The organism is Pseudomonas sp. ZY71 (genome assembly GCF_036542145.1).
Lineage (GTDB): Bacteria > Pseudomonadota > Gammaproteobacteria > Pseudomonadales > Pseudomonadaceae > Aquipseudomonas > Aquipseudomonas koreensis_A.
The window spans coordinates 6415263-6645948 of record NZ_CP144274.1 but is presented as its reverse complement, the minus strand read 5'-3'; the positions used below and the strand labels follow the sequence as shown (position 1 = coordinate 6645948).

General features: G+C 59.5%; 211 protein-coding genes and 3 pseudogenes (2 of these 214 only partly in view). 122 read left to right on the top strand and 92 right to left on the bottom strand.

Translation table 11 applies throughout. From position 1 onward, the window contains the following. Positions 1-296: the 3' portion of a hypothetical protein gene (locus tag VY732_RS29660; protein WP_331693175.1), read on the top strand. The gene continues 1843 nt to the left of window position 1, outside the view; 296 of the gene's 2139 nt are visible here — the last part of the coding sequence; its start codon lies off the left edge, out of view; it ends in the stop codon at positions 294-296. Here VY732_RS29660 and VY732_RS29655 read toward each other — a convergent pair. Continuing rightward, complete coding sequence (locus VY732_RS29655) at positions 293-922, bottom strand: LysE family translocator (protein ID WP_331693174.1); 630 nt, start codon at positions 920-922, stop codon at positions 293-295. The two genes, VY732_RS29660 and VY732_RS29655, sit on opposite strands and share 4 nt — an antisense overlap. A 144-nt stretch (positions 923-1066) precedes the next feature. Between VY732_RS29655 and VY732_RS29650 the strand changes: the two genes are divergently transcribed. Next, on the top strand, positions 1067-1540 hold the full coding sequence (locus VY732_RS29650; protein WP_077575134.1) for an Lrp/AsnC family transcriptional regulator: 474 nt from the start codon (positions 1067-1069) through the stop codon (positions 1538-1540). A gap of 129 nt (positions 1541-1669) precedes the next feature. Here VY732_RS29650 and lpdA read toward each other — a convergent pair whose 3' ends face one another. Continuing rightward, positions 1670-3070, bottom strand: coding sequence for a dihydrolipoyl dehydrogenase (gene lpdA / locus VY732_RS29645; RefSeq protein ID WP_331693173.1), 1401 nt, complete (start codon positions 3068-3070; stop codon positions 1670-1672). Between the two features lie 212 nt (positions 3071-3282). Between lpdA and hflK (VY732_RS29640) the strand changes: the two genes are divergently transcribed. The 5 genes from hflK (VY732_RS29640) (at position 3283) to cfaB (ending at position 10590) form a co-directional block, all read left to right on the top strand. Further along, positions 3283-5247, top strand: coding sequence for a protease modulator HflK (gene hflK, locus VY732_RS29640; protein WP_331693172.1), 1965 nt, complete (start codon positions 3283-3285; stop codon positions 5245-5247). After that, positions 5244-6284, top strand: a complete 1041-nt coding sequence (gene hflC, locus VY732_RS29635) for a protease modulator HflC (protein WP_212620732.1) — start codon at positions 5244-5246, stop codon at positions 6282-6284. The genes hflK (VY732_RS29640) and hflC overlap by 4 nt, the downstream gene beginning before the upstream one ends. Further along, on the top strand, positions 6281-7330 hold the full coding sequence (gene hflK / locus VY732_RS29630; protein WP_331693171.1) for a protease modulator HflK: 1050 nt from the start codon (positions 6281-6283) through the stop codon (positions 7328-7330). Before hflC ends, hflK (VY732_RS29630) begins: the two co-directional genes overlap by 4 nt. After that, positions 7327-9234, top strand: a complete 1908-nt coding sequence (locus VY732_RS29625) for a cation-translocating P-type ATPase (RefSeq protein WP_212620734.1) — start codon at positions 7327-7329, stop codon at positions 9232-9234. Before hflK (VY732_RS29630) ends, VY732_RS29625 begins: the two co-directional genes overlap by 4 nt. Positions 9235-9402: 168 nt before the next feature. Then, positions 9403-10590: a C17 cyclopropane fatty acid synthase CfaB gene (cfaB, locus tag VY732_RS29620; protein WP_331693170.1), complete on the top strand. Its 1188-nt coding sequence runs from the start codon at positions 9403-9405 to the stop codon at positions 10588-10590. Positions 10591-10637: 47 nt separating this feature from the next. Here the strand turns inward: cfaB and cls are convergent, their stop codons facing one another. Further along, positions 10638-12077 carry a cardiolipin synthase gene (gene cls / locus VY732_RS29615; protein WP_077575127.1) on the bottom strand — a complete coding sequence of 480 codons (1440 nt, stop codon included), beginning with the start codon at positions 12075-12077 and terminating at the stop codon, positions 10638-10640. A 131-nt stretch (positions 12078-12208) separates the two neighbouring features. Between cls and VY732_RS29610 the strand changes: the two genes are divergently transcribed. Next, entirely contained in the window at positions 12209-12727 is a 519-nt protein-coding gene (locus VY732_RS29610; protein WP_331693169.1) for a DUF3617 domain-containing protein, read from the top strand. Between the two features lie 96 nt (positions 12728-12823). Here the strand turns inward: VY732_RS29610 and VY732_RS29605 are convergent, their stop codons facing one another. From VY732_RS29605 to folE2, 6 genes are read right to left on the bottom strand one after another with little or no spacing between them, the layout of a single operon-like run. Further along, on the bottom strand, positions 12824-14155 hold the full coding sequence (locus tag VY732_RS29605; protein ID WP_331693168.1) for a dihydroorotase: 1332 nt from the start codon (positions 14153-14155) through the stop codon (positions 12824-12826). A gap of 3 nt (positions 14156-14158) precedes the next feature. Next, on the bottom strand, positions 14159-14719 hold the full coding sequence (locus VY732_RS29600) for a gamma carbonic anhydrase family protein (RefSeq protein WP_116028579.1): 561 nt from the start codon (positions 14717-14719) through the stop codon (positions 14159-14161). Beyond that, positions 14716-15591 carry a metal ABC transporter substrate-binding protein gene (locus tag VY732_RS29595; protein ID WP_212620739.1) on the bottom strand — a complete coding sequence of 292 codons (876 nt, stop codon included), beginning with the start codon at positions 15589-15591 and terminating at the stop codon, positions 14716-14718. The genes VY732_RS29600 and VY732_RS29595 overlap by 4 nt, the downstream gene beginning before the upstream one ends. An 11-nt stretch (positions 15592-15602) precedes the next feature. Next, positions 15603-16469, bottom strand: coding sequence for a metal ABC transporter permease (locus VY732_RS29590; RefSeq protein WP_331693167.1), 867 nt, complete (start codon positions 16467-16469; stop codon positions 15603-15605). Beyond that, positions 16469-17137: a metal ABC transporter ATP-binding protein gene (locus VY732_RS29585; protein WP_331693166.1), complete on the bottom strand. Its 669-nt coding sequence runs from the start codon at positions 17135-17137 to the stop codon at positions 16469-16471. The genes VY732_RS29590 and VY732_RS29585 overlap by 1 nt, the downstream gene beginning before the upstream one ends. Continuing rightward, positions 17134-18030: a GTP cyclohydrolase FolE2 gene (folE2, locus tag VY732_RS29580; protein ID WP_331695903.1), complete on the bottom strand. Its 897-nt coding sequence runs from the start codon at positions 18028-18030 to the stop codon at positions 17134-17136. The genes VY732_RS29585 and folE2 overlap by 4 nt, the downstream gene beginning before the upstream one ends. A gap of 84 nt (positions 18031-18114) precedes the next feature. Here folE2 and VY732_RS29575 point away from each other — a divergent pair, with 84 nt between their 5' ends. Next, positions 18115-19317, top strand: coding sequence for an N-acetylmuramoyl-L-alanine amidase (locus tag VY732_RS29575; protein WP_077575121.1), 1203 nt, complete (start codon positions 18115-18117; stop codon positions 19315-19317). On the opposite strand, the gene VY732_RS29570 is transcribed toward VY732_RS29575, so the two are convergent. Beyond that, positions 19314-19691: a glutamine synthetase gene (locus VY732_RS29570; protein ID WP_095113171.1), complete on the bottom strand. Its 378-nt coding sequence runs from the start codon at positions 19689-19691 to the stop codon at positions 19314-19316. The two genes, VY732_RS29575 and VY732_RS29570, sit on opposite strands and share 4 nt — an antisense overlap. A 221-nt stretch (positions 19692-19912) precedes the next feature. Here VY732_RS29570 and zigA point away from each other — a divergent pair, with 221 nt between their 5' ends. Both zigA and VY732_RS29560 read left to right on the top strand, forming a co-directional pair. After that, on the top strand, positions 19913-21118 hold the full coding sequence (zigA, locus tag VY732_RS29565) for a zinc metallochaperone GTPase ZigA (protein WP_331693165.1): 1206 nt from the start codon (positions 19913-19915) through the stop codon (positions 21116-21118). Then, positions 21118-21762: a DUF1826 domain-containing protein gene (locus tag VY732_RS29560; RefSeq protein WP_077575118.1), complete on the top strand. Its 645-nt coding sequence runs from the start codon at positions 21118-21120 to the stop codon at positions 21760-21762. The genes zigA and VY732_RS29560 overlap by 1 nt, the downstream gene beginning before the upstream one ends. 4 nt (positions 21763-21766) lie before the next feature. Here the strand turns inward: VY732_RS29560 and VY732_RS29555 are convergent, their stop codons facing one another. Then, entirely contained in the window at positions 21767-22123 is a 357-nt protein-coding gene (locus tag VY732_RS29555; RefSeq protein WP_331693164.1) for an NADH:ubiquinone oxidoreductase, read from the bottom strand. A gap of 29 nt (positions 22124-22152) precedes the next feature. Here VY732_RS29555 and VY732_RS29550 point away from each other — a divergent pair, with 29 nt between their 5' ends. Beyond that, on the top strand, positions 22153-23118 hold the full coding sequence (locus tag VY732_RS29550; protein ID WP_331693163.1) for a CobW family GTP-binding protein: 966 nt from the start codon (positions 22153-22155) through the stop codon (positions 23116-23118). A gap of 78 nt (positions 23119-23196) precedes the next feature. Here the strand turns inward: VY732_RS29550 and VY732_RS29545 are convergent, their stop codons facing one another. After that, positions 23197-23610 (bottom strand): DUF3301 domain-containing protein, encoded by a 414-nt coding sequence (locus tag VY732_RS29545; RefSeq protein ID WP_026000521.1) that lies wholly within the window; start codon positions 23608-23610, stop codon positions 23197-23199. A gap of 117 nt (positions 23611-23727) precedes the next feature. Between VY732_RS29545 and pdxY the strand changes: the two genes are divergently transcribed. Continuing rightward, positions 23728-24600 carry a pyridoxal kinase PdxY gene (gene pdxY, locus VY732_RS29540; protein ID WP_331693162.1) on the top strand — a complete coding sequence of 291 codons (873 nt, stop codon included), beginning with the start codon at positions 23728-23730 and terminating at the stop codon, positions 24598-24600. 106 nt (positions 24601-24706) lie between these two features. Here the strand turns inward: pdxY and VY732_RS29535 are convergent, their stop codons facing one another. Further along, positions 24707-25189, bottom strand: coding sequence for an acyl-CoA thioesterase (locus VY732_RS29535; RefSeq protein WP_003229693.1), 483 nt, complete (start codon positions 25187-25189; stop codon positions 24707-24709). 279 nt (positions 25190-25468) lie between these two features. Between VY732_RS29535 and VY732_RS29530 the strand changes: the two genes are divergently transcribed. Beyond that, on the top strand, positions 25469-27232 hold the full coding sequence (locus VY732_RS29530) for a cation:proton antiporter (protein ID WP_116028572.1): 1764 nt from the start codon (positions 25469-25471) through the stop codon (positions 27230-27232). A gap of 21 nt (positions 27233-27253) precedes the next feature. On the opposite strand, the gene VY732_RS29525 is transcribed toward VY732_RS29530, so the two are convergent. From VY732_RS29525 to uvrD, 4 genes are all read right to left on the bottom strand, one after another. Beyond that, a complete protein-coding gene (locus VY732_RS29525; protein WP_003187120.1) occupies positions 27254-27661 on the bottom strand; it encodes an SMI1/KNR4 family protein in 408 nt (135 codons plus the stop codon). Positions 27662-27799: 138 nt separating this feature from the next. Further along, complete coding sequence (locus VY732_RS29520; protein WP_127930292.1) at positions 27800-28675, bottom strand: Tim44 domain-containing protein; 876 nt, start codon at positions 28673-28675, stop codon at positions 27800-27802. Between the two features lie 177 nt (positions 28676-28852). Then, complete coding sequence (locus VY732_RS29515) at positions 28853-29293, bottom strand: EamA family transporter (protein WP_331693161.1); 441 nt, start codon at positions 29291-29293, stop codon at positions 28853-28855. A gap of 142 nt (positions 29294-29435) precedes the next feature. Continuing rightward, complete coding sequence (uvrD, locus tag VY732_RS29510) at positions 29436-31619, bottom strand: DNA helicase II (protein WP_007912069.1); 2184 nt, start codon at positions 31617-31619, stop codon at positions 29436-29438. A gap of 257 nt (positions 31620-31876) precedes the next feature. On the opposite strand from uvrD, the gene VY732_RS29505 reads away from it, so the two are divergent. The 3 genes from VY732_RS29505 (at position 31877) to VY732_RS29495 (ending at position 36184) form a co-directional block, all read left to right on the top strand. Then, on the top strand, positions 31877-34747 hold the full coding sequence (locus VY732_RS29505; RefSeq protein ID WP_077575112.1) for a putative bifunctional diguanylate cyclase/phosphodiesterase: 2871 nt from the start codon (positions 31877-31879) through the stop codon (positions 34745-34747). 127 nt (positions 34748-34874) lie between these two features. Next, complete coding sequence (gene hexR / locus VY732_RS29500) at positions 34875-35741, top strand: transcriptional regulator HexR (protein WP_007912071.1); 867 nt, start codon at positions 34875-34877, stop codon at positions 35739-35741. A gap of 239 nt (positions 35742-35980) precedes the next feature. Beyond that, positions 35981-36184: a PA3496 family putative envelope integrity protein gene (locus tag VY732_RS29495; protein ID WP_116028569.1), complete on the top strand. Its 204-nt coding sequence runs from the start codon at positions 35981-35983 to the stop codon at positions 36182-36184. Here VY732_RS29495 and VY732_RS29490 read toward each other — a convergent pair. Continuing rightward, the gene (locus VY732_RS29490; protein ID WP_077575110.1) at positions 36126-37088 is read right to left on the bottom strand and encodes a LysR family transcriptional regulator; all 963 of its coding nucleotides are present in this window, start codon (positions 37086-37088) and stop codon (positions 36126-36128) included. The genes VY732_RS29495 and VY732_RS29490 overlap by 59 nt on opposite strands. 190 nt (positions 37089-37278) lie before the next feature. On the opposite strand from VY732_RS29490, the gene VY732_RS29485 reads away from it, so the two are divergent. Further along, complete coding sequence (locus VY732_RS29485; protein ID WP_025112637.1) at positions 37279-38694, top strand: acetyl-CoA carboxylase biotin carboxylase subunit; 1416 nt, start codon at positions 37279-37281, stop codon at positions 38692-38694. Between the two features lie 11 nt (positions 38695-38705). After that, on the top strand, positions 38706-40514 hold the full coding sequence (oadA, locus tag VY732_RS29480) for a sodium-extruding oxaloacetate decarboxylase subunit alpha (RefSeq protein ID WP_331693160.1): 1809 nt from the start codon (positions 38706-38708) through the stop codon (positions 40512-40514). A 192-nt stretch (positions 40515-40706) separates the two neighbouring features. Here oadA and VY732_RS29475 read toward each other — a convergent pair whose 3' ends face one another. Then, entirely contained in the window at positions 40707-42884 is a 2178-nt protein-coding gene (locus VY732_RS29475; protein ID WP_331693159.1) for an autotransporter outer membrane beta-barrel domain-containing protein, read from the bottom strand. Positions 42885-43083: 199 nt separating this feature from the next. Further along, a complete protein-coding gene (locus VY732_RS29470; protein WP_331693158.1) occupies positions 43084-46041 on the bottom strand; it encodes an autotransporter outer membrane beta-barrel domain-containing protein in 2958 nt (985 codons plus the stop codon). A gap of 243 nt (positions 46042-46284) precedes the next feature. On the opposite strand from VY732_RS29470, the gene VY732_RS29465 reads away from it, so the two are divergent. Next, a complete protein-coding gene (locus VY732_RS29465) occupies positions 46285-46563 on the top strand; it encodes a helix-turn-helix domain-containing protein (protein ID WP_331693157.1) in 279 nt (92 codons plus the stop codon). A 32-nt stretch (positions 46564-46595) separates the two neighbouring features. On the opposite strand, the gene VY732_RS29460 is transcribed toward VY732_RS29465, so the two are convergent. Together VY732_RS29460 and VY732_RS29455 are read right to left on the bottom strand one after the other, a co-directional pair. Further along, positions 46596-47432 carry an amino acid ABC transporter permease gene (locus VY732_RS29460; protein WP_331693156.1) on the bottom strand — a complete coding sequence of 279 codons (837 nt, stop codon included), beginning with the start codon at positions 47430-47432 and terminating at the stop codon, positions 46596-46598. Continuing rightward, complete coding sequence (locus tag VY732_RS29455; protein WP_331693155.1) at positions 47429-48250, bottom strand: ABC transporter substrate-binding protein; 822 nt, start codon at positions 48248-48250, stop codon at positions 47429-47431. Before VY732_RS29455 ends, VY732_RS29460 begins: the two co-directional genes overlap by 4 nt. 113 nt (positions 48251-48363) lie before the next feature. On the opposite strand from VY732_RS29455, the gene VY732_RS29450 reads away from it, so the two are divergent. Next, positions 48364-49263, top strand: a complete 900-nt coding sequence (locus VY732_RS29450) for a homocysteine S-methyltransferase family protein (RefSeq protein WP_077575104.1) — start codon at positions 48364-48366, stop codon at positions 49261-49263. Positions 49264-49377: 114 nt separating this feature from the next. Here the strand turns inward: VY732_RS29450 and VY732_RS29445 are convergent, their stop codons facing one another. From VY732_RS29445 to VY732_RS29435, 3 genes are read right to left on the bottom strand one after another with little or no spacing between them, the layout of a single operon-like run. Continuing rightward, positions 49378-50049 (bottom strand): GNAT family N-acetyltransferase, encoded by a 672-nt coding sequence (locus tag VY732_RS29445; RefSeq protein ID WP_116028565.1) that lies wholly within the window; start codon positions 50047-50049, stop codon positions 49378-49380. Between the two features lie 12 nt (positions 50050-50061). Next, on the bottom strand, positions 50062-50508 hold the full coding sequence (locus VY732_RS29440; protein WP_331693154.1) for a GNAT family N-acetyltransferase: 447 nt from the start codon (positions 50506-50508) through the stop codon (positions 50062-50064). A 10-nt stretch (positions 50509-50518) separates the two neighbouring features. Next, entirely contained in the window at positions 50519-51142 is a 624-nt protein-coding gene (locus VY732_RS29435) for an FMN-binding negative transcriptional regulator (RefSeq protein WP_331693153.1), read from the bottom strand. A gap of 92 nt (positions 51143-51234) precedes the next feature. Between VY732_RS29435 and pdxR the strand changes: the two genes are divergently transcribed. Further along, complete coding sequence (gene pdxR, locus VY732_RS29430) at positions 51235-52788, top strand: MocR-like pyridoxine biosynthesis transcription factor PdxR (RefSeq protein WP_331693152.1); 1554 nt, start codon at positions 51235-51237, stop codon at positions 52786-52788. On the opposite strand, the gene VY732_RS29425 is transcribed toward pdxR, so the two are convergent. The 6 genes from VY732_RS29425 to aspA form a co-directional block, all read right to left on the bottom strand. Further along, on the bottom strand, positions 52745-57337 hold the full coding sequence (locus tag VY732_RS29425) for a dermonecrotic toxin domain-containing protein (RefSeq protein ID WP_331693151.1): 4593 nt from the start codon (positions 57335-57337) through the stop codon (positions 52745-52747). The two genes, pdxR and VY732_RS29425, sit on opposite strands and share 44 nt — an antisense overlap. A gap of 153 nt (positions 57338-57490) precedes the next feature. Further along, complete coding sequence (locus tag VY732_RS29420) at positions 57491-58516, bottom strand: histone deacetylase family protein (RefSeq protein ID WP_077575098.1); 1026 nt, start codon at positions 58514-58516, stop codon at positions 57491-57493. A gap of 243 nt (positions 58517-58759) precedes the next feature. Next, on the bottom strand, positions 58760-59755 hold the full coding sequence (locus VY732_RS29415; protein WP_331693150.1) for an AraC family transcriptional regulator: 996 nt from the start codon (positions 59753-59755) through the stop codon (positions 58760-58762). A 248-nt stretch (positions 59756-60003) separates the two neighbouring features. Continuing rightward, a complete protein-coding gene (locus VY732_RS29410; RefSeq protein ID WP_331693149.1) occupies positions 60004-61008 on the bottom strand; it encodes an asparaginase in 1005 nt (334 codons plus the stop codon). Between the two features lie 172 nt (positions 61009-61180). After that, positions 61181-62629 carry an alanine/glycine:cation symporter family protein gene (locus VY732_RS29405; protein ID WP_331693148.1) on the bottom strand — a complete coding sequence of 483 codons (1449 nt, stop codon included), beginning with the start codon at positions 62627-62629 and terminating at the stop codon, positions 61181-61183. Positions 62630-63160: 531 nt separating this feature from the next. Beyond that, the gene (gene aspA, locus VY732_RS29400; RefSeq protein WP_053125149.1) at positions 63161-64585 is read right to left on the bottom strand and encodes an aspartate ammonia-lyase; all 1425 of its coding nucleotides are present in this window, start codon (positions 64583-64585) and stop codon (positions 63161-63163) included. Between the two features lie 180 nt (positions 64586-64765). Between aspA and VY732_RS29395 the strand changes: the two genes are divergently transcribed. The 5 genes from VY732_RS29395 (at position 64766) to VY732_RS29375 (ending at position 68577) form a co-directional block, all read left to right on the top strand. After that, positions 64766-65674, top strand: coding sequence for a LysR substrate-binding domain-containing protein (locus VY732_RS29395; RefSeq protein WP_007962273.1), 909 nt, complete (start codon positions 64766-64768; stop codon positions 65672-65674). Positions 65675-66006: 332 nt separating this feature from the next. Continuing rightward, the gene (gene purE, locus VY732_RS29390) at positions 66007-66498 is read left to right on the top strand and encodes a 5-(carboxyamino)imidazole ribonucleotide mutase (RefSeq protein WP_007920220.1); all 492 of its coding nucleotides are present in this window, start codon (positions 66007-66009) and stop codon (positions 66496-66498) included. A gap of 10 nt (positions 66499-66508) precedes the next feature. Next, positions 66509-67591, top strand: coding sequence for a 5-(carboxyamino)imidazole ribonucleotide synthase (locus VY732_RS29385; protein WP_331693147.1), 1083 nt, complete (start codon positions 66509-66511; stop codon positions 67589-67591). 110 nt (positions 67592-67701) lie between these two features. Next, positions 67702-67947, top strand: a complete 246-nt coding sequence (locus tag VY732_RS29380; RefSeq protein WP_007920223.1) for a GlsB/YeaQ/YmgE family stress response membrane protein — start codon at positions 67702-67704, stop codon at positions 67945-67947. Positions 67948-68040: 93 nt separating this feature from the next. Next, complete coding sequence (locus VY732_RS29375) at positions 68041-68577, top strand: DUF3299 domain-containing protein (RefSeq protein ID WP_007920225.1); 537 nt, start codon at positions 68041-68043, stop codon at positions 68575-68577. 124 nt (positions 68578-68701) lie between these two features. Here the strand turns inward: VY732_RS29375 and VY732_RS29370 are convergent, their stop codons facing one another. Beyond that, the gene (locus VY732_RS29370) at positions 68702-69601 is read right to left on the bottom strand and encodes a D-hexose-6-phosphate mutarotase (protein WP_331693146.1); all 900 of its coding nucleotides are present in this window, start codon (positions 69599-69601) and stop codon (positions 68702-68704) included. Positions 69602-69659: 58 nt separating this feature from the next. Continuing rightward, a complete protein-coding gene (locus VY732_RS29365; RefSeq protein WP_003229628.1) occupies positions 69660-70064 on the bottom strand; it encodes an acyl-CoA thioesterase in 405 nt (134 codons plus the stop codon). A 500-nt stretch (positions 70065-70564) separates the two neighbouring features. On the opposite strand from VY732_RS29365, the gene VY732_RS29360 reads away from it, so the two are divergent. Then, the gene (locus tag VY732_RS29360; protein ID WP_331693145.1) at positions 70565-71863 is read left to right on the top strand and encodes an MFS transporter; all 1299 of its coding nucleotides are present in this window, start codon (positions 70565-70567) and stop codon (positions 71861-71863) included. 16 nt (positions 71864-71879) lie between these two features. On the opposite strand, the gene VY732_RS29355 is transcribed toward VY732_RS29360, so the two are convergent. Continuing rightward, a complete protein-coding gene (locus tag VY732_RS29355; RefSeq protein ID WP_077575092.1) occupies positions 71880-72371 on the bottom strand; it encodes a type II toxin-antitoxin system VapC family toxin in 492 nt (163 codons plus the stop codon). Beyond that, complete coding sequence (locus VY732_RS29350) at positions 72368-73426, bottom strand: helix-turn-helix domain-containing protein (protein ID WP_212620760.1); 1059 nt, start codon at positions 73424-73426, stop codon at positions 72368-72370. Before VY732_RS29350 ends, VY732_RS29355 begins: the two co-directional genes overlap by 4 nt. 188 nt (positions 73427-73614) lie before the next feature. On the opposite strand from VY732_RS29350, the gene VY732_RS29345 reads away from it, so the two are divergent. The 7 genes from VY732_RS29345 (at position 73615) to VY732_RS29315 (ending at position 82888) form a co-directional block, all read left to right on the top strand. Beyond that, positions 73615-74616 (top strand): phosphate ABC transporter substrate-binding protein PstS, encoded by a 1002-nt coding sequence (locus tag VY732_RS29345; RefSeq protein WP_034152107.1) that lies wholly within the window; start codon positions 73615-73617, stop codon positions 74614-74616. A gap of 422 nt (positions 74617-75038) precedes the next feature. After that, positions 75039-77072: an ABC transporter permease subunit gene (locus tag VY732_RS29340; protein ID WP_177412535.1), complete on the top strand. Its 2034-nt coding sequence runs from the start codon at positions 75039-75041 to the stop codon at positions 77070-77072. Positions 77073-77088: 16 nt separating this feature from the next. Then, positions 77089-78759 carry a phosphate ABC transporter permease PstA gene (gene pstA / locus VY732_RS29335; protein ID WP_077575089.1) on the top strand — a complete coding sequence of 557 codons (1671 nt, stop codon included), beginning with the start codon at positions 77089-77091 and terminating at the stop codon, positions 78757-78759. 170 nt (positions 78760-78929) lie between these two features. Further along, entirely contained in the window at positions 78930-79763 is an 834-nt protein-coding gene (pstB, locus tag VY732_RS29330) for a phosphate ABC transporter ATP-binding protein PstB (RefSeq protein WP_034152104.1), read from the top strand. Between the two features lie 125 nt (positions 79764-79888). Beyond that, positions 79889-80650: a phosphate signaling complex protein PhoU gene (phoU, locus tag VY732_RS29325; protein ID WP_016985766.1), complete on the top strand. Its 762-nt coding sequence runs from the start codon at positions 79889-79891 to the stop codon at positions 80648-80650. 176 nt (positions 80651-80826) lie between these two features. Next, a complete protein-coding gene (locus VY732_RS29320; protein WP_123593496.1) occupies positions 80827-81783 on the top strand; it encodes a response regulator in 957 nt (318 codons plus the stop codon). A gap of 208 nt (positions 81784-81991) precedes the next feature. After that, positions 81992-82888 (top strand): peptidoglycan DD-metalloendopeptidase family protein, encoded by an 897-nt coding sequence (locus tag VY732_RS29315; RefSeq protein ID WP_077575087.1) that lies wholly within the window; start codon positions 81992-81994, stop codon positions 82886-82888. Positions 82889-83016: 128 nt separating this feature from the next. On the opposite strand, the gene VY732_RS29310 is transcribed toward VY732_RS29315, so the two are convergent. The 3 genes from VY732_RS29310 to phoB form a co-directional block, all read right to left on the bottom strand. Next, positions 83017-84357 carry a hemolysin family protein gene (locus VY732_RS29310; RefSeq protein WP_116028549.1) on the bottom strand — a complete coding sequence of 447 codons (1341 nt, stop codon included), beginning with the start codon at positions 84355-84357 and terminating at the stop codon, positions 83017-83019. 122 nt (positions 84358-84479) lie between these two features. Then, positions 84480-85766 (bottom strand): phosphate regulon sensor histidine kinase PhoR, encoded by a 1287-nt coding sequence (gene phoR, locus VY732_RS29305; RefSeq protein WP_331695902.1) that lies wholly within the window; start codon positions 85764-85766, stop codon positions 84480-84482. 137 nt (positions 85767-85903) lie between these two features. After that, the gene (gene phoB, locus VY732_RS29300) at positions 85904-86593 is read right to left on the bottom strand and encodes a phosphate regulon transcriptional regulator PhoB (protein WP_007896474.1); all 690 of its coding nucleotides are present in this window, start codon (positions 86591-86593) and stop codon (positions 85904-85906) included. Positions 86594-86744: 151 nt separating this feature from the next. On the opposite strand from phoB, the gene VY732_RS29295 reads away from it, so the two are divergent. Continuing rightward, the gene (locus VY732_RS29295; RefSeq protein WP_077575084.1) at positions 86745-87128 is read left to right on the top strand and encodes a COG4315 family predicted lipoprotein; all 384 of its coding nucleotides are present in this window, start codon (positions 86745-86747) and stop codon (positions 87126-87128) included. Between the two features lie 111 nt (positions 87129-87239). Here the strand turns inward: VY732_RS29295 and ubiA are convergent, their stop codons facing one another. Beyond that, positions 87240-88130 (bottom strand): 4-hydroxybenzoate octaprenyltransferase, encoded by an 891-nt coding sequence (gene ubiA / locus VY732_RS29285; protein ID WP_127930263.1) that lies wholly within the window; start codon positions 88128-88130, stop codon positions 87240-87242. Continuing rightward, positions 88130-88690, bottom strand: a complete 561-nt coding sequence (locus VY732_RS29280; RefSeq protein ID WP_331693143.1) for a chorismate--pyruvate lyase family protein — start codon at positions 88688-88690, stop codon at positions 88130-88132. Before VY732_RS29280 ends, ubiA begins: the two co-directional genes overlap by 1 nt. Positions 88691-88891: 201 nt before the next feature. Between VY732_RS29280 and VY732_RS29275 the strand changes: the two genes are divergently transcribed. The 41 genes and pseudogenes from VY732_RS29275 (at position 88892) to VY732_RS29075 (ending at position 134134) form a co-directional block, all read left to right on the top strand. Further along, positions 88892-89059, top strand: coding sequence for a rubredoxin (locus VY732_RS29275; protein ID WP_003437744.1), 168 nt, complete (start codon positions 88892-88894; stop codon positions 89057-89059). A 20-nt stretch (positions 89060-89079) separates the two neighbouring features. Then, positions 89080-90228, top strand: a complete 1149-nt coding sequence (locus VY732_RS29270) for an NAD(P)/FAD-dependent oxidoreductase (protein ID WP_331693140.1) — start codon at positions 89080-89082, stop codon at positions 90226-90228. Positions 90229-90418: 190 nt separating this feature from the next. Beyond that, positions 90419-90694, top strand: a complete 276-nt coding sequence (locus tag VY732_RS29265) for an HU family DNA-binding protein (RefSeq protein WP_003213368.1) — start codon at positions 90419-90421, stop codon at positions 90692-90694. A gap of 650 nt (positions 90695-91344) precedes the next feature. After that, on the top strand, positions 91345-92907 hold the full coding sequence (gene tssA, locus VY732_RS29260; RefSeq protein WP_007920270.1) for a type VI secretion system protein TssA: 1563 nt from the start codon (positions 91345-91347) through the stop codon (positions 92905-92907). Positions 92908-92939: 32 nt separating this feature from the next. Next, positions 92940-93443: a type VI secretion system contractile sheath small subunit gene (tssB, locus tag VY732_RS29255; protein WP_003229587.1), complete on the top strand. Its 504-nt coding sequence runs from the start codon at positions 92940-92942 to the stop codon at positions 93441-93443. Positions 93444-93468: 25 nt separating this feature from the next. Further along, on the top strand, positions 93469-94944 hold the full coding sequence (gene tssC, locus VY732_RS29250; protein ID WP_331693139.1) for a type VI secretion system contractile sheath large subunit: 1476 nt from the start codon (positions 93469-93471) through the stop codon (positions 94942-94944). Positions 94945-94953: 9 nt separating this feature from the next. Next, positions 94954-95361, top strand: a complete 408-nt coding sequence (gene tssE / locus VY732_RS29245) for a type VI secretion system baseplate subunit TssE (RefSeq protein ID WP_007920274.1) — start codon at positions 94954-94956, stop codon at positions 95359-95361. An 11-nt stretch (positions 95362-95372) separates the two neighbouring features. Next, positions 95373-95666, top strand: a pseudogene (locus VY732_RS29240) (PAAR domain-containing protein); the annotation flags it as partial. Positions 95667-96774: 1108 nt separating this feature from the next. Further along, positions 96775-97158, top strand: a complete 384-nt coding sequence (locus VY732_RS29235) for a hypothetical protein (protein ID WP_331693138.1) — start codon at positions 96775-96777, stop codon at positions 97156-97158. A gap of 20 nt (positions 97159-97178) precedes the next feature. After that, positions 97179-97562, top strand: coding sequence for a hypothetical protein (locus VY732_RS29230; protein WP_331693137.1), 384 nt, complete (start codon positions 97179-97181; stop codon positions 97560-97562). A 22-nt stretch (positions 97563-97584) separates the two neighbouring features. Further along, positions 97585-97923 carry a hypothetical protein gene (locus VY732_RS29225; RefSeq protein WP_331693135.1) on the top strand — a complete coding sequence of 113 codons (339 nt, stop codon included), beginning with the start codon at positions 97585-97587 and terminating at the stop codon, positions 97921-97923. Positions 97924-97963: 40 nt separating this feature from the next. After that, complete coding sequence (locus VY732_RS29220) at positions 97964-98323, top strand: hypothetical protein (RefSeq protein ID WP_331693134.1); 360 nt, start codon at positions 97964-97966, stop codon at positions 98321-98323. Then, on the top strand, positions 98320-98772 hold the full coding sequence (locus tag VY732_RS29215) for a hypothetical protein (protein WP_077575071.1): 453 nt from the start codon (positions 98320-98322) through the stop codon (positions 98770-98772). The genes VY732_RS29220 and VY732_RS29215 overlap by 4 nt, the downstream gene beginning before the upstream one ends. A gap of 27 nt (positions 98773-98799) precedes the next feature. After that, positions 98800-100587 (top strand): type VI secretion system baseplate subunit TssF, encoded by a 1788-nt coding sequence (tssF, locus tag VY732_RS29210; protein ID WP_007920286.1) that lies wholly within the window; start codon positions 98800-98802, stop codon positions 100585-100587. Beyond that, complete coding sequence (gene tssG / locus VY732_RS29205; RefSeq protein WP_034152087.1) at positions 100551-101558, top strand: type VI secretion system baseplate subunit TssG; 1008 nt, start codon at positions 100551-100553, stop codon at positions 101556-101558. Before tssF ends, tssG begins: the two co-directional genes overlap by 37 nt. A gap of 11 nt (positions 101559-101569) precedes the next feature. Further along, the gene (gene tssH / locus VY732_RS29200; protein ID WP_331693132.1) at positions 101570-104227 is read left to right on the top strand and encodes a type VI secretion system ATPase TssH; all 2658 of its coding nucleotides are present in this window, start codon (positions 101570-101572) and stop codon (positions 104225-104227) included. Between the two features lie 10 nt (positions 104228-104237). After that, positions 104238-105758 carry a sigma-54 interaction domain-containing protein gene (locus tag VY732_RS29195; protein WP_116028533.1) on the top strand — a complete coding sequence of 507 codons (1521 nt, stop codon included), beginning with the start codon at positions 104238-104240 and terminating at the stop codon, positions 105756-105758. A 93-nt stretch (positions 105759-105851) separates the two neighbouring features. Beyond that, the gene (locus VY732_RS29190) at positions 105852-105992 is read left to right on the top strand and encodes a hypothetical protein (RefSeq protein WP_007920296.1); all 141 of its coding nucleotides are present in this window, start codon (positions 105852-105854) and stop codon (positions 105990-105992) included. 18 nt (positions 105993-106010) lie between these two features. Then, positions 106011-107207 (top strand): type VI secretion system-associated FHA domain protein TagH, encoded by a 1197-nt coding sequence (gene tagH, locus VY732_RS29185; protein ID WP_034152083.1) that lies wholly within the window; start codon positions 106011-106013, stop codon positions 107205-107207. Positions 107208-107212: 5 nt separating this feature from the next. Further along, positions 107213-107713 carry a type VI secretion system lipoprotein TssJ gene (gene tssJ / locus VY732_RS29180; RefSeq protein ID WP_007920299.1) on the top strand — a complete coding sequence of 167 codons (501 nt, stop codon included), beginning with the start codon at positions 107213-107215 and terminating at the stop codon, positions 107711-107713. Positions 107714-107715: 2 nt separating this feature from the next. Next, positions 107716-109047, top strand: a complete 1332-nt coding sequence (gene tssK, locus VY732_RS29175) for a type VI secretion system baseplate subunit TssK (RefSeq protein ID WP_007920300.1) — start codon at positions 107716-107718, stop codon at positions 109045-109047. A 5-nt stretch (positions 109048-109052) separates the two neighbouring features. Next, positions 109053-109928 carry a type IVB secretion system protein IcmH/DotU gene (gene icmH / locus VY732_RS29170; RefSeq protein ID WP_108224962.1) on the top strand — a complete coding sequence of 292 codons (876 nt, stop codon included), beginning with the start codon at positions 109053-109055 and terminating at the stop codon, positions 109926-109928. A 13-nt stretch (positions 109929-109941) separates the two neighbouring features. Further along, positions 109942-113481: a type VI secretion system membrane subunit TssM gene (gene tssM, locus VY732_RS29165; protein ID WP_331693128.1), complete on the top strand. Its 3540-nt coding sequence runs from the start codon at positions 109942-109944 to the stop codon at positions 113479-113481. Then, positions 113481-114209, top strand: coding sequence for a PP2C family protein-serine/threonine phosphatase (locus tag VY732_RS29160; protein WP_038359322.1), 729 nt, complete (start codon positions 113481-113483; stop codon positions 114207-114209). The genes tssM and VY732_RS29160 overlap by 1 nt, the downstream gene beginning before the upstream one ends. Further along, on the top strand, positions 114206-115207 hold the full coding sequence (locus tag VY732_RS29155) for a serine/threonine-protein kinase (protein ID WP_331693126.1): 1002 nt from the start codon (positions 114206-114208) through the stop codon (positions 115205-115207). Before VY732_RS29160 ends, VY732_RS29155 begins: the two co-directional genes overlap by 4 nt. A 28-nt stretch (positions 115208-115235) precedes the next feature. Further along, positions 115236-117272 carry a type VI secretion system Vgr family protein gene (locus VY732_RS29150; protein ID WP_331693125.1) on the top strand — a complete coding sequence of 679 codons (2037 nt, stop codon included), beginning with the start codon at positions 115236-115238 and terminating at the stop codon, positions 117270-117272. Positions 117273-117277: 5 nt separating this feature from the next. Next, positions 117278-118297 (top strand): tetratricopeptide repeat protein, encoded by a 1020-nt coding sequence (locus tag VY732_RS29145; protein ID WP_331693124.1) that lies wholly within the window; start codon positions 117278-117280, stop codon positions 118295-118297. 16 nt (positions 118298-118313) lie between these two features. Then, on the top strand, positions 118314-121349 hold the full coding sequence (locus VY732_RS29140; protein WP_331693122.1) for a hypothetical protein: 3036 nt from the start codon (positions 118314-118316) through the stop codon (positions 121347-121349). Beyond that, a complete protein-coding gene (locus VY732_RS29135; RefSeq protein WP_331693121.1) occupies positions 121339-121848 on the top strand; it encodes a hypothetical protein in 510 nt (169 codons plus the stop codon). The genes VY732_RS29140 and VY732_RS29135 overlap by 11 nt, the downstream gene beginning before the upstream one ends. 456 nt (positions 121849-122304) lie before the next feature. Continuing rightward, positions 122305-123672, top strand: a complete 1368-nt coding sequence (locus tag VY732_RS29130) for a lysozyme inhibitor LprI family protein (RefSeq protein ID WP_331693120.1) — start codon at positions 122305-122307, stop codon at positions 123670-123672. 138 nt (positions 123673-123810) lie between these two features. After that, a complete protein-coding gene (locus VY732_RS29125; protein ID WP_331693119.1) occupies positions 123811-125205 on the top strand; it encodes a TIGR01777 family oxidoreductase in 1395 nt (464 codons plus the stop codon). 9 nt (positions 125206-125214) lie between these two features. Beyond that, a complete protein-coding gene (locus VY732_RS29120; protein ID WP_331693118.1) occupies positions 125215-127665 on the top strand; it encodes an alpha/beta hydrolase in 2451 nt (816 codons plus the stop codon). Continuing rightward, a complete protein-coding gene (locus tag VY732_RS29115; protein WP_331693117.1) occupies positions 127662-128390 on the top strand; it encodes a hypothetical protein in 729 nt (242 codons plus the stop codon). Before VY732_RS29120 ends, VY732_RS29115 begins: the two co-directional genes overlap by 4 nt. A gap of 37 nt (positions 128391-128427) precedes the next feature. Beyond that, positions 128428-128934, top strand: coding sequence for a hypothetical protein (locus tag VY732_RS29110; protein ID WP_442968556.1), 507 nt, complete (start codon positions 128428-128430; stop codon positions 128932-128934). A gap of 4 nt (positions 128935-128938) precedes the next feature. Beyond that, positions 128939-129310 carry a hypothetical protein gene (locus VY732_RS29105; RefSeq protein WP_052229375.1) on the top strand — a complete coding sequence of 124 codons (372 nt, stop codon included), beginning with the start codon at positions 128939-128941 and terminating at the stop codon, positions 129308-129310. 19 nt (positions 129311-129329) lie between these two features. Next, complete coding sequence (locus tag VY732_RS29100; protein ID WP_331693115.1) at positions 129330-129878, top strand: hypothetical protein; 549 nt, start codon at positions 129330-129332, stop codon at positions 129876-129878. Then, positions 129865-130713, top strand: coding sequence for a tetratricopeptide repeat protein (locus VY732_RS29095; protein ID WP_331693114.1), 849 nt, complete (start codon positions 129865-129867; stop codon positions 130711-130713). The genes VY732_RS29100 and VY732_RS29095 overlap by 14 nt, the downstream gene beginning before the upstream one ends. A 2-nt stretch (positions 130714-130715) precedes the next feature. Next, positions 130716-131471, top strand: a complete 756-nt coding sequence (locus VY732_RS29090; RefSeq protein ID WP_331693113.1) for a lysozyme inhibitor LprI family protein — start codon at positions 130716-130718, stop codon at positions 131469-131471. A gap of 44 nt (positions 131472-131515) precedes the next feature. Beyond that, complete coding sequence (locus VY732_RS29085) at positions 131516-132514, top strand: hypothetical protein (protein ID WP_331693111.1); 999 nt, start codon at positions 131516-131518, stop codon at positions 132512-132514. A gap of 85 nt (positions 132515-132599) precedes the next feature. Beyond that, complete coding sequence (locus tag VY732_RS29080) at positions 132600-133688, top strand: hypothetical protein (protein WP_331693110.1); 1089 nt, start codon at positions 132600-132602, stop codon at positions 133686-133688. Positions 133689-133972: 284 nt separating this feature from the next. Further along, positions 133973-134134: a hypothetical protein gene (locus tag VY732_RS29075; RefSeq protein WP_331693109.1), complete on the top strand. Its 162-nt coding sequence runs from the start codon at positions 133973-133975 to the stop codon at positions 134132-134134. 114 nt (positions 134135-134248) lie between these two features. Here VY732_RS29075 and VY732_RS29070 read toward each other — a convergent pair whose 3' ends face one another. Beyond that, a complete protein-coding gene (locus VY732_RS29070) occupies positions 134249-134620 on the bottom strand; it encodes a DUF6124 family protein (RefSeq protein WP_123376100.1) in 372 nt (123 codons plus the stop codon). 581 nt (positions 134621-135201) lie between these two features. On the opposite strand from VY732_RS29070, the gene VY732_RS29065 reads away from it, so the two are divergent. Beyond that, positions 135202-135585 carry a helicase gene (locus VY732_RS29065; protein ID WP_016985803.1) on the top strand — a complete coding sequence of 128 codons (384 nt, stop codon included), beginning with the start codon at positions 135202-135204 and terminating at the stop codon, positions 135583-135585. A 96-nt stretch (positions 135586-135681) separates the two neighbouring features. Here the strand turns inward: VY732_RS29065 and VY732_RS29060 are convergent, their stop codons facing one another. The 6 genes from VY732_RS29060 to exbB form a co-directional block, all read right to left on the bottom strand. Continuing rightward, positions 135682-137082 (bottom strand): aminoacyl-tRNA deacylase and HDOD domain-containing protein, encoded by a 1401-nt coding sequence (locus tag VY732_RS29060; protein ID WP_016985804.1) that lies wholly within the window; start codon positions 137080-137082, stop codon positions 135682-135684. 79 nt (positions 137083-137161) lie between these two features. After that, positions 137162-139237 carry an ATP-dependent DNA helicase RecG gene (gene recG / locus VY732_RS29055; RefSeq protein ID WP_331693107.1) on the bottom strand — a complete coding sequence of 692 codons (2076 nt, stop codon included), beginning with the start codon at positions 139235-139237 and terminating at the stop codon, positions 137162-137164. Between the two features lie 9 nt (positions 139238-139246). Beyond that, positions 139247-140176: a hydrogen peroxide-inducible genes activator gene (locus VY732_RS29050; protein WP_007920331.1), complete on the bottom strand. Its 930-nt coding sequence runs from the start codon at positions 140174-140176 to the stop codon at positions 139247-139249. Positions 140177-140452: 276 nt separating this feature from the next. Next, positions 140453-141199, bottom strand: coding sequence for a TonB family protein (locus tag VY732_RS29045; RefSeq protein WP_116028517.1), 747 nt, complete (start codon positions 141197-141199; stop codon positions 140453-140455). Next, positions 141196-141624 (bottom strand): TonB system transport protein ExbD, encoded by a 429-nt coding sequence (gene exbD / locus VY732_RS29040; protein WP_053125060.1) that lies wholly within the window; start codon positions 141622-141624, stop codon positions 141196-141198. Before exbD ends, VY732_RS29045 begins: the two co-directional genes overlap by 4 nt. 6 nt (positions 141625-141630) lie before the next feature. Continuing rightward, the gene (exbB, locus tag VY732_RS29035; protein WP_077575049.1) at positions 141631-142584 is read right to left on the bottom strand and encodes a tonB-system energizer ExbB; all 954 of its coding nucleotides are present in this window, start codon (positions 142582-142584) and stop codon (positions 141631-141633) included. Positions 142585-142772: 188 nt separating this feature from the next. Between exbB and VY732_RS29030 the strand changes: the two genes are divergently transcribed. Then, a complete protein-coding gene (locus VY732_RS29030) occupies positions 142773-143630 on the top strand; it encodes an SDR family oxidoreductase (RefSeq protein WP_331693105.1) in 858 nt (285 codons plus the stop codon). Positions 143631-143769: 139 nt separating this feature from the next. Here VY732_RS29030 and VY732_RS29025 read toward each other — a convergent pair whose 3' ends face one another. From VY732_RS29025 to VY732_RS29000, 6 genes are all read right to left on the bottom strand, one after another. Continuing rightward, positions 143770-144510, bottom strand: a complete 741-nt coding sequence (locus tag VY732_RS29025; RefSeq protein WP_331693104.1) for a hypothetical protein — start codon at positions 144508-144510, stop codon at positions 143770-143772. Between the two features lie 69 nt (positions 144511-144579). Continuing rightward, complete coding sequence (locus VY732_RS29020) at positions 144580-144960, bottom strand: RidA family protein (RefSeq protein WP_003229509.1); 381 nt, start codon at positions 144958-144960, stop codon at positions 144580-144582. A gap of 24 nt (positions 144961-144984) precedes the next feature. Beyond that, a complete protein-coding gene (gene spoT / locus VY732_RS29015) occupies positions 144985-147090 on the bottom strand; it encodes a bifunctional GTP diphosphokinase/guanosine-3',5'-bis pyrophosphate 3'-pyrophosphohydrolase (RefSeq protein ID WP_064589822.1) in 2106 nt (701 codons plus the stop codon). Positions 147091-147147: 57 nt separating this feature from the next. Next, complete coding sequence (gene rpoZ, locus VY732_RS29010) at positions 147148-147411, bottom strand: DNA-directed RNA polymerase subunit omega (RefSeq protein WP_016985812.1); 264 nt, start codon at positions 147409-147411, stop codon at positions 147148-147150. A 168-nt stretch (positions 147412-147579) separates the two neighbouring features. Next, a complete protein-coding gene (gmk, locus tag VY732_RS29005) occupies positions 147580-148200 on the bottom strand; it encodes a guanylate kinase (protein WP_008078609.1) in 621 nt (206 codons plus the stop codon). 12 nt (positions 148201-148212) lie between these two features. Continuing rightward, entirely contained in the window at positions 148213-149076 is an 864-nt protein-coding gene (locus tag VY732_RS29000) for a YicC/YloC family endoribonuclease (protein WP_077575046.1), read from the bottom strand. Between the two features lie 269 nt (positions 149077-149345). On the opposite strand from VY732_RS29000, the gene rph reads away from it, so the two are divergent. The 3 genes from rph (at position 149346) to gltS (ending at position 152038) form a co-directional block, all read left to right on the top strand. After that, the gene (gene rph / locus VY732_RS28995) at positions 149346-150068 is read left to right on the top strand and encodes a ribonuclease PH (RefSeq protein ID WP_016985814.1); all 723 of its coding nucleotides are present in this window, start codon (positions 149346-149348) and stop codon (positions 150066-150068) included. 28 nt (positions 150069-150096) lie between these two features. Continuing rightward, positions 150097-150465, top strand: a complete 369-nt coding sequence (locus VY732_RS28990; RefSeq protein ID WP_007920344.1) for a DUF4870 domain-containing protein — start codon at positions 150097-150099, stop codon at positions 150463-150465. Between the two features lie 364 nt (positions 150466-150829). Further along, positions 150830-152038 (top strand): sodium/glutamate symporter, encoded by a 1209-nt coding sequence (gene gltS, locus VY732_RS28985; RefSeq protein ID WP_331693100.1) that lies wholly within the window; start codon positions 150830-150832, stop codon positions 152036-152038. Between the two features lie 79 nt (positions 152039-152117). Here the strand turns inward: gltS and VY732_RS28980 are convergent, their stop codons facing one another. After that, on the bottom strand, positions 152118-152897 hold the full coding sequence (locus VY732_RS28980; protein WP_007920349.1) for an exodeoxyribonuclease III: 780 nt from the start codon (positions 152895-152897) through the stop codon (positions 152118-152120). Positions 152898-152979: 82 nt separating this feature from the next. On the opposite strand from VY732_RS28980, the gene pyrE reads away from it, so the two are divergent. Next, positions 152980-153624, top strand: a complete 645-nt coding sequence (gene pyrE, locus VY732_RS28975) for an orotate phosphoribosyltransferase (protein ID WP_008078597.1) — start codon at positions 152980-152982, stop codon at positions 153622-153624. 168 nt (positions 153625-153792) lie between these two features. Here pyrE and argB read toward each other — a convergent pair whose 3' ends face one another. From argB to coaBC, 4 genes and pseudogenes are all read right to left on the bottom strand, one after another. Next, positions 153793-154698, bottom strand: a complete 906-nt coding sequence (gene argB / locus VY732_RS28970) for an acetylglutamate kinase (RefSeq protein WP_003229488.1) — start codon at positions 154696-154698, stop codon at positions 153793-153795. A gap of 17 nt (positions 154699-154715) precedes the next feature. Beyond that, positions 154716-156092 (bottom strand): annotated as a pseudogene (locus tag VY732_RS28965) (phosphomannomutase/phosphoglucomutase); the annotation flags it as partial. 324 nt (positions 156093-156416) lie between these two features. Then, on the bottom strand, positions 156417-156872 hold the full coding sequence (dut, locus tag VY732_RS28960; protein WP_007920363.1) for a dUTP diphosphatase: 456 nt from the start codon (positions 156870-156872) through the stop codon (positions 156417-156419). 5 nt (positions 156873-156877) lie between these two features. Further along, the gene (coaBC, locus tag VY732_RS28955) at positions 156878-158086 is read right to left on the bottom strand and encodes a bifunctional phosphopantothenoylcysteine decarboxylase/phosphopantothenate--cysteine ligase CoaBC (protein ID WP_095119812.1); all 1209 of its coding nucleotides are present in this window, start codon (positions 158084-158086) and stop codon (positions 156878-156880) included. Between the two features lie 133 nt (positions 158087-158219). Here coaBC and radC point away from each other — a divergent pair, with 133 nt between their 5' ends. Further along, positions 158220-158894: a RadC family protein gene (gene radC / locus VY732_RS28950; RefSeq protein ID WP_077575044.1), complete on the top strand. Its 675-nt coding sequence runs from the start codon at positions 158220-158222 to the stop codon at positions 158892-158894. Positions 158895-159028: 134 nt separating this feature from the next. Here the strand turns inward: radC and VY732_RS28945 are convergent, their stop codons facing one another. Beyond that, positions 159029-160615 (bottom strand): ABC transporter substrate-binding protein, encoded by a 1587-nt coding sequence (locus VY732_RS28945; protein ID WP_077575043.1) that lies wholly within the window; start codon positions 160613-160615, stop codon positions 159029-159031. Positions 160616-161063: 448 nt separating this feature from the next. On the opposite strand from VY732_RS28945, the gene rpmB reads away from it, so the two are divergent. Both rpmB and rpmG read left to right on the top strand, forming a co-directional pair. Then, positions 161064-161297 carry a 50S ribosomal protein L28 gene (rpmB, locus tag VY732_RS28940; RefSeq protein ID WP_007920377.1) on the top strand — a complete coding sequence of 78 codons (234 nt, stop codon included), beginning with the start codon at positions 161064-161066 and terminating at the stop codon, positions 161295-161297. A gap of 11 nt (positions 161298-161308) precedes the next feature. Further along, entirely contained in the window at positions 161309-161464 is a 156-nt protein-coding gene (rpmG, locus tag VY732_RS28935; RefSeq protein WP_003177274.1) for a 50S ribosomal protein L33, read from the top strand. 180 nt (positions 161465-161644) lie between these two features. Here the strand turns inward: rpmG and VY732_RS28930 are convergent, their stop codons facing one another. Further along, a complete protein-coding gene (locus VY732_RS28930; protein WP_025112716.1) occupies positions 161645-162007 on the bottom strand; it encodes a cupin domain-containing protein in 363 nt (120 codons plus the stop codon). Positions 162008-162246: 239 nt separating this feature from the next. Here VY732_RS28930 and VY732_RS28925 point away from each other — a divergent pair, with 239 nt between their 5' ends. Further along, positions 162247-163740: an aldehyde dehydrogenase gene (locus VY732_RS28925; RefSeq protein WP_331693084.1), complete on the top strand. Its 1494-nt coding sequence runs from the start codon at positions 162247-162249 to the stop codon at positions 163738-163740. Between the two features lie 191 nt (positions 163741-163931). Next, positions 163932-165077: an MFS transporter gene (locus tag VY732_RS28920; protein ID WP_331693082.1), complete on the top strand. Its 1146-nt coding sequence runs from the start codon at positions 163932-163934 to the stop codon at positions 165075-165077. Positions 165078-165164: 87 nt separating this feature from the next. Here the strand turns inward: VY732_RS28920 and VY732_RS28915 are convergent, their stop codons facing one another. Then, positions 165165-166733 (bottom strand): phospholipase D family protein, encoded by a 1569-nt coding sequence (locus VY732_RS28915; protein WP_123593527.1) that lies wholly within the window; start codon positions 166731-166733, stop codon positions 165165-165167. Between the two features lie 60 nt (positions 166734-166793). Continuing rightward, positions 166794-168215 carry an aminotransferase-like domain-containing protein gene (locus VY732_RS28910; RefSeq protein WP_038359623.1) on the bottom strand — a complete coding sequence of 474 codons (1422 nt, stop codon included), beginning with the start codon at positions 168213-168215 and terminating at the stop codon, positions 166794-166796. Positions 168216-168394: 179 nt separating this feature from the next. On the opposite strand from VY732_RS28910, the gene VY732_RS28905 reads away from it, so the two are divergent. After that, positions 168395-168640 carry a DUF1127 domain-containing protein gene (locus VY732_RS28905; RefSeq protein WP_077575039.1) on the top strand — a complete coding sequence of 82 codons (246 nt, stop codon included), beginning with the start codon at positions 168395-168397 and terminating at the stop codon, positions 168638-168640. A gap of 116 nt (positions 168641-168756) precedes the next feature. Here the strand turns inward: VY732_RS28905 and VY732_RS28900 are convergent, their stop codons facing one another. Then, positions 168757-170067 (bottom strand): NAD(P)/FAD-dependent oxidoreductase, encoded by a 1311-nt coding sequence (locus tag VY732_RS28900; RefSeq protein WP_331693081.1) that lies wholly within the window; start codon positions 170065-170067, stop codon positions 168757-168759. A 148-nt stretch (positions 170068-170215) separates the two neighbouring features. Between VY732_RS28900 and VY732_RS28895 the strand changes: the two genes are divergently transcribed. After that, positions 170216-170569, top strand: coding sequence for a YkgJ family cysteine cluster protein (locus VY732_RS28895; RefSeq protein ID WP_064389779.1), 354 nt, complete (start codon positions 170216-170218; stop codon positions 170567-170569). A 118-nt stretch (positions 170570-170687) separates the two neighbouring features. Here the strand turns inward: VY732_RS28895 and VY732_RS28890 are convergent, their stop codons facing one another. Continuing rightward, positions 170688-171176 (bottom strand): Lrp/AsnC ligand binding domain-containing protein, encoded by a 489-nt coding sequence (locus VY732_RS28890; RefSeq protein WP_003177284.1) that lies wholly within the window; start codon positions 171174-171176, stop codon positions 170688-170690. A 155-nt stretch (positions 171177-171331) separates the two neighbouring features. Between VY732_RS28890 and dadA the strand changes: the two genes are divergently transcribed. The 6 genes from dadA to VY732_RS28860 all read left to right on the top strand — a co-directional run bounded on the left by dadA (position 171332) and on the right by VY732_RS28860 (position 177787). Next, positions 171332-172636, top strand: coding sequence for a D-amino acid dehydrogenase (gene dadA / locus VY732_RS28885; RefSeq protein ID WP_137218237.1), 1305 nt, complete (start codon positions 171332-171334; stop codon positions 172634-172636). Beyond that, positions 172608-172961: a RidA family protein gene (locus VY732_RS28880; protein ID WP_077575031.1), complete on the top strand. Its 354-nt coding sequence runs from the start codon at positions 172608-172610 to the stop codon at positions 172959-172961. Before dadA ends, VY732_RS28880 begins: the two co-directional genes overlap by 29 nt. Before the next feature lie 94 nt (positions 172962-173055). Next, positions 173056-174129, top strand: a complete 1074-nt coding sequence (gene alr, locus VY732_RS28875; RefSeq protein WP_331693079.1) for an alanine racemase — start codon at positions 173056-173058, stop codon at positions 174127-174129. 88 nt (positions 174130-174217) lie between these two features. Further along, a complete protein-coding gene (locus tag VY732_RS28870) occupies positions 174218-174766 on the top strand; it encodes a cupin domain-containing protein (protein ID WP_008086779.1) in 549 nt (182 codons plus the stop codon). A 181-nt stretch (positions 174767-174947) separates the two neighbouring features. Next, positions 174948-175364, top strand: coding sequence for a c-type cytochrome (locus VY732_RS28865; protein ID WP_034152043.1), 417 nt, complete (start codon positions 174948-174950; stop codon positions 175362-175364). A gap of 500 nt (positions 175365-175864) precedes the next feature. Beyond that, the gene (locus tag VY732_RS28860; RefSeq protein WP_331693077.1) at positions 175865-177787 is read left to right on the top strand and encodes an acetyl-CoA hydrolase/transferase C-terminal domain-containing protein; all 1923 of its coding nucleotides are present in this window, start codon (positions 175865-175867) and stop codon (positions 177785-177787) included. A gap of 111 nt (positions 177788-177898) precedes the next feature. Here the strand turns inward: VY732_RS28860 and VY732_RS28855 are convergent, their stop codons facing one another. After that, the gene (locus VY732_RS28855; protein WP_331693076.1) at positions 177899-178837 is read right to left on the bottom strand and encodes a hypothetical protein; all 939 of its coding nucleotides are present in this window, start codon (positions 178835-178837) and stop codon (positions 177899-177901) included. Between the two features lie 455 nt (positions 178838-179292). Here VY732_RS28855 and srmL point away from each other — a divergent pair, with 455 nt between their 5' ends. Continuing rightward, on the top strand, positions 179293-180441 hold the full coding sequence (srmL, locus tag VY732_RS28850; RefSeq protein ID WP_331693074.1) for a PheS-related mystery ligase SrmL: 1149 nt from the start codon (positions 179293-179295) through the stop codon (positions 180439-180441). A gap of 120 nt (positions 180442-180561) precedes the next feature. On the opposite strand, the gene VY732_RS28845 is transcribed toward srmL, so the two are convergent. Together VY732_RS28845 and rep are read right to left on the bottom strand one after the other, a co-directional pair. Next, positions 180562-181134: a xanthine phosphoribosyltransferase gene (locus VY732_RS28845; protein WP_064116416.1), complete on the bottom strand. Its 573-nt coding sequence runs from the start codon at positions 181132-181134 to the stop codon at positions 180562-180564. A 59-nt stretch (positions 181135-181193) separates the two neighbouring features. Then, positions 181194-183203 (bottom strand): DNA helicase Rep, encoded by a 2010-nt coding sequence (rep, locus tag VY732_RS28840; RefSeq protein WP_116028506.1) that lies wholly within the window; start codon positions 183201-183203, stop codon positions 181194-181196. Positions 183204-183465: 262 nt separating this feature from the next. Here rep and VY732_RS28835 point away from each other — a divergent pair, with 262 nt between their 5' ends. Continuing rightward, on the top strand, positions 183466-185139 hold the full coding sequence (locus VY732_RS28835) for a putative bifunctional diguanylate cyclase/phosphodiesterase (protein WP_077575028.1): 1674 nt from the start codon (positions 183466-183468) through the stop codon (positions 185137-185139). A 107-nt stretch (positions 185140-185246) separates the two neighbouring features. Here the strand turns inward: VY732_RS28835 and VY732_RS28830 are convergent, their stop codons facing one another. Further along, positions 185247-186644, bottom strand: coding sequence for a NorM family multidrug efflux MATE transporter (locus VY732_RS28830; RefSeq protein WP_331693073.1), 1398 nt, complete (start codon positions 186642-186644; stop codon positions 185247-185249). A 158-nt stretch (positions 186645-186802) separates the two neighbouring features. Here VY732_RS28830 and VY732_RS28825 point away from each other — a divergent pair, with 158 nt between their 5' ends. Next, the gene (locus VY732_RS28825) at positions 186803-187723 is read left to right on the top strand and encodes a LysR substrate-binding domain-containing protein (protein WP_331693072.1); all 921 of its coding nucleotides are present in this window, start codon (positions 186803-186805) and stop codon (positions 187721-187723) included. 183 nt (positions 187724-187906) lie between these two features. Continuing rightward, positions 187907-189883 (top strand): methyl-accepting chemotaxis protein, encoded by a 1977-nt coding sequence (locus VY732_RS28820; protein ID WP_077575026.1) that lies wholly within the window; start codon positions 187907-187909, stop codon positions 189881-189883. Positions 189884-189895: 12 nt separating this feature from the next. Here the strand turns inward: VY732_RS28820 and VY732_RS28815 are convergent, their stop codons facing one another. The 7 genes from VY732_RS28815 to VY732_RS28785 form a co-directional block, all read right to left on the bottom strand. After that, on the bottom strand, positions 189896-190609 hold the full coding sequence (locus VY732_RS28815) for a phosphocholine cytidylyltransferase family protein (RefSeq protein ID WP_331693071.1): 714 nt from the start codon (positions 190607-190609) through the stop codon (positions 189896-189898). 7 nt (positions 190610-190616) lie between these two features. After that, positions 190617-191237 carry a gamma-glutamyl-gamma-aminobutyrate hydrolase family protein gene (locus VY732_RS28810; protein ID WP_137218489.1) on the bottom strand — a complete coding sequence of 207 codons (621 nt, stop codon included), beginning with the start codon at positions 191235-191237 and terminating at the stop codon, positions 190617-190619. Beyond that, entirely contained in the window at positions 191234-193549 is a 2316-nt protein-coding gene (locus VY732_RS28805) for a PEP-utilizing enzyme (protein ID WP_331693070.1), read from the bottom strand. Before VY732_RS28805 ends, VY732_RS28810 begins: the two co-directional genes overlap by 4 nt. 6 nt (positions 193550-193555) lie before the next feature. After that, on the bottom strand, positions 193556-194305 hold the full coding sequence (locus VY732_RS28800) for a class I SAM-dependent methyltransferase (RefSeq protein WP_331693069.1): 750 nt from the start codon (positions 194303-194305) through the stop codon (positions 193556-193558). A gap of 2 nt (positions 194306-194307) precedes the next feature. Beyond that, entirely contained in the window at positions 194308-194850 is a 543-nt protein-coding gene (locus VY732_RS28795; RefSeq protein WP_137218490.1) for an adenylyl-sulfate kinase, read from the bottom strand. A gap of 73 nt (positions 194851-194923) precedes the next feature. Beyond that, on the bottom strand, positions 194924-196096 hold the full coding sequence (locus VY732_RS28790) for a hypothetical protein (RefSeq protein ID WP_137218491.1): 1173 nt from the start codon (positions 196094-196096) through the stop codon (positions 194924-194926). 358 nt (positions 196097-196454) lie between these two features. After that, on the bottom strand, positions 196455-197948 hold the full coding sequence (locus VY732_RS28785; protein WP_077575019.1) for a YifB family Mg chelatase-like AAA ATPase: 1494 nt from the start codon (positions 197946-197948) through the stop codon (positions 196455-196457). Positions 197949-198271: 323 nt separating this feature from the next. On the opposite strand from VY732_RS28785, the gene VY732_RS28780 reads away from it, so the two are divergent. Both VY732_RS28780 and VY732_RS28775 read left to right on the top strand, forming a co-directional pair. Continuing rightward, a complete protein-coding gene (locus VY732_RS28780; RefSeq protein WP_331693068.1) occupies positions 198272-198550 on the top strand; it encodes a type II toxin-antitoxin system RelE/ParE family toxin in 279 nt (92 codons plus the stop codon). Between the two features lie 7 nt (positions 198551-198557). After that, positions 198558-198863: a HigA family addiction module antitoxin gene (locus VY732_RS28775; RefSeq protein ID WP_331693067.1), complete on the top strand. Its 306-nt coding sequence runs from the start codon at positions 198558-198560 to the stop codon at positions 198861-198863. A 254-nt stretch (positions 198864-199117) separates the two neighbouring features. Here VY732_RS28775 and VY732_RS28770 read toward each other — a convergent pair whose 3' ends face one another. Next, positions 199118-199378: an accessory factor UbiK family protein gene (locus VY732_RS28770; protein WP_007920416.1), complete on the bottom strand. Its 261-nt coding sequence runs from the start codon at positions 199376-199378 to the stop codon at positions 199118-199120. Between the two features lie 413 nt (positions 199379-199791). Between VY732_RS28770 and glnK the strand changes: the two genes are divergently transcribed. From glnK to sutA, 4 genes are all read left to right on the top strand, one after another. Beyond that, positions 199792-200130, top strand: a complete 339-nt coding sequence (glnK, locus tag VY732_RS28765; protein WP_002555808.1) for a P-II family nitrogen regulator — start codon at positions 199792-199794, stop codon at positions 200128-200130. Positions 200131-200168: 38 nt separating this feature from the next. Next, positions 200169-201506, top strand: a complete 1338-nt coding sequence (locus tag VY732_RS28760) for an ammonium transporter (RefSeq protein ID WP_007920417.1) — start codon at positions 200169-200171, stop codon at positions 201504-201506. A gap of 214 nt (positions 201507-201720) precedes the next feature. Beyond that, entirely contained in the window at positions 201721-202146 is a 426-nt protein-coding gene (locus VY732_RS28755) for a secondary thiamine-phosphate synthase enzyme YjbQ (protein ID WP_077575016.1), read from the top strand. Positions 202147-202248: 102 nt separating this feature from the next. Continuing rightward, entirely contained in the window at positions 202249-202575 is a 327-nt protein-coding gene (gene sutA, locus VY732_RS28750; RefSeq protein ID WP_007920420.1) for a transcriptional regulator SutA, read from the top strand. Between the two features lie 182 nt (positions 202576-202757). On the opposite strand, the gene VY732_RS28745 is transcribed toward sutA, so the two are convergent. Genes VY732_RS28745 through lptM form a run of 6 tightly spaced genes read right to left on the bottom strand, consistent with a single transcriptional unit; the run spans position 202758 to position 207367 of the window. Beyond that, entirely contained in the window at positions 202758-203465 is a 708-nt protein-coding gene (locus VY732_RS28745) for an HAD family hydrolase (protein WP_331693066.1), read from the bottom strand. Beyond that, on the bottom strand, positions 203462-204361 hold the full coding sequence (gene xerC / locus VY732_RS28740) for a tyrosine recombinase XerC (RefSeq protein WP_331693065.1): 900 nt from the start codon (positions 204359-204361) through the stop codon (positions 203462-203464). The genes VY732_RS28745 and xerC overlap by 4 nt, the downstream gene beginning before the upstream one ends. A 2-nt stretch (positions 204362-204363) precedes the next feature. Continuing rightward, positions 204364-205089 carry a DUF484 family protein gene (locus VY732_RS28735; protein WP_331693064.1) on the bottom strand — a complete coding sequence of 242 codons (726 nt, stop codon included), beginning with the start codon at positions 205087-205089 and terminating at the stop codon, positions 204364-204366. A 13-nt stretch (positions 205090-205102) separates the two neighbouring features. Further along, positions 205103-205933, bottom strand: a complete 831-nt coding sequence (dapF, locus tag VY732_RS28730) for a diaminopimelate epimerase (RefSeq protein WP_064389522.1) — start codon at positions 205931-205933, stop codon at positions 205103-205105. Positions 205934-205936: 3 nt separating this feature from the next. After that, positions 205937-207184 (bottom strand): diaminopimelate decarboxylase, encoded by a 1248-nt coding sequence (lysA, locus tag VY732_RS28725; RefSeq protein WP_331693063.1) that lies wholly within the window; start codon positions 207182-207184, stop codon positions 205937-205939. 9 nt (positions 207185-207193) lie between these two features. After that, positions 207194-207367, bottom strand: a complete 174-nt coding sequence (lptM, locus tag VY732_RS28720) for an LPS translocon maturation chaperone LptM (RefSeq protein ID WP_042561715.1) — start codon at positions 207365-207367, stop codon at positions 207194-207196. A gap of 328 nt (positions 207368-207695) precedes the next feature. On the opposite strand from lptM, the gene cyaY reads away from it, so the two are divergent. The 3 genes from cyaY to rnk all read left to right on the top strand — a co-directional run bounded on the left by cyaY (position 207696) and on the right by rnk (position 208821). Continuing rightward, positions 207696-208028: an iron donor protein CyaY gene (cyaY, locus tag VY732_RS28715; protein ID WP_077575013.1), complete on the top strand. Its 333-nt coding sequence runs from the start codon at positions 207696-207698 to the stop codon at positions 208026-208028. A 4-nt stretch (positions 208029-208032) separates the two neighbouring features. Beyond that, entirely contained in the window at positions 208033-208254 is a 222-nt protein-coding gene (locus tag VY732_RS28710) for a DUF1289 domain-containing protein (protein ID WP_331693062.1), read from the top strand. A gap of 147 nt (positions 208255-208401) precedes the next feature. Further along, a complete protein-coding gene (gene rnk / locus VY732_RS28705; RefSeq protein ID WP_053124969.1) occupies positions 208402-208821 on the top strand; it encodes a nucleoside diphosphate kinase regulator in 420 nt (139 codons plus the stop codon). A 6-nt stretch (positions 208822-208827) separates the two neighbouring features. Here rnk and VY732_RS28700 read toward each other — a convergent pair whose 3' ends face one another. The 3 genes from VY732_RS28700 to VY732_RS28690 all read right to left on the bottom strand — a co-directional run bounded on the left by VY732_RS28700 (position 208828) and on the right by VY732_RS28690 (position 212650). After that, the gene (locus VY732_RS28700; RefSeq protein ID WP_331693061.1) at positions 208828-211671 is read right to left on the bottom strand and encodes a class I adenylate cyclase; all 2844 of its coding nucleotides are present in this window, start codon (positions 211669-211671) and stop codon (positions 208828-208830) included. 182 nt (positions 211672-211853) lie between these two features. Next, on the bottom strand, positions 211854-212099 hold the full coding sequence (locus VY732_RS28695; protein WP_003229392.1) for a TIGR02647 family protein: 246 nt from the start codon (positions 212097-212099) through the stop codon (positions 211854-211856). 254 nt (positions 212100-212353) lie between these two features. Next, on the bottom strand, positions 212354-212650 hold the full coding sequence (locus tag VY732_RS28690; protein ID WP_331693058.1) for a hypothetical protein: 297 nt from the start codon (positions 212648-212650) through the stop codon (positions 212354-212356). 123 nt (positions 212651-212773) lie between these two features. Between VY732_RS28690 and VY732_RS28685 the strand changes: the two genes are divergently transcribed. Continuing rightward, the gene (locus VY732_RS28685; RefSeq protein ID WP_331693056.1) at positions 212774-213433 is read left to right on the top strand and encodes a glutathione S-transferase family protein; all 660 of its coding nucleotides are present in this window, start codon (positions 212774-212776) and stop codon (positions 213431-213433) included. 107 nt (positions 213434-213540) lie between these two features. Here the strand turns inward: VY732_RS28685 and argH are convergent, their stop codons facing one another. Beyond that, positions 213541-214935 (bottom strand): argininosuccinate lyase, encoded by a 1395-nt coding sequence (gene argH, locus VY732_RS28680; protein WP_077575009.1) that lies wholly within the window; start codon positions 214933-214935, stop codon positions 213541-213543. A 333-nt stretch (positions 214936-215268) separates the two neighbouring features. On the opposite strand from argH, the pseudogene VY732_RS30115 reads away from it, so the two are divergent. The 8 genes and pseudogenes from VY732_RS30115 to VY732_RS28645 form a co-directional block, all read left to right on the top strand. Beyond that, positions 215269-215409 (top strand): annotated as a pseudogene (locus VY732_RS30115) (sensor histidine kinase); the annotation flags it as partial. Continuing rightward, positions 215406-216152, top strand: coding sequence for a LytR/AlgR family response regulator transcription factor (locus VY732_RS28675; protein WP_077575008.1), 747 nt, complete (start codon positions 215406-215408; stop codon positions 216150-216152). The pseudogene VY732_RS30115 and the gene VY732_RS28675, both read left to right, overlap by 4 nt. 138 nt (positions 216153-216290) lie before the next feature. After that, positions 216291-217232: a hydroxymethylbilane synthase gene (gene hemC / locus VY732_RS28670; RefSeq protein ID WP_331693055.1), complete on the top strand. Its 942-nt coding sequence runs from the start codon at positions 216291-216293 to the stop codon at positions 217230-217232. Beyond that, a complete protein-coding gene (locus tag VY732_RS28665) occupies positions 217229-217990 on the top strand; it encodes a uroporphyrinogen-III synthase (protein WP_331693054.1) in 762 nt (253 codons plus the stop codon). The genes hemC and VY732_RS28665 overlap by 4 nt, the downstream gene beginning before the upstream one ends. A gap of 16 nt (positions 217991-218006) precedes the next feature. Continuing rightward, positions 218007-219149 (top strand): uroporphyrinogen-III C-methyltransferase, encoded by a 1143-nt coding sequence (locus VY732_RS28660; protein ID WP_331693053.1) that lies wholly within the window; start codon positions 218007-218009, stop codon positions 219147-219149. Then, the gene (locus tag VY732_RS28655) at positions 219146-220384 is read left to right on the top strand and encodes a heme biosynthesis protein HemY (RefSeq protein ID WP_116028484.1); all 1239 of its coding nucleotides are present in this window, start codon (positions 219146-219148) and stop codon (positions 220382-220384) included. The genes VY732_RS28660 and VY732_RS28655 overlap by 4 nt, the downstream gene beginning before the upstream one ends. 218 nt (positions 220385-220602) lie before the next feature. Continuing rightward, positions 220603-221154 carry a disulfide bond formation protein B gene (locus tag VY732_RS28650; RefSeq protein ID WP_077575003.1) on the top strand — a complete coding sequence of 184 codons (552 nt, stop codon included), beginning with the start codon at positions 220603-220605 and terminating at the stop codon, positions 221152-221154. Between the two features lie 183 nt (positions 221155-221337). Continuing rightward, positions 221338-221796, top strand: a complete 459-nt coding sequence (locus VY732_RS28645; protein ID WP_038359126.1) for an Rsd/AlgQ family anti-sigma factor — start codon at positions 221338-221340, stop codon at positions 221794-221796. 57 nt (positions 221797-221853) lie between these two features. Here the strand turns inward: VY732_RS28645 and VY732_RS28640 are convergent, their stop codons facing one another. Then, positions 221854-222519: an FKBP-type peptidyl-prolyl cis-trans isomerase gene (locus tag VY732_RS28640; protein WP_077575002.1), complete on the bottom strand. Its 666-nt coding sequence runs from the start codon at positions 222517-222519 to the stop codon at positions 221854-221856. Positions 222520-222711: 192 nt separating this feature from the next. On the opposite strand from VY732_RS28640, the gene VY732_RS28635 reads away from it, so the two are divergent. Then, a complete protein-coding gene (locus VY732_RS28635) occupies positions 222712-223914 on the top strand; it encodes an AlgP family protein (protein WP_331693051.1) in 1203 nt (400 codons plus the stop codon). On the opposite strand, the gene VY732_RS28630 is transcribed toward VY732_RS28635, so the two are convergent. After that, positions 223911-224372: a TIGR02444 family protein gene (locus tag VY732_RS28630; RefSeq protein WP_077575000.1), complete on the bottom strand. Its 462-nt coding sequence runs from the start codon at positions 224370-224372 to the stop codon at positions 223911-223913. The genes VY732_RS28635 and VY732_RS28630 overlap by 4 nt on opposite strands. A gap of 50 nt (positions 224373-224422) precedes the next feature. Here VY732_RS28630 and VY732_RS28625 point away from each other — a divergent pair, with 50 nt between their 5' ends. The 3 genes from VY732_RS28625 (at position 224423) to rhtB (ending at position 227742) form a co-directional block, all read left to right on the top strand. Continuing rightward, positions 224423-226333, top strand: coding sequence for an ATP-binding cassette domain-containing protein (locus VY732_RS28625; protein ID WP_331693050.1), 1911 nt, complete (start codon positions 224423-224425; stop codon positions 226331-226333). Further along, positions 226333-226914 (top strand): mechanosensitive ion channel family protein, encoded by a 582-nt coding sequence (locus tag VY732_RS28620; RefSeq protein ID WP_064116380.1) that lies wholly within the window; start codon positions 226333-226335, stop codon positions 226912-226914. Before VY732_RS28625 ends, VY732_RS28620 begins: the two co-directional genes overlap by 1 nt. Before the next feature lie 195 nt (positions 226915-227109). After that, on the top strand, positions 227110-227742 hold the full coding sequence (gene rhtB, locus VY732_RS28615) for a homoserine/homoserine lactone efflux protein (protein WP_034152015.1): 633 nt from the start codon (positions 227110-227112) through the stop codon (positions 227740-227742). Positions 227743-227855: 113 nt separating this feature from the next. On the opposite strand, the gene VY732_RS28610 is transcribed toward rhtB, so the two are convergent. The 4 genes in view from VY732_RS28610 to VY732_RS28595 are tightly spaced (at most 36 nt apart) and all read right to left on the bottom strand, a layout consistent with a single transcriptional unit that may run on beyond the window. After that, the gene (locus tag VY732_RS28610) at positions 227856-228599 is read right to left on the bottom strand and encodes a penicillin-binding protein activator LpoB (protein WP_331693048.1); all 744 of its coding nucleotides are present in this window, start codon (positions 228597-228599) and stop codon (positions 227856-227858) included. A 3-nt stretch (positions 228600-228602) separates the two neighbouring features. Further along, a complete protein-coding gene (gene lpoB, locus VY732_RS28605) occupies positions 228603-229190 on the bottom strand; it encodes a penicillin-binding protein activator LpoB (RefSeq protein WP_016772610.1) in 588 nt (195 codons plus the stop codon). Between the two features lie 36 nt (positions 229191-229226). Then, positions 229227-229601, bottom strand: a complete 375-nt coding sequence (locus VY732_RS28600) for a YcfL family protein (RefSeq protein WP_007911131.1) — start codon at positions 229599-229601, stop codon at positions 229227-229229. 15 nt (positions 229602-229616) lie between these two features. Beyond that, positions 229617-230686, bottom strand: the 3' portion of a protein-coding gene (locus VY732_RS28595; protein WP_331693046.1) for a COG3014 family protein. Its footprint extends 325 nt past the window's final position; 1070 of the gene's 1395 nt are visible here — the last part of the coding sequence; the start codon falls outside the window, past its right edge; it ends in the stop codon at positions 229617-229619.

Genomic DNA, 230686 nt, shown 5'->3' with positions numbered 1-230686 from the left:
CCGCTGTGCTGTGCAACGCCGCTGGCTGGAACAGCAGCCTGGAAGATCAGAGTGCGCTGTATCAGCGTTACATCAAGGAAGGCCCGTTCGTACCGTGGGCGGTGGATTTCGGCAATCAGTGCCCGTACCCGGATTTCGAAAACGCCGACAAGCGTTACGTCACCCAGGTCACCGATGCTGTGCGCTCGTCGCTGCGGCCGTACAAGTGGCCGGTGCAGATCGGTGCCGTTGTGCTGGTCGCGGCCGCTGCCTTGCTCTTGATCAGCCGTCGCCAGCGCAAGGTCCGCAAAGGCTAAGCCTGCTGGACGAACGTCAGGCGCACGGCGAAACCGATCAACAGGCTGCCGAACAGCCATTGTTGTACGCGTTGGGCCGTTGGACTGTGTTGCAGCCAACGACCCAGCGCGGCGCCGGTGAGGGCGTAAGCGCTATCGAACAGCAGGCCGACGCCGACCAGCAGCGTGCCAAGCACGGCAAACTGACTTAGCACCGGCGCACCATCATTGACGATGAATTGCGGCAGCAGCACCGAGCAGAACAGCAACGCCTTGGGATTGAGCAGATTGGTCAGCAGGCCACGACGGATCGCTTCGCGCCATTGGCCTTGGGAGCTAATAATTTCGTCAGCATTCAGGTTCGGCAGCAGGCTGCTGCGCAGGCATTGAATGCCGATCCACAACAGATACGCCGCCCCTGCCAATCGCACCACTTCGAATGTCCACGGCGCCGCTTTGAACAGCGCGGCCAGCCCCAAAGCCGCCAGGGCCACGTGACAACCACGGGCAACGCCCAGACCGATGGCCGTGGCCAGCGCTGCGCCGCGCCCTTGCCGGGCACCGGTTTGCAAAAGCAGGATCATGTCCGGGCCGGGCAGCAGATAGACCACGGCCAACGCCAGGAAAAACAGCCAGAGACTCGCCACGCTACACCCCTTTCGTTGTCGATTCGGTGAGCCAAGTCTAGGGCCGAAAGGTGAGGCAGGTGCTTGCGTAGTCCGCTTCAAAAGCCTGCTGTTTTGGCATAACCTGCTGGCTTTCGACATAACGACTATCAGGATCTGCCAAACATGAAACTCGACGCCTTCGATCGCAAGATTCTCGCGGCCCTGCAACGTAACGGGCGCCTGAGCAATGTCGAGCTGGCGGATGAAATCGGCCTATCGGCCTCGCCGTGCCTGCGCCGGGTGCGGATGCTGGAAGAGGCTGGGGTGATTCGCGGCTATCAGGCCAATCTCGATCGCGATGAGGTCGGGCTGGGACTGACGGTGTTTGTCGGGGTCAAGGTCGAGCGCCACAACGATGAACAGGCCGCGGCGTTTTACACCGCAGTGACGGCGTTGCCGGAAGTAATCTCCGCGTTTCTGGTGTCGGGGGAATCGGACTTTTTGCTGCAAGTGGTGGTGCCGGATTTGCGTGCGTATGACCGTTTTCTCAGCGGCTGCCTGTTGAAACTGCCGGGGGTGAGCGATATTCGCAGCAACTTTGCGATTCACACGGTGAAGACGCCGGGGGCGTTGCCGTTGGGGCATCTTCCTGCCTGAGACCGAGGTGTCCCCAATCGCGAGCAGGCTCACTCCTAATTGATCGCGGTGTTTCTGAAGAACTCGGTCAACTGTAGGAGTGAGCCTGCTCGCGATAGCGGACGTCCAGTCACCTGATGTATTTGCTGCCTACATCTGCGTCGCCATCCCCTCGACATTCATCGCCGCCTGGCGCAACGCCTCTGATCTTGTTGGATGCGGATGGCAAGTCAAAGCAATGTCCTCAGCCGAAGCACTAAACTCCATCGCCACACAAAACTCGCCAATCATTTCACTTACGCTTGGGCCGACCAGATGTACGCCGAGGACTTCATCGGTGCGCTCATCGGCGAGGACTTTGGCAAAGCCCTCGGTCTCATGGTTGATCTTCGCTCGGCTGTTGGCGGTGAAGGGGAATTTGCCGACCTTGTAGGCACGGCCCTCGGCCTTGAGCTGCTCTTCGGTCTTGCCGACGCTGGCCAGTTCCGGTCTGGTGTAGATCACGTTGGGGATCAGGTCGTAATTGACCTCGCCAGCCTTGCCGTGGATCTGCTCGACGCAGGCCATCGCTTCATCTTCAGCCTTGTGCGCGAGCATCGGCCCGGAGGTCACGTCGCCAATCACCCAGACGCCGGTGGCTTCGGTGCGGTGTTGTTTGTTGGCGAGTATGCCGCGTTTGTCGGTACTCAGGCCGACGTTCTCCAGACCGAGGTCTTTTGTGTAAGGGCGGCGACCGATAGCGACCAATACGTAATCGGCTTCAAGCAACTCGGCAGTGCCGCCGGCGGCAGGCTCGACGCTGAGTTGCACACCAATGGCGGAAGACGTGGCGCTGGTGACTTTCGAACTCAGCTTGAAGGCGATGCCTTGTTTGCTCAGCGAGCGTTGCAGGGTCTTTCCGGCCTCGCCATCGACGCCCGGACAGATGCGATCAAGGTATTCGACCACGGTGACCTGCGCGCCCAGACGCCGCCATACCGAGCCCAGTTCCAGGCCAATCACTCCGGCACCGATCACCACCAGATGCTTGGGCACTTCGCTCAGCGACAGCGCGCCCGTTGAATCAAGAATGCGCTGGTTGTCGATCTCGACGCCGGGCAGGGGAGTGGGCTCGGAACCGGTGGCGATAATGATGTCCTTGGCGGTCAGTTCGATTTTGCTGCCCTGATCGTTGGTCACTGTGACCTTGCCGGGGCCATCGATGTGGCCCCAGCCCTTGATCCACTCGACCTTGTTTTTGCGAAAGAGAAATTCGATGCCTTTGGTCAGGCCGGCCACGCTCTCGTCTTTCTGTTTCATCATCTGCGCGAGATTCAACGTCGGTTTGACCTCGATACCGAGGTTGGCGAATTCCGCACCCATCGCCGCGTCGTACAGCTCCGAGGCATGCAACAGCGCTTTTGAAGGCATGCAACCGACGTTCAGGCAGGTGCCGCCGAGCGTTGCCCGGCCCTCCACGCAAGCGGCCTTGAGACCCAGCTGGCCGGCGCGGATTGCCGCGTTATAGCCACCGGGGCCGCCGCCCAGAATCACTACGTCATAGTTGCTCATGCGCTTGCTCCTGTTTGATGGACGCGGATCGCTAAAAGTAGTACTGGATAAAAATTACGAACGTAATATGTGCGTTTCCAGGCATTTCGGTCAAGGCTTCAGGCAAGCGACAGGTTGGGCGTCTTTGAATAAGCGTAATTGTGTACGAATATTTCACCTACTTCGTTATATCGTAACGATATACAGGTGTGAGCCAATGAATTTGGGGTGATATGCAAGTCGATCTGGACGTGGAAGGCCCGCAAGTGACCGGACTGCCGCGCTTTCAGCAGGCCGCGGTGCAAAGCCGACGCTTGCGACGCTGGGCGATCAGCCTCGGCGGATTGGCCGGGGCAGGGTGGGTGCTGGCATTTTTTGTCGGGCTGTTTGCCCCGCAGTCTTTGTGGCTGCCGCTGCTGGTCAGCCAGAGTGCGGCGCTGCTGGTGCTGGTCGCAGGACTGCAATCGGCGTGGTGGGTGGCGCACTGGCGCGCGCAGGTGATCAATCCTGCTGTTGTGCCGGCGCCGCTTGCTGATGAGCAACAATCCGCGCCGCAGGGCTGGTACGAGCGGCTGTTGGAGCGCTTGAGCCAAGGCAGTCTGCATCTGCTCAACCAGATCGGTGCGGCGACGCTGTGGCTGGCGGGCTGGGCGCTGCTGGTGGTGCTGAGCATCGATTCAGTGTGGAACCTCGCGTTGCCGGCTGCTGCCGTGGGGTTATCTGCCACGGTGGGGGCGGCGTTGGCGCTGTCGCTGGCGTTCGGCTTGCTGGTACTGGAGCGGCAACTGGCCCAGGAACATCCAGCGCAATGGCCCGAAGCAGGTGCATTGGCACAATTGACCCGCGTGGCGATCATCAGTCTGGTGCTGGGCGCGTTGTGTTTGTTGTTTGCCGGCGAGAATGCCGTGTGGCCGGCGCGCGTTGCCGTGTTGATCGGCATCTTGCCGGGAATGGTCGCGATCGAGCTGCTAGTGCGCGCCGTTCTCTCAATATTCAGCCCTCGCCGTGAGCGGCTTGAACCGACGTTGTTGGCGCGCAGTTTTGTCGCCGACATGCTGCGTTGGCCTCCGCAGCCGTTACTTGCCTTGCAGCATGAATTGCACAACCGCTTTGGCATCGATCTGCGCCAGATCTGGGCATTCAGCTACATGCGCCGGGCGTTTCTGCCGGTGCTGGTATTGGTCGCTGCAGTGGGCTGGTTACTCACCGGCGTCCATGAAATCCCGTTACAGGGTCGTGGTATTTATGAACGTTTCGGCAAACCGCTGCAGGTGTTCGGCCCGGGATTGCACACGGGTCTACCGTGGCCGCTGGGGCGGGTATTGATCGTTGAAAATGGCGTGGTCCATGAGTTGGCCACCAGCGTCGGCGAGAACCCTGCACCGCTGCAGGCCGATCCAGCGGAAGGGACGGCGCCCATAACCGCCAACCGTTTGTGGGACGCCAGTCATGTCAATGACAAGTCGCAAGTCATCGCCAGCAGCCGTGGCGAGCAACAGAGCTTCCAGGTCGTCAACATGGACGTGCGCTTCGTCTATCGCATTGGCCTGACTGATCAGGCTGCGCTGGCCGCCACTTACAACAGTGCCGATGTGCCAACGCTGATCCGCAGCACGGCGAGCCGGATTCTGGTGCACGACTTTGCCTCACGTACGCTCGACGGTTTGCTCGGTCAAGACCGTGTAGGGCTGGGCGAGGAGATCGGTCGCGCGGTGCAAAGCGATCTGCAAAAACTCGACAGCGGTGTGGAAATTCTCGCCACGGTCGTTGAAGCCATTCACCCGCCGGCCGGTGCCGCCAATGCCTATCACAGCGTGCAAGCGGCGCAGATTGGTGCGCAGGCTTTGATCTCTCGTGAGCGTGGCGCGGCGGCTGAAGCGAGCAATCAGGCGCAGTTGCAGGCCAGCCTGGCTCGCGATCAGGCCAGTGCCAATGCGCGGGAAACCAGTGCTACGGCGCAGGCGGCGGACCTGAGATTCAGTGCCGAGCAAAAAGCCTTCGCCAGCGCTGGTCAGGCCTTCGTACTTGAGCAATACCTCGGCCAGCTCAGCCAGGGCCTGAGCAAAGCCAGATTGCTGATACTCGATCATCGTCTGGGTGGCAGCAGCAATGCCCCGACCATCGACCTGCGTACCTTCTCGCTGCCGGCTGACCCGACGCCCGCGCGCACCACCGCTCAACCAGGAGTCGCCCATTGAGTCAGTCGCACACACACGATCATCATGACCACAGCGGCCACGATCACGGTCACGGCGGGCATCACCATCATCATGGCCATCACCACCACGGTGCGCCGGAAGAGGCCGGGCCTTTTCCGTGGCGACGGATGGGCTGGGCAGCCTTGTTGGTCGCGTTTGCCATTGCGGCGGCGAGCCTGGTGCAAGTGCGCTCCGGCGAAGCCACGGTCATTACCCGTTTCGGTAATCCATCGCGGGTGCTGCTTGACCCCGGTTTGAGCTGGCGCTGGCCGGCACCGTTCGAGGCGGCGATTCCGGTGGATTTGCGTTTGCGCACCACCTCCAGCGGCTTGCAGGATGTCGGCACGCGCGACGGTTTGCGCATCATTGTGCAAGCCTACGTCGCGTGGCAGGTACAAGGTGATCCGGATAACGTGCAGCGCTTTATGCGGGCGGTGCAGAACCAACCGGATGAAGCGGCGCGGCAGATTCGCACCTTTGTCGGCTCGGCATTGGAAACCACCGCCAGCAGTTTCGATCTGGCGAGTCTGGTGAACACCGATGCCAGTCAGGTACGTATCGCCGATTTCGAGACGCAGCTGCGCGAGCAGATCGATCAGCAATTGCTCGCGACCTATGGCGTGCGGGTGGTGCAAGTCGGCATCGAGCGTTTGACCTTGCCGTCGGTGACGCTCACTGCCACCGTCGATCGCATGCGCGCTGAGCGTGAAACCATCGCCACTGAAAGAACGGCGATCGGTAAACGTGAAGCCGCACAAATCCGCTCTGCTGCCGAACGCGATGCACGGATTGTTCAAGCGGATGCGACGGTAAAAGCAGCAGAAATCGAAGCGCAGTCTCGCGTCGAAGCAGCGCAGATTTATGGCCGCGCGTACGCCAGTTCGCCACAGCTTTACAACTTGCTGCGCTCGCTCGACACCCTCGGCACCATGGTTACGCCGGACACCAAATTGATTCTGCGCACCGACGCCGCGCCATTCCGCGTGCTGGTCGATGGCCCGCCGACACTCGACAGCAAATCCGGATCGCAGCCATGAGTGAACAAGTTCCACGTGGAACACATTCGCTTAACAGTCCGTGGATTCAGGCTGGGCGTTTGGCGTTTTTCGCCTTGTATGCAGTGACGGTATTGGCCGCATTGGCTTGGGGATTTTCCAATGTGCGGCAAATTGACCCCCAGAGTCGTGCGGTGGTTTTGCATTTCGGCGCACTCGATCGCATCCAGAATGCCGGTCTGTTATTGGCCTGGCCACAGCCGTTCGAACAGGTGATTTTGCTGCCGGCAGCGGATCGGGTCATTGAACGTCGAGTGGAAAACCTGTTGCGCAGCGATGAAGCAGTGAAGGCTGATCGCGTCGCTTCTTTCGCCGTACCGTTAAGCGATGCGCTGGCGGGCTCTGGTTATTTATTGACCGGTGATGCCGGCGTAGTGCAACTCGATGTGCGGGTGTTTTACAAAGTCAGCGACCCTTACGACTTCGTGTTGCAGGCCGATCATGTGTTGCCAGCGCTGGATCGATTGGTCACCCGCAGCGCCGTGGCGCTGACTGCCGCGCGGGATCTGGACACGATTCTCGTCGCTCGCCCGGAGTTGATCGGCGCTGACAACCAAGCGGCCGAACGCCGCGAAAGACTTCGCGGTGATCTGGTGCAAGGTATCAACAAGCGGTTGGCCGAGTTGAAAGCGAGCGGGCAGGGCATCGGCATTGAAGTGGCGCGGGTCGATGTGCAATCGAGTCTGCCCGATCCGGCGGTCAGTGCTTTTAACGCAGTATTGACGGCCAGTCAGCAGGCCGACAAAGCCGTGGCCAATGCACGCACTGACGCCGAGAAACTCACCCAGAGCGCCAACGAACAAGCCGATCGCACGCTACAAGTCGCTCACGCGCAGGCCGGTGAGCGCTTGGCCAAGGCGTCTGCGGACACGGCCACGGTGTCGAGTCTGGCCAGCAGCACCGACCCGCAACTTCTCCTGCGCCTTTACCGCGAACGCATGCCGAAGATTCTCGGTCAGGCCGGTTCGGTGACCACGGTCGACCCGAAAGACGATTCCCGCCTGATCATTCAGGGAGCCAGTAAATGACTGCAACGACTGCCGCACCGAGCTTGTTGTCTTCGGCCGAACAACGCCGCGCTGCACGGCAACTCACCTTGGCCATGCTTGCGCTGGGCCTGTTGGGTCTGGGTCTGATCTGGCGTTGGCAGATGCCCGAGCAAACCGGTGTCAGTCAGTTGCTGCTTGGGTTTGCATCGTTATTGGTGGGCGTGCCCGTGATGCGTTCGGCGTGGTTCAGCCTGCGCTATCCGAGCCTGCACGGCATCACCGATCAATTGATCGCCCTGGCGATGCTCGGCGCCTGGGCGACCGGTGATCTGCTGACGGCGGCGTTGCTGCCGATCATCATGATCTTTGGTCATGTGTTGGAAGAGCGCAGTGTCATTGGTTCGCAGGAAGCGATCCACGCCCTCGGTCAACTGACCCGCAGCCATGCGCGCAAGGTTCAAGCAGATGGCTCGATCATCGAAGTGGACAACGCCACGTTGAAGGCAGGCGACACCGTTGAAGTGCGCGCCGGTGATCGGGTTCCCGCCGATGGTCGAGTGTTGTCCGGGCAGGCGAGTCTCGATACGGCTTCGATTACCGGTGAATCAGTACCGGTCGAGGCGGGTGTCGGCATGACGGTGTTTGGTGGTGCGATCAACCTCGACGGTCTGCTGCGTATCGAAGTGACGCGCACTGGCGATGAGTCGACGCTGGGCAAAGTCATCGCATTGATGCAGAACGCAGAGCGCTCGAAACCGCCAATCACTCGTTTGCTCGAACGTTACGCCGGCAGCTACATGGTGTTGGTGTTGCTGCTGGCGGCGGTGACCTGGTTTATCACCCATGATGCCCAAGCGATGCTCGCCGTGTTGGTCGCAGCCTGTCCCTGCGCGTTGGTGCTGTCGGCACCGGCCACGGCGATTGCCGGTGTCGCGGTAGCGGCACGCCACGGCATTCTGATCCGCAGTTCGGCGTTTCTTGAAGAACTGGCCGACCTCACTTCACTGGTCGTCGACAAGACCGGAACCCTGACATACGGCACCCTCCGCTTGCAGTCGATCATCAGCCCGCGCACAGAGTCTTCCACGGTCATCGCGCTCGCCGCCAGTCTCGGCGCGGCAAGCAGTCACCCGGTCAGTCGTGCGCTTGCGGGGTTGGTCGGTCAGGAAGAATGTTTACCGCTGAGCGATATTCATGAACGCCAAGGACTCGGCGTGGTGGCCATGACGGAGCAGGGCGAAGCGGCACTCGGTCGACCGGAATTGTTCGCGCAGTTGGCGATCGCCACCACCGCGGTCCCTGAGCATGATGGACCGATCGCCGGACTGGCTCTGAATGGTGAATTCCTCGCCTGGTTGTTGCTGGCCGACACGGTTAAGCCGGAAGCCCGCTTTGCCCTCGGCGAATTGCGTGAACTGGGCCTTGGTCGGCAACTGTTGCTGACCGGGGATCGCCAGAGCGTGGCCCAGTCCCTGGCGCGCGATGTCGGATTGCACGAAGTCCAGGCGCAAGCCTTGCCCGAAGACAAACTCAATCGCGTGCTCAAGGAAATCGACAACGGCTTCCGGCCAATGGTGGTGGGCGACGGCATCAACGATTCGCTCGCGCTCAAGGCGGGCGTGGTCGGTGTGGCGATGGGTGCGGGCGGAGCGGATATCGCGCTGGCCTCGGCGGACATCGTCTTGATTGGCAGCGATCTGCGTCGGCTCGGCACCTGCGTACGACTCAGTCGTCAGTGCCGCAGGACGTTGCAGGTCAACGTGATCATCGGGCTGGGCTGGACGCTGGCCATCGTCGTGTTCGCCGCCTTCGGTTGGCTTGGCGCTGCCGGGGCAATGATTGCCGCGCTGCTGCACAACCTCAGCACATTGCTGGTACTGGGTAACGCCGGTCGTTTGTTGCGTTTCCAAGAGCCTCTGCTAAAGATGAAAGAGCAGAATTGATCATTTTTTGAACTGCGCACCGGGTTGTTTGTCCTCAGATCAGGCGCGTTGAAAACGGATCAAGCAGCCTTCCAGGTTTATAGTCGGCGGCTATCAAATCGATAGCCTGCTATTTTTCAAGGATGGGCTACCCTCAGATCAGACGTCTGAAACAAGGGGGGATTTTCCATGCTCGCGCAACTTCCACCGGCCTTACAGAATCTGCAGCTACCGCTTCGACTGCGGCTCTGGGACGGCCATGAGTTCAATCTTGGGCCAGCGCCCAGCGTCACCATCGTGGTCAAGGACCCGCAGATGGTCAGCCAGTTCACCCATCCAAGCCTTGATGCGCTCGGCGCGGCATTCGTTGAAGGCAAACTTGAACTGGAGGGTTCGATCAGCGAAGTCATCCGGGTCTGCGACGAATTGAGCAATGCCTTGCTCGGTGAAGATGAAGACAGTAACCCCGTGCGTTCGGTGCACGACAAGGAAACCGACGCCAAAGCCATTTCCTACCACTACGACCTGTCCAATGCGTTCTACCAGCTCTGGCTGGACAGCGACATGGCGTATTCCTGCGCGTACTTCGAAACGGGCAGCGAAACCCTCGAACAAGCGCAACAAGCCAAATTCCGCCACCTGTGCCGCAAGCTGCGTTTGCAGCCAGGCGACTACCTGCTGGATGTCGGTTGCGGCTGGGGTGGGTTGGCGCGGTATGCCGCGCGGGAATTCGGCGCCAGGGTCTTCGGCATCACCCTGAGCAAGGAGCAGCTCGAACTGGCGCGCGAGCGGGTCAAGGCCGAAGGCCTGGAAGAGCAGATCGAACTGCAGTTGCTCGACTATCGCGATCTGCCCCAAGACGGGCGTTTCGACAAGGTCGTCAGTGTCGGCATGTTCGAACACGTTGGTCACGCCAATCTGGCCGAGTACTGCAAAACCCTGTTCGGCGCGGTGAAGGAGGGCGGTCTGGTGATGAACCATGGCATCACCGCCAAACACACCGATGGCCGACCGGTGGGACGCGGTGCCGGGGAGTTTATTGAGAAGTACGTGTTCCCCAATGGTGAGTTACCGCACCTGGCGATGATCTCGGCCGAGATCAGCGAAGCCGGCCTGGAGGTTGTTGACGTTGAAAGTCTGCGCCTGCACTACGCGCGTACGCTGGATCACTGGAGCGAACGGCTGGAGGACAATCTCGAAGCCGCTGGCAAACTGGTACCGGATCAAGCGCTGCGCATCTGGCGTTTGTACCTTGCCGGTTGCGCCTATGCGTTCGCGCGTGGCTGGATCAATCTGCACCAGATCCTCGCGGTGAAGGCGCATCCGGATGGCAGCCATGAACTGCCATGGACTCGCGACGATATCTATAACCCTTAACACTGAATAAACCCTCTATCTGTGGGAAAGGGTCAGGGTGAGGGGTTTTAGAGAATCGGCGAAATCAGCCGGGCGATCCGCATGCCGACCTGTTGCAGGCGGTGGATCTCCCGGCTTTCTTCTTTGGCAATCTCGTAGGCTTGTTCGAAATCGGCGATAAGCATGCTTTCCACACGGGCGGCGAAGTCGCTGTCGACGGTCAGCAGCATGACTTCGAAATTCAGCCGGAACGAACGGTTGTCCAGATTGGCACTGCCAATGGCGCTGATTTCGCTGTCGATCAACACCACTTTCTGATGCAGGAAACCGGGTTCGTAACGGAACACCCGCACGCCGGCGCGCACGGCTTCAAAGGCGTAGAGGCTGGAAGCGGCGTAGACGATGCGGTGATCGGGACGCGACGGCAGCAGCAATCGCACATCGACACCGCGCAACACCGCCAATCTTAACGCTGCGAATACCGCTTCATCGGGGATGAAATACGGGCTGGTGATCCACACTCGCTCGGTCGCCGCGTGAATCGCTTCGACGAAGAACAGCGAGCAGGTTTCGTAGGCGTCCGCCGGGCCGCTGGCTAGCAATTGGCAGAGCACGCCGTCATCCGGGTATTCGTCGGGCAGGATCAGCGGCGGCAAGGCTCGCGCGGCCCAGAACCAGTCTTCGGCAAAGGATTCCTGCATACACGCGACGACCGGGCCACGTACCTTCACATGGGTATCGCGCCAGGGTGCCAGCGGTGGTTTTTCACCCATGTATTCATCGCCAACGTTGTGCCCGCCGACAAAGCCGACCACGCCATCGACCACGACGATCTTGCGGTGGTTACGGAAGTTGACCTGAAAGCGATTGAGCCAGCCGCTGCGCGTGGCGAAGGCTTTGACCTCAACGCCGCCATCGCGCAATGCCTGCACATAGTGGTGGGGCAGGGCATGGCTGCCGATGCGGTCGTAGAGCAGGTGAACAGATACGCCTTCAGCAGCCTTCTTCAGTAGCAAATCACGCAAGCTCTGGCCGAGCCGATCATCGTGAATGATGAAAAACTGAATCAGCACCGCTTCTTTAGCTTGATCGATGGCCTGGAAGATCGCGTCGAAGGTGGCCGCTCCATTTATCAACAGTTGCACTTCATTGTTCGCCAGACATGGCATGCGGCCGAGCTTGGGCATTGCGCGTAACGAGGCGTAGGCATTCGAGGCACGCGCAGTCAGTGCCTCTTCCACCCACGGGCGCCAGTTCAGTTCGGAGATCGCCTGGCGCATCTGTTCGTTGGCCTGACGCCGCGCCTTGATGTAACCATCAAAAGTGCTGCGGCCAAACACCAGGTACGGAATTAGCGTGAGGTAGGGAATGAAGATCAGCGACAATGCCCAGGCGATCGAGCCTTGAGCCGTGCGTACGGTGAGCACCGCGTGAATGGCAGCGATCAAGCCGAGGGTGTGTATCAGGGCAATCAGATAACCGAAAATGTGCGGTCCAAAATAATCCATGGGGCAGCCTTGCTCCGGAAGATTCAATGCTTAACAGACCATGTTCTGTCGCGAATGTCGCTATTTAATTGGGCCATGAACCGAAGCAATCGGCCGACGTCTAACGGCCACTACTGATCAGGAGTTTTTCGATGAACGTTTGTCTGCTGGGTTTGGCGCTGGGCCTGGGTTTGGCATTGCCGGTGGTTGCGCAGGCGCAGATGCTGCAGCCGGGGCTGTGGGAAATGACATCGAGCAACGTCAAGGTCGATGACCAGCCGATGGATGTGCAATCGATCCTCGGCCAGCTGCAAGGTCAGATGACCCCGCAACAGCGTGCAGCGCTGGAGAAGAACGGGATCAATATCGGCGGCAAAGGTATCCGCGCGTGTCTGACGCCGCAGCAAGTGGCGACCAACGACATTCCGCTGGCCGACCCGCAATCGGGTTGCAAACAGCAGATCACCGAGCGCAGCGGCAACCAATGGAAATTCCGCTTCAGTTGCCCGAAAGCGCAGGGCACCGGGGTGGCGACGTTCCTCAGTGATCGTGAGTTCACCACCGTGGCCAACGGCACGTTCAACGCGATCGGGATCAATCAGAAGGGCAGTCTCGAGACCCGCGCGGTTTGGCTGGGCCAGGACTGTGGCGCTGTGAAACCAAGAGCCTAAAAGCTTCGCGAGCAGGCTCGCTCCCACTTTGAGATGCAGTCTGATGTGGGAGCGACGGTGCGACGATTCGACCTGCTCGCGAAAGCTTCTTTGGATTCAACGCATAAACCTCAACGCCAACCCGCGACATCCCTCGTTCACTCGACCCTCCCGCCAGGCAATCTGCCCCGAAACAATCGTCGCATTCACCCGATGCCGAAAGCTGCGCCCGGCAAACGGTGTCCATCCGCACTGCGACAGAATCGGTTGCCGATCGACCTCCAGCGTTTGCCGTTCAACCAGCACCAGATCCGCCCAATACCCTTCACGTAAATAACCCCGATCCGGAATCGCAAACAGATCCGCGACGCGATGGCTGGTCTTCGCCACCAAGGTCGTGATCGACAAAATTCCATCCGCAACCAGCTCCATTAACGCTGGCAACGCATGTTGTACCAGCGGTAATCCAGAAGGCGCCTGCGTGTAAGGCCGTTGCTTTTCTTCCCAGGTATGCGGCGCGTGGTCACTGCCGATCACGTCCAGTAGATTGCTGTTCAGGGCCGCGCGCAACGCATCGCGATCGGCCTGGGTCTTGATCGCCGGGTTGCACTTGATCAAGTTCCCAAGGCCTGGGTAGTCGCGATCATCGAACAGCAAATGATGCAGACAGACTTCAGCGGTGATGCGTTTCTGCGCCAGCGGTTTGTCTTCAAACAACGCCAGTTCACGCGCTGTGGTCAGGTGCAAAACATGCAGGCGGGTGCCGTGACGTTGCGCCAGCTCCACCGCCAGTGAAGAGGATCGATAACATGCCTCGGCATCGCGGATAAGCGGGTGAGCGCCGGTCGGTATTCGCTCACCGAACAGCTCACGCAGATTGGCCGCGTTGGCGTCGATGCTCGGCGTGTGTTCGCAGTGGGCCAACAGGATCGTTGGCACCTCGGCGAACAGTCGCTCAAGAATTTGCGGATCATCCACCAGCATGTTGCCGGTGGACGCGCCCATGAACACTTTCACCCCAGCCACTTCGCAGGGATTGAGCGCGGCGACCGTATCGAGGTTGTCGCGGCTCACGCCAAAGTGAAAGCCGTAATTGGCCACCGAGTTGATCGCCGCCCGCCGTTTTTTATCCGTCAGTGCTTCGAGGGTGAGGGTGGCCGGATTTGTGTTGGGCATGTCCATGAAACTGGTGATGCCACCCGCGACCGCCGCTCGCGACTCGGTGGAAAAGCTGCCCTTGGCCGGCGCCCCCGGTTCACGAAAATGCACCTGGTCATCGATCATTCCCGGCAACAGCCATTGGCCATTCGCGTCGATTTCCACCTTGGCGTTTTCGCCTTCGATGCTGCGGGCAATCTTGACGATGCGCCCGTTGCTGACCAACAGATCGCCGTCGAACTCGCGTCCTTCATTGACCAGCCTTGCGTTGCGAATCAGCACGCTGCTCATGGTTCAGAACTCGTTCTGCAAGGCTTTGTAGCCGCGCACCAGATCGACATTGGTGCGCGCCACATCTTCGGAAAACTCCGAAGCGCTGACACTCACCGGTGGAAATTGCGAGAGGTCGGTATTCGGGCCGATGCGAGTCGTGGAGGGTACATAGAACGCGTCCGGTAAATCGCGGCCGTCGACCACCGAGTTGTGCCGCACCACGCAGCCATTGCCGACGACGCAGTTGAACAACACGCTGTTGAAACCGATGAACACGCGGTCGCCAACGACGCAGGGGCCGTGAACGATCGAGCGGTGGGCGATGGACGTGAACTCGCCGATGGTCACTGCTGCGCCGGATTTGGAATGGATGACCACGCCGTCCTGGATATTCGAATTGGCGCCGATGGTGATTGGCTCCATCTCTCCAGACGCGTCCACTTCATCGGCACGGATGACCGCATAAGGGCCGACGAAAACGTTCTCGCCGATGACCACCTTGCCGCAGATGATCGCGGTTTTATCGACATAGGCCGACTCGGCAATCTGTGGCAAATCACCTGAAGGATTCTTGCGGATCATGGTTGGCTCAGCGCGTTGTAGAGGGTATTGAGGTTGTATTCGAACAGCCCGGTGAAGGTGCTGGCGGGCCCGCTGGCGGCGAGCGCGTCGGAGTAGAGCGTGCCACCAATGTGCGCGCCGCTTTCGTCGGCGATCTGTTTGAGCAGGCGCGCGTCTTTGATGTTTTCCATGAACACCGCTTTGACGTGGGCTTGGCGAATCTGGGTAATCAGCGCAGCGACTTCGGCGGCCGAGGGTTCGCGTTCGGTGGAGAGGCCTTGCGGTGCCATGAAGTCGATGCCGTACGCCTGGCCGAGGTAACCGAAGGCATCGTGGCTGGTAACGATTTTGCGGTTGCCCGGAGGCAGTGCCCCGAGTTTGGCTTTGGCCTCGGCGAGCAGGGCGTAGATCTGCTTCAGATACGTTTTGCTGTTGCGTTCGTAGTCGGCTTTGTTTGCAGGATCCGCAGCGACCAGTGCCTTGGTGATATTGGCGATATACAACTCGGCGTTCGCCAGATTATGCCAAGCGTGTGGGTCGGGAACAGTTTCGCCGTCCTCATCCAGTGAGCGCGGAATCACGCCGTGGCTGGCACTGATGACCGTGGCTTTGGTCTCGGTGCTGGTGACCAGACGATCCAGCCATGGCTCGAAACCGAGGCCGTTCTTGATGATCAGTTTGGCGCCAAGCAATGCTTTGGCATCGTCCGGTGTCGGTTCGTAAGTGTGTGCATCGGCGTCCGGGCCGACCATGTTGGTGATCTGGATATGCTCGCCGCCGACCTGATGCACCATGTCAGCGAGAATACTGAAGCTGGTGACCACGGGCAGTTTTTCCGCTGCCGACAATGACATCGACAGCATCAGGCTGAGCAACACGAGTAGAGCGCGCATCGGGAAACACCTCATTGGGATGTGAGCAAGGGCGGGCGGCGCAACAAACCGTGAACCGGTCCGAACACCACGGACAGCAGATAACCGAGACCGGCGACCAACACGATGGCCGGGCCGCTGGGCAGCGAGTAGTAGAACGACAGCAGCAAGCCGAACCACACCGAGAGGCAACCGATGACCGCCGCGACGGCCATCAGGATCGGCAGACGGCGGCTCCAGAATCGCGAAGCGGCGGCGGGAAGCATCATCAGTCCAACCACCATCAGAGCGCCGATGGCCTGGAAACCGATCACCAGATTGAGCACCACCAGCGTCAGGAACACGCCGTGGGCGAGTGGGCCGAGGCGGCTGACGGTTCTCAGGAACAGCGGGTCGAGGGTGTCGAGCAGCAGCGGTTTGTAGATCAGTGCCATGGCGATCAGGCTGAATCCCGAAACCCATAACATGCCGGTGAGAGTCGGGCCGTCAACGGCCAGTGCCGAGCCGAACAGCAGATGCAATAGATCGAGGCGTTTGCCGGCGATGCCGAGAATCAGTACGCCGCTGGCGAGGGAAATGGGATAGATCGCGGCGAGGCTGGCGTCTTCACGCAGGCCGGTGCGACGGGTGATCCAGGCGGCGATGCCGGCCATGCTCAGTCCTGCCCCGAGACCGCCGAGCGTCAGTGCAGGCAGGCTGAGTCCGGCAAACCAGAAACCCAGTGCGGCGCCGGGAAGTATTCCGTGGGCCACGGCGTCACCGATCAGACTCATCCGTCGCAGAATAAGGAACACGCCGAGTGGCGCCGTGCTGCATGCCAGGACCAGTCCACCGAGCAGGGCGCGACGCATGAACACGAATTCGTTGAACGGTTGCCAGAGGTGAGTGACGGCGAGCATCAGGCCACCTGCGTGTGGGGGGGTTGCTGGATCAATTCGTTGCTGGCTCCGAACACGCATTCGCGGTTTTTGATCAGCAAGGTTTGCGGGATGTGCTGGCGTACGGCGGCGAGGTCGTGGCACACGACGACCAGTGTTCGACCTTCGCCATGCCAGGTATGGATGTGCTGCCAGAGCAGTTGTTGGCCGAGTTCATCGAGAGCGGCGTGGGGTTCGTCGAGCAACAACACTGGAGCGTCGGTCAGACTCAGTCGGGCGAGGAGGGCACGTTGCAGTTCTCCACCGGACAGGGCCATGAGTGGACGTTGTTCAAGCCCGCTGAGGTGCCAGTTTTCCAGTGCGTCTTTCAGACGTTGTGCGCGCAATCGTGTTGAAAGCCGTCGGCCCCAGAAACCGGCGCAGATCAGCTCTTCCAGGCTGATGGGGAATTGTCGGTCGAGATGCTGTTGCTGGGGCAGGAATGACAACCCGCTTTGACGTGGAACACTGAGGGCAACGTTACCTGCCAAAGGTTTCTGCAATCCGGCGATGACTTTCAGCAGGCTGCTCTTGCCACAGCCATTGGCACCGATGATCGCGGTCAGGCTGCCGCTGTCGAACTCAAGACTCAGCGGACTCGTCAGTGGTTGACCGGGTGCGCCCCAACTCAGCGATTGGCAGCGGATCATGCTTGTTCACGCTGCCAGTGGCTTTCGGCGACGGCGTCGTGGGCGTGCAGGCTTTCGGCGTGAATGACCCGCAGGTTAAATGCGCTGACTCCTGGGGTGCGACGCAATGCCAGATTCAGACGGCGCGCGGCATCTTCACAGAACATCAGGTTCTGGCCGTTGGCGAGGGCGAAGGCTTGTTCGTCCGCGCGCTTTACTGCGGTTTGTACAGCGGTGCCTAGGGCCGCCTCGGCGTCATTGATGATCACACTCAGCGGCAATTCATCGATGAATTCGTCGAGGTGCAGATGCAATTGCGCAGTGCTGCGTTGGCTGTGAGGTGTGGCGACGATGCCTTGGGTCGAGCCTAACCATGCCAAAACGTCTGCGTGCTGCAGGCCTTTGTTGGCGAAGTCGTCGATAAATTGTTGCTGGATCAACTGCCGCGCCAATGCCGCTGAGCAAGGGCAGGTCGAAGAGTAGGGCAGGTCAATTTTGAGTTCCACGTGGAACATTTGATTTTTCAGGCTTGCCGAAATAGTCGTCGGATAGGATTTCCAGCCGGCCAACGGGCTGATTAGCGCGGGGCGTTTCAGCAGTAAGTCGCAGTGAATATTCACGTACGCACAGTTGGATAACCCTTGGTGGCTTTCTAGAAAACGCTTGAGTACCTCGTGCAGGAGAGCGGGTGTCAGGCGTTCCTGTTCGAGCATCTCCAGGGCCAAATACAGCCGCGACATATGAATGCCGCGCGCCTCGCCATCATCAAGGCTCACTCCAGCGTCAGCCTTGGCATTCAGGTGTTGGCCTTCCAACAAAACGGGTAATGCGATGCCCTGCATGCCCACCCATTCGAGTGGCAAAGCTTGGCGAGCGGTCTGCGCGGCGATATCGGGGAGTGAAAGCGAATTCATGTTCGGGACCATCATGATGATTCAATTCGATGTTACATTATAACAATTCAAATCACGATGTCTTTTTCATGAACAGGTTTTCATATGCACAGACGTCAAGTGCTCAATCTGATATTGGCCAGCGCCGCTTTTGCTTTGCCCTTCAGCGTGTCTGCTACGCAAATTCGTCAGGCACGACTTTGGCGATCTGAGGACAAAGTGCGGTTGGTGTTCGATTTGAGTGGGCCGGTCAGCTACAAGACCTTCACGCTCAGTGCGCCTGAACGACTCATCATTGATGTGAGCGGGGCAAGCTTGGGTGGGGATTTCAGCCAGTTGGCGCTGAATGACACGGTGATACGCGCGATCAGATCCGGGCCCTTTGGTCAGGGCGATACGCGGATTGTTCTGGATCTGAACAGTCCGGTATTACTGAACAGCTTTCTTTTGGCGCCGCAAGACGGACAAAGTCATCGCTTGGTATTGGACTTGGTCAGCGCAAAACCGATTCAAATAGCCGCAAAGGTTCCACGTGAAACACCGCAGATCAGCGCTCATCCGAAGCGCGACATCATCGTAGTCGTCGATCCAGGACATGGCGGAAAGGATCCCGGCGCGGTCGGCGCCAAGGGCGAACGGGAAAAAGATGTAGTGCTTTCCATCGCGCAGATGCTGGCTAAGCGTCTGAAAAAAGAGAAAGGCTTCGACGTAAAACTGGTACGCAATGACGACTTTTTCGTTCCATTGCGCAAGCGCGTGGCGATCGCCCGTCAGCACAAAGCTGACATTTTTATCTCAGTGCATGCCGATGCAGCGCCGCGTCTGACGGCTTCTGGCGCATCGGTGTATTGCCTTTCTGAGGGTGGCGCAACGTCGGCGACTGCGCGCTTCATGGCGCAGCGGGAGAACAGCGCCGACCTGCTCGGCGCAACGAGTCTGCTCAACTTGAAAGATAAGGATCCGATGCTCGCTGGGGTGATTCTCGACATGTCGATGAATGCAACGATTGCCGCCAGTTTGCAGCTTGGTAGTACGGTGCTGGGCAGCCTTGCCGACATTACGACTCTGCACCAGAAGCGCGTGGAACAGGCTGGATTCGCAGTGCTGAAATCGCCGGACGTGCCTTCAATCCTGGTGGAAACCGGCTTTATTTCCAATGCGCGGGACAGCCAGCGATTGGTCACCGCTCGACATCAGCAAGCCGTGGCAGACGGTTTGTTCAAAGGATTGCAGCGCTACTTTGAAAAGAATCCCCCCGTCGACAGTTACCTGGCCTGGCAGCAGGCGCAGCGAGAGGCTCAGGTTTAACAGCCGGTAATCCGGCTGCAGGTGAATTTCGCGCTGCTACCACCCGAGCTGGAGAACCGATTGATCGTCGTCCAGCCGACACGTCGTGTGTAGCCCACCCAGGCTTCGCCGTCAGAAGCGATGCCGGTGAAGAACGTCAGTTGGCCGAAACGACTATTGGTTTGCGCCCAATAACGCTGGCCGGCCTTTTCAAACCCACGCAGATAAAGCGTGTTGCCGACGGTGTTGACGCTATAGGCGTTGCCGTCGGCATCGACGCAGGCCAACAGATTTGCGCTGCGTGTGCAGGTCGCAAGCGCCGGCACCTGAGCCGATGCATTGCCAATCATCAACAATCCAAGGCTCAACAACGAGCATTTCAGCGCAGTTTTCATTACGAATTCCGGAGTGCTATCGACTCAGCTTCCTGCGGTTTATCGCTCAAGACAAGAGCAGGGCTGGTTTATTTGTGTTGTTATACTATAACATAAAAGTTAACCGAGCCTGGGCAGGCCGATTTCAAGCGTTTACGTTCAGCGAAGCCCTTCGCATGAAGCACAAAAACGCCAAGCGCCAGCAAAGCGCTAATCGGCTGCCATTTAAAGAGGATTATCCAATGTCAGCCGAGTTGCCCGTTACCGTACTTTCAGGATTTCTTGGCGCTGGAAAAAGTACACTTTTGAATTACGTACTACGTAATCGAAAGGGTTTGCGGGTAGCCGTCATCGTCAATGATATGAGCGAGATCAATATCGATGGCAGCGAAGTCCAGCGTGATGTCAGCCTTAACCGTGCAGAAGAAAAAATAGTCGAAATGAGCAACGGCTGTATCTGCTGTACGTTACGCGAAGACTTGCTTGAAGAAGTCAGCAAGCTCGCCCGGGAAGGGCGCTTCGATTATTTGCTGATCGAATCCACTGGCATCTCCGAACCGTTGCCGATAGCTGAAACCTTTACCTTTCGCGATGAACACGGGCAAAGCCTTTCCGACATCGCCCGTCTCGACACCATGGTCACTGTAGTCGATGGTGTGAATTTCCTTCCCGACTACCAGGCGGCGGAAAGCCTCGCTTCCCGTGGCGAATTTCTCGGCGAGGAAGACGAACGCTCCATCACCGACCTGTTGATTGAACAAATCGAATTCGCCGACGTGCTGTTGATCAGCAAGATCGACCTGATCAGCCAAAGCCAGCGCGAAGAACTGATGGCCATCCTCAAACGCCTCAACGCTCAGGCCGAAATCATCCCGATGGTGATGGGCGAGGTGCCGCTGGAAAAGATCCTCAATACCGGTCGTTTTGACTTCGAGAGAGCCGCGCAAGCGCCGGGTTGGCTGCAAGAGCTGCGCGGTGAACACGTGCCGGAAACCGACGAGTACGGCATCGCTTCAACTGCCTACCGCGCGCGCCGCCCGTTTCATCCGCAACGCTTCTTCAGCTTCATTGACCGTCCGTGGTTGAACGGCAAACTGCTGCGCTCCAAAGGCTTCTTCTGGCTCGCGAGCAAACCCACCGATGCCGGTAGCTGGTCGCAGGCCGGCGGTTTGATGCGTCACGGTTTTGCCGGGCGCTGGTGGCGTTTTGTGCCGAAGGATCAGTGGCCACAAGATCAGGAAAGCACCGCAGCCATCATGGAAAACTGGACGCCAAGCGTTGGCGACTGTCGCCAGGAATTGGTGTTCATTGGTCAGAACATCGATTTCCTGCAGCTTTCTGCCGAACTCGATGCCTGCCTGCTCACCGATGAAGAAATGGCCCTTGGCGTAGAGGGCTGGCGATTGCTGGCGGATCCGTTCGGCCCTTGGCACGAAGAGGCCGCCTGATGCTTGCACTCAAACTGCTGCAAAACCGTACCCGCCATCAACATCAAGGTCCGACGCCGAAAGCACTGGCGCGGATTCTGGAGGACGACACCAACCTCGCTGTCTGGCAGCGCCAACTGCCTTTGCACATCAGCGATTTTGCCCAGTTACTTCTGTCGCTCAACGAGCCTTTGGCGGAGTCGTTGTGTCTGGAGTTGCCGGATGAGGACGCGGAACCTGATCTTGCCGGTCTGGCTCTGGGTTTCCGCGATCTGGAGGGTTACGAAGGCTTTATCGCCGACCTGAAATGGTTAGTCAGCGCCTTCGCCTGCTTGCTCGGTGCGCGGCGCATCGGCCTGCGCCTGCGGGTGCTGGATAAAGCCATGTGCCCGCGTTTCCATGTCGATCACGTGCCGGTGCGACTGATCACCACGTACGCCGGCGTCGGCAGCCAATGGCTCAAGGAAGGCGCGATGGATCGCAGTCAATTGGGGCAGGCCAACGCCGAACCCCAAGCGCAAATACAGCAACTCAAGAGCGGCGACGTCGCCTTACTGAAAGGCGAGAAATGGCACGGCAATGAAGGCTTCGGCTTGATCCATCGCTCGCCGCAACCGGCCGCAGGCGAGCGTCGTCTGATACTGACCCTCGACTGGCTCGGTTGACGCCTCAGGGCTTGAGCCAAGAACCCTGGCTTTGGCTTTCGCAGTACGGCTTCAGATACGCGGCATCGGTGGCGACGCCGTAATAGTGGATATCCTGGCGATAAGGCATATTGGCGACTTGTGCGTTGCTGCACACGCCAAACGCGCCGCTTGGGCATTGATCGACGTATTGCACTTCGACGTTCTGTCCGGCGAGGGTTGGCTGGCAGAAACCGTCATTGAACAGTTTTTCCGGAATGTTGCGGTTCTGCTGACAGACTTTGACGTCGAGCCGCTCGCCCTGACTGTGCACCACGCAGGCCTGAGCCCACGCTTCACTCGACAGCAGCGTTAACAGCAACGACCATCCCATCCAACGCATCTTTGAATCTCCCAAGAAAGCTTCCGGCCATGTTGCAGAACATTCCTACCCATGTCATTGCTGGCCCTTTGGGCGCCGGCAAGACCAGCCTGATTCGCCAGCTCATGGCTCAGCGGCCGGCTGGCGAGCGCTGGGCGGTGCTGATCAACGAGTTCGGCCAGATCGGCCTTGATGCCGCATTGCTGACGAGTGACGCCGATGGTATCGCACTGGGCGAAGTGGCCGGTGGCTGCCTGTGCTGTGTCAATGGCGCGCCGTTTCAGATTGGCCTCGGGCGTTTGTTGCGCAAGGCGAAGCCGGATCGGCTGTTCATCGAACCGTCCGGGCTGGGGCATCCAGCACAGTTGCTCAAGCAATTGAATGAGGCGCCGTGGTTGGGTGTACTGGCGGTGCAGCCGTGTGTGCTGGTGCTGGATGCTCAGGCGCTTGAAGCGGGGAGAGCCTTGCCGGCAGCGCAACAGGATGCCTTGGTAACCGCTGGCCTGCTGTTGTTGAACAAGGCTGAAAACCTTGATGACAGGGCCAGGGAAAAAATCGCCAGCCAGTTGCCGGCAGTGCCGTTGATCTGGACTCGAGAGGCGCAATTGAGCCTGAGCGAACTGCCGGGCCTGGCCACAAAAGCGCTCAACGGTGTGGATAACCTGGCCGTACCCAACGGATCAGGACAAATGCCGGCCGTCTGGACTGATCCGACGCTGCCGATTTGCCTGAGTCAGGCGCAGGAGGGCGGCTGGAGCATTGGTTGGCGTTGGCATCCGGGGCAAACGTTCGACAAGCGGTGCATCGCTGACTGGCTCGCCCGCCTCAATTGGCAGCGGGCGAAACTGGTTATCCACAGCTCGGAGGGTTGGGTGTCTGCGAATGCTTTGGATAATGCCGAGTTGATTTGGCAGGTCAGTGAATGGCGAAAGGATTCGCGGATTGAGCTGATCTTCGTCGATCCGCAAAACATTGAAAAGCTGCAGCAGGGTTTGTCGGGGTGTCGGGAAAGTTAGATCAAAAGATCGCAGCCTTCGGCAGCTCCTACATGCGATTCCCTGTAGGAGCTGCCGAAGGCTGCGATCTTTTGATCTTTAAGGCTTCCACTTGGTGTGTTCCTGGCGCCACTGGCTCAACTCGATGACTTCGGCGCGCGGCTTGTGTACTTCAACCACCGGTGGCGTGTCGTCGAACGGTGCCGGGTAGGGCGCCAGTTCGATCTGCGCACTGTGCGCGCCAAACTGGGTGATGGTGCCGTTATGGCGGGTTTCGCCGGTCACGGTGAACTCGAAGTTGTACACCCGCGCCAGTCGTCGGCGACCGTTGGCGTCCTTGATGAACCCGATCTTCTTCAGGGCAACGTTGCCGTCGAGCAACTCGACCCGCACGTTCAGACAATGCTGTTTGACCCGCTCCAGAGCGCGTTCGCGCAAGCCGTGGTTGTGCCATAGCCAGGCGCCGGCAGCGGCGAACAGTATCAGCACGAAGATGTTTTCCAGGGTCAGCATCAACATCGAACTCCAAAAGATAGCGTCAGCTTAACTGCGTCGCCGGCCTGTCGTACAGGCTGCGTTTCGTCGCATACTGCGCGGCTTGAATTTCAATCGTTTTACGGAATGACCCGAATGAAACGTACGCCTCATCTGCTCGCCATTCAGTCCCACGTGGTGTTCGGCCACGCCGGCAACAGCGCCGCGGTTTTTCCGATGCAGCGGGTCGGGGTCAATGTCTGGCCGCTCAACACCGTGCAGTTTTCCAACCACACCCAGTACGGCCAATGGGCCGGCGAAGTGCTGGCGCCGCAGCAGATTCCCGAGCTGGTCGAAGGCATCGCCGCGATTGGCGAGCTGGGCAACTGCGATGCGGTGCTGTCCGGATACCTCGGCAGCGCGGCGCAGGGCCGGGCGATTCTCAGCGGTGTCGAACGCATCAAGTCGGTCAATCCGAAGGCGCTGTATCTGTGTGACCCGGTGATGGGCCATCCGGAGAAGGGCTGCAGCGTGCCGACCGAAGTCAGCGATTTCCTCCTGGAGGAGGCGGCCGCCGTGGCGGACATCATGTGCCCGAACCAGTTGGAGCTGGACAGCTTTTCCGGGCGCAAGCCGCAGTCCTTGTTTGATTGCCTGGCGATGGCGCGTGCGCTGCTGACGCGCGGGCCGAAAGCGGTGCTGGTCAAGCATCTGGATTATCCGGGCAAACCGGCGGATGGCTTCGAGATGTTGCTGGTGACGGCCGAAGGTAGCTGGCATCTGCGTCGTCCGCTGCTGGCGTTTCCCCGTCAGCCGGTGGGTGTGGGCGATCTGACATCCGGCCTGTTCCTGGCGCGGGTGCTGTTGGGTGACAGCCTGGTAGCCGCGTTCGAATTCACCGCAGCGGCGGTGCATGAGGTGCTGCTGGAAACTCAGGCTTGCGCCTGTTATGAACTGCAACTGGTGCGGGCGCAGGATCGGATTGCGCATCCGCGGGTGAAGTTCGAGGCTACTGCAATCAGTCTTTAAGACCGCGCTGCCCCCATTCGCGAGCAGGCTCGCTCCCACAGATGAATGCATTTCAAATGTGGGAGCGAGCCTGCTCGCGAAAGCGGTCGTCTGAGCGCTACAAATCTCAAGCGTCGCCCTTGATCTCCTGATAGCGCTTCTCCAGCTCCTGGCGAATCTGCCGACGCTGCTGCGCCTGCATATAACGACGCTTGTCTTCACTGTTCTGCGGTTGCAGCGGCGGCACGGCGGCCGGTTTGCGCTGATCATCCACCGCGACCATGGTGAAGAAGCAGCTGTTGGTGTGGCGCACCGAGCGTTCGCGGATGTTCTCGGTGACGACTTTGATGCCGACTTCCATCGAGGTGTTGCCGGTGTAGTTGACCGAGGCGAGGAAGGTCACCAGTTCGCCGACATGAATCGGCTCGCGGAAAATCACCTGATCTACCGACAGGGTCACCACGTAGCGGCCGGCATAGCGGCTCGCGCAGGCATAAGCCACTTCGTCGAGGTATTTGAGCAGGGTGCCGCCGTGGACATTGCCAGAGAAGTTGGCCATGTCGGGGGTCATCAGTACCGTCATCGACAGCTGGGCGTTTCCGGGTTCCATAACGTTCTCACGGATCAAGGCTGGTTGCTGGAAGCACCTCTGCGGGTGCCTGGTCGCTTTTCAAAAGCACCGTTATCGGGACGCCGGGCGACTGGCCGCCGTCACGCCGGAATCGATCTGTTTCCATATATTGCACCGCCTTCCAGGCGGAAGTCGCGGTGTTACCCTGCAAAAGCCCGCCTCAAGGGCAATTCCCACACCAAAAGCGGATTTTTACCTAGCTCGCCCAGACTTTTCTGACGTCTGCCCGCGAGCCTCGTTATTCAAGGAGCCCACGCCATGCATGCCATCAGTTTCATTCAGGACCTGGCAGTGATCATGTTGGTCGCAGGTGTGGTGACCGTGTTGTTCCACCGTTTCAAGCAGCCGGTGGTGCTTGGCTACATCGTCGCTGGTTTCATCATCGGCCCGCACACGCCGCCGTTCGGCCTGATCCACGACGAAGAAACCATCAAGACCCTCGCCGAACTCGGGGTGATTTTCCTGATGTTCTGCCTCGGGCTGGAGTTCAGCCTGCGCAAGCTGTTCAAGGTCGGCGCCACGGCGTTTATCGCGGCGTTTCTCGAAATCGTCCTGATGATCTGGATCGGCTACGAAATCGGTCGCTGGTTCGACTGGAACACCATGGACTCGCTGTTCCTCGGCGCGATTCTGGCGATCTCCTCGACCACCATCATCGTCAAGGCGCTCAATGACCTGAAGATGAAGAACGAGCGCTTTGCGCAGTTGATCTTCGGCGTGCTGATCGTCGAAGACATCCTCGGCATCGGCATCATTGCACTGCTATCCAGCATCGCCGTCAGCGGTACGGTCAGCTCCGGTGAGGTGTTCTCCACTGTCGGCAAACTCTCGTTGTTCATGATCGTCGCGCTGGTCATTGGCATCCTGCTGGTGCCGCGCCTGCTGGCTTATGTGGCCAAATTCGAAAGCAACGAAATGCTCCTGATCACCGTGCTGGGCCTGTGTTTCGGCTTCTGTCTGCTGGTGGTCAAGCTTGAGTACAGCATGGTGCTCGGCGCCTTCCTGATCGGCGCGATCATGGCCGAGTCGCGGCAATTGCTGAAGATCGAGCGGCTGATCGAGCCGGTTCGCGACCTGTTCAGTGCGATTTTCTTTGTTGCCATCGGCCTGATGCTCGACCCGCTGATTCTGCTCGAATACGCGTGGCCGATTGCGGTGATCACCGTAGCCGTTGTGCTCGGCAAGATGTTGTCCTGCGGCCTCGGGGCGTTTATCGCCGGCAATGACGGACGTACCTCACTGCGCGTCGGGATGGGGCTGTCACAGATTGGCGAATTTTCCTTCATCATCGCCGCGCTGGGCATGACCTTGCAGGTCACCAGCAATTTCCTTTATCCGGTCGCTGTGGCCGTGTCGGTGATTACCACGCTGCTGACGCCGTATCTGATTCGTGCGGCTGATCCGCTGTCGATCAAGTTGTCGGCGGCGGTGCCCAAGCCTCTTGGTCGCGTGCTGGGTATGTACGGCGAATGGCTGCGCAGTATCCAGCCGCAAGGCGAGGGCGCGATGCTGGCGTCGATCATCCGCAAGATCTTGCTCCAGGTCGGGGTCAATCTGGCGTTGGTGATTGCGATCTTCTTTAGCGGGGCATTCTTTGCTGAACGCCTCTCGGCCTGGCTACAGGACTGGATCAGCGATCCGAGCTGGCAAAAGGCGCTGATCTGGGGCGGGGCGTTGCTGGTCTCGCTGCCGTTTTTGATTGCGGCGTATCGCAAGCTCAAGGCTTTGTCGATGCTGCTGGCGGAGATGGGTGTCAAGCCAGAGATGGCCGGGCGTCACACGCAGCGAGTGCGTCGGGTGATCTCCGAAGTGATCCCGATCCTCTCGCTGCTGGTGATTTTCCTGCTGTTGGCAGCCTTGTCGGCCAGTATCTTGCCGACCAACAAGTTGCTGGTACTGATCGCCGTGGTCGCGGCCGCCGTGGCGGCGCTGCTCTGGCGCTGGTTCATCCGCGTGCACACGCGGATGCAGGTGGCGCTGCTGGAAACCCTCGACAACCACAAGGAGTCGTCGGGGCACTGAACCGTTGGGGCGGCTGGCCGATCAGCTTTCCAGCCAGACGTCCCGCGCCCAGTGCCACACCGATTCCCAGGTTTCCTCGGCAATCAACTCTTCTTCGGCCTGCCACAGCACCACCGTGCCATCCTCTTCGACACAGTAGTAGTCGTCGCCGTCCTGACAGATCGGGATCAGGCTACGATCAACTCCGGCATCCCAGGCGTTGGCGGCTACATCCGGCAAGTAGGTGTGGGATTGTGGGTCGGTGACGGTCACCGGCTCAAGGCTGCCGTACACCACATCGCTGACGGTCAGCAAAAACTCTCTGAAGACAAACGGAATGTCGATGAACAGCTGTTCTTCGATTTCGACCAGCAGATCTTCGTCAGGCAACTCCAAAGGAACCGGCACGGGTTCGTTGGCTTCACGCAGTTGTTCGATGATTTCTTCCACGTCCGGGATCCTCTTGCTTGAATGGCGCGGTTTATATGGGCCGGTTTATACAGTAGCTCGCTATAGATGCAACCGTGAAATAGAAAACCCCAGCCGAGGCTGGGGTTTTTATTACCGCAAGTGAAGCATGGGGAGGGATCAGCCGTTCTGGCGGATACCGGCAACCAGCCAAGGCTGGTTCTCGCCCTGCGGACGTTCCATGTTCCAGCTTTCGCTGAACACTTCGCCCTGGTCGAAGCGCGAGGACTTCGACACACCGCTGAAGGTCAGGGTGGCGATGGTCTTGTCAGCACGGTCATCCACGCCATCCAGTTGTACCTGGAGGTTGTCGATGTAGGTCGACTGGAACGCGTCGCCCAGATCCGCACGCTCACGCTTGAGGAACTCGAGCATTTGCGGGGTCACGAACTCGGCGATCTTGTCCATTTCGTTGGCATCCCAGTGCTGCTGCAGCGACTGGAAGTGGCTGCGTGCAGCTTCAAGGAAGTTCTGCTCATTGAACCAGGCCGGCGCGTTGATCACCGGACGGGCGGCAGCAGGTGCAGCCGAACCACCGAAGATCGAACCCATGGCAGCAGGCTTCTGCTCGAACGCTTCACGCTGCATCGGCGCGCCGGCCGGAGCGAATTGCTCCTGCTGCTTGCGTCGACGCGCGGCGATGAAGCGGAAGATCACGAACGCGATCACGGCCATGATCAGGATGTCGAAGATCTGCATGCCCTGGAAGCCGCCGCCCATGAACATGGAAGCGAGCAGGCCACCGGCGGCGATACCGGCCAGAGGGCCGAGCCATTTCGAAGCACCGCCGGCCTTGGCCGCAGCGCCAGCGGCACCGGCAGCACCTGCGGTCGCAGCAGCGCCGCCGACACCTGGAGAAGAAGGAGCCATCTGGCTGGTCTGGTGCGTCGGCGCAGCGCCGGCGCTTTTGCCACCACCAAAGCGCTTGGCGTTGGCGTCGAGGCTCATCGTCAGGCCGATGCACAACGCCATGGCGATGCTAAGAAAACGTTTCATAAAGGGAATTCCCGTTTGTGGAGACACGCGCGCCATGTTGCACAGCTGAAGTGTTACTGGCTAGCGAGAGAGTGTTTCGGGCTTTTGCCTGACAGGTTACGTTCAGCTCGGTCGGGGCAATAAGGCCATGTACATTTGGCTGTAGGAAACGGGGACAGGTTCAGTGGGAAAACGTGCTTAGCGACGAAACGCCAGCATCACCACACCGGCGGTGATAAGGCCGATACCGCCCCACTGGCGCAAATCAAGTCTCTCGCCCAGCAGGGTCACGCCAAGCACCGCCACCAGCACTACGCTGAGTTTGTCCACCGGCGCGACCAGCGAGGCCGGGCCGACTTTCAACGCGCGGAAGTAGCATAGCCACGATGCGCCCGTGCCCAGTCCGGACAACAGCAGGAACAGGTAGCTCTTGGCGGATATTGATCCTAATGACTGATATTGGCCCGTTGCGTACAAAATCAAGGCCAGGCTGACCAGTACCACGATCGTGCGCAATAGAGTGGCGAAGTCGGAATTGACGTTTTCGATGCCGACTTTGGCGAAGATCGCCGTCAATGCGGCGAAAGTGGCCGAGAGCAGGGCCCAGAATGTCCAGGAAGAGAAGAAGCCTGAGCCCATGGAAATGTCCTCGTTCGATTATCCACCGCCAAACCCTGTGGGAGCGAGCCTGCTCGCGAACGCCGCACCGCGGTCTATCAGATCAACCGCGGTGATTTCATTCGCGAGCAGGCTCGCTCCCACAAAAACAGCAAAATCGGGGTCAGATCGCTTCCAGCTTGGCGTAGCCGAGCATCAGCCACTTGCTGCCTTCGCTGAAGTTCACCTGCACCCTTGCCTGCGCGCCGGCGCCCTCGAAGTTGAGGATCACGCCGTCACCAAAGATCGAATGGCGTACCGCCTGACCGAGGCTGAAACCCGTTTCCGGAATTTCGCTACCGCTGAACAGGTTGCTGCCGCTCATCGACTGATTGCCGCCGAACGGTCGGCTGACGCTGTTCGACAGACGCACTTCCTGAATCAGGCCCTTCGGTACTTCGCGGACGAAACGCGAGACCTTGTTGTAGGTCTCGCTGCCGTACAGGCGTCGGGTTTCAGCATAGGTCATCACCAGATTCTGCATCGCCCGGGTGATGCCCACGTAAGCCAGACGCCGTTCTTCTTCAAGACGCCCCGGTTCTTCCAGGCTCATCTTGTGCGGGAACAGGCCTTCTTCCATGCCCACGAGGAACACGTAAGGGAATTCCAGGCCTTTGGCGCTGTGCAGGGTCATCAGCTGAATGCTGTCTTCGTGCTCGTCGGCCTGAGTGTCACCGGCTTCCAGCGAAGCGTGGCCGAGGAATGCCGCCAGTGGCGTCAACTCTTCGTCTTCTTCGGTGTTCTCGAAGTTGCGCGCGGCGCTGACCAGTTCCTCAAGGTTTTCTACCCGAGCCTGGCCTTTCTCGCCTTTTTCCGCTTCGTGATAAGCGATCAGCCCGGACTGCTCGATGACGGTTTGCGTCATCAAGTGCAGCGGCATTTCCATGCACTTGGCAGCGAGATTCTCGATCAGCTCGATAAACGCACCCAGCGCACCGGCCGCGCGACCGGTCAGGCCTTTATTGGCGACCAGTTGGCGCATCGCTTCCCACATCGACACATCGCTGTGGCGCGCGTGATCGCGGATCGCTTCGACAGTTTTCTCGCCGATGCCACGGGCCGGCACGTTGATCACCCGTTCCAGCGCCGCATCGTTGCCGCGACCTTCGAGCAAACGCAGGTAGGCCATGGCGTTCTTGATTTCTGCACGCTCGAAGAAGCGCTGACCACCATAGATACGGTAGGGAATGCGCTCGCGCAGCAAAGCTTCTTCCAAAACGCGTGATTGGGCGTTGGAGCGATAGAGAATCGCGATATCGCTACGGGCCAGGCCGGTTTTCAGCGCGCTTTCGATGGTTTCGACAACGTAGCGTGCTTCGTCGTGTTCGTTGAACGCGGCGTACAGATTGATTGCTTCGCCGTCACCGCCGTCGGTCCATAGCTCTTTGCCCAGACGCCCGGTGTTGTTGGCGATCAGGGCGTTGGCAGCCTTGAGGATGCCGGCGGTGGAGCGGTAGTTCTGCTCCAGACGAATGGTTACCGAATCCGCGAAGTCGGAGGAGTACTGATGAATGTTTTCGATCTTCGCGCCACGCCAGCCGTAAATCGACTGGTCGTCGTCGCCGACCACCATCAGGCTGTCGCCACCCTTGCCGAGCAGGCGCAACCAGGCGTACTGCACGGCGTTGGTGTCCTGGAATTCGTCCACCAGAATATGGCGGAAGCGCTTCTGGTAGTGCGCCAGCAGGCCCGGGTGATCGCGCCACAGGTCGAGGGCACGCAGCAGCAGTTCGGAGAAATCGATGACGCCGGCACGCTGGCACGCCGCCTCGTAGGCCTCGTAAATGCCGCGCATGGTCGCCAGGTACAAATCACCGCTGGCCTGAATGTGCTGCGGGCGCAGGCCTTCGTCTTTCTGGCCGTTGATGAACCACTGCGCCTGACGGGCTGGCCAGCGCTGCTCGTCGAGACCGAGCTCGCGGATCACCCGCTTGACCAGCCGTTGCTGGTCGTCGCTGTCGAGAATCTGGAAAGTCTGGCTCAGTCCGGCTTCCTGCCAGTGCGCCCGCAGCAAGCGGTGCGCCAGGCCGTGGAAGGTGCCGACCCACATGCCCGCCGGGTTGATACCCAGCAACTGCTCGATGCGATGACGCATCTCCGCAGCGGCCTTGTTGGTGAAGGTCACCGACAGAATGGAGTGGGGCGAGGCGTTTTCGACCTGGATCAACCAGGCGATACGGTGCACCAGCACTCGGGTTTTACCGGAGCCAGCACCGGCCAGGACCAACTGACGGCCAACGGGGGCTGCTACGGCCTGGCGTTGGGCATCGTTGAGGGAGTTCAGCAGAAGGGAGAGATCATCGCGCATCGGGGCATTCTAGGGTGCGCCGCAGGCCCGGGCAAACCGAGCTTTGCATTAGCCGATGAAACTCCTGTCGATGACGACCGGTCGGTCACTGGCTACAGGCATCGGCCCGCCGCGCTCCAAGGGTTTCGCGGGTGGCAAAGGGCGGAAAAGTTTCGCTGAAATTATGATCTGGAGCAGTTTGGCAACGGGATCGGCTTGTGTATGCTCCGTCCACGTTTCGGGCGCACGCCCGCCTTATAAGAACAAGAACGTTGCCCATGACCCTCAGCTCCGAACTGTCGGGCCCCTCCGTGGAACCCCGGGTTATCCGCAAGCACTATGCCGTCGAAATGGCGGTCGAGCGCACGCGTCTGCTGTATCAGGGCTCGTTGTTGCCCACTCTGTTCATGTTGATCAATGGTCTGGTCTGCGCCGGTTTGCTCTGGAGCCCGCAGCGCTATTTCGTGGTCAGCGTCTGGCTGGTGTGGTTGCTGTCGTTGGTGGCGTTGCGGGTGATTCAGGTCGCCGCGTTCGACTCGGCAATCCCTGATCGTCAGGCGCAACCGATCTGGCGGCGGATGTTTCTGCTTGGTTCGACCATGACCGGGTTGACGCTGGCCGGCGCCGGCATCGCCCTGGTGCCCGCCGACAACTTCATGCAACAAGCCTGGGTGTTCGGCCTGATTGGCGCCGCGACTCTGTCGGCGAGCGTCGCCTACGCGGTGAGCCTGCCGGCATTTCTGTCGTTTACCTTGCCCTGCCTGTTGCCGGCGATCGGTTATCTGTTCTGGGGTGGCGACGAGCAGGCGCGAGGTTGGGGCTGGCTCGGGTTGATCTTGCTCGGCTCGCTGAGTGTGGTCGCGTGGCAGGTCAATCGCCTGATTGATCGCGGCTTGCTGCGCCGCTTTCAGAATCAGCACTTGATCGAACACCTGCAGCAGACGCAGTCGCGCAGCGAACAGCTCAATCAGGAACTGGCCAGGGAAATCGATCATCGCCGCTGCGCCGAGGGCAAGCTACGCGAAGCCCAGGTCGAACTCGAAGACCGCGTTGCCCAGCGCAGCCGCGAACTGGACGCGGCCAATCAGGCCCTGAGTAAAAGCGAGGCGCGGCTGGCGCTGGCGTTGAAGGCCAGTGAGTTGGGCCTGTGGGACTGGAACCTGCAAACCGACGAAGTCCACCACACGCAGATTCAGGAACTGTTCGGCCTCGCTCCGGAATATGTCACGGCGCTGTTGCGCGACCTCAAGCCGCGCCTGCATCCCGACGATGTGCCGACGCTGAAATACGCATTGATCGAGCATTTGAAGGGGCGCACCGAGGACTATCAGATCGAATACCGCGTGCGTCACAGCGATGGCCATTGGGTCTGGATCGAAGACCGTGGCCGCGCGGTAGAACGCAGCGACAGCGGTCGGGTGATTCGCATGGTCGGCACCCGGCGCGACATCAGCGCCAGTAAAAGCCTCGAAGAGCAGCAACGCCTGGCCGCGACGGTATTCGAAGCGGCCAGTGAAGGGATCGTGATTCTCGACCCGAACTACGCACTGATCGCGATCAATCAGGCGTTCAGCCGGGTCACCGGCTACGACATCGAGGACATGCTCGGGCGCAACGTTGTCGAGTTACCGTGCAGCCGTGATGCGCGCCGCCATTACGTGGCGATCCGTCATGCACTGGAGCAGCACGGCAGTTGGCAGGGCGAACTGGTGGAAACGCGCAAGAACGGCGAGCTGTATCCGCAGTGGCTGCAACTGAATGCAGTGCGTGATGGTCGGGGAAATGTCAGCCATATCGTCGGTTTCTTCGCCGATCTGTCGGCGCGACGCGAATCCGAAGAGCGCATGCGTTACCTGACCCATTACGACGAACTCACCGGTCTGGCCAACCGCTCGCTGTTCCGCGAGCGCTTGCATGAAGCGCATCAACGTTCGCGTCAGGGCCGACGCAGTCTGGCGTTGCTGCACATCAATCTTGATCGTTTCAAATTGCTTAACGACAGCCTTGGCCATGAGATTGCCGACCAGTTGCTGCAGAAAATGGCGCGCCGGCTGGTCAACGCCTTGCCGGAAGCCGACACCATCGCCCGATTGTCTGGTGATGAGTTTGCGGTGCTGTTTGACGCCTATGGCAACCTGTCGAGCCTGGCTCGGGTCGCCACGCGATTGTCGACCAAGCTGCGCTTGCCGTTGACGGTTGATGGTCATGAGCTGGTGGTCAGCGCCTCGATGGGCATCAGCATGCTGCCGGACAACGCCCGGGAGATTTCTGCGCTGGTCAGCCAGTCGAACATGGCCATGCAACACGCCAAGCACCTGGGCGGTAACAATTTCCAGTTCTACACCGACAGCCTGCAGGCCAGCACCCTTGAGCGCTTGCAGCTGGAAAATCAGTTGCGCAAAGCTATCGAGGAAAAGCAGCTGAAGGTGTTTTATCAGCCGAAGCTGTGCCTGCAAACCGGACGGCTGAATGCGGCGGAAGCGCTGGTGCGCTGGGATCACCCGACCATGGGGCGAGTGCCGCCGGGGGACTTCATCGGGCTGGCCGAGGAAACCGGCCTGATTGGGCCAATCGGCGAATTCGTCTTGCGCCAGGCGTGCTGGCAGGCCTGCGAGTGGCAGCGTCAGGGGCTGGAGCCGATCCGCGTTTCGGTGAACCTGTCGGTGCATCAATTGCGTCAGGGCAAGCTGGTCAGTCTGGTGCGCCAGGTGCTGGAGGAAACCGGGCTGGCGCCGCACTACCTCGAGCTGGAGCTGACCGAAAGCCAGTTGCTCGACAGCGTCGAACATATCATCGCGACCTTTCAGCAACTGCGCGATCTGGGGGTGAAACTGGCGATCGATGATTTCGGCACCGGCTATTCATCGCTGAGTTACCTCAAGCGTATTCCGGTGGATTACGTGAAGATCGATCAAGCGTTCATTCGCGGCTTGGGTGAGGGCAGTGAAGATGCGGCGATCACTCGGGCGATCATTGCCATGGCCCATGGGCTGTCGCTGAAAGTCGTGGCCGAAGGCGTCGAGCGCCAGGATCAGCTGGAATTTTTACGTGCCGAGCGTTGCGATGAAGTGCAGGGCTATCTGATCAGCCGGCCCGTGGAGGCTGACAGTCTGGCGGGGCTTTTGCGTGAACAGGAAAAACCGTTTTAAGGGCTACATGCGCTTCATCGCGCCTGATATGGGGACATCGAGTTACGCATTGAGCAGGCAAAAAGCCAATTCATGTAGTATAACTACAAGCGTGCTACATCCTTGCCCATAAGAAGAGTCCAGCCCCTTGAATCTGCTGCAACACATCGCCCAGTCACGTCACCTGTTACGCAAGTCGGAGCTCAAGGTCGCCGACCACGTGCTGCTTGACCCTGCGGCGGTGATGCACAGTTCCATGGCCGACCTGGCCCACAGCGTCGGCATCAGCGAGCCGACCATCGTGCGCTTCTGTCGCGCCATCGGTTGTTCCGGTTTTCAGGATCTCAAACTCAAACTGGCGCAAAGCCTCGCGGCCGGTGCCAGCTTCGGCCAGTTTGCGATCCATGAAGACGACTCGGTCGCCGATTACAGCCTGAAGATTTTCGACACCACGTTGCACACGCTGATGGAGGTTCGCGAGAAACTCGATCCGGTTGAGTTGCAGCGCGCGGTGACACTGATGTCGCAGGCGCAGCGCGTCGAATTCTACGGCTTCGGCGCCTCGGGTGCCGTGGCGGCGGATGCGCAGCATAAGTTCTTCCGTTTGCTGCTGACTGCAGCGGCGTATTCCGATCCGCACATGCAGGCGATGTCGGCGGTGACGTTGAAACCGACCGATGTGGCGATCTGCATTTCGCAGTCCGGACGTTCCAAGGATCTGCTGATCACCGCCAACCTGGTGCGTGAGAGCGGCGCTTCACTGATTACCCTATGCCCGAGCCAGACGCCGCTGGCCGAATTGTCGACGGTCAATCTGGCGATCGATGTGCATGAAGACACCGAAATCTATACACCGCTGACTTCGCGTATTGCCCATCTGGTGGTGATTGATGTGTTGGCGATGGGCGTGGCGATGGCGCGTGGGCCGAGTCTGGTTAATCACCTCAAGAGCGTGAAGCGTAGTCTGCGTAGTCTGCGCTTGTCGCCAAAAGCCGCCAAAGCGCTGGATGACTGAAGCCATCCAAGGTCGTTCCGACCTTATTCGCGAGCAGGCTCGCTCCCACAGGGGATCTTCGGGGTACACAAATTCTGTGTCATACCGAGATCAAGTGTGGGAGTGAGCCTGCTCGCGATAGCGTCCTCAAAAACACCACAACCCTGCGCAAGTTTCATCGCACTGTCATCCACACGCAGCCAAACCGTCATCCCCGCCGCCTATCGTGAAACTCCCGTCATCGCCTTGGGAGACTCGAAATGGCTCAGCCCTACGAAGAACGCAACAGCGCCGCGAAAACCCGTCGTCAGCAGGAAGACCAGCGCCGCATGGAATTTCGCCGCGCTATCGAAGATCGCTTCGAACTTCGTCAGCTTCAAGCCGAAATCGGCGATTTTCCCGAGATCACTCACTGGCAGGCGGCACCCGCAGCTTCCCGTCGAAACGCTCAACCAGCGCGCTGATCTGCACCCGTTCGCTGCGGATAAACGCCAGGAAGGCGTGCGCCACCGGTGACAAGCGTTTGGCCTTGGCTTGCACCAGGCACCAGCTACGGAAAAGCGGCAATTCATCGACCGGCAACTCGACGAGGCCGCCGGTCGCCAGCTCCAGGTTCAGGGCGTGGCGCGTCAACAGCGCCAGGCCCAGACCCGCCTGCACACATTCACGCTGCGCTTCTGCCGAGGCCACTTCCTGAGTCTGGGTGAAGTGCACGCGTTTCTCTTTGAAGTATTCTTCGCAGGCCAGTCGCGTACCCGACCCCGGTTCGCGGATCAGCAGCGTGTAAGGCTCCAGATCCTGCAAACGCAGCGGGCCCATGTGCGCCAATGGATGATCCGGGCGCGCCACGGCAACAATCGGGTTGTTGAGAAACGGCAGGAATTCCAGACCCATGTCCTGCGGCACCATCGACATGATCACCAGATCGTCGCGGTTGTCCGAGAGCCTGCGGATCACCTGGCCACGGTTGACCACAGTCAGTTGCAGATTCACTTCCGGATGCTGACGCTTGAACGCGGCGAACAGGTGCGGCACGAAATACTTTGCGCTGGATTCCACCGCCAGTTTCAACTGACCTTGCAGCGAGCCCTGCATGTCCGACAGCTGCATATCGAGGTTTTCCAGGCGCCCGAAAATGTCTCGACTGGCACGCTGAAGGGCTTCGGCAGCCTCAGTCATGTAGAGTTTTTTGCCGACATAATCGAATAATGGCTGGCCGATCAGCTCTTCGAGCTGACGAATCTGTAGGCTGACGGCCGGTTGTGTGAGGGACATTTCCTCGGCTGCGCGGCTGTAAGAGCGTAAATCACATACTTCGTTGAAGATCTGCAATTGACGCAATGTCATACGCATCAAGGACTTACGCATTTTTTACAGGCTCTGACGGCTGGCGGATGTTTCAACTATAAGTCTTTACTTATGCATGACCCAATTTTTATTCATTTTTGTTAATCCCTCATGAGCGCTAGTGTGGACCTGCGACTAAATTGAAACATTTGGTCACGCGTCGACCTGGGTCTAGCAGGTCGTGGTGCCACCGGCTCAAGGGAACCTCCAAGTGATAACAAAGATCCTGATCGCCAACCGTGGTGAGATTGCCGTACGAATCGTGCGAGCCTGCGCCGAAATGGGCATTCGCTCGGTTGCGATTTTTTCCGACGCCGACCGCCATGCACTGCATGTGAAGCGTGCGGACGAGGCCCACAGCATCGGTGCCGAGCCACTGGCCGGTTACCTGAACCCGCGCAAGCTGGTGAACCTGGCGGTTGAGACCGGCTGTGATGCACTGCACCCCGGCTATGGTTTCCTCTCGGAAAACGCCGAGCTGGCAGACATCTGCGCCGAACGCGGAATCAAATTCATTGGTCCGTCGGCCGAAGTCATTCGCCGCATGGGCGACAAGACCGAAGCGCGCCGCAGCATGATCAAGGCCGGCGTACCGGTGACGCCGGGCACCGAAGGCAACGTTGCTGACATCGAAGAGGCCTTGGCCGAGGGCGACCGTATCGGTTACCCGGTGATGCTCAAAGCCACCTCCGGGGGTGGCGGTCGTGGCATCCGTCGCTGCAACAGCCGCGAAGAACTCGAACAGAATTTCCCTCGTGTCATCTCCGAAGCGACCAAGGCCTTTGGTTCTGCCGAAGTGTTCCTGGAAAAATGCATCGTCAATCCCAAGCACATCGAAGCGCAGATCCTTGGCGACAGCTTTGGCAATGTCGTGCACCTGTTCGAGCGTGACTGCTCGATCCAGCGCCGCAACCAGAAACTCATCGAAATCGCCCCGAGCCCGCAACTGACTCCGGAACAGCGTGCCTACATCGGCGACCTGTCGGTGCGTGCGGCCAAGGCTGTGGGTTACGAGAACGCCGGCACCGTGGAGTTCCTGCTCGCCGAGGGCGAGGTGTACTTCATGGAGATGAACACCCGGGTGCAGGTGGAGCACACCATCACCGAAGAAATCACCGGGATCGACATCGTCCGCGAGCAGATTCGCATCGCCTCCGGCCTGCCGCTGTCGGTGAAGCAGGAAGACATTCAGCACCGTGGTTTCGCGTTGCAGTTCCGCATCAACGCCGAAGACCCGAAGAACAACTTCCTGCCGAGCTTCGGCAAGATCACCCGCTATTACGCCCCCGGTGGTCCGGGCGTACGCACCGACACGGCGATCTACACCGGTTACACCATTCCGCCATTCTACGACTCGATGTGCCTGAAACTGGTGGTCTGGGCACTGACCTGGGAAGAGGCGATGGACCGTGGCCTGCGCGCCCTTGACGACATGCGTCTGCAAGGTGTGAAGACCACCGCCGCGTACTACCAGGAAATCCTGCGCAACCCGGAATTCCGTAGCGGCCAGTTCAATACCAGCTTCGTTGAAAGCCACCCGGAACTGACCAACTACTCGATCAAGCGCAAACCCGAAGAGCTGGCCCTGGCCATCGCTGCCGCCATCGCTGCCCACGCAGGCCTGTGAGGAATACAACAATGAGCAAGAAGATCTTCGTTACCGACACCATCCTGCGCGACGCTCACCAATCGCTGCTCGCCACCCGCATGCGCACCGAAGACATGCTGCCGATCTGCGACAAGCTCGACAAAGTCGGCTACTGGTCGCTGGAATGCTGGGGCGGCGCGACGTTCGACGCCTGTGTTCGCTTCCTGAAGGAAGATCCGTGGGAGCGTCTGCGCCAACTGCGTGCGGCGCTGCCTAACACCCGCCTGCAAATGCTTCTGCGCGGGCAGAACCTGCTCGGCTATCGTCACTACAGCGACGACGTGGTCAAAGCCTTCGTCGCCAAGGCTGCGGTGAATGGCATCGACGTGTTCCGCATTTTCGACGCGATGAACGACGTGCGTAACCTGCGCGTGGCCATTGAAGCAGTGAAAGCTGCCGGCAAACATGCCCAGGGCACCATCGCTTACACCACCAGCCCGGTGCACACCATTGACGCGTTCGTGGCGCAAGCCAAGCAAATGGAAGCCATGGGTTGCGACTCGGTGGCGATCAAGGACATGGCCGGTCTGCTGACCCCGTACGCCACTGGCGAACTGGTTCGCGCGTTGAAAGCTGAGCAGTCGCTGCCGGTGTTCATCCACTCGCACGACACGGCGGGTCTGGCGACCATGTGCCAGCTCAAGGCCATCGAAAACGGCGCCGACCATATCGACACCGCGATCTCCAGCTTCGCGTCGGGCACCAGCCATCCCGGCACCGAGTCGATGGTCGCCGCACTCAAGGGCACCGAGTACGACACCGGTCTGAACCTCGAACTGCTGCAAGAGATCGGTCTGTACTTCTACGCCGTGCGCAAGAAGTACCACCAGTTCGAAAGCGAATTCACTGCAGTCGACACCCGCGTGCAAGTCAACCAGGTGCCGGGCGGGATGATCTCCAACCTCGCCAACCAGTTGAAAGAGCAGGGCGCGCTGAATCGCATGGCCGAAGTGCTGGCGGAAATCCCGCGTGTGCGTGAAGACCTCGGCTTCCCGCCGCTGGTGACCCCGACTTCGCAGATCGTCGGCACCCAGGCGTTTTTCAACGTGCTGGCCGGCGAGCGCTACAAGACCATCACCAACGAAGTGAAGCTCTACCTGCAGGGCGGTTACGGCAAGGCGCCGGGCGTGGTCAACGAGAAACTGCGTCGTCAGGCGATTGGCAGCGAAGAAGTCATCGATGTGCGCCCGGCCGATCTGCTCAAGCCGGAAATGACCAAGCTGCGTGCCGATATCGGTGCACTGGCCAAGTCCGAAGAAGACGTGCTGACCTTTGCGATGTTCCCGGACATCGGCCGCAAGTTCCTCGAAGAGCGTGCCGCCGGCACCCTGACGCCGGAAGTGCTGCTGCCGATTCCGGAAGCGGGCGGTGTGACCAAGGCTGGCGGCGAAGGCGTGCCGACCGAGTTCGTCATCGACGTTCACGGCGAAACCTACCGCGTCGACATCACTGGTGTCGGCGTCAAGGCTGAAGGCAAGCGTCACTTCTACCTGTCCATCGACGGCATGCCGGAAGAAGTGGTGTTCGAACCGCTCAACGAATTCGTCGGCGGTGGCAGCAGCAAGCGCAAGCAAGCCTCGGCCCCGGGTCACGTCAGCACCACCATGCCAGGCAACATCGTCGATGTGCTGGTCAAGGAGGGCGATACCGTCAAGGCCGGCCAGGCTGTGCTGATCACCGAAGCGATGAAGATGGAAACCGAAGTCCAGGCAGCGATTGCCGGCAAGGTCACCGCGATTCATGTGGCCAAGGGTGATCGGGTCAATCCGGGCGAAATTCTGATCGAGATCGAAGGCTGAGATAACCGCCGCGATCCAACGCTTTAAACCTCGGGGGGGCATGTGCTCCCCTTTTTTTATGCGGAATTTGTCTGCATCACATGAGGCCTATGTGGGAGCCTGCTCGCGAAGAGGAGTGTCAGTCGATATTTATTCAACTGACAGATCGCATTCGCGAGCAGGCTCGCTCCCACAGTGACGATGTTCAGTCAGTCAGAACGCCATGCGCCATTGGCCCATTACACCGTGAGTGCGGCTGTCAGTGGCCATTTCACCGGTGAGACCAACGCCGACAGAGTGATTGGCTGACAGCCCCAGATCGAGGCCGGCATCCACCGACAGACTGTTTCGATCCAGCGCGGCACCGGCAACCTCAAAGCGCTTGCCACCCTTGACCAGTTGCTGGCGGGTGTCGCTTTCGATCTCGCCAAAGGTGTGTTTCCAGCCGGCACTGAAGCGCGGCGTCAACGTCATGCCGTTATCCAGCCGATTGATTTTTGCCGTGCGCAGACCGAAGGTGCTGCTGAGGTTGTCGCGGGTTTGCCCAAAGACTTTCAGCGCCGCATCTCCGCCTTTTTCGCTGTAGCTGTCGCGCTGGTAGCGCTGATAACCGACGCTGGCGAATGGTTCGAGCGTCGCGTTGTGCCGGCCAACATTGACCGCCAGTTCGGCAAAGGCTTGCTGAGTGTTGGCGTCGTAGTTGCCCTTGAGGCGATCGCTGAAGCCGTTGAAGGCCACGCGACGTTTGCTGTCGCCGTCATGGCTGGCATAGGTCGCCCCGAGACGCAGTGAGAACGGTCCGTCCTGGCGCACGGCGTAGGCACCGAGGTGCCAGCTGTCGAGGTCGCCATCGTATTGCCGAGCGTCCAGTCTGGTCTGCGATTTACCGCCGATCAGGCCGATATGCCATTGCTCATCGAGCCGCCAGTCGGCGCCCATGACCAGACCTTGGGTCGCGTGATTGAGGGTACTGTCGAACTCGCGGTCGACTTTGCCGCCATGGCCGAGCGCCTGAATCCACACCCGCCCGGAATCGGCACCGCCGGCGGCCTGACGCGGCGAGTTGCCGGAACCGTAGGCCGAACCGTAACGGCTATTCAGTTGCTGCATGGCCGAAAGCATGCTCGCGCTCACCGGAGTGATACTGCTCAGCGTGGCTTTGGCGAGGTTGGCATTGCTGCCTGCGGCGAGTTGTTCGAGGGCGACCGGAGCGGTGGTTTTGTCGCTGGTCACAAGCGCGGCGACTGCTGCGTTTGCAGGTTTTATTGGCGCAGGTGCGGGCTGTTCGGCGGACTCGTCAACTTGCGCAGTAAGAGGTTCGTCCGGCATTGGCGAAGGGGCGGACTCTGAAATGGGAGTCGGTGCTGAAGTCGAAACAGGAACAGAAATTGGAGCTGGTGCAGATGCCGTCAATGGCGTTGGTGTCGCTGATGGCGCAGGTGCTGTTGGATCGACAATACCCTCGGCAGCGGCACGAGCGTTGTCTGTCGTGGCAGCGTTCGAAAGCGGCTCACCGTTACGGGCGTAAGTCAGCCCGACGGACTTTTTGTTGTATTGAGGTGTGGCTGTCATGAAGGCGAGGTCGTTAATGACCGTACCGAATTCGCCTTCTACCTTGGTGGCTTCGAGGATTTTGTACTGTCTGCTTTGCGGATATTCTCCCGGAGCCGCAACGACTTTCAGGGTGGCGCCTTCCAGCCTGGCAGTGCCATCGACCTTGATCGTTTGACTGCCACTGGGCGTGACCTCATAAGCCAGTTCGGCGGTCGGGGACAAGCGCAAGTCGCCTTTCACGCGCGGGCTGCCAAGTACCCCATTGACGGTGAGCAGGCCGGCGACCTCCAGGCTTCCCACAACACCTTTACCGGCAAAGCTGCCACCGCTCTCGACATACACGTCGCCCTTAATGCTCCCCAGGTTGGTCAAAGCGGTACCGCTGTTTACCAGCGCGCCTTCCTTGAAGTCTCCCTTGGAGCTCAGCGTCCAGTCGCCCCGGTTGAGGAGCAGGCCGTTGAAATTACGTGTGTCTTTCAGCTCACCGCCTGCAGCCGCATCCAGGAGCAGGACGTTATCCCCCGCGCCACCATCCAGCAGGCCGGTAAAACTTGCGCCGTCCGTGAGCCTGATCAGATCGTTGACAGCGGTACCTGCAAAGCTTTCTTCAGGGGTGTTAAAAGCGATAGGCACCGTACCTGGGTCATTGAGAAACCCCTGAAGCCGTTCGAAAGCCATCTGTTTAGGGTTGGTTTTGGACGGTTCCGGCGCATTCATTACTGCTGGTGAATCGGCGACTTCAGAGGGTTCCTGAGCGATGGCAAGCTCTACGCAAGCCAGCGCCAGCGAAATGGCCAAAGCCAGGTGTTTTGGTTTGAAAATGTGTTGAACGGGCATTGAGTCCAGCCTCTTTTAACGGGAGACCCAACTCTATTGATGCCCCAAAAAATCCGATGTCGGCTGCTTCCCGAAGCCTTGCAGGCGACATCGCATCGTTTTGTAGAAAATGACCGCAAGATCCGCAACCAAGCCTTTTACTCGGCTGCAGCGGCCCCTTTTCCTACAACCAAACAAGACCCCGCCGGCTGTTCAACCCTCAAAAACTCATCTGCCACTGCCCGATCAAGCCGTGATTGCGGCTGTTGCTGCCGATCTCGCCGCTGTATCCCACACCCAAGGTATGCCGCGCGGAAATCCCCACATCCAGCCCGGCCTGCAGCACCAGGCTGTCACGATCCAGCGAGCTGCCTTCGACACTGAACGCCGTGCCGCCAGTCACAAACGCCTGACGCGTCGAGCTGCCGACATCGCCATAAGTGTGTTTCCAGCCAGCAGCCATGCGTGGGGTCACGCTTATGCCGTTGTCCAGGTTGCTCAAGTGCGCCAGGCGCAGGCCGAAGGTGCTGCTGAAGTTGTCTTGGGTCTGGCTGTCGACTTGCAGCGCGGCGGCGCCACCTTTTTCCTGGTAGCTGTCGCGGTGGTAGCGCTGATAACCGAGGCTGGCGAACGGCTCGGCGCTGAGGCGGCCACTGCCCATGGCGTAGCCGAGTTCGGCGAAGGCTTGCTGGCTGTCGGCGTCGTAGTCACCTTTCGGGCGATCGTTGAAACCATTGAAGGCGATGGTGCGTTTGCTTTCACCTTGATGACCGCTGTACGCCGCGCCGAGACGCAGCGAGATCGGGCCGTTCTGATGCAGCGCGTAGACGCCGGCGTGCCAGCTCTCGACGTTGCCGTCGACGCCGGTCGCGTCCAGATCGGTTTTCGAATAACCGCCCAGTACGCCCAGACGCCACGCTGAATTAAGTGACCAGTCGGCACCCAACACGCTGCCCTTGGTGCGTTGCTCCAGACCGCCGCTGCCGTGTTCGCCGTCGAGCTTGCCGTAACCGCCAATGCCTTGCAGCCAGAGGCGGCCGCGCGCATTCGGGTCATTCAGATTGCGTGCGTCGGACGGCACGCCATTGGCGGCCAATACAGGTGTGTCACGCTGATCGAGACCGACCAGCAGTCCCGCGCTGCCTCCCATTTGCTGCATCGCCGAGAGCATGCTGCTGCCGACCTGACTGCTGGCGCCGAGGGTGGCGCTGGTCAGGTTGGCATTGCTGGCGCCGGCCAGTTGCTCGATCGCCGTGCCGGCGCTGCTTTGGCTGGTATTGAGCAAGGCGTTGTACAGCGCGCCGTTTTTGCCGATCGAGGCCAGGCTGTTGGCGGCGTTGCTGCCGTTGCCTGTCTTGGCGAATTCATTGAACGCCACGTCATTGCGGGTGTAGGTCAGATCGACTTGCGTGGGGGTGTAGGCGAGGGTCGGCGTCAGGAATGCGTAGTCGCTGCTGACTTTGCCGAAAGTGCCGTTCACCTGTGCCGCTTGCAGCACGGTGTAATGGCTCTGCCATGGATACGTGCCGCTGCCGGGATTCACCGCGAGCGTTGCGCCATTGAGATTGGCGATGCCGCCGATCTGTACCGGCGCGCTGCTGCCGTCGGCGTTGACGCCGTAAGCGAGGGTGGCTGTGCTGGCCATGTTCAAATCGCGAACGATGGTTGCGCGACCGAGGCGGGTGTCGGTGCGCAATGTGCCGTTGACAGTCAGGCTACCCACCGAACCGCCACCGGCATACACACCGCCGGCATCCACGGTCAGGTTGCCGGCGATGCTGCCCTGGTTGACCAGTGTGGCGCCGTTGCGCACCGCGCCGCCGTCGCTGAAATCGCCGCTGCCGGTGAGTGTCCACGCGCCTTGCTTGACCTCCAGCCATTCGAAGTTGCGACTGGCGCCGAAGCTGCCACCGGCCGCGTCATCCATCACCACTCGGTCGTAACCGCTGCCACCATCCACCACGCCGACAAAGCGACTGCCGTTGCGCAGGGTCAGGCTGTCGTTGCCGCCACCCAGATCCAGTGCCAGGTCATTGCTGCCACTGATCGTGCCGCCGTTGATGACGCTGTCGGCGAACTCGCCGACGAGCTTCACACCGAAACCGTTGAGGCCTTGAATGGTGCCGAAGTTTTCCAGCGTGGTCGCCGCCAGTCCCGAGCCGCCACTGCCATCGTCAACCAGAATGGCGCTGTCGGCACCGCTGATCAAAGCGTTACTGGCGTTGAGAATGTAGCCACCACCGAGGGCAATACCTTCGCTGCCGTTGGCGAAACCGCCCTTGTCGACACCACCCGCACCGACGCCTTGAATGGTCCCGTAGTTTTCGATGTGGGCGATCTTGTCGATGTCCACGCCATCGCCGTCACCGTTCGCTTGCAAGCCTGAGTAAGCGCCAGTAATGGTGCCGTGATTGATCACCGTGCCATCGCCGTCGGAACCGAAGCCGGAGCCGTTGCGGCCGGTGATTTGCCCGTAGTTGATCAGCGTCGCGCCAAGGTCGGTAGTGATGCCGTGCCGGCCACCGGAAATCACTCCGTAATTGGTCACGCTGACACCGCTGGCGGAGTCGATATCAATGCCGTCGAATTTCTCGTCGGCATTGTGCGAATCGCCGGTGGAAATCTCGCCATAGTTGCTGATCGTCGCATTCGCGCCGGTCTTCATGCCGTCGCTGGCGTCGCCGCGAATCAGCCCGCTGGCGCGGTTGATGATGGTGGTCTTCACGCCGTCACTGCGCAGCGCATCGAGGTCCAGACCCTGGCCGGTGGTGGAGCGAATCACGCCGCTGTTGTCGATCAACAGACTGCCGCTGACAAAGTTGCTGTCGATGCGCAAAGCATCGTTGGCGCCGAGAATCTGCCCGCCGCTGCGGTTGTAGATGGTGTAGTTGCGTGCCTTGCTCAGGTCGCCACTGCTGTCGATGGCCCGGCCGCCGGTCGAGATGATTTTGCCGGCGTTATCGACCACCACACCCGCACCACTGGTCTTGTCTTTCAGGCTCACGGCCTTGCCGCTGTTGGTGATGCTGCCCGGCGCCGAAATCGTCAAAGTGTCGCTGCCACCCAGCGTTTGTGCTGCCGTGGTGGCGGTGTCGATCTGCACGGTTTTGCCGTGGGCCGCCGTGGCGGTGATCAACAGGGCGATGGCGAGGGACAGACGCTGGGGCGGGAACGGCATAAGTGGACGGCCTTCTTGTTATAAGCGGGCCGTCCTGTATAGCGAAGGGTTTTTACAGAATGATGTCGATGGCTGATCTGTATTGTTTTGCATTCAGATTTCGCTTATCAGAGGTAAATCTGCATTTTGTTGCAGATTTTGGCGTTCTATCAGGCATTGAATGCACTACATTGCATCCGGCATCAATGAAAGCTCTGTTGAAATGCATTTAAAAGTAGAGGAAATGAAAGCGTGGGATCTGCAATGAGCCTGACGGTAGCTGAGCGCATGGCGCTCATCGAAAGCATCCAGGAAGCGCTGGCCGACGGGACATTGGAAATCAGCGAAGCCGTCCGCCGTTTACGAGTGGAGGTGACAGGGCTGCATCAAATCCAATTCGCTAATATGTGCAAAATTTCGGTCCGCACGTTGATACACATAGAGCACGCTGAGGGTAATCAGACGTTGAGGTCGTTGGACTCAATATTCCGATTGTTTGGCCTGAAAATGGGCGTTGTGCGGGTACGCCGAGAGACCAATTGAAACCCGACGCAGCCCGCAATGTGCCGATCGCCCTAGCTCCGCCGCACGTAAGCCTTGCCGTAATGCCGCTCCATGCGTGCCTGAATCAACTCCAGTCCAATCGACATCAGCCAGTAAATGATCGCCGCCGTCGTCAGCATTTCGATATAGCGGTAGCTTGAGCGCCCGTATGACTGGGCGAGAAACATCACTTCCCAGACGCCCATCACCGAGATCAGCGACGAGTCCTTGAGCATCGAGATGAACTGGTTGGTCGTGGGCGGGATGATCGTGCGCATGGCTTGCGGCAGGGTGATGCGCCAGAAAATCACCGTCTCGCGCATCCCCAATGCCAGTGATGCTTCGCGTTGGCCGTGGTCGACCCCGAGGATGCCAGCACGAAAGATTTCGCTGAGATAGGCGCCGTAGTTCAGTGAAAGGGCAATGATGCCCGCGACGATGGCGCCGGGCACGATGCCCAGTTGCGGCAAGCCCAAATAGATCAGCAGGATCTGGATAAGCAGTGGTGTGCCGCGAAAGAACGAGGTGTAAAAACTGGCGATGCCGAGCGCCACCGCGCTTTTCGAAAGGCGTGCCAATGCGGTGATGAAGCCCAGCAGGGACGAGGCGACAATCGAGCACACACAGAGGAAAAGCGTCAGCGCTGCACCCTGCAAGAAACCGTTGGGCGCCAGGTGCAGGCCGACCAGATTGGGCAGTTTGTCGAGGATGATCGAGAACTTCAGGTCGAAGCTCAGGAAGAACCCGGCGAACAGGCAGAACAGCGTTGCCCAGGTCAGGTACAGCCGCGTACGAAACCCGAACATCCGTTGCAGGCGTGATTCAGCCACCGGTTGTGGTGGCTGTGGCGGTGTCGGGAAAGAAGTCATTGGCTGATATCAGCGCCGATCCATTTTTGCGACAGCTTGCTCAGGGTGCCGTCCTGCTTCAGTTGCGCGAAGACTTCGCGCACCTTGGCGTCCCATTGCGCGTCACCCTTCTCGATGGCCACCGAGTTCGGCTCCGAATACAGCGGCGTGCCGGCCAGTTTGAAGCGTTTGTCTTGGTTCAGACGTGGCTGCGCGGTGACGAGGTTGGTGAGGATCGCATCCAGGCGCACGCCGGCGCCCAGGCCCAAATCCTGGAAGGCGACGTTGTCGGTATCGTACGGCGCGATCTGCACGTCTTCGAACGGGTACTGCAACTGCTTGTCTTCGGCACCTTCGATAACCAGGTTCTTGTTCAGATAGCTTTCGTAACTGGACGCGCTGGTGAGGCCGACTTTTTTACCACTCAAATCCTTGGCATCGTGAATCCGATCATCCTTGGCGTTGACTACGATCACTGCGGGCGAGGCGTAATACTCCACCGGGAAATCGAACACTTCGGCGCGGGCCTTGCTCGGCGTCATCGAGCAGATGCAGATATCGTAGCGCCCGCTCCAGCGACCGGCGGCAATGACGTCCCAGGACGGCGTTTCGAGTCGCAGCTTGACGCCCAACTTGTCAGCTACGGCTTTGGCGACGTCCACGTCGAAGCCGTCGAGCTGGTTCTGGTCATTGAGAAACGAGAACGGTGGATAGCTTTCCATCAGCACACCGACCAGTTCTTTTTTCTGCTCGATACGATCCAGCGTGGCGCCAGCAAAGGCTTGAGTGGAAGCGGCCAGAATCGTCAGGCCCAGGGCCAGTAGCGGTTTAAATTTCACAGTCGATCCCTGGGTAAAAAAGAGGTTGTTTTTAACGGAATGGTGCGTATTAAATAGTTATAAGAACGACTCTGATAGTGAGTTATTTTCATAAGCATATGAGTGAAAAGCATATGGGCGCAGGCAGCACGATTATTCTCGATGGCGGCATGGGCCGTGAGTTGCAGCGCGCCGGGGCGCCATTTCGTCAGCCGGAGTGGTCGGCGCTGGCGTTGAGCGAGGCGCCGCAAGCGGTTGAGGGGGTGCATGCCGCTTATATCGCCAGTGGCGCCAATGTGATTACCACCAACAGTTACGCCGTGGTGCCGTTCCATATTGGCGAAGAACGTTTCGCCGCCGAAGGGCAGGCGCTGGCCGCGTTGGCCGGTGAGCTGGCGCGACGTGCGGTGCAGGCCTCGGGGAAATCCGTGCGGGTGGCCGGCTCATTGCCGCCGCTGTTTGGCTCTTATCGTCCGGATCTGTTCGAGGCCGCACGAGTGACCGAGTTGCTGGCGCCCTTGGTCAATGGCCTGGCACCGCACGTTGATCTGTGGCTGGCGGAAACCCAGAGTTCGATCATCGAGGCGCGAGCCATTCACGCCGGGTTGCCGAAGGATGGCAAACCGTTCTGGTTGTCGTTCACCTTGAAGGACGAAGACACCGATGAAGTGCCGCGCCTGCGCTCTGGCGAGCCGGTCGCCGAAGCGGCGGCGGTGGCGGCTGAGTTGGGCGTCGAGACGTTGCTGTTCAATTGCAGTCAGCCGGAAGTGATCGGTGGCGCGATTGATGCGGCGCGTGCAACCTTCGAGCGTCTGGGGGTGAAGATAAACATTGGTGCTTACGCCAATGCGTTTCCGCCACAGCCAAAAGAAGCCACGGCCAATGATGGACTTGATCCGCTGCGCGAGGATCTGGATCCGCCGGGTTACTTGCACTGGGCGATTGACTGGCAGCAGCGCGGTGCCAGCCATTTGGGCGGTTGCTGCGGGATCGGACCGGAACACATTGCGGTGCTGGCGCAAAAGCTAGGCTGAAAATAGATCAAAAGATCGCAGCCTGCGGCATCTCCTACAGGATGAACGTCAATCCCCTGTAGGAGCTGCCGCAGGCTCGGGCCGCGTTCGGACGATCTTTTGCTTTTCAGGTAATCACGATCGGCATTCGACCAAGCCTTTCACCTGCCCGTCGGGCGTCTGATTTTCATCCGACAGCCACTGCTCGAAACCCGCCGCAATCGCCGGCCACTCACCATCCAGAATCGAGTACCACGCAGTGTCGCGGTTCTGGCCCTTGACCACCATGTGCTGACGGAACACGCCTTCGAAGCTGAAACCCAAACGCTCGGCAGCGTACTTGGAGCGGGCGTTGCCGTTGTTGCATTTCCATTCCAGGCGGCGGTAGCCGAGGTCGAAGGAGTGTTTGGCCAGCAGGTACACCGCTTCGGTGCTTCTCGGCGAGCGCTGCATTGGCGCGCCGAACGTGACGTGGCCGATTTCGATGCGACCTTGGGCCGGGACAATCGACATCAGGCTGAGGATGCCTTGCACCTGATTGGTCGCGCGGTCTATGACAGCGAAGAAATACGGGTCGCTGGCGGCCGCATGGTTGTTCAGCCAAGCGTCGAAAACGCTGCGTTCCGGGAACGGGCCGTAGGGCAAATAGTCCCAGAGTTTAGGGTCAGCACCCGGGCCTTCGAGGGCGGCGAACAGTTCGTCACCGTGACGCGCCGGGTCGAGTCTTTCCAGGCGAATGAAACGGCCTTCGAGCAGCGTGGCGGTGGGGGCGGGGACGCCTTTCCAGTCAGCGAGTGATGCGGTCATGTACGCGTCTCCTTAAATGGCTTTGCGAAACTGGATGAAGCCCGGGCGCTCGGCGATGCGCTCGTACAGCTGGATCGCGGTGGCGTTGGTTTCGTGGGTCAGCCAGTGCACTTTGCCGCAACCGTCAGCCTTGGCCGTGGTGTAAACGTGTTCGATCAGCAGGCGACCGACACCGCTGCCACGGGTTTCCGGCACTACCAGCAGATCCTGCAGGTAGCAGGAGTTTTCGATGCTCCAGTTCGAGCGGTGATAGATGTAATGCACCATGCCCACCGCTTTACCGTCGGCCCAAGCCAATGCCGCGTGGGTCGGTTCGCTCGGGTCGAGGAAACGCTGCCAGGTGCTGTGCGTCACCGCTTCCGGCAATTCAGTGTTGTAGAAACGCAAGTAAGCCTGCCACAGCGGTAGCCACGCGGCGTGGTCGTCGGCGCTGACCTGACGAATGTCGATCTGACTCATGGTGATTTCCTTAGCGCATCAATCGGGCGAGGGTTTGATCATTGATTTCCGGGCTGGCAGCGAGGCCTTCGCGCACGCCGGCAATGTCTTCGGCGCTGCGGTTCTGGCTGAGTTTGCGCTTGCCTTCGAGACGGTCGATGGGAATGGCGAAACCGACAATCGCCTTGAGCATGCCGTCGATGTAATCGGCGGGCGCATCGGCAACTGACCACGGTTGTGCGCGGCCGGCTTCATGGCGGTCGGTGAGGGTGCTGACGATGTCGAGCAAACGCCCACCATCGCTGAAGGTTTCGGCGTGGCCATAGGCGTGCACGGCGATGTAGTTCCAGGTCGGCACGACTTTGCCATGTTCGGCCTTGCTCGGGTAAAAGCCCGGGCTGACGTAGGCATCGGCGCCGGCGAAGATCAGCATGGCTTGCGCGCCGTCGCGCAGGTCTTTCCATTGCGGGTTGGCGCGGGCCAGGTGCCCGTAGAGCGTGCCGTAGTCGCCTTGTTCGCAATGCAGCAGCACCGGCACATGGCTGGCTTGCAGGCCGTTTTCGCCGTGAGTCACCAGAATGGCGAGGCGGGTGGCGAGAATCAGTTCGTGCAGTTGGGACAGGTCTTCGATGGCAAAGGCGCGTGGCGTGTACATGGACAGATTTTCCTTGGCGAATGCCTGCATCGTAGGCAGGCTATTGGTCTGTTGTAAGAGCCATTGATGACCAATTTCATAGGTCCATTGTCATGTCCGATTCGCCAACGATGTCCATGCCATTCAACCCCGCCGGTATCGAGCTTGATCGCCGTCAGGGTTTGAGTCGTCAGCTCTATCAGGCGTTGCGCCTGCGGGTACTGGATGGACGGCTGGCGAGCGGCACGCGGTTGCCGGCCAGTCGCGATCTGGCGGCGGCGCTGGGGATCTCCCGCAACAGCGTGGTGCGCGCCTACGATCAACTGTATGCCGAAGGCTTTATCGAAGGGCGGGTAGGCGATGGCACCTACGTCGCACAATTGATGCCGGTAGCGAGCCCTGCGAAAAAATTATCCACAAAAGTATCCACAGGGTTTTCAACAAGCTTACCCACAGCCTTATCCACAAATTGGCTGGATTTACCTGTGATTCCATCCAGTAAAGTTATCCACAGTGATAGTTTTTCGCGCATCGAAAAGAACCATTTGGCCCGGCCACCGAGTGGTCCGCCACGAGCATTTCGGGTGGGTGTTCCGGCGTTTGATCTGTTCCCGTTCGAGGTGTGGGCCAAGCTGAACGCGGCTTTCTGGCGTAAACCGGATCTGGAGCAGCTGTGTTACGGCGATCCGTCCGGCGATGCGCGTCTACGTGCAATGATCGCTGCCTATTTGCGCAGTTCGCGCGGCATGCAGTGTTCACCTGAGCAAATTGTGATCACCAGCGGCGCGCAGCAAGGCATTAGCCTTTGTGCACAGTTGCTGGTGGCGCCGGGCGACGCTGTGGCAATCGAAAATCCGGGCTACCGCGCGGCCGGTCATGCGTTCGCCGTGGCGGGTGCTCGTTTGCACGGTATTGCCGTGGACGAAGAGGGCATGGATTGCTCGGCGTTGTCGGCCACCGAGAATTGTCGGGTGGCGTATGTGACACCCTCTCATCAGTACCCGACTGGCGTGGTGATGAGCCTGGCGCGACGTCTCGAACTGCTCGCTTGGGCCGAGCGTAGCCAAGGCTGGATCGTCGAGGACGATTACGATGGCGAATACCGCTACACCGGTGCGCCGCTGGCGCCTTTGGCGGCCCTCGATCGACAGGGGCGAGTGCTGTATGTCGGCACTTTTGGCAAAGTCGCGTTTCCGGCATTGCGCCTCGGTTATCTGGTGCTGCCCCCGGCGCTGGTCGATGCATTCTCGCAACGCCGGGCGGTGGATGTCCGGCATTCCGAGGTGAGTACCCAGGCGGTGATGGCTGAGTTCATGGCGGCCGGGCATTTCCAGCGGCATATCCGGCGCATGCGCCGCGCCGCCCTGAGCCGTCGCAATACCTTGCTCGACGGCTGGCCGAGCGCCATTGCCGGCGTGGGCGACTTACCCGCTGTCTCGGCCGGACTGCACTTGACCGTGGCGGTCGACAGCATCGAGCGCGAGCAGCAACTCATTGAGCAAGCCGCTCGCGCCGACGTGGAGATCAACGGCTTGAGCAGCTACTGGCTGCCCGATTCCACGACGCCTCTGAACCAGCGTGCCGGGCTGGTACTGGGTTTTGCTGCAGTCCCTGAACCGGCAATCAAAGCGGCGCTGACTCGGTTGCGACAGGTGTGGCAGGTGTGAGAAACAGCGCTCGCGCAGACTTGTCGGAAATACCGCTGCGATGGACTTCGATCAGCGCCTGATTACTCAGAAAACGCGGCTCATAGGCCCCCCTCATATGCCGTTGCGCCACAGTTTTCATGTGGCCAATGGGGAACGGGGCGACGGGCGCTTGTGCGCTGCTGTAATGGAAATGGGCGTAACACAACGCCTTGTGGGTGTGGGCGTCGCGAATTTCATATTCGTCGAGAAAATCCCTGGCCTGACCTTTGAGCCGATGGCGAGTCACGGTTTGTGAAATTGTCACTTCCCCCTTGTCCTTCAACCACTGAATCCCGGCGGCGGTCGGCAGTTGTTGCTTGACCATCCTGATACGGGTGCTGGTGCCTTTTTCTTCAAGGGTTCGAGCGGCCGCGTCAAGCCTGTGGCCGAGCGCTTCGGTCGGCTTTTTCAGGTCAGCAGTCAGATTGCTGCCGGTCAGTGCTTCGTCGATTGCCGCGTTGGCTTCTCGCAAAGCAGCGGCATGGTTGTGGTATTGCTCCTCGATTTCGACAGGAATCCGTGGTCCTCGTTTGAGTTGGGCTTCGATACGTCGATGGAACGCGGCCAGACCGTCGAGCAGGGCCTGGCCTTCAAGGGTGCTGTTGTTGAGATCAGGGCTGATCTTGGGCGGCTTCGTTGTGGCTTTGCGCTGCTCGACCCAGACACCGGGTGATTCTTGCTCAAACGTGGCGATGACGCCCGTCAGCGGGGCGCGCACTTCCACTTGATCGGTGTCCTGGCCTGCGAGACTTTGTTTGCGCTCGCCGACCAGCGTGCGCCTGGATTTGGTTTTGAAGATCTGGCGTGCCGAGGTTTGCCTGGAGGGACCCGCTGCCGGTTCCAGCAAGTGCCTGTAGCGCAGCAAATCTGCCAGTTTTACATCTGTGCGAGCCTTGAACGCGTTGACCCGACTGCGCACATGCAGCAGTCGTTCGGTGTTGATCTGATCGGGGTAGTCGATCAGCAGATCGCCAAAGCGTTGATCGATCGAGGTAAATTGTTCGGCAACATTGCTCAAGGCATCCCTGCGTTCACGCAGGTTGTCGAGGCTTTCATCGACGGTCAGATTCAACGCGCTCTGGATGTTCAACGCAGCGTCTTCGATGAGCGTGGACAAGGCCTGATGGGCGTTGGCGTTCGTGGTCGAGTCACCGGCCTTGATACAGATCTCCTGGCCGAGACTGATCTGCAACAGTTTGAGGTCATTCAGATCATATTTGGGCAGCACCTCGCGATAGGTGTGAAGCACCTTGACCGCATCACTTCCCAGCAGCAGCAGCTCGTCAAAGCGGGTCCGCGCCGACTCTATTTTTTCAATGATGGCCTGGGTCTGATCGGTCATTGTTTCGAACTTCTGAACAAACGCCTGTACGGCGAAACGGCTTTCATCGGCAAGCATTGTCTGCATCGTCTTCAGGCTCGCCTGGAACTCCGTGGCATGCAGTTGGAGCCATTCCTGCCCGAGAAACAACTGCATTTCCAGGCGCTCAATCATGGCTTCCCGGTAGTTGGGAATGGGTTGCTTGTTATTCAGCGCTTTGATCTGTTCGATGCTTGTACCGTATTCCTTGAGCTGTGAGTCGAGGGTCTCCAGATACCGCTGGCGCGCTTGCGCACGGTCTTGCGCTGGCGCGTTGGTGAACGCCTCGTGGTCGGCGTCACGCTGAGTGCCTTTGTCTTTCATCGTCTTGTCGAAAGCCTTGATGGTGATGCTCAGCTGTTTCGCGGTTTTTTTACTGAAGTCCTGAGATTTCTCAAGCGCTGCATCGAGTCCGCCGCCGCGCAAACGCAAGCGCAGATCGACCACCCATTGACCGTTGGCGGTACGGCTCAGCAAGGGGCCGAGACGCCGCGTGGGTTGGCGTGAGTCGATGATCTGAACATCCGCGTGTTCATTGAGCGTGACTTCGAACCAGCGTTTGCCGACGGGTGCGAACCATTGTTTCTGGCGAGCATGCAGGTGTCTGTGCGTGCCCTCGCTGGCGGCATCGCCGATGCCCCTGGGTTTGGCAATCTGAAAACTGTCGAGCAACGTGGTCAGCGCGACGGGCGATCGCTTCAGTGCGGCAAAAGGGTTGATCGATATTTCATGAGCGCCGGGCAGTTCGCTGCCGGAGATATCCGGCAGCCGTAATGCTTTGCTGATGACGGGGGGAGGGGTGATGGCCTTGGTGGGCTCCTCCAGAGTGACCGATTGGTTTTGCGGCTTGTCACCGACCGCTGCGCGATGGGCGAGCACCATGCCCAATGCCAGAAGAATGTCGGTGATAGCTGTCCAGGCGATCTTGCCGGATTGCTCATTGGCGCCGTCGCTGATCTCTTGCAGGTCGTCCATGATCTGCCAGATCCACGCCGCTGTGCCGACGCTGTCCCCGAGGAACGGCAATGCCGCGTTGAACAGCATCCAGCCGCCGTGTTTCAGCGTGGTCCAGCGCGCTTCTGCGTCGGAGACCGACTGGCGATCAGCCTGGGTCATCAGCGCCTGGACGTTGCTGTTGTGCAGCGTCGCCAGCACATCGTATTCAATCGTCGCAGTCGCCAGGGTAACGGGGCCGGACATGTCGAGGGCGGTAAAGGGGTTCACCAGCGATTGCGGGATCGTCCAGACCGAAGGCAGTTGGGCGGTGAAGACGAACTGGCTGTAGCTGAAGCGCACATCGTCCGGCAACCAGGCCAGTACCGACTCGCGCAGATGTTGCGAATGCTGGATTTCGTACAGCAGGTTGGCGTGAGAGGGGAACTGCATCAGCGCCATTTCGAACAGCGGCCGGTAAAGCACGCAGGGTCCCTTGTCGACGTCGCGTGGGCCGATGACGAACATGTTGTTGACGGTGTCTGCTCGTGAAGTGCTGCGATGGGCGATGAACGCCAACGGACGAATGACGATTTCCTCGCGATCAACATGACGTTCATCGCCGCTGCCAGCCACTGCGGCAGCCACATAGCGGTAGCCCTGATCAGTGATACCGGCCTTGCCTTGTATTTTGTGTTGCAACGCCAACAGTGGCAGTTCGATGGGCAACTGGCTGGTGTAGAGGCCTTGTAGCCTCAGCGCTTGCTCGCTGTCGTCGATCAACAGGTTTTGCAGGTGCGCGATGTAGGTCTGGCCGATATCAACGGTGCTCACCAGTTGTTCCAGGTAGCTCGCGGTCATCCAGTCAGGCAACTCGCTGTCATCCTTGTAGCGTACGGTTTTATTGCCCTTTGGTCGTCCCGCGAGGTTCTGCAGGGCAAGTTCAATCAGCGACAGCGTTTGGGTCTGAGTGTTGCCCGGCAGTACGAACGTGCCCCAGACCACCAGGCTGGTGATGCTGATTTCGATGTCCTCGATCTTCACCTCGGTGGCGTTCGGATGATCCTTGAGCATCTGTTGTTTCAGCGCCGCACAGGCAAAGGCTTGCAGGCTGATGACTTCGCTCTGGAATGATGTTCCCTTGTTCGTATGCTGGATCATGGTCAGATCCAGCAGATGCCGGCTGTAGCGGGTTTGATCGGCAGGCGCGGCACTGTCGAGCCAGGCGGGCAGCATCGGACGCAAGCGCTCGATATGAGGTTTGAGGCGTGGTGTCGGTTCTCGAGGGTCGCCGACAGTCCCGGCATGCGGGTAGAGCGGGTTGGCGTTCGAATCCTGAAAGAAACTGATTTCACCGAGGGCTTCCGCCTCAAGCGCAATCAAGGTACACGCCTGATAGTCAAAGAAGTTGCCCTGCGGTTCGAACAGTCGCCATTTCAATCCGGTCCCGGAGGCTCCTTTCCAGTAGCGACGGGGCAAGGCTTTGCCGAGTTCATCCAGTGATTCGAAACTCTCGAAACCCTGAATCACCGAGTGCGTCATGATCCAGGTGCTTTTGCCGTCGGTACCGATCAGCACAGCTGTATCGAGGAGCGTCAGATGCTCTTGTTCGTCACCGTTGGTGCGGTCCAGATCGATCAGGCAGGCGCGTACCTGGTAGTTGCCGGTTGGCAGGCGCTGGTGTTTGTCCGGGTGCCGGTAAACCGCCTCGACCATGGCGCGCTGGTTGGTATTCCAGTCGGGATTGGCCTCGACGCTCCAGAGGTTGCGCAAGGCTTGCGACAATTGCTGCCAGCGCGGTTGTCCCGGGTAGGTGAATTCGTCCCAATACTCGACTTGCTGTTCCTTGTAGGCAATGAACAGCAAAGGTGCCAGTTCATTGAGCAGTTTACCGACGGCGCTGATTTTCACCGCCAACTGGATGGCGGCGGGCTGATCGGGTTGCAAGGTCAGGTAATGCTCGCCGTCGAGGTACGTCACGGCAGTGCCGGAGAAGCTCAGGCGCACCAGTGTGTCAGTCAGCGATTCAATCAAGTGGCGTCCGGGGACGACCTCATTATCCTGAATGACCCAGGTCGGTCTCACCACCATGGCCAGCCGTGGATCGATATCGATGTCCGGGTACAACGTCTTGAGTGCCGGTCGCAACGCTTTCGAGGCGACTTCTCGCAACGAGGGGCCGGTCACCAGTTGGGTCACGACATCGACGGCACTGGGTGAGGGGATTTCGGGCATGGGCAACTCCTGCTCTGATAGACGCGCGCGGAAAGGGCGGCGGTTTCAGGCAAGGTAGAGGCGGCCGGCAGGGCCCGTGCGGTAGATAAATATTGCAGGCAAAAAAAGACCCGCCTGAGCGGGTCGGGTTTTGTTGATCCGGATTGAGTTGGTTTATTGCTCGAACCCTTCGAGCACGTTCACCGCATTGATGCCGATTTCTTCCACGGCGTAGCCACCTTCCATGACGAACAGCGTCGGTTTGCCGAGGGCGGCAATACGCTTGCCCATTGCCAGATAATCCGGACTGTCGAGTTTGAACTGAGAAATCGGATCGTCCTTGAACGTGTCGACGCCGAGCGACACGACAATCACGTCGGCGCCGTAGCGATCGATCTCGTCGCAGGCCTGATCCAGTGCTGCACTCCACACGTCCCAACCGGAACCGGCGGGCAGCGGATAATTGAAGTTGAAACCTTCACCGGCGCCTTCGCCACGCTCGTCGTCGTAGCCGAGAAAGAACGGGAACTCCGCTTCCGGATGACCGTGGATCGAGGTGAACAGCACGTCGCTGCGCTCGTAGAAAATCGACTGCGTGCCGTTGCCGTGGTGATAGTCGACATCGAGGATCGCGACCTTCTGGTGGCCCTGATCGAGGAACGCCTGGGCGGCGATGGCGGCATTGTTGAGGTAGCAATAACCGCCCATCAAATCGCTGGCGGCGTGGTGTCCCGGTGGACGGCACAGGGCGAAGGCACTGCGCGCGCCACGCTGGATTTGCGCTTGTGCGGTCAGGGCAACTTGCGCCGCGCTGTAGGCCGCTTGCCAGGTGCCGGCGGTGATCGGCGCACCGCCGTCGAAACTGTAGTAACCGAGCTGGCCGTGCAGGCTGGTCGGTTTGATCGCACGCAGGGTGCGCGCCGGCCAGGTGTAGGGCAACAAGTCGCCATCGGTGTTGAATTCAGTCCAGCGCGCCCACGCACCTTTGAAAAAGTCGAGATAGTCTTGGCTGTGGATACGGGCGATCGGCTGCAGACCGAAATCCTTCGGTGCCTCGACCGGGCCGAGGTTCTGGTTTTTCACGCGTTGCAGCACATGGTCGGCGCGCGACGGCATCTCGAAGCACGGTTTGAGCTGGCCATCGATGAGTTCGCAGCGGCCATGGTGCAGGTGGTGATCGTCCGAGTAGATCGTCAGCATTTGTTGTTCTCCGCAGGGCTGATTCGGTTGCTCTCAGTGTTGCGGGACAAGACGAATCGGAAAACGGCAGGAAAGGCCAAAAGGGGATGGATGTGGCCAAAAATACTGACCGCAATTCGCCCCTTATCGAGTGTTCGGGGAATAAACCGACAAATCTCCTGTGGCAGCGAGCCTGCTCGCGAAGAGGGCGTGTCAGGCACCATGGATGTGATTGATCTGGCGCTTTCGCGAGCAGGTCAGCAGTCAATGTGGGCGGAACTGACTCGGCGCCACGCCGCTCCAGCGTACAAACGCATGGCGGAAGCTGGCTGTCTCGCTAAACCCGAGGGTTTCGGCGATGCGATAAATCGGCAACTGATCCTCACACAACATCTGCTTCGCCCGTTCGAAGCGCAGCTCATCGAGCAGTTCCTGATAGCTGCTGCCCATGTCCTTGAGATGCCGGCGCAAGGTGCGCGGCGAGCATTTCATCTGTTGTGCCAAACCCTCCAGCCCTGGCGCGGCGTTCAATTGCGCGCTGAGCAGCTGCCGAATCCGCCCCAGCCACGCCTGACGCCCGGTGAACTCCAGGTTCTGTTTGCGGCAACGTTCGGCCATGGCTTGATGGGTGATGAGATCGGCCAGCGGCAGCGGTTGATCGAGCCAGTGACGGTCGAAGGCAAAGGCGTTGTCCTTGGCGGTGAAGTGCAACGGGCTGTCGAAGTGCTCGGCATAGCTGTCGCGATAGTCCGGCGCGGCGTGTTCGAAGCGCGTGGCGAGCAAGGGCAGTGGATGCCCGAGCAGGTCATCGCAAATGACCTTCAGCGACACCAGGCAGAACTCGGCATTGAACACCGCCATCGCCGGGATCTCGCGATAATCGGCAGCGACGAACCAGACGCGCTCGCCATCGTCTTCCAGGCTCAGTTCGAAAAGTGTTCCCAACAGCGCCGGATACCGGATCGCCAGGCGTAGAGCGTCACCGAAGGTGGCACAGGTGAGCAGTGCGTACCCGAGGATGCCGTAGCAAGAAACATGCATGCGCCGGCCCAGCTCCAAACCAATGTCATGCTTGAGCGCTACCGCGTTGGCGCAGACCTGCATCTCCTGATTGGTGGTGATGCGCGTGTCGGCCCGGCTGAGATCCGCCGCACTGATGCCGCTTCCAGCCAGCAGCGCCTCGCTCGACAGGCCTTCGGCTTTGAAGGTGTTGAGGATCAGCGAGACGGCATTGAGGGTGGTGAGGTGGGAGTGGAGCATGGGATCTTCCAGCCTTGAGGTGGCTGGAATACAGCAAGTTGCATGCCGCAGCAGCCCCTCACCCCAGCCCTCTCCCAAAGGGAGAGGGGGCCGATTGGGGGAGATTGGCGAGATACGTCGACCTGAAAAAACGCTGACGAATCCATAATCGACTGTTTTTTTCAGGTCGGCGTAAAGCGCGAGACACTAAGGTCAGTCCCCTCTCCCTCCGGGAGAGGGCTAGGGTGAGGGCCGATCCAGAGCCATGCTCAGAGCAACTCACCACACAAATCCAGTTCGATCAGCCGACGCACTTCCGCGGTTTCCAGCCCCGCACCGAGCAACCCGTGCAACTTGCCGAATGCCGCCTCGCGAGTCATGCCTCCGCCGGACAGCACGCCAACGCCGCGCAGTCGGCTGCCAGCCTCGTAAACATCCAGCTCAACGCCACCCTCATGGCATTGCGTCACAGCAACCACGACTACGCCGTTATCCCGCGCACGGCCAAGGCTTGCCAGAAACTCAGGGTTGTTGCTCGGCCCTGTACCGCTGCCGTAGCACTCCAGCACCAGACCTTGAATGCCGCTGTCGAGTAGACCGTCGAGGACTTCGGCGCTGATGCCAGGGAACAGCGGCAGCACGGCGACTTTGGCCAGTTGCTTCGGCTGGTTGTAGTTCAACGACACTGGAATCGAAGGGGCTTTGACACCGCCGCCCTGACGCTCCAGACGCTTGAACGGATGACGGCCAAAACTGCGCACTTTCGCGCAACGGGTCGGCGCCAGCAGTTCGCCGTGGAAGTACAGATGCACGCCCGGCGCCAGACCTTGGCCGAGGGCAACCAGTGCGCCGCCGAGGTTTTCCCAGGCATCGCTGTCGGTGACACCGGCCGGCAGCATCGAACCGGTGAAGCAAACCCGCGCATGCAGGCCGAGCAACTGGAAACTCATCGCCGCCGCGCTATAGGCCAGCGTGTCGGTGCCGTGCAGGATCAGCACGCTGTCGCAACCTTGCACATCCACGGCATCGACCACCGCTTCACGCAGTTGCTGCCAATAGGCCGGGGTCATGTTGGCGCTGTCGATCAGCGGCGACATTTCCCGGAACTGCCACTGCGGCACGACGAGTTCAGGCTGGCTGTGCAGGTAGTCGCGCATCCGCGCTTCGAAACCGGACGCCGGGGCCAGGCCATTGGCGCTGGCCTGCATACCGATGGTGCCACCGGTGTAGAGCACCATGACGTGCTGGGCGGCGGGGTAGGTCGACGAATTCATGGGGATTCTCCGAAAGGATGAGGTCCTTGTAGGAGTGAGCCTGCTCGCGATGGCGGTTCATCATTCAACATTGATGTTGGTTGAAAGACCGCTACCGCGAGCAGGCTCGCTCCTACAAGTTATTGCATCACAATAACTGACGGGCGCAGGGGATGCGCCCGTCATTCACCTGTCAGCGTTGCGCTGCAGGCACGCCTTGCGGCACGGCTTCGGTCTTGCCGGCAGCGGCAGACGGATTGGTCGGCCAGGCCTTCAGGTCCAGATCCAGATCAGCAAATTTGCTGGAGTCGAACACCGGCTGTTTGACCCCGGCGCGGCGCTGCTCGTCGTAGTCGCGCATCACACGCATGCCGACCTTGAACAGCATGGCCAGGGCCACCAGGTTGACGAAGGCCAGGCAGGTCATGGTGATGTCGGCGAAGGCGAACACGGTCGACAGGTCCTGCATCGAACCCCAGACCACCAGCGCCAGCACCAGGCCACGGAAAATCATCAGCGCGGCGCGGTTGCGGGTGAGGAACTGCAGGCTGTTTTCGCCCAGGTAGTAGTTGTAGAGGATGCAGGTGAAGACGAACAGCGACAGCGCGACGCTGACGAACATGCGACCCCAGTCACCGACCACGGCAGCCAGCGAGTTCTGGGTCAGGACGATGCCGTCACCTTCGAAACCCGGGGTGTAGAAGCCCGACAGCAGGATCAGCAGCGCGGTGCAGGTGCAGATCACGAAAGTGTCGAGGAACACGCTGAAGGCCTGAACCACGCCCTGAGCGCCCGGGTGTTTCACGGCAGCCACGGCGGCGACGTTCGGCGCACTGCCGAGGCCCGCTTCGTTGGCGAACACGCCACGCTTCACGCCCATGACGATGGCGCTGCCGAGCAGGCCGCCAAAGGCCGGGTCGAGGCCGAAGGCGCTCTTGAAGATGGTTTCCAGCATGGCTGGCACGTGTTCGATCTGAGTACCGATCACGTACAAGGTCACGCCGATATAGGCCAGGGTCTTGATCGGCACCAGCAGGTCGGACACCGAGGCGATGCGCTTGATGCCACCGAGGAAGGTGATGGCCAGCAGCACCGCGAGGACGATACCGGTGTGTTGTGGGTTGAATTCAAAGGCGTTCTGCAGCGAGTGGGTCACGGTGTAGGACTGCAGGCCAATGAAGGCGAAGCCGTAGGTGACCAGCAGCAGGACCGAGAACACCACAGCCATACCTTTGAGCTTAAGGCCGTGCTGGATGTAGTAGGCCGGGCCGCCACGGTACAAGCCGTCGCCATCGGCGCGCTTGTAGACTTGGGCCAGGGTACATTCAAAGAAGCTGCTGGACATGCCGACCAGTGCGGTCACCCACATCCAGAACACCGCACCCGGACCACCCAAGGTCACGGCAATGCCGACACCGGCGATGTTGCCTGCACCGACGCGGCCGGCAAGGCTGAGCATCAGGGCCTGGAACGAGCTGAGTTGCCCGGCGCTGCCCTTGAGGCTGTCGCGGAACACCGCGAACATGTGGAAGAAGTGGCGCAATTGAACGAAACGCGAGCGAATCGTGAAGTAGCTACCGAGCCCGACAATGAGCACGATCAGTACTTTCCCTGAGAGGAAGTCGTTAATGACTTCGAGCATGGATTTTTCCTCGCTGTTTATTGTGTAAGCAAATACTGGATGGAAGAAACATCGTGTTACACCGGTGTGCGCGCGGCACGACGGGTGAGGCGAAGGTTTCGTCCGGTTCCATTTCGCGGGTTTGTTATTAGTTCGGGTTTCGCATGGGTTATGGCCTCGTTACCGACGACCGCTCACGCGAAGAGGGGCGGCACTATACCGATCAGTGACGCGCCCGTCTGCACGGTAGTGGTGCAAGCGACGAAACGAGGCTTTGAAACACCCGGCGTTACCGGCGCCGGGCTTGTGCAGGAACTGCTCTGTGTGGGATCGAGCCTGCTCGCGAAAGCGGTATTGCAGACACATCGTTTTTGAATGTGCCGCCGTCTTCGCGAGCAGGCTCGCTCCCACATTGTTCAGTCCCCAGACATACGGGTCTCAGGGTCAGAAAGTTAAAAAAAAGGGCTTGGGGACTAAATCCCCAAGCCCTCAAAAGGTGAGAGGTGTCTAGTCCCTCGACCTGGTGAGCGGTGCTACAAGTAACGCGTCGGTTCAGCCTTTCAGCGGAACCAGACGTGGAGCAATCATGTTTTCCGGGCGCAGGATGTCGGCGAGCATGGCTTCGTCGAGCAGACCTTCTTCGCGCACCAGTTCCAGCACGCCGCGGCCGCTTTCAAGGGCGAGGCCGGCTATACGGGTGGCGTTTTTGTAGCCGATGTACGGGTTCAGTGCGGTGACCAGACCGATCGAGTGTTCGACCAGTTCGCGGCAGCGCGCTTCGTTGGCGGTGATGCCGACGATGCAGTGCTCACGCAGCATGTCCATGGCCCGTTGCAGCAGGCGGATCGAGTCGAAGATCTTGAAAGCGATCAGCGGCTCCATCACGTTCAGCTGCAGTTGGCCGCCTTCGGCTGCCATGGTCAGCGCCAGATCGTTACCGATGACCTGGAATGCAACCTGGTTCACAGCTTCCGGAATCACCGGGTTGACCTTGCCGGGCATGATCGAGCTGCCTGGCTGACGCGCTGGCAGGTTGATTTCGTTGATGCCGGTGCGTGGGCCGCTGGACAGCAGGCGCAGGTCGTTGCAGATCTTCGACAGCTTCACCGCGGTGCGCTTGAGCATCCCGGAGAACAGCACGAAGGCGCCCATGTCGGAAGTCGCTTCGATCAGGTCGGCCGCTGGAACCAGCGGTTGACCGCTGATCAGGGCCAGACGCTGAACAGCCAGCGCTTGGTAACGCGGGTCGGCGTTGATGCCGGTGCCGATCGCGGTGCCGCCCAGGTTTACTTCAGTCAGCAGTTCCGGGGCCAGCGTCTTCAGACGGGCCAGGTCTTCGCCCATGGTAGTGGCGAAGGCACGGAATTCCTGGCCGAGGGTCATCGGCACAGCGTCTTGCAGCTGGGTACGGCCCATTTTCAGGACGTGATCGAATTCTTTGCCCTTGGCCGCGAACGCCTGAATCAAGCTGTCGAGGCTGGCCAGCAGGGTGTCGTGACCGAGCAGCAGGCCCAGGCGGATCGCTGTCGGGTAGGCGTCGTTGGTCGACTGCGCCATGTTGACGTCGTCGTTCGGGTGCAGGTACTGGTACTCGCCTTTCTGGTGACCCATTGCTTCGAGCGCAATGTTGGCGATCACTTCGTTGGCGTTCATGTTGGTGGAAGTACCGGCGCCACCTTGAATCATGTCGACCACGAACTCTTCGTGGTAATCACCGCGGATCAATCGGGCACAGGCTTCGCTGATGGCAGCGTGCTTGGCTTCGCTCAGGTGACCCAACTCGCGGTTGGCGTCAGCAGCGGCCTGTTTGACCATTGCCAGGCCGACAACCAGTTTCGGGTAATGCGAAATCGGAACGCCGGAGAGACGGAAGTTGTTCACCGCTCGCAGGGTCTGGATGCCGTAATACGCTTGAGCCGGTACTTCGAGGGCGCCAAGCAGGTCGTTTTCTGTGCGGAAAGATGCAGCGGAGGACATGATAGAAATCATCTCGATATGGACCCGGTCTGTGCCGGAACGCTGCGAATGCTAGGCTTGTAGGAAATTTTGGGCCAATGCTGTTCAGCACTGCCCTATGCACATTCGGCATAATGCCCGTGTGACGCCGCGTGCGCGGCAGACGTGTGACCTGTTTTGGTGCGTGTCCGGGAGGACGTGATGAATCTGGAAAGCAAATGGCTCGAGGACTTCAGTGCTCTGGCCGCCACCCGCAGCTTCTCGCAAGCGGCCGAACGGCGCTTCGTGACCCAGCCGGCGTTCAGTCGGCGGATCCGCAGTCTCGAGGCTGCGCTGGGGCTGACCCTGGTCAATCGCTCGCGCACGCCGATCGAGCTGACGGCAGCGGGGCAATTGTTTCTGGTGACCGCGCGCACGGTGGTTGAACAGCTCGGTGAAGTGCTGCGCCATCTGCATCATCTGGAGGGCGGGCAGGGCGAAGTGATGCAGGTTGCCGCGGCTCACTCGCTGGCGCTGGGTTTCTTCCCGCGCTGGATTGCACAACTGCGTAATGAAGGCTTGAACATCGCCACGCGCTTGGTCGCAACCAACGTCGGCGACGCGGTGCATGCATTGCGTGAAGGTGGCTGCGACTTGATGCTGGCGTTCTATGACCCGGACGCGGCGATGCAGATGGATCCGGAGATTTTCCCCTCGTTGCATTTGGGCCAGACCGAGATGCTGCCGGTGTGCGCGGCGGATGCTGATGGCAAGCCGTTGTTCGATCTGGAAGGGGAGGCGAGCGTGCCGTTGCTGGCCTATAGCGCCGGGGCGTTTCTCGGTCGCTCGGTGAATGGATTGTTGCGTCAGCGTCAGCTGCGCTTCACCACTATTTACGAAACCGCGATGGCTGACAGCCTGAAGAGCATGGCGCTGGAAGGCCTCGGCATTGCCTGGGTGCCGCAACTGAGCGTGCGTGCTGAGCTGGCGCGTGGCGAACTGGTGGTCTGCGGCGGCCCGCAATGGCACGTGCCGCTGGAGATTCGCCTGTATCGCTGCGCCTTGGTGCGTAAAGCCAACGTGCGCCTGCTGTGGCGCAAGCTCGAGGGCGGCGCTGCACAAGCTTCCTGACTTGAACAGAGATCCAATGTAGGAGTGAGCCTGCTCGCGATAGCGTCAGCACATTCAGCGACGATGTGACTGATACACCGCCATCGCGAGCAGGCTCACTCCTACAGGGGATTTGCGGTGTTCTGTCGCTGACCTTCAGGTCAATAAAACCGGGCATTTGCGGCAGATGACAGATGGTCGTGCGGGGGGCTGTTTATTGCTTTCTTTGCGGTATACTGCGCGGCCTTCGGCCGGCACGTCCGGCCATTTTTCGTACAATCAAGCCACGCAACCTGCGTGGCTTGTTGTTTTATGACGCGCCTGCGGGCGCTCCAGAGAGAAGAGGCGCGACGATGAGTGCACTGGTTGGCGTGATCATGGGCTCCAAGTCCGATTGGTCCACCCTTAGCCACACCGCCGATATGCTGGAAAAGCTCGGCATCCCGTACGAGGTCAAAGTGGTCTCTGCCCACCGCACCCCGGATTTGCTGTTCCAGTACGCCGAAGAGGCTGAAAGCCGCGGCATCGAGGTGATTATCGCCGGTGCCGGTGGCGCAGCCCACTTGCCAGGCATGTGTGCGGCCAAGACCCACCTGCCGGTGCTGGGCGTGCCAGTGCAGTCGGCCATGCTCTCGGGCGTCGACTCGCTGCTGTCGATCGTGCAGATGCCAGCCGGTATTCCGGTCGCCACCCTCGCTATCGGCAAGGCTGGCGCGATCAACGCCGCCCTGCTCTCGGCGAGCATCCTCGGCGCCAAGCATCCACAGTTCCACGCGGTACTGAAAACCTTCCGTGCCGAGCAGACAGACAGCGTCCTGGACAATCCAGACCCACGTATTGCCTGAGGTTGTTGAGATGAAGATCGGTGTAATCGGTGGCGGCCAGTTGGGTCGCATGTTGGCCCTGGCGGGCACCCCGCTGGGCATGAACTTCGCTTTCCTCGACCCTGCGCCGGACGCTTGTGCCGCGGCGCTGGGCGAACACCTGCGGGCCGATTACGGCGATCAGGATCATCTGCGCCAACTGGCCGATGAAGTCGATCTGGTGACCTTCGAATTCGAAAGCGTCCCGGCCGAAACCGTGGCATTCCTCTCGCAGTTTGTGCCGGTTTATCCGAGTGCCGAAGCCCTGCGCATCGCTCGCGACCGCTGGTTCGAAAAGAGCATGTTCAAGGACCTGGGCATTCCGACCCCGGCCTTCGCCGACATTCAATCGCAAGCCGATCTGGATGCCGCCGTGGCTTCGATCGGTCTGCCGGCCGTGCTGAAAACCCGCACCCTGGGTTATGACGGCAAGGGCCAGAAAGTCCTGCGCAAGCCGGAAGACGTGGTCGGCACCTTCGCCGAGCTGGGCAGCGTGTCCTGCCTGCTGGAAGGCTTCGTGCCGTTCACCGGTGAAGTCTCGCTGATCGCCGTGCGTGCTCGCGATGGCGAAACCAAGTTCTATCCGCTGGTACACAACACCCACGACAGCGGCATCCTCAAGTTGTCGGTTGCCAGTACCGATCACCCGTTGCAGGCGCTGGCCGAAGATTACTCGAGCCGTGTGCTCAAGCAACTCGACTACGTCGGCGTGATGGCGTTCGAGTTCTTTGAAGTCGACGGTGGCCTCAAGGCCAACGAAATCGCCCCGCGCGTGCACAACTCCGGGCACTGGACCACTGAAGGCGCCAAATGCAGCCAGTTCGAAAACCACCTGCGCGCCGTTGCCGGCCTGCCGCTGGGTTCGACGGCCAAGGTCGGCGAGAGCGCGATGCTTAACTTCATCGGCGTTGTTCCACCGGTTGAGAAAGTCATCGCCATCGAAGATTGCCATCTGCATCACTACGGCAAAGCCTTCAAGGCCGGGCGCAAGGTCGGCCACGCCAACCTGCGTTGCGCCGACATGGCCACGCTGCAGGCGCAGATCGTCAAGGTAGAAGCGCTGATCGGCGAGTAACGACAGTTTCATGTGGCAGCGGCGGAACCATTCAGGGGCCGCCGTTCTCTCATGGCAGGATGCCAAAGTCTGACTAGGCTTCGCATATCTACTACTGAGAGGGAATTGCCATGGGAATTATCGGAACCATCTTTATCGGCTTGATCGTCGGCCTGCTGGCGCGGTTCCTGAAACCGGGCGATGACAGCATGGGCTGGATCATGACCATCCTGCTCGGTATCGGCGGTTCGCTGGCAGCCACTTACGGCGGCCAGGCCCTGGGCATCTATCACGCGGGCGAGGGCGCAGGCTTCATCGGCGCACTGGTCGGCGCGATCGTGTTGCTGGTGATCTACGGCCTGATCAAAAAGAACTGATCCAAAGCGACAAAGCCCTCTCTGCCAAAGTGGCCGGGAGGGCTAGAATGCTCGGCGATTCAATGTTCCTTCCTTTCTATACCGAGCACCTTCATGCGCCGTCTTCTGTTGACTCTCCTTTTCCTGGGCAGCGGTTTGGCCCACGCCGGCGAACTGCCGGAAACCGACTGGCTCGAACTGATGCCCAAGTCGGATCAAAAGGCCCTCGAGGCCATGCCTGAAATCGACCACAACTCCCCGGAAGCCACCGGCACCTTCACCGAGAAGGGCGGGATGAAGCAGGCCAAAGGTCTGCCGGCGGTGATGTATTCGACCAAAACCGTGGCGTCGATGAACGACAAGCACATCCGCATCGGTGGTTATCCGGTGCCGCTGGAGTCCGACGCCAAGGGCCGCAGCACGCTGTTCTTCCTCGTGCCGTACCCGGGCGCTTGCATCCACGTGCCGCCACCGCCGCCGAATCAACTGGTGCTGGTGCGGTATCCGAAAGGTTTGAAACTGGACGATATCTACACGCCGCTGTGGGTGACCGGCACGCTGAAGGTCGAGAAGGTCAGCAATGATCTGGCCGATGCGGCGTATGCGCTGGAGGCGGACAAAGTGCGGGTGGTGCAGGAGTCCGATCTCTAACAGTCACCACGAAACAACTGTGGGAGCGAGCCTGCTCGCGATAGCGTCGTGTCAGCCAATTTAATGGATCTGACAAACCGCTATCGCGAGCAGGCTCACTCCTACATTTGGTTTTGCGGTGCTGTTAGAGCGGCTTGCTGACGACACTCACGCCCATGGTATGGCTCGCACCCGCCGCCAGCGTAACCACGTCATCCATCACATTCGCCGTCTCGATGCACAACATGCGCTGCCAGCCATCGTTATCCATATCCGCCAATGCCGCCGCGCGATCGATCCACGGGTTCCAGATCACCGCCGTGCGTGAACCGGTAGCCGTCAGCACAATGCGTCTTTCCCAGGTCGGGTCGACAATGCTCAACTGCGGCGGAGCGTCGAGGTAGATGCGGTCGGTTTCGCCGGCAAAATGCAGATCGCCTTGCTGACTGTTGGTTTTCCAGTCATCCAGCGTCTCGATGTAATTCAAACCATCGACACCGTCGACCTGCACATTGCGCACATCACTGACCGCGAAATACGTGTGCAGCGCCTGGCTCAGGCTGACGCTGTCACTGCCACGGTTGTGGCTGGTCAGGCTGAAGCTCAATTGCTCGGACAAATGCAGGGTCAGGGTCAGATCGACTTCGTGCGGCCAGCCCGGCAGGCCACCGTCAGGGTAGGGCAGCTTGAACTCGACCTTGACACCGTCAGCCTCTGATTCGATGCCGCCCAACTCCCAATCCATCGCCCGCACCAGACCGTGCGCGGGTGCCGGTTGCTCACCGGTGTACATGGCCTGCACGCTCTGCGAGTTGCGCTCGAACTTGCCGAACCACGGCCAGCACACCGGCACGCCGGCGCGAATGCTTTTGCCCGTCTTGAAGTCGGCTTTGTCGTTGAGCCAGATGATCGGCGGCTGCCCATCGATCTGATAACTGAGGATGTGCGCGCCTTGCTGGGCCACCAGCACTTCGGCCTGACCGTGGCGGATGCGCCAGCAGTTCAGTTCATCCAGTTTCACCGCTTCAACGTTGGGCGTGTTCATGGGACAGCTCTCGATCAGACACTTGGGACGATTATCGACCGTAAAACGGCCGCGAGGTTTAACGCGCGCGTGGCGGAACCGAGCGAGTGCGGCCGCTGCCGTCGATGGCGACGAAGACAAACACGGCTTCGGTCACTTTACGCCACTCACTGGACAGCGGGTCGTCGCTCCACACTTCAACCATCATCTGGATCGAGCTGCGGCCGATTTCCAGGGTCTGGGTATAGAAGGACAATTGTGCGCCGACAGCCACTGGCACGAGGAACGCCATGCGATCGATGGCAACCGTGGCCACGCGGCCGCCAGCGACACGGCTGGCCATCGCGGTGCCGGCCAAATCCATCTGCGCTACCAGCCAGCCGCCGAAAATATCGCCAAAGCCATTGGTTTCGCGTGGAAGTGCGGTGATTTGCAGGGCCAGGTCGCCTTGCGGGATCGGATCTTCTTGTTCGAGCTCTATCATGCCGGGGGTGCCTCTGACCCGTGACTCTTCGTTGGTATTGCTGGTGGTAGCCGTCTTCGGGAAAAACGATTCAGCACCGAACCTACTACGTTCGTCACGTTTTCCATCAGGCGCCTAAGGAGAAACTCTGCGAAACCGGCTGCCGACACTGTGAGAACTACTGCGCTCAGCAATACTGCGTCAAAAACAGGCTCGGACTGCTCATTTACAACCCGTAAACTCCGCGTCCTAGCCTGTTTTTTCCTTGTCTTGCTTTCGCTCGCTACGTTCTCACAGCGCCGGATGACAGCATCGTTTTCGCACAGCAACCCCCTACAAACCGGAGCAGGTTGCGAGTATATCGGTCGGTAGACTCCACGACGACCATCCGGTTCTCATTTCGACCGTCAATTACGCGGCTCTATGTGCTTTTTCGAACAATTTGCTATGGTGCCGAACCTGCCCAAGCCACCGCCAGCGTTGTTGTGGCGGCAGTTCCGACTATAAGAGAAGCCCTTGCCATGACCACAGCGCCTTCGAGCCTCGCGCAGCCCGAGCAACCCGCACGACCGTTGACCCGCAACGACTACAAGACTCTGTCGCTATCGGCCCTCGGTGGTGCGCTGGAGTTTTACGATTTCATCATCTTCGTGTTCTTCGCCACCGTGGTCGGCAAGCTGTTCTTCCCGGCCGACATGCCCGAGTGGCTGCGCCTGATGCAGACCTTCGGCATCTTCGCCGCCGGCTACCTCGCGCGGCCGCTAGGCGGCGTCGTCATGGCGCACTTCGGCGACCTGCTGGGGCGCAAGAAGATGTTCACCTTGAGCATTTTCATGATGGCCGTGCCGACCCTGATCATGGGTCTGCTGCCAACGTACGCGCAGATCGGCATGTGGGCGCCGATCCTGTTGCTGGTGATGCGGGTGATTCAGGGCGCGGCGATTGGCGGTGAAGTGCCGGGCGCGTGGGTCTTCGTTTCCGAACATGTACCGCAAAAGCACATGGGTTACGCCTGTGGCACCCTCACCAGCGGCCTGACCGCCGGCATTCTGCTCGGCTCGCTGGTCGCTACGGCGATCAACAGCATTTATACGCCGGCGGAAGTATCCGATTACGCTTGGCGTATTCCATTCCTGCTGGGCGGTGTGTTCGGCCTGTTCTCGGTTTACTTGCGCCGCTGGCTGCACGAAACCCCGGTATTCGCCGAGTTGCAACTGCGCAAGGCGCTGGCTGAGGAAGTACCGCTGCGCGCGGTGCTGCGTGACCATCGCGGCGCGATTGCGATCTCGATGTTGCTGACCTGGTTGCTCTCCGCCGGCATCGTCGTAGTCATTCTGATGACCCCGACTGTGCTGCAAACGGTCTATCACTTCACGCCGACCGAGTCGCTGCAATCGAACAGTCTGGCGATCGTGTTCCTGAGCATCGGCTGCGTCATCTCCGGCGCGTTGGCAGATCGCTTTGGCGCCGGTCGCGTATTCGTGTTCGGTTGCCTGGGCTTGCTGATCAGCTCCTGGACCTTCTATCACAGCCTCGCCGATCACCCGAACTGGCTGTTCCCGCTCTATGCGCTGACCGGTTTTCTGGTTGGCACAATTGGGGCGGTTCCATACGTGATGGTCAAGGCGTTCCCACCGGTGGTGCGCTTCAGCGGGTTGTCGTTCTCGTACAACGTGGCTTATGCGATTTTTGGTGGGTTGACGCCGATGGTGGTGAGTCTGCTGTTGAAAGAAAGCGCGATGGGGCCTGCCTACTATGTGGCGGTGCTGTGCACCATGGGGATTCTGGTGGGGGCGTGGCTGTGGAAGAAGGGGCGCTGATCCCAAGATTCTGCTTCTAGGGCTCTCGCCAGCGTGAGAGCCTTGATTCACATTCTGCTGTCGGGAGTCGAGCGCCATGCTCAAGCATGTGGGCCAAGGCGTTTGCGGCATCCGACTTTTCAATTACTTGATGCTCAACCATCAGATCAAGTAACCAGAGAGCGCCGTGCACCTCCAGTCCATCTCGTTGTGCCTGGCGCCTTAACTTGCCATCTCCGGTCAGCAACGGACGTCCTGTTTCCTGTGCGAGCAGGTAACAAGACACGTCCGCCAGTGAGCTGTTGTTGTGCTCGACTTTCAGCTCAAAGAGTCTGATCACGCCAGATTCATCGAACGATTCGACACTCAGTCCTCGATCAAGCAGTTCCTGGTGGGGAAAGTCTGCAAGCTCATGCATGACAAAGTCGGTGCAGCAAAGTGTGAATGGCAATCGAAACATCTGCTCCAGCAATCCGGCGTTTCTGAAGTCAATCCAGATATTCGTATCACTGATGAAGATCAAACTCATGCATTCTCCAGTGAACCCAGGAAATTGGGGTCCAGTGCGCTAACTGGTTTGCGCAGGAGTTCGGCAGCCCGAGACTTGGTGATCAGCCCTTCTGCCAACGCCCAGAATGCTAGCGACTCAAATCTTTGCGGCGGATTGCAAGGTAGCGGCTCAGGTTCTGATTTGCGCCAGCCGTTGGCGCTGAATTGGATAGTGAGGGATTTATAGCCACTTTCGCTAAGAAGCTTCAGATCTTTCAGGCGTCTTAACGCGGCATGCATTGAGATCCCGTATTGACGCTTTGCAATCAGCAGTTCTCGTGGATGAACTCTGGAGCGAGGATGGCTACCGAAGTCGCCGGTGACACTTTTCGCCGGATAAAGAAACGCGCCAGCGAATCGATGGCAACAATTTTCCTGGTCCCTCTCCGGCATATCCTCTGGTAATGCCATGACCCAGTGGCCGAGTTCATGCGCGGCGGTGAACCTGATTCGTTCACCTGGGCGATCGGCATTCAGTGCAATCAACACGTGTTCGCCGTTACCGGTGGCAGCGCAAGCGCCGTCGAAGTCGTCCGGGCCGTTTAGCATGGCGACTTTTATGCTGTGTTCTTCCAATTGTTCGGTCAGATTGGCGATAGGGTCGCTACCAATTCCCCAGAACTGACGAAGTTGCTCTGCTGCGCGCTCGGCGTCATCGAGACAGGAAACCGGGATCATTTGTGACGGGGTGACGGGAGTGTGGATGTCGGCAGGATCGAAACATTCCTCAAGCGCGATGTAGCGCTCAAGGTGTTCGCGAATTTTTTCTTCCACCTGTGCCTGGCGATATTTCGGCATTCGGGCCAGTTTTCGAAACTCCAGAGGCGCCAGCGCAATTGCATCCGCGCGGAAGAAGTACTCAGGGCTGACCTGAAGCGCTTTGGCCAGTTGTAGCAGACGAGTTGAATTGGGAGTGCTCAACCCCTTCTCATATTTGCTCAAGGCTTGTTTGGTTATGTCGCCAAGCTCCATCGCCAAAGCCTCTAGACTGAGGCCTTTTTGCAGGCGCGCGCGGCGAATTCGGTCGTTTATCATGGGGCCCTCTCGTGGTTGACAAGACTATCTTTTGATAGTGATTTGTCAACCCGGGAAGAGTTTCACTTTTTTAACACGGCTCCCATGCTGGCCTTTCATCCAATTGTCATATTTCAGCCATAGAGTGTTCACACGGCCTGCTGATACTTGGCCCCGACTTAACACACCCTATCTGCTAGGAGTAAGGCATGAAACTGAAGCGTTTGATGGCGGCAATGACTTTTGTCGCTGCTGGCGTTGCGACTGCCAACGCGTTCGCCGCTGTTGACCCTGCTATCCCGAGCTACACCAAGACCACTGGTGTGTCGGGCAACCTGTCCAGCGTCGGCTCCGATACCCTGGCCAACCTCATGACCCTCTGGGCTGAGAACTACAAAAAAGAATACCCGAACGTCAACATCCAGATTCAGGCCGCTGGCTCCGCTACTGCGCCACCTGCGCTGACTGAAGGCACTTCCAACCTGGGCCCGATGAGCCGCAAGATGAAGGACACCGAACTGGCGGCCTTCGAGCAGAAGTACGGCTACAAGCCAACCGCTATCCCTGTTGCCGTGGATGCCCTGGCCGTTTTCGTACACAAGGACAACCCGATCCAGCACCTGACCATGGAACAGGTTGATGCGATCTTCTCGTCGACCCGTCTGTGCGGCGCCAAAGCCGACGTGAAAACCTGGGGCGACCTGGGCGTGACCGGCGACCTGGCCAACAAGCCAGTACAACTGTTCGGTCGTAACTCGGTATCCGGCACCTACGGCTACTTCAAAGAAGAAGCCCTGTGCAAAGGCGACTACAAACCAAACGTCAACGAACAACCAGGTTCGGCGTCGGTGGTGCAGTCGATCAGCTCCTCGCTGAACGGCATCGGTTACTCAGGCATCGGCTACAAGACTGCCAGCGTGAAAACCGTTGCTCTGTCGAAGAAGGGCAGCACTGACTTCATCGAAGACACCGAAGAAAACGCCCTGAACGGCAAATATCCGCTGTCGCGTTTCCTCTACGTTTACGTCAACAAAGCCCCGAACAAGCCTCTGGCTCCGCTGGAAGCCGAGTTCGTGAAACTGGTGCTGTCGAAACAGGGCCAGGAAGTGGTAGTGAAAGACGGCTACATCCCACTGCCAGCCAAGGTTGCTGCAAAAGCACTGGCTGACCTGGGTCTGCAGGAAGGCGGCGCTGAAGTCGCAAAAAAGTAACAAATTGAGTCCGGGGTGAACCCCACCGGACTCAGGTAAAAGGCCGGATCTGCTTGCAGGCCGGCCTTTTCCACACCTCAAATTTTTGATCCTCTGCCAGTCCCGCTGGCGGTGGATTTGCTGCGTCACTGCATTGTCATCTTTCTGTCATACAGGATCGCTAGGGTGAGCGCATGAATGATCTGGCCAATTCCCACATGACTACTAATCCTCCCAAGCGCATTGATTTCAATACGCCTGAGCTGCAACGCAAGCGCCGCATTCGCGCGCTCAAGGATCGCTTCACCCGCTGGTACGTCCTCGTTGGCGGTCTCGCGGTGCTGGCAGCCATCACCCTGATCTTCTTCTTCCTCGCCTACGTGGTTGCGCCGCTGTTCCAGGGTGCCGACCTGACCGCGAAAGACTCGATCACCCCGGCCTGGATGCAGGACGCCGGCAAGCCGCTGATGATTTCGCTCGAAGAGCAGAATCAGGTGGCCATGCGCGTTTCCGACAAGGGCCAAGCATTGTTCTTTGATATCGACAGTGGCGCTGAACTGAAGCGCGTCGATCTGCCGGTTCCGACTGGCGCCACCGTAACCTCGATTGGTGAAGACCAGCCGGGCCATCCGCTGGTGGCCGTGGGCCTGTCCAACGGTCAGGCGCTGGTGTTCCGTCACACCTATAAAGTCAGCTACCCCGATGGCAAGAAAACCATCAGCCCGGCCATCGAATATCCGTATGGCGAGACGCCGATCGCGCTGAACGAAGCCGGCGGTGCGCTGGAGCATGTCAGCCTCAACGCCACCGACACGACCCTGATGCTGGTCGGTTCGACCGGTTCGCAACTCAATGTGCTGTCGCTGACCAGCGAAGAAAACATGATGACTGGCGAAGTCACCAACGAGCAGAAGCGTATCGATCTGCCGCAGATGACTGAGCCAGTGAAAAACATCTTCGTCGACCCGCGCCAGCAGTGGCTGTATGTGGTCAACGGTCGCGCTCAGGCCGATGTGTTCAGCCTGCGCGACAAGAGCCTCAACGGGCGCTACAAACTGCTGGAAAACGCCGACGCTGAAGTCACCGCGACCACACAACTGGTCGGTGGTATCTCGCTGATCGTCGGCGACTCCAAGGGTGGTCTGGCCCAATGGTTCATGGCCCGCGACACCGATGGCGAGCTACGCCTGAAACAGATCCGCACCTTCCAGATGGGCACCACGCCGATCGTTGAAATCACCGCCGAAGAGCGGCGCAAAGGCTTCCTTGCGCTGGATGCCAGCGGCAAGCTCGGCGTGTTCCACAGCACCGCACATCGCACGCTGCTGGTTGATCAGGTGGTCGATGGTCAAGGCGTATTCGGCCTGTCACCGCGCGCCAACCGCGTGATCGTTGAAGCCGGCGGCAAGCTGCAACCCTTGCTGCTCGACAACCCGCACCCGGAAGTGTCGTGGAGCGCGCTGTGGAGCAAGGTCTGGTACGAGAACTACGACGAGCCTAAATACGTCTGGCAATCGACTGCCGCCAACACTGATTTCGAACCGAAACTGAGCCTCTCGCCACTGACCTTCGGCACCCTGAAAGCCGCGTTCTACGCGATGCTGCTGGCCGCGCCACTGGCGGTTGCCGCTGCGATCTACACCGCCTACTTCATGGCCCCGGGCATGCGCCGCAAGGTCAAACCGGTGATCGAGCTGATGGAAGCGATGCCGACGGTGATCCTCGGCTTCTTCGCCGGTCTGTTCCTCGCACCGTATGTAGAAGGGCATCTGCCGGGCATCTTCAGCCTGCTGATGCTGTTGCCGATCGGCATCCTGGTCGCCGGTTTCACCTTCAGCCGTCTGCCTGAATCGATCCGCCTGAAAGTCCCGGACGGCTGGGAAAGTGCGCTGCTGATTCCGGTGATCCTGTTTGTGGGCTGGTTGTCGCTGTACATGAGTCCGTTCATGGAGAACTGGTTCTTCGGCGGCGATATGCGCATGTGGATCTCCCACGACCTGGGCATCACCTACGACCAGCGCAACGCTCTGGTGGTCGGTCTGGCCATGGGTTTTGCGGTGATCCCGAACATCTACTCGATCGCTGAAGACGCCGTGTTCAGTGTGCCGCGCGGCCTGACCCTCGGTTCGCTGGCTCTGGGTGCCACGCCGTGGCAGACCATGACTCGCGTAGTGATCCTGACCGCCAGCCCGGGGATCTTCTCGGCGCTGATGATCGGCATGGGCCGTGCGGTCGGCGAAACCATGATCGTGCTGATGGCCACCGGCAACACCCCGGTCATGGAAATGAACCTGTTCGAAGGCCTGCGCACCCTGGCCGCCAACGTCGCGGTGGAAATGCCCGAGTCGGAAGTCGGCGGCAGCCACTACCGCGTGCTGTTCCTCTCGGCGCTGGTGCTGCTGTTGTTCACCTTCGTCATGAACACCCTGGCAGAACTGATTCGTCAGCGTCTGCGCAAGAAATACTCGTCGCTTTAAGCAAAGGTAGAAGTCTGTGAAACAGAACTCCCTGAAAGGATGGTTCAAGAGCGGCGCCCCGGGCGTCTGGATCAGCGGTGGCGCGGTGTCCATCGCGGTCATCATGACCATTGGCCTGCTGGCGGTGATTGCCGTGCGCGGTCTGGGTCACTTCTGGCCGGCGGACCTGGTCCACGCCAACTACGACGTACCGGGCCAGGCCAATCACCTGGTCATCGGCGAAGTGGTACAGAAAGAAGAAGTGCCCCGTGCCCGTCTGAAGAGTGCCGGTTTGCCGGTGCCTGACGCAGGTCCGGAATTCATGACCCGTGAGCTGATCAAGGTTGGCAACCGAGACCTGAACGGCAACGACTTCACCTGGATCGTCGGCGAGTGGCTGACCAACCAGACCACGCCACCAGAGTTGATGGCGATCGAGCGTCGCGAGTGGGGCAACTTCTACGGCTACCTGGTCAACGTCAAACAGGATGGCAAAGTCATCGCCGAAGGCGAGGCTGCGTGGCCTGAACTGCAAGCGCGGATCAACCGTGTGAACGGTCTGGCGGCACAACTGAAGTCGCTGGAAAAAACCGACATCGGTGCGATCAACGCAGGGCTGGAACGCATCCGTCTGCACGGTCGCAAATTGGAACTGGAAGGCAAGCTCGACGCCACCGCACAAGCGGACATGGAATCCGAGCGTGCCGAGTTGAATGCGCGTTATCAGGACATCGAAGCGCGTCTGGCCGATCTGCATGCGCAGTTCAACCGCGATGCTCTGACCGCTCGTGATGCCAATGGCAAAGAGATCGAAATCGGTCTGGGCAAAGTGGTTCACGCCTACCAGCCGAACGCGATGAGCACCTTTACCAAGGTCGGCTTCTACTTCAGCAAGATCTGGGAATTCCTCTCGGACGACCCGCGTGAAGCGAACACCGAAGGCGGGATTTTCCCGGCGATCTTCGGCACCGTGATGATGACCCTGATCATGGCGATGATCGTCACCCCGTTCGGCGTGCTGGCGGCGGTGTACCTGCGCGAATACGCCAAGCAGAACACCCTGACGCGGATCATCCGTATCGCGGTGAACAACCTCGCCGGCGTACCGGCGATCGTTTACGGCGTGTTCGGTCTGGGCTTCTTCGTTTACGTACTCGGTGGTTCGGTCGACCGCTTGTTCTTCCCCGAAGCTTTGCCGGCACCGACCTTCGGTACGCCGGGTCTGCTCTGGGCCTCGCTGACCTTGGCGCTACTGGCGGTGCCGGTGGTGATCGTCGCGACTGAAGAAGGTCTGGCACGTATTCCGCGCACCGTGCGTGAAGGTTCGCTGGCACTGGGCGCGACCAAGGCTGAAACCTTGTGGAAAATTGTGATCCCGATGGCCAGCCCGGCAATGATGACCGGCATGATCCTCGCCGTGGCTCGCGCCGCCGGTGAAGTGGCGCCACTGATGCTGGTCGGTGTGGTGAAACTGGCGCCGTCGCTGCCGGTGGACGGCAACTACCCGTACCTGCACCTGGATCAGAAGATCATGCACCTGGGCTTCCACATCTATGACGTCGGCTTCCAGAGCCCGAACGTCGAGGCGGCGCGTCCGCTGGTGTACGCCACGGCGCTGTTGCTGGTGCTGGTGATCGCCACGTTGAACCTGTCGGCGGTGTATATCCGCAACCATCTGCGTGAAAAATACAAAGCACTGGATAGCTAAGGACGACGCGAACCCTGTGGGAGCGAGCCTGCTCGCGAAGCTTTTGGCGGCCTCAAGGGCCCCTTCGCGAGCAAGCTCGCTCCCACATTGAATCGCGACCGCCGCAATATTGATGGAAGCTGCATAAAGCAGTGTTCCGAACCGAATTTTGTTAGCACAGGGAGCCTCCCATGCAGCACGAAACACATACCCACGGCATCAACATGTCGGCCCTGGGTCGCGACAAGCAGAGCCTCAGCCTCGAGCAGGAAACCGTGGCCATCGAAGTACCCGGCCTGAGCCTGTACTACGGCGAGAAACAAGCGCTGTTCGACGTCAGCATGAACATCCCGAAACAGCGCGTGACCGCGTTCATCGGCCCGTCCGGCTGCGGTAAGTCGACGCTGCTGCGCACCTTCAACCGCATGAACGATCTGGTTGACGGCTGCCGCGTAGAAGGCGCGATCAACCTGTACGGCAACAACATCTATCGTAAAGGCGAAGACGTTGCGGAGCTGCGTCGTCGTGTCGGCATGGTGTTCCAGAAGCCCAACCCGTTCCCGAAAACCATCTACGAGAACGTCGTGTACGGCCTGCGCATCCAGGGCATCAACAAGAAACGCGTTCTTGATGAAGCGGTCGAGTGGGCGTTGAAAGGCGCGGCGCTGTGGGACGAAGTCAAAGACCGTCTGCATGAATCGGCACTCGGTCTTTCCGGTGGTCAGCAACAGCGTCTGGTCATCGCCCGTACCATCGCGGTTGAGCCGGAAGTGCTGCTGCTTGACGAACCGTGCTCGGCCCTCGACCCGATCTCGACGCTGAAAGTCGAAGAGTTGATCTACGAGCTGAAATCCAAGTTCACCATCGTCATCGTCACGCACAACATGCAACAGGCGGCGCGGGTGTCCGACTACACGGCGTTCATGTACATGGGCAAACTGGTGGAATTCGGCGACACCGATACCCTGTTCACCAATCCGGCGAAGAAGCAGACCGAAGACTACATCACCGGTCGTTATGGCTGATTGAAGCGGCTGCGAGCGGCAAGCTTCAAGCGGCAAGTTAGAAGCGAAGCGGCATGGATCACCACATAACAGCTTGCAGCTTGTAGCTAGCAGCTCTTGGTTAAACGCTTTTTCGGAGCGAATGCATGATTTCCAAAGAAGGTCTTACCCACCACATCTCCGCGCAGTTCAACGCCGAGCTCGAGGAAGTGCGCAGCCACCTCCTGGCCATGGGCGGGCTGGTCGAGAAGCAGGTCAACGACGCGGTGACCGCGCTGATCGAGGCCGATTCCGGTCTGGCTCAGCAGGTGCGCGAGATCGACGACCAGATCAACCAGATGGAACGCAACATCGACGAAGAATGCCTGCGCATTCTCGCCCGCCGTCAGCCGGCGGCGTCCGACCTGCGTTTGATCATCAGCATCTCCAAGTCGGTGATCGACCTCGAGCGCATCGGTGACGAAGCGACCAAGATCGCTCGTCGAGCGATTCAGCTGTGCGAAGAAGGTGAAGCGCCGCGCGGTTATGTCGAGGTTCGTCACATTGGCGACCAGGTGCGCAATATGGTTCGTGATGCGCTGGACGCGTTTGCCCGGTTCGACGCCGATCTGGCGTTGTCGGTGGCGCAATACGACAAGATCATCGACCGCGAATACAAGACCGCATTGCGTGAACTGGCCACCTACATGATGGAAGACCCGCGCTCTATCTCGCGGGTCTTGAGCATCATCTGGGTCCTGCGTTCGCTGGAACGCATCGGCGACCACGCGCGCAATATCTCTGAATTGGTCATTTACCTTGTGCGCGGCACCGACGTGCGCCACATGGGCCTCAAGCGCATGAAAGAAGAAGTTGAAGGCACAAGCGGCGAAACCGCTAATGTTCCGGGCAATGCTGACGATAAGTAAGATTGCCTGAGAAAAGCGCCCGGCCCTTTGGCCGGGCGTTTTTGTTTGTGCTTTTCATGGGCAGATTCGATTAAAAAGCAGCACCCGCGAACGAAAAGTCCCGGCGTGACTGAAGAGTTTTGGCAATGTGCCATCAGCCAGCGTTATGCTTGCCGGGATTTTAATAGGGGTGTTGGATGAGCAAGATCAGTGTGTTGGTCGTGGACGATGCTTCGTTCATTCGTGACCTGGTGAAAAAGTGCCTGCGTAATTACTTCCCGGGGATCCGCACCGAGGACGCCGTCAACGGTAAAAAGGCTCAGGCCATGCTGGCCAGAGAAGCCTTCGACCTGGTCCTGTGCGACTGGGAAATGCCGGAAATGTCCGGTCTCGAACTGCTGACCTGGTGCCGCGAGCAAGACAACCTCAAGACCATGCCGTTCGTCATGGTCACCAGCCGTGGCGACAAGGAAAACGTCGTGCAGGCGATTCAGGCTGGCGTTTCCGGCTACGTCAGCAAGCCGTTCACCAACGAGCAACTGCTGACCAAGGTCAAGCAGGCGCTGAACAAGGTCGGCAAGCTCGACACCCTGATGAACAGCGCGCCGACCAAAATGAACTCGGCGTTCGGCAACGATTCCCTGAGCGCCTTGACCGGTGGCAAGCCCGCCGTGGTCGGCGGTGCTCCGGCGGCCGCTGCGGTCAATCCGTTTGCCAAACCGGCAGCTGCCGCACCAGCGCCCGCCGCTGCGCCATCGCGTGGCTTGCTCAACAGCCCACCGGTCAAGGCGCCAGTCGCCGCGTCGGCTCCGGCCAGCGGTCGCGGCCAGGGCCAATTGCGTCTGCCAAGCGGTACTCAGCAATGCGTGATCAAGGCCCTGAGCATCAAGGAAGCGTTGTTGGTGGTGAAGCGCACCGACACCCTGCCGCAGATCCTCGACAGCGCCGTGCTCGATCTGGAGCAGGGCGACAACGCTGAAATCGCCCGCCTCAACGGTTACCTGCACGCCGTCGTCGCGTTTGAGCCGAAACCGGACAGCGACTGGCTGCAACTGACCTTCCGTTTCGTCGATCAGGATGCGCAGAAGCTCGACTACATCTCCCGCCTGATCGCCCGCGGCACGGCGCAGAAGCACTTCGTTCCGGGCGCGTGATCTTCGTCGTCTGACAGTCCGCCTTCGCGAGCAGGCTCGCTCCCACCTTGAAATGCGTTTCAAATGTGGGAGCGAGCCTGCTCGCGAAGGGGCCATCACTTGCACCACCAATCTCCCAGACTGGCCAATTTGAAACATCTGTCGACTAGCCTGGTCTGCTTCACCTGCTAGGCTCATTCCCAGGCCTTACTTCGACAGACTCTTGCCCATGCTCGCGCGCCTGCTGTTTTTCTGTGGTCTCTTCATGGCCTCCACCTCGGCTGTGGCCATGACCATTTACAAATCCACCGATGCCAACGGCGTGGTCTCCTACAGCGACCGGCCAAGCAAAGGCGCGCAGGTGTTCGTCTTTCAGGACCGCATGGTCGAGCGCCTGGAGCGGCAGGTCTATCTCGACATCAAAAAACAGAAAGGCACTGACGTGGTGTTCGTGCGCAATGATCTGTATGCGCCGGTCGAGGTGGCGCTGGCGTTTACCGGGATGAGCAATGTGCGTGGCGCGCCGGCACAAACCATCCGCCGGGTGCTGCCAGCGCGCAGCAACACGCGCTTGGCTCTGCTCACGGCGATTACCGGCGGCAAGCCGTTGGTGTATACGCCGCAGTTCCATTACTCCCTCGGCGACCCCACAGGCACCGCGCAGGGCTATCGCTATCCACTGCCATGGCGCGGCGGACCGTTTCGTCTGAGCCAGGGTGCCAACGGCCAGTACAGCCACTACGGACCGAAGAATCGCTATGCGATGGACATCGCGATGCCGGTCGGCACGCCGATCATTGCCGCGCGGGCAGGGGTGGTGGTGAAGACCGAGAATTCACAGAGCGGTCGCGGCTCGGATGCATCGGGCAATTTCGTGCGGGTGCTGCATGACGACGGCACCATGGGCGTGTACCTGCACCTAAAGCAAGGTTCGGTGAGCGTGCGCGAAGGGCAACGAGTGACGGTGGGCAGTCCGCTGGCGCTGTCAGGCAACACTGGCAACAGCAGCGGCCCGCATTTGCACTTTGTGGTGCAGCGCAATACCGGGGAAGGGTTGGTGTCGATTCCGTATCAGTTCAACCAGCCGCTGGGGGCGTTGCCCAACTTTGCGTTGGGCAAGCAATGATGTGCTGCATCTGCGGACCTCTTCGTCGGAACGCCGCCCGGAGCCGGCTCGCTCCCACCCTGGAATGCATTTCAACTGTGGGAGCGAGCCTGCTCGCGAAGGAAGCGGCGCGGTGCTGGATCAGCCCATCAATCCAGCATCAACACCTTCGCCAGCACAATCTTCGGCCCTTTCATCTTCTTGATGATGATCCGCAGGCCTTCGACTTCCAGCACTTCTTCCTCTTCCGGCACCCGTTTCAGGGTTTCGTAGACCAGCCCGGCGAGGGTTTCCGCTTCGATGTGATCAAGGTCGATGCCTAGCAGGCGTTCCACCTTGAACAGCGGCGTGTCACCACGCACCAAGAGCTTGCCCGGCTGATAGGCGAGGATCCCGCGCTCAGCCTTGCGGTGTTCGTCCTGAATGTCGCCGACCAGCACTTCCAGCACGTCTTCCATGGTCAGGTAGCCGATGATGTTGCCATCAGCCTCCTCGACCACGGCGAAGTGCGAGCCGCCCTTGCGGAACTGCTCCAGCAGCTGCGACAGCGGCATGTGTCGCGACACGCGTTCCAGCGGACGGGTCAGCTCCGCCAGGTTGAACGACTCGGGAATGTGGTCCAGCGCCGCCAGTTCCAGCAGCAGGTCCTTGATGTGCAGCAGGCCGACAAACTCCTGGCGCTCGCTGTCGTACACCGGATAACGGCTGAACTTGTGGCGACGGAACATCGCCAGGATTTCTTTCAGTGGTGCGTTGAATTCCAGCGTGATCAGGTCTTCGCGGGAGTTGGCCCAGTCGACCACTTCCAGCTCGCCCATTTCCACCGCCGAGGCCAAAACGCGCATGCCCTGATCGCTCGGATCCTGGCCACGGCTGGAGTGCAGGATCAGTTTCAGTTCTTCGCGGCTGTAATGGTGCTCATGGTGCGGGCCGGGTTCACCCTGACCGGCAATACGCAGAATCGCGTTGGCGCTGGCGTTGAGCAGGTAGATCGCCGGGTACATCGCCCAGTAGAACAGGTACAGCGGCACCGCCGTCCACAGTGACAGCAGTTCGGGTTTACGGATCGCCCAGGATTTCGGGGCCAGCTCGCCGACCACGATGTGCAGGTACGAAATGACGAAGAACGCGGCGAAGAACGACACGCCTTTGATCACTTCCGGCGACTGCACGCCAACGCTTTCCAGCAATGGCTCAAGAATATGCGCGAACGCCGGCTCACCGACCCAGCCCAGACCGAGGGAGGCGAGGGTGATACCGAGCTGACACGCCGAGAGGTACGCATCGAGCTGACTGTGCACGGTGCGCAGGATATGCCCGCGCCAGCCGTTCTGTTCAGCGATGGCCTCGACCCGGGTCGAGCGCAGTTTGACCATGGCGAATTCCGCCGCAACGAAAAAGCCGTTGAGCAAAACCAGGATCAGAGCAAAAAGGATCATGCCGAAATCGGCGAATATTGTTGCGAGGGACAAGCCAGGGGAAGGGTCCATGATGGAGTTTTGCGGGTTCCGTGTGATTCAAGAGAGAGAAAAGTCGCGCCTGAAAGGCAGGCACAAGTCAGCCAATGTAGCGGCTGACCTGGCGATTGCCTAGTGGCGCGTGCTGGCCGGTATCACTCAGCGGCGCTGATGGCCCGTGCCTGGGCGACCTGAGCCGGGGCGAAATGGCAGGTGAACGTGCTGCCGTGACCGGGCACGCTGCTGATCTCCATGCGTGCGCGGTGGCGCAGCAACACGTGCTTGACGATGGCCAGGCCCAGGCCAGTGCCGCCAGTGTTGGAGTTGCGGCTGGAGTCGACGCGGTAGAAGCGTTCGGTCAGGCGCGGCAAGTGTTTGCTGTCGATGCCGATCCCGGAATCCTGCACGCTCAGGTGCGCGCCCTGATCGTCACCCCACCAGCGAATGCGGATGTTGCCCTCGGCCGGGGTGTACTTCACCGCGTTGAACACCAGATTGGAAAACGCGCTGCGCAACTCCGCTTCGCTGCCCTTGAGCAACAGGCTGGCATCGGCTTCCAGCGTTATGCGCTGGTTCTTCGCGCCGGACAATTGCTGCGCATCGCTCTTGATCGATTGCAGCAGGGTGTCGACCTGCACCGGCTGGTTGTCCGACGGGTAATCGGTGGCTTCGAGTTTCGCCAGCAACAACAAATCGTTGAGCAGCGTCTGCATGCGTCCGCCCTGTTGCTGCATCTGCTGCAGAGCGCGGCTCCAGCGCGGATTCACTTCTTCGACGTTGTCGAGCAGGGTCTCCAGATAGCCGCAGATCACCGTCAGCGGCGTGCGCAACTCGTGGGAGACGTTGGCGATGAAGTCTTTGCGCATCTGTTCCAGCTGATGAATACGCGTGACGTCGCGCACCAGCATCAAGTGTTCGTTGTTGCCGTAGCGGGTCAGGTACAGCTGAATGCGCACGCGATCGTTGGTAGGCGAAGGGATTTCCAGCGGCTCGGCATAGCTGTCCTGCTCGAAGTATTCCTTGAAGCGCGGATGGCGCACCAGGTTGGTCACCGGTTGGCCACTGTCTTGCGGGGTCTTGAGGCCGAGCAGGGTTTCAGCGGCGCGGTTCCACCATTCCAGGTTGCCGTCGCTGTCGAGCATGATCACCGCGTCTTTCAGCGCAGCAGTGGACTCCTGCACCCGGTCGATCACCGCTTGCAGACGCCCGCGCACCCGTTGGTCGCGGCGTTGCAGGTGGTAGATGCTGTCGAACACCTCGCCCCACAGGCCATAGCCATCGGGCGGCGCTTCGTCGGGTTGATGCTGGCGCAGCCACTCGTGCAGCCGAAGCAATTGTTTGAGCGTCCAGGCCAGATAAATCCCCAGGCCCGCCGCGAGGCTCCAGCCGTAATAGCCGGTGATCAGGCCGATCACCAGACACGCTGTGACCAGCAACAGCATGTGGCGAATCAGGGTGCCATGCCAGTTTTGATTCACGGGGGCGTCCTTAGCCGCAGCTTCAAGTTTCAAGCTGCAAGCTACAAGTCAGAGCGGCTTGCTGTTACTTGCCGCTTGTAGCTAGAAGCTTGCAGCTGTTTTTATGCTTTTGTGGAAAACCGGTAGCCGGTGCCGCGCACGGTTTGTACCAGATTTTCGTAGGCGTCGCCGAGGGCCTTGCGCAGGCGGCGGATGTGCACGTCGACGGTACGTTCTTCAACGTAGACGTTGCCGCCCCAGACCTGATCCAGTAACTGGCCACGGGTGTAGGCGCGTTCCTGGTGGGTCATGAAGAATTGCAGCAGACGGTATTCGGTCGGGCCCATTTCGGCCGGTTTGCCGTCGATGGTCACGCGGTGGCTGATCGGGTCGAGTAGCAAGCCACCGACTTCGATCGGCGCTTCGCCGTCGGTCGGGCCGGCACGACGCAGCACAGCCTTGAGGCGGGCGACCAGTTCGCGCGGGGAAAACGGTTTGGTGATGTAGTCGTCGGCGCCGACTTCCAGACCCTGGATCTTGTTGTCCTCTTCGCCCTTGGCAGTGAGCATGATGATCGGGATGTCTCCGGTCAGCTCATCACGCTTCAGACGACGGGCCAGTTCGATACCGGAGGTGCCGGGCAGCATCCAGTCGAGCAGGATCAGGTCCGGCTTGCGGTCGACGATGATGGCGTGTGCCTGCTGCGAGTTCTCTGCCTCGAGGCAGTCATAGCCGGCCATTTCCAACGCAACGGCGATCATTTCGCGAATGGGCGCTTCGTCGTCGACGATCAGAATGCTCCTGCCAACCATGCCTTAATCCTCTTGTCATTTAACTGTCTTGCGCCGCATTAGATAACGGAATTATTGCAGTCGTGTGACAGTATTTTCGCCCGGCGGCGATTGTGCAAATCCTGAACTAAGCTCTAAGTCCGAATCCTGACAACCACAAAAGAAGGTTTCCATGACTCAAATGACTGTTTCTTTTAAAGCACTGCTGATGGCTGCCGCCCTGACTCTGCCTGGATTTGCCATGGCCGCGGAGCCGGCCATGATGAAAGACGGCATGATGGTCGATCACAAAGGCATGACCGTTTATACGTTCGACAAGGACGCTGGCGGCAAGTCGATGTGCAACGGCGATTGCGCGAAGAACTGGCCGCCGATGATGGCGCCGGCGGGGGCCAAGGCTGAGGGCAAATGGACGGTCATCAAGCGTGATGACGGCATGATGCAGTACGCCTACGACGGCAAACCGCTGTACACCTTCATGAAGGACGAGAAACCTGGAGAAATGAAAGGCGATGGCATGAAGGAAGTGTGGCACGTGGTGCACGAGCACAAGTAAACGCAAATCCCCTGTGGGAGCGAGCCTGCTCGCGAAGGCGTCATGTCAGCCGACATCATCGTTGACTGATGCACCGCTATCGCGAGCAGGCTCACTCCTACAGGTATGTGTTTAGCGCAATGCGTAATCCAGCACGATCCCGACGAAAATCGCCAACCCGGCCCAATGATTGTGCAAGAACGCTTTGAAACAACGCATGCGGTCACGATCGCGGGTGTACCAGAACTCCCACGCATAGCAGCCAGCAGCCACCAGCAAACCGAGATGGAACCAGATCCCCAACTCGAATTTGGAACCCGCCAGCAACAGGCAACCCAGCGACAATGCCTGCAAACTCAGGATGATCACCCGATCCGCCTCGCCAAACAGAATCGCCGTGGATTTCACGCCAATCTTCAAATCGTCATCGCGATCGGTCATCGCGTAATAGGTGTCGTAACCCACCGTCCACAGCAGATTGGCGATCCACAGCAGCCACGCTGCCGCCGGCAGCTCACCGGTCTCGGCGGTGAACGCCATCGGCATGCCCCACGAGAACGCTGCGCCCAGCACCACTTGCGGGTAATAGGTGTAGCGCTTCATGAACGGATAAGTGAAGGCCAACGCCAGACCACCGAGCGACAGCCAGATGGTCGGCGCATTGGTGCACAGCACCAGCAGAAAACTTACGCCCATCAATAGCGCAAAGAACACCAGCGCTTCTTTCGAGCTTATTCTGCCCGCAGCCAATGGCCGTTGCGCGGTGCGTTTGACGTGGCCGTCGACCTTGCGGTCGGCCCAGTCGTTGATCACGCAGCCACCGGCGCGGGTCAGCACCACGCCGAGGACGAAAATCACCACGTTGGCCAGCGACGGCGAGCCTTTGCCGGCAATCCACAGCGCCCACAGCGTCGGCCACAGCAGCAGGTAAATGCCGATCGGCTTGTCCATCCGGGTCAACTGAATGAAATCCCAAGCACGCGGGTTCAAGCGGTTCAGGGACTTGAGCAGGCTCTGATACATCAGCAGTTCTCCGGATGGGCGCGGGCGGCGCTCCACAGGCTCGGCAGGAAGATTTCCGCGACCAATACGCTCAGCGCGCCCCGATCAAAACGCGAACGACGGCCCCACAGCTCGGGCGCTTTCGCGGCTGGCGGTAGCCATTCCTCAGGGTAGTGGCAAACTTCGAGGGCGCGGCGCTGGAACGCCTGATCGCAAAACAGCAGTTCGCCGAGCGAGCGGCTGCCCAGTTCGTCCATGTGCAAGCCGTCACCCTGCAAAGCGGCGCGCGAAGCGACGCTGCGGGCAAACACCCAAGCCTCGCCATGACCGCGCAAATACACCTCGCGCACCCAGCCTTCGCTGCCCTCGGCCATATCCAGTGCAGCGCATTCGTCAGCGCGCAGGGTGTCCCAGCCTTCAAACAGTGGCGTGACGCTGAAGCCGTCATTGGACAGCCGGGTCAGTCGGCGGGTGAGGGAGCCTTCGTCGAACAACCAGTCGAGGGTCAACGAATCGGGGAGGGGCGTCAGTCGGCTTTGGGTCAGCCAGAGCGGGGTCGGGCAGGCATTTGAATGTTGCACAATGAGTCATTATTGGCCGCAAATGAGGCGGCGAGCTTACCATGGCGAGCTGCGAGATTGATTGATCCGGGGCACCATTGCGCCGAACAGGCTTGCATCTGCCCGGCTCCATCAGTACAAAACGCCCTGAGCCGGATGGCAACGCAACACCCATCGACCGTCCGCGCCGGCACCCAGCCTGAACCCTGAGGAAGTACCTGAATGAAAAAGTGGCAATGCATCGTCTGTGGCCTGATCTACAACGAAGCCGATGGCTGGCCGGATGACGGCATTGCGCCGGGCACCCTGTGGCAAGACGTACCGGAAGACTGGCTGTGCCCGGACTGCGGCGTCGGCAAAATGGACTTCGAAATGATCGAAATCAACTAAGCACAATCAAGGAGTAAGGCATGAGCGCACCTGTCGTCATCATTGGCACTGGCCTTGCGGGCTACAACCTGGCCCGGGAATTTCGCAAACTCGACAGCGAAACCCCGCTGCTGCTGATCACGGCTGATGACGGCCGCTCTTACTCCAAACCGATGCTCTCCACCGGTTTCGGCAAGAACAAAGACGCCGATGGCCTGAGCATGGCTGAACCAGGCGCCATGGCCGAGCAATTGAAGGCCGAAGTGCGCACGCACACGCGCATCAGCGGCATCGATGCCGGCCACAAGCGCCTGTGGATCGGCGAAGAAGCGGTTTATTACCGCGATCTGATCCTCGCCTGGGGCGCAGAAACCGTGCGCGTGCCAATCGAAGGCGATGGCGCGGAGCTGGTCTTCCCGATCAATGATCTCGAAGACTATGCGCGTTTTCGCGCCGCTGCGGCGGGTAAACGCCGGGTGCTGCTGCTCGGTGCCGGCCTGATTGGCTGCGAATTTGCCAATGACCTGATCCTTGGCGGCTACGAGGTGCAACTGGTTGCGCCGTGCGAACAAGTCATGCCGATGTTGCTGCACCCGGCCGCTGCGGCAGCGGTGCAGGCCGGGCTGGAAAGCCTTGGTGCGAAATTCCACCTCGGCCCGGTGCTGACCCGCCTGCAAAAAGTCGCTGACGGCCTCGAAGCGCATCTGTCCGACGGCCAGGTCATCCCGTGCGACGTTGTGGTCTCGGCCATCGGCCTGCGACCGCGTATCGATCTGGCGGCCGCCGCGGGCGTGCAGGTCAATCGCGGCGTTGTAGTAGATCGGCACCTGAAGACTTCCCACGCCAATATCTATGCGCTGGGTGACTGCGCCGAGGTCGACGGGCTGAATCTGCTGTACGTGATGCCCCTCATGAGCTGTGCGCGAGCGCTGGCACAAACCCTCGCCGCAAATCCTACCGCCGTGAGCTACGGCCCGATGCCGATCACCGTGAAAACCCCGGTGTGCCCATTGGTGGTTTCGCCGCCGCCACGGGGTAGCGAAGGCGTCTGGACGGTTGAAGGGCAGGGCGCCGACATCAAGGCTCTGTGTCACAGCGCCGACGGCCAGTTGCTCGGTTACGCGCTGACCGGCGCAGCGGTGATGGAAAAACTCGCCCTGAACAAACAGCTTCCGGCGCTGCTGGCGTAAATACCGGTCGTTCTGTCGGAATCACCCCGCTTTTGCCCCTACAAAGGTCGCGGGGAGACTGGCGCCGCCGGTATCCGCGTGCCATTCTCACTCCCGTCTGCCGCAGAGTAGAGCCTGCGGCGCCTTGGGCGCTGTTCCAACGAGAACAGCACGGACATAACAACAAAAAACCGTCAAAGGGGCTTCACTAATGCGTAAACCAGAACTCGCCGCTGCAATCGCTGAAAAAGCAGATCTGACCAAAGAACAGGCCAACCGCGTACTCAACGCCGTCCTCGAAGAAATCACCGGCGCTCTGCACCGCAAGGACAGCGTGACGCTGGTCGGCTTCGGCACCTTCCTGCAACGCCACCGCGGCGCCCGCACCGGCAAAAACCCGCAGACCGGCGAGCCGGTCAAAATCAAGGCCAGCAACACCGTTGCGTTCAAGCCTGGCAAATCGTTGAAAGACAGCGTTAATCCTTAATTGCGGCGAACTCCTCGAATAACGGGGAGAACCACAAAAAAATGGGCACACCGATTGCGGTCGGGTGCCCATTTTTTATGCCTGGTGATTTGTTCCGGCCTGCCGCAATTGTTACGGACCTTTATAAGGCGGCGTAACGGATTGCATTGTGGGCTATCGACCCACTGCACAACTAAATCAATACGCAACATATAAAAGCCATCATATTGATGGCACTTTCTGAGTTGTTGGTTGTCTTGCTGTGATTTGTTGAAACAGCAGCTAAATCTTTCGGAATCATCCTACATCCGATTTTTTCAAAACCCGTCATGCTCCGCGACATTCTCGCCAGCCCCGGTTTCCGGCGATCGACAGAAATTGGAACGATCGCTCTAAATCAGGCTTTTCCGGTGTTTTGTACGGGTATGCGAATATAAACAGAGCATCGGGGATTCCCTGACTGAATATAGGGAAACCTCCTACAACAAACAAAGAACACTTCGTCTTGTTGTTTAATCAGATGCTTGCTAGTGGCCATCATAGTGATTACGATGCGCCCACTTGAAAGAGCACATCTCAATTGGATGAGTCGCTTCACCGCTCTTCGATACTGTCCCGCGCCGCGGTAACTCCAATAGGCGCCTGACTGTAATCCTTAATAAAGGCCATGGATGTCCTACTCAAGCAAACTTTCCGCCCATTACCTTGAACTCGCTAAAGTCTCTGTTTCCAAAGAGAATTTCGCGGGCGAAGACGTTCGTTTTTCGAGCGAATTCGAGGCGCTGGAAAGCGAGCTGGCCAAAGCCTCGTCGATGCACGAAAGCGGGCAGATCGACTGGCTGAAAATTCGCGAAAACAGCGAAAATCTGCTGCGTACCCAATCCAAGGATTTACGTGTCGGCGCCTGGCTGACCTGGTCGCTGTACCAGCGCGAATCCTTCCCCGGGCTGCTGGCCGGCCTCGGGTTGCTGCACCATCTGTCGGAAAACAACTGGGCCGACGTTCACCCGCTCAAACCCCGCACCCGTGCCGCCGCCATCGGCTGGCTGGTGCCGCGTCTCGAGCAGGTCATCACCGAAAACATTGCGATCAAAGAGCAGTTGCCGATGTTCCGGCAGCTCTCCGAGCACCTGTCCGGTCTCGAAGCGGCGTGTGCTGAGCACTTGGGCGATGATTCGCCGCTGCTGCTGCCGATCTCTCGTCGCCTGAAAACCATGATCCAGCGTGCGGCCGACAACCAACCGGCCCCCGGCGTTGTGGGTGCGGCAGTGGCGCAGGTCAAGCAGGCCGCCAGCCAGTTGCTCACCCCCGGCGCACCGATCGACAACGAACGAGACGCCCATAAAGCGCTGCGCGCCCAACAGGAAAGCGCGCGCCCGCTGTGCGCCTGGTGGCTCAAGCAGAAAGCCACCGACCTGCGCGCCCTACGCCTGAACCGCACGCTGCTGTGGATGACCATCGACGCGGTGCCGGAGCGCAACGCCGAGCAGATCACCGTGTTGCGCGGCCTGCCGCTGGAAAAACTCAAGCTCTATCAGGACCGTTTCGATCAGGGCAAATACGCTGACCTGCTGGTGGAACTGGAGGCGAGCCTGGCGAAGGCGCCGTTCTGGTTCGATGGCCAGAGGATGGTCTGGGAGTGTCTCCAGAACCTCAACGCCGAGTTGGCAATGCGCGAAGTGGAAATCCACTTCGCGCTTTTGGTTCAACGGCTGCCCGGCATTGTCGAGTTGCGTTTCCATGACGGTGCGCCGTTTGCCGATCCGTCCACCCGCGCGTGGATCGCCGCCAACGTCATGCCGCACCTGCAAAGTGCCAGTGCGCCGCGCAAGGTCGAAAGCGAAAACGTCGAAACCCAGCCGGCCTGGGAAAAGGCCCTCGAAGAAGTCCTGCCGCTGCTGCGCAAGGAAGGCTTGAAGCCTGCCGTGCAGACGCTCAAGCAAGGTTTGCAGTCGGCCCACGGCGGACGCGAACGTTTCTTCTGGCAGTTCGCCCTCGCGCGCCTGTGCTTCATGGCCAAGAAATACGAACTGGCCAAGAACCAGCTGGAAACCCTCGATCAGACATTACAGGACTCAGGCCTGCACGCCTGGGAGCCCGATCTTGCATTGGAAGTGCTGCATTTACTGCATAGCTGCTGCGAGTTGTTGCCGCAGAACCATGCCGTACGTGAACGCAAGGAAGAGATTTATCGCAGGCTGTGCCACCTCGATCTCGAAGTGGTACTCGAATAGGCCCCAGGGCCACAACCGCAAGGAGAAAAGCCATGGCCAAAGAAGGCTCGGTAGCCCCCAAGGAACGCATCAACGTCACCTTCAAACCCGCCACCGGCGGTGCTCAGGAAGAGATTGAACTGCCGCTGAAGCTGCTGGCAATCGGTGACTACACCCACCGCAAGGACGATCGCAAAATCGAAGATCGCAAGCCGATCAGCATCGACAAGATGACCTTCGACGAAGTGTTGGCCAAGCAAGAGCTGGGTCTGACGCTGAGCGTGCCGAACCGTCTGCAGGAAGATGGCGAGGCCGACGAGCTGGCTGTGCAACTGCGCGTCAATTCGATGAAGGACTTCAACCCGGCCAGCCTGGTCGAGCAAGTGCCTGAGCTGAAAAAACTGATGGAACTGCGCGATGCGCTGGTGGCCCTCAAAGGCCCGCTGGGTAACGCACCTGCGTTCCGTAAAGCGATCGAAGGCGTGCTCGCCGACGACGAATCCCGCGGTCGCGTACTCGGTGAGCTGGGCCTGAACGCCGCAGCCCCGGACGCCTGAGACTCCAGCCAAGGAAGCCAACACAATGAGCACTAGCGCAGCACAAGAGAAGAGCGCCGGCAACGGCGAGTACAGCATTCTCGACAGCATCATCGCCGAAACCCGTCTGACTCCGGACGACGAAGCCTACGACATCGCCAAGCGTGGCGTGTCGGCGTTCATCGAAGAACTGCTCAAGCCGCAGAACAACGGTGAGCCGGTCAAGAAGGCCATGGTTGACCGCATGATCGCCGAGATCGATGCCAAGCTCAGCCGTCAGATGGACGAAATCCTGCACCACCCGGATTTCCAGGCGCTGGAATCCTCGTGGCGTGGTCTGCAGTTGCTGGTCGACCGCACCAACTTCCGCGAAAACATCAAGATCGAAATCCTCAACGTCTCGAAAGAAGACCTGCTGGACGATTTCGAAGATTCGCCGGAAGTCATGCAGTCGGGCCTGTACAAGCACATCTACACCGCTGAATACGGCCAGTTCGGTGGTCAGCCTGTGGGCGCGATCATCGCTAACTACTACATGTCGCCAAGCTCGCCAGACGTCAAGCTGATGCAGTACGTGGCCAGCGTTTCGTGCATGTCGCACGCGCCGTTCATCGCTGCTGCCGGCCCGAAATTCTTCGGTCTGGAAAGCTTCACCGGCCTGCCGGATCTGAAAGATCTGAAAGACCACTTCGAAGGCCCGCAATTCGCCAAATGGCAGAGCTTCCGTATCTCGGAAGACTCCCGTTATGTTGGCCTGACCGTGCCGCGTTTCCTGCTGCGTAACCCGTACGATCCGGAAGAAAACCCGGTCAAATCGTTCGTGTACAAGGAAACCGTTGCCAACAGCCACGAGCACTACCTGTGGGGCAACACTGCTTACGCGTTCGGCACCAAGCTGACCGACAGCTTCGCCAAATTCCGCTGGTGCCCGAACATCATCGGCCCGCAGAGCGGTGGCGCGGTTGAAGACCTGCCGTTGCACCACTTCGAAAGCATGGGCGAAATCGAAACCAAGATTCCTACCGAGGTTCTGGTTTCCGACCGTCGTGAATACGAACTGGCCGAGGAAGGCTTCATCTCCCTGACCATGCGTAAAGGCTCCGACAACGCGGCGTTCTTCTCCGCGAGTTCGGTGCAGAAGCCGAAGTTCTTCGGCATCAGCGCAGAAGGCAAGGCCGCAGAGCTGAACTACAAGCTCGGCACCCAACTGCCGTACATGATGATCGTCAACCGCCTGGCTCACTATTTGAAAGTGCTGCAGCGCGAGCAACTCGGTTCGTGGAAAGAACGTACCGACCTCGAGCTGGAACTGAACAAGTGGATCCGTCAGTACGTCGCCGACCAGGAAAACCCGAGCGCCGAAGTGCGTGGCCGTCGTCCGCTGCGCGCTGCGCAAGTGATCGTCAGCGACGTTGAGGGCGAGCCGGGCTGGTACCGCGTGAGCTTGAACGTGCGTCCGCACTTCAAGTACATGGGTGCCGATTTCACCCTGTCGCTGGTTGGCAAGCTGGACAAAGAGTAAGAGCGACTCATGGACGGATACGGCAGCCTGTTCGAACGCCTCAACGGCGACGCGCAACTACGCAAGGGCAACAGCCTTGAGGCTTGTGCCATGGCGTCAGTGGCTGCCCATCTGGCCAAAATGCTCAGCACCCGGGCCGGCAGCGTGCAAACGCTGGCCGACTACGGGTTGCCCGATCTCAATGACATGCGTCTGAGCCTGCACGACTCTCTGAGTCAGGCCCGTCTGGCCATCGAAAACTTCATCGAAGCCTACGAGCCGCGCCTGAGCAACGTGCGTGTCATTTCCCTGCCGCGTGACCACGATCAACTGCGCCTGGCCTTCAGCATCGAAGGCCTGCTGGAAGTTGAAGGTTTCAAGCGTCAGGTCAGTTTTTCCGCGCGCCTGGATGGCAGCGGACAAGTGAAGGTCACCTAAGGAGATCCCCGATGTCTGGCAAACCCGCAGCACGCGTATCCGACCCCACCGCTTGCCCACTTCCAGGCCACGGTACCAACCCGATCGCCGCCGGTTCCGGCGACGTGTTCTTCGACGGCCTCGCGGCCGCCCGCCAAGGCGATGCCTCGGCGTGTGGTGGTGCGATGGTCGGCGATCTGGCGACCACGGTTTTGATCAATGGCAAACCGGCCGCCACGGTTGGCTCTGTTGGCTCTCACGGCAACAAGGTTACGGCAGGTTCCGGGACAGTGATCATCGGGAATTCGCATTCGCCAGCACCCTTTTCGGGGCTTGCCGCTATAGCGGTTGTCGCGGCGCTGGATTACCGACTGGGTTTGAAGTCCGGTGGCAACTCGGTACTGACGCCGCTGGAAATTCCAGACTTCGACGAGCTGAAATCAGGAACATCGAAAAACCGTGAGTTGGTCGATTTCGTCGTCGAGAACCGCATGGACGCAGCTGACAGTGTGAAGTTGGAGGTGCTGGACGGCGAGAAGCTGGTATACGCCGAAGCCAATACCGCGCCGTTCCTGCCGCCAGGCAAGCACCCATGGCAATGGGACGGCTACGACACGGTCGGCATCCTCGACACCAAAATCCTCAAAAGCCCAAACCTCAAGGTACGTCTGACCGCGACCGGAGCAGGCAAGCAGCAAGTCACCGAAGTGAAGCTCGCTTGTTCGGCCGAAGAGGTGAAGTGGGTCGATGTGCGTATCGACCGTAATGCCAAGACCGTGGAAGTGACCCTGCGCCCGAGCTTCTCGGATGGTGGCAGCAGTGGTTCCACGCCTGGCCTGGTGCCTACGCCATTCAGCACTCTGCTGGGTTGGGCCAAGGAAGGCATCGAACTGTATTGGTCTCGCAATGGTTCGCGCGGCGGTGGTATTGCAGAAGGCATCACGACCAGCAAAGGGGTCTACAAAGTCACGGTCAAGGCCGACGTCAATGTCGAGCCCAAGGCCGGGAACTTCCCGTTGATTGATTCGTTGTCAGCGGACTTCGGTCGTTCGACCAGCCTGGCGATTGCCCGCAAGGTTTACCACAACGCTGGCTATGCCTTTGACCAGCTCGTCAAGCGTCAGGGCCTCACGGCTGCGGATGCTGCCAACTACGCCCAGGGAGAGTTCAAAGAGACTTCGGCGCATGAATTCGGGCATCTGATTCTCAACGAATACGGTGGCGGGCTGATCCCGAATTACTCGTGGACGCACAAGGAAACGTCAACGTTGATGCAGAACCCAAAGGCCAACCACCCGACACCGAGCACGGGTGAGGTGGATGTCATGCATTACTTCAGCAGCTACACCCAGTCGGCCGCCAACCTGCAGAAGCGCATGGCCGCTTCCGAACAAGACGTGAAGAGCTTGCTTTGGCTGGCCAGGGTTGAATTCGATGACTAGGTTCGCCGGTTTCATCCTGCTGTTTGTCTCCCTGTACGGCTGCGCCGCGCAGCAGGTCTACAACAACCATGTGTACATGGAAAACCGTTGTGGCCAGCCACTGGAGATCAAGGTCTCCAACAGCTCGAACATGCATTCACTGGAGCGCAACCTTACCGTTGCAGCAGGCGCACGTGCGCTCGTGGCGAGTTTTGCTTCTTACGGTGAAGACGTGATCGAACAGATCCCGAGCAATTATCAGCTGACCCTCCAGGATGCCGCGGGTAGCAAGACCCTGGACGCCGCTCAGTTGAAACAACACCTGGCTGCCGTCGAGAAAGTCACTGAAGGCACGCAGCGCGAGTGGACAATCAGCGAGGCATCGGTTTGTCCATGAAACTGCCAAGGACGATTTTGATGATGAGATGGGCAAGCTTCTTCGCGTGCTTCGTTTCGCTGACCGCATGCGCTGCGCAGCAGGTCTATCGCAATGATGTTTACCTGTTGAACACTTGTGGAGTACCACTGGAACTGGCGCTGGCGAATGACTCCAACTATGACGATCAGCCACGCAGTTTCACGTTAAACCCGAACCAGCGCAGTTCCATCGGCAACTACCAGTCATTCGGTGAGGACGTATCGGGTCAGATCAGCGACCAGTACAGCCTGTCGATCAAAAGCCAGAACGCGACTAAGTCCATCGACGCGCAGACCTTGCGAAATGCAGTAGCGAGCATCAAAAAAACTGAAGAAAAAGCTGTCCGTTCGTGGACGGTCGATACCGGGGCTTTCTGCCCATGAAGCACTTGTTCGGGTTGGCTCGATGAAACTCAGAGCCTGGCAATGTCTCACCGCTTTTCTCAGCTCGGTCGGTTTGCTGGCGATTCTGGTCGGCTTGACGCTGCTGGTGCGAATGGAAAGCTCGACCGAACCAAAGCTGTTCGCGCATCCCAATGCGTTGTGGGTTGGCGCCGAGGATGGCGGGGCATTCGTCGAGATTACCAAGCACGAAGCGATGTGGACTGAAGGCTGGGTTCGATATGGCACCAGGGACAGCCATCCACTCAGCGCTGCGGCAATAGGTGGCTACGGTGGTGAAGAGCTCTATGTCTATACGGGTGTCGCGATCACGCCGCAAAAACAGGGAGTTGCGCAGCGATGAATAAATACGTGCCAGCGACCCCGGGGCAGGAGACGGACGCATGACCGACTCAGGTCGCTTCGCAATGATTTGGCTGCAGCGCTTGCTACTCGTAGTGGGAGCGTTCGCCTGTATGCTCTATTTTTCCGCGCACGCGCTTTCCAACGCCTTGATGTTGCTGATGGACCGCGAAAATTTTATCCCTGCGCAGTCGTCCATCTGGACATTCGAACCTTACGAAATCAATCAAGGGTCTTCGTCTTACTGGCTCTACGGTGAGGACAGGGACAACTATTACTTTTTTGCGTACGTCCCTGAACATTCATATCGCGTGATCGCAAAAGACAATGGGTGCGCAAGCTTCGACAAGCGCGATGTCCGCACATGGTGCATGGATCACGCTGTGGAGGTTCGCCGATGACCGACTCATCAAGTGAGATGCTCATGCTTAGTCGCGCGCAACTCAGCTTCTTCATGGCTGCATTGTGGTGGCCATTGCTGGCGGTGTTGGCGATCAGTTCCTATGACCTGTGGAATGGCGAGTATTCAACACCCGAGTCGTCCGGGATTTATTGGCAGTACCTGTTGTGGTGGGGAATTCCCGGGCTTTTGGGTTTTTCGCTATGGATGTCCCGATCGGCGCAGAGCCGCAACGAGCAGCAGGCGCTGCGGATGGTTTGGTGGGCGCCGGTGAAGTTCATCCCGTTCTACGCCGTGCCATGGATGCTGTATGGCTTGCTCAGTCTGGTCGTCGGCCAGCTCAGTGATGCCTACATGGCGTACGGCTGGATCTCGATTGTGCCGTTTCTCCTGATTGGCGGTTACGTCTGTGCCGGCGTGACGGTCGCGGTCTACAGGATATTTTTTTGATGCGTTTCACTACCAGGCAGGTAACCCGTGTCGTTTAACCACTACTACCAAAGCGAACTCACCGCACTGCGCCAACTCGGTCGCCGTTTCGCCGAGCGTAGTCCGGCGCTGGCACCGTATCTGGGCCAGGCCGGGCGGGATCCGGACGTGGAGCGGTTGCTCGAGGGCTTTGCGTTTCTCACCGGGCGGCTGCGCCAGAAGCTCGATGACGAGTTGCCGGAGCTCAGCCATTCGCTGATGCAACTGCTGTGGCCGAACTACATGCGCCCGCTGCCGGCGTTCAGCATTTTGCAGTTCGACCCGCTCAAGCGATCCGGGCCGGCGTTGCGCGTCGAGCGCGATACGCCGATTGAAAGCAAACCGATCGAAGACGTGCGTTGCCGCTTCCGCACCTGCTACCCGACTGACGTGCTGCCGCTGGATCTGGCCGCGCTGAACTACTCGGTGAAGGGCGACGGCTCGCTGCTCAGCCTGCGTCTGGAAATGAGCGCCGATGGTCACCTCGGTGAGCTGGAACTGAGCAAACTGCGCCTGCACTTTGCCGGTGAGCGCTACATCAGCCAGATGCTCTACCTGAGCCTGCTGCGCAATCTCGAAGGCATCGAACTGATCCCGCTCGACGGCGCCGGCAAACCGATTGATGGCGTCAGCGGCAAGCCGATGGCGTTCAAGATTCCCGGTGATCGGGTCAAACCGGTGGGCTTTGCCGAAGAAGAAGCGTTGATCCCGTATCCGCTGAACACCTTCCGCGGCTATCGCTACCTGCAGGAATACTTCGCCTTCCAGGACAAATTCCTGTTCGTCGACGTCAACGGTCTGGACATCATCAACGCGCTGCCGGAAGACACCCTCAAGCAGATGCGTGGTCTGGAATTGCGCTTCGACATTCGCAAGAGCGGCATCATGCGCATGCGTCCGACCCTGGATAACGTGAAACTGTTCTGCACACCGATTGCCAACCTGTTCGCCCACGACGCGCTGCCGATTCGCCTCGACGGCAAGCAGGACGAATACCTGTTGCTGCCGGCGGAATACGATCTGGAAAACTGCGGTGTGTTTTCGGTGGAAACCGTGACCGGCTGGAAGCCCGGCGGCCTCGGTTATCAGGAATACGTGCCGTTCGAATCCTTCGAGCACGACCCGAGTTTCGACGTACCCAATAGCCGTCCGCATTACAGCATTCGCCAGCGTTCGTCCTTGCTGCACGACGGCCTCGACACCTACCTGAGCTTCGGCATCCGTCACACCGAAGCCCATGAAACCCTGTCGATCGAGCTGATCTGCACCAACCAGAACCTGCCGCGCAAGCTCAAGCTTGGCGACATCTGCATGGCCTGCGAAGAGACGCCCGAGTTCTTGAGTTTCCGCAACATCACCCCGGCCACGTCGAGCTTCGCGCCACCGCTGAACCGTGACTTCCTGTGGAAGCTGATCAGCAACATGTCGCTTAACTATCTGTCGCTGGCCGACGTCAATGCGTTGAAGGTGATTCTCGAAACCTACGACCTGCCGCGCTACTACGACCAGCACGCGGAGAAGGTCAGCAAACGCCTGCTCGGCGGCCTCAAGCACATCAAGCATCACCACGTCGACCGCTTGCACCGTGGGTTGCCGGTGCGCGGTTTGCGCACCGAACTGACCATCGACCCGGAAGGGTACATCGGCGAAGGCGACCTGTTCGTTTTCGCTTCGGTTCTTAACGAGTTTTTCGCGCTTTACGCCAGTCTCAATTCATTCCATGAGCTGCGCGTAAAAAGCACACAGGGAGAGGTGTACCAATGGACACCACGTATGGGCCTGCAGCCCCTGCTTTAAGCGGGCTGACCAAGGTAATACGCGAGTACTCGCTGTTTCAGGCCGTGCTGCTGGTGATCGACCGGCTGCGCGAGGCACACCCGTACCTGAGCGAAGACGATCTGTACGACCACGTGGAGTTCCAGGCCAACCCGAGCCTGGGCTTTCCGCGCAGCGACGTTGATCGCGTGGAGTTTTTCGAAGAACACGGGCAGATGCGCGCGCGCATGCGTTTCAACCTGATCGGCCTGGTCGGCTCGGGTTCGCCGCTGCCGGCGTTCTACGGCGAACAAGCCCTGGGCGACAGCGAAGACGGCAACCCGACGCGCAACTTCCTCGATCTGTTCCACCATCGCCTGCAACGGCTGATGCTGCCGATCTGGCGCAAATATCGCTATCGCGCAAGCTTCCAGAGTGGCGCGATTGACCCGTTCTCATCGCAGCTGTTCGCCCTGATCGGCTTGGGCGGCGAAGAGATCCGCAAGGCCAAGGAACTCAACTGGAAACGCCTGCTGCCATACCTCGGCTTGCTCAGCTTGCGGGCGCACTCGGCGGCGCTGATCGAAGCCGTGCTGCGTTACTACTTCAAGCACGAAGACCTGGTCATCGAGCAGTGCATCGAGCGCCGCGTAGAAATTCTCGAAGAGCAGCGCAATCGTTTGGGCCGCGCCAACAGCCTGCTCGGCGAAGACCTTGTGCTCGGTGAACACGTGCGCGACCGCAGCGGCAAATTCCGCATTCACATCACCGAACTCGACTGGCAGCGATTCCATGAATTCCTGCCGATCGGTTTCGGTTACCAGCCGCTCTGCGCGCTGGTGCGGTTCACCTTGCGTGACCCGCTCGATTACGACATCCGCCTGGTTCTGCGCCAGGAAGAAATCCGCGAACTGCGCATCGGTGAGCAGAACGCCTGTCGCCTCGGTTGGACCAGTTGGCTGGGCCGCGAAAAAGCGGACGGCGTGGTGACCCTGGGCAGCAAAATTCATTAAGGACGTGAGCCATGATCAACGTAGACCTGCAACAACTCATCCAGGCGCTGGACGCCGAAACCCGTCGTGATCTGGAACGTTCCGCCGAGCGTTGCGTGGCCCGTGGCGGCAGCAAGATCCTCGTCGAAGATTTGATGCTCGGTCTGCTCGAGCGTCCGAACGGCTTGTTGTCGCGCGCACTGCAGGATGCAGACGTCGACGCCGGCGAACTCAGCGCCGCGCTGCAATCGCGCGTCGAGCACAGCGCTTCGCGTAATCCGGTGTTCGCCCCGGAGCTGGTGCAGTGGCTGCAAGACGCGCTGCTGGTGGCCAACCTCGAACTCGGCCAGACCCAGGTCGAAGACGCCGCGCTGATCCTCGCCTTGCTGCGCAACCCGATGCGCTACGCCGGCAGCCGCTATCAGCCGCTGCTCGCCAAGCTGAACATCGATCGCCTGAAGGAATTTGCCCTGTCGCAACAGGAGCAACCAGCGGCCAATGGCAAACCCGCCGCGCAGGGCGAATCGCTGTTGCAGCGCTTCACCCACAACCTGACCCAACAGGCCCGCGACGGCAAACTCGACCCGGTGCTGTGCCGTGACGGCGCGATTCGGCAGATGGTCGACATCCTCGCGCGTCGCCGCAAGAACAACCCGATCGTCGTTGGTGAGGCCGGTGTCGGCAAGACCGCCATCGTCGAAGGCCTGGCGTCGCGCATCGCCGCCGGTGAAGTGCCGCAAGTGCTCAAAGGCGTTGAACTGCTGTCGCTGGACATGGGCCTGCTGCAGGCCGGCGCCAGCGTCAAAGGTGAATTCGAACGTCGTCTCAAAGGCGTGATCGACGAAGTCAAAGCTTCGCCGAAACCGATCATTCTGTTCATCGACGAAGCTCACACCCTGATCGGCGCGGGCGGCAATGCCGGCGGTTCCGATGCGGCCAACCTGCTGAAGCCAGCGCTGGCCCGTGGCGAGTTGCGCACCATCGCCGCCACCACATGGGCCGAGTACAAGAAATACTTCGAGAAAGACCCGGCGCTGGCCCGTCGTTTCCAACCGGTGCAATTGCACGAACCGACCGTCAGCGAAGCGGTGACCATCCTCCGTGGTCTGGCCCAGGTTTACGAGAAGAGCCACGGCATCTACCTGCGTGATGACGCGGTGGTCTCGGCCGCTGAGCTGTCCGCGCGATATCTGGCTGGCCGGCAACTGCCGGACAAAGCCGTCGATGTGCTCGACACCGCTTGCGCCCGCGTACGCATCAGCCTCGCTGCTGCCCCGGAAAGCCTTGAGCGCCTGCGTGGCGAACTGGCTGAAGGTGGCCGTCAGCGTCAGGCGCTGCGCCGCGACGCCGAAGCCGGTCTGCTGATCGACCACGAAGCGCTGGATGCGCTGGAAGCGCGTCTCGACGAAGCCGAAAACGAAATGGTCGCGCTGGAAACCCTGTGGACTGAGCAGAAGCAACTGGCCGAGCGCCTGCTGGAACTGCGTCAGCAACTGGCCAAGGCCCGCGAAGCTGCTGCCGTCGAGCCAGTGGTGACCGTTGAAGAAGACGCCGAAGGCAGCGTGATCGAAACCGTTGCCGCCGAAGTCGAAGAAGGCCAAAGCGTCGAAGCGCTGGAAGCCCAACTCAACGAAACCCACAGCGCCCTGACTGCCGCTCAAGTCAAAGAGCGTCTGGTCAGCTTCGAAGTGTGCCCGCGTCTGGTCGCCGAAGTGATCAGCGCCTGGACCGGCGTGCCGCTGGCGCAACTGGCCCGCGAACACAACGCCAAAGTCGCCAGCTTCGCCACCGACCTGCGCACGCGCATTCGTGGTCAGGAACAAGCCGTGCACGCACTGGATCGCTCGATGCGCGCTACCGCCGCGGGCCTGAATAAACCGGACGCACCGGTCGGTGTGTTCCTGCTGGTTGGCCCGAGCGGCGTCGGTAAAACCGAAACCGCACTGGCCTTGGCTGACTTGCTGTACGGCGGTGATCGTTTCATCACCACCATCAACATGTCCGAATTCCAGGAGAAGCACACCGTTTCCCGCCTGATCGGCGCGCCACCAGGCTACGTCGGTTACGGCGAGGGCGGCATGCTCACCGAAGCCGTACGCCAGAAGCCGTACTCGGTGGTGCTGCTCGATGAAGTCGAGAAGGCCGATCCGGACGTGCTCAACCTGTTCTACCAAATCTTCGACAAAGGCGTGGCCAACGACGGCGAAGGGCGCGAGATCGACTTCCGCAACACGTTGATCCTGATGACCTCGAACCTCGGCAGCGACAAGATCAGCGACCTTTGCGAGAACGGCGCACGCCCGACCGCTGAAGTCCTCGAAGAAACCATCCGCCCGGTGCTCAGCAAACACTTCAAACCGGCGCTGCTGGCGCGGATGAAAGTGGTGCCGTACTACCCGGTCGGCGGCCCGGTATTGCGCGAGCTGATCGAGATCAAACTCGGTCGTCTCGGCGAGCGCCTCAACCGTCGTCAGCTGGATTTCAGCTGGTGCCAGAACCTCGTCGATCACCTGTCCGAGCGCTGCACGCAAAGCGACAGCGGCGCGCGCCTGATCGATCATCTGCTCGATCAGCACGTGCTGCCATTGGTGGCGGATCGTTTGCTCGACGCCATGGCCACCGGCGAAAGCCTCAAGCGTGTGCATGCCACGCTCGACGGTGAAGCCAGCGTGACGTGCGAGTTCGCCTGAGGTGGGTGTGATGTTCACTCAGGTGCCGCAGCCACTGGTCTATGCCGAAGCGTTGCTGGCGCAGTTCGCCAGTCTGTCGCGGGCGGCGGACGGTGCTGCGTTGCTGGGTGACTTCGTGCGCGGGCTGGCCGAGCTGAGCGGTTGCGAACTGACGCAACTGTATCTGCTCGACGCCACTCACACGTGCCTGGGGATGAACGCCGAATGCCTCGACGGCGCCCTGCAACCGCGTGAAGCGGCGAGCCTGCCGGCGGATTACAACGGTGAGCAACTGCTGCAATTTGCCCTGTGCCAGAACCGCGTGGTGTGCCTCGACGACTTGAGCGGCAGCCTGCACGAAACCAGTTTTCTGCCGGCGGCAACCTCGCCGTGGCAGTCGCTGTTGTGCGTGCCACTGGTCAATCAGCACAAAGCTGTTGAAGGTTTACTGCTGTGCGCCAGCCGTCGTCGCACCCACCTGCAAGGCTTCGCTGATTCCCTCGGCCAGCTCGGCTCGTTCGTGCTTGGCCAATTGCATCTGTTGCAACGCCTGCGTCAGCCGCTGGCGGAAACGGCTACGGTGGCGCGCAGCGTGCCGAGCATCAGTGGCTATGGCTTGATCGGTAAAAGCGCGGCGATGCGCCAGACCCATTCGCTGATCAGCAAAGTCCTGCACAGTCCGTACACCGTGCTGTTGCGCGGCGAAACCGGCACCGGCAAGGAGGTCGTTGCGCGGGCGATTCATGATTGCGGCCCACGCCGTTCCCAGGCGTTCATCGTGCAGAACTGCGCGGCGGTTCCGGAAAATCTGCTGGAAAGCGAGTTGTTCGGCTATCGCAAAGGCGCCTTCACCGGCGCCGACCGTGATCGTGCCGGTCTGTTCGATGCGGCCAATGGCGGCACGCTGCTGCTCGACGAGATCGGCGACATGCCGCTGTCGTTGCAAGCGAAGATCTTGCGCGTGTTGCAGGAAGGCGAGATTCGTCCGCTGGGTTCCAACGACACGCACAAAATCGACGTACGCATCATCGCCGCGACCCACCGCGATCTGTCGACGCTGGTCAGCGAGGGCAAATTCCGCGAGGACTTGTACTACCGCCTCGCGCAATTCCCGATCGAGCTGCCGGCGCTGCGTCAGCGCGAAGGCGACATCCTCGAACTGGCCCAGCACTTCGCCGAGAAGACCTGCACGTATTTGCAACGCGACCCGGTGCGTTGGTCGAGTGCCGCGCTGGAACACCTGTCCGGCTACAACTTCCCCGGCAACGTGCGTGAACTCAAGGCACTCGTTGAGCGCGCGGTGCTGTTGTGCGAGGGCGGTGAGTTGCTTGCCGAGCATTTCTCCCTGCGCATGGAGGCAATGCCGGAAGACAACAGCCACCTGAATTTGCGCGAACGTCTGGAGCAGGTCGAACGCACTTTGTTGCTCGATTGCCTGCGCAAAAACGACGGCAACCAGACCCTCGCCGCCCGTGAACTGGGCCTGCCGCGACGCACGCTGCTGTATCGGCTCGGCCGTTTGAACATCAATCTGGGAGATTTCGATGGGTAGGCAAAACGTCATCGAAATCCTCGCAAAAACCAATTTCAGCGCCGCCCGCAAGGGTCGGCGCTTTGTGCTTTGTCTACACCTGGAGACCCTCTGATGTCTGTTCGTCACTGGCAAGCTGTCCTGCTGACCCTCGTCGTTCTATGCGGCCTTGGCGGCTGTAGCGGCAATTACAAATTCAACGACAACGACTATCGCCCGTTGGGTGATCCGCAAGCGGTCAATCGCGGCAAGTGACCGCAAGGAGCATCAAACATGGAATTGGTTTTCGAAATGCTGAACACCAAGCAGTTCGTGCCCACCGAGTTGTGCCAGAAGACCTTCAAACAGGCCGGCGGCGTGATCGGGCGGGGCGAGGACTGCGACTGGATCATCCCTGACCGCAAGCGTCACCTGTCCAATCACCACGCGATTGTCAGTTACCGCGAGGGCACGTTCTTCCTCACCGACACCAGCAGCAACGGTGTCCAGGACGGCGAGAGCGGCGCACGCCTGCACAAAGGCGAACCGGTGCGCATCGAACACGGCAGCACCTACGTGCTGGGTGACTTCGAGATTCGCGCGCGCCTGGTGCGTGACCCGGCGACCTTCGACGGTGAAGTCGGCCGTCCACGCGCTGCCGGCAGCATCATCCCGGACGACGCGTTCCTCGATCTCGACCCGCTCAATGCCCTTGAACAGCAAGAGCGTGTGTACTCGGAAATCGACGAACTACTGGCGCCGAACACCAAACCTGAGGATTCCCGTCAGCGTGCCGACTACGCGCGCATCGACATGGAAAGCCTGATGGTGCCGGAGCTGATTGCAGCCCCCGTCGAACCTGAGCCCGCTCCGGCACCGAAAGCCGTTGAGCGTCAAAGCGAAGGTTTCTGGGATCATTTCGGTGCAGCGCTGGGCGTCGACGTCAAAGGCCTCAGCCACGACGAGCGCGAAGCCTTGGCGCTGAACGCGGCGCGCTTGCTGCGCCAAAGCATCGGCGGTCTGCAGCAGAGCCTGCGTACCCGCTCGGAGCTGAAAAACGAATTGCGTCTGGCCCAGACCACCGTGCAAGGCACCAACAAGAACCCGCTGAAATTCGCCGTCGATCCGAGCGAAGCCCTGCAGATTCTGTTGCAGCCAAGCAAGCCCGGCCATCTGCCGGCCGAGCAAGCGATCTCCCGTGCGTTCCGCGATCTGCAGGCGCATCAAGTCGCACTGCTGACCGCCAGCCGCGCCGCCGTACGCGGCACGCTGGAGCACTTCTCGCCGGAACAACTGACCCTGCGTTTCGAGCGTGACAACAAGCCGTTGATCGCGACCTCGGGCGGACGCTGGAGAGCGTTCGGCCGTTATCACCAGGCGCTGCGTCAGGACGATGACTGGAGCGAGCGTCTGCTGGCCCGCGACTTTGCCCAGGCTTACGAAGAACAGATCCGCCTGATCTCCACCCTCCACACCGACCACCAAGGATGATGCGCATGTCTCGCCGCTCGACCGCTTTTTTCAAGACGCTGACTGCGCTCACCGTGCTGGTGCTGCTCGCCGGTTGCTCGTCGCTGTCGCCGTACTCGAAAGTGACCAAGATCAACCTGAAGCTGACCGGCAGCGATCAGCTCAACCCGGACCTCAACGGTCGGCCGTCGCCGATCGTCGTGCGCCTGTTCGAACTCAAGCACCCGGTGACCTTCGAAAACGCTGATTTCTTCAGCCTCTACGAGCGCGCCAAGGAATCCCTCAACCCGGATCTGGTGGCCAGCGAAGAACTCGAACTGCGCCCGGGTGAAACCGTGGAGATGAAGCTCAAGGTGGAAGAGGGCAGCCTTTATGTGGGCGTTCTCGCCGCTTACCGCGACTTGCCGGACACCCAATGGCGCCACACCGTTCAGATCACTCCGCTGGAAGTCACCGAAGTCGATCTGACTCTGGACCAGACCGGCATCCGCAACACCAATCAAGTGCTCGCCAAGGCGGATGACTGATCATGAATACCCATAAAGTCATTTGGCAGGAAGGCATGCTGCTGCGCCCGCAGCACTTCCAGCACAACGATCGTTATTACGATCACCAGATGAAAACCCGCACGCAATTGCTGGGTGGCTACACCTGGGGTTTCCTCAATCTGGAGATCGACTTGCAGTTCCTCAACATGGGCAAACTGGTGATCAGTGAAGCCTCGGGGATTCTGCCGGACGGCAGCCTGTTCGAACTCGGTGGCAACACTGAGCCGCTGGCGCTGGACGTGCCGCCGAACACCGGCAACACGCCGATCTATCTGGCGCTGCCGCTGGTCACCGGCAACCACATCGAGTCGCGCCGTCCGGAGCAATCCGACGTGCTCGCGCGTTACACCGCGTACGACGCCGAAGTCGCTGATTCCAACGCCGGCGACGATTCCGCCAGCCAGGTCAGCTGCGGTCGCCCGGACTTCAAACTGTTGCTCGGCGAGCAGCAGAGCGATCAGGCCTACGTGAAGCTGAAGATCTGCGACGTGCTCGACACCACGCCGGACGGCGTGATCAGCCTCGACCCGGATTTCGTGCCGACCTACATTCAGGCCCACGCTTCCAGCTATCTGCTGTCGTGCCTGAAAGAAGTCATCAGTATGCTCAACCACCGTGGCGACACGATTGCCGAGCGGATTCGCTCCAACGGCAAGGTTGGCGGTGCCGAAGTCGGTGACTTCATGATGCTGCAACTGATCAACCGCACCGAACTGCTGCTGCGTCACTACCTCGGTCTGGAGCAGGTGCACCCGGAAGAGTTGTACCGCACGCTGCTGACTATGCTCGGCGATCTGGCGACCTTCTCCGGCGAAAGCAAACGCCCGCGTCTGGACAGCCGCTACTCCCACGCTGACCAGGGCGGCAGCTTCCGCAAACTGATGGAAGCGATTCGTCAGGTGCTGTCGATGGTGCTCGAACAGCACGCCATCGAACTGATCCTGCAAGCGCGTCAGTACGGCATCATCGTCTCGCCGTTGCACGACCACAAACTGCTCGGCTCGGCGTCGTTCGTGCTGGCAGCCAGTGCCAACTGCGACTCCGAAGAACTGCGCCACCGCTTGCCGGCGCACCTCAAGGTCGGCCCGGTGGAGCGCATCCGCCAACTGGTCAACCTGCACTTGCCGGGGATCAAGGTCAAACCGTTGCCGGTGGCCCCGCGGCAGATCGCGTTCCACTCGAACAAAACCTATTTCATCCTCGAACTCAGTTCCGAAGACCTGGCACAACTCGAGCGCTCCGGCGGTTTCGCGTTCCACGTGTCCGGCGAATTCGCCGAGCTTGAACTGAAATTCTGGGCCATCAGGAACTGACCGACATGATCAAGGAAACGGATTACAACCAGGACGACAAAACCGTCCTGCTCGATCGTCAGGGCCACGGACCGGCAACGAGTCCGCTGACCGACTTCGCCGCGCCGCCGCGTTTCGAGCAACTGGAAGAACGCATGATCTACGCCGCGCGCCTGCGCCCGGCAGAAGCGTTCAACATCAGCCTCAATTCGCTGGTCGCTGCCTCGTCCGAGCTGCTCTCGGAAGTGGTGCGCCTCAAGCACAGCGAAACCCGCGAAGACTTGTACGCACTCAACGAGCGTCTGACTGCCGGGCTCAAGCTGTTTGAAGTGCGCGCCCTGCACAACGGCGCCGAAAGCAGCCAGGTGATGGCCGCGCGTTACGTGCTCTGCACCGTGGTCGACGAAGCCGTCGTGACCACGCCGTGGGGCAACGAAAGCGAATGGTCGCAGATGAGCCTGCTGAGCAGCTTCCACAACGAGACCTTCGGTGGCGAGAAGTTCTTCCAGTTGCTTGATCGGTTGTCGAAGAACCCGGTCAAGCACTTGCCGATGCTCGAGCTGATGTACCTGTGCCTGTCCCTCGGTTTCGAGGGCAAGTACCGCGTACAGGCACGCGGCATGCTCGAACTTGAAGGCATCCGCGATGCTTTGTATCGGCAGATCCGTCAGTTGCGTGGCGACGTGCCGCGCGAGTTGTCGCCGCACTGGGAAGGCTTGAACGATCAGCGCCGCAACCTGGTGCGCATCGTGCCGGCGTGGATGGTGGTGTTGTTCACTTTCGTCTGTCTGGTGGTGATGTATTCGGGCTTCGCCTGGGTCTTGGGCGAGCAGCGCGACACCGTTCTGCAACCATATCAGCCGCTTGATCCGGCCGCGGTGCAACCGCAGTCGCAGCCGTAAACAGGGACGTGTGATGAAAAAGTTTTTCAAGAAAGTCGGCGCCTTCCTGCGCCAGACCTGGGTCTGGACCTTGCTGCTGGTGCTGTTCGTGGCGCTGCTGGTGTGGTTCGTCGGCCCGTTGTTGGCGGTTGATGACTACAAGTTCTGGGAGAGCTCGACCTCTCGCTTGCTGACCATCGCTGTGCTGTTCCTGATCTGGGGCCTGACCATGGTCTTCGTCAGCTGGCGCTCGGGTATTCGCAAGAAAGCCGAGGAAGAAAGCGAGGACGGCCAGGACCGTATTCGCCGTGAAGAGTTGATCGACGAAGAGCAGAAAGAGTTGAAGGCGCGCTTCAAAGATGCGCTGAAAACCCTGAAGACCTCGAGCCTGTATCGCGGCCGCAGCGAGCGCTGGCGCAGCGACTTGCCGTGGTACCTGCTGATCGGTCCGCAGGCCTCGGGCAAGACCAGCCTGCTGGACTTTTCCGGTCTGGAATTCCCGATCAACAAGATCGACCGCAAGCTGACCCGCGACACCCTCGGCACCCGTCATTGCGACTGGTACTTCGCCGACCACGGTGTGCTGATCGACACCGCCGGGCGTTACACCACGCAACCGGATGTCGAAGTCGACGGCGGTGCCTGGACGACGTTGCTGGAGCTGTTGCGCAAGCGCCGTCGCGGCCGTCCGTTGAACGGCGTGCTGGTGACCATTCCGGTGGAAACCCTGCTCGGCGGGAGTGAACAGGACATCGATACTTTGGCGCGCCAGGTTCGCGGCCGTCTGCAAGACGTGCATCAGAAACTGCACGTCGATGTACCGGTCTATCTGGTCCTGAGCAAGGCTGACAAGCTGCTCGGCTTCGACGAGTTCTTCGATCAACTGACCCGCGAAGAAAGCGATCAGGTGCTCGGCACCAGCTTCCGCAAGGATCAGGTCGGCACCGACGTCGCTGTGCTGCGCAACGAGTTCGAAGAACTGCTGCGTCGCCTCAACAGCCAAGTGATCATGCGCATGCACTCCGAGCGCGACACTCAGCGCCGTGGCCGCATCCTCGACTTCCCGCATCAACTGGGGCAGATCGGCGAGCGCCTGTGCCTGTTCGTCGACATGGCGTTCACCGGCAACCGTTATCAGCGTGCCACGCAACTGCGCGGTTTCTACCTGACCAGCGCGCCGCACTTGACCCAAGAGATGGATGCGACCACCGCCGGCATCGGCGCCAGCCTCGGCATGAGCGCCGGCGTGCTGCCGACCCTGCGCAGCGGTCGTTCGCGGTTTATCCATCACTTGTTCAGCCAGGTGATTTTCCCTGAATCCGACTTGGCCGGTCTGGACAAGCGCGAACGCAGCCGTATTCATTGGGGCCAACGTGCCCTGTATGTTGGCGCACTGGCGGCGTTGGCACTGTTCGGCATGCTCTGGGCGGGCGGTTTCTCGGCCAACTACGAGCGCCTGGAAAACCTGCGCAATCTGGCGCAGAACTGGACGCAGCAGCGCACGGCATTGTCGCCGCGTGATGACGCCATGGGTGTGCTGAAAACCCTCGACAGCAGCTACGCCGCGACGCAGGTGTTCCCGAAGAAGGGCGACGTTTCGTATCACGAACGTGGCGGTCTGTATCAGGGCGAAGACGTCAATCCAGTGGTCAAAGAGGCTTACGAGCGCGAGCTTGAAAAGCAGCTGCTGCCACGGGTTGCGACCATGCTCGAAGGGCAGATTCGCGCCAACATGAAGGACCGCGATCGCTTGCTCAACAGCCTGCGCGCGTACCTGATGCTGAACATGAAGGATCGTCGCGATGCCGCGTGGCTCAAGGACTGGGTCGCTACCGACTGGTCGACGCGCTACACCGGCAACACCGCCGTACAGAACGGTTTGAGTGCGCACCTCGATCGCTTGCTGAAGCAGCCGTTTATCTACCCGCTGAACGATCAGCTGGTCACTCAGGCGCGTCAGGTATTGCGCAGCGAATCGCTGGCCACCGTGGTTTACCGCATGCTCCGCGAGCAGGCGCGCAACCTGCCGGACTACCGTTTCAGCCAACACCTCGGCCCACAAGGCTCGCTGTTTATCGGCACCGAATACGTGATCCCGGGCTTCTACACGCAAACCGGTTATCAGCAGTATTTCTCGGTACAGGGTTCGGCGCTGGTGACCGACATCCTGCGTGACAACTGGGTACTGGGCGAAGGTGCGGGCATCAGCGACATGGACTTGCGTCGTCTGATGGTCGAGCTGGAGCAGTTGTACTTCCGCGACTACGCCAACTACTGGAGTGAAGCCGTTGGCCAGGTGGCCCTGCCGCCGATCAGCGACGCCGGTGAAGGCGCCGAGCAACTGGCGGGCCTGACTTCGGCCAACTCGCCGGTGCTGGCCTTGCTCACCGAAGTGCGCGAGAACACGCGCTTCCAGGCGGCTGCAGATCCTGTCGAAGAAGCTGGCGACGCTGCTGATGCGCTGGCCGGGCAGAAAGGCAAACTGGGTAAGGTTGGCAAACTTGCCGCCGCCGCAGCGGACAAGGCTTCGGCCCTGAACGTGGCGAAGACCCTGCCGGACACCGCGAAGAAGTCGCTGCAACGCCGCTTCGAACCGCTGCATCGTTTGCTCGATGACAACAACGGCCCGGCCGCGGACCTGACCCCGGCGCTGAGCGCGCTCAACGACCTGCAACTGCAACTGGCCGGTCTGGCCCGTTCCAGCACGCCGGAACAAGCCGCGTTCGAAATGGCGAAAACCCGCATGAGCGGCCAGCGTGATGCGCTGACCAACCTGCGCAATGCGTCCAGCCGTCTGCCGCGTCCGCTCAGCGTTTGGTTCAACGTGCTGGCCGAAGACTCGTGGCGTCTGGTGCTGAACGATGCTTACCAGTACCTGAACGGCCGTTATCAGAACGAGCTGTACAGCGTGTATGGCAAAACCATCAGCAAGCGTTATCCGTTCAGCGCCAGCAGCACCAGCGACGTGGCGATCAGCGATTTCCGCGAGTTCTTCCGGGCTCAAGGCACCGTCGACCGCTTCTTCGACAGCTACCTGCGTCCGTTCGTCAGCGGCGATCCGGGCAACTACCGCATGCGCAGCGTCGACGGCCACAGCCTGCCGGTGTCGAAAATGTATCTGGACCAGATGGCGGCGGCGCTGACGATTCGTCAGAGCTTCTTCTCGATCAACCCGGCCGAGCCGACCGTGCAGTTCAAACTGGAGCCGTACACCCTCGACCCGGCGGTCAGCCGTTCCGAGTTCAAGTTCGGCGACAAGACCATGGAATACCGCCACGGTCCGATCCTGCCAATGTCGTTCAAATGGCCGACCGATGCTGAAGACGGTCGTACCAGTCTGGTCATGGACAAAATGGCCGGGCGCCCGATCGGCATCGAGAAGAACTCCGGCCCATGGTCGCTGTTCCGTCTGTTCGACCTGATGCAGACCGAGTACCTGAGCGGTCGCGACGTGCTGGTGCTGAAAGCCGATGTAGGTGGCCTGCGCGCCAACTACCTGCTGACCAGCCAGCGCACGCCGAACCCGTTCGACATGGGCGTACTGCGCACCTTCCGTATGCCGGTGCAGCTCTGATGCTGGTGGCCAGTGCCTGGCGCAGCGCGGCGCGGACCGACCCGGGCAAGGTGCGGGCGCGCAACGAAGATGCTTTCCTCGACTCGCCACAGCAGGGGCTGTGGGTGGTCGCGGACGGCATGGGCGGTCATCAGGGTGGCGACATCGCCAGCCAGTTGATCGTCGCCAGCCTGGCTGAACTGCCGCAACACGAGGACTTCGACGAACGCCTCAAAGCCATCCGCCAGTGCCTGCACTGGTTGAACCGGCGTTTGGGGCAGGAGTTGACGGTCACCGCCGGGCGCCACGACAGCATCATGGGCAGCACCGTCGTGGCGCTGCTGGTGGAAGGCAATCGCGCGGCCTGCATCTGGGCCGGCGACAGCCGTTGCTACATGTGGCGCGGGCAGCGGCTGTATCAGCTGTCCAAGGATCATTCGCTGCAACAACAATTGATCGACGAGCAACAGATGAGCGTCGAACAAGCGGCAGCGCACCCAGCGGCTCAGGCCTTGACCCGAGCCGTCGGCGCCGCTGAACAACTGACCCTGGATGTCCTCGAACTCGAGGTTTATCCGGGCGATGCGTTTTTGCTCTGCAGCGATGGTTTGTATCAGGGCCTGAGCAGCGATGCCCTCGGCAACGCCCTCAGCCTCAGCGCGCCGCACGTGGCGCTGGAACGTTTGTTCGACGGCGCCCTGCGTGGCGCCGCGCGCGACAACCTGACGGCCGTGGTGATCCGCCAATGACTGAAATCGAATCCTCAGTCGATGACTTGCTGATGAGCGAAGAGCAGGCCAACAACCTGACCTACTTCGCCTTCGCCAAGGAAAACAAGGCAGAGCCTTTGCTGGCGCCGACCAAGGCCAGCATCGGTGCACTGCCGGATGTACTCGCCGGTCGCTACCACCTCGAGCGTCTGCTCGGGGCTGGTGGCATGGGCGCCGTTTACCGGGCGCGGGATCTGCTGCACGAACAGTTCGGTGATCCCGATCCTTACATTGCGCTGAAAATCCTCAGCGAAGAATTTGCCGAATCGCCGGACGCCAGTGCCTTGCTCTACAGCGAGTTCGCCCTGACCCGACGCCTGCGCCACGACAACGTCGTGCGTGCACACACTTTTGAAGTCGACACCGACTGCCAGCGGGCCTTCATCACCATGGAATACATGCGTGGCCTGACTCTGGACAAATTGCTCTGCGAGCGGCCCCTCGGCCTGCCGTGGCAAGAACTGCGCGACATCGTCCTGCCGCTGCTCGACACGCTGGCCTACGCCCACGGTCGCGGCGTGCTGCACGGTGACATGAAACCGAGCAACGTCATGCTCAGCGAAGACGGCTTGCGCCTGTTTGACTTCGGTCTCGGTCAGGCAGAGGAGGGCGTGATGCCAGGCCTGCCACACCTGAGCCGCGAACGCTTCAACGCCTGGACCCCGGGCTACGCCGCCCCCGAACTGCTTGAGGGCCAACCGTTGTCGGCCTGCGCGGACGTATACGGCGTGGCCTGCGTGATCTATGAACTGGCGGGCGGCAAACACCCGTTCCGCCGCTTGCCCTCGACCCAGGCCCGCGACGAGCACCTGGAGCGCGAACTGCAAGCGCCGGCGAACTTACCGAGACACGGCTGGCCAGCGCTGCGAACCGCGCTGAGCTTCGACCCGGCAGCACGCACCATCACTGCCCAACAATTGCGTGACGCCTTGGGCGCCACTTCGTCCTGGCTGCAACGTCTGCGACTTAGGGCGTAACGGATGACATTCGAACAGGGAGCACTTTATGTTCAACCCAGCTAACGAAACCCACTTCAGCCTCAAGGTCGAAGACTACGTCGGCGACCTGCAAGTGCTGTCGTTCACCGGCACCGAAGGCATCAGCCAGCCGTATCGTTTCGACCTCGAACTGGTCAGCGAAAACCCGGATCTGGACCTCGAACAACTGCTGCACAAGCAGGCCTTCCTGGCGTTCGATCCACAAGGCTCGGGCATCCACGGGCAGATCTACCGCGTCGCCCAAGGCGATGCCGGCAAGCGCCTGACCCGCTACAAAGTGTCGATGGTGCCGCAACTGCAATACCTGCATCACCGCACCAACCAGCGCATCTACCAGCAGATGTCGGCGCCGAAAATCATCGCGCTGATCCTCGAAGAACACGGCATCAAGGGCAACGCCTACAGCTTCCAGCTCAGCCAACCGTGCCCGGATCGCGACTACTGCGTGCAATACGACGAAACCGACCTGCACTTCGTCCAGCGCCTGTGCGAAGAGGAAGGCATTCACTACCACTTCCAGCACAGCGACAAAGGCCACCTGCTGGTGTTCGGCGACGACCAGACCGTGTTCCCCGACCTCGGCCAGCCAACTGCGTACGTGCAGGGCAGCGGCATGGTCGCCGAAGAACCGGTGATCAAAGGCTTCAAACTGCGCCTGGAAACCCGCACCAGCCGCACCACGCGCCGCGACTACGACTTCGAAAAACCGCGCCTGCAAATGGAAGCCGCCTACAAACCCGAAGGCGAGAGCACTGAGCCGGATCTCGAAGACTACGACTACCCCGGCCGTTTCATCGACCGCGCCCGTGGCAAATTCCTCAGCCAGCGCGCCCTCGAACGCCATCGCGCCGACTACCGCCAGGCCGAAGGTCGCGGCGACCAGACCAAACTGGTCAGCGGCCACTTCATGGCCATGTCCGACCACCCGCGCAGCGAGTGGAACGACCTGTGGCTGCTCACCGAAATCTTCCACGAAGGCAAACAACCGCAAGTCCTCGAAGAAGGCGTGACCAGCGACACCACCGACAACAAGGACGATTTCCACCAGGGCTACCGCAACACCTTCCTCGCCACCCCGTGGGACGTGTTCTACCGCCCGGCCCTCGAACACCCGAAACCACGCGTCCTCGGCAGCCAGACCGCCATGGTCACCGGCCCCAAAGGCGAAGAAATCCACTGCGACCAGTACGGCCGCATCAAAGTGCAATTCCACTGGGACCGCGAAGGCCTCGCCGACGACAAAACCAGCTGCTGGCTGCGCGTCTCCAGCTCCTGGGCCGGCGACCGCTACGGCGCCATCAGCATTCCGCGCATCGGCATGGAAGTCCTCGTCACCTTCCTCGAAGGCGACCCCGACCAACCGCTGGTGACCGGCTGCCTGTACCACAAGGAAAACCCGGTGCCGTACGCACTGCCGGCGAACAAGACGCGCAGCGTGTTCAAAACGCTTAGCTCACCGGGTGGTGGCGGCTACAACGAACTGCGCATTGAAGACAAGAAAGGTGCGGAGCAGATCTACATTCATGCGCAGCGCGATTGGGATGAGAACGTTGAGCATGACCAGAAGATTCGGGTCGGGAATGAACGCCATGACACGGTGGTGAAGAACACTTACACAGAGCTGAAGGCTGAAGAACACCGCACCACGATCTCCGATCGCAAGGTTGAAGCGAAGCTGGATGATCACCTCACGATTGGGCAGAACCAGCATGTGAAGCTCGGGACTGCGCAACTGACCAGCGTGGGGAAAGAGATTCACCTCAAGGCTGGGGACAAGATCGTTATTGAGGCGGGGACGGAGCTGACCATTCTTGGGGGTGGGAGCTTTATCAAGCTTGATGGCGGTGGGGTTACGGTGGTTGGGCCGGTGATCAAGATCAATGCCGGTGGCTCGGCTGGCTCCGGCACAGGGATCGGGATTAAACCGCCGGTGCTGCCGGGGGCGGCAGATAAGGATAAGGCGGGGAGTTTGATGGATCAGGCGTTGTTGAATGCGCCGCCTGAGAAGGTTAAGCCGAAGGCTTTTTTTGTGTTTTCTGAGTGATCGACATGAATGGTGTTTTGAAGAAGAGCAATGGCATCGCGATAGCGGTTTTCACCGCGTCGCTGTTGAGCCTGTTTCATGGCAGCGCTTATGCGGATGAATGTCCGTCCGAGGATTTTTCCCAGTTTCTGCCGGCGTTTTCTGCAAATGCTGAAACTCAGCAGCGTTTGACTGCGATGACGGTGAAGTCGCTGGTTTTGAAACCCGAAGGAGAGGGGGGAGCTCTTGAGCCGCAAACGACGGAGATCAACAGCTCCACATTGACGTTTCCGCTGATGGCACCTTTAGCCACAGACAAGACAGACGGGGTTGAAGTCGAAACGATCGACGACAGTCACGTCAACGTTGTGGACAAGCGAGCGGGTAACAGCAACATCAAGATTTTCAATTTTTCTCGTCAGGCATGCTGGGTACTCGAGGGCGTCGAGAACTGGTCGATCAATGATAAAGACCTTGTTGAAGCGACCACGCCGACCCTGAGTACCGCCGAGAACTTTTGCTATCAGCGTGCGCGAACTTACGGGCGCCTTGGTGGCCTGGACAAATACTCCCTGACCGGAGAACTCTTTGAAGCTGCATTGGAAAACTACCTGTGTGCAGCAGCTTCCGGCGATCCTCAGGCAAGTCTCAGTGCTGCCAGTCTGAGCCTTTCCGGAATGGCTTCTCAATTGGAAACAGAGAAGGTCGAAGCCCTGTTCAAGGCCGCCGCTACTACTCTGGCAAGCGGAGCTTCTGCATTGTCCACATTCTATTGTTATGGCAATGACACAGACCCCGAGGGCCCTTGTCAGCATCCTGAAGAAGCAGAAAGGGAATTGATTCGCGCCGCATCGATGGGCTCTTCCGATGCTCAAAATAAACTGGGTGATACATTCGAGACCGGTAGATTGGTAACCAAGGATGCCTCCAGAGCACTGGATTGCTATCGCTTGGCCGCCAGTAAAGGAAATGCCATCGCCCTGAGTAATTTAACCAGATTGAAATCGCAAACCGCTGACGCCACAGAATCCAGCCATTGCTATTGATTTGCAGGATGCAGAAATGACAGAACCATTAGATTTAACGGGTAATTACGAAAACCGTGGCTACGTGTACAAGATGGGTGGCGATGGCATAAAAACAAATGCGGCCGGTAATAAGTTAATCGACTGCTCGCACATGGTTAATTTATTGCTGACGGGGGCTGGCTACAAAATCCCGTATCAAGACACACGTGTAATGGTGGACTCCACTTATTACACGACCGTGGTGCCACCCGACGTCAAGAAAGGCGATATCGCTCTTTGGATTAATGAAGATCCGCTGGGTGGTGGGGCCAAGTTATTTCACACCGGTATTGTTGTTGACGTTAATCCCACCGGTACCGCAGGCAAATTCTTCGGCGCCCAGACGAGGAAAGGGCCGTCATTTACTTATTTTGGCACTAAAGATCCGGCCTTCTACTGGCCCATTCCTACAAAGTTTCTCAGGGCTAAAGAAGAGTATAGAACCGGCGCAGCGGAACAACCTGCACCTACGCCCGCTCCTGCGCCAAAGCCTGCTGGACCGGAGCCTGTTCTAAATTTTCAATTCCCCATAAGGAAGGCTGATGGGAAACAGTTCGACAGTGCCAATGAACTGTATACCGCCATCGAAAATGAGACCTCAGGTCAATACCTTTTGGGTAGCTATAACTTTTGGCACGGTGGCATTCATATTAGTAATGCCAGTGCATCCTACTGTGTGAAAGATGAGCCTGTTCGATGCATGGCGGATGGTGTGGTTGTAGCCTATCGCCTCAACGAAGATTATTTGCAGTCGGAGTACGCTGGAGATAAACCGGCCAAGCTTAAATACTCTAACTCTTTCTGCCTGGTTCGCCATGACTACAAGTCGCCCGCTAACCCGGAAGAAGGCCCGAACAAAGGTAAACAAAATAAGCTGGTATTTTTCAGTCTTTATATGCACTTGATGCCCTATAAAGGCTACTTGCCTACAGAGGAGGAGTTGGGTAAGCCGAAGATAAAGTTCACGGTGGGAGATTTTACTGCCCGCAGTGATTCTGAGGAAGGTCCGGAATGCGTGAAGTATGGGCTGATTTCTGCTGGATCTGTCTTTGAAGTTCTAGAAGAAAAGCTTGCCAGTAACGGTATCACTTACGCACGAGGCAAGTTGTTAAGTGGCAAGGTGCCTAACAGGAAATTAGGGGAAGAATCCTGGTTTGCTTATAAGAAAGACGGTGTGGCAGTCAAGAATAAAAAAGACACCGCGATCTGGAGCGCAATATTACCGCCGGAACGAACCCGGCCAGGCTATTGGAAGGGGCTGGTTAAGGCTCGTGTCAGCGCCCCCAACGGATTGCCTTTGTTCGCAGCGCCCAAAGCGGTTGCTAACGGTGAAAGTGCTGGTGAACCGCTGGGAGAAATGGCCCTTTGTTTGAACAGTGAAATTAAATTCGACGGCACCAAAGTATTTAATCTGAAGGTTGGAAGTTCTCTGGTTCGCATGGCTGAGTGCACCTGCATGTCTGGCGGTTTGAGAGGCGCAGGAACGGTTCCGTCAACATTCTGGGCGAGCGTCGAAGATATCGGTAACGGTCGGATGGTCACGTGGGCCGAAGTCACACCTGCCGAATTCGATAAGGTAATTGCTTGCGAAGCAGCGATAAAAGCAGGCCATCCAATAGGGTTTTTAGGCTTGCAGGAGAACCTCGGGAAAGTTGAGGGTTCAATCTCTAGCAAATATCACGCTCATATTGAGATATTCACCAGTGATACCGGCCTCGATAAATTCTTGCAGAATGAAGCTGCCCTGAAAATTGGCATGAGTTACCTGAATCTGCCGGCGGGCACGGTACTTGCCAGTAAGGCGTCCACGGGACAGCCTGCGACCCTTGAGTCCAAACATATAGTTCCTATGGGATCGGTTTCTGTGTTCAAAGACTCAAAAGGGGTTGAGTGGTATGAGCCGACCGTTACAGAGAAAGATAAAAAGCTGACGGGCCTGATCAAAAAGGCAGATGTTACCTTTACGTCTTCAGGTGCTCAGTTGATATCTCAACATGATTGGGCAAAGTTGGGATATGCGGTTGTCAAAGAGGGCGATGAGAATTCAGATGGTTTTCTTGATCCGGACTCGATGCCGCCTTTTTTCAAGGAGCTCCATGCGAAACTCGACGCTTTGGGCGACAAAGATGGTGAAGTTACCTCCGCGGACTTGAACTCGGCATTGAAGAATGTGGAGTTCCGGGATAAATGGACAAAGTTGATTGCTTACCACCCCACCGAGTGGCAGGCGAAGTCTTCCGAGCCCAAATGGAGTCGTCTTGATCAACTGCTCGCTGAATCGCCAAAGTTGCTGGAACATGAAAAAGATCGGATTGATAATCTTGTTTTTTGGGATGAGCTGGCGGGTGCGTTACAGATGCCTCTTCCGAAACAGGTCTATCATTTTCACCCGATTGCGTTCGTCAATAATTTCATGAAGTTTGCCGTGCCTGGAAAAGGTTGGGCGCACAGTGCGTTTGCTAATTTGCTCGCGAGCGTTGAGTCGAATAATGATTACACGGCTTACAACAAGACCAAGGGTGGACTAAAAGCGTTTTATAAAACTGATTTGACTACGTTGACCATCGCTGAACTACAGCAGAAACAGAAGGATCGGGATATTTTTGCGGCGGGTCGCTATCAAATGGTTCCTGATACGATCAATGGTGCTGTGAAAAAGCTCGAACTTGCTTCCACGCTTAAGTTTGACGAAGAGACTCAGGACAAGATTTTTGAGGAATACTTGATAAAAGTTAAGCGCAAGGCATTCATCCAGTATCTGGAAGGCGATGGTGACGTCGAAAAAGCTGCCTATGCCTGGGCCTTGGAATTCGCCTCGGCAGGTGTAAGAAAGGGCAAGACCATTAGCCCGGTGCCGAAGAAAGATGAGCACGGAAACATCGAAATGAAAGACGGCAAACCGGTGATGCTGGCGAGGGTCGCAAGCTTTGAGGGACAGTCGTATTATGCGGGCGACGGTCTCAATACCGCTCACATTTTGCCGGCTGACATGGTTCGTGTTCTCGAGGAGTCAAAAAACAATGGCAAGTAAGTTATCAGCGTCCCGCTTGTTTTGGCTGGGCGCGCTTTTTCTCTTCTCGTGTTTTGCCAAGGCCGATGTGCCGCGGTTCGAAAACTATAAAGTCGACGAGGTTTTTAAGGGGCAACATCACGATGCTGTTGCCAGTGATGAAAATAAAAGCTGGGCTGAGGGGCGCAAGAAAGCTATCAAGCAACCGGTAAATTTTGCAGGCCATTATGTTGTTTACGCAAACGGCTGTGGCGGCGGGTCTATCTGTGGCGAAATTCTTGACGTGAAAACGGGGCAGGTTGTTACGTCCTTTCCTAATGCCTACTACATCATCGGAAATGACGGTACCGCACCTTACGCGGCCGTCTACAAGCCAGACAGCAAATTGCTCGAGATTATGGGTGTAGCGGCCGATCCGGAAGTGGATGTAGCGGGTAACGACCTCGAGGAGGGTAACCGGCAGCGCTTCTACGAGTTCGATGGCAAGAAGCTCACTCTGATCGAACTTGTCGATCAGTAAATTTGGTTTATTCCAAGGGGAAAGGTGACGGATGTGCCTCTGGCTAAGTCCGCACCTCCCCTTTCACCAGCGTGTTCATTTCCTGCCTTGTCGCCATCAACTATCCCTGATGTTGCAACGACCCGTTTGCACTCCCGGGATTCCGGATGCAGGTGGGAGTAGGGCGGGTAAATGCAGTTCCACCCTCTAGCGGCATCACTAATCGGTCTGACTTGGACGATGCCGGCGTTAGCTGAAACCACCACATTGAGTCCCGTCAAAGGGGTCGACACGGCATTGGTCCCAAATCCGGCACCTTCGAAGAGTTACAGCCGGACTGCGGCGATGGCTTCGTTAACCTGCGCGTCGACAAAAAACGTAAAGCGTTGCTCAGCACTTACTGGGGAATGAACGGGCCAGACCAATGCACCACCCGATTCACCAAATGCAAACCTGAATGACTCAAGGATGAACACCGTGAACCGTTTTGTTTTTACCCTGCTAGCCGCGCTGCTGCTGCCAGTTTCAGCTGCCTATGCGCAGGACGACTGCAGCCATGTCACCTCAAGCCCGGAAATGGTGCCCTGCTCGGAGGCGGAGAAGAAGGCTGCCGATGCGCAGTTGAATGTCAGCTACAAGCAGCTAATGACGCGACTTGAATCTGACTATCGAGCAGATCCGGCATTGGGCGCGGAGTACGCCGCGAAGGTCAAAGAGTCGCAACGTGCGTGGTTGAAATTGCGCGATGCGAACTGCCCTTTGGAGGCATTCGAAATCGAGACGGGGATGCCGGCGCATGTGTTCGCTGTCAACTCGTGCATCGCCAGAATGAGTCGTGAGCGTTCGGCGTATCTGGACAAGATCGTCCCTGCTCTTGCTTCCGATAAGAGCACTTCAACGGCGCCAGCCAGCGGCGCTTGTCCTTCGGGGGAGTTCCCTGTTTTCCTGACTGCGTTTTCCGCCAACAGCGAATCACAACGCCGTCTCACTGCAATGACGGTCAAGTCGCTGGTGTTGAAGCCGGTGGCGGGAAAGGAACGTAGTACCTTTGAGCCTTCGACCTCGGGTGTCAGTGGAACAACGTTCACCTATCCGCTGATGGCCGCCATCACACCCGGCAAGACACCTGGAGTCGAGATCGAAGAGGTCGATGACAGTCACGTCAACGTTGTGGATAAACGGGCGGGTAACAGCAATGTGAAAATCTTCAACTTCTCTCGTCAGGCGTGCTGGGTGCTTGAGGGGATTGAGGATTGGTCGATCAGTGAGAAAGATCTTGTCGCAACAGATAACCCGGGAATGAGCCGCGCCGAGAACTTCTGTTATCAGCGTGCAGAAGCGTTGGGCGGGCTAGGGTTTCTTGAGCAATACCCGCTGACGGTGGAGTTGATTGAAGCGTCGCTGGAAAATTTTGTGTGTGCTGCAGAGTCGGGTGACGCACAGGCGAGCCTGTCGGCGGCAAGCCTAAGCCTTTCGCAAATGGCGTCTCAGTTGGAAACCCCGAAGGTTGAGGCGCTGTTCAAAGCGGCCTCGAAAATACCAAGTGGCGCGCTGGCCTATGCCACGTTTCTTTGTTCAGGAAACTCCACTGACTATAACGGCCCTTGCCTCCATCCCGAGCAGGCAAAAGAGCAGGTTATTCGTGCTATTTCCATGGGCTCAGCTGATGCGATGAATTATCTGGCCTCGACCTTTGAAGGTGGCGAGTTTGGAACGAAGGATATGTCGCGGGCGTTAGCCTGTTATCAGATGGCGGCTGACAAAGGTAATCAGTTGGGCATCTTCAACGTGGGGCGATTGGGATCGCAGGGCGCTGAACCTATCAAGGCCAGTCACTGCATCTGAAATGCCGGGTCATGTCTGATGCGTTTTCGCATTCGTTGAGTCTGAATACGTCCGGTAAAACGTTTAGTTTTTGAGCGTCTGACGACTGCGATTTTCCTTTAAACTCCCCACCCCCAAGGAATGCGCTCAGGACACGGAATGCCAGCCCCCTCGAACTCCCTTCGCCCCGCGTTAGTGCTCTGGCTGTACGCCGCCGCAATCGTGCACATTCTCGCCGGCCTCACCCTGACTTGGGCCGGTCACTCCGGATTACTCGACGGCTATCTGCACACCCTCGAACTCGCATTCTGGGGCGCCGATGCGGTACCCGCTGCCGGCCACGAACAACAAGTCTGGTGGCTCGCGCTGTTCGGCGCGACGCTGCAAAGTTATTCGTTGTACATGCTCGCGCTGGTGCACTTGGGCAATCGCTTGAAAACCCCGGCAGTCTGGGGCTGGTTGAGCGCCGGCATCCTGTTATGGGCGCCGCAGGACATGTGGCTCTCAGCGCAACAACAGGTTTGGTCGCATCTATGGCTAGATGGTTTTGCATTGCTGGTGTTGTTGCCTCCGTTGTTCTGGCTCTATCGGTATGACCGTCGGAAGTCTCCTTCAGTAAAGGCACCGAGCCAATCCAATCCGTTTGCCGGCGGCGCTTTCAAACGTGTGCTGATCACCGGCGGCACTGGGTTCATCGGTAAAGCCTTGGTCAATCAATTACTCGACGCGGGCCATTCGGTCAGCGTACTGACGCGCAATCCGTTGAGCGCGGCCAATCTATTCAACGGCCGCGTCCGCTGTGTGCATTCGCTCATCGAACTCAGTCATGACGAAGCCTTCGACGTAGTGATCAATTTCGCCGGCGCCCCTGTCGCCGGCCCACGCTGGACTCCCAAACGTCAGGCGCAATTGCTCGCCAGCCGAGTCGGCACCACCGAAGCGTTGATGACCTGGCTGAAGAACGCCAAGCACAAACCCGCGCTGTGGATTCAGGCTTCGGCCATCGGTTTCTACGGCGTGCGCGATGCCAGCGAAAGCCTCGATGAACGGGCGAGCAAGGGTGACGGCTTCATGGCCGAACTCTGTGCGCGCTGGGAAGCCGCCGCGCAACCGGCTACGGAATTTGGCGTGCGTCAGGTAGTGCTGCGTCTCGGCGTAGTGTTCGGCCCCGGCGGTGCGTTGACACCGTTGCTGCTGCCGTTTCGCTTGGGTTTCGGCGGGCGCATGGGCGATGGTCGGCAGATCATGAGCTGGGTGCATCGCGACGATGTGCTTCAGGTGATCGCGCGGGCGTTCAACGACGACACTCTGCGCGGCACCTACAACATGGTTGCGCCGGAAACGGTGAGTCAGGCAGCGTTCGCCGAGCAGGCCGGCAAAATCCTCAAGCGTCCGGTGTGGTTGCACATTCCCGCCGCGCCAGTGCGTGCATTGGCGGGGGAGATGGCGCAGTTGTTCTTCGACGGTCAGCGCGTGGTGCCGCAGCGTTTGACCGAGGCCGGCTACACATTCCGCTATCCAACCCTCGACGCCGCTCTGCGCGACCTGACCTGAGGATCGCTCATGAGCAAGCCGTTGATGTACCTGCTGGCCGGCAACGGTAGCGCTGCCGATTGGTGGGACGACGCGCTGCTACACTTCCAGCGCTACGACGTGGTGCCGCTGGAGTTGCCGGGCTTCGGCGCCAACCCGCAGCCACCCTGCGAGGATCTGGCGGACTACGCGCAGACCTTGCTGGCGATGACGCAGAAGGGCTGCGCGATCATGGCGGTCGGGGTCAATGCGTTGCTGGTGCTGCACGCGTTGCAGCGTCGGCCCGGGCACTTTTCCCGCAGCGTTTTGTTGGCGCCGGTGGGGGCGTTTTTGTGGCAGCGGCGGTTACCGGCACTGATGTCGCCACTGCCGATTCGCAAGACCATTCACTGGCTGCTGTCGAACAAACCCACGCTGTTCGCGCGCAAGTTTTCCAATCAGACCTGGACGCCCGCGCAGTACCAACGCATGGGCGCCGGCTATGTGCGCTGCCGTGCGTTTGTGCCGCATTGGGATCTGATTCGCGCCGATACCGCGCTGCCACTGCTGGAGTGGATCACCGATCCGGTCGAGTTGGTTTGGGGCGATCAGGACGCTGTGCTCGGCATCGAGCAAGCGGCGGCATGGTCGGCGATTCTCGCCCGCGCCGATCTGACCATCAGCCTCCAACCCGGCTGGGGTCATTACCCGTGGATCGACTCGCCCGCGCAGTTCGCACAGTGGCTGGAGTCGGGCGAGCGCGGGTTTGTCGCGCACACCAAGGGCGGGCGTTTGCGTCTGGCCGAACTGGCGCGGCAAGCGGTGCCGGCAGCGCTGACGCTCAACGATTGCGCTGATCCGCGTCTGCCTGCGTTTCTCGCCGCCCAACCTGATGTGACCTGGGCGGTGCGCTCCTCCAGTTACGGTGAAGATCAGGCCGATTCGGCGAATGCCGGTTTGAGCACAACCTATCTGCGCGAGCCGACCGCCAATGTGCCGAAACGCATTGCCGAACTGACGGCCGAAGGCGTCGAGGAAGTGGTGGTGCAGCGCTTCATCACTCCGGTGGTTTCCGGGATCGCGTTTGTGCGGCATCTGTCGGTAGAGCTCGAATGGGTTGAAGGCCATCTGGAGTTGCTGGCCGATGGTCACGTCAGTCCTGAGCGCGCGACGCTTTCGCGGGTTGGCGATGCCTGGCGAAGCGGCACGTTCACGCCATCTCACGGCTTGACCGAAGAGCGGCTCTGGCAGTTTCTGCAGGGTGTTTTACGAGTGTTCCACTACGTGCCCGGCGACGTCGAATGGGCCTGGGACGGCGCGCAACTGTGGTTGCTGCAATACCGGCCAATCAGCGATTACGGCTGGCGCCGCCACCTGACTGCCGCCAACATCGCCGAGATCCTGCCGCCGCAACCGAGCGTTCTGGTGGAATACGCCCAGCGCCGCGCGGCAGCGAGTATCCCGGCGATCATGGCGCGTTGGGATGCGCGGGTGTTGCAGGACAACGAGCCGTTCACCGCGGTGTTCGGCGGCGCGTCCTACATCAACAATGATCTGTTTCTTGCCCGGCTGGCCGACTGGGGCATCAGCGCCAGCAACTACGCCGGTGAAGTTGGCGGGGCGACTCCGCATCTGCCGTGGCAACCGCTCAAAATGCTGCGTTCGTTGCCGCTGTTTTTGCGTATGCAACGCAGGGCTCGCGGCCATTTGCTGAACCTTGAAAATGGCTTGCAGCGCTTCGATCAGGAACTGGCCGAACTTGTCGCCCAAGGCGCCGATGGCCAACAACTGGCGGACTGGTTCACCCGGTTTTACGTGTTCGTCGTGCAAGGCAATCTGTGCATCGCCACGGCGCTGGCCAGCAGCGGCGGTGATTGGCTGGGCCGCCCGCCGACCGCTTATGACAACCTTGAAAACAGTCCACATCGATTGCCGTGGGAAACTGATCCGGGCACCCCTCGGCCTGCGTCGAGCGAACTGCCGTTACAGGCATTCCCGCAATGGTCAGGGCTGATCCGCCTCGCGCATTCGACCGGCCTGCCGGGCCTGCGCGGTTACTACCTGCAAGTGCGCGAGTGGTATCGCGACAATCTCATGCGAATCTTCTTCCGCCTGCACCACGCCATGCCGCTGGCGGATCGCGAACACTGGTTTGCGCCGCATCCGGACGTGCGCACCCGCGACGGCAGCTTCTGGCAGGACGGTCGCGAAGGTGCGGAGCAGGCCACCGGGTTCATGATTTATCCGGGGCAGGTGCAGGGCATTCTGGGCGAGGATATTTTGCTCGAAGACACCCTCGACCCGGGGCGACATGCGCACTATCAAACAGCGCGGGCGGTGATTGCGCGGATGGGTGGGCGCTTGTCGCATGGCTCGACGTTGCTGCGGGAGTTGCGCAAGCCTTCGGCGGTGATGCCGCGGGTGGATCCGGCGTGGGTGGGGTGCGAGGTGTTGTATCGGGATGGTGAGTTGGAATTGATCAATTCGAAGGATGTGACGTGAAACTACGATGCCTCCGCGAATTGATCATTGGTCTGGTCGTGCTTTTACAGATGGGTTATGTGACCGCCGCAGCTGCTGTGTTGGTCGGTAACGAACCCGGTCAGTCGCCGGTTGCCCAAGGCCCGACCGAGACAGTTGTCGACATGGGGGCGTGTCGGTTTTCCATGCCGTTGCTGCAGGACCAATGGTTGAAGTTCGACGATTTCTATTCGGTATTTATCGCAGCCAAACAACTGCCCAAATCGTCAAGCGCCCCCAGCTTGTGGCAAGCGCAGACGTCGAGTGGTGCCGACTGGCACTTCGAGAAACACGGTGACCTGAGCCAGCCGTGGTTTGGTTTGATGTGTGAAAACTCGGAGTACTTTTCGCTTCTCACCGATTGGAAACCCCCGGTAGACGATGCATTTGCGGTGCAAGTCCTGCGTGACGACAACGACCGCAGGTGCCCGGCGACCCTTACCGATAAGGGCTGGGTGCCCAACTCTCTGGCGGGTCGTGCGAACACCTACACCTTCGAACAATGGGGCGGGGAGAGTTCTTCGGGTTTCATCTTCGGTTTCCACGATAAGTCACGACGGCGCATTACCCGCATCGCTTTTTGCCTGCTGAGGGGCAAAGACGTGCTGATCGGCTCGGCGGAATCGGGTTCATCCGCCCCGCTGGCGATCAGCAACGAAGGGTTCGAGCAGATCAGAAAAGCGGTGCGCGGCATTGCCTTCGAATGAACTCACCCACAATGAATTGCGTCGATGGAGCTACAGCGTGAAAGGATTTTCGGTTCTTCTCGGCAGCGTGATATTGGCTGCCGCGTCCATGGCATTCGCTGCCGATCCAGCCTTCAAGGATTACACCGTCACGCCAGTTTTCACCGGCCCCAACCATAAGCTGGTGCCGCAAGAAAACAGCAGCCCAATGATGGATCAGGCACGGGTGCAAGCCCTGAAAGGCAAGGTCAACTTCGCCGGCCATTACATCCTGCACAGGCTCGGTTGTGGCGGCAGCGCCATTTGCGGCGAAGTGCTGGACGCCCAGACCGGTGAAGTGGTTGGAGGTCTGCCGAATGCTTACGACGGCAGCACGTTCGGCATGGTTTACCAGCCCGACAGCCGCTTGATCATCGTGTCCGGCATCACGCTCGACGGCGAAGAAGATGCGCAGGGGAATGCTTTGGAGAGCGGCAACCGGGATCGTTACTACGAGTTTGTGAGCAACGAATTCCGGCTGCTGAGCATGACCGACGTGGAATCGTCGCCGATGGATGAGGAGTGAGTGGATGAACCGGTTTTTCATTCGGCCTGTGCTGATTGCGCTTTCGCTTTTACCTCATTCACTGCCCGCGATTGCCAGCGAAGGGAGTTGCTACGGCTACCTTACTGAGCTTGTCAGGAGCAGCGATTTTCCGTTTCGTTATGTCGGCAAGGACAAGGTCAATTTGCTGATCGACGAGGACGACGGTGAAGTAGTGCGCGCTCAGCTGTTTTTTGACACCGACGGCACCGGAACAATCGGCTGGATCAAATACACCCCGGCTACTCACGAATTGCTCAACACCTCGGCCGAGTTGGATGAACCGGTGGCGTTGTCATTCGACGCCAAGTTTGCGGACGGCTATGCAAAGTGCCTGACAAAACAAAAGGCCGGCTAACGGCGAAAAGGATTTCTCAATGAATCAGCTTTTGTTCGCCGGGAGCCTGGCATGGTTTTTCTCTTCCCCAGCCTTCGCCGCGCCGACGGATGCTTACACCCAACGCGATGTCATGCAGTGCGGCGGTGTTGAAGTGGTGTTGGTGTCGTCTTGCCGATCGGTGACGGTGGATGGTACGCAAACCCACGTCATCCCGGTCTGCTCCGACCAGACCATCAACATCGGTAGCAAGGTGGTTCGACGCGATATCAGCAAAGTTTCACAACTCACTTCCGACGGTGCGAAGACGAAAATGTTGAGCAATGTTGTTGTGGCGATGGATTGCGTGGAAGGCACCAAGGGCAGTCTTGTTTCTATAGGCGGATATGGCGGTTGCGGTGCCTGCGCGGAGTGGCACGGTTATTACTCGACAGCAGGGCGATTGGAGCAATACAGCTTCGATAATAACCAACGCTCTTTTGGCTCGAAGGGATCTCGGGAAGAGCTGATCAAGGCCTATGGCGTTACGAAGAGACAGTTAATGTCAGAAAGCCCGGCGGTGAAGAGGATCGTCTATGGCCAGCCTTAAGTGGGTGTTGATGATCGGCAGCTTTCTTGCCGCCACAAGTGCCTTTGCCGAGGATCCACCGATAGTCGGCATCGACGGACACACCGTGACCTTTAGAGCGACAAAATGGACGATGCCCGGTGTGGATTCGGCGACCGCATGGTTCACCGCCAACGGAAAAACCTTCCCGCTCTTCAGTGCCGATGTTGGCGCTGATGGGCACTCGGATTGGCTCAGTCCTGACAAGAAAACCTTATTGCTCGACCCGGTGGTCTTCGGCATGTTGTCGGACGAGAATCAAGAAGAAAAACTCGTGTCGCAACAGCATTGCGATGTGATCTCCATGGAAACCGGTTGCGTGCTGGCCGAGCGTTCGCCTCGTTTTTGTCTCGGCAAATGGGTGGGTAATCAGTGGTTTTCGGAAGATGGCGAAGTCCTCACACCTAGCCTGGAAACGGAGTCCCCGAAGGACTGGTTGAAATATATCTCGACCATCAAAGCTGCGCAGTCCCGCGCTGACTCCATCGAATCGAGCCTGACTTTTTTGAGTCCAGAGTCCTACATGGCGTGCCATCCCCCAGCGCAAAATGTTCAGGCGTACAACGACCTGGGTTTTTATCTGGCCGAGGGCGGTAACGATGAGCTGGCGCTGAAGTTTTATCGCGGCGTTGAGGCCGTTGGTAAACGCACGGTACTGATGTTGAACATCGCCGATTCACTCTGGCGTCTCGATCGCAAAGACGAAGCGCAGCGCTATTACAGCCAGTACCGCGACGCGATGAGCGCCGACGGCAAGACGCAGAAAATACCTCAACGTGTCGTTGAGCGATCCGTCATTCAGGGAATGAAAAATTGAACATGTTTGCGCGTTTTATCGCGTTGTCCTTTGGATGCCTGTTTGCCTCCTGTGCGATGGCCGAGGACGACTGCAAAGAAATCACCGTGAGCGCCCAGGTCGATCGGTGTGTGGAGGCAGCTCGCAAAGAAGCCGACACACAGCTCAATGCCAGCTACAAGAAGCTGCTGGGACGGTTTGAGGCTCAACAACGGCGCGACCCTGAGCAGGGCAAGGCACTGGTCGCCATGGCCAGAGAGTCTCAGCGCGCCTGGATCAAGCTACGCGACACCACATGCCCGCTTGAAGCCACGGAAATCGAGCCTGGGGTGGCAGCGCATGTCACGACGATCAACAACTGCATGGCCAGAATGAGTCTGGAGCGTGCGGCTTACCTGGACACAATCGTCACTGATGAGCCGGGTAATGTGGTCGATCTGAACAAGGTGTACCTGTCTGGCTCCCAGCGCTTTGGCGATGTCGTCGCGCGTTATGTCAGCACCTTTGGCAGCCCATGTCTGACGGTGCAGATTCTGGCGCCCAACGGCGGTTGGAGAGTGCTGTCCTTCAAGCGGTTTTGCAGTTTCGAGGGCAAGGCATTTTGGACGGACTATGCCGATGCCGGGTTTGAGGATCATGTGTTTGCCGAGGATGGGTTGCACGTGACGCTGAGTTTGACTGAGCTTCGCGGGCTCGGAGAGAAGCGCCTCGCGTGTGTGATACCGATTCAGAATGAGCAAATCAAAGAGCTGAAATGCGGCGCGCCTGAATCATCGTAAAACCATCAGCGTAATCATTTGAAGATTGATCAACAGGGAAGTGAGTGGAATTGGCCAAGCTCTTAAGTTGTATGGGTGCGTTCGGGCTCATGGTTGGCCTGTCGGCTCAGCCGTCATTGGCGGAGGATCCACAAACCATTGGTGAGTTGCATCCACCAGTAGTTGCTTCCGTAGGCGATCAAAAGATCACGGTGTTCTTTTTGAAGAACAACCTTAAAGATCTGGAGAGGGTGATTCACGTGCCTGATGCCGAAATTTTCTATGCACCCATAAATGCGGTGACGCCTTCGTTGAATTATGTGTGGAAGGTCGAAGGCGAGCAGATCGCCTCGGTGTTCTTTTTTGAGCGCAAATTCCCTGAGCGGGCGGGGAAGTCCATGTTTGTTCTGACGGAGTCACGTGAGTCGAACAGCGGATTTCGGGGCGTTTCCTATTCAACCCAGGAGTTGCACCTCGTCGAGAGTGGAGGTCGGCTGTCTTTGGAATTTTTTCGCGGCAATGCCTATCCCCCTGAATTGCAGAACTGTTATGAAGGTCGTGACTTGGATAAAGGGGTAGACGTGGAGTGCGCATACAAAGACGCGGCAAGTATTAAGAAGTTTTTGGCCATTCAGGATGCGAAGATGATTGCTGATTCAAAACTGGATCAGGACAACCGTCAGAAACCAATCAAAACCAATGACGACTCGGCCGACACGGCTTGCCCTTCGACCAACTTTGCAGCATTTCTCACAGCCTTCTCCGAGCGCGCCGATGTACAGAAATCCTTCGTCCAGCAGCCACTGAAAATGGTTACAACTGTGGCCGGCGATCCCGAACCCGAAATGGAAAAGCGCAGCCTCAGCGGCGATCAGCTCAAGTTTCCAATCATTCCGAATCAAGCAAAGCGAGAGGCCGAGGGCCTGACGTTGACCGTCAAGGAAGAGCGGGGCGACAAGGCAATTGCGATCCTGCAGAAGCCAGATACCGACTACGTCTTCGAGTATCGGTTTGTCCGTGGGCAATGCTGGCGGTTGGAAGAAGTGATGGATTACTCGCTTTAAAACGCAGAGAACTGGGCTGAAGAAAGAAGTCTGTTCAATCAGAACCGTAAATCATGAGCAGGGAAGCAAGTTGAAAAGATTAGGCTTGATCGCGTTATTGCTGTGTTCTTTCTCTGTGGCTGCGGGGCCGATGTTCCCGTCCCTCAAGTCATGCATGGAGGCCGACAGCGGCTGCGCGTTGGCGCTGAAAGATAACGTTCTTGTGGACGCAATCTCCGGACAACGTTTCTCCGAGGAAGCAGAGTCGGCCGGGGCAATGAGTGGTTTCTGGCTGTATCGAGATGGCAAGCGTTACATCCTGGAGAATGAAAACTACTCCCAGGCAAAGTCCCGACGTTGGCTGGTTTTTACCTATGACAGTGGAAAAGTAGTACTCGACGGCGCCTATATTTTCTCGATAGACATTAATCCGAACACCGGGCCCTACTGGCACGGCTACGACTGCCGAGGTGATGCCAAGCCGTTCGCAGTGCCAACGAAAGAACCCTTCAGCGACGTTGCCTTGGAGGCGTTGTGCGGTGGTGCTGAGGGCTGGGTGGTCTCAGGAAAAGACAAGGCAGTGCCCGTATCAGCCAAGGGGCTGGCCGTCAGTGTTCCCGTTTACCACGCCCGCAACCGTGACGGTTCAGCGACGTACCTGTTTACTGAAAGTGATGTTCCGGAGCTTTCGAAGCTGGTGTGTTTGTCCAATTGCGCCGATGTCACTCAAATACCAGAACGCGTCTCGCAAGAAACAGCGCCTTTGAAGGGCGGGCAGGATGGAACGTTGTGTTCAGATGACGAAGACATTTACTTCAGTTGCCCGTTGGAGGGTGGTAAGACGGTTTCCGTTTGTGCTCGGGGAAACAGCAAGCCCACGGCCGGTTTTGTTCAGTACCGCTACGGCGTGCCGAGCAAAATAGAGATGATCTATCCGAAGACGGCTTTGCCGCCCAAGGGCAAATTCTTTGTCGTGAACGCTTCGGAAGGCAGCGTGAACTTGAACATCATCAAGTTCAAAAACGGTGCTTATACCTACCTCGTTAATCAAGCCTTTCTGAGTTATCTGACGGTGCTCAAGGACGACAAGGCGGTGTTCCGGCAGTATTGCGGTGAGGGAGGGAATGCCTACATAAACCGGGCGGCGCTCCGGGGGTTGGAAACACGCCAGAAAAGCGCAGAGGACTTTCGTTAGTCGTTGTTGTTGAGGATCAGAAAGGGGGCTTAAAGTCCCTTTATTGGTAGTCAATCCCGTCTCGCCGATGCGTGCTGATTCAGCGACAGGGATAGAACCTGCGGTTTGCTTCGATCAGATAATCAATGTCGGAGTGTTTCCGGTGGCTATTCAAGAGCTTTCAAATATCGCTACTCTCTCGACCTTCAAAATTGACATTGATTATCCAGGCCCAAGAATCAAGGGGGCGGGTGGCGCCGCCAGACAGGGCGATCCAGTCAAATTTCGAGACCCAAGAGGTTTCCATGAAAAAGTCCAAACATGAACCCAAGCCTATGATGGCTGTCCGGTTCCAGGCTGAAGCTCGTGAAGTTTTGGCCAAGCGTTCCGGTAAGCGCAGCCGTTTTCTGGATGTTGCATTAGCCAAAGATGCTGATTTTGAGCCAGTCGGTCGACTGGCTGGCTGACGGTTTAGGATTCTCAAAAAAGCTGCCGTGATTGGCAGCTTTTTTGTGTCTGGGTTTTTACAGGTAGTTGCAGAAAGGGGACTTAACGTCCCCTTTTTTCATCCGCAAATCTCGCTACGGCTTGGCCGCCACGCTTCGCACTTCAATCTGGTCGAGCGTCCCTTCCACCATCAATCTCACCCCGTCCGCCATCCTGCTCAGGGCCAGCGCCACCGAGCGGCGAGAGCCGTGGAGGTCGTCGGCGAGGTCGCAGGCGATGACGCTGATGGACAGGAGGTCTTCGGAGGCGTTGGCCATGAGGGCTTCGGCGTCGGTGCCGGGGGAGAGTTTGAAGAGGCCGTTCTCACGTTTGGGATGTGGATCGACGGCTGGTTTGAAATGGTGGTCGAGGGCGCGCTCGGCGGCTTCGTGGAATTTCTTTGATTCCAGGGTTTCGTAGGGCGAAACGTCCGGGTTTTCGGGGGGATTGGGTGTTGGTTTGATCATAGGTATTTTCCGAGTTATGGAGCCAACACCGTTTCGCTTGCTTCGAAAGGGTGGCAGCTGTGTATAGGTGTGCAAGACCGGACTCGGAAACCGGCAGACCCGAAGGCCTCCCATACACAGCCGCCATAACAGTTCGCGAGCATAGGAAAACACTCGGCGAATAGCCATAACTGAATGCATGACGAGTCTGGACTTGCACGTCCGAGTCACCGATTTTGCGGCGACACACAGAGCCTATCGATAGCCAGCCAACTCGCCTAGTTCATGGACAGCACCGCACTTTGCAGGAAATTTCCCATAGATTCGCGGGGCGGAAGATCAAAAGATCGCAGGCTTCGCCGGCTCCTACAGGGATGTGTTTCAACAGGTGTAGGAAAGGTGAGTAGTGAGACGCGGAGCGGCTCGGGATGCATTCCCACGCGGAGCGGGGGAACGATCAGGGGGCGAGCGCTGAACCGTGACTTGGCGGTCATCGTGCGGGAAATGGTCCGTATCCTCTTCCAACAGCGGCAGATACTGGCGTTATCGTCCGAATCCCTTACACTGCCCCGGCCGTTCATTTTCCTTTTGAGGCTGTGCGCATGAAATTTCGTTTTCTTCTGTGGATGATGGGTTTGTTGATGGGTAAGGCCAGCCGGACAAATCCTGCGTTCCAGCAGCAGTTGGGTGACAAGGATCTGGTGTTTCAGCTGCAGACGCTGGACGGGAAAGTGGCGCGGCATTTCGTGGTCAAGGATCAGCGCATCACCAGCAAGTCTGGCGTGGTGGCGGAGCCGGCGTTTGCGATTGCGTTTAAAGATGCCGGTTATGGCTTTGCGACGATGCAGGCGAAGAACAAGCAGCTGGCGTTTATGCAGGGCATTCAGGACAAGTCGATCCAGCTCAAGGGTAATCCGGCGCTGGTGATGTGGTTTCAGGGGTTGATGAAGTATTTGGTGCCGAGGAAGGCTAAGCCGAAAGCTTGATGCGGTCAGTTGGACCGTGGTGGATTCATCGCGAGCAGGCTCACTCCTACAGGGATTACCTAAACCTTGTAGGAGTGAGCCTGCTCGCGATTGCGTTTAGGCCTGGCTGAACTGCGAGGCCAGTTCGCGCAGTAGCACTTCAGCCTCAAGCACTTTGCTGACGACGTCGTTGGCCTTGTCGCGGGTCAGGCCGACGCGCTCAAGCAGCGCGTCGGGGATGTCTTCGTCGGGGCCGGAACCGATGCCGCGGCTGCGCAGCAGGCGCACGGCCAGGCAGACGAGGTTCGGGTATTCGGCGTAGGCGCCGTCGTAGCTTGGGTCGTGCTGGAAGCGCAGGGCGGTGGCCAGCTCATCCGGCATGTCCCAGTAGCGCATCAGCCACGAGCCGATCTGTTCGCGGCTGATACCGAGCAGGTGTTGCTCGATGTAGCTGTGGCACAGGTGCGGGTTGACCTCCAGGTGGCGGCAGATCAGCGAGAAGTGCGGCGGGAACACGTGGGCCAGCAGCAGGTAGCCGAAGTTGTGCAGCAGACCGGCCAGATACGTCAGGCCGGCTTCCGGGCGCTGGGCGCGTGGCATGGCGCGGGTCAGGCCTTCGATGACGGCGGCGGTGTAGATCGATTGTTGCCAGTACGGCGTGGTGTGTTGCGGGTGGTCTTTCGGCAGGCTCAGGGTCTTGCCGAGGGCCAGGCCCAGTGCGAGGTTGATCACCAGATCGAAGCCGAGTACGCGAACGATTGCGTCTTCCACCGAACGGATCTTGCCCGGCGAGGCGTAGTACGGCGACGCCGCCCAGCTCACCACTTGTGCGGCCAGTGCCGGGTCGGTTTCAACGACGCCGGTGATGTCGTCGATGGTGGCGTTGGGGTCGACGCGCAGTTTGATGATTTTTTGCGCAGTCTCGGCCAGCGGCGGAATCTCGATGGTCGCTTCCAGACGCTGCTGAATGCGCCGCGCGGTGAACGCTTGCACGGCCTGGGTGATTTCCTCGCGGTCATCGTCCGGGCGGTCGAGGTTCGGGCGGATGCTGCTCAGGGCTTCGCCGAAGTTGGCGGCGCTGGCCTTGGTCAGCATGGTCTTGAAATCTTCGCTGGCGATTTCCAGCAGCAGGCCCGGCTCGCCGGAGTTGATCAGCAACTTCGGTTCGCGCAGCAGGCTTTCTTCGTAGAGGCACGGCGAGCTGGTCAGCGCTGGCAGGCCCGGCAGCAGGCTCAGGCTGTGTTTGCCGAGCATCTTTTCCAGGCGCTCGGTGGACACGGCGGTGAGGCGACGGCCCGTCAGTTCGGCGAGGCGATTGAGATCCAGCAATTGGCTCTGCGGAAACAGCACCATCAGCGCGCCAACGGCGTCGTCCAGCAACACGGCTTGTACCTTGCGCGATGCATTGAGGCCGTGGTGGTCGAGCACTTCTTCGTAGGCGATGCCCAACTTGCCTAGCAGCAGCCGAATGACAGACGGCGCGTGCGGGGATTCGGGGGCGAGAGCGGCTTCGGTCATGATCTGTATCCGTTTTTGAAACAATGGCAGGAGTATAACCAGCTTGGTCGGAACGATCTGTCAGAAACTGCGACGGTGCTCACACTTGGCCGTATTGCTGCCCGTGACGCAACCAGCGATCGAGTAATGGGCTGACGTGGGTTGGCCAGCGTTCCAGCAAGGCTTGCGCGGCGTCGCGGACGGCGGGTAACAAGTCGGCGTCGCGCATCAGGTCGGCGACTTTGAATTGCAGCAGGCCGGTCTGGCGAGTGCCGAGCATTTCCCCGGGGCCGCGCAGTTCGAGGTCTTTTTCGGCGATGACGAAACCGTCGTTGGTCTCGCGCATGATGCCCAGGCGCTGGCGACCGATCTGCGACAGCGGCGGATGGTAGAGCAGCACGCAATGGCTGGCGGCGCTGCCCCGGCCAACGCGGCCGCGCAACTGGTGCAGTTGCGCGAGACCGAGGCGCTCGGGGTTTTCGATGATCATCAGGCTGGCGTTGGGCACGTCGACGCCGACTTCGATCACCGTGGTGGCGACCAGCAGTTGCAGGTTGCCGGCCTTGAATTCGGCCATGACGGCGGCCTTCTCGACGGGTTTCATGCGCCCGTGAATCAGCCCGACTTTCAGTTCGCCGAGGGCAAGTGTGAGGTCTTCGAAGGTGGTTTCGGCGGCCTGGCAGGTCAGCTCTTCCGATTCTTCAATCAGCGTACACACCCAATAGGCCTGACGCCCTTCGGCGCAGGCACCGCGCACGCGTTCGATGACTTCGACGCGGCGGGTGTCGGTGACCAGCACGGTGTTGACCGGGGTGCGACCTGGCGGCAGCTCGTCGAGGATCGAGGTGTCGAGGTCGGCATAGGCGCTCATCGCCAGCGTGCGTGGAATCGGTGTGGCGGTCATGATCAACTGATGCGGACACATGCGCCCGCCGACGCCTTTCTGCCGCAGCGCCAGACGCTGCTGCACGCCGAAGCGATGCTGTTCGTCGATGATCACCAGCGCCAGATTCTTGAACTGCACTTCGTCCTGAAACAGCGCGTGGGTGCCGACCACCATCGGTGTGCCGCTGGCGATCTGTTCCAGCGCGGCGACGCGGTTCTTGCCCTTGAGCTTGCCGGCCAGCCACGCGACTTCAATGCCCAGCGGTTCGAGCCAGCGCTTGAAGGTGATGAAGTGCTGTTCGGCGAGGATCTCGGTCGGCGCCATCAGCGCGACCTGATAACCGGCCTCCAGCGCTTGCAGGGCGGCGAGGGCGGCAACCACGGTTTTACCTGCGCCCACATCGCCCTGAATCAGCCGCAGCATCGGTTCGTGCTGGCTGAGGTCGTAGGCGATTTCGTTGCCGACCCGCTGTTGCGCGCCGGTCGGGTTGAAGCCGAGGTTGGCCAAGTATTTCGGCGGCAGCTTTTTCGCTTTCGGCATCGCTGGTGCGCGCAGCGAACGCATGCTTTCGCGCAGACGTTGCTGTGACAATTGGTGCGTCAGCAGTTCTTCGAAAGCCAGGCGATGCTGCGCCCAGTGATGGCCGAGGGCGAGTTCGTCGACGTCGGCATCGGCGGGCGGGTTGTGCAGGTAGCGGATCGCATCGGCCAGCGGCGCGAGTTGATAGTCGCGGGCCAGTTCGGTCGGCAGCCAGTCGGGCAAGGTGTCTGACTTGAGCATCGTCAGCGTTTGCATGCACAACTGGCGCAGACGCGCTTGGGTCAGGCCTTCGGTGAGCGGGTAGACCGGGGTCAGGGTTTCATCCACGGGCGGCGGTTCGTCGCCGGTGATGGCGCGGTATTCCGGGTGGTAGATCTCCAGTCCTGACGCACCGGGCCGGGCTTCGCCGTAGCAGCGCACCCGCGTGCCACGCTTGAGGCCTTCTTTCTGCGCGTTGCTGAAATGGTAGAAGCGCAGACTTAGTCCGCCGGTGCCATCCTGCAAGCGCACGACGAGGCTGCGCCGGCGGCCCATGACCACGTCGGCGCCGCTGACGGTGCCTTCGACCACGGCGTCCTGCCCCGGTCGCAGCGCACCGATCGGCACCACGCGGGTGCGATCCTGATAGCGCAGCGGCAGGTGAAACAGCACGTCCTGCAGATTCTCCAGGCCGACCTTGGCCAATTTCTCGGCCATGGCTTCGCCGACACCCTTGAGTGCCGTCACCGACACTTGCGACAGCTCAGTCATGACGCTCGCTTAACCGGCTGTAACCGGTGCCGCTGGCTTGGCCACCGAACACAGGCGAATGGAGTCGGCGAGAATCTCGATGGCTTTCGGCCGTGGGAAACTCGCGCGCCAGGCAATGGCCACGGTGCGGAACGGCACCGGCGGCGACAGTGGCCGCACTTCGATCACGCCCGGGGCGTAGTGATGGCTGTCGACGGCCGACAACGGCAGGATCGAGATGCCCAGACCGGACGCGACCATGTGGCGAATCGTTTCCAGCGAGCTGGATTCGACCGTGGTGTGCTTGGCGCCGTCGTTGCCCTTGGTCAGGGTCGGGCAGGCTTCGAGAACCTGATCGCGGAAGCAGTGGCCTTCGCCGAGCAGCAGCAGGCTCTTGTCGTTGAGCAGGCCGGCGTCGATGGTTTCTTTCTGTGTCCACGGGTGCTGGGCCGGCATCAAGACGTAGAACGGCTCGTCGTACAGCGGCAGGGTCAGCACGTCGGCTTCGTTGAACGGCAGGGCGATGATGATCGCGTCGAGCTCGCCGTTGCGCAGTTTGTCGCGCAGCACGTGGGTGAAGTTTTCTTCGATGTACAACGGCATCTGCGGGGCGACCCGGTGCAGTTGCGGAATCAGGTGCGGGAACAGGTACGGGCCGACGGTGTAGATCGCGCCGACTTTCAACGGCGCGGTCAGCTGGTTCTTGCCAGCCTGGGCCAGTTCGCGGATGCCTTGCGCTTGCTCGAGGACTTTCTGCGCCTGAGCGACGATGCCTTCGCCGACCGGAGTCAGGCGCACGGCGCTTTTGCTGCGCTCGAAAATCAGCACACCGAGTTCGTCTTCAAGCTTTTTCACGCCCACCGACAGGGTCGGCTGGCTGACGTGGCAACGTTCGGCGGCGTGGCCGAAATGCTGCTCTTGGGCGAGGGTTACGATGTAGCGTAATTCTGTGAGGGTCATAGCAAGCGTCCATGAAGATGCGGGCCAAGCATACCGGCTGCAATCGATAGACGCACGTTATCAGACTGAGGGCGACATGCGACACCGGGCAATGTCGGTTTGCCGCTGGCAGATATGCAAAAGGCACCTTCCGGTGCCTTTTTGGCTGGATCTTCCGGCTAACGGAGAGCCCTTGTAGGAGTGAGCCTGCTCGCGATTGCGGCGTGTCAGTCAGAAAATCATCGTCTGACACAACGCTATCGCGAGCAGGCTCACTCCTACAGGTTTTGCGTTGCCTTAGCGGCGGCGTTCGAGCGAGTAAACAAACGGCGCAACAATTTCGATCGAGCCGTTGTTGAGCATGTCGGCCGGTGGCTTGGGCAGCGGTTGTGCGCGGCGGATCATTTCCAGGGTCGCCCTGTCCAGATCGGCGTTGCCGGAGCGGCCCACCAGTTCGAACGACAGCACGTTGCCTTCGGCATCCACCACGAAGCGCAGACGGTTCAAGCCTTCTTTACCGCGTGCCTGAGCACTGGCCGGGTACTTTTTGTACTTGGCCAAATGCGCGAGCAGGGTGCCTTGCCAGCTGGCCTTGGCAGCCATCTGAGCCGGCGACGGACCCGGTGCAGGCTGGGCGGATTTCTCCGTCGGTGCCTGAGTCGGTTGCGTGTCGGCCGGCTTCTCCTCGGAAGGTTTTTCCTTCGGTGGATCAGGCAGCTTCTTCTCGATCGGCTTCGGCGGTTTCGGCTTTGGCTTCGGCTTGGGTTTCTGCACCGCGATTTCAGCTTTCGGTGCTTCGGCCAGCTTCGGAATCGGCAACTCTTCCACCGGAGCCGGTGGCTGCGGCGGTGTGACGACTTTCGGCGGAGCAGGCGGTGGCGGGGCCGGAACCGGTGCCAGCTCGACCATCATTGCCTGCGGCGGCAATTCGATGGGCGGGCGGGCGGTCCAGTTCAGCGCCAGCGCGATGGCCAGCGCATGAACGCCCAGCACCACGGCCAGGCTACCGCTGTAACGCGTCAGCTTATGGCGCGTCGTGATCATTTCTTGGCTGCCGTCTCAAGTCCGACCAGGCCGACCTTCAGGTAACCGGCAGAGCGTAGGTTATCCATCACGCTCATCAGGTCGCCGTAATCCACGCCTTTATCGGCCTGGAAGAAGATGGTGGTGTCTTTCTTGCCCTTGGTTCTGGCGTCGAGGGTGGCGCCCAGTGCTTCGGGCTTCACTTCGTCTTCGCCGAGGAACAGGCGCTGGTCAGCCTTGACGCTGAGGAACACCGGTTTCTCTGGCCGCGGCGCCGGTTTGGCGGTCGAGGCAGGCAGGTCGACTTTGATGTCCACGGTGGCCAATGGCGCGGCCACCATGAAGATGATCAACAGCACCAGCATCACGTCGATGAACGGCGTGACGTTGATTTCGTGGTTCTCGGCCAGATCGTCGTCTGCGCCTTCTTTCAAATGCAGGCCCATGGCCGATTACCCCACTTTGACCATGTGCGGCTGCGAGCTGCGCTCAGGCTGGTGATCGAGGTCGCGGCTGACCAGCAGCAGCACTTCTGCCGAGGCGTCGGAAACCTGCGCCTTGTAACCGGCGATGGAGCGGGCGAAGACGTTGTAGATCACCACGGCTGGGATCGCGGCAACCAGACCCAGTGCGGTGGCCAGCAATGCTTCAGCAATACCTGGCGCTACGACAGCAAGGTTGGTGGTCTGGGTTTTGGCGATGCCGATAAAGGAGTTCATGATGCCCCACACGGTACCGAACAGGCCGACGAACGGCGCGGTGGAACCGATGGTGGCGAGGACGCCGGTGCCGCTGCTCATGTTGCGACCGCAGGCTGCAACCAGACGCTCGAGACGGAAGCTGACGCGTTCCTTGATGCCTTCTTTCTCGCGGCTGTTGACCGACAGGCGCATCTCTTCGAGGGCGTCGTGCACCAGCAGGTTGGCGAGGGTGCCTTCCTTGCCGGCAGTGGTACTGGCTTCTTTAAGGGTGGTGGCCTTTTTCAGCGCGGCGATTTCGCCTCGCAGACGACGCTTGGCGCCCATCAGCTCGAAGCCTTTGGCGATCCAGATGGTCCAGGTGATGATGGAAGCGATGGCCAGACCGATCATCACGATTTTCACGATGATGTCGGCGTTCTGGTACATGCCCCACGGCGACAGGTCGTGGGCCATGCCCAGGCTGTTGTCGGCTTCGAGAACTTCAGGAACGTCGGCAGCGTCAACCGCTTGCACCGGATCGGTAGCGGCCGGGGCAGCCGGAGCGGCGGCTGGTGCGCTTTGCTCGGTGGCAGCTGGCGTTGCTGGCGCTTGAGCGTCGGCGAAAGCGGCAGTCGGTGCCAGCATCAGGCTGAGCAACAGAGCCGCCACTGCGCTCCAGGCGCGAGGTCGATTGGTTGGCGAAGCGGGGATTTGATTACGTGTCATGCTGGCCGGACCTGAGATAGAAAAACGGTGATGCTCTACCAGGCCTCGTGAGGCCGAGAACAAAAGTGGCGTGCATTATTGCAAGTAATTCTTGTTAACAAAAGTAATAGAGTATCTTTTTTTCCTGCATTGCTAGCCGCTCGTCCTGTCCCGAGGCTAGTCTGTGTCTTTCCGATAGGAGTTTTTTGATGTCCGCGCCTTCTGTTTTGATTGCCGGTTGTGGTGATGTCGGCAGTCGTCTGGCCAAGCAATTGCTGGCGGCTGGCTGGGAAGTTCATGGCCTGCGCCGGGATGTTTCGAAGCTGCCTGCTGGGGTGATCGGCGTTGCCGGCGACCTGTTCAACGAAGACTGCCCGGCGACATGGCCGGTGGGGGCCGTGGACTATCTGGTGTATTGCGCTGCGGCCACCGATCACGATGAAGCCGGTTATCGCGCGGCTTATGTGCAGGGTTTGCAGAATGTTCTGAGTTGGCTCGACGATTACGGGCAAGTGCCTGAGCGGCTGATCTTCGTTTCCAGCAGCAGTGTTTATGGACAGCAGGAGGGTGAGTGGGTCGATGAGAACTCAGAGACCATCGCTGCCGGTTATTCCGGGCGATTGATGCTGGAGGCTGAGCAGGTCGCGCTTAAGAGTGGCATTCCTGCGAGCATTCTGCGTTTGACCGGGATCTACGGGCCGGGCCGCGAATGGCTGCTGACTCAAGTGCGTCGCGGTTATCGCGTGGCGGTTGATCCGCCGCTGTATGGCAATCGAATTCATGCCGACGACGCAGCAGGGTTATTGGCGTTTCTGCTGGAAAAGGCTCGGCAGGGAGTGAAGCTGGAGGATTTCTACATCGGTGTCGACGATGCGCCGGCACCTTTGGCCGAGGTGGTGGGCTGGTTGCGTGAGTATCTGGGCGTTACCGAATGGTCTGAAGATGCCAGCGTGCGGCGCACCGGCAGCAAACGCTGCAGCAATGCCCGGGCGAAAGCGTTGGGCTGGACGCCAACGTACCCGAGTTACCGCGAAGGCTACGCCGCGATCCTCGAAGATAAATGCTGACTTTCTAACAACACAAAACAACTGTGGGAGCGAGCCTGCTCGCGATGAGGTCCTAACATTCAACACTTGTGCTGACTGTTAAACCGCTATCGCGAGCAGGCTCACTCCTACAGGGGGGGGCTGCGAACTCAGAAGCGGGTTACTGCTTCTTCAGCAACCACTTTCTCTCGCCCGGCGTGTACTGCGGCATTTCATCTGCCAGCGCGGTGTTCACGGCCTGGAAAATCTCCAGTTCCTTGCCCTTGCGCGCAAAGATGTAGGCGTTGCCCTGACCGTTGAGTTGCAACCACATGTTGTCGTTGGTACTGCTCATCGACGCGCAATCACCTGCCAGGCACAGGGCATAACGGTCGGCCCCCGGCAAACCGGACACCTGGCCATCAGCCTGGAACTGCACGGTGCTGCCTTCGCCCTGACCGCTGGCGATTGTCCAGCTGCCACCCATGTAGGCGGAATACAGCGCGCGTTCGAAACTGGCGCCAATCGGTGCGCCTTCCGGCACCGGAATCTGTGCACGGTCGAACACCTGCTCGGGTTCGTTCTCGCTGGCGGCTTGCTGCAGTTGTCCGCCGTCGCGTTTCAGCTCGCTAGCAGAACTGCCATAGAAGTCGACTTTCCAGGCGCCGGATTTCTCGCCCAGCAGCCGTCCTTCGACGTTCTCAAAACCGTTGGTGTAGCGGGCCTGACTGGCCTTGGTGTTGACGTCCCACTCAAGGTTCGGACCGTAAGCCTGAAGCGCTTCGCGCAGGGGGCCGCCCTTGGCTGCGGCATCGATCGCCACCTGGTTGATCCAGGTGCCGCTGATGTCACGGTCGGCAGGGTTGCTGGCGCAGCCGCCGAGGAAAATGGCGAGCAGCGGGAGAGCTAGCGCTTTGCGCATGGTGGAATCCTTTCAAAACCTTTTCTTGCAGAGCAGTCGGCGCGGCGTTTGAAGGCCGCGCCGTGCGCATCACTCGATGACCAGAATGGCATCCATTTCAACCTGCGAACCCTTTGGCAGGGCGGCAACGCCGATGGCGGCGCGGGCCGGGTATGGCTGGTCGAAGTACTTGCCCATGATCTCGTTGACCTTGGCGAAGTGGCTCAGGTCGGTGAGGAAGATGTTCAGTTTGACGATGTCCTTGAACGAACCGCCAGCGGCTTCAGCCACGGCCTTCAGGTTCTCGAACACCTGTACGGTCTGGGCTTCGAAGCCTTCAACCAGTTCCATGGTTTTTGGGTCCAGAGGAATCTGACCCGACATGTAAACAGTGTTGCCGGCCTTGATCGCCTGGGAGTAAGTGCCGATGGCAGCCGGGGCCTTGTCGCTGGTGATAACAGTCTTGGTCATGTATGACTCCTTGTAATGGTTGAGTTATGCACGCATGCGGGTGATGCGGATCACCCCGGTCAAGGCGCGCAGCTTCTTGATCACGCGGGCCAGGTGCACACGGTCGTGGACGCTGACCACCAACTGGACCACGCTGATGCGACCATCGCGTTCGTCCATGCTGATTTTCTCGATATTGCCGTCGGCTGCGTTGACGCTGCTGGCCAGCAGGGCGATCAGGCCGCGCTGGTGTTCCAGCTCGACGCGCAGTTCGACGTTGAATTCGCCGGTGACATCCTTGGCCCACGAGAGCTGGATGCATTTTTCCGGGTTGTGCCTGATTTCGCTGATGTTGCGGCAGTTGTCCAGGTGCACGACCATGCCTTTGCCCGCCGACAGGTGGCCGACAATCGGGTCGCCCGGGATCGGCGTGCAGCACTTGGCGTAGCTCAGCACCAGACCTTCGGTGCCGCGAATCGCCAGCGGGCCTTCCGGGCTTGGCAACTGCTCGCCTTCGCCAAGCAGGCGGCGGGCGACCACATAGGCCATGCGGTTGCCGAGGCCAATGTCTTCAAGCAAATCTTCGATCAGTTCGAGGCGATACTCGGTGAGCATGGCTTTGACGCGTTCGGCCGGGATTTTCTCCAGCGCGCTGTCGAAACCGTTGAGGACCTTGTTCAGCAGGCGTTCGCCGAGGCTGATGGACTCGGAGCGACGTTGCAGTTTCAGCGCATGGCGGATGTGCGTGCGCGCCTTGCCGGTGACGACGAAATTGAGCCATGCCGGATTCGGTCGGGCGCCGGGAGCGCTGACGATCTCGACCGTGGAGCCGCTTTGCAGCGGTTCGGACAGCGGTGCGAGGCGACGGTTGATCCGGCAGGCGATGCAGCTGTTACCGACGTCGGTGTGTACCGCGTAGGCAAAGTCGACCGCCGTGGAGCCTTTCGGCAGCTCCATGATCCGGCCTTTGGGCGTGAACACGTAGACCTCGTCCGGGAACAGGTCGATCTTCACGCTCTCGATGAATTCCAGCGAGTTGCCGGCGCGTTGCTGCATTTCCAGCACGCCTTTGACCCACTGGCGGGCACGAGCGTGAGTGCCTTTCGGCTGCTCGTCGCCGCTGGATTTGTACAGCCAGTGGGCGGCGATGCCGTTGTTGGCCATCTCTTCCATTTCGCGGGTACGGATCTGGATCTCGATCGGTACGCCGTGCATGCCGAACAGCGTGGTGTGCAGCGACTGATAGCCGTTGGCCTTGGGGATCGCGATGTAATCCTTGAAGCGCCCCGGCAACGGTTTGTACAAATTATGTACGGCGCCTAGCACGCGGTAGCAGGTATCAACCTTGTCGACGATGATCCGGAACGCATAGACGTCCATGATCTCGTTGAAGGCCCGACGCTTGCCGCGCATTTTCTTGTAGATGCCGTAGAGGTGTTTCTGCCGACCGCTGACTTCACCCTGGATGCCGTCGATAGCGAGGCAATGACCAAGGGATTCTTCGATCTTGTTGACGATTTCCTTGCGGTTGCCCCGGGCGCGTTTGACCGCCTGGTAGATCCGCGCGGAACGCATCGGGTGCATGGCCTTGAAGCCGAGGTCTTCGAATTCGATGCGGATCGCATGCATGCCCAGCCGGTTGGCGATGGGCGCGTAGATTTCGAGGGTTTCCTTGGCGATCCGCCGGCGTTTTTCGCCGGACAGCACTTCCAGCGTGCGCATGTTGTGCAGGCGGTCGGCAAGCTTGACCAGGATCACGCGAATGTCGCGCGCCATGGCCATGGCCATTTTCTGGAAGTTTTCGGCCTGGGCTTCGGCCTTGGTCTCGAAATTCATCTGGGTCAGTTTGCTGACCCCGTCGACCAGTTCGGCCACGGTTTCACCGAACTGCGCTTGCAGCGCTTCTTTGGCGATACCGGTGTCTTCGATCACGTCATGCAGCATCGCGGCCATCAGGCTCTGATGGTCCATGTGCATGTCGGCAAGAATATTGGCCACGGCAAGAGGATGCGTGACGTACGCCTCGCCGCTGCGACGGCGCTGACCGTCATGGGCTTGTTCGGCGTAGAAATACGCTCGGCGGACCAGGTTGACCTGGTCATTGCCGAGGTAGGTCGATAAGCGATCGGCGAGGGCGTCTATGCTCGGCATGATAATTCCTGCCGTAAGCTGTGATCCCGCGCCGTGCTACGTCGACCAGGCATAGGCTTAGACGGCCTCGTTGGACTCGTCCTCGAACGCTGCAAACAGCGGCTCATCCTGGACGATTTCCTGCTCGGCGATGAACTCGTAGCTCATCAGGCCTTCAGCGATTTCACGCAGCGCTACAACGGTAGGCTTGTCGTTTTCCCACTGAACCAGTGGCTCTTTGCCGCCGGTGGCCAGTTGACGGGCACGTTTGGTAGAGAGCATGACCAGCTCAAAACGGTTTTCCACGTGGTTCAGGCAGTCTTCAACGGTTACGCGGGCCATGGTATTCCTCGGAGCGAATGCAATATGCGCGCTGCCCGGTTGGGCGAGCGGACTCAACAGTTTAAAAAATCACCAGCGATTAGGGAAGCGCTGATTTTTTGACCAAGCCCTTCAACGCGCTGCAAGCACCAATGTAAAGCGCTTGCAGCTGTTTTGGGAAGTGCTGTTTTAACCCAGCAACTCAGCCAGCAATTTGCCGAAACGTACCTGCTGGCGTTTCTGCTGCAGCTGATTGGCGCGGAAAATCGCCTTCAGATCGTCCAGTGCGTGAGCAAAATCGTCGTTGATGATCAGGTAGTCGTACTCGACATAGTGACTCATCTCGCTGACCGCTTCGCGCATCCGCCCGTCAATGATCTCGTCGCTGTCCTGGCCGCGGTTGGTCAGGCGCTGGTGCAGGGCCTGCAGCGACGGCGGCAGGATAAAGATCGAGCGTGCTTGCGGCATCAGCTTGCGCACTTGCTCGGCGCCCTGCCAGTCGATTTCCAGAATCAGGTCGTGACCTTCGTCCAGCGTCTGCTGCAGGCGGCTTTGCGAAGTGCCGTAGAAGTTGCCGAAGACTTCGGCGCGTTCGAGGAAGTCGCCGTGCTCGCCCATCTTCACGAACTCTTCGCGGGTCACGAAGTGATAGTTCACGCCGTCCACTTCACCCGGGCGCATGGCGCGGGTGGTGTGGGAAACCGAAACGCGAATTTCCGGTATGGCGTCGGTCAACGCCTTGACCAGGCTGCTCTTGCCCGCGCCAGATGGCGCGGAAATGATGTACAGGGTGCCGGTGCTGTGGGTCATGTCGGGGTTGCCTTACTCAATATTCTGCACTTGTTCACGCATCTGCTCGATCAACACCTTGAGGTTGACGGCGGCCTGGGTGCTGCGCGGGTCGAAGGCCTTGGAGCCCAGTGTGTTGGCTTCGCGGTTGAGTTCCTGCATCAGGAAGTCCAGGCGACGCCCGGCCGCGCCGCCGGATTTGAGCACCCGGCGTACTTCGATAATGTGGGTGCTCAGGCGATCCAGTTCTTCGGCCACGTCGCTCTTTTGCGCGAGGATGACCATTTCCTGTTCGAGGCGCTGCGGGTCCAGTTCGGCCTTCATGTCGGTGAAGCGATCGAGGACTTTCTGGCGTTGGGTGGCGAGCATCTGCGGGACCAGTTCACGCAGGGTGACGACGTCTTCTTCAATGGAAGTCAGGCGCTCGTTGATCAGGCGTGCCAGCTCCGCGCCTTCGCGCTCGCGGCCGGCCTTCAACTCTTTGAGGCCTTGATTGAACAGGGCCAGTGCGTCGGCGTTCAGTGCCTGCGGGTCGGCCGCATCGCCCACCAGTACGCCGGGCCAGGCCAGCACTTCCAGGGGATTGAGTGCGGCAGGATTCTTGATCAGACCGGCAACGGTCTCGGCCGCAGCGACCAGTTGCGCGGCGCGCTCGCGATCGACTTGCAGGGTTTTGCCGGTGCTTTCTTCGGTGAACCGCAGGGTGCATTCGAGTTTGCCTCGCGACAGACCCTGACGCAGCGCTTCACGCACCGCGCCTTCGAGGTCGCGAAACGACTCCGGCAAACGCAGGTGCGGTTCAAGGTAGCGGCTGTTGACCGAGCGCAGTTCCCAGCTCAGGGTGCCCTGTGCGCCGGCTTTCTCGACGCGGGCGAAGGCGGTCATGCTGTGCACCATGGCGGTGACCTCGCAATGCAGATCGGCGCAGCAGGATGTTCCGCAGGCTCGATATCAATGAATTTAAGCCGACTGGCAGCAAAGGCGCAGGATTGTAGCGCAGTGCGGCGAATGCGCCCAAACACACGGTGTGACAAAGGGCTGCAGCCCGTCGGTAATCGGTGTTTCAGGGGCTTTGATCGTCGCCCGGATTTTTTAACGAGTGCCCAGGCGCGGTGCAGCGCTCTATAATGCTCGGCAGTTTTCCGTCCCCAGTACAGGTATTCCCTATGAAACGTCCAAGTGGTCGCGCTGCCGATCAGCTCCGCTCGATCCGCATTACCCGCAACTACACCAAACACGCCGAGGGATCCGTACTGGTCGAATTCGGTGATACCAAAGTCATCTGCACCGTCAGCGTCGAAAACGGCGTGCCGCGTTTCCTCAAGGGACAGGGCCAAGGCTGGTTGACTGCCGAATACGGCATGCTGCCGCGCGCCACTGGCGAGCGTAACCAGCGTGAAGCGAGCCGTGGCAAGCAGGGCGGTCGCACTCTGGAAATCCAGCGTCTGATCGGTCGTTCCCTGCGCGCGGCGCTGGACATGTCCAAGCTGGGCGACGTGACCCTGTACGTCGACTGCGACGTGATCCAGGCTGACGGTGGTACTCGCACCGCTTCGATCACCGGCGCCATGGTTGCGCTGGTTGATGCATTGAAAGTGATCAAGAAGCGTGGTGGCCTGAAGGGCGGCGATCCGCTCAAGCAGATGATTGGTGCCGTGTCGGTAGGCATGTATCAGGGCGAGGCCGTGCTGGATCTGGACTATCTTGAAGATTCAGCTGCCGAGACTGACCTCAACGTAGTGATGACCAGCACCGGTGGTTTCATCGAAGTGCAGGGCACCGCCGAAGGCGCGCCGTTCCAGCCTGAAGACTTGAACGCCATGCTGGAGCTGGCCAAGCAGGGCATGAACGAAATCTTCGAACTGCAAAAGGCTGCACTGGCCGACTGAGCAGGTTGATAACCGCAAGGAGGACGCGATGAGTGACGAGCAAGAGTTGCTGCCCAAACCGAGCCAAGAGGTTCGCCAATGGGCGATGTTTTGTCACTTGTCCGCCTTGCTGGGGATCTGGATTCCGTTCGGCAATCTGATCGGACCGTTGATCCTCTGGCAGATGAAGCGCGAAACGGACCCGTTCATCGATGCTCAAGGTAAAGAGGCGCTGAATTTTCAGATCACCGTCGCCATCGCATCGTTGATCTGCTTCCTGCTGATGGTGCTGATCATCGGGTTCTTTCTGCTGGGAATACTGGCTATCGGCGCACTGGTTTTGACGATCATTGCGGGGGTGAAGGCTAATGAAGGCTTCCCGTACCGATATCCGTTTACCTGGCGGTTGATCAAATAAAAGCTCGCCCAGTTTAAAAAATGCCCTGAGATGTCAGGGCATTTTTATTTGCGACCATAAAGTTATCTCTTCGGTATGTAGGAATAATCTTGTTGCGATGAGTGGCAAGTAACATTTTATATCAATGGCGTAATTACACTTTTTGTCACAACTGCAGTGGCTTGGTTCTGGTTCATATCATTGGAATCACAGATGGCGATTGTTAAAGTTGCCGGGCTAATATTTCTTCTGAAATATTAAGATATATTCAAGCCAACGAAGGCTCTTGAATTCCACAGTAATCAGTGTTGAGACAATCAGCCGGTTCATGAGGCGGGTGCAGGTAAAAAGCGCGCCTCTGAATATATAGCCAAGAATAATCCCAATGATTCAGCTCGATTTTTACGGAACACTTGTGGCCGCGTCCTTAGTACTTCTGCTAGGGCGCGGGCTAGTTAGGCGTGTTGGTTTCATGCGCAGTTACAATATCCCTGAACCTGTAGCGGGTGGGCTGGTAGTTGCCTTGCTGTTGTTGCTGCTGCGAACGTTCGATGTTGAAGTTCGTTTCGATACTTCCCTGCAGACACCTTTGATGCTGGCCTTTTTTGCCACCATCGGTTTAAGCGCAGACTTCGCCAGTCTGAAGAAAGGTGGCCGGATAGTGGGGATATTTCTCCTGGCGGTCACCGGGCTGTTGGTGGTGCAGAATACGATGGGGATCGGGTTGGCAAAAATGCTCGGGCTCGATCCATTGATGGGGCTGCTGACCGGATCGATCACCCTGGCGGGCGGTCATGGAACCGGCGCTGCTTGGGGCACGGTATTCAGCGAGAAGTACGGTCTGGCCTCAGCGTCCGAACTGGCGATGGCTTCCGCGACGTTTGGTCTGGTGCTGGGTGGTTTGATCGGCGGGCCGGTGGCGCGGTTGCTCATCAAGCGTGTGGAAGTGCCGGGTTGCAATCAGCAGGACGCGCCACGATTGCCAAAGGGTTTCGAGCAGCCGAACAAGGAGCGCTCGATCACGCCCTTTTCGTTTGTCGAAACCCTGGCGCTGATTGCAGTCAGCCTGCTGGCGGGCAATCTGTTGAATGGGCTGCTGCACGGGACTGCATTCGAGTTGCCGACGTTTGTTTGCGTACTGTTTGTAGGCGTGGTGTTGCGCAACGGTCTTTCAGCGTTGGGCTTGTATCAGGTGTTTGAGCGTGAGGTCTCGGTACTGGGCAATGTCAGCCTGTCGCTGTTTCTGGCGATCGCCCTGATGTCGCTCAAGTTGTGGGATCTGGCGGCGCTGGCGTTGCCGATCTTCATCATTCTGGCTGTTCAGGCGCTGGTCATGGCGCTGTTCGCGATCTTCGTTACATTCCGGGTGATGGGCCGCAACTACGATGCGGCCGTGCTGGCGGCAGGGCATTGCGGTTTTGGCCTAGGTGCCACGCCGACTGCCATTGCCAACATGCAGGCCGTGACGCAGCGCTACGGCCCCTCGCAGATCGCGTTTCTGGTGGTGCCGATGGTCGGGGCGTTCTTCATCGACATTATCAATGTCGTCGTGATCAAGCTGTACTTGATGTTGCCGTTCTTCGCCGCCGTCTGAATTCGATTCCGTCTTGAGCGCAGGCATAAAAAATGCCCGTATCTTGCGATACGGGCATTTTTTGTACTGCGAACGGCGCTTAGATGGTCAGCGTCCAGTCGTAGTCGACGATCAGTGGTGCGTGCTGCGAGAACCGCGGCTGACGTGGCAGGCGTGCGCTGCGTACGAAGCGTCGCAGGCCTGGAGTCAGGATCTGGTAATCGAAGCGCCAGCCCAGATTGAGCATCTCGGCCTGTTCGTTATCCGGCCACCAGCTGTACTGGTCGCCTTCACGACTGACTTCGCGCAGGGCATCGACATAACCCATGTTGCCGACAATCTCGTCCATCCAGGCGCGTTCTGGCGCCAGGAAGCCCGGGGATTGCTGGCTGTCGCGCCAGTTTTTGATGTCGAGCTTCTGCTGCGCCACGTACAGCGAGCCACAATAAATGTACTCGCGACGTTTGCGTCGCTGTTTGTCCAGGTACTTGCCGAAGTCGTCCATGAGCTTGAACTTCTGGTTCAAATCCTCATCGCCGTTCATCCCCGAAGGGAGCAGCAAGGTGGCAATACTGACTTTGTCGAAATCTGCTTGCAGGTAGCGCCCGTAGCGGTCGGCCGTCTCGAAACCGAGACCGCTGATGACAGCCTTCGGTTGCAACCGCGAATACAAAGCCACGCCGCCTTGGGCAGGGACTTCAGCATCGCAGGCATAAAGGAAGTAGCCATCCAGTTGGAAGGCTGGGTCATCCAGTTCAAAGGCGGAGGCACGGGTGTCCTGCAGGCAGATGACGTCGGCATTCTGTGCTTGCAGCCAACTGAGCAAACCACGCTCGACTGCCGCCTGAATACCATTGACGTTCACACTGATGATCCGCATAAATGGCCCCAAAAATCGCGTGCGTGTATGATACACGGCGTCAAGCTAATTAGCTAAATCCGTGGTATTTGGGGTTTTTTTCATGCAAGCGTATCAGCGCGATTTCATTCGTTTTGCCATCGATCGCGGCGTTTTGCGCTTCGGTGAGTTCACCCTGAAGTCCGGGCGCACCAGTCCTTACTTCTTCAACGCCGGCCTGTTCAACTCGGGTTCGGCTCTGGCGCAGCTGGGGCGTTTCTACGCGGCAGCCATTGCCGAAAGCGGCATTCCCTTCGACGTTCTGTTCGGCCCGGCCTACAAAGGCATCCCGTTGGCGGCGACCACTGCCGTGGCGCTGGCCGAGCACCACGACCGTGATCTGCCGTGGTGCTTCAACCGCAAGGAAGCCAAGGCCCACGGCGAAGGCGGCAGTCTGGTCGGCGCGCCGTTGACCGGTGACGTACTGATCATTGATGACGTGATTACCGCCGGTACAGCAATCCGCGAAGTGATGCAGATCATCGCCTCGCAGGACGGCGCCAAGGCTGCCGGTGTGCTGATCGCCCTGAACCGTCAGGAGCGTGGCAACGGTGAGTTGTCGGCAATCCAGGAAGTCGAGCGCGACTTCGGCATTCCGGTGATCAGCATTGTTTCGTTGAATCAGGTGCTGGAATTCCTCGCCGACGATCCGCAGCTCAAGCAACACCTGCCAGCCGTGGAAGCCTACCGCGCCCAGTTCGGCGTTTAACCGCAGAGCACTGTGGGAGCGAGCCTGCTCGCGAAGAGGTCTTCACATTCAGCATTGATGTGATGCAGAGGCCGCTTTCGCGAGCAGGCTCGCTCCCACAGGGATTGCGGTGCAAAAAAAGACCCCGCTCAGCCAGGCTGAGCGGGGTCTTTTTGTTTGCACTAAAGCTTAAGGACGCTTGCGATTGCTGATCAGCGTACCCACACCGGTGTCGGTGAAGATTTCCAGCAGGATCGCGTTCGGCACGCGACCGTCGATGATCAGCGAGCTGCCCACACCGCCCTGAACCGCTTCCAGTGCGCAGCGGATCTTCGGCAGCATGCCGCCGTAGATGGTGCCGTCGGCGATCAGATCGTCGACCTGCTGGGTGCTCAGGCCGGTCAGCACGGTGCCCGACTTGTCCATCAGGCCGGCGATGTTGGTCAGCAGCATCAGCTTTTCGGCTTTCAGTGCTTCGGCGACTTTGCCGGCCACCAGATCAGCGTTGATGTTGTACGACTCGCCGTTTTCACCGACGCCAATCGGCGCAATCACCGGGATGAAATTGCCTTTTACCAGCAGGTTCAGCAGTTCGGTGTTGATCCCGACCACTTCGCCCACCTGACCGATGTCGATGATTTCAGGCTGGGTCATCTCCGGGGTCTGACGGGTGACGGTCAGTTTCTTTGCGCGAATCAGCCCGGCGTCTTTACCGGTCAGGCCGATGGCGCTACCGCCGTGACGGTTGATCAGGTTGACGATGCTTTTGTTGACCTGACCGCCCAAGACCATTTCCACCACGTCCATGGTCGCCGCGTCGGTGACGCGCATGCCATCGACGAAGTGGCTTTCGATCGACAGGCGCTTGAGCAGATCACCGATCTGCGGGCCGCCGCCATGCACCACCACCGGATTGATGCCCACGGCTTTCATCAACACGATGTCGCGGGCGAAGCCGGTTTTCAGCTCCTCGCTTTCCATCGCGTTGCCGCCGTATTTGATCACCAGGGTCTTGCCGACATAACGTCGGATGTAAGGCAACGCTTCGGACAGGACCTGGGCGGTATGGGCGGCGGCTTCGCGTTCGAGGGTCATTCAGGGCTCCGGGTGGATCAGAACGGTAGTTGGAGATCAGGTGCAACGCGTTTCAGTTGGGCGTGGAACACATCCTTGATGCGTTGCAATTCAGCCTCGTCATCGGCCTCGAAACGCAGCACCAGCACCGGTGTGGTGTTGGACGCGCGCACCAGGCCCCAGCCTTTGGCGTAATCGACTCGCACGCCGTCGATGGTGGTCAGGTCAGCGCCTGCGCCCCACTGTGCGTCGTGCAGAGCATCAATGATGCTGAATTTGCTCTCTTCGGTCACATGGATATTGATTTCCGGCGTAGAAATATCGTTCGGGAAGGTCGCAAACAGCTCTTCCGCGGTGGATTTTTCCTTGCTGAGGATCTCCAGCAGCCGTGCGGCGCTGTAGATGCCGTCATCGAAACCGAACCAGCGCTCCTTGAAGAAGATGTGCCCGCTCATTTCACCGGCCAATAGCGCACCGGATTGTTTCATTTTCTTTTTGATCAACGAATGACCGGTCTTCCACATTAGCGGACGACCGCCGTATTCCTTGATCAGCGGCACCAGGCGACGGGTGCATTTGACGTCGAAAATGATCTCGGCGTCCGGGTTGCGCGCCACCACGTCGCGGGCGAACAGCATCAGCAGGCGATCCGGGTAGACAATGCTGCCGGTGTTGGTCACCACGCCGACACGGTCGCCGTCGCCGTCGAACGCCAGGCCGATGTCGGCGTTGGTTTCCTTGACCTTGGCGATCAGGTCGACAAGGTTCTCAGGCTTGCCCGGATCCGGGTGATGGTTGGGGAAGTTGCCGTCGACTTCGCAGAACAGCGGAATCACTTCGCAGTTCAGCGCTTCGATCAGTTGCGGGGCAATCACGCTGGCCGCGCCGTTGCCGCAGTCGACCACGACCTTCATGCGCCGGGCCAGTTTGATGTCCTGGACGATTTCGGTGTTGTAGCGGTCGAGGATTTCGACCTGGGTGACGCTGCCGGTGCCGCTGCTCAAGTTGTTGGTCTTGATGCGCTCATGCAGCACCTGAATCTGTTCGTTGGCGAGGGTGTCGCCGGCGATGACGATCTTGAAACCGTTGTAGTTCGACGGGTTGTGGCTGCCGGTGAGCATCACCCCGGACTTGCCGGCCAAGACGTTGGCGGCGTAATACAGCGCCGGCGTCGGCACCAGACCGACATCGCTGACATGGCAGCCGCTTTCGGCGATACCGCGAATCAGCTCGGCCACCAGCTCCGGGCCGGACAGGCGACCGTCGCGACCGACGGACACATTCGGCTCGCCTTGGGCCAGGCTCTGCGAACCGATGGCGCGGCCGATCCAGTAAGCGGTTTCGGCATTGAGGAATTCCGGCACGGTGCCACGAATGTCATAGGCGCGGAAAATGCTGTCGGGCAGCTTCGGGGCAATCTTGGCTGGGGTGCTCATCTACGGAAATGCTCCATCTCGAAAGTGGCGGGACAGACCGACGAATCGTTCGACGGCAGGCTCAAACTGAAGGGTATGACGGCGTTTTCCACAGAGAGTTCGTGGTATGAAAGGGCCATGACGCCTCGGCTGGCGTGGCTTTGGGCCGGCAAAACCTTGATTTACGGCGGTAAACCTTTCAGCCGATCTGCCTGAAATTTCCCCCTATAGGAGCTGCCGCAGGCTGCGATCTTTGATCTTGATCGTAGAAAACCAAATCAAAAGATCGCAGCCTTCGGCAGCCCCTACAGACGATGACGCCGGTTACTTGGTGCCGGTATGACCAAACCCGCCGGTACCGCGTTCGGTTTCGACGAACTCTTCAACCATTTCGAAATGCGCCTGCACCACTGGCACCAGCACCAATTGCGCCAGACGTTCACCGACGGTCATGGTGAAGTCGGTCTGGCCACGGTTCCAGCAGGACACCATCAGCGGGCCCTGGTAATCCGAATCGATCAGGCCGACGAGGTTGCCCAGCACGATCCCGTGCTTATGGCCCATGCCCGAGCGCGGAAGGATCAGCGCGGCGAGGTTCGGGTCGCCGATGTAAACCGACAGACCGGTCGGGATCAGCACGGTTTCACCCGGTTTGATCACAATGTCCTGATCCAGCATGGCGCGCAGGTCGAGGCCGGCGGAACCCGGGGTGGCGTATTGCGGCAGCGGGAATTCGCTGCCGATGCGTGGGTCGAGGATCTTGGCTTGCAAAGCGTGCATGTAAATTAAACCTGGTTCAGACGTTCGGCGATAAAAGTGACCAGTTGGCGAGCGATCTTGCTCTTGCTGGTCTGGGCGAAAACCGTGGCGTGCAGCGCACGGTCAATCACGCTGCAGGCGTTTTCTTCGCTGTTGAAACCGATGCTCGGGTTGGCGACGTCGTTGGCGACGATCAAATCGAGATTCTTGTCCTTCAGCTTGCGTGCAGCGTAGTCGAGCAGGTGTTCGGTCTCGGCGGCGAAGCCGACACTGAACGGACGGTCGGGACGGGTCGCGATGGTGGCGAGGATGTCCGGGTTGCGCACCATTTGCAGGACGAAGCCGTCACCGCTCGTAGGATCTTTCTTGAGTTTTTGCGGGGCGACGACTTCCGGACGGTAGTCCGCAACCGCAGCCGAGGCGATAAACACATCGCACGGGATCGCCGATTCGCAAGCCGCGAGCATGTCGCGGGCACTGACCACGTCGATACGGGTGACGCGATCCGGCGTCGGCAGGTGCACCGGGCCGCTGATCAGCGTGACGCGGGCGCCGGCTTCAACCGCGGCTTCGGCGAGGGCAAAGCCCATTTTGCCGGAGCTGTGGTTGGTGATGTAGCGCACCGGGTCGATGTTTTCCTGGGTCGGGCCAGCGGTGATCACCACGTGCTTGCCGGTCAGCGCCTGACGCTGGAAGCAGTCCGCTGCGCATTGCGCCAGATCGGTGGCTTCCATCATCCGGCCCATGCCGACGTCGCCACAGGCCTGGCTACCCGAGGCCGGGCCGAAGGTCTTCAGGCCACGGCTTTCCAGGAGTTGCAGGTTGGCCTGGGTCGCCGGATCGCGCCACATCGCCTGATTCATCGCTGGAGCAACGGCGACAACAGCGTCGGTGGCCAGCACCAGGGTGGTCAGCAAATCGTTGGCGATGCCTTGGGCCAGGCGGGCGAGCAGGTCGGCGGTAGCCGGGGCGATCAGCACCAGATCGGCCCACTTGGCCAGCTCGATGTGGCCCATCGCGGCTTCAGCGGCCGGGTCGAGCAGGTCGAGGTGCACCGGGTGGCCGGACAAGGCCTGCATGGTCAGCGGGGTGATGAACTCGGCGCCACCGTGGGTCATGACCACGCGCACTTCGGCGCCCTGGTCGATCAGGCGACGAACCAGATCGGCGCTCTTGTAGGCCGCAATGCCGCCGCCGACGCCCAGAACGATGCGTTTCCGATACAGCCGCTGCATAGGTCTGCCTTTCATTTCGTTGATGACTGCGATGCGATGCCCCTCCCCAGGGTTGAATCGACCGCAAAAAAGATGGGCTACGATATCACAGCGACCGCTACGGAACAGCGGCGCCCACAGACAGGGAATGTGTATGAGTATTCGCGATTGGCCTGCGGCGGAACGCCCGCGGGAAAGGTTATTGGAGCATGGGGCAGCGAGCCTCTCGGACGCTGAGTTATTGGCGATTTTTCTGCGCACCGGATTGCCCGGAATAAGCGCTGTGGACCTGGCGCGCAATCTGTTGACTCAATTCGGCAGCCTGCGTTTGCTGCTTGAGGCCGATCAGCACGCATTCAGCAAACAATTGGGGCTCGGGCCGGCGAAGTTTGCGCAACTGCAAGCTGCTCAGGAAATGAACAGGCGGCATCTGGCTGAGAAATCACGGCAGAAACCAGCCCTGGAAAACCCTCAGGTCGTTCGCGATTATCTGAAATCGATGCTGCGTCACGAACCGCATGAGGTGTTTGGTTGCCTGTTTCTCGACTCCAAACATCAAGTACTGAATTTCGAGATCCTGTTTCGCGGCTCGATCGACAACACCAGCGTGCATCCCCGCGAGGTGGTTAAGCGATGTTTGGCCAATAACGCGGCGGCGCTGATCCTGTGCCACAACCATCCATCGGGGAATACCGACCCCAGTCAGGCAGATCGATTACTGACCAAGCGTCTGCAAAAGGCGCTGGAGTTGATTGACGTGCGGGTGCTGGATCACTTCATCGTCGGCGATGGGGAGCCGTTATCAATGGCGGAGTGTGGCTGGATGTAACGCTCAGGGGAAAAACGCTAAACCCCTGTAGGAGTGAGCCTGCTCGCGATAGCAATTTTCCAGTCACCGAATGGGTTGACTGAAATGACGCCATCGCGAGCAGGCTCACTCCTACAGGTGGTGTGCTGGGCAGGTTATTTGAGGTTGACCTTGGAATAGTCCTGCCGGCCAAACGGGCTAACCGAATAACCCTGTACGTCCTTGCGTGTGAGCGCATAGGCCGTCGGGTGCGCCAACGGCAGCCACAACGCCTGTTGCTGGATCTGCGTCTGCGCCTGCTCATACAGCTTGGTGCGCACACCTTGCTCGCTAGTGGTCTTGCCCGCACTGATCAACTTGTCCAGATCAGCGTTGCAGTACCGCGCAAAGTTGGTGCCGGACTTGACCGCTGCGCAGGAAAACTGCGGCGTGAGGAAGTTATCCGGGTCGCCGTTATCGCCGGCCCAGCCCATGAACAGCAGGTCATGCTCGCCGGCCTTGGCGCGGCGAATCAGTTCGCCCCACTCGATCACGCGGATTTCCGCCTGAATGCCGATTTCCGCCAGATCTGACTGCAACATCTGTGCGCCCAGGCTTGGGTTCGGATTCAGCAGGCTGCCGGAAGGACGCGTCCAGATGGTGGTCTGGAAACCGTCCTTCAACCCGGCCTTGGCCAGCAATGCCTTGGCTTTGGCGACATCGTGCGGGTAACCCGGCAGGTTCTTCGCGTAACTCCAGGTGTTCGGCGGGTAAGGGCCGTTCGCGGCTTCGGCAGTGTCTTCGAACACGGCTTTGATGTAGTTGGCCTTGTCGAACGCGAGGTTGATTGCCTGACGCACTTCCGGCTTGTCCAACGGTGGATGCTGACTGTTGATACCGACGAACGCGGTCATGAACGCGTCAGTCTTTTCGACTTTCAGTGTCGGTTCTTTCAGCGCGGCCTGTACGTCCAACGGTTTTGGCGACAGAGCGATCTGGCATTCATTGCGCCGCAGTTTTTGCAGGCGCACGTTAGCGTCCGGGGTGATGGCGAAGATCAACGGATCCACCGCGGGCTTGCCACCGAAGTAATCCGGGTTGGCCTTGTAACGGATCGCTGCGTCTTTCTGGAAACGGTTGAAGACGAACGGGCCGGTGCCGATCGGCTGACTGTTGAGCTTGTCCGTTGCGCCGGCCTTCATCAGTTTGTCGGCGTATTCGGCGGAGTAGATCGAAGCGAAGCCCATGCTCAGGGTCGCCAGGAACGTAGAGTCCGGGTGATCGAGGGTGAAGCGCACGGTCAGCGGATCAAGTGCGTCGATTTTCTTGATCAGTGCAGGTAACTGCATCGACTGCGCATGGGGGAAGCCGCTTTGAGCAACCTTGTGCCACGGGTTGGCCGGGTCGAGCATGCGGTCGAAGCTGAATTTGACGTCTTCGGCGGTCAGCTCACGGTTCGGCTTGAAGTATTCAGTCGTGTGAAACTTCACCTGCGGATGCAGCTTGAACACGTAAGTCAGGCCGTCGGTGCTGACTTCCCAGCTGTCGGCCAGGCTTGGCACGACTTTGCCGCTGGCGGTGTCGAAATCCACCAGGCGGTTCATCAGCACATCGGCCGAGGCGTTGGTAGTGGTCAGCGAGTTGTACTGCACCACGTCGAACCCTTCAGGGCTGGCCTCGGTGCAGACGCTCAGCGCGGCGGCCTGGGCCAGGGGGCTCAGCAGGAGCGGGGCGAGCAACAGGGGTAGGGCAGCGAGGCGCATGGTCGGTTTCCTTTTACAGATCGAAGGCCCATCTGCAAGTGCAGTCTGGAAAAGGCCTACCCTAGAGGTCTGGATTACAAATGACTATCCCCTTTTTGCATTTTCGGGGCACAGTAATGGCCGTTTTTCAGGCTGCGGGGCGCGGCCAAAAGTCTGAAACACCCGCAAGGGTGGTTTTCTGCGACGAGTGGTAAAAATCGATGCCAGCCTTTATCCAAGGCGTTCGCAGGCTGAAAAAGCGCCTTTTTGTGGATTGTTTGCACACCGAATGTTGTTGCTCCGAAGTCTTTCTGGTATAAAGCAGCGCTCTTTTCTAGGGGCCCGGTTCCTTCACTGTAGGTGTAGCCGGTAAGACCTCTAAAGAAACGCGGCGCCTGGCGCCAAATGACTGAGAGATTAAGCGGCCAACCCATGCCGGGTTGGGCATGTGGTTTTAGAGGGCTGAGGCATGTCGAGAGTATGTCAAGTTACCGGTAAGGGTCCGGTGACTGGGAATAACATTTCCCACGCAAACAACAAAACCCGTCGTCGTTTCCTGCCGAACCTGCAGCATCACCGCTTCTGGGTTGAAGAAGAGAAACGTTTTGTGCGTCTGCGCGTATCTGCCAAAGGCATGCGTATCATCGACAAGCGTGGCATCACTGTCGTGCTCGCCGAACTTCGCCGCGATGGCAAGATTTAAGGGAGCTAATCATGCGTGAATTGATTCGTTTGATCTCGAGCGCCGGTACTGGTCACTTCTACACTACCGACAAGAACAAGCGTACTACCCCGGACAAAATCGAGATCAAGAAATATGATCCCGTTGTTCGCAAGCACGTGATCTACAAGGAAGGCAAAATCAAGTAATTGATTTTTCCCGACTTACGAAAAAGGCCCGTATCTCACGATACGGGCCTTTTTTTTTGCCTCGGATTTGGTGTTTCCTGTTCTGGCCCCTTCGCGAGCAGGCTCACTCCTACATTGGAATGCGGTCACCTGTAGGAGTGAGCCTGCTCGCGAAAGGGCCCGATCAGCCAGCGAAAACTCTCAAGCTTTCTGTTCAAAGATCACATAGACCTTGCGGCAAGCCTCCAGCACCTCCCAAGTCCCACGAAACCCCGCCGGAATCACAAACCGGTCGCCGACACGCAAGGTCTTGGCGTTACCATCGCTGTCACGCAGCACCGAAACCCCCTGCAGAATCTCGCAATACTCATGCTCGGTGTAATTCACAGTCCACTGCCCGACCGCACCTTCCCACACGCCAACGCCCATCTGCCCACAAGGGCTTTCGTACTGATGGAACACCGCTTGCTCAGGATCTCCCTTCAGCACCTTCGCCGGGTCCGGGCGATAGCGTTCGGCTTCGCTACTGGTCAGGCTGATGTCGACGACGTTCTGGATGTTCATTGTTGTTATCTCCCGTGAATACGGCGCGATTGGCTGGAAAGGGCCAAAGTCTATGTTGATTAAAATCAACACCGCAAGGCCGTATGGCCACCTTATGTCAAATATATTGAAACAACCCCGGCCGCTGGTTTAGGGTGGCGGGTGCCTCTGGCCGAAAAACCGGCTGGCCGGGCAGAATTCCTGAGGACGCTGGCGAAGATCGCGCGGCGCTCGTATTCAACAAGCGGAGGACACTCGAAATGACCACCCTGACTCGTGCCGACTGGGAACAACGCGCCCGCGACCTGAAAATCGAAGGCCGCGCTTATCTCAATGGCGAATACACCGACGCCGTCTCCGGCGAGACCTTCGAGTGCATCAGCCCGGTCGATGGCCGTCTGCTTGGCAAGATCGCCAGCTGTGACGCCGCCGACGCCCAGCGCGCCGTGGAAAACGCTCGCGCCACCTTCAATTCCGGCGTCTGGTCGCGCCTGGCGCCGACCAAACGCAAAGCCACCATGATCCGTTTTGCCGGCCTGCTCAAGCAGCACGCCGAAGAACTGGCCCTGCTCGAAACCCTCGACATGGGCAAGCCGATCAGCGATTCGCTGTACATCGACGTCCCGGGCGCGGCGCAAGCGCTGAGCTGGAGCGGTGAAGCGATCGACAAGATTTACGACGAAGTGGCCGCTACGCCCCACGACCAGCTGGGTCTGGTGACTCGCGAGCCGGTAGGCGTGGTCGGCGCCATCGTGCCGTGGAACTTCCCGTTGATGATGGCCTGCTGGAAACTCGGTCCGGCGCTGTCGACCGGTAACTCGGTGATCCTCAAACCATCGGAAAAATCCCCGCTGACCGCTATCCGCATCGCCGCACTGGCGGTTGAAGCCGGCATTCCGAAGGGCGTGCTCAACGTGCTGCCGGGCTACGGCCACACCGTTGGCAAGGCGCTGGCGCTGCACAACGACGTCGACACACTGGTGTTCACCGGTTCGACCAAAATCGCCAAGCAACTGATGATCTACTCCGGCGAATCGAACATGAAACGCGTCTGGCTGGAGGCCGGTGGCAAGAGCCCGAACATCGTCTTTGCCGATGCGCCGGACTTGCAAGCCGCTGCCGAATCCGCCGCCAGCGCCATCGCCTTCAACCAGGGCGAAGTGTGCACCGCCGGCTCGCGTCTGCTGGTCGAGCGTTCGATCAAGGACACATTCCTGCCGATGGTGATCGACGCGCTGAAAGCCTGGAAGCCGGGCAACCCGCTGGACCCGGCGACCAACGTTGGTGCACTGGTCGACACGCAGCAGATGAACACTGTGCTGTCGTACATCGAATCCGGCCATACCGATGGCGCCAAACTGGTGGCTGGCGGCAAACGCATTCTGCAGGAAACCGGTGGCACCTACGTTGAGCCAACGATTTTCGACGGCGTGAGCAACGCGATGAAAATCGCTCAGGAAGAGATCTTCGGCCCAGTGCTGTCGGTCATCGCTTTCGATACCGCTGAAGAAGCGATCCAGATCGCCAACGACACGCCGTACGGCTTGGCCGCAGCAGTCTGGACCCAGGACATCTCCAAGGCGCACCTGACCGCCAAGGCCCTGCGTGCCGGCAGCGTCTGGGTCAATCAGTACGATGGCGGCGACATGACTGCGCCGTTCGGCGGCTTCAAACAGTCGGGCAACGGCCGCGACAAGTCGCTGCATGCGTTCGACAAATACACCGAGCTGAAGGCAACGTGGATCAAGCTGTAAGCCGTTAGGAGGGTCTGTTCGCAAGAGCAGATCCTCCAGACGAGGCAGATCCCTGTGGGAGCGAGCCTGCTCGCGAAAGCGGTGTATCAGTCAGCCCATGTGCTGAATGTGAAACCGTTTTCGCGAGCAGGCTCGCTCCCACATTTGTTTGATGTGGCCTCTAAAAATAATTATCCACAGGAGCGTGGAACATGCGGTGGGCGACGTATTTCGCCGTGTTGGCGTCTGTCTTGAGTGTCGGTCTGGCCCTGGGGGTCAGTATGCCGTTGGTGTCGTTGCGCCTGGAAGGCTGGGGTTACGGTTCCTTCGCCATCGGTGTAATGGCAGCGATGCCAGCGATTGGCGTGTTGTTGGGCGCGAAGATTTCCAGTCATCTGGCCGCGCACTTCGGCACGGCCAATCTGATGCGCCTGTGCCTGTGGGCCGGGGCGCTGTCGATCGGTCTGCTGGCGCTGTTGCCGAGCTATCCGGTCTGGCTGGTGCTGCGGCTGATGATCGGGGTGATCCTGACCATCGTGTTCATCCTCGGCGAGAGCTGGATCAATCAGCTGGTGGTCGAGCACTGGCGCGGTCGCCTGGTGGCGCTGTATGGCAGCAGCTATGCGTTGAGCCAACTGTCGGGGCCGTTGCTGTTAGGCGCGTTGGGCACCGAGCATGATTACGGTTTCTGGGTCGGCGTCGGCCTGCTGCTGGTTTCGCCGCTGCTGTTGCTGGGTCGCAGCGGTGCGCCAAGCAGTGAAGCGAGCAGCGTGACGTTCCGCGATCTGTGGGGATTCGCGCGCGAGCTGCCGGCAATTGCCTGGGCGGTCTCGTTGTTCGCCGCGTTCGAAGCGATGATCCTGACGCTGTTGCCGGTGTATTGCCTGCAACAGGGCTTCACCGCTGAAATCGCGCTGGCGATGGTCAGCACGGTGGTGGTCGGCGATGCGTTGCTGCAATTGCCGATTGGCGCGTTGGCCGATTATCTGTCGCGGCGTACGTTGTTTGCCGGCTGTGCCGTGGTGTTGATGCTGTCTAGTCTGGCGATTCCAATGTTGCTCGACACGCTGCTGATCTGGCCGTTGTGGGTATTGTTCGGGGCGAGTGCCGGTGGTTTGTTTACGCTGTCGCTGATTCTGATCGGCGAGCGTTATCGCGACGATGCGCTGGTGCGGGCGAATGCGCACATTGCGCAGTTGTGGGGTGTCGGTTGTCTGGTCGGGCCGCTCGCGGCCGGGGCGGGCAGCCAGTGGATCAGCGGACATGCGTTGCCGTTGTTGATGGCGATTGGAGCGTTTGGTTTGGTGATTCTGCTTTTGCGCCAAGGGGCATTCGGACCCATTACCGAGCCTGCCTAAGATCAAAAGATCGCAGCCTTCGGCAGCGCCTACAGGAGGAATGCATTTCAACTGTAGGCGCTGCCGAAGGCTGCGATCTTTTGCTTTTCAAAGCATTCGTTCAAGGCCGACAGTGGTGCTGAACCACGCGTTGAACCGCCGCCACCAACTCCCCGGCTCCTTGGTCAGGGTGTGCATCTGGCCGTTGTCTTCGGTGACCCAAACAATCTGGCCATCCTGTAACTTCGCCTCATAACTCAGCGCTGGCGCCATGCCTTGCAGTGCCAGTTCGCGCACATGCCCGGCCAGTTCCGGGCTGTCGACCAACACCCCGACTTCGGTGTTCCACAGCACCGAACGCGGATCAAAGTTGAACGAGCCGATAAACGATTTCTGCCGATCAAAGATCATCGCTTTGCTGTGCAGACTTGAATCCGAGCCGCGAAACGACTTGCTGTAAAACACATGCGGACCACTGCCGTAGTTATCCCCAGGCTGACGGCGCAGTTCATACAACTTCACGCCATGCTCCAGCAACGCCTTGCGATACGGCGCGTAGCCGCCATGCACCGCTGGCACATCGGTGGCCTCCAGCGCGTTGGTCAGCAGGCTCACCGAGACGCCGGCATCGGCGCGACCGGTCAGGTAAACCAGCCCCGGCTGGCCCGGCACGAAGTACGCCGAAATCATGATCAGCTCTTTGCTCACGCCTCTGAGCTCGGGTGCCAGTTGCGTGGTCAGCAGCAATTGCGGATCCGGTTCGCCCTTGGCCAAGACCTTGCTCGGCGCATCCCACAACGCCTGATTCCATGCCCAGATCAGCTCTTTGCGCCAGATGTCCATGCGCGGTTCGGTCTTGAACGTCATCAACTGCTGATACAGCGCGTGATTCTGCTTACGGGTGTCTTCCAGCGATTCTTCCAGGCGTGTGCGGGTGTTCTCCAGATCCTTGGCGGTCGGTTGGCTGGTAAGGAACTCGTCGATCGGTTTGCTCAGCGCGCTGTTCCAGTACTGGTCGAAACTGTGCCCGAGCTGCTCGGCCACCGGCCCGACGCTGAGCATGTCGATGTCGGTGAAATTCAGGTTCGGCTCGGCGTCGAAATACTCGTCACCCAGATTGCGCCCGCCGACGATGGCCACGCTGTTATCCGCCAGCCACAGCTTGTTGTGCATGCGCCGGTGCTGCAGTGACAGATTGAACAAGCGCCCCGCCGCGCGGGTGACGCCAGTGCTGCGGCCCAGGTGCAGTGGATTGAACAGGCGAATCTGAATCTGCGGATGCGCCGCGAGTGTGGCGATGATCTGGTCGAGGCCATCGCTGGTGGTGTCATCGAGGAGGATGCGCACGCGCACGCCACGGTCGGCAGCCTTGAGCAGTTCCTCCACCAGCATCCGCGTGCTGATGCCGTCATGGACGATGTAGTACTGCAGATCGAGGCTGGACTGGGCGTTGCGGATCAGTTCGGCGCGGGCGGTGAACGCTTCGCTGCTGTTGGACAGCAGACGGAAACCCGAGCGCCCCTGATAGGGCGCCGCTTGGGCCTGAATCGAACGGCCGAAGCTGGAGCCGGACGCCGGCAACGCCTGGCTGGGCTCGCGCGGAACATCAAGGCTGGCACAGCCACTCAGGAACGAGGCGAGTAACAGCAAAGCGAACAGGGGCTGTCTGAAGCTCACGTAGGGTCATTCCGAATGGCGGCTAGGGTCGGCATATGGACGCGGTTCTCTGGAAAAAGGTCAGTCGGCTTCGGCCAGCAATCTGACCGCTGTCTCGCCGACCTTGCGCACCGCTTCTTCGATCTGCGCGGTCGGTTTGGCAGCGTAGTTCATCCGCAGGCAATTGCGGTACTTGCCCGAGGCGGAAAAAATGCTGCCGACGGCAATCTGTACGCCTTGGTCGTGCAACTCACGATTGAGTTTCAAGGTGTCGAAACCTTCCGGCAATTCGACCCACAACATGAAACTGCCTTGCGGCCGACTGGCGCGGGTGCCTGCCGGGAAATAGCGGGTAACCCAGTCGATCATCAGGTCGCGACTGCGTTGGTATTGCGTGCGCATGCGCCGCAAGTGCGGTTCGAAATGACCGGCCTTGAGGAATTCGGCGATGGCGATCTGCGGCTGCGGTGCGGTCGATCCGGTGCTGATGTATTTCATGTGCAGCACGCGCTCAAGGTAGCGCCCCGGCGCGACCCAGCCAATGCGCAGGCCCGGCGCCAAGGTCTTGGAAAACGAACTGCAAAGCAGCACGCGGCCGTCTTCGTCGAAGGATTTGATCGTGCGCGGACGCGGGTAGGTGTAGGCCAGCTCGCCATACACATCGTCCTCGATGATCGCCACGTCGAAGCGCTGGGCGAGGGTAAGCAGGGCGCGTTTGCGCGACTCCGGCATGATGTAGCCGAGCGGGTTGTTGCAGTTGGGGGTGAGCTGGATGACTTTGATTGGCCATTGTTCGAGCGCCAGTTCCAGCGCTTCGAGACTGATCCCGGTGAGTGGGTCGGTGGGGATTTCCAGGGCTTTCATGCCCAGGCCTTTGAGCGTTTGCATGGCGCCGTGGAAGCTCGGCGAATCGACCGCGACGATGTCGCCCGGCTCGCAGATCGCGTGGATGCTGGTCGACAGCGCCTCATGACAACCGGTGGTGATGACAAGGTCGCTGGCGCTCAACTGGCAGCCGGAGTCGAGCATCAATCGAGCGATCTGCTCGCGCAATTCGAGGGTGCCGTGGATGTTGTCGTAATACAGACCGGGCATGTCCTGGCGGCGGCTGATCCGCGCCAGACCGCGCAGCAACGGTTTCATGGTTGGCGAGCTGATGTCGGGCATGCCGCGACCCAGTTGCACGACGTCCTTGCGCGGCACCGCGCGAATCAATTCCAGCACCTGATCCCATTGCGAAATCTCCACGGGACGTTGCGCCGGACGGCCGACGGCGGGCAACTCCGGCAGTTCACGGCCCACCGGCACAAAGTAGCCGGACTTGGGTTTCGGCGTGGCCAGCCCGCTGTCTTCGAGCATGCGATAGGCCTGCTGCACCGTGCTCAGACTGACCCCGTGTTCGACGCTCAACGCACGTACCGACGGCAACCGATCGCCGGGTCGATAGAAGCCGTTTTCGATGCGTGTGCCGAGCAATTCGGCGAGGTTTACATAAAGGGTCATGGCGCTGCCTCGGTGCAGGTGATTCGATAAACCAGTACAGACGTGGCAAAAATCGACAATTCAGTCTGTAAAACGACGAATCTGTATGGAGTTAATACAGTTGCTTTGAATCTGTAATGGTTTTGCTCGCCCGCGCATCATGGAATCTCTGGCTACCCAAGTAAACAGGAGCAACCAAAATGAACGGTTTGAGCGATGTGCGGCTGACGTTACACAGTCAGGAACTGGCGGCAGGGCAGAAGGACAGTGCGCGCAATGAGATCATGCGCAAGCCACCGTCCGGCCTGAATCGCTGGCGTCTGTTGTGGCATCGTCTGCACACGCGCAAGGCGTTGCTGGCGCTGACGGCGGATCAGCTCAAGGACATCGGGCTGACCCGTGAGCAGGCGCTGGAGGAGGGGTTGAAGCCGTTCTGGCGGATCTGAGATCTGTATGGTCGTTTTGGGCCTCATCGCGAGCAGGCTCACTCCTACAGGGGAACGCATTTCAACTGTAGGAGTGAGCCTGCTCGCGATTGGGCCTTCAATTCACTGCAAAACCATCAGACCAACTCTTTGAGGCGATGCCACAACATCCCCAACGCCAACAACGGCGAACGCAAATGCTTGCCGCCCGGGAAAGTGATGTGCGGCACCTTGGCAAACAGATCAAAGCCCCCGCTGTGCTGCCCGCTGATCGCTTCGGCCAATAACTTGCCCGCCAGGTGCGTGGCATTCACCCCGTGCCCGGAGTACGCCTGGGCGTAATACACATTCGGCTGATCCGCGAGCCGGCCAATCTGCGGCAAGCGGTTCGCGCCGATACCGATCATGCCGCCCCACTGATAGTCGATCTTCACGCCAGTGAGTTGCGGGAACACTTCGAGCATCTTCGGCTGCATGTAGGCGCCGATATCCTTTGGATCGCGCCCCGAATAATGGCAGGCACCGCCAAACAACAAGCGTCGATCCGCCGAGAGCCGGTAGTAATCCAGCGCCACACGTTGGTCGCAGACCGCCATGTTCTGCGGCAACAGGTTGTGCGCCTGCTCTTTGCTCAACGGCTCGGTGGCGATGATGTAGCTGCCGGCCGGCAGGACTTTGCCGCTGAGTTGTGGATTCAGATCATTGAGATAGGCGTTGCAGCCAAGCACGAGGGTCTTGGCGCGCACCGAACCTTGGGCTGTATGGATTTTGACTTCGGGGCCGTAATCGATACGCGTCACTGCCGAGTGTTCAAACAGTTTGACGCCCAGTTGCTGCGCCGCCGCTGCTTCGCCCAATGCGAGATTGAGCGGATGCAAATGCCCTGAGCCCATGTCGATCAAACCGCCGACATAGCGCTTGGAACCGACCACCGTGTGCATCTCGTTGGCTTGCAGCAAACGGGTTTCGTAGCGATAACCGAGGCTGCGCAACTCTTCGGCGTCTTCGGCAAAACCCTCAAGGTCGGCGGGTTTGTTGGCGAGGTCGCAGTAGCCCCAGGTCAGGTCGCAGGCAATTTGAAAACGCTCGACGCGCTGGCGGACGATTTCCACCGCTTCCAGGCCCATGAGTTTCATCTCGCGCACGCCATCGCTGCCGATGACATTGGCGAACTGATCGAGGCCATGACCGACCCCGCGAATCAATTGCCCGCCGTTGCGACCACTGGCACCCCAGCCGATCTTGTGTGCTTCCAGCAACACTACGCTGAGGCCGCGCTCAGCCAGTTCCAGCGCCGTGTTCAACCCGGAAAAGCCACCGCCGACCACGCAGACATCGGCGAGCACTTCACCTTGCAATACCGGGTGATCGGGCTGCGGCAGGCTGCTGGCGGCGTAGTAAGAGGCAACGTGAGGTTGGCTCGCGGGGGAGTGGGCGCGGGCGGTCATGGGCAGGATCCTGGGACGGGGGTGTCGAGAAAATTTGACGGAGCATAAGCCGCACGCCCGAACGTGGGCAACATTGGTCGGCCTGCGGTGTCTGGATCGCGGCTTTTGCGGCACAATTGCCGTCTATTTCACCTCGGTCACCGCTGCAATGAGCTGCAACAGCCAGAAAATCCGCACCTTGCGTCAGCAGATACCCTCGTTCGAGTGCGTGCCCGGCTGCCACGATTGCTGTGGGCCGGTGACAACCTCGCCAGAAGAAATGGCCCGCCTGCCGCGCAAGACCCGCGCCGAGCAGGATGCGGCGATGGAGGAGCTGAACTGTGTGCATCTGGGGCCGAATGGCTGCACGGTGTATGAAGAGCGACCGCTGATTTGCCGGTTGTTCGGTACGACCAAAACCTTGCCGTGCCCGAATGAGCGGCGACCGGTGGAGCTGATTCATCCGCGGGTGGAGAAGCAGATATTCGAGTACATGGCGGCGAATCGGCAGGTGCTGGTTTGAAGGGGTCATTCGGAACCGAGTCGACGCCATCGCGAGCAGGCTCACTCCTACAAGGGTACGCATTCCAAATGTAGGAGTGAGCCTGCTCGCGATGGGGCCGGGTCAGGCACCACCAATCTCAATCCGGAATAGGTAAGCTCAAGCTCTCCTTCACTTCTTCCATCACGATATAACTCTTCGACTCCCGCACATGCGGCAGCTTCAACAGAATGTCGCCCAGCAGCTTGCGGTACGAGGCCATCTCGGAAATCCGCGCCTTCACCAGATAGTCGAAATCCCCTGACACCAAATGGCATTCCAGCACGTGCGGCAATTTCAGCACCGCGCGTCGGAACTCCTCGAACGTGTCACCGGATTTGTAGTCGAGGCTGATCTCGACGAACACCAGCAAGCTACCCTTCAAATGCTGCGGATTCAGCCGGGCGTTGTAGCCCATGATGATCCCTTCGCGCTCCAGCCGCCGCACCCGCTCGGTGCACGGCGTGGTGGAGAGGCCGACCTTTTCGCCGAGTTCGGTAAAGGAAATCCGCCCGTCCGCCTGCAGGATCCGCAAGATGTTGCGGTCGATCTTGTCCAGCTCACGTTTGGTCTGAGTGTTGGTACGCATAGGGGATGCGCCTCCGTGAAAAGGGTTTTTGCCGAGAATTGTCGCCAAATATAGGCGCTTATATAGTGAAAAGCACTGGCATTTCTTTTTTACACTGCGCGCATCATTGCTCTAACAACAGACGTGCGCGGCCCTGCCGCGATGAGGGATACAAAATGCGTGTAATGGTCTTGGGTAGCGGCGTCATCGGTACCGCCAGTGCTTACTATCTGGCCCGTGCCGGGTTTGAAGTGGTGGTGGTCGACCGGCAGCCTGCTGCGGCCATGGAGACCAGTTTCGCCAACGCCGGCCAGGTGTCGCCGGGCTATGCCTCGCCGTGGGCCGCGCCGGGCGTGCCGCTCAAAGCGATCAAGTGGCTGTTGCAGCGCCACGCCCCTCTCGCGATCAAGGCCACTGCCGACATCGACCAGTACCTGTGGATGGCACAGATGCTGCGCAACTGCACCGCCAACCGTTACGCGGTGAACAAAGAGCGCATGGTGCGTCTGTCCGAGTACAGCCGCGATTGCCTCGACGAATTGCGCACCGAAACCGGCATCGCCTACGAAGGCCGCAGCCTTGGCACGACTCAGCTGTTCCGCACCCAGGCGCAGCTTGATGGCGCTGCGAAAGACATCGCCGTGCTGAAGGAATCCGGCGTGCCGTTTGAAGTCCTCGACCGCGCCGGCATTGCCCGCGTCGAACCAGCTCTGGCGGGCGTCACCGACATTCTCGCCGGTGCCCTGCGCTTGCCGAACGACCAGACTGGCGACTGCCAGATGTTCACCACGCGTCTCGCCGAAATGGCCGTGAAGCTGGGTGTTGAATTCCGTTTCGGCCAGGACATTCAGAAACTCGACTACGCCGGTGATCGCATCAACGGCGTGTGGATCGACGGCAAGCTGGAAACTGCCGACCGCTACGTGCTGGCCCTCGGCAGCTACTCGCCGCAACTGCTCAAGCCGCTGGGCATCAAAGCCCCGGTCTATCCGCTCAAGGGTTACTCGCTGACCGTGCCGATCACCAACCCGGCGATGGCCCCGACGTCGACTATTCTCGACGAGACCTACAAGGTCGCGATCACCCGTTTCGACAACCGTATCCGCGTCGGCGGCATGGCCGAGATCGCCGGTTTTGACCTGTCGCTGAACCCGCGTCGCCGCGAAACCCTGGAGATGATCGTCAACGACCTTTATCCTCAGGGCGGCAATCTGGCTGAGGCAAGTTTTTGGACCGGTCTGCGTCCGACCACCCCGGACGGCACGCCGATCGTTGGCGCCACACCGTTCAAGAATCTGTTCCTCAACACCGGTCACGGCACGCTTGGTTGGACTATGGCGTGCGGTTCCGGCCGTTTGCTGGCCGACCTGATGGCGAAGAAAAAGCCACAGATCAGCGCCGAAGGCCTCGATATTTCCCGTTACGGCAACAAAACCCAGGAGTCCGCAAAACATGTCAATCCAGCGCCAGCTCACCAATGAGCGCATGAGTCAGATCGTCAGCCACAACGGCACCGTGTATCTGGCCGGGCAGGTCGGTGACGACTTTGACGCCGGGGTTGAACAGCAGACCCGCGACGTACTGGCCAATATCGAGCGTTTGCTTGATCTGGCCGGCACCGACAAACAGCATCTGCTCTCGGCGACGATCTACCTGAACGACATCGAGGCGCACTTCGCCGGGATGAACTCGGTGTGGGACCAGTGGCTGCCAAAAGGTGCTGCTCCGGCCCGCGCCACCGTCGAAGCGAAAATGGCCAAGCCGAGCATTCTGGTAGAAATCTCTATCGTCGCCGCGCTGCCGTAACCGTTGTAAAGATCCCTCTCCCGGCGCTGTTGGCGGTTCACGTCGTCAGTCGGCGCCGGTTTTTCTTCCCATGACCGCCTAGAAGTCCGCCGCCATGCGTCCTGCCCGTGCCCTGATCGACCTAGAAGCCCTGCGCCACAACTACCGAATTGCCCGCGAAGTCACCGGCGCCAAGGCGCTTGCGGTGATCAAGGCGGACGCCTACGGCCATGGCGCAGTGCGTTGCGCCCAGGCGCTGGAAGCCGAGGCCGATGGCTTTGCCGTCGCCTGTATCGAGGAGGCGCTGGAGCTGCGCGCCGCGGGTATTCGTGCGCCAGTGTTGTTGCTGGAAGGGATCTTCGAGGCCGATGAGCTGGCGCTGATCGTCGAGCATGATTTCTGGACGGTGGTGCACTCGCTTTGGCAGCTCGAAGCAATCGAGCAGGCAGCGCTGAGCAAACCGATCACGGTGTGGCTGAAGCTCGATTCGGGCATGCACCGCGTTGGGCTGCATCCGAAGGATTATGCGGCGGCTTACCAGCGTCTGCTGGCCAGCGGCAAAGTGGCAAAAATCGTGCTGATGAGCCACTTCGCCCGCGCCGATGAGCTGCACGCGCAGAGCAGCAGCGAGCAAGTCGCGGTGTTTGAAGCGGCGCGTCAGGGCTTGGCGGCGGAAGTCAGTCTGCGCAACTCGCCGGCCGTGCTTGGCTGGCCGCAGATTCACAGCGACTGGGTGCGTCCGGGCATCATGCTTTACGGCGCGACCCCGTTCGAAGAAGCCAACGCCGTGGCTGATCGCCTGCAACCGGTGATGACCCTGGAATCGAAAGTCATCTGCGTGCGTGAACTGCCGGCCGGCGAACCGATCGGTTACGGCGCCAAATTCATCACCGACAAACCGATGCGCATCGGCGTGGTCGCCATGGGTTACGCCGATGGCTACCCGCGTCAGGCGCCGACCGGCACGCCAGTGTTGGTGGCGGGTAAACGCAGTCGCATTCTCGGTCGGGTGTCGATGGACATGCTCTGCATCGATCTCACCGATGTGCCGGAAGCTGACCTCGGTTCGACCGTCGAGCTGTGGGGCAAAAACATCCTCGCCAGTGAAGTGGCGCAGTGGGCCGACACCATTCCGTACCAGATCTTCTGCAACCTGCGTCGAGTGCCAAGGCTCTATTCCGAGGGTTGACGCCGCTGCGGGGGCCAAGTGTTGTAAATACTGAACGCTGTCGCCATGATAACGCTCAATATTCTTACAACATCAGGAGGCTCCCGCCTTGGACGTCGGTGAACGACTGCAATCGATCCGCAAGCTCAAAGGGCTTTCCCAGCGTGAACTCGCCAAACGCGCGGGCGTCACCAACAGCACCATTTCGATGATCGAAAAGAACAGCGTCAGTCCTTCGATCAGTTCGCTGAGGAAGGTACTGGGCGGCATCCCCATGTCCATGGTCGAGTTCTTTTCCGAAGAAATCCTGCAGGAAGTTCCGACCCAGATCGTCTACAAGGCCAACGAGCTGATCGACATCTCCGACGGCGCCGTGACCATGAAACTGGTCGGCCGCGCGCACCCCAGCCGCGCCATCGCCTTCCTCAACGAAATCTACCCGCCGGGCGCCGACACCGGCGAAGAAATGCTCACCCATGAAGGCGAGGAAACCGGGATTTTGGTGGAGGGTCGTCTGGAATTGGTGGTGGGTCTGGAAACTTTTATTCTCGAAGCCGGCGACAGCTACTACTTTGAAAGTACCAAGCCGCATCGTTTCCGTAATCCGTTCGACTTGCCTGCGCGACTAATCAGCGCAGCCACGCCGGCGAATTTTTAACAAAGAGGTGCCAAGCCATGATGGCAAAGGCATCCGGAGAGTTTTTCTACCGTGCGGTATAACCCCTTCGACTATGGGGTTGTTTCAGTGTGACGGGCTACCCGCTATACTTCCGCCCGCCTGCGAACCGTGGCCGCAGGCGTGAATAGCCACCATTGAGGGTGAACGCGTGAACCTAATTATGAAAATGCTGGCCGCACCAGCAACCGTACTGGCCCTCTGGGCTGTCAGCGCTCAAGCTGCGACGAATGACGACATTGCCAAACGCCTCGAGCCGGTCGGCCAGGTGTGTGTTCAAGGGCAGGAATGCAAGGGGATGGAAGTGGCTGCTTCCGCAGGCGGCGGTGGCGGGGCGAAAACTCCGGATGAAGTGATTGCCAAACATTGCAACGCTTGCCACGGTACGGGCCTGTTGGGCGCGCCGAAAATCGGTGATGCCGCGGCCTGGAAAGAACGCGCCGATCACCAGGGCGGTCTCGACGGTATCTTGGCCAAGGCCATCACCGGTATCAACTCGATGCCACCGAAAGGCACCTGCGCCGATTGCTCGGATGACGAGTTGAAGGGCGCGATCCAGAAGATGTCCGGCCTGAAGTAAGGCGCGCTTCTGACGAAAAAAACCGTCTTCGGACGGTTTTTTTGTGCCTGCGATTCAAGCCCCTCACCCTCACCCCAGCCCTCTCCCAGAGGGAGAGGGGGCCGATCGAGGTGTCTGGCGTCCGACATCGACCTGAAAGACCTTAGCGATTATGGATTCAGCAAAGCTATTTCAAGTCGGCGTACCTCCCCAATATCCCCCATTCAGTCCCCTCTCCCTCCCGGAGGGAGAGGGAGCCGACCGTGATGTCTTTCGTCCGGCATCGACCTGAAACATCAAGTCGATTATGGATTCGGCAAAGCAGGTTCACGTCGGCGTACCTTTCCAATATCCCCCAATCAGTCCCCTCTACCTCTGGGAGAGGGCTAGGGTGAGGGCAACAATTTCGAGTCGGAAAAACATTTCAAGAACAGCGCACACTCACTCTGAAGCTGTTCTTTGCAGCAAACTCAAGGCAAGCTCGGTCTACCCCTATTCACGGAACGGGCAGGAGGCTTCAGATGGTGCAGTTGTGTTCGATCGAACAGGCAGTGGATGACGTGCTGGCGCGCTTGCCGGCGCATATCCACATGGGCATGCCGCTGGGTCTGGGCAAACCCAATCACTTCGTCAATGCGCTGTACCGACGGATCAAAGACCTGCCCGAGCGGCAACTGACGATCTACACCGCCCTGTGCCTCGGCCGCCCGGCGTTGGGCGATGGCTTGCAGAAACGCTTTATCGAACCCTTTGTCGAGCGCGTCTTCGGTGATTACCCGGAATTCGATTTCCTCACCGACCTGCACCGCGACAGCCTGCCCGCCAACATCCGCATCGAACAGTTCTTCATGCAGCCCGGCAGCCTGCTCAACAGCGCCCCGGCCCAGCAGGATTACGTCAGCAGCAACTACAGCCACGCCGCCCGCGACATCAACGCCGCCGGCCTGAACCTGGTGGCGCAATTGCTCGCCAGCAGCAGCGAACATCCGGATCGCCTGAGCCTGAGCTGCAACCCGGACATCACCCTCGACCTGTTGCCGATGATCGCCAAGCGCCGCGACGCCGGGGAGACCATTTTGCTGGTCGGCCAAGTGCACACGGATCTGCCGTACATGCCCGGCGATGCCGAAGTCGATATCGACACTTTCGACCTGCTGATCGACGCGAAGGACAGCAGCACGCTGTTTTCCACGCCGAACATGCCGGTCGGGTTTCAGGATCATTTCATTGGTGTGCACGCGAGCACGCTGGTGCGCGACGGCGGCACATTGCAGATCGGCATCGGCTCGATGGGCGACGCGTTGACCGCCGCATTGCTGGCGCGTCAGGCGGATAACGCCGGTTATAAGGCCTTGCTCGATGACATCAACCTCAGCCAATGGGCGCAATTGATCAACCGCGAGGGCGGCACCGGGCCATTCGCCAAAGGCCTTTACGGCTGCAGCGAAATGTTCGTCAATGGCCTGTTGGTGCTGGCGGATGCCGGGATCATCCGGCGCAAGGTCTATCCGGATGTGCCGACGCAGGAACAGGCCAACGCCGGCACCCTCGACGAGGCGGCGCAGACTGACGGCATCTCGGTGCACGGAGGTTTCTTCCTCGGCCCGCGCAGTTTCTACGAGCGCCTGCGCGAGTTACCGCAGAGCAAACGCCTCGAATTCAACATGACCCGCATCAGCTACATCAACGAGCTCTACGGGCAGGAAGAACTCAAGCGCTTGCAGCGCCTCGACGCGCGGTTCATCAACACCGTGTTCACCATGACGTTGCTGGGTGCGGGTGTGGCGGATCAATTGGAGGATGGGCGAGTACTCAGCGGAGTCGGCGGGCAGTACAACTTCGTCGCGCAGGGGCACGCGTTGCACGATGCCCGTTCGATTCTGATCCTGCGCAGCTGGCGTGAATCCGGTGGCGACGTCAGTTCCAACATCGTCTGGGAATACGGTCACTGTACGATCCCACGGCACCTGCGCGATATCGTCGTGACCGAATACGGCATCGCTGATCTGCGCGGTAAAACCGATGCCGTAGTGATCGAATCGCTGCTGAACATCAGTGACTCGCGCTTCCAGCAGGGCCTGATCGAGCAAGCGCAAAAGGTCGGCAAACTGCCGAAGGATTTCCGCCTCGATCCACGCTTTGCCGACAACACGCCACAGCGTTTGCAGGCGATCGCCGCACGGCACAAAAACCTCTTTCCGGAATACCCGCTGGGCTGTGATTTCACCGCGATTGAACGGGATCTGTTGCGGGCGCTGAACTGGCTGAAGAGCAAATTCAAACTCACCGAAATACTCGAACTCGGCAAAGCCGCCCTCGACGCCCCCGAGGCATCGCTCTACCCCGAACACCTCGAACGCATGCGACTCACAAACCCGGAAGGCCTGAAAGAAGACCTCTTCCAGCGCTTACTGCTCACCGGCCTCAAGGCCACCGCACAGTAACTGCCTGACCCAAAACAACTGTAGGAGTGAGCCTGCTCGAGATGGCGCCGGATCAGTCAACCAAGATGTCGAGTGACCCTAAGCATTCGCAATCAGGCTTACTCCTACATATTAAGCGCACTCTAACGATTGAATCGGATGGACGCTCACGGATGGGCTAAGAAAGTCTATGTGGTAGCCAGAGGAACCATCGCCAATAGCTAAATGAACACCGCTGATTCCCTCGTTCATTTGGGAGTTGATTTTGTAATCGATTTTATTCGAGATGGATTCGTTAACACCGATGGCAAATTCCGTAAGTTTCAGTCCGCGTTTGCCCGCAGCCAGATCCAGAAGTTTTATATGTTCTTCGTTATTTATTCTTAATGAGGTGATGTTGTTTTCTTCTATTGTGAGCAAAGTCTCTTCGTTTGATATTCGATCGCTCAGCCATTTTAGAGATGCTTTTACACCGGCAGGTAATTCGGGGTTAGGCTTTCTGAGTACAGTCAGTATTCCGGAAACATTCAACGTGCCTGAGAATATAAAAGGGCAGGGCTCTAATGGGTTCATATGTGCGTAATGAACTTCAAAAAATTCTGCGACGGACTGCACGAAATTTTCGGTCACATCTTCGCCAAGCAATGCATAAGGTTGTGCATGGGGAAGAATAGTTACGGTTGCATTGGATTCGTTGCCAGATAACGAAAAGGTCTGATGGGAATTAAGCATATTCAATACAGCTCGCTGCGAGCAGAGCGATTGCTGAAAATCGCTGTCCATCAGAAGCCTTAGGCTGTAAAGCGCGGCGGCTAAGGATGGTTCGAATACTTGGGTCGCGCAAAAGATGATTTTTTTCCGCTCCGTTTTTTTTGCGATCTCAAATGTCATTTTTGCAGCTTCGTTGCTGAAAGAAAAAACGATGCTGTTTTTTGGAAACGTCTCTAACTGAGTAATATTGAACGTCGCGAATCCCCAAAGCTCGCATTCTCTAAGGAATTCATTCGAGTCGGCGATAATCGAAAATTCTTCATGATTGAAGAGCGCCGACGCTATATTTGGCGGTGACATAAAACCCTCCTTATTCTGAAGTGCGCGGCAAGGGCGGTTGCCGCGCGGTGCTTTCAATTAATCTTCAGTATGCGCCCAGGCTAACGGTGCCCAGCCGAAATTGTCCGGGCCAGAAGTGATTCGATAGAGGTTTTCTTTTATGGTCTTTTCAGTTTGCATTTTATTTTCCTTTTTCTGATTTTGTTGTGATCCCCCATGTTGCATGGGGGTGAGCGGATTAATGCATAAGTTTGTGATCGTGTTAAATAATTATTTTTGCTTTTTAAGAATTATTTCATCTGTCTTGTTTTGTGAGGTGGGTGGTTCGGTTATTTAAGTGGACTGCGTCTGTAGGGCTAATCTGAAAGTTGTAAATTCAAGGTTTTTAAATTGTGGTGAGAGGTCTTGTCTGGTTAGGTTTTATTTATGGGTTTTGTTTTTTGGGCTCATGCCAACCATAAATACAGGGGCACAAAGTGCATATATCAAAGAAATACCTGACAGATGTAGCTGTCCACCAAGCCTTACTCCTCACTGACTTAACCGAAAAGAGCCACCCTGATCACGCTGTGCGACTATTACTGAATGAGGTCCTTCAGGGACTCGAAGAAAAGGGCTGGCCCCGAGCACAGTTGCAGATTGGCCCAAGGGTTGTGTCCGCAGAAGAAAACTACGGGTTGCTTGGTTACGACCCGACAGAAATTACCCTCGGCAGTGAGCACACACGTTGGGTCGATGAGCATTCGCTTTTGCGAACACAGACCACGAGCCAGATTCCTGCGGCGCTTCAGCAGGCCGCCGAGGTTCGTCAGCCGGGACAAACCATTTTGCTGGCAGCGCCGGGCATTACCTTCAGGCGTGATAGCCGAGATCGTTGGCATTGCGCCGAGCCGCATCAAATGGACATTTGGGTGTTGGGCGACCCGGAGTTGGCATCCCATGAGCATTTGCTGCGGCTTGTTGGCGATATTTTGCAGTTGGCCGTTCCTGAAAAGTCCTGGGTTTATAGCGATAGTCCACATCACTACACCGAGGGCGGGATTGAAGTGAATGTGTTGAATGATGGCGTGCCGGTCGAGGTTCTTGAGTGCGGGCGTATCGCGAGGTCGCTATTGCAGCGTTTGCAGATTGATCCTCTGCGCCATGGCGGGCTCGCTCTTGGGATGGGGCTGGATCGCCTGACGATGTTGCGCAAAGGCATTCCTGATATTCGTTTGTTGCGTGATCAGAATGTGCGCGTGCAGGCGCAGATGCATGACCTGGATCCTTGGACTGCGGTATCTCGTTTGCCGTCGATTGCCCGCGATATCTCGTTGGCGGTAACGCCGGGATTGAGTGAAGAGGTATTGACCGAGAGGATGTTGCAGGCGGCAGGGGATTGTTCTGGATGGATTGAGGAGATGCGAATCAAGGGGCGTTGGCAGCGTTCGGATTTACCGGCGCAAGCCATTGAGCGACTCGGAATGCTCCCGGGTCAGGAGAACGTGCTTTTGCATGTCGTGCTGCGCGATTGTTCGCGCTCTATTACTACCGGCGAGGCGAATGCCTTGTACGCGGATATTCAAGCTGCGATGCATGAAGGAGTGCCGGGGGCGGGGTACAGAATGGATTTGTCGAAGGCTTGAGACTTACCTGTGGGAGCGGGCTTGCTCGCGGTGGCGGTGTTTCAGCCGACGAATATATCGACTGACACTACGCTATCGCGAGCAGGCTCACTCCTACAGGGGGGCTGCGGTGCGGCTGGTTTATTCGATGAAGGTGACAACGCCACCCGTCAGCGATTTCACCCGGGCCAGCGATTCAACGCGGTAGCCCTGCGAGTCCAGCTCGGCGCGGCCGCCCTGGAACGACTTCTCGATGACGATGCCCAGACCGGCAACGGTCGCGCCGGCCTGTTTGATGATCGAGATCAGCGCTTGCGACGCCTTACCGTTGGCCAGGAAGTCGTCGATGATCAGCACGCGGTCGCTGCTGGTCAGGTGACGCGGCGAGATGGCCACGGTGCTTTCGGTCTTTTTGGTGAACGAGTAAACGGTCGCCGACAGCAGGTTTTCCGTCAGGGTCAGGGACTGTTGCTTGCGGGCGAAGATCACCGGCACGCCGAGGTTCAGACCGGTCATGATCGCCGGGGCTATCCCTGAGGCTTCGATGGTGACGATCTTGGTGATGCCCGAATCCTTGAACAGCGTGGCGAATTCGTCGCCGATCAGCTTCATCAGGGCCGGGTCGATCTGGTGGTTCAGGAAGGCGTCGACCTTCAGGACCTGGTCGGAAAGCACAATGCCTTGTTCGCGGATTTTCTGCTGCAATGCTTCCATGAAGCTGTCCTCTTTTGGCGCTTTGTGCGCCGAAGGTCTAGTAAAAAAAGTGGTCAATTCTAGCGCTTTAACATCGCGCGTATATCAGCCAATGCGCTATTGCCACGCACGACTTTGACTTCGGTCGGTGTGTCGTCGTTGCCTTCCCAGGCTAGATCGTCCGGTGGCAGCTCATCGAGGAAGCGGCTCGGCGCGCAGTCGATGATCTCGCCGTACTGCTTGCGCTTGGCAGCAAAGGTGAAGGCCAGGGTCTGGCGCGCGCGGGTGATGCCCACATAAGCCAGTCGGCGTTCTTCTTCGATGGTGTCGGCTTCGATGCTGGAACGGTGCGGGAGGATTTCCTCTTCCATGCCCATGATGAACACGTAAGGGAATTCCAGACCCTTGGACGCATGCAGCGTCATCATCTGCACGCCTTCGGCACCGTCTTCCTCTTCCTGCTGACGTTCGAGCATGTCGCGCAGGACCAGTTTGCCGATGGCATCTTCGACGGTCATTTCGCCTTCTTCGTCCTTTTCGAGGGTGTTTTTCAACGCCTCGATCAGGAACCAGACGTTGCTCATCCGGTAGTCGGCAGCCTTGTCGCTGGAGCTGTTGGTGCGCAGCCAGTTCTCGTAGTCGATGTCCATGACCATGCTGCGCAGCGCCGAGATCGGATCCTCGCCGGCGCACTGCTCGCGCACCTTGTCCATGAAACGCTTGAAGCGCGACAGGCGATCGGTGAAGCGGCTGTCCAGATGCTCGCCCAGACCGATTTCGTCGGTGGCGGCGTACATCGAGATCTTGCGCTCGGTGGCGTAGTTGCCGAGTTTTTCCAGGGTGGTCGAGCCGATCTCGCGGCGTGGCACGTTGATCACCCGCAGGAAGGCGTTGTCGTCATCCGGGTTGACGATCAGGCGGAAGTAGGCCATCAGGTCTTTCACTTCCTGGCGGCCGAAGAAGCTGTTGCCACCGCTCAGGCGATACGGCACCTGATGGTGCTGCAATTTCAGCTCGATCAGTTTGGCCTGATAGTTCCCGCGATAAAGGATCGCGAAATCGCTGTACGGGCGGTCGGTGCGCAAGTGCAGGCTGAGGATTTCCATGGCCACGCGCTCGGCTTCGGCGTCCTCGTTGCGGCAGCGGATCACGCGGATCTCGTCGCCGTGGCCCATCTCACTCCACAGCTGCTTTTCGAATTCGTGCGGGTTGTTCGAGATCAGCACGTTGGCGCAACGCAGGATGCGACTCGTCGAGCGGTAGTTCTGCTCGAGCATCACCACTTTCAGCGATGGATAGTCTTCCTTGAGCAGCATCAGGTTTTCTGGCCGCGCGCCGCGCCAGGCGTAGATCGACTGGTCGTCGTCGCCGACCACGGTGAACTGGTTGCGTTTGCCGATAAGCATTTTCACCAGCAAATATTGGCTGGCGTTGGTGTCCTGGTATTCGTCGACCAGCAGGTAACGCACCTTGTTCTGCCACTTTTCGAGGATGTCGGCGTGTTCTTCGAAGAGTTTTACCGGCAGCAGGATCAGGTCGTCGAAGTCCACCGCGTTGAACGCCTTGAGCGTGCGCTGATAGTGGGTGTAGACGATGGCGGCAGTCTGTTCCTTGGGATTGCGCGCGTTCTCCAGCGCCTGAGGCGGCAGGATCAGGTCGTTTTTCCAGGCGCCGATCATGTTCTTGATCTCGTCGACGCCGTCTTCGCCCGCGTATTCCTTCTGCATGATGTCGGTCATCAGGGACTTGACGTCGGTCTCGTCGAAGATCGAGAAACCGGGTTTGTAGCCCAGCCGCACGTGTTCCTTGCGGATGATGTTCAGACCGAGGTTGTGGAACGTGCAGACCGTCAGGCCACGCCCTTCGCCGGCCCGCAACAGGGTGCCGACCCGCTCTTTCATCTCGCGCGCGGCCTTGTTGGTAAAGGTCATGGCGACGATGTACTGGGCGCGGATGCCGCAGTTCTGGATCAGGTGCGCGATCTTGCGCGTGATCACGCTGGTCTTGCCGGAGCCAGCACCGGCGAGCACCAATAGAGGGCCGCCGACGTAGTTCACGGCTTCTTGCTGCCGGGGATTGAGTCGGGACATACGAAAATTCGGGAGTCGTTGACGAAATGGGCCGGCATTTTAACAGGCTCAGCGATTTGTGCTGCTCTGTCCGACTTGTGACGTACTACGCGATTCAAATTTGCCGGTTTTGTTACTTTCGCGGAGGATGCGCGGTGATTTTGCGGCTAATGTTCTCATTCGTGACACTAAATAACGTTTTGATAACCGTTGTCATTTGGTCATTGAACATCGCAACGGCATAATGCCCCGCCCACATCATTGCAGAGTCTAGGGAGCTAGCTTGTCTACGCCTGTCGAACCCTTGCGTTTGCTGCTACTGGCCGAAGAGCCAGCGTGGACAGCGTTATTGCGCGAGTGTCTGGCTCCGATGGGGAGCGCGGCGGTGCTGATCAGCGCGCCGAGCTGGGACTCGGTCAGCAGTTTGTTCGAAGACAACCGCAATGCGGTGTTGTTGACCCTTCCGGCATTGCAACCGGCACCGGGCCGTTGCAGCCTGCCGACGGTCTTGCTGCTGGAACATGAACCGGACACCGCGCCGGTTGGCGTCAGTGACTGGCTGGTGTTCGACGCTCTCGACGCCGGCATGCTACGCCGTTGCCTGCGCCATGTGCGCGAACGCGGCGTTCTTGAAAATACCCTGCAACGCCTGGCCGAACAGGACCCGCTGACCGGCATCGCCAACCGTCAGGGTTTCCAGACCTTGCTCGCCGCCCGTCTCGCGGAAAACGACGGACGCGGCCTGGCCCTCGGGCATCTCGATCTCGACAACTTCCGCCACGCCAACGACGCGCTTGGTCATCAGGCCGGCGATCGGTTGATCCTGCAAGTGGTCGCACGGCTGAAAAGCCAGCTGGAGGCCGGTGATCAACTGGCTCGGCTGGGCAGCGATGAATTTGCCCTGCTGATCGACACTCGCCGGGCGCCGCAGCGCGCCGAATGGATGGCTGAACGCATCACCGAAGCGCTCGCCGAACCTTACTGGGTCGACGGCGAAAGCCTGCTGATCGGCTCCAGCCTCGGCATCGCCCATGCCCGTGCGCAGGGCGGCGCCGACCCGCTGATGTGGCACGCGCACATCGCCATGCAGCAGGCGAAAAGTACGCAGGGCTGCACTTTTCATATCTTCAACGAACGCATCAACCGCAATGCGCGGAGCATGGCTGACCTCGAAAGCGAGCTGCGCCGGGCCTTGCGTCGCGATGAGCTGGAGCTGCATTACCAGCCCCGCCTGAATCTTGCGGACGGTCAGATCGTCGGTCTCGAAGCGCTGGTACGCTGGCGTCACGGCGAACGCGGCCTGCTGCCACCGAGTGAATTCGTGCCACTGGCCGAGCAGAGTGGTTTGATCGTGCCGTTGGGTTACTGGGTGATTTCCCGGGCCCTGCGTGACATGCAGGCGCTGCGCGAGCGCGGGTTGCCGGCGCTGCACATGGCGATCAACCTGTCGTTCCGCCAGTTTCAGGACAGTCAGTTGTTGCCGACGCTTAGTCGCTTGATTGCTGAGCGCGGTGTTGAAGCGCAATGGCTGGAGTTTGAACTGACCGAAACCGCGGTGATGCGCCGCAGTGATCTGGTCAAGCAGACCATGGACGCGCTCGGCCGTCTCGGCGTGCGTTTCTCGCTGGATGACTTCGGCACCGGGTTTTCCTCGTTCGTGCACCTCAACAGCCTGCCGATCACCTTGCTGAAAATCGACAAGAGCTTTGTCGGCGGCATGGAGCAGCGCGAAGAGAACCGCAAACTGGTGCACGCGATGATCAATCTCGCGCACAACCTGCATCTGGAAGTGGTGGCGGAAGGGGTCGAGACGCCGGAACAACTGGAGCTGCTGCGCGGGTTTGGTTGCGATCAGGTGCAGGGTTATCTGATCAGCCGGCCGTTGCCATTGGCGGAACTGGTCGAATATCTGACGTTTGGCTCAAGCCAGCAGTCTGCCCTTGAAATCGTGAGCTGAACACATAACCAATGTAGGAGTGAGCCTGCTCGCGATAGCGGTGTGTCAGAAATGATGAGTTGTCTGACACACCGCTATCGCGAGCAGGCTCACTCCTACAAGGGATCTCAGTCGGTCTGCGGGACAGTGAACTGACTTGATGACGCAGGCTCCAGCCGAATCATCCGCTTCATCTTCCACTCGAACGCCAGCGTCAAACTCACCGCCGCACACGCCAACCCCAGCGCCAACCCCCACCAGACGCCCGTCGGCCCCCAGTTGAGGTGGAACGCCATCCACCACGCCGCCGGTGCACCGATCAGCCAATAGCAGCCGAGCCCGACCAGAAACGTGGTCTTGGCATCCTTGAGCCCTCGAATGCAGCCCATGGCAATCGTCTGTGTGCCGTCGAACAACTCAAACCATGCCGCCACTGCCAGCAGGCTCACCGCCAGACGAATCACCTCGGCAAACGCCGGATCGTTGTGATCGAGGAACAACCCGACCAACTGATTCGGCAGCAACCAGAACACCATGGCGAAACCCAGCATGACCGCGGCGCCAAAGACGATCCCGACCCGCCCGGACATCCGTGCATCGCTCAATTGCCCGGCACCGTAATGCTGGCCGACACGCATGGTGATCGCATACGACATGCCCGCCGGCACCATGAATGCCACCGAAACAATCTGCAGGGCAATCTGGTGCGCGCCCAACTGCGTGCTGCCCATGGTGCCCATGCACAGCGCCGCGAAGGCGAACAAACCGACCTCCACCGCGTAGGTGCCGCCGATTGGCAGGCCGAGACGCCATAATTCTTTGAGATATTGCCGGTTGGGTCGCGACAAGCCTGCACGCAATGGATAAGCGTCATACGCCGGATGCCGACGGATGTGCCAGGCCAATGCCAACGCCATGCAGTTGGCAACGATTGCCGTGACCAGGCCGATCCCCGTCAGGCCCATTTTCGGCAGACCGAACATGCCGGTGATCAGCGCGTAATTGAGCAGGAAATTCGCCACCGTGCCGGCAAGGCTGATGACCATCACCGGGGTTGCCCGGCCGATTGCACTGGTGAAACCGCGCAGGGCCATGAAGCTCAAGTAACCGGGCAGGGCGAAGGGCAGGGCAATCAGAAATTGCCCGGCAGCGTTGACGTTGGTTTCGGTCTGGCCGAACAACAGCAACACCGGTTTCAGGTTCCACAACAGCAGCCCGGCGCCCAGCGCCATCAGCCACGCCAGCCACAACCCGGCCTGGGTCAGCCGTGCGGCGCCAATGATGTCGCCGGCACCTTTGCGAATCGCCACCAGCGTGCCGACCGCCGCAATCACGCCGATGCAGAAAATCGACACGAACGAATAGGTCGCCGCACCCAGTCCGCCGCCAGCCAACGCTTCCGGACTGAGGCGCGCCATCATTAAAGTGTCAGTCAGCACCATCAGCATGTGCGCCAACTGTGAAGCAATCAACGGCCCTGCCAGCCGCAGGATGGCCCAGAGTTCGGTACGCACAGGATGCTGCATGGTCATCACCACTCGATTTCAGAGGGAACAGGAGAGCGTTGATTCTCGGCGCTTGGCAGGCGTTGCACAAAGGGATAAAAAGGATGGATTGCATGAGTAAAACTCATCCTGATCAGATTCTGTCAGTCCGGCTGCATCCCGCTATAGGAGCTTTCTGTATGTCCCGTCGTCTTCCTCCCTTGTATGCCCTGCGCGCATTTGAAGCGGCGGCGCGACATAGCTCGTTCACCCGTGCGGCTGAAGAGTTGTCGATTACCCAGAGTGCGGTGAGCCGGCATATTCGAACCCTCGAAGATCACTTCGCCTGTCGGCTGTTTCATCGCAGCGGGCGCAATCTGCAACTGACCGAAGCGGCGCGTTTGCTGTTGCCGGGAATCCGCGAAGGCTTCGGTGCGCTGGAGCGGGCCTGCAATACCTTGCGCGCCGAAGACGACATTCTGCGCATGAAGGCGCCATCGACCCTGACCATGCGCTGGCTGCTGGCGCGGCTCAGTCGCTTCCGCCACTTGCAGCCGGGCAACGAAGTGCAACTGACCAGCGCCTGGATGGATGTCGATTCGGTGGACTTCAACGATGAGCCTTTCGACTGTGCTGTGTTGTTGAGTGACGGGCATTTTCCGCCGGACTGGGAGGCCAGCCTGCTGTTTCCTGAAGAGCTGATTCCGGTGGGGGCGCCTAACCTGCTGAACGATCAGCCGTGGGATCTGGCTCGGCTGGCCTGTACTGAGTTACTTCACCCGACACCCGACCGTCGCGACTGGCGCAGTTGGCTGGAGCAGATGGGGCTGTCCGATCAGGTGTCGCTCAAGGGCGGGCAGGTGTTCGATACCCTCGAGTTGGGGATGATCGCAGCGGCGCGCGGCTACGGTGTGTCGATGGGCGATCTGTTGATGGTTTCCGAGGACGTCGCGCAAGGACGCCTGAGCCTGCCGTGGCCAACGGCAGTCGCCAGCGGACTGAATTATTACCTGGTGTGGCCAAAAACCCGTCCGGGAGGTGAACGTTTGCGCCGCCTCAGCGACTTTCTGCAAGGCGAAGTCCGCGCCATGGAACTGCCGGATGTAAGACGCTTGAGCTGAAACGTTCGAGCCGCCACAATGCCGGCCTTGTGCCATAACCCTGCTGCTCGCTCAAGTATTCGGCTTTACCGCCGAATACGTGCATGTGGAACCGTCGTGCCGGTATCCACGATTCACCCCCCTATTAGAAAATTATCCGAGTCGAGATCAAGGAGGATCCCGTGGCTCGGCCAGGAGCTGTCCATGTCTCAACCTCGCGCTCGGATCGCCTCGCAGCTGGGCCTCGCGCTCGCTGTAATACTGGCGATAGTTATCAGTGGCAGTACGGTGTTCGCCTTGCGTTCGCTGGATTCCGCCAACCTCGCCACCCGTGAAGAGCATCTGGCCAGTGAGGCACGGCTGCTGGCCGACCAACTGAGTACCTTTCACGGCACGCTGCGTGAAAGCACCCAGCGCCTGAGCGGGTTGTTCGAGAAGCGCTTCAGCGCGGGTCTGAGCATTCACCCGAGTGAACCGGTGACGGTGGCAGGCACCCAGACCCCGGGCTTGCACCTGGGCAGCGAAGTCTTGAACAACAACTTCAAGGAAGTCGACGAGTTCAAGCAAATGACCGCCGGTGTTGCCACACTGTTCGTGCGCAGCGGCGAAGACTTCGTACGGGTCAGCACCTCGCTGACCAAACAGGACGGCACTCGCGCCATCGGCACCTTGCTCGACCACGCACACCCGGCCTACGCGAAGCTGATGGCAGGACAGGGGTATGTCGGTCGCGCCTTGCTGTTTGATCGTTCCTACATGACTCAGTACACGCCAGTGCGTGACGGCAGCGGCAAGGTGATTGCAGTGCTGTTCGTCGGCTTCGATTACACCGACGCGCAGAATGCCCAGTTCGATAACCTGAAGCGCTTCCGCATCGGCCAGACCGGCTCGCTGGCGCTGCTCGACGAGCAAAACAAATGGCTGGTCGCCCCGGCGGGTGTGCAGGCACTGGATCAGGCTATTCCGGTGATCAATGGTCTGGCGAAAACACCGGGCAAAGGTCAGTTCTGGGACGACAAGTCCGAGGATTTCTACAGCGTTGCCGTGCCTTTCGACGGCGGGCCGTGGTCGGTCGTGGCGAGCATGCCGAAAGCCGAGATTCGCGCGGTGACCTGGAGCGTCGGTACGCAATTGGCTATTGGCAGCCTGTTGGCGATGTTGTTGGCGGTGGGTTCCGTAGTCTGGTTGCTGCGCAGCAAACTGGCACCACTGAGCGATCTGGTACGTCAGGCCGAGGCCTTGGGCGCCGGTGATCTGAGCGTGCGTCTGAACGTCTCGAGCAACGACGAAATCGGTCAGCTGTCTCGCGCGTTCAATCAGATGAGTCAGGCTTTATCGACCATGGTTGAGCACATCCGTCGTGCCTCGCAAGAAGTTAACAGCCGTGCGCAGGCGTTGTCCGGTTTGTCCGGCGGTGCCTATGAGGGCATGGAGCAGCAGTCCGGCGAAATCACCAGCATGGCCGGTGCGGTGGAAGAGTTCAGCGCAACTTCGCTGAACATTGCCGACAACATGGGCGCGACCCAGCGTCTGGCGCAGGAAAACGCTCAGCAAACGCAGATTGGTCGCAGCTCGATGGAAGAAGCGTCGTCCTCGCTGGAGCAAATCGCTGGCGCCCTGAACAGCACCGCCACCGTGATCAACACCCTCGGTCAGCGTTCGCAGGAAATTGGCGGCATCGTCGGCGTGATTACTTCGATTGCCGAACAAACCAACTTGCTGGCACTCAACGCCGCTATTGAAGCCGCCCGTGCCGGCGAACAAGGACGCGGCTTTGCCGTGGTTGCGGATGAAGTGCGCAGCCTGGCCTCGCGAACTCGCCAGGCCACTGATGAAATTTCCAGCATGATCCACAGCATCCAGCAGGAAACCGGCAACGCGATCAGCACCATGGAACAGGGCAATGTGCTGATGCAGGAAGGTCTGTCGCGTAACGCCAATGTCGCTTCGGCGCTGGCGCGCATCGACGAACAGAGCCGTTCGGCGGGTCAGCAGTTTGCCGCGATTACCACGGCGACTCAGGAGCAGAGCAGCACAGCGACTTTGCTGAGCAGTAACCTGCAAAGCATTGCGATGGCCAACAGTGAGCAGCGTGAAGTGGTGTCGAATCTGGCCGTGACCGCCAAGGAACTGGAAAGCCTGGCGGCCGAACTGCGTCAGGAGGTTGACCGGTTCCGTTAAGACGCCGGCGCCTTATTGATACACCGAGAGGTCTTCACTGGAGTCGACCTCTCCCCATTCGCCGGTGTAGGCGACGGCTTCAATCTGTACACGACCGGCATCGATAACGCGTTGCAGGGTGTTGGTCATGTGCATGCTGTCACGTTGCTGCGGCGACAGTTCGGCACGCAGCCGCACGACTTCCGCCCAGCCTTCAGAAGTGAAGCGCAAAAGCCCCATGTATTGCCCCTGAACATCGTCCACCGATTGCGGCTTGTTGCCGATTTCGGCCAATGTGTGCGTGGCGCTCAGGCGAAAGGTTTCGGCATCCAGCAACGGGTCGCCGAAGCGCTCGGTCCACAGTTGCAACCAGTTGGGATCGTAGGTTACGGCCAGCGTTGCTTCGCAGTTGATCAACGACTGCACGGCAACAGGGCTGTAGAAAATATCCGAATAGCTGACGATGCACGGCTCGCCCTGAAGCCAGGACTCGGCGCAGGCCAGTGACGAAACCATGTTGGTTTCGGCCCAGCGCGGGTTGTGAAACTCGCTCAGACCACGCCCTGCCAGCAGCTCGCGCTTGTAGCCGGTCACCACCGCGATGTCGCTGATACCCGCTGCCCGCAATGACTCCAGCTGCCATTCCAGCAGCGGTTTACCGCGCAATTCGACCAGACATTTTGGACGTTCATCGGTGAGGCTTTTCATGCGGCTGCCACGTCCGGCAGCCAGAATAATGGCTTTCACAACAGGTCTATCCCGTGAGTTCTTCAGTGGATTCGGTTTCGCCAAACAGTTGCTGCAGACGCTGAAGGTCGTGCGACGCGAAATCGTTTTCACGCTCCGGGTGCCACATCCAGCCCTGCCACGGTCGTTGCAGGTGGCGGATCGCTTCGATTTCGCCGTCCTCGCTGCGCGCCAGCACCTCGAACCCGGGCGGGCAATCGGCGAGGGCGAGGGAGTGATAGCTGTTGACCTCGGCGGCGATCTGCCCGGATAACTGATGCCGGGTGCGTACATGGCCGGTGACCGGTTTCAACGAGACACCCGACCAGTGCGCAAGCATCTGCATACCCCGGCAAATCCCCAGCAACGGCAGATGGCGCGCCTGTGCGTGGTCCAGCAGCCTGCTTTCGGTGAGGTCGCGAGCCGGGCACTGACCGATGTCATTGCCGCCCGACAGCACGATGGCTTGCGGGTTTACCGCCGCCAGCCAGCGGTCGAGGTCATCGGGTGATTTCCAGTCGTTGGGCACTGGCACAGGGATAAAGCCTGCCGCCAGCACAAACGCGATCAGGCGCTGATCCAGCGCATCACGGTTTTCGCCGCGCTCGGGGTGTGTGTCGACACGCTGGCTGATCGCGACCACTTTCATGACATCAGCTCTACTCGGCGCCCCGGACAATCGAGGTGCAGAAAGTCCGCCGTCGACCAGCGACGGTAGAGCACTTCGCCGGCGCCAATCACCGCCGGCAAACCAAGTTCACCGGCACGGATCGCCATGTGCGAATTGGCCCCGCCCCACGCGGTGATCAGCCCGGCAATCGGGTAGGCGAACAGCCAGTCAAATCCCGGATCGGCATTGGGAATGCAGACGATCGCCCCGGCGAGTTTTTCCCGGTCATCGCACAGCACCACCGGCGCGGTCACGCGTTTTTGCGTAATGAAATTGGGTGCCGTTTCCGGCCATTCGAAACACCAGACATCCTCTGGGCAGGTGATCACCGGCGGTAGCGACACCTTGAGCGTTTCGGCATAACGCGCCTTGCCTTGTTCGATGCTGCGCATCAGCACTTCCTTCGGATCTGCTGCGGCGACATGCAGCTCCTGGAAGGCGCTGATGTCGCAATAGGCCAGATCCTCACGATCAATGCCGTACTGCGCACCGACCTGCGCGATCAGCGCCAAGGCATCGGAGAGGTTACGCGTGAAGTGAAACTTGGCCAGCTCGCGCAGCTCGATGCCGTTCTGCAGGAAGTCCAGCAGCCCCACCGGATCAGGCTGCAGGCCATGGGCCTCGAGCTGTTTGACGATTTCGCGCATCTGCGGCAGCGTCAGGGAAAACGGTCGCAGCGGTTCCGGCGCGGCGGGGCTTTGCGTCCAGTCGAAATACAGCTCCGGCGCCTCGTCGTAACGCGGCGAGAGGATGTCGTAAGTGCCCGGTCGCAAATGCCCGTAACGGGCGAGGAACGTGGTTTTGTCGAGGGTCGCGCGGTCACGGGCCAACTGCCCGCTGACCGTGGAAACCCCGGCCATGAACGCATCGTAATCCGCCTGCGAAAACACGCCGACGCTGACCAGCGATCGCAGCATCTGCACGGCAACAAATCCGGCGCGGGCCAGCCCGGCGAAGGGCAGGGTGCCGTAACGCTTGGCATCCTCCAGCAGCCAGTAGATGCGTTCGAGCGGATCGGCATTGGAGGCCAGCAGCTCTTCGCGACGAGCGTTGAGCACCTCGAGCTTGTTGGCATCGCTGCGCCACAAACCGTCCTTGGGGTGCACGATGCGGTTGGTCAGCTTGCGCAGACTGGTGCTGATGGCGTCCAGTTCATGCTCAAGAAAACCGGCACTGCGCAAACGTTCCAGTTGCTGCGACAAGTCGAGGGTGTAGCAGGAGAAAACGATCTCGAACTCTACCTTGTCGTGCAGCGTCGGTTCCGCCAGCAAGCGATCGATGTAGTAATCGACCAAACGTCCCGCCAGACCTTCATCAAGATCGGCCGGGATAAACGAGTTGAACGACAGGCGCACGTCGATATACGGCAGACCGAAAAAATGCGGCATCAGCGGGAAGCTGCGCAAGTTACGGTAGCCATAGTTGTGGCGCTGGTAGGCCCAGATCGAGTCAGTGACCAGATCCCGATACAGCGAAAGCGCCAGCGGTTTGGGCCGGATACCGATGATCTCGGCCGGGTTCCAGTCGGGCATTACGCCGTACACCGTGCGCTGACCGATCAGAAATGGATGCGGACGCATGCCGCGTTCGACTTTGTTCTGAATGCTTTGCAGGCGAGCGAACTGGGTGGCCGCAGACTCAGGCGCCGTCGGCAGAATCAGTGGCCGGGCTTGCAGCAGCCAGAGTGTCTCGCCTTCAGCATCGCGGGTGACTGCGAACTCGCAGTCGACCGGCCGATCACCAAACAGGCTGAGCAATTCCTCGAGCAAGGCCACCACTGGTGCGAGCGACGCGGGCGCTGCCACTGCACTGTGCGCCGCCTGCTGCCAGAGCCGCCCACCCATGCCGCCAGTGACGGCGGCGGTGTCATCGCCCTCCGACCAATTCACCACGCGATACGGTGCGCAGGTGTTGGGGTCGTGGGAGAAAGCCACGCCGGAGCGCAGCACATTGCCGAGCATTGGCTGAATCAGGATCTCGTCAGTCAGGTGCACATCGCCGTAACTGGCGATGACCTGTTCGATCGCCGAGACCAGTCCAGCTTCATCGACATTCGGCACCGACAGGAAGGCGCCGGCGAACGACGCCTGCGCACTGTCCTCGCGTCCGCAACTGGAGCGCACGATCCACGGAGCGCTCGGCAGCCGACGCTGGATGTTCTCAACGCAGGCGCGCTGATCCAGTTGCCAGTCCGCCACAGTGAACGCCAGCAACGGCGCAATGTGCGCCGAGGCGAGCCGCCCTTGCAGGCTGGTCAGGGTGCCGGCCTTGGTTGAGAAATGCAGGGCCATCAGCGGTTATCTCAGTTGAGCAACCCAGATGTTGGTCGAGTACGGAATCTGGATCGACGGCGTCTGCAGGCTTTTCAGGTAGTCGTCGATGGCCGCGATCACTTCATGGAAGCTGGCGCCAGCCTGACGCTCCAGCGTGGCGTGCGAGCGCCAGGCTTCGAGGCATTCTTCGATCGACTGCTCGTGAATCACGCGGGCATCCAGATGCACGACCGGGCCGAACAGTTCGCTGGCGTCGATCACGGCAGTCTGGTCTTCGCGACGGGTGCCGTAGCCATAACCGGCCACGCGCTCTTTGATGATCGCTTCGATGCGCGCCTGGATCGGGTCTTCCAGATTGCGGTGGTTCCACATGCAGGCAAACCAGCCGCGCGGCTTGAGAATGCGCGCGGTTTCCTTGAGGGCCTGCTGACGGTCGCAGACGTTGAAGGAGCTGCCGAACGTGACCATGTCGAACGCTTGCGCCGCCTGGCCGGTAGCTTCACCGGTGCCTTCGTGCCATTTGACGTTCGGCAGTTCGGCGGTGCGCTTGATGCCATTACCGCGCATCGCGTCGTTGGGTTCTACCGCTGTGACATCCAGGCCGCGGGCGGCCAGCATCAGCGTCAAGTGCGCAACACCCGCGCCGACGTCGCAGAACTTGTCGCCTTGCTCGGCACCGGCAATCGACAGCATGGCGTCGATGGCCGCGTCGGCGTAGTCAGGGCGCTTCAAATAGGCATCGGCCAGAGTGGTGTAGTCCCATTCGGTTTTCATAGTCAGTTCCTTCGAAGAATTTTAGGGAGCAAATCATCGGCCAGACGTTGGCTGGAGCGTTCGCGATTGAACTCAACCAGGCAGTCGGCGGCCAGCGGTTCATCAATGGCCAGGTCGAGCCCGGCAACGTTGTGCAGTTCGCCTGCATCGAAACGGCGATAGATGTCCTTGGGGTCGCGACGACGCAACTCCTCGACGGGCACCTTCAGATAAATCTCGAAATATTTGGGCAGGTGGGCGCGGTTCCACTCGTGAACCTCGCGAAACAGCGAGATCGTGGCGATCACCACGGTTTGTCCCTGTGCAGCGATCATTTTGCACAGACGAGCGTATTGCAGAGCGAGGGCCAGGCGACCTTCGCGGCCATGGTTCTGTGAGTTGGCAGCGGCTGCGCCGAATACTTCGCGCAATTCATCGCCATCGAGCATGACCACCGATCGTCTTTCAGCACGCAGTCTGGCAACCAATTCACCGGCCAGCGTTGATTTGCCCGCTCCTGAAAGGCCCGTAATCCAGATTACCTGTCCACCCGCATCACATTTCATAGTGTTCTGACTTGTGTTCGATTCGAGTGTATCGGCAGGCTGTTTCCTCGCATGAGGTCAGGCCTGCGTTATTTTACTGTTTGTCCCGCTCGTTAATGTCCCCGAAAGAGTCAATCGAGAGCGGGCAATACTTCGACTCGTGCCGGTATTCAATCAGGTCGTGGAACACTTCCTGAGGTAGGGGCAAGTCGCGGTATTGTGCCTGGTAGAACTTGTTGTATATGTAATAGCTGTCTTCCGGTTTCAGCAGGCTGAACCCTAGTGCCATGTCTCTGAGCTCATTGCTGCTTCTGGCAATTGGCAACAGGTTGTCCATTTGCTTTAGCCAGGCGTCGACCGTGAGATTGCTCTCTTCGGTAAAGGGCACGTAATAAATCGGCAGCTTGCAGGTGTTGAGCATGAACGAAACGCCACCGGTGGATGCATCGGTGATGACCGTGTCGCATTGTGCGTAGAAAACCGTGCTGCTGGTGCCTGCCTTGTCGATGGTTATCCAGTCATGGGCAGACAGTTGTTCGCACAGATCCTTCACGGTCGGATGGGAAAGTTCGGCCATATACGGACGCAAGATGAAGGTTGCGTGGGGAATTTGCGACTTGACTGCATTGATGACGGTCTGCAGGTTTTCATACAGTGTCGCCCCGTTCGGGCAGATACCCACTTGGGTCGGCAGAAGCCCTACGACATAGTCGTCCGAGGTTTTTTTCGCAGGCGGTGATGATTCAAAGATGCCGGGAATCTTCACCGGCAGCGTAGCGACCGGGCTGGTGATGCGCATGTCCGAACGCAAGGCCAGCCCATCGATCAACATTGTTTTCAGGGCCTTTCTGTCGCGACGGTATGCCTGCAGCCCGGCCGTCATCAAATCAAAGCCCGACCGGGAAGAGGAGATGATCGCATCCCAGTAAGAGGTCAGCTCAGCGTAGTAATACTTGTCTTTGGTCGGCATCCCGACATTGCCGTGGCTGATGAAGATGCCAAAATTTGAATGGTCCAGCAGACGCCCGGCGTAGGCATCATTTGAGATGACAACCTGCGATTTAAGGCTCGCAATGAAGTCATTGCCAACCTGCCTTACCGGGTAATCGAGGATGGCTTCGACTTCCTCCCGGCTTGAGCCGGTGCGATCAGTATTGAGGACGACACAGTTATATTTTTCTCGAAGCGAGTTGAGCGCCGGGATCAGATACTCGAGATATGTTTTGCCACCGTCCGCTACGTTGCTGAGCAAATAAACTGTTTTCATAATGAAGTTTTGCTTTTTTAGTTGTTTAAATAAGGCCAATGTCGAACGGAGTAATAACGTCGGGCGAGGGCTTTTTTAGTTGTCTGGATTTAAGCTGATGACCAGATACACGCACCCAGGCCAGGTTTGGCCTGGATTATGAATACGCTGGTTGATCGAGCGGCTTTGCCCGGTGAACAGTAGAAATCTTGTCCATGATATCCCGCCTCCATTTCCACGCTGAAAAATGCTCGATGTCTTGACGATAGACGGATAAGTCGTAAAAAAGAGCGCTGTCGTTATATCACATGTCGGTCAATGGCCATCAGCGCTCGATGGTTATTTTCGGGGCAGTCCGTTGCGAGGAGCGTTGTCATTTTCATTGTGTTGCCGGGCGATACTGCAAAGCCTCCGCCAAGTGTTCGCGCGTGATGTCCTTTTCCTGGCTCAGATCGGCCAATGTCCTGGCGACCTTGAGCAACCTGTGCGCCGAGCGCAGTGACAGGGTCAGCCGTTCACAGGCTGACTCCAGCCAGGTCTCATCGGCTGTGGATAACTTGCAGTGACGACGCAGGCCTGGCAGATCAAGAAACGCATTGGCACATCCCTGGCGTTTCTGTTGTCGCTCGCGAGCCTCGGCTACCAACGCGGCCGCACTGGCGCTGTCTTCTCCTGGCTTTACCGCAGGGTTCAGCGCTGTCGCCTCCCGCGCTACCGTCAAGTGCAAATCGATTCGGTCCAGTAGCGGCCCTGACAACTTGTTGCGATAGCGTTGGACCATGTCCGGCGTGCACGAACACTTGCCACTGGGTTCGCCAAGATATCCACAGGGGCAAGGGTTCATCGCGGCCACCAACTGAAAGCGCGCGGGAAAACGCACGCGATCCTTGGCCCGGGCGATGACGATATGCCCGGACTCCAAAGGCTCGCGCAGGACCTCCAGGACCTTGCGATCAAACTCCGGCAGTTCGTCGAGAAACAACACACCATGATGGGCCAGGGTGATTTCGCCGGGTTGCGGTTTTGAGCTGCCACCGACCAGTGCCGGCCCGGATGCCGAATGGTGCGGTTGCCGGAAGGGACGCTGCGGCCAATGGGTCAGTGGCGCGCCACTGGCAACTGACTGAATCGCCGCGACCTCCAGCGCTTCACTTTCGGTCAGCGGCGGAAGCAGGCCCGGCAATCGGCTGGCCAACAATGTTTTACCGGTTCCCGGAGGCCCGCTGAACAGCAGGTTATGCGCCCCCGCAGCAGCAATCAGCAACGCCCGTTTCGCCGCCAGTTGGCCCTGCACTTCATTCAAGTCCGGATAGGGCTTGCTGGCATGCATCAATCCGTCGGAGACATAGGGCTCAACCGGCGTATGCCCATTGAAATGCGCCACCGCCTCCAGCAAATGATCTACCGCAAACACCTTCAACCCCGAGGCCAGACACGCCTCCTCGGCATTCGCGCGCGGCACCACCAGCGCACGCCCCGCCTTGCGCGCCGCCAACGCTGCCGGCAACACGCCACGCACCGCCCGTACTGCGCCGGACAACGCCAACTCACCCAGACATTCCACATCATCCAGCGTCAGACACGGCACCTGCACACTCGCCGACAGAATCCCCAAGGCAATTGCCAGATCAAACCGCCCACCATCCTTGGGCAGATCCGCCGGTGCCAGATTCAAGGTGATCCGCCGCGCCGGAAACTGCAGCCCGGAATTGATGATCGCGCTGCGCACCCGATCCTTGCTCTCCTTCACCGCCGCCTCGGGCAGACCGACCATGGTCAGCGACGGCAGACCATTGGCCAGATGAACTTCGACGGTGACAGCGGGGGCTTCCACGCCTATCTGGGCGCGACTGTGGACGATAGAGAGGGACATGGTCGTTCCTTGAGCTGAATCGGGGAGCCGCTTCCTGCGGGTTTTTGAAGGGTAGTTGGGAGAAGACGCTTAAGCGGGTCGAGCGGAGCGCGAAAATTTCTCAGGATGTTGCTGGAACAAGTCGCAAGGAATCTATCCAGTACTGCAAGCGGACATGCGAGTTGTTTGTGTAGGAAAAAGCAACGGATCGGTGAGGGCCGGGCCGCGTGAGTAGTCCATTTCTGAGAGTCTTGAAAGAACACCCAAATCACAAGATGGACTGTTTGCTTTGATGAGTTCTGCGAATACACTCAAGATTAATGCATAACGTTAAGCTTTAAATTATGATCGTTAGCTTCGGATGTTCTGAAACCGAATACCTGTTCCGCAGCGGTAAAACCCGTTTCTGGTCAGCCATATTGAGTGTCGCGGAACGCAAGCTGACGATGCTTGATGCGGCAGCAGTATTAGCTGATCTCCGGTCTCCTCCGGGAAATCGGCTCGAAGCTCTGGAAGGAGATCGAAAAGGGCAATTCAGCATTCGGATCAACGCCCAATGGCGAATTTGCTTCGTCTGGGGGCTTAATGGCCCTGAGGGTGTGGAAATCGTCGATTATCACTGAGGTGACTATGACTAAGAATGGTATGCGTCCGGTTCATCCCGGTGAGATCCTCAAAGAGGAGTACCTAGAGCCTTTGTGCCTTACAGCAACTGCGTTGGCGAGAGCACTAAATGTGTCGACTCCGACGGTGAACGATATTGTTCTACAGCGGCGAGGTGTCAGCGCTGATATGGCGTTAAGGCTTGCTATCTGCCTGGACACCACCCCTGAATTTTGGCTGAACCTGCAATCGGCTTACGATTTGCGAAAAGCTGAAATTGAGAAAGGAGCTTCCATCCGTGATCAAGTTGAGCGACTGGCACATTGCGCTTGAACCTGACCCTTGGGTCGCAGAGGGGTGCGAATCGGGCGAATCTACGCAAAGCTGAAAAATTGTGGACGAAAAAAAACCGCCTTGAACAGGCGGTTTTTTTATTCGCAGGCTTTGGTGAGGCCGCGGCCTGCACATCCTTAGCGGACACACTCGCGTTTGCAGAGGTTATCCATATCGGTGTGTCAGGACAAGTTCTACTGGGCTGGAGATCAAAAGATCGCAGCCTTCGGCAGCTCCCACAGGGGGTTGCGGGGTTATTCAGCGGGCGGTGTCAGCTTGGCTTCCATCTCGGCAACCTTGGCTTCGAGGCTTTCGAGGCGGGCACGAGTGCGCGCCAACACAACCATCTGGCTATCAAATTCTTCACGGCTGACCAGGTCGAGTTTGCTGAACGCACTCTGCAGCAGCATCTTGAACTGGCTTTCGATTTCGGCTTTCGGCAGCGGGGTGTCGCCGCTGAACAGGCGGGAGGCGGTGCCGCTCAGGGCGTCGAGGAAGTCTTTGGGCGCGAGCATGGTGGATGTCCTGGAAACAATGGCCGGCAGTGTATCACGCAGTGTCTATAGTCAATCTCGTGGTCAGGGATGCACGCTTTTCGCGCAGGCGGACGGATGGCGACGCACCGTTGTTGTGCGTATCCGGATGGCGTTTTGCACGGGATGGCTTGCGGCAGCGGCCAAGGGATTGAAATCAGGGGATTTTGGCGAGATGGCAAGGTTTCTGCTTAGTCACCTTCGACCCATGCACTGATGCAGTCGCTGTGACGAATGCAGTGCGGCAGACGGAGCGGGGAGTTTCGTCGGCAGCGGTTAGCTGGCGTCAGTCGGGCAGGTACGGCCGACGATGCGTTACAAAGCCAGGCACTGCGCTTAGACTTGAGTCGGGTTTGTTTTCCTGGGGCAAGTCCACCAATTCGGGAGAGAGTTTCATGAAGCTAGTCACTGCCATCATCAAGCCGTTCAAGTTGGACGACGTGCGCGAGTCGCTGTCCGAAATCGGCGTGCAGGGCATTACCGTTACTGAAGTCAAAGGCTTCGGCCGGCAGAAGGGTCACACCGAGCTGTATCGCGGCGCGGAATATGTGGTCGATTTTCTGCCCAAGGTGAAAATCGACGTGGCCATCGACGACAAGGATCTGGATCGGGTTATCGAAGCGATAACCAAAGCGGCCAACACCGGCAAGATCGGTGACGGCAAGATCTTCGTGGTCAATCTGGAACAGGCGATCCGCATCCGTACCGGCGAAACCGATACCGACGCGATTTAACCGCCGCCACAAACCCCAACGCCCCAGGAGAAAACAATATGACTCTGCGTAAATTCGCAGGGCTAGGAGCCCTGTTGTCTATCGTAATGCCAAGCCTTGCAATGGCGGCAGACGAAGTGGCGGCCCCGGTCCTCAATTCCGGCGACACTGCCTGGATGCTCACCTCGACGGCACTTGTGCTGTTCATGACCATCCCCGGCCTGGCGCTGTTCTACGGCGGCATGGTTCGCTCGAAAAACATTCTTTCCGTGATGATGCAGTGCTTCGCCATTACCGGTCTGATCAGCATCCTGTGGGTCATTTATGGCTACAGCATTGCGTTCGACACCACCGGCATGGAGCAGGGCGTCGTCAACTTCAACTCGTTCTTCGGCGGCATGGGCAAGGCGTTCCTCGCCGGTGTCACGCCTTCGAGCCTGACCGGCCCAGCGGCGCTGTTCCCTGAGGCGGTGTTCATCACCTTCCAGATGACCTTCGCGATCATCACCCCGGCGCTGATCGTCGGTGCGTTCGCCGAGCGGATGAAGTTCTCCGCGATGCTGATCTTCATGGGAATCTGGTTCACCCTGGTTTACGCGCCGATCGCGCACATGGTCTGGTCCGGCAACGGCGGCTTGATGTGGGACTGGGGCGTGCTCGACTTCGCGGGCGGCACCGTGGTGCACATCAACGCCGGTGTCGCCGGTCTGATTGCCTGCCTGGTATTGGGCAAGCGCAAAGGCTTCCCGACCACCCCGATGGCTCCGCACAATCTCGGTTACACCCTGATGGGCGCGGCGATGCTGTGGGTCGGCTGGTTCGGCTTCAACGCCGGTTCCGCTGCGGCGGCCAACGGCACCGCCGGCATGGCGATGCTGGTCACTCAGATCGCTACCGCCGCCGCCGCGCTGGGCTGGATGTTTGCCGAGTGGGTCACCCACGGCAAGCCAAGCGCGCTGGGCATCGCCTCGGGTGTGGTGGCCGGTCTGGTCGCGATCACTCCGGCTGCCGGCACCGTAGGCCCAATGGGCGCACTGGTCATCGGTCTGGCTGCAGGTGTGGTGTGCTTCTTCTGCGCCACCACGCTGAAACGCAAACTCGGTTATGACGATTCCCTGGATGCCTTCGGCGTGCACGGTATCGGCGGTATCCTCGGCGCGATCCTCACCGGTGTGTTCGCAGCTCCTGCTCTGGGTGGCTTCGGCACCGTCACCGATATCGGTGCGCAAGTGTGGATTCAGGTCAAAGGCGTGGGCTTCACGGTGATCTACACCGCGATCGTCACCTTTATCATCCTCAAGGTCCTCGACGCCGTCATGGGTCTGCGTGTGACCGAGGAAGAAGAGTCGGTCGGCCTCGATCTGGCACAACACAACGAACGCGGCTACAACCTGTAAGTACGCGCATTAAAAACTTGCCCGGTTCGCCGGGCATTTTTTTGTCTGGAATTTGTCGCAGAGAGAACAGCTGAAAGGATTTTTCGTACGGCTTTAGTCGTGTTTACGACGAGCGTTTTTCTGCGGCCAATGGCTTACATCATTGCAGGAATATTAGGGCCTTTGTTTTTTCCCAGAGCGCGCTAGAATGCGCCCCGAACGTGCGGAGAACTGTATGTGGCAACAGACTCTGATAACCCTGCGGGCACGGCCCCGGGGCTTTCATCTGGTAACGGACGAGTTACTCGCTGGCCTGCCTGAACTCAGGGAGTGCCGGGTCGGTCTGTTGCATTTGTGGCTGCAGCATACCTCGGCGTCGTTGACCATCAACGAGAACGCCGATCCGGCGGTACGTCGCGACTTCGAACGATTTTTCAATCGTCTGATCCCACAAGGAGCAGACGGCTATGAGCATAACGACGAAGGCCTGGACGACCTCCCGGCGCACTTCAAGGCCAGCGTGCTTGGTTGCCAGATCAGTCTGCCGGTTTCGGCAGGTCGTTTGGCACTGGGGACCTGGCAAGGCGTTTATCTGGGCGAGCACCGTGATCATGGCGGTGCCCGAAAAGTCCTCGCCACCTTGCATGGTGAAGGGGCATAAACCGTTGGTCACCAATGGTTACTGATTTTTTAACGGCGACTTTCGACAGTTGCCAAAGCTGGTCTATAACTAATCTGCTTTTCGCAAGTCATGAGGTAGAACATGAGCGACGATGATCTGGAAAACGACGACCTCGAAGTAGGCGACGAAGACGAGGCCGAGGAAGGCTTGGAAGCAGCAGCGGAAGACGTTGCTGACGACGATGGTGGCGACGATACGCCGGCCCCGGCTGCCAAAGGCAAAGCCAAGGCTGCGGTGTCGGTAGATGAGTTGCCGAGCATTGAAGCCAAGAACAAGGAACGCGACGCCCTGGCCAAGGCCATGGAAGAGTTCCTGTCGCGCGGCGGAAAAGTGCAGGAAGTGGAGGCCAATGTGGTCGCCGATCCTCCGAAGAAGCCCGACAACAAGTACGGCAGCCGCCCTATCTGAGGCGTGCCGCCTGCTTGCTGAAAAAGCCCGCCGTCGCTGCGGGCTTTTTCATGCCCGGTATCCGGACGCGCAACGATCCCCCTGTAGGAGTGAGCCTGCTCGCGATAGCGGTGAGTCAGATACATCTGGGTTGACCGACACACCGCTATCGCGAGCAGGCTCACTCCTACAAGGGAACTGTGTCAGTTCGAGGTGGCATTCCAGCGCGCGAGTACGGCTGGCAAATCGCTCAGGCTACGAATCTCGGCATCCGGCAAACGATCCGCTTCCCAGACCTTACCCGCCGGGTTGAACCAGATCGCCCGCAACCCCGCCTGCTGCGCCCCGGCAATGTCATCACCCGGATGATCACCGATATGTACGGCGGTTTCGGCCGTGGCGCCACCGCGCTGCAAGGCTTCGTGGAACAACCGGGCATCCGGTTTGGCGATGCCGATATCTTCGGCGCACAACGCAAACTTGAAGTAGTCCGCCAGACCCAGCCGACGCACATCGGCATTGCCATTGGTGACCACGCCAAGCGCATAGTGATTGGCGAGAATCTCCAGCACGGGCTCGACTTCAGGGAACACTTCGATCTGGTGCCGCGCATGCAGGAACACTTCAAATCCCTTGTCGGCCAGGTCGGATGCTTCGTCATGGGCGTACCCAGCGTCTTCCATCGCATGAAACAACACCCGCCGACGCAGCGCACTGATCCGATGCTTGAGGCCCGGCTCGTTAGCCAATACACGCTCACGAATCGCCCACAAATGCTCCACCGGCACCGCGCCCAGATTCGGCGCATGTTCGCTCAGCCATTCGCGCAATACCGCTTCGGCGCTGACGATCACCGGGGCGGTGTCCCACAGGGTGTCGTCGAGGTCGAAGGTGATCAACTGGATGCTCATGAATCGTCGCCTTTCATACGTTTGGCCCGTGGATGGGCGCTGTCGTAGACCGCCGCCAGGTGCTGGAAGTCCAGATGGGTATAAATCTGCGTGGTCTTGATGTCCGAGTGGCCGAGCAATTCCTGCACGGCGCGCAGGTCCTGCGAAGACTCCAGCAAGTGGCTGGCGAAGGAGTGCCGCAGCATGTGCGGGTGCAGGTTCTGCCCCAGCTCGCGTTCGCCGGCCAGTTTGACCCGCACCTGAATTGCGCGCGGGCCAAGGCGCCGGCCTTGCTGGCTGACGAACACGGCGTCGTCCGCCGGGTTGGTCATGGCCCGCAGCGGCAGCCATTGTTCGATTGCTTCGCGGGCCTTTTTGCCCACCGGCAGCAGGCGCGTCTTGCTGCCCTTGCCCAGTACCTGAACCATGCCATCGGCGAGGTCGAGTTGATCGAGATTAAGCCCGGTCAGCTCTGACAAGCGCAGGCCGGAGGAGTAGAACAACTCAAGAATCGCCTGGTCACGCCGCGCGAGAAAATCATCCTCGACCGCACCTTCAAGCAGTTGCAGCGCACGATCGGTGTCGAGGGTTTTCGGCAGGCGACGTTCGCCTTTCGGCGGCGCCAGACCGGTCGCCGGATCATGGTCACAAAGGCCTTCGCGATTCAGATAGTGGTAGAGCCCACGAACCGCCGACAGCAGCCGCGCGAGGCTGCGCGAGGACTGACCTTGTGCATTCAAACGGGCGATCAGGCTGCGCAGGCGTTGAATATCCAGCGCGGCCCAGCTGCCGATGTTCTGTTTGACGCACCAGCCGAGGACTTTGTCGAGGTCGCGGCGGTAGGCCGACAGCGTGTGCGGCGACACCTGTCGCTCACTGCGCAGGTGTTCGCAGTAAGCGTCCAGTTGCCGTTCCATGTTCAGCGTACCGAGCGCAGGGAGCTGTTGACCCGTGGCAGCACGCGGCCCATGACTTCGGCGATGTAGCTCAAGAACAGCGTGCCGACCGAACTCTTGTAGTGCTGCGGATCACGGCTGGCGATTGCCAGAATGCCGTGGATGCCTTGATGGCTGACCGCAACCACGGCGGTAGAGCCGATCTGCTTGCGCTGTTCTTCGCCGAAGAGGAAGTCCAGTTCATGCTCGCGCAGGCTGCCGCTGACGCTTTTGCCTTCGGTGAGCAGGCCGCCGATGGCGACTTGGGCGTCCGCGTGGCTGACCCAGCGACCGACCGGTGCCGGGTTGTCACCGAGCAGGATCAGGCTGACAAAAGGCACCTGAAAGTCTTGACGCAGACTGTCTTCGACGCTGATCACCACGTCTTCCAGGCTGGAGGCGTCCATCAGGGCGAGGATCAGGCGACGAGTCTTGTCGAACAGGCGATCGTTGTCGCGGGCGACGTCCATCAAATGCGAGAGGCGGTGACGCATCTCGATGTTGCGGTCGCGCAGGATAGTCATCTGCCGCTCGACCAGCGAAACGGTATCGCCACGCTGGTGCGGAATGCGCAGGGCGGGCAGCAGTTCTTCGTGCTCGACGAAGAAGTCCGGATGTGCCTCGAGGTATGCGGCAACCGCTGCCGCCTCCAGGCTCTCGGACGCTGATTCGTCGGACTGTCGGGCGGGTACCTGAGGCTTATCGGTCATGGTTTCTGCTCACTCAAAGACGTACTTGTCCTTCGTATACACGCACTGCCGGACCGGTCATCAGCACCGGTTGGCCAGGGCCTGCCCATTCAATGGACAGACGCCCGCCGGGCAGGTCGATCAATAGCGGCGAATCCATCCACCCCTGGCTGATCGCAGCGACAGCCGCTGCGCACGCGCCGGTGCCGCAGGCCTGGGTTTCCCCGGCGCCACGTTCCCACACGCGCAGCTGCGCGCGGTTGCGGTCGATGACCTGGAGAAAACCGACGTTCACTCGCGCCGGGAAGCGCGGATGATGTTCGATTTTCGGCCCCAGTTCATGCACCGGCGCGCTGTTGATGTCCTGCACGCGCAATACCGCGTGCGGGTTGCCCATCGACACGGCGGCCAGCTCGACCGTGGTGCCGTCGACTTCCAGCTGATAGCTGATGGCTTGCGCTGGCGCGTCGAACGGAATATCCGCTGGCACCAGACGCGGGGCGCCCATGTTTACGCCGATCTGGCCGTCGTTACGCACGTCCAGCTCGATGATGCCGCCCTTGGTCTCGACGCGGATCTGCCGTTTCGCGGTCAGACGCTTGTCGAGCACGAAGCGGGCGAAGCAGCGCGCGCCGTTGCCGCATTGCTCGACTTCCGAGCCATCGGAATTGAAGATCCGATAACGGAAATCCACGTCCGGGTTGCTCGGCGCCTCGACGATCAGCAACTGGTCGAAACCGATGCCGGTGTGGCGGTCGCCCCATTGCTTGGCGTGCTTTGGCTGAATATGCGCGTGCTGGCTGACCAGGTCGAGAACCATGAAGTCATTGCCCAAGCCGTGCATTTTAGTAAAACGCAGCAGCATGGGTTACTCCGGCAGCAGGCTTTCGCCGGCAAACAGCTCAGCCACGGTTTCGCGGCGGCGCACTTCAAAAACCTGATCACCGTCTACCAACACTTCAGCGGTACGGCCACGGGTGTTGTAGTTGGAGCTCATCACAAAACCGTAGGCACCGGCCGAATGCACGGCCAGCAGGTCGCCTTCTTCCAGCGCCAGTTCACGATCCTTGGCGAGGAAGTCACCGGTTTCGCAGATCGGGCCAACGATGTCGTATTTGCGCGCAGCGGTGTCACGCGGTTTGACCGCGGTAACGTCCATCCACGCCTGATACAGCGCCGGGCGGATCAGGTCGTTCATCGCCGCGTCGACGATGGCGAAATCCTTGTGTTCGGTGTGCTTGAGGTACTCGATCTGAGTCAGCAGCACGCCGGCGTTGGCAACGATGAAACGGCCTGGCTCGAACACCAGCGCCAGATCACGACCGTTGAGACGCTCGCGCACGGCTTTGATGTAGTCGGCAGCCAATGGCGGCTCTTCATCACGATAACGCACACCCAAACCACCACCGAGATCGATGTGGCGCAGGTGAATGCCGCAATCGCCGAGACGGTCGACCAGATCCAGAAGGCGGTCGAGCGCGTCGAGGAACGGTGGCAGCGTGGTCAGTTGCGAACCGATGTGGCAGTCGACGCCAACTACTTCCAGGTTCGGCAGATGTGCGGCACGCACGTACACGTCTTCGGCGTCGGCAATGGCGATGCCGAACTTGTTCTCTTTGAGACCGGTGGAAATGTACGGGTGGGTGCCGGCATCGACGTCCGGGTTAACCCGCAGCGATACCGGGGCACGAACGCCCAGCTCGGCGGCAACCACTTGCAGGCGTTCCAACTCGTCGGTGGATTCGACGTTGAAGCAGTGCACGCCGACTTCGAGGGCGCGACGCATGTCGTCACGGGTCTTGCCGACTCCGGAGAAGACGATCTTGTCCGGGCTGCCACCAGCGGCGAGAACGCGTTCCAGCTCGCCACGGGAAACGATGTCGAAACCGGCGCCGAGGCGGGCCAGGACATTCAGTACGCCGAGGTTGGAGTTGGCTTTGACGGCAAAACAGACCAAGTGCGGCATGCCGGCCAGTGCATCGGCGTAAGCCAGATACTGGGCTTCGATGTGTGCGCGCGAGTAAACATAGGTGGGCGTGCCGAAACGGTCGGCGATGGCTGACAGCGCCACCCCTTCCGCGAACAGCTCCCCGCCACGGTAGTTAAAAGCGTCCATGGCGATCCCTTAGTAAACGTCGTGCTTGTGTGCTTTCGAAGCCGGCTGCTTTTGCGAAGACTGGGCTTGTTCGGCCGGGTCCTGATCATCATCGGGCAGGTACAGCGGGCCTTTTTGACCGCAGGCCGAAACAAGGCAGGCAACCGCGACGAGCGCAGCAAGGGAAGAGATCAGGCGCTTCATGGCGAAATCCTTGAAAATGCGTTAATTGCGCCGGAGTATACCGGCCACCCGGCGGCTTGCCTATGCGATGGGGTTCCCGTCCGGCGGGGCTTGCCTAAAGCTGCCCGAACCGCCGCAATCTCCTGTAGGAGTGAGCCTGCTCGCGATAGCGGAGTGTCAGATACCTATATGCTGACTGACACACCGCTATCGCGAGCAGGCTCACTCCTACAAGGGTTTGGTGTCAGGAGTGGGGCAAGGTGCTTGGTCGTTAATCTTTGCAATCGGCCGGCAGCGTCCGTATCTTTCGGCGCTTGTGCCTGATCAGACATTTTTTGAGGTTGCCGCAATGAGTTTGTCCGAAGCCCGTTTTCACGATCTGGTCGATGAAACCCAGGAAAAACTGGAAGACATTTTTGACGAAAGTGATCTGGATATCGACCTGGAGAGCTCGGCCGGTGTGCTTACCGTCAAGTTCGAAAACGGCTCGCAGCTGATCTTCAGCCGCCAGGAGCCGCTGCGTCAGCTGTGGCTGGCGGCGGTGTCCGGTGGTTTCCACTTCGACTACGACGAAGAAAGCGAGCGCTGGATGTGCGACAAGAGCGAAGAGCAACTGGGCGAAATGCTCGAGCGCATCGTCAAGCAACAGGCTGGCGCTGAATTCGACTTCGAAGGTCTGTGATTCCGTGACTGACACCGCTCCTGTTCGTCCACCCAAGCCGCTTTACAGCAACATCAGCCCGGCCGTGCCTTCGCCATGCAGTGGCGTGTGTCGGCTAGATGAGCAAAAGGTCTGCCTCGGCTGCTTCCGCCATGTCGAAGACATTCGCGAATGGCGTTCGGCGGACGATCAACGCCGCCGGGTCATCTGTGCCCAAGCCGCAGACCGCCGCAATTCCCCAACGTAGGGACTGGCCGGGTGGGTGACTTGTATATTTTTTGAGCTGTGATAGTGTCCGAACACGCCTCAACCCATCGAGGCCTGGTGAAAACCCCGTCTTTTTTGGCGGGGTTTTGCTTTTTTTGTGTGCAGAAGAAAGGAGTCTGCCCGGATCATGACCGCACCTTCCATCACCCTTACCCGTCTGGACGTGCAACGTCTGGAGCGCCTGATCGACAACCTGAACGAGAAAGACCAGGCTGCGCCGGGCGTGATTGCGCTGCAAACCGAGCTGGACCGCGCCGATACCGTGGTCGGCCACGATGAAGTGCCCGCCGATGTCGTGACGATGAATTCCCGTGTGCATTGCCGCGAAGAAGGCAGTGGCAAGGATTACCACCTGACGCTGGTCTATCCGAAGGATGCCAACGCCGATGAGGGCAAGATCTCGATCCTGGCCCCGGTCGGCAGTGCGTTGCTGGGCCTGAAGGTCGGTCAGCACATTGACTGGCCGGCACCCGGTGGCAAGACCCTCAAACTGACTTTGCTGGAAGTCGAATCGCAACCAGCCAACGGTGGCGCGTTTCCCGAGTAATCCGCCTCAGACCTGTTCGAGCGCCTCGTTCAGGGCGCGCTCCAGGTCAGCCTTGTAGCGCAGATACAGATTGCTTGAACTTTGCCCGTCACCGAGCAGACCCGACAGGTCGAGGTCGGTGATGTAGCAGCGATAGCGTTCGCTCTCGCGGCGCTGCTCGACGATCTCCCGGGCGACCACGCTGAACAGCTGGTCGCCATGTTCCAGCTCGCTGAATTCCCGTTGATTGCAATACAGGGTGACCTGCACTTCGCCCGGTGCGGCTTTGCCGACGATCGCCTGCACGTCATAGAACGGCTTGTTCACCGGCGTTTGCGGTGCCGGCCGTGCTTCGACCCGACGCGCGCGCCCCGGACCCGAAGGCAATAACTGGTAATACAAAGTGTCGAGACGGGCATCCGGGCTGGCGTCCATCGGTAGCACGGCTTCACGGCGGAACAGGATTGATTGCAGGAATCGCTGCAACGGCACCAGCAAGCTCTGCTCGTCGTGATAAGGCAAATGTTGCTGCCACAGTGCGTTGAACTCATCCAGCACGTACAGCTCGGCCTGCTGCTCGGTGATCCGGTAGAACACCTGAATGCATTCCGGCTGGCCCATCGGCAGGATCAGTGCGAGGTCGTGATCTTCCAGCGCCATCGGGTCCAGGTGCAGCGGGCTGTAGCGCGGCTGTTCTTCACCAAGGTAATCCAGCAACGCTGGCAATGTCGCGAGCGCGACGTGGTTGACCTGACCAGGTACCAATTCCAGCACGTGATAATGCTGCTGCACTTGAATCAGGTAGCGATGATTCAGTTCGCTGAGCAACAGATTTTGCGCGGTGTCGATGATTTCCTCGACGCGACGGGCGATGAACTGTGCACGGTTGTGGCAGAAGCAGCGCACCTTCAACGACGGCTGCAAAGCCCCGCGTGGCAGGTTGTTGAGGTAATCGCGCAGGCAGTCGAGCAGGGCGTGGGGGCCGTCGAAACGGTTGACCAGCACTTCGTTCCAGCTGTTTAGCGTGACCTGATCCAGGGTCAGCACGAGGTTTTCGCGCACCCCGGCATAGCTCAGCGAGTCGGTGCGCTCGGTGGTCATCAGGATGTTCAGGTCGCGGTGATGTTTGAGCGGATCAATGCCGACGTTGACCAGAATCAGCACTTCGCTCGGTACCGCAGCGCGCAGCAATGGCTCTTCAGCCACTGTAGGCAGGGGCAGGGCGATGCACTGTTGCAGGCTGCCGAGCAGGTTGAACAGTTCGAACTCGCTCAGGTCGCTGGTGCCGGGATGCAGGGCCAGACGCGTGCTGCTGTCGATCACGCCGTTGCGGTGGCACCAGGTCAGCAATTCAAGCAGTTCGCGGCTGCGCTTGATCGGCGCGAAGTGCTCCCATTCCAGTGCGGTAAGGCTGCCGTTATACAGGCCCCACTGGGTTTGCCCCGGTTCCTTTTTGTTGCGCGACTGCACCAGTGTCAGGGTGTCTTCTGCCAGATCCGGGGCGATGCCGGGGTTGATGAACTCGACCTTGTCGGCCTTGCGTTCGAAGGCGGCATAGAGCCGGCGGCCGAGCACATTGAGGTCACGCTTGTTGATCAGGCTGACGGTCTGCTCGGTGCGGGCGAACTGGGTGAGGAAGCGATAGCTGTAGTTCAGCTCATTGACCAGCGCCCGGCGTTCGGCGCTGACCTGACGGACTTTCCACTGGCTGCGGCTGTCGAGCAGCGTCAGTTGTCGCTGATCCCAATGCCACTCGCTGGCAAGCCGTTCCAGCAACGTGCGTTGCCAGCTCTGGGTGCGGCTGTTGCCGGTGAGCTTGCGGTTGACCTTCAGGTACAGCGCGCGGCGCACCAGTTCCAGCCGCTCCGGCTCGTTACGCGCGGTGAGGTATTCCTCGATACGCCGGTACACCACCATGTACGGATCCAGTTCATCCAGATCCAGCTGGTTGGCGAACACGGCTTTCTTGAAGCGCAGGCTCAGGCACTGCACCTGCGGGTGTTCGCTGGCGTAGACCTCGGTCAGCAGCAGTTTCAGTACCGACTTGTAGGGCGACTCGATGCCTTTGAACAACTGCCACAATCCGGCACCAATGAACTCGCCCGGCGGAATGGTCGCCAGATGGCCGAGGTCGAGGGTTTCGTCAGCACGGATGAAGCGCTTGGACAGCAGGGTGTGGGTGTAGAGGTCGTAGGCGGTTTCTTCGTAAACCGGCACCAGCCACCAGATCGGCGTGCGTCCGGCCAGCCAGATCGCGGTGCGGTAGAACTCGTCCAGCAACAGATAGTGCTGAGTGCTGCCGCAGTTTTCCGAGCTGAGCTGGGTGTCGCGTTCGCCTTTGACGAAGCGCACCGGGTCGATCAGGAAAAAATGCGCCTCGGCGCCCTGACTCGCGGCCCAGGCTTCCAGCAACTGACATTTCTTGCCCAGTTCGGCGAGTTCGTTTTCGCTCAGATCCGGCGCGTGGCAGACCCACACGTCCATGTCGCTCTGATCAGCCTGCGCCAGCGTGCCGAGGCTGCCCATCAGGAACAGGCCATGAATCGGGCGCGGTGGATTGCTGCCGTGGCGCGGCTTGTAGGAGAACGAGCGGGTCAGGCGTTGCGCTTCGGCGAGGGTGTTGGCATCCGGCTCGTAATTCGACAGGCCGGCCGGTGTACTGCCCGAGACATAACCCGGCAGCAGCGGATGATTGACGTGGAAGAACAGCGGCAGCAGCGTCAACACGCTCTGTTGGCGTGTCGACAGGCCTTCGAGGGCGCGGCCGAGGCGGCCTTCATTGAGTTTGAGAAAACGCGCGCGCAGTTGGCCGAGGACCTTGCGGTCGATACCTTCGTCCAGGTCGGGGCGGATTTCGTGGGTGCGCGTCATGTCAGCTCAAACCGGCTCGCAGGCTCGGACGTAGAGGGTCTCGGAATGTCAGGCAGTTTAGCCTTAGCACAGCGGGACTTTTAAGCTGAATTTGTTTTTTGACGTCAGATTTATATCGCGGGAGGCCGGGCAGGCCCGCGGAAATCCCGTGGCAGGAGTTCCCGTGGGCGAAGTCAGGGGGATCAGGCGGTTTCTTGCTCTCTCAGAATGGTCAGCACGGTTTGCACATTTTGTGCAGCGTCGCGACCGAGGCTGGTCAGATAACCGCCATCGGGCTGGTCGGTGAGTTCTTTTTCAAAGAGGCGTTTGGCGGCAGCAATGTGTTTCGGGGCAGCGGTCTGATGAATTTTCAGACCTTCCTGGGAACTGTCCAGGTTAAAGAGTGCGAGGACTTCCAGTTCGGCAACCAACTCAGGGGTAAGCGACATAAGGACTCCAGACTTTCTAGGAATTGGACGACAGCGTCCCTAAGGTGAACCCGCTTTTGCGGCATGTCCAGTGCTCAGATCAGGGATTTTGTCTTGAGGCGGATTCCAGTGTAGTCGGGGCCGGGGAGTTGGCTGGATGGATACGTTACAAACATTGTAGGAGTGAGCCTGCTCGCGATTAGCGGAGTGCCTGTCAGCATATTCTTCACTGACAGAACGCTATCGCGAGCAGGCTCACTCCTACAGGATCGGGGTTACTGCTTTTCCGGTGGCAGCTCTGGCAATGCACGCAGCGCCGCTTCGTACCATTCGGTATCAAATGCACGGTCTTCATCGAGCATCGCGTCAATCTCATAGGCCAGCACATGTGCCATCAGGTTGAGAATCTCTTCGCGCTCGACGTTTACCAGGGTCAGCTTGTTGAAAGTCGCTTTGGCCGCTGGCGGGTTGTTGCTTTCGATCTGGTTCTCGATGGCTTCGATCAGCGTAGCCTCGGTGAACTCTTCTTCGTCGTTGTCGTTGTCGTTGTCGATGTCTGTCGGCTCGCTCATGGCAGGCTCCTCATGGAAAGGCGCCAGTTTACCCGCATTCAGCGGGGTGATGCTGCTGGCGCGATTCGCTTGCACGATCTATAAACAGGCACTGCCCACCCCGCACGGCCTGGAGGCTATGTGATGTTCAAGCTTTACGGATTCTCAGTCAGCAACTACTACAACATGGTCAAGCTGGCGCTGCTGGAAAAAGGCCTACCGTTCGAAGAAGTCACGTTCTACCCGACGTCTACCCCTGAGTCACTGGCCATCAGCCCGCGCGGCAAAGTCCCGGTGCTGGGTGTTGAGGCTGGTTTCATCAACGAAACGGCGATCATCCTCGAATACCTCGAACAAACCCAGAAAGGCACGCCGCTGCTGCCGAGCGATCCGTTCGAGCGCGCGCAGGTGCTGGCGATTGCCAAGGAAATCGAGCTGTACATCGAGCTGCCGGGACGCGCCTGCTATGGCGAGGCGTTCTTCGGCATGAGCCTGCCGGAGGCGATCAAGGAAAAGACCCAAACCGAATTGCTGCTGGGTTTTGCGGCGCTGGGCCGGCACGGCAAATTCGCCCCGTACGTGGCGGGCGACAGTCTGAGCATTGCCGATTTGTATTTCCTCTACAGCGTGCCGCTGGCCTGTGCGGTCGGGCAGAAGCTGTTCGGGATTGATTTGCTGGCGGAGTTGCCACAGGCGAAGGCGCTGCTGGAGCGGCTTGAGCAGAATCCGCATGTGCAGAAGATTGCGGCGGACAAGGATGCGGCGATGCCTGCGTTTTTGGCGATGATCGCTGCCAAGAAGTGAGGTTTGTAGTGAGTTGAAAGCAGCTATCGCGAGCAGGCTCACTCCTACAGGGGAACGCATTCCAATGTAGGAGTGAGCCTGCTCGCGAAGCTTTTGGCTTTTGGCTTTTAGCGGCTAGCGATCAGCGTCTGACCGCGTACCACAGCAGCCTTGACCTGCGCCGGCGCAGTGCCGCCGATATGGTCACGGGCATTCACCGAGCCTTCCAGGGTCAGCACGGCAAACACGTCCTGCTCGATCTGATCGCTGAACTGGCGCAATTCTTCCAGGCTCATCTCGGCCAGATCCTTGCCAGTGTCCACACCGTATTTCACCGCGTGGCCAACGATCTCGTGGCAATCGCGGAACGGCAAGCCACGGCGCACCAGATAATCCGCCAGATCGGTCGCGGTGGAGAAACCACGCAGCGCCGCTTCACGCATGATCGCGTGCTTCGGTTTGATCGCCGGGATCATGTCGGCAAAGGCCCGCAGCGAGTCGCGCAGGGTGTCGGCGGCGTCGAACAGCGGCTCTTTGTCTTCCTGGTTGTCCTTGTTGTAAGCCAGCGGTTGGCCCTTCATCAAGGTCAGCAGGCCCATCAGTGCGCCGAACACACGGCCGGTCTTGCCACGCACCAGTTCCGGTACGTCGGGGTTTTTCTTTTGCGGCATGATCGAGCTGCCGGTGCAGAAGCGGTCCGGCAGATCGATGAACTGGAATTGCGCGCTGGTCCACAACACCAGCTCTTCGGAGAAGCGCGACAAGTGCATCATCGCGATGCTCGCGGCCGAGCAGAATTCGATGGCGAAGTCACGATCGGACACGTTATCCAGCGAGTTGCCGCCGACGGCGTCGAAGCCCAGCAGTTGCGCGGTGTATTCACGGTCGATCGGGTAGGTGGTGCCAGCCAGCGCGGCGCTACCCAGTGGCATGCGGTTGGTGCGCTTGCGGCAGTCGACCAGACGCTCGTAGTCGCGGCTGAGCATTTCGAACCAGGCCAGCATGTGGTGCCCGAAGGTCACCGGCTGCGCCGTCTGCAGGTGGGTGAAGCCCGGCATGATGCTCGCGGCTTCGCGCTCGGCTTGCTCCAGCAGGCCTTTTTGCAGGCGGGTGATCTCGGCGAGGATCAGGTCGATTTCGTCACGCAGCCACAAGCGGATGTCGGTCGCGACCTGGTCGTTACGGCTGCGTCCGGTGTGCAGCTTTTTGCCGGTGACGCCGATGCGATCGGTCAGGCGTGCTTCGATGTTCATGTGCACGTCTTCGAGGTCGATGCGCCAGTCGAACTGACCGGCCTCGATTTCGCCCTGAATGGTCTTCAGGCCATCGATGATGCTGTCGCGCTCGGCATCGGTCAGCACGCCGACCTTGGCCAGCATGGTGGCGTGGGCGATCGAGCCCATGATGTCGTGGCGATACAGGCGCTGGTCGAAAGTGACGGAGGCGGTGAAGCGGGCGACGAAGGCGTCGACGGGTTCACTGAAGCGGCCGCCCCAGGACTGATTGGTCTTGTCAGTGCTCATGAATTCGCTCGTATCGGCTTGAAGAAAAAAGGCGTGAAACGCTGGCGCGGATAATAACAGGGTTGCCAATCCTGTCGCTGACACTGGTCGATACGTTTTTTTCTCATTGTGTGCGCCATAGTTGACGCTGGCCCCGGAGGTTTTGCGCAACGATATTTTTCGATTGAGCAATATCGGCCCGGCAAGCGTCTACAGTTGGACATAAGGGTCGGTGAGACTTGGATCGGGCAAAGATCTGGCCGCCGACTATAAGAAGAGGGGATGGGTGTAATTGTCCTTCGACAATCCCCGTGAAAAACGCAGAAACAGCGGGCTTTGAGCAGTACGACCCGGACACTGGCAAATATTGCTGGCCGACGTACGGCACTTTTTGGCGCTCGGGCTAGTCTTAGCGTGGATCGCGGTGACGGACGTCACTTCACCTGTCTACGCTATCCTTGTGCGAGACTCACGCAGGAATCCAGCGCAATATGAATGTCCTGATCGTTGATGACGAACCACTTGCTCGCGAGCGCCTCAGCCGAATGGTGAGCGAGCTCGAGGGCTACACAGTTCTGGAGCCCAGCGCCACGAATGGCGAAGAGGCGTTGGCACTGATCGACAGCCACAAGCCGGATATCGTGCTGCTCGATATTCGTATGCCGGGCCTGGATGGCCTGCAGGTTGCTGCCCGTCTGTGCGAACGCGAAACGCCGCCGGCCGTGGTGTTTTGCACCAGCCCCGATGAATTTGCCGTGGAAGCCCTGCAGGCCAGCGCCGTGGGCTATGTGGTGAAACCTGTGCGAACCGAACATCTGCATGACGCCCTGAAACGGGCTGAACGTCCCAATCGGGCGCAACTCTCGGCCCTGACCCGTCCCGCTGCCGAGAGTGGCTCCGGCCCGCGCAGCCATATCAGCGCCCGCACCCGCAAAGGCATTGAACTGATCCCGCTGGATCAGGTGGTCTACTTTATCGCCGACCACAAATACGTGACGTTGCGTCACGAGGCGGGCGAGGTGCTGCTGGACGAACCACTCAAAGCTCTCGAGGACGAATTCGGCGAGCGCTTCGTGCGTATCCATCGCAACGCGCTGGTCGCCCGTGAGCGTATCGAACGTCTGCAGCGCACGCCGCTGGGGCATTTCCAGCTGTTCCTCAAAGGTCTCAATGGTGATGCGCTGATCGTCAGCCGTCGGCATGTAGCCGGTGTGCGCAAAATGATGCAGGGCTTGTAACCCGGTCATTCCGGGTGGCTCCAGCTCCTTATTACCGGGCACTGCAGGCCAGGGAGGCCGCGCCGACTCTGATTCAAGTCAAAGTGGATTTGGCTGAGCTGTTATTATCCGCCGTATCTATTCAGTACGGATTGATCCATGTCCTCTCGCGAAATCCGCATCGCCACCCGTAAAAGTGCGCTGGCCCTCTGGCAGGCCGAATACGTCAAAGCCCGTCTGCAGGCGGCCCATCCGGGCCTGCTGGTGACGCTGGTGCCCATGGTCAGTCGCGGCGACAAGCTGCTCGATTCGCCACTGTCGAAAATCGGCGGCAAAGGCCTGTTCGTCAAAGAACTGGAAACCGCGCTGCTGGAAAACGAAGCCGATATCGCCGTGCATTCGATGAAAGACGTGCCAATGGATTTCCCTGAAGGCCTCGGTCTCTTCTGCATTTGCGAGCGCGAAGATCCGCGCGATGCCTTCGTTTCCAATACTTACGCCAGTCTTGATGCGTTGCCTGCCGGCGCGATCGTCGGCACCTCGAGCCTGCGCCGACAGGCGCAACTGCTGACGCGTCGTCCGGATCTGCAGATCCGCTTCCTGCGCGGCAACGTCAACACCCGCCTGGCCAAGCTTGATGCCGGCGAGTACGACGCAATCATCCTCGCGGCCGCCGGCCTGATCCGCCTCGGCTTCGAAGATCGCATCACTTCGGCGATCAGCGTCGACGACAGCCTGCCGGCCGGTGGCCAAGGTGCAGTCGGCATCGAATGCCGCAGCGCCGACACTGAAATCCACGCCTTGCTCGCACCGCTGCATCACGCCGATACCACTTCCCGTGTGACCGCCGAACGTGCCCTCAACAAACATTTGAATGGCGGCTGCCAAGTGCCGATCGCTTGCTACGCCGTGCTCGAAGGCGAGCAGTTGTGGCTGCGCGGTCTGGTCGGTGAACCGAGCGGCGGCAAGCTGCTCAGCGCTGAAGCCCGGGCGCCGCGTGCCGATGCCGAAGCGTTGGGCGTGAAGGTCGCCGAAGACCTGCTCAGCCAAGGCGCCGACGAAATTCTCAAAGCGGTGTACGGCGAGGCAGGTCACGAGTGACTGGCTGGCGCCTGCTGCTGACGCGCCCTGCGGAAGACTGTGTGGTGCTGGCCGAGACGTTGGCCGGGCAGGGGATTTTCAGTAGCTGTTTGCCGCTTCTGGACATTGTTCCACTGCCGGTCTCTGACAAAATTCGTCGGGCGATCGCGCAGTTGCCGCGTTGCAACGCGGTGATTGTGGTCAGCAAACCGGCGGCTCGCATTGCGGTGGATCTGCTAGACGGCTCGTCATCGCTGACGATGCCTTGGTTCAGTGTTGGAGCCGCGACTGCGCAGATTCTTCACGATCACGGCCTCGACGTCAGCTTCCCGGCTGACGGCGATGACAGCGAAGCCTTGCTGCAATTGCCGCGTCTGCGTGAGGCAGTCAGTCAGCCCGGCGCGCAGGTATTGATCCTGCGCGGTGAGGGCGGGCGCGAACTACTCGCCGAGCGCCTGCGCGAGCTAGGTGCTAGTGTCGAGTATCTGGAATTGTATCGACGCGACTTGCCAGCCTATGCCCCGGATGAGCTGCCACGGCGGATCGCAGCGGAACGCTTGAACGGGCTGGTGGTCAGCAGTGGACAGGGTTTCGAGCACCTGCGCCAAATGGCCGGCGATGCCTGGCCGACAATCGCGCCGTTGCCGTTGTTTGTACCAAGCCCAAGGGTCGCCGAGCTGGCACGTGCCGCCGGGGCTCAAACAGTTGTGGATTGCCGCGGTGCGAGTGCCGCGGCTTTGCTGACGGCGTTACGGGAGCATCCCGAACCCGTTTTCTAATGCAAAGGATGGATACGTGAGCGAAACAGCCTTGCCTAAAGATGACGTCCAGCCTGTGATTGAAACCCAGGTTGAAGCTCCACCGCCGGCCACAGCGCCGCGCCGAGGCAATGGACTGGCCATCGTCGCCCTGTTGCTCGGCGCTGCCGGCGTCGCGATCGGTGGCTGGGGTGTCTGGCAGGTCCGTCACCTGCAGACCAACACTCAGCAGCAGTCCGGTGAAGTGCAGGCATTGAATGATCAGGCGCAGAGCCTGAAGCTCAATGAACAGCGTTTGACCGAGCGCCTCGCGCAGTTGCCGGGTGCCGAGGAACTTGCCGAGCGTCAGCGTCTGGTGACGCAGATTCAGGGTGATCAACAACGCCTCAATCAACGTCTGGAAACCGTCCTCGGCGCCAGCCGCAAGGACTGGCGTCTGGCCGAGGCCGAGCACTTGCTGCGTCTGGCCAGCCTGCGTCTTTCGGCGTTGCAGGACATCAGCAGCGCTCAGGCGCTGGTGCAGGGCGCGGACGAAATTCTTCGTGAGCAAAACGATCCCGGCTCTTTCGCCGCTCGCGAGCAAGTGGCGAAAACCCTGGTGGCGCTGCGTAGCACGGCGCAACCGGATCGCACCGGTCTGTTCCTGCGGCTCGGCGCATTGCGTGATCAGGTCATCGACCTCACCGAGCTGGCGCCGGAGTACAAGGATCGCGGCGAATCGCTGCTGGGCCTGACCGCCGACGGTGACGGCGCCAGTCGTTGGGCGCAGTGGTGGGATAAGGTATCGCGTTACATCCGTATCGATTTCAATGCCGACAAGAATGTGCGGCCGCTGCTGGCCGGACAGAGTCTGAGCCAAGTACGTCTGGCCCTGAGCCTGGCGCTGGAGCAGGCGCAGTGGGCTGCGCTCAACGGGCAGGCGCCGGTCTACACCCAGGCACTGGCCGAAGCGCGTGATGTGCTCAAGGGCAATTTCAACCCGGACAATCCGCAAAGCAAAGTGATGCTCGAACAGGTCGGCGAGTTGAGCAAGGAGCCGGTTACGGTCACGACCCCGGATCTCGCCGGTACGCTGAGCGCGGTGCAAGCCTATCTTGAGCGGCGCAACGTCAACGCCGAAGAGTCGGTGAAACCCTTCGCCAAACCTGCCGCCAACACCGCGCAGGAGACCACGCCATGAAACGCCTGTATGTGATCGTGTTTCTGGTGATCGCGGCGACGGCGGCGCTGGGGCTGGCGATCGCCGAGCATTCCGGTTACGTGCTGGTGGCCTACAAGAGCTTCCGCTACGAGTCGAGCCTGTGGGCGACACTGGCGGTGATCGCAGTGTTGTGGCTGCTGATCTGGGGGATCAAGGCGCTGGTTGAATTGGTCATGACCTCCAGTGGTGTGGTCAACCCATGGTCACGCCGCAACCGCAGTCGCCGCGTGCAAGTGGCGATCGAGCACGGCCAACTGGATCTGGCCGAAGGTCGCTGGGCCAGCGCTCAGCGTCATCTTTATCGAGCGGCTGAGGCCGAGCGTCAGCCATTGCTGTATTACCTCGGCGCTGCCCGCGCGGCCAATGAGCAAGGCAATTACGAAGAGTGTGATCGTTTGCTGGAGCGCGCACTGGAGCGTCAGCCGCAAGCGGAATTGGCAATCGCTCTGAGCCATGCGCAGTTGCAGACCGACCGTGGCGATACCGACGGTGCCTTGGTGACCCTGCAAGCGATGCATGATCGCCATCCGCACAATGCGCAGACACTGCGGCAGTTGCAGCGCTTGTATCAGCAGCGCGGCGAATGGTCGGCGGTGATTCGCTTGCTGCCGGAGTTGCGCAAGGACAAAGTCCTGCCACCCGCCGAACTGGCTGAACTTGAACGCCGCGCCTGGGGTGAGAACCTTTCGCTGGCCGCCCAGCGTGAAGAGGACGGGACAGTTGGTCTGCAGTCGCTCACGCGCGCCTGGCAGCAACTCACCTCGGCGCAGCGGCAAGAGCCGCCGCTGGTGTTGGCGTACGCCGAACAGTTGCGTCAGTTGGGCGCTCAGGTCGAAGCGGAAGAAGTGCTGCGCACTGCCCTCAAGCGCAAGTACGACAGCCATCTGGCCCGCCTCTACGGTCTGGTGCGCGGCAGCGATCCGGCCCGTCAGTTGCAAACCGCCGAAGGCTGGCTGAAAGATCATCCGAGCGATCCGAGCTTGCTGTTGACCCTCGGCCGGCTGTGTCTGCAAACCAGTCTGTGGGGCAAGGCGCGGGATTATCTGGAAAGCAGCCTGCGTGTGCAGCGCAATCCGGAAGCCTGTGCGGAGCTGGCGCGTCTGCTCGCACAGTTGGGCGATACCGAACGCAGCAATCAGTTGTTTCAGGAAGGCCTCGGTCTGCTCGACGAACGCCTGCTGGCCGCGCCGTTGCCGGTTCCTGCTCACGTCTGAAGTGGTGGGGGAGTTCGCTCCCTCGCGTGTCTTTTGTGGCTGGAATTTCAACTTCGGTGAGTGTCCAGGGCAAATTCCTACAGCGGGTTACATCTATTCCTCTCGAACCTGTCGGGTTTTCCCTACACCTCTGGTGAACTGTCGGCAGGGCCTTGCCTTGAAAGGCTGACACGCTTTCCTCTACCGTAACCGTCTGTCTCTATTGGTACGGAAAAGCCATGTCGTTGGCCTGCTCACGCTCCTTGTTCTTCATGGCTTTCACTGCGGGGGCCTTTGCTCTGGGAGCTTCCTATTATCTTGAATATGCTGTCGGTCTGATCCCATGCAGCCTGTGTCTGGTGCAGCGCCTGTTCCTTACGCTGCTGTGCGTATCCAGCGGTGTGGCGGCGGTGCACGGCCCCATGCGTGTCGGTTTGTGGTTCTACTGGCTGATGACGCTGGGCGCGAGCCTTGGTGGCACTACGGCTGCCTGGCGGCAGGTGCTGATCCAGAGTGATCCGCTGCTGCATCTGCTCAATTGCTCGCCAGCCCCCGAGGCATTGTTCAGTGGTCTGCCGTGGATCTGTGCGCTGCAAAGTATGTTTAGCGGCGGTGCCGATTGTGCGGAAATTTCCTGGACCCTGTTCGACCTGAGCATCCCGGAGTGGAGCCTGTTGTTCTTTGTCGCCGTCTCGATTCTCGCGGTGTATCAGATGTTGCGGCTGGTCTGGAGTGCTCTGCAACGCCCGCTCAGCGGCGAAGCGTCGCACCCGGCGCTGCTGCGGGATTAAACACTTGTATGAACTTTATCTCCTGCGTACCTTGAAGCCATAGGCGTGCGGGCATAATCTGGCCCGCACGTGTCATTGGATTTATGTTGCTCGATGACGCTCTGCCCGGCCGTCCCCCAAGCCAAAATCAAAAGAGGGGCGCGGGTGTAGAGCAGCATGACCCACAAGGGAAGAGAGATCGCCATGCTCGAAAGTTGTCAGAATGCTCAGGAACGTTGGGGTGGAGTTCATCTGCTGATCGACCGCTGGTTGCAAGAGCGTGAAGAGCTGATAGGTGCCTACGATAAACTCGGTGCGCAGCCGGAGTCGCTGGCCGAGAGCCGCAAGCCCTTGCAGGAGTTCTGCGGCGTGCTGGTCGATTACGTCTCGGCCGGGCACTTCGAAATCTACGAACAGCTGACTGGCGAAGCCAAAGCGTTCAACGACAAGCGCGGCCTCGAACTTGCCGAGACGATCTATCCGCGCATCGACGTCATCACCGAGAAGCTGCTCGCCTTCAACGATCTTTGCGATGAAGGCAAGTGCGTAGCCGAGAAGTTCAAGGAACTCGGTGGCCTGCTGCACGAGCGCTTCGAACTCGAAGACTGCCTGATTGAAGTGCTGCACACAGCACACAAGGAAGAAGATCCGGTTCAGGCCTGATCCGAACCCTGATCAAAAAAACGGTGCGCCCCAAGCGCACCGTTTTTTATTGCCTGCTCAACTCGTCGCGCCGCGCAATTCCACTTCGAACACCAGCGGTGTGAACGGGGCGATCAGGTCGCCGGCACCGTCGGCGCCATAAGCCTGATCCGATGGAATCACCAAGCGCCATTTCGCACCCACCGGCATGTTCTGCAGCGCGGTGCGCCAGCCGGCAATCACGCTGTCGAGATTGAACCATTGTGGCTGAGTGTTCTGATCGAACACGGTGCCGTCGGGTAGTCGACCGACATACAGCACCTGCACTTTTCCGTCAGGTCCGGCCTTGGTGCCAGTGCCCGGTGTCAGTTCGGTGAGCAGGATGCCGTCGGCCAGTTCCTTCACGCCCGGTTTGGCTTTTTCTGCGGTGAGAAAACGCTGCTCGTTTTCCATCGCCGCATCACTTGAAGGCTGTGCAGAGTGCTCGGCATTTTGCGCTTCATGATCGGCCAGAATCTGTTCGATGCGGGCCTCGCTCAATGCCAGCGGCTTGCCTTGATAGGCTTGCTGCAAGCCATCGACCAGCGCCTGAATCTGCAATTGCGGGACTTCCTGACGCAGCCGTTCACCTAGGCTGGCACCGAGGCTGTAGGCCAGATCGTGAGCGTCATTCGCGGTGGTTTTTTCGTCAGCGTGAGCGGCCGAAAAAACCATCCAGAGGGATAAAAAAAAGTAGCGCGACATGGGCACACTCCGTCCTGAGATGCGGTGGATTATGCCAGCGCGAACGTCTGCAACGGTGAACTGCTTTTGCCTTCGCGCAGAACATTTTCGATTCGGTGCAACGCAACGCAATCGATACTGTCAAGATGCCCTAGCGGCGGTAACTGCAGAGGTCTAGTATGAGCCGCACTCACGTCAGCCAGGAGGTAAACCATGTCGGCCACCAAGAAGCCTGTAAATACTCCGTTGCACTTACTCCAACAACTCTCGGGCAGCTTGCTCGAGCATCTGGAAAACGCTTGCTCCCAAGCCTTGGCTGATGCTGAAAAACTGCTCGCCAAACTGGAAAAGCAACGCGGCAAGGCGCAAGAAAAACTGCACAAGTCCCGCACCAAATTGCAGGACGCAGCTGCCGCCGGCAAAGCCAAGGCACAGACCAAAGCCAAGGGCGCAGTGAAAGAACTGGAAGACCTGCTCGATGCCTTGAAGGATCGTCAGTCCGACACCCGCAGCTACATTCTGCAACTCAAACGCGATGCCCAGGAAAGCCTGAAACTGGCCCAAGGTGTTGGTCGCGTTCAAGAAGCCGTGGGTAAAGTGTTGTCCTCGCGTGCAGCCAAACCGGCAGCGGCACCGGCGAAGAAAGCAGCTGCCAAACCGGCTGCTGCAAAAGCTCCAGCGAAAACCGCAGCGGCCAAGCCTGCGGCAAAAACTGCTGCTAAAACTACCGCCAAGCCTGCTGCAAAAGCACCGGTGAAAGCCGCTGCAAAACCAGCTGCCAAAGCTGCGGCAAAACCTGCAGTGAAAAAACCGGCTGCAGCGAGCGCTGCAAAACCAGCGGCTAAAACCACGGCGGCAAAACCTGCTGCGCGTACTGCCGCTGCCAAGCCGGCTACCCGTGCCGCCGCTGCTAAACCAGCCGCCAAACCAGCTGCAGCAAAAGCTGCTCCAGCGAAAACCGCCGCTGCTAAACCGGCCGCTAAACCTGCTGCCAAAGCTGCCGCAAAACCTGCCGCTAAAACTGCTGCTGCAAAACCAGCTGCCAAGACTGCCGCTAAACCTGCTGCAAAAGCACCAGCAAAAGTTGCTGCCAAACCAGCCGTGAATGCCGCCGCCAAACCGGCAGCCAAGCCAGCCGCTAAACCGGCCACTGCTGCCAAACCAGCGACTGTTGCCAAGCCTGTTGCTGCAAAACCAGCCGCCAAGCCAGCTGCAAAACCAGCCGTTAAAAAGCCAGCTGCCGCTAAACCAGCTACCGCTAAACCGGCTACCGCGCCAGCCGCTAAGCCTGCCGCACCGGCAGCGTCGGCTGCGCCATCGGCACCTGCTCCAGCCGCAACTACCTCGACGCCATCGACTGCGCCATCGCCAGCTGCTGTGTCGAGCACCAGCAACAACCCGACCAGCGCTTCCTAAGTGTCGGTTGCCGCGACGCGCAGCACTTGCAGCGCGTCGCGGTTCGGGCTGGCCGCCGCGCCGGCCAATCCCTCAAGCCAGGTTATTGAACCTGCATCGTTTCGCGTCCACTCCTGCGCCACACCCTCAAGCCGTGACAGCAACGCTCGCTCAGCTTCCAGCTCGAGTGATTTGATCTGCTCGCGCATGCCTTTCAACACCGCGTCATCCACCGCCCGCGCTTTCCATTGCATACGCAGGGTTCGCAGCGGCTGCACCACCTCGACATCCCAAGGCTCGGTCAGCGCCTGAAGCAGTCGTACGCGTTGTTGATCACAGGTCACTGCGCGCTGCTCCAGCCATAAACCGCACAGCAGAAGGCATACATTCGCGCCCGCCGTTTGCAGTTGCAGGCAGGCGTCTTCCACGCCCGGTCGGGCGTAGGTGGCAAGGGAAAAGCTCCACAGGTCAGAGGACATCGTGCTACTCGCGCCAGTTGTGAGCGAAGCTGGTAGACTCCGCCGCCATTATGATCCGACTTCAGAACCTGACTTTACAGCGTGGCCCGCAACGTCTGCTAGAAGACGCCGAGCTGACCCTGCACGCCGGCCACAAAGCCGGCCTCATCGGTGCCAACGGCGCCGGCAAATCGAGCCTGTTCGCCTTGATCCGGGGGGAGCTGCACCCGGACTCGGGGGATTGCTTCCTGCCGGCTGACTGGCGCATCGCCCACATGCGCCAGGAAATCGAGACGCTCGAACGCCTTGCCGTCGACTATGTGCTCGATGGCGACCTGCGTCTACGCGAGGTGCAACGTGACCTCGCCGCCGCCGAAGCGGCGCACGACGGTGCCGCTCAGGCGCGTCTGCACTCGGAACTCGACAGCGCCGACGGTTACACCGCTGATGCGCGAGCGCGCAAGTTGCTCGCCGGTCTCGGTTTCACCAACGAGCAGATGGATCGTCAGGTCGGCGATTTTTCCGGTGGCTGGCGGATGCGTCTGAATCTGGCGCAGGCATTGATGTGCCCGTCGGATCTGTTGTTGCTCGACGAACCGACCAACCACTTGGATCTCGACGCAATCATCTGGCTCGAAGAGTGGTTGAAAAGCTACCCGGGCACCTTGCTGCTGATTTCCCACGACCGCGATTTCCTCGACGAAGTCGTCGATCACGTCGCCCACGTCGATCAGCGCAAAATCACCCTGTATCGCGGCGGCTATAGCGCATTCGAACGCGCCCGTGCCGAACGTCTGGCCCAGCAGCAACAGGCCTACGAGAAGCAGCAGGCGCAACGTGCGCACATGGAGAGCTACATCGCGCGCTTCAAGGCGCAAGCGACCAAGGCCCGTCAGGCGCAGAGCCGGATCAAAGCCCTGGAGCGGATGGAAGAGCTGTCGGCGGCCCACGTTGATTCGCCGTTCGATTTCGTCTTCCGCGAGTCGAACAAGATCTCCAGCCCGCTGATCGACCTGTCCGATGCCAGCCTGGGTTACGGCGACAAAACCATCCTCGAGAAGGTCAAGCTGCAACTGACCCCGGGGGCGCGGATTGGCCTGCTCGGGCCGAACGGCGCGGGTAAATCGACCCTGATCAAGAACCTTGCCGGCGAGCTGTCACCGATCGCCGGGCGCCTGACCCGTGGTGAGAACACCGTGGTCGGCTACTTCGCTCAGCATCAGCTCGATTCGCTGGATTCCAAGGCCAGCCCGTTGTTGCACATGCAGCGTCTGGCGCCGACCGAGCGCGAGCAGACCCTGCGTGATTTCCTCGGTGGTTTCGACTTCCGGGGTGCGCGCATCGATGAGCCAGTGCTGAATTTCTCCGGTGGTGAAAAGGCGCGTCTGGCCTTGGCGCTGATCGCCTGGGAACGACCAAACCTGCTGCTGCTCGACGAACCGACCAACCACCTCGACCTGGAAATGCGCCTGGCGCTGACCATGGCGCTGCAGGAATTCAGCGGTGCGGTGCTGGTGGTGTCTCACGATCGGCACTTGCTCAAGAGCACCACCGACAACTTCTATCTGGTCGCTGACGGCAAGGTCGAAGAGTTCGATGGCGACCTCGAAGACTACGCACGCTGGCTGGTGGAATACCGTCAGCGCAATGCCCCGGTCAGTAATACGCCGGTGAACCCGGACAAGACCGACAAGAAGGCTCAGCGTCAGGCGGCGGCTGCGTTGCGTCAGCAACTGGCCCCGCACAAGCGTGAAGCCGACAAGCTCGAAGCCGAACTGGGCAAGCTCCACGAGAAGCTGGCCAAGGTCGATGCCAGCCTCGGCGACAGCGACATCTACGAGCCGGCACGCAAGAACGAATTGCGTGATCTGCTCGCCGAGCAGGCCAAGCTGAAGGTTCGCGAAGGCGAACTGGAAGAGGCGTGGATGGAAGCCCTCGAGACGCTGGAAAGCATGCAAGCGGAGCTGGAGGCGCTGTCCTGATGGAAGCGTTCAAGCTGCCGCTGCCGGCGGAGTGGATCGAGCCGATCTGGTTTGCGGTGCAGATTCTGCTGATTCTGCTGGCCGGTTACCTCACTCAGCGCTTCGTTGCCAAAGGCCTGACCCGGTTGGGTGAGCGCTATCCGTTCCCGCCGCAATTGCTGATGCCGCTGCGCGGTGTGTTGCGCTGGCTGATCATGGGCAGTGCGCTGATCTTCGTATTGGAACGCCTCGGCGTCTCGGCCACGGTGCTGTGGACGGCGCTGTCGGGTTTCGTCGCGGTGGCGGCGGTGGCGTTCTTTGCGATGTGGAGCGTGCTGTCGAACCTGCTCTGCGCGATTCTGATCTTTACCGTCGGGCCGTTTCGCCTGGGCGATATCGTTGAGCTGGTGGACACCACTGACAAGCCCGGCGTAAAAGGCCGGGTGGTGGCGATCAATCTGCTTTACACCACGTTGATCGAGGCTGAAGAACTGGGGACTGGTAGCGCCATGGTGCAAGTGCCCAACAGTCTGTTCTTCCAGCGCTCGGTGCGGCGTTGGCGCGGGACGGATGTGTTTCCGTCGAGCGGGTTCGAGAAGTAGATTCTGCGGCGTCTGTTCTGACGCCTTCGCGAGCAGGCTCGCTCCCACATTTGGAATGCATTCCCCCTGTGGGAGCGAGCTTGCTCGCGAAGGGGCCCTCAGCAGCACCCGCAACATTCAGCAAAAAATCGGTAGTCATCCATTCAAACCCGCATTAGCTTAGGCATTTGTCACGAGCATGAGTCGAGGTGTGCGATGGAGCTTCAAACATGGCTGGCATTTTTTGCCGCCTGCTGGGTGATCAGTCTGTCCCCGGGTGCTGGCGCCATTGCGTCGATGTCCAGCGGTCTGCAATACGGTTTCTGGCGCGGTTACTGGAACGCCCTTGGCCTGCAAATCGGTCTGGCGGTGCAGATTGCGATTGTCGGCGCCGGTGTCGGCGCGATCCTGACCGCTTCGGCCACGGCCTTCCACGCGATCAAGTGGTTTGGTGTGGCTTATCTGGTGTATCTGGCCATCAAGCAATGGCGCGCGCTGCCCATGGACATGAGCGATGACGCGGCGGTACGGCCGATCGGTAAACCGCTGGCGCTGGTGTTCCGTGGCTTTCTGGTGAACATCAGCAACCCCAAGGCCCTGGTCTTCATGCTGGCGGTGCTGCCGCAGTTCATCAACCCGCACGCGCCGCTGCTGATTCAGTACGTGGTGATCGGCGTGACCATGGTTTGTGTCGACCTGATCGTCATGGCCGGCTACACCGGTCTGGCGTCGAAGGTGCTGCGTCTGTTGCGCACACCGCAGCAGCAGAAGCGCATGAACCGTACATTTGCCGGGCTGTTCATTGGCGCGGCGGCGTTTATGGCGACGTTGCGTAAAGCGGCGGCGTAAACATTGCAGCCACAAAAAAGGCGACCTTTGCAGGTCGCCTTTTTTGTGGCCGGGACGCAGAGCGTCCCGGATGCATTCCCACGCGGAGCATGGGAAAGATCAGGGGCCAGTCATCAGCGCAGGATCACCGGCGCAGTATCACGCGGCAGATTGTTGCGCTGCGGTGCTTCGCGCGGCTGCTCGTAACCGCCACCACCGAGCTGCATGCTCAGTTGCCCGGCCACGTCTTCACCCAAGGCCTTGGACACGTCACGCACCACCCGTGGGCGGTTCAGCGAGATCTTGATGTCGCGGTGGTTCACCAGTTTGGTGTCCTGCGCTTCGCCCATCGCCGTGAAGGCCGAGGTGATCTCGAAGGTCTTGGTGTTGATCAGGCTGAAGTCCGCCACCAACGTCAGGCCCAGTACCGCCGAATAGCTGTCGGTGTTCGCCAGCTCGTTGACGTCCTGAGTGAAGTCGATGTCCGACACCGTACCAAACAGCACATAGTCGGCGCCTTTGAAGTTGCCGGCCTTGATGCGCTTGATCACGTCGTAGACGTCACCCTTGGACGACGCGGTGTACGGCGTGCCCTGCACCAGCTGGAACATGCCGGTGCGCAGGATTTCACCCTTGATGTCGCCGGTGAATTTGCGCAACTCGCCTTGCTCGATGTAGCTGGTGCTCGCTTCGATCTCGTTGTAGCTCGATGAGCCGCTGGAGCTGTAGTAACCCTCGCGATGATTGCTCTGGGCCGAAACGATGTGGATGTATTGCTCCACACGTTCCTGATATGCCAGGTCCGTCACCGCGACTTTCGGGGCCGCTTGCGCGCCAAACGCGCAAGCCAGGGCCATCATGCCAATCCATGCGCGCATCAATTAACGCTCCGTGGTTTTGCGGATCTCTTTTTCGTCCATCCACTCGGCCAGACCGCTTTCAACGTCGATCAGTTGCAGGCTGAATTTGTAGAAGACGTCCTTGTAGTCGCTGCTGCGCTTGACGATCGAGCTGATCGAGCCTTCGATGCGGTACTTGGCGGCAACCATGTTGCCGGTCTTGGCCACGGTGCTCTTCTTGTACAGACCGCTCTGGTTTTGCAGCTTGAGCTGGTCAACCTGGCTCTGCATGGCGTTGTTGTCGCTGGCGAAACGCGCTACACCGGTTTTCATCAGCTGAGTCTTGATGCTGGTGGTGATTTCGCGGGTGTCGATGTACTCGCTGGTCTTGTTCTTCACGTCGTAGACCTGAACCACCGGACGGCCCTGCAGAATGCCGGACTGGGCCAGCGAGCGGGTCATCGACTCGGCGATCATTTGCAGGTCGGTCGAACCGAATTCGTTGGTCACGGTTTCAACCGCTTTGGTGTCGCCGTAGCTGATGTTCTTGCTGCCCAGGGTCGGCGAAGTGTTGGCGCAACCGGAGGCCAGCAGGGCGATAACGGCGATGCAGGAAAAGCGTGCAAACATGGGAATGCTCTCTAAAACAGGAATAGGGTGACAGGCTTACGGCGTCTTGATTTCCAGACGGAAGTCCACGGCTTTCGGGGTCGGGGCGATGCCTTGAATGAAGCTGGTCTGGGCGCCGTACATCATTTGGCTTTTCCACACTTCTTCTTCGGCAATCGGGAAGCCTTCCGCGCCGAGCCAGGCGAAGCGGTAGTAGAAAATCTTGTTGCTGTTGAGGGTGTTGCTCAACTGCACATTGACCGTCATGAAGCCGTTTTCGCGGGCGACGCGCATGGCGCCGACGACGATGTGTTTCTGCGGACCCATGGCCACGACTTTGCTCGCGGCGCTGCCCGGCTCTGGCGGTGGCGGGGTGGCGCAGCCGCTCGCCAGCAAGGCGAGGGCGGCGACGGCGATGAGTTTGAAGCGCATGCAAAGACTCCGTTCTTAAGGTTGTTTGAGGCTGGCGACGTTGGTCGCGCTGGCGCTCGGGATGACGTGTGCGGCGAGGCCACCGGCGAACACCTGGTTGCCCACGGCGCGCAGGGTGATCACTTGATATCGCTGATCGACAGTGACCTTGACCACCGAACCGCCCACGGCGCTCGGCAGGGTAACCTGATGCTCACCCTTTTTCAGATGCAGACGCACCACTTGGGTGTAGTCCGGCAGGGTGCGCCACGTACGGGTATCGGCACCTTCGAGCACAGCTGAAGAGATACCGACGGCGAGACCGGCCAGAGGGTTGGTTTCGTTGATCTGCTTCTGCGCAACACCCTTGGTGATCGCCCGCACGGTGGTGCGCACGATGATCCCCGGCATGTCGTCGCGCAGGGCGCGGCGGGACATCGCGGTGGTGCTGTTGAGCGCGGTCAGATCGACCTGCTTACCATCGACGCCGATTTGCGCGAAAGTCGCCGTGGAGGTGTCAGGTTTGATGATCGGGAACGACAGCGGTGTGATCACCACATTGTTGGAGATCGGCAATGGCAGCGGCACCCGGATTGAGTCGCGGGCTGGCGCCAGACCACTCTGGACGACGATGAGAATGTCGCTGTCGTCGGATTTGCCCGGCTTGTCGAGGTTAACCAGCGCCTGTTCCAGCAGCGGCGTGTTCGGACGCAATTCGGCAGCCTTGCGGTAGCCCGGTGCAGCCAGGCCTTTCTCGCCCAGGGCTTCATAGACGAAGCCGGACAGGTAATGGCTGAAAGCACTCTGGTAGCTGTTCTTCAGACCCACCACTTCCGGTGCGTCGAGGCTGGCGACCGGATAACCCTGCAAGTCTTTGTACTGAGTCTTGATGCCTTCTTTCTCGGCCTCTTCTTCGCTCTTGAGATATTCCTTGTCACGCAGCTCGGCGATCACCGCTTCGCGCTCGTGAGTCTTCTTGATCGCGGTACGCGCGCCGTCGAAGTCATTGACCGCCAGCAGGTTCAGGGCCATCTGGGTGGTCAGCATGACTTTTTCGTAGTCGTAGCCTTCGTAGCGACGCACTTTGTCATTGACGATGAAGCTGC

Coding starts and splice junctions, on each gene's coding strand:
- VY732_RS29045 (WP_116028517.1), bottom strand. CDS start 141,199: ATGATCACGACGCGCCATAAGCTGACGCGTTACAGCGGTAGCCTGGCC.
- VY732_RS29340 (WP_177412535.1), top strand. CDS start 75,039: ATGCAGGACGCCGGCAAGCCGCTGATGATTTCGCTCGAAGAGCAGAAT.
- VY732_RS29195 (WP_116028533.1), top strand. CDS start 104,238: ATGTTCACTCAGGTGCCGCAGCCACTGGTCTATGCCGAAGCGTTGCTG.
- VY732_RS29155 (WP_331693126.1), top strand. CDS start 114,206: ATGACTGAAATCGAATCCTCAGTCGATGACTTGCTGATGAGCGAAGAG.
- VY732_RS29410 (WP_331693149.1), bottom strand. CDS start 61,008: ATGAATTCGTCGACCTACCCCGCCGCCCAGCACGTCATGGTGCTCTAC.
- VY732_RS28860 (WP_331693077.1), top strand. CDS start 175,865: ATGGTGCAGTTGTGTTCGATCGAACAGGCAGTGGATGACGTGCTGGCG.
- gltS (WP_331693100.1), top strand. CDS start 150,830: ATGATTCAGCTCGATTTTTACGGAACACTTGTGGCCGCGTCCTTAGTA.
- VY732_RS29225 (WP_331693135.1), top strand. CDS start 97,585: ATGAAACTCAGAGCCTGGCAATGTCTCACCGCTTTTCTCAGCTCGGTC.
- VY732_RS29095 (WP_331693114.1), top strand. CDS start 129,865: ATGGCCAGCCTTAAGTGGGTGTTGATGATCGGCAGCTTTCTTGCCGCC.
- VY732_RS29270 (WP_331693140.1), top strand. CDS start 89,080: ATGAGCGCACCTGTCGTCATCATTGGCACTGGCCTTGCGGGCTACAAC.
- VY732_RS29470 (WP_331693158.1), bottom strand. CDS start 46,041: ATGCCGTTCCCGCCCCAGCGTCTGTCCCTCGCCATCGCCCTGTTGATC.
- VY732_RS29025 (WP_331693104.1), bottom strand. CDS start 144,510: ATGCGCAAAGCGCTAGCTCTCCCGCTGCTCGCCATTTTCCTCGGCGGC.
- VY732_RS29440 (WP_331693154.1), bottom strand. CDS start 50,508: ATGAGTCAGATCGACATTCGTCAGGTCAGCGCCGACGACCACGCCGCG.
- VY732_RS28930 (WP_025112716.1), bottom strand. CDS start 162,007: ATGAACATCCAGAACGTCGTCGACATCAGCCTGACCAGTAGCGAAGCC.
- VY732_RS29030 (WP_331693105.1), top strand. CDS start 142,773: ATGTCCGCGCCTTCTGTTTTGATTGCCGGTTGTGGTGATGTCGGCAGT.
- VY732_RS28770 (WP_007920416.1), bottom strand. CDS start 199,378: ATGCTCGCGCCCAAAGACTTCCTCGACGCCCTGAGCGGCACCGCCTCC.
- phoU (WP_016985766.1), top strand. CDS start 79,889: ATGATTTCCAAAGAAGGTCTTACCCACCACATCTCCGCGCAGTTCAAC.
- VY732_RS28675 (WP_077575008.1), top strand. CDS start 215,406: ATGAATGTCCTGATCGTTGATGACGAACCACTTGCTCGCGAGCGCCTC.
- VY732_RS28785 (WP_077575019.1), bottom strand. CDS start 197,948: ATGTCCCTCTCTATCGTCCACAGTCGCGCCCAGATAGGCGTGGAAGCC.
- VY732_RS29415 (WP_331693150.1), bottom strand. CDS start 59,755: ATGCTCCACTCCCACCTCACCACCCTCAATGCCGTCTCGCTGATCCTC.
- argH (WP_077575009.1), bottom strand. CDS start 214,935: ATGAGCACTGACAAGACCAATCAGTCCTGGGGCGGCCGCTTCAGTGAA.
- tssB (WP_003229587.1), top strand. CDS start 92,940: ATGGCCAAAGAAGGCTCGGTAGCCCCCAAGGAACGCATCAACGTCACC.
- tagH (WP_034152083.1), top strand. CDS start 106,011: ATGGAATTGGTTTTCGAAATGCTGAACACCAAGCAGTTCGTGCCCACC.
- VY732_RS29505 (WP_077575112.1), top strand. CDS start 31,877: ATGACCCTCAGCTCCGAACTGTCGGGCCCCTCCGTGGAACCCCGGGTT.
- VY732_RS29100 (WP_331693115.1), top strand. CDS start 129,330: ATGAATCAGCTTTTGTTCGCCGGGAGCCTGGCATGGTTTTTCTCTTCC.
- VY732_RS29515 (WP_331693161.1), bottom strand. CDS start 29,293: ATGGGCTCAGGCTTCTTCTCTTCCTGGACATTCTGGGCCCTGCTCTCG.
- VY732_RS29495 (WP_116028569.1), top strand. CDS start 35,981: ATGGCTCAGCCCTACGAAGAACGCAACAGCGCCGCGAAAACCCGTCGT.
- VY732_RS29215 (WP_077575071.1), top strand. CDS start 98,320: ATGACCGACTCATCAAGTGAGATGCTCATGCTTAGTCGCGCGCAACTC.
- VY732_RS29230 (WP_331693137.1), top strand. CDS start 97,179: ATGATGAGATGGGCAAGCTTCTTCGCGTGCTTCGTTTCGCTGACCGCA.
- rph (WP_016985814.1), top strand. CDS start 149,346: ATGAAACGTCCAAGTGGTCGCGCTGCCGATCAGCTCCGCTCGATCCGC.
- VY732_RS29650 (WP_077575134.1), top strand. CDS start 1,067: ATGAAACTCGACGCCTTCGATCGCAAGATTCTCGCGGCCCTGCAACGT.
- VY732_RS29380 (WP_007920223.1), top strand. CDS start 67,702: ATGGGAATTATCGGAACCATCTTTATCGGCTTGATCGTCGGCCTGCTG.
- VY732_RS29490 (WP_077575110.1), bottom strand. CDS start 37,088: ATGCGTAAGTCCTTGATGCGTATGACATTGCGTCAATTGCAGATCTTC.
- tssJ (WP_007920299.1), top strand. CDS start 107,213: ATGTCTCGCCGCTCGACCGCTTTTTTCAAGACGCTGACTGCGCTCACC.
- pstB (WP_034152104.1), top strand. CDS start 78,930: ATGCAGCACGAAACACATACCCACGGCATCAACATGTCGGCCCTGGGT.
- VY732_RS29120 (WP_331693118.1), top strand. CDS start 125,215: ATGAGCAAGCCGTTGATGTACCTGCTGGCCGGCAACGGTAGCGCTGCC.
- VY732_RS29530 (WP_116028572.1), top strand. CDS start 25,469: ATGCATGCCATCAGTTTCATTCAGGACCTGGCAGTGATCATGTTGGTC.
- lpdA (WP_331693173.1), bottom strand. CDS start 3,070: ATGAGCAACTATGACGTAGTGATTCTGGGCGGCGGCCCCGGTGGCTAT.
- VY732_RS29140 (WP_331693122.1), top strand. CDS start 118,314: ATGACAGAACCATTAGATTTAACGGGTAATTACGAAAACCGTGGCTAC.
- gmk (WP_008078609.1), bottom strand. CDS start 148,200: ATGACCCACAGCACCGGCACCCTGTACATCATTTCCGCGCCATCTGGC.
- VY732_RS29265 (WP_003213368.1), top strand. CDS start 90,419: ATGCGTAAACCAGAACTCGCCGCTGCAATCGCTGAAAAAGCAGATCTG.
- VY732_RS29575 (WP_077575121.1), top strand. CDS start 18,115: ATGCACAGACGTCAAGTGCTCAATCTGATATTGGCCAGCGCCGCTTTT.
- VY732_RS28920 (WP_331693082.1), top strand. CDS start 163,932: ATGCGGTGGGCGACGTATTTCGCCGTGTTGGCGTCTGTCTTGAGTGTC.
- VY732_RS29125 (WP_331693119.1), top strand. CDS start 123,811: ATGCCAGCCCCCTCGAACTCCCTTCGCCCCGCGTTAGTGCTCTGGCTG.
- VY732_RS28845 (WP_064116416.1), bottom strand. CDS start 181,134: ATGGAAGCATTGCAGCAGAAAATCCGCGAACAAGGCATTGTGCTTTCC.
- cyaY (WP_077575013.1), top strand. CDS start 207,696: ATGAGTTTGTCCGAAGCCCGTTTTCACGATCTGGTCGATGAAACCCAG.
- VY732_RS28945 (WP_077575043.1), bottom strand. CDS start 160,615: ATGCGCCTCGCTGCCCTACCCCTGTTGCTCGCCCCGCTCCTGCTGAGC.
- VY732_RS29610 (WP_331693169.1), top strand. CDS start 12,209: ATGAACGTTTGTCTGCTGGGTTTGGCGCTGGGCCTGGGTTTGGCATTG.
- purE (WP_007920220.1), top strand. CDS start 66,007: ATGAGTGCACTGGTTGGCGTGATCATGGGCTCCAAGTCCGATTGGTCC.
- VY732_RS29535 (WP_003229693.1), bottom strand. CDS start 25,189: ATGGAACCCGGAAACGCCCAGCTGTCGATGACGGTACTGATGACCCCC.
- cls (WP_077575127.1), bottom strand. CDS start 12,077: ATGGATTATTTTGGACCGCACATTTTCGGTTATCTGATTGCCCTGATA.
- VY732_RS28790 (WP_137218491.1), bottom strand. CDS start 196,096: ATGAAAACAGTTTATTTGCTCAGCAACGTAGCGGACGGTGGCAAAACA.
- cfaB (WP_331693170.1), top strand. CDS start 9,403: ATGCTCGCGCAACTTCCACCGGCCTTACAGAATCTGCAGCTACCGCTT.
- tssE (WP_007920274.1), top strand. CDS start 94,954: ATGGACGGATACGGCAGCCTGTTCGAACGCCTCAACGGCGACGCGCAA.
- VY732_RS28830 (WP_331693073.1), bottom strand. CDS start 186,644: ATGCAGCATCCTGTGCGTACCGAACTCTGGGCCATCCTGCGGCTGGCA.
- VY732_RS29405 (WP_331693148.1), bottom strand. CDS start 62,629: ATGCTCGAAGTCATTAACGACTTCCTCTCAGGGAAAGTACTGATCGTG.
- VY732_RS28690 (WP_331693058.1), bottom strand. CDS start 212,650: ATGAGCGAGCCGACAGACATCGACAACGACAACGACAACGACGAAGAA.
- VY732_RS29475 (WP_331693159.1), bottom strand. CDS start 42,884: ATGCCCGTTCAACACATTTTCAAACCAAAACACCTGGCTTTGGCCATT.
- VY732_RS29320 (WP_123593496.1), top strand. CDS start 80,827: ATGAGCAAGATCAGTGTGTTGGTCGTGGACGATGCTTCGTTCATTCGT.
- VY732_RS29050 (WP_007920331.1), bottom strand. CDS start 140,176: ATGACCCTCACAGAATTACGCTACATCGTAACCCTCGCCCAAGAGCAG.
- VY732_RS29425 (WP_331693151.1), bottom strand. CDS start 57,337: ATGCCCGAAATCCCCTCACCCAGTGCCGTCGATGTCGTGACCCAACTG.
- VY732_RS28630 (WP_077575000.1), bottom strand. CDS start 224,372: ATGTCCTCTGACCTGTGGAGCTTTTCCCTTGCCACCTACGCCCGACCG.
- VY732_RS28775 (WP_331693067.1), top strand. CDS start 198,558: ATGACTAAGAATGGTATGCGTCCGGTTCATCCCGGTGAGATCCTCAAA.
- VY732_RS29395 (WP_007962273.1), top strand. CDS start 64,766: ATGAATCTGGAAAGCAAATGGCTCGAGGACTTCAGTGCTCTGGCCGCC.
- coaBC (WP_095119812.1), bottom strand. CDS start 158,086: ATGCAGCGGCTGTATCGGAAACGCATCGTTCTGGGCGTCGGCGGCGGC.
- VY732_RS29060 (WP_016985804.1), bottom strand. CDS start 137,082: ATGACCGAAGCCGCTCTCGCCCCCGAATCCCCGCACGCGCCGTCTGTC.
- VY732_RS28810 (WP_137218489.1), bottom strand. CDS start 191,237: ATGAAAGTGGTCGCGATCAGCCAGCGTGTCGACACACACCCCGAGCGC.
- VY732_RS28905 (WP_077575039.1), top strand. CDS start 168,395: ATGAACGGTTTGAGCGATGTGCGGCTGACGTTACACAGTCAGGAACTG.
- argB (WP_003229488.1), bottom strand. CDS start 154,698: ATGACCCTCGAACGCGAAGCCGCCGCCCATACCGCCCAGGTCCTGTCC.
- VY732_RS29090 (WP_331693113.1), top strand. CDS start 130,716: ATGTTTGCGCGTTTTATCGCGTTGTCCTTTGGATGCCTGTTTGCCTCC.
- VY732_RS28990 (WP_007920344.1), top strand. CDS start 150,097: ATGAGTGACGAGCAAGAGTTGCTGCCCAAACCGAGCCAAGAGGTTCGC.
- hemC (WP_331693055.1), top strand. CDS start 216,291: ATGTCCTCTCGCGAAATCCGCATCGCCACCCGTAAAAGTGCGCTGGCC.
- dapF (WP_064389522.1), bottom strand. CDS start 205,933: ATGCTGCTGCGTTTTACTAAAATGCACGGCTTGGGCAATGACTTCATG.
- VY732_RS29420 (WP_077575098.1), bottom strand. CDS start 58,516: ATGCTGACGATCTACTCGGACGATCACCACCTGCACCATGGCCGCTGC.
- VY732_RS28780 (WP_331693068.1), top strand. CDS start 198,272: ATGATCGTTAGCTTCGGATGTTCTGAAACCGAATACCTGTTCCGCAGC.
- VY732_RS28695 (WP_003229392.1), bottom strand. CDS start 212,099: ATGTCGCTTACCCCTGAGTTGGTTGCCGAACTGGAAGTCCTCGCACTC.
- uvrD (WP_007912069.1), bottom strand. CDS start 31,619: ATGCGCGATGATCTCTCCCTTCTGCTGAACTCCCTCAACGATGCCCAA.
- dut (WP_007920363.1), bottom strand. CDS start 156,872: ATGCACGCTTTGCAAGCCAAGATCCTCGACCCACGCATCGGCAGCGAA.
- VY732_RS28865 (WP_034152043.1), top strand. CDS start 174,948: ATGAAAATGCTGGCCGCACCAGCAACCGTACTGGCCCTCTGGGCTGTC.
- VY732_RS29075 (WP_331693109.1), top strand. CDS start 133,973: ATGAAAAAGTCCAAACATGAACCCAAGCCTATGATGGCTGTCCGGTTC.
- VY732_RS29605 (WP_331693168.1), bottom strand. CDS start 14,155: ATGAGCAGCGTGCTGATTCGCAACGCAAGGCTGGTCAATGAAGGACGC.
- VY732_RS29160 (WP_038359322.1), top strand. CDS start 113,481: ATGCTGGTGGCCAGTGCCTGGCGCAGCGCGGCGCGGACCGACCCGGGC.
- exbD (WP_053125060.1), bottom strand. CDS start 141,624: ATGGGCCTGCATTTGAAAGAAGGCGCAGACGACGATCTGGCCGAGAAC.
- VY732_RS28625 (WP_331693050.1), top strand. CDS start 224,423: ATGATCCGACTTCAGAACCTGACTTTACAGCGTGGCCCGCAACGTCTG.
- VY732_RS28600 (WP_007911131.1), bottom strand. CDS start 229,601: ATGCGCTTCAAACTCATCGCCGTCGCCGCCCTCGCCTTGCTGGCGAGC.
- VY732_RS28610 (WP_331693048.1), bottom strand. CDS start 228,599: ATGCGCGCATGGATTGGCATGATGGCCCTGGCTTGCGCGTTTGGCGCG.
- ubiA (WP_127930263.1), bottom strand. CDS start 88,130: ATGTATCAGAGCCTGCTCAAGTCCCTGAACCGCTTGAACCCGCGTGCT.
- VY732_RS28800 (WP_331693069.1), bottom strand. CDS start 194,305: ATGAAAACCGAATGGGACTACACCACTCTGGCCGATGCCTATTTGAAG.
- radC (WP_077575044.1), top strand. CDS start 158,220: ATGAGTATTCGCGATTGGCCTGCGGCGGAACGCCCGCGGGAAAGGTTA.
- VY732_RS28880 (WP_077575031.1), top strand. CDS start 172,608: ATGTCAATCCAGCGCCAGCTCACCAATGAGCGCATGAGTCAGATCGTC.
- VY732_RS28900 (WP_331693081.1), bottom strand. CDS start 170,067: ATGACCGCCCGCGCCCACTCCCCCGCGAGCCAACCTCACGTTGCCTCT.
- VY732_RS29365 (WP_003229628.1), bottom strand. CDS start 70,064: ATGATAGAGCTCGAACAAGAAGATCCGATCCCGCAAGGCGACCTGGCC.
- VY732_RS28910 (WP_038359623.1), bottom strand. CDS start 168,215: ATGACCCTTTATGTAAACCTCGCCGAATTGCTCGGCACACGCATCGAA.
- VY732_RS28820 (WP_077575026.1), top strand. CDS start 187,907: ATGTCTCAACCTCGCGCTCGGATCGCCTCGCAGCTGGGCCTCGCGCTC.
- VY732_RS29460 (WP_331693156.1), bottom strand. CDS start 47,432: ATGACTTCTTTCCCGACACCGCCACAGCCACCACAACCGGTGGCTGAA.
- exbB (WP_077575049.1), bottom strand. CDS start 142,584: ATGACACGTAATCAAATCCCCGCTTCGCCAACCAATCGACCTCGCGCC.
- VY732_RS28655 (WP_116028484.1), top strand. CDS start 219,146: ATGAAACGCCTGTATGTGATCGTGTTTCTGGTGATCGCGGCGACGGCG.
- VY732_RS29445 (WP_116028565.1), bottom strand. CDS start 50,049: ATGACCGCATCACTCGCTGACTGGAAAGGCGTCCCCGCCCCCACCGCC.
- VY732_RS28925 (WP_331693084.1), top strand. CDS start 162,247: ATGACCACCCTGACTCGTGCCGACTGGGAACAACGCGCCCGCGACCTG.
- VY732_RS28735 (WP_331693064.1), bottom strand. CDS start 205,089: ATGACCGATAAGCCTCAGGTACCCGCCCGACAGTCCGACGAATCAGCG.
- rhtB (WP_034152015.1), top strand. CDS start 227,110: ATGGAGCTTCAAACATGGCTGGCATTTTTTGCCGCCTGCTGGGTGATC.
- VY732_RS29570 (WP_095113171.1), bottom strand. CDS start 19,691: ATGAAAACTGCGCTGAAATGCTCGTTGTTGAGCCTTGGATTGTTGATG.
- alr (WP_331693079.1), top strand. CDS start 173,056: ATGCGTCCTGCCCGTGCCCTGATCGACCTAGAAGCCCTGCGCCACAAC.
- pyrE (WP_008078597.1), top strand. CDS start 152,980: ATGCAAGCGTATCAGCGCGATTTCATTCGTTTTGCCATCGATCGCGGC.
- VY732_RS29450 (WP_077575104.1), top strand. CDS start 48,364: ATGGGCGCAGGCAGCACGATTATTCTCGATGGCGGCATGGGCCGTGAG.
- sutA (WP_007920420.1), top strand. CDS start 202,249: ATGAGCGACGATGATCTGGAAAACGACGACCTCGAAGTAGGCGACGAA.
- VY732_RS29105 (WP_052229375.1), top strand. CDS start 128,939: ATGAACCGGTTTTTCATTCGGCCTGTGCTGATTGCGCTTTCGCTTTTA.
- tssK (WP_007920300.1), top strand. CDS start 107,716: ATGAATACCCATAAAGTCATTTGGCAGGAAGGCATGCTGCTGCGCCCG.
- VY732_RS29070 (WP_123376100.1), bottom strand. CDS start 134,620: ATGATCAAACCAACACCCAATCCCCCCGAAAACCCGGACGTTTCGCCC.
- VY732_RS29590 (WP_331693167.1), bottom strand. CDS start 16,469: ATGCTCGCCGTCACTCACCTCTGGCAACCGTTCAACGAATTCGTGTTC.
- rep (WP_116028506.1), bottom strand. CDS start 183,203: ATGTCCCGACTCAATCCCCGGCAGCAAGAAGCCGTGAACTACGTCGGC.
- VY732_RS28980 (WP_007920349.1), bottom strand. CDS start 152,897: ATGCGGATCATCAGTGTGAACGTCAATGGTATTCAGGCGGCAGTCGAG.
- VY732_RS29310 (WP_116028549.1), bottom strand. CDS start 84,357: ATGGACCCTTCCCCTGGCTTGTCCCTCGCAACAATATTCGCCGATTTC.
- VY732_RS29220 (WP_331693134.1), top strand. CDS start 97,964: ATGACCGACTCAGGTCGCTTCGCAATGATTTGGCTGCAGCGCTTGCTA.
- VY732_RS29355 (WP_077575092.1), bottom strand. CDS start 72,371: ATGAGTTTGATCTTCATCAGTGATACGAATATCTGGATTGACTTCAGA.
- pdxY (WP_331693162.1), top strand. CDS start 23,728: ATGAAACGTACGCCTCATCTGCTCGCCATTCAGTCCCACGTGGTGTTC.
- VY732_RS28650 (WP_077575003.1), top strand. CDS start 220,603: ATGTCGTTGGCCTGCTCACGCTCCTTGTTCTTCATGGCTTTCACTGCG.
- VY732_RS28805 (WP_331693070.1), bottom strand. CDS start 193,549: ATGGCCCTGCATTTCTCAACCAAGGCCGGCACCCTGACCAGCCTGCAA.
- recG (WP_331693107.1), bottom strand. CDS start 139,237: ATGACTGAGCTGTCGCAAGTGTCGGTGACGGCACTCAAGGGTGTCGGC.
- phoB (WP_007896474.1), bottom strand. CDS start 86,593: ATGGTTGGCAGGAGCATTCTGATCGTCGACGACGAAGCGCCCATTCGC.
- VY732_RS29550 (WP_331693163.1), top strand. CDS start 22,153: ATGTTGCAGAACATTCCTACCCATGTCATTGCTGGCCCTTTGGGCGCC.
- VY732_RS29350 (WP_212620760.1), bottom strand. CDS start 73,426: ATGATAAACGACCGAATTCGCCGCGCGCGCCTGCAAAAAGGCCTCAGT.
- zigA (WP_331693165.1), top strand. CDS start 19,913: ATGTCAGCCGAGTTGCCCGTTACCGTACTTTCAGGATTTCTTGGCGCT.
- VY732_RS29150 (WP_331693125.1), top strand. CDS start 115,236: ATGTTCAACCCAGCTAACGAAACCCACTTCAGCCTCAAGGTCGAAGAC.
- VY732_RS29345 (WP_034152107.1), top strand. CDS start 73,615: ATGAAACTGAAGCGTTTGATGGCGGCAATGACTTTTGTCGCTGCTGGC.
- VY732_RS29600 (WP_116028579.1), bottom strand. CDS start 14,719: ATGATCCGCAAGAATCCTTCAGGTGATTTGCCACAGATTGCCGAGTCG.
- VY732_RS29555 (WP_331693164.1), bottom strand. CDS start 22,123: ATGCGTTGGATGGGATGGTCGTTGCTGTTAACGCTGCTGTCGAGTGAA.
- VY732_RS28890 (WP_003177284.1), bottom strand. CDS start 171,176: ATGCGTACCAACACTCAGACCAAACGTGAGCTGGACAAGATCGACCGC.
- VY732_RS28855 (WP_331693076.1), bottom strand. CDS start 178,837: ATGTCACCGCCAAATATAGCGTCGGCGCTCTTCAATCATGAAGAATTT.
- aspA (WP_053125149.1), bottom strand. CDS start 64,585: ATGTCCTCCGCTGCATCTTTCCGCACAGAAAACGACCTGCTTGGCGCC.
- lysA (WP_331693063.1), bottom strand. CDS start 207,184: ATGGACGCTTTTAACTACCGTGGCGGGGAGCTGTTCGCGGAAGGGGTG.
- VY732_RS29625 (WP_212620734.1), top strand. CDS start 7,327: ATGACTGCAACGACTGCCGCACCGAGCTTGTTGTCTTCGGCCGAACAA.
- VY732_RS29520 (WP_127930292.1), bottom strand. CDS start 28,675: ATGAAACGTTTTCTTAGCATCGCCATGGCGTTGTGCATCGGCCTGACG.
- rpmB (WP_007920377.1), top strand. CDS start 161,064: ATGTCGAGAGTATGTCAAGTTACCGGTAAGGGTCCGGTGACTGGGAAT.
- VY732_RS29585 (WP_331693166.1), bottom strand. CDS start 17,137: ATGATCCGCTGCCAATCGCTGAGTTGGGGCGCACCCGGTCAACCACTG.
- VY732_RS28795 (WP_137218490.1), bottom strand. CDS start 194,850: ATGAAATGTGATGCGGGTGGACAGGTAATCTGGATTACGGGCCTTTCA.
- VY732_RS29190 (WP_007920296.1), top strand. CDS start 105,852: ATGTCTGTTCGTCACTGGCAAGCTGTCCTGCTGACCCTCGTCGTTCTA.
- VY732_RS29295 (WP_077575084.1), top strand. CDS start 86,745: ATGACTCAAATGACTGTTTCTTTTAAAGCACTGCTGATGGCTGCCGCC.
- VY732_RS28760 (WP_007920417.1), top strand. CDS start 200,169: ATGACTCTGCGTAAATTCGCAGGGCTAGGAGCCCTGTTGTCTATCGTA.
- VY732_RS29545 (WP_026000521.1), bottom strand. CDS start 23,610: ATGCTGACCCTGGAAAACATCTTCGTGCTGATACTGTTCGCCGCTGCC.
- VY732_RS29375 (WP_007920225.1), top strand. CDS start 68,041: ATGCGCCGTCTTCTGTTGACTCTCCTTTTCCTGGGCAGCGGTTTGGCC.
- icmH (WP_108224962.1), top strand. CDS start 109,053: ATGATCAAGGAAACGGATTACAACCAGGACGACAAAACCGTCCTGCTC.
- VY732_RS28620 (WP_064116380.1), top strand. CDS start 226,333: ATGGAAGCGTTCAAGCTGCCGCTGCCGGCGGAGTGGATCGAGCCGATC.
- tssG (WP_034152087.1), top strand. CDS start 100,551: ATGGACACCACGTATGGGCCTGCAGCCCCTGCTTTAAGCGGGCTGACC.
- oadA (WP_331693160.1), top strand. CDS start 38,706: ATGAGCAAGAAGATCTTCGTTACCGACACCATCCTGCGCGACGCTCAC.
- pdxR (WP_331693152.1), top strand. CDS start 51,235: ATGTCCGATTCGCCAACGATGTCCATGCCATTCAACCCCGCCGGTATC.
- tssH (WP_331693132.1), top strand. CDS start 101,570: ATGATCAACGTAGACCTGCAACAACTCATCCAGGCGCTGGACGCCGAA.
- VY732_RS29145 (WP_331693124.1), top strand. CDS start 117,278: ATGAATGGTGTTTTGAAGAAGAGCAATGGCATCGCGATAGCGGTTTTC.
- VY732_RS28895 (WP_064389779.1), top strand. CDS start 170,216: ATGAGCTGCAACAGCCAGAAAATCCGCACCTTGCGTCAGCAGATACCC.
- VY732_RS29000 (WP_077575046.1), bottom strand. CDS start 149,076: ATGGTGCACAGCATGACCGCCTTCGCCCGCGTCGAGAAAGCCGGCGCA.
- dadA (WP_137218237.1), top strand. CDS start 171,332: ATGCGTGTAATGGTCTTGGGTAGCGGCGTCATCGGTACCGCCAGTGCT.
- VY732_RS28755 (WP_077575016.1), top strand. CDS start 201,721: ATGTGGCAACAGACTCTGATAACCCTGCGGGCACGGCCCCGGGGCTTT.
- rpmG (WP_003177274.1), top strand. CDS start 161,309: ATGCGTGAATTGATTCGTTTGATCTCGAGCGCCGGTACTGGTCACTTC.
- VY732_RS29385 (WP_331693147.1), top strand. CDS start 66,509: ATGAAGATCGGTGTAATCGGTGGCGGCCAGTTGGGTCGCATGTTGGCC.
- folE2 (WP_331695903.1), bottom strand. CDS start 18,030: ATGAATTCGCTTTCACTCCCCGATATCGCCGCGCAGACCGCTCGCCAA.
- VY732_RS28635 (WP_331693051.1), top strand. CDS start 222,712: ATGTCGGCCACCAAGAAGCCTGTAAATACTCCGTTGCACTTACTCCAA.
- hflK (WP_331693171.1), top strand. CDS start 6,281: ATGAGTGAACAAGTTCCACGTGGAACACATTCGCTTAACAGTCCGTGG.
- tssC (WP_331693139.1), top strand. CDS start 93,469: ATGAGCACTAGCGCAGCACAAGAGAAGAGCGCCGGCAACGGCGAGTAC.
- VY732_RS29370 (WP_331693146.1), bottom strand. CDS start 69,601: ATGAACACGCCCAACGTTGAAGCGGTGAAACTGGATGAACTGAACTGC.
- VY732_RS29360 (WP_331693145.1), top strand. CDS start 70,565: ATGACCACAGCGCCTTCGAGCCTCGCGCAGCCCGAGCAACCCGCACGA.
- rpoZ (WP_016985812.1), bottom strand. CDS start 147,411: ATGGCCCGCGTAACCGTTGAAGACTGCCTGAACCACGTGGAAAACCGT.
- VY732_RS28645 (WP_038359126.1), top strand. CDS start 221,338: ATGCTCGAAAGTTGTCAGAATGCTCAGGAACGTTGGGGTGGAGTTCAT.
- VY732_RS29020 (WP_003229509.1), bottom strand. CDS start 144,960: ATGACCAAGACTGTTATCACCAGCGACAAGGCCCCGGCTGCCATCGGC.
- VY732_RS29315 (WP_077575087.1), top strand. CDS start 81,992: ATGCTCGCGCGCCTGCTGTTTTTCTGTGGTCTCTTCATGGCCTCCACC.
- VY732_RS29135 (WP_331693121.1), top strand. CDS start 121,339: ATGGCAAGTAAGTTATCAGCGTCCCGCTTGTTTTGGCTGGGCGCGCTT.
- VY732_RS28700 (WP_331693061.1), bottom strand. CDS start 211,671: ATGACGCGCACCCACGAAATCCGCCCCGACCTGGACGAAGGTATCGAC.
- VY732_RS29435 (WP_331693153.1), bottom strand. CDS start 51,142: ATGTACACGCCACGCGCCTTTGCCATCGAAGACCTGTCCCAACTGCAC.
- VY732_RS28640 (WP_077575002.1), bottom strand. CDS start 222,519: ATGTCGCGCTACTTTTTTTTATCCCTCTGGATGGTTTTTTCGGCCGCT.
- VY732_RS29465 (WP_331693157.1), top strand. CDS start 46,285: ATGAGCCTGACGGTAGCTGAGCGCATGGCGCTCATCGAAAGCATCCAG.
- glnK (WP_002555808.1), top strand. CDS start 199,792: ATGAAGCTAGTCACTGCCATCATCAAGCCGTTCAAGTTGGACGACGTG.
- VY732_RS29235 (WP_331693138.1), top strand. CDS start 96,775: ATGACTAGGTTCGCCGGTTTCATCCTGCTGTTTGTCTCCCTGTACGGC.
- rnk (WP_053124969.1), top strand. CDS start 208,402: ATGACCGCACCTTCCATCACCCTTACCCGTCTGGACGTGCAACGTCTG.
- tssA (WP_007920270.1), top strand. CDS start 91,345: ATGTCCTACTCAAGCAAACTTTCCGCCCATTACCTTGAACTCGCTAAA.
- tssM (WP_331693128.1), top strand. CDS start 109,942: ATGAAAAAGTTTTTCAAGAAAGTCGGCGCCTTCCTGCGCCAGACCTGG.
- VY732_RS28825 (WP_331693072.1), top strand. CDS start 186,803: ATGTCCCGTCGTCTTCCTCCCTTGTATGCCCTGCGCGCATTTGAAGCG.
- VY732_RS29275 (WP_003437744.1), top strand. CDS start 88,892: ATGAAAAAGTGGCAATGCATCGTCTGTGGCCTGATCTACAACGAAGCC.
- VY732_RS28685 (WP_331693056.1), top strand. CDS start 212,774: ATGTTCAAGCTTTACGGATTCTCAGTCAGCAACTACTACAACATGGTC.
- lptM (WP_042561715.1), bottom strand. CDS start 207,367: ATGAAGCGCCTGATCTCTTCCCTTGCTGCGCTCGTCGCGGTTGCCTGC.
- spoT (WP_064589822.1), bottom strand. CDS start 147,090: ATGCCGAGCATAGACGCCCTCGCCGATCGCTTATCGACCTACCTCGGC.
- phoR (WP_331695902.1), bottom strand. CDS start 85,766: ATGCTGTTGCTGGTCACAGCGTGTCTGGTGATCGGCCTGATCACCGGC.
- VY732_RS28745 (WP_331693066.1), bottom strand. CDS start 203,465: ATGAGCATCCAGTTGATCACCTTCGACCTCGACGACACCCTGTGGGAC.
- VY732_RS29560 (WP_077575118.1), top strand. CDS start 21,118: ATGCTTGCACTCAAACTGCTGCAAAACCGTACCCGCCATCAACATCAA.
- VY732_RS29065 (WP_016985803.1), top strand. CDS start 135,202: ATGAAATTTCGTTTTCTTCTGTGGATGATGGGTTTGTTGATGGGTAAG.
- hflK (WP_331693172.1), top strand. CDS start 3,283: ATGCAAGTCGATCTGGACGTGGAAGGCCCGCAAGTGACCGGACTGCCG.
- lpoB (WP_016772610.1), bottom strand. CDS start 229,190: ATGTTTGCACGCTTTTCCTGCATCGCCGTTATCGCCCTGCTGGCCTCC.
- xerC (WP_331693065.1), bottom strand. CDS start 204,361: ATGGAACGGCAACTGGACGCTTACTGCGAACACCTGCGCAGTGAGCGA.
- VY732_RS29595 (WP_212620739.1), bottom strand. CDS start 15,591: ATGCGCGCTCTACTCGTGTTGCTCAGCCTGATGCTGTCGATGTCATTG.